Below are 205,961 nucleotides of genomic sequence, written 5' to 3' on the forward strand. Positions count from 1 at the left end.
GATGGGAAGGTGAAGCTGGCTTAGGGGGCACACCCCAAAAATCCTCCCCCTCGCGGGGGAGGTGTCGGACCGAAGGGACGACGGAGGGGGAAGAGGCCGGGGCCAGGACAACTTCCCCCTCCGGTCGCTTCGCGACCACCTCCCCCGCTAGGGGGAGGATCTCCTTTCGCCCAGACACTTAAGCAACTACTTGACCATCCCCTCGCCTCGCGATACTTAACCCCATGCCTAACCAACAGCCGACGCTCGACCTCATGTTCCAGGCCCTCGCGGATCCCGCGCGGCGGAGCATGGTCGAGCGGCTCTCCCGGGGTCCCGCCTCGGTGAGCGAACTGGCCCGGCCGCTCGCCATGTCGCTGCCGGCGGTCATGCAGCACCTGGCCATGCTGGAGGCCGGCGGGATCGTGACGTCGGAGAAGGTCGGCCGGGTGCGCACCTGCCAGATCCGTCCCGAAGCCCTGAGCCTCGCCGAACAATGGATCAACCAGAGGCGCACCCAGTGGGAGCGACGCCTCGACCGGCTGGGCGATTTTCTGGCCGCCGAAGATGAGGACACCTGAATGACCGCCCAGACCGAGCGCAACGCCATCCACGCCACCTTCTGCGTCGAGCGGGTCTATGCCGCCTCGCCCGCCCGGGCGTTCGCCGCCTTCGCCGACCCCGAGAAGAAGAAGCAGTGGTTCAAGGGGCCCGAGGAGTGGGGTCCGCCGGACCAGAAGTTCGACTTCCGGGTCGGCGGCGAGGAGCACAGCATCGGCGGCCCGATCGGCGATCCGCCGCACCGGTTCTACAACCGCTACCTCGAGATCGTGACCAACGAGCGGATCGTCTACACCTACTGGATGCACCACGGGCAGCCGCTGGCCTCGGCCTCGGTGGCGACGATCGAGTTCCGGCCCGAGGGCGGCAAGACCCGCGTGGTGATCACCGAGGTCGGGGTGTTCCTGGACGGCTACTACTCCGCCGAAGGGCGCGAGGAGGGCATCCGCCTGCAGCTAGAGGCGATCGCGCCGGTGATCGAGGGGTGACCGCTGAAATCCTCCCCCTAGCGGGGGAGGTGTCGGCGCGCAGCGGCGACGGAGGGGGAAGAGACCGGGCCAGGACAACGTCCCCCTCCGGTCGCTTCGCGACCACCTCCCCCCCTAGGGGGAGGATCTGACCCCCCCCCCGCTAGTGACTCCGCTCCGCCGGCGGCCGCGCCAGCTTCGCCACGTCCGCTTCCGTCACCGGCTTCGCGTAGGCGTTGCCGAAGTGGGTGCGGACATAGGTGATGGCCTCGGCCATCTGGGCGTTGCTCAAGGTTCCGACGAAGCCCGGCATAGCGCCCTTGCCGGCGGTCACCACCATGATCGGATAGGCCGCGCCGGCCAGTTTCGGATTGGCCGCCAGGGCCGGAATGGTCCCCGCCCCCGCCGCGCCCTTGGCGTCGGCCATGTGGCAGGCCTGGCAGACCGCGCCGTAGACCTGTTCGCCGGTCACCGGTTTCGGCGCGCGGACGATGCCGCCGCCGGTGTCGCCGCTGGCGGGGGTCTGGGCCATGGCCGGGAAGGCGATCAGAGCCGCCGTCAAGAGAACGATCTTCTTCATGACCTAGGCCTCCAGCGCGCGCTTGTGCAGACGGGTGATGGCGTCGATGGACGAGAGCAGCGCCCCCTCCATCCAGCAGCCGACATAGCTGGCGTGCTCGCCGGCCAGGACGATGCGGCGGTCCATGGCCACCAGGGTCTGGTAGTGCTCCTTGCGCGTCTCCTCGTTCCAGCGCGCGCAGCAGCCTAGGGTCCACGGCACCCGGCTCCAGGCCACAGAGGCCCCGCTGGCGAACTCCTTGCGGTACGAGTTGGGATGCAGGACCGAGCCCTGGGCCAGGGCGACCTCGATCCGCTGCTCGGGGGTCATGCCGGCCAGGCGATAGGCCCCCATCTCGCGGGCGAAAGCCCCCAGCAGCACCGCCGGCCCGTCCTTGAACATGTTGTTGTTCGGATAGGAGATCAGGGCGATCTCCTGGTCGGTGAAGCTATGTCCGCCATAGATGAAGTCGTCCTCCTCCCAGAAGCGGCGCTTCATCTCCAGGCCGATCTTGACCTGGCCGGAGTATGGGACGGCCTTGATGGCGGCCATCATCTCGTCGGTCACCTGCAGGTCCATCTGGCCCAGGATGCCCAGCGGGATCGTACAGACGCACCAGTCGCCCTTCACGTCGCTGACCTTGCCCGTGGCGGCGTCGGCATAGGTCACCACCACGCCCTTGTCGTCCTGGGCGATCTTGCTGACCTTGGCGCCATAGGTGATCAGGCTCTCGACCTGCTTGGCGAAGGCCTTGCCGATCATGTCCATGCCGCCCACGGGCTGGAACATGGTGGTCTGCATCTCCGAGCCCATGAAGAAGGCCATCGAGGTCCAGACCTGCGGGTCCAGCACATCATGCAGGCTGTAGAGGTCCTTGGACGGGATCGGCGCGCCGTTCACGCCGCCGCCGCCCGGCCGCTCGAAGCCCCTGTGCGAGGAGGCCCGCAAGGACGCCGAGTAGCGGTAGTCCTTGTCCAGCATGCCCCAGCCCTTCAGGGCCTCCAGCAGCTTGTCGCGGTCCTCGGCGGTGACGGTGTCGTCCAGGGCCTTGGCGTTGACCGACTTGGCCAGCAGCTCGGCGATATTGCCCTCGAAGTCGGCGGCGGCGGCGTTGAAGCGCACCGGCTTGCCGCCGAAGGCCTGGGACGAGTGGACCCAGCCGCTGTGATTGAACTGGATGAACGGCTCCAGGGCCACGCCGAACTGCTTGCAGTAGTGCAGCAGGGTCCGGTGGTGGTGCGGGATCCGCCAGGGGCCGGGATTCAGGTAGTTGCCTTGTGAGAACCCGACCTTCTGGGTCGCGCCGCCCAGCTCGGTATAACTATCTCCCCCACGAAGCGACCAGTTGCGGCCGCCGGCGCGGTTCTGGAATTCCAGGATCTTGACCTTGTAGCCGGCCTTGGTCAGCTCGAAGGCGGCCAGCATGCCGGCCAGGCCCGCGCCCAGCACGATCACCGTGGCGCCGGGCCGCGCTCCCTGCAGGTTTGGCGGGCCGTGGAACTGGGTCTCGGCCGCATGGCCCAGACTGGTCATCGCCTGATACAGCGCCGCCGTCCCGCCGACCTTGGCGATGGCCGAAAGCAGCTGACGCCGGGTCGGCGCCCTCACACCGGATTCCATGAAAGCTATCCCCTACCGAACCGCCCCGGCTCGCGAGCGAGTCCGGCGGTGTGGCGCTAGGGGTTCACGGCGAAGCCGGTGGCGGCGAGCGCTTATGCTGCGGCGCAGCGCAGGTCGCGGCGGAGGCTCTGAATTATCGGCGCCCTGAGGATCGAGATGCGCGGGAAGTGGGCAGAGCCTCAAATCCCATCAAATCAGTTCGTCATCCCGGCCGCAGCGAAGCGGAGAGCCGGGACCCAGGGGCGACCGCAGTGCGCCGGCCCCTGGGTCCCGGATCGGCCTTCGGCCGTCCGGGATGACGAGGAATTTGAGGGAGAGCGCCCCTAGCGCACCACGCGCAGCGCCGGCTTGTCCGCCACCGCCTGGGTCAGGGGGATGGTGAAGTGGAAGCTCGAGCCCAGGCCGGGGCTGGAATGGACCCCGATGGTGCCGCCCATCAGCTCGACCAGCTCGCGGCAGATCGACAGGCCCAAGCCGGCGCCGTCGTGGGCGCGGGTCAGGGAGGTGTCGACCTGGGAGAAGGTCTTGAACAGCTCGGGCACGTGCTCGGCGGCGACGCCGATGCCGGAGTCCTCGACCTCGAACCGCAAGCCCTTGCCCGCCGGGCGGACGCGGACGGTGACGCCGCCCTCGTCGGTGAACTTGACGGCGTTGGCCACCAGATTGCCCAGCACCTGGCGCAGGCGCATCGGGTCGCCCGTCCAGCGGCCGCGCAGGTCGGGCGCGATGTCGACGATCAGGTCCAGGTCCTTGGCCGCCGCCGCGCCGGAGAAGGCCGCGCAGTTGGCCTCGACCAGGGCGGCGAGGTCGAAGATCTCAGCCCGCAGGCGCACCGCGCCGCTTTCCAGTCGGGCGATGTCGAGGATGCCGTTCAGCAGGGTCAGCAGCGAGCGGCCCGACTCCTCCAGGATGCGCAGGCGCCTGGCCTGGGGCTCGGACAGGGTGTCGACCGCCATCACCTGGGCCATGCCCAGCACGCCGTTCAGCGGGGTGCGGATCTCGTGGCTCATATTGGCCAGGAAGCGGGTCTTGGCGGCGTTGGCGGCCTCGGCCTCTTCCTTGGCGGCCATCAGGGCGATGCGGCCGGTCTCCAGCTTGCGCAGGGCCTCGACGACCCGCTGCATCAGCACCGCGCCGGCGCCGGCCAGGACGAGAAAGCCGACCAGCAGCCAAGGGGCGACGCCCTTCAGCAGGTTCAGGCCGGGGTTCTCCGCCCGCCAGGCCAGGGCGCCGAACGGTCGGCCCTTGATGTCGGTCAGCACGACGTTCGGCGGCTCGCCGCCCGGGCCGCTCAGCAAGGCCAGGTCCTTGAGCCCAAGGTCGCTGGAAAGCTCGTTGACGAAGGCGGCGTCCATGCGCCGGGCGCTGACGACGATGGTGGGCGGCCCGTCATAGGCGTCGGCGACGGCCTGGCTTTCCGGCGTCACCGCGGCCATGGCGATCAGATAGACCACGCCCTCGACCTTCATCAGGCCGGTGCGGGTCACCTCGCCCTTAGTGCTGAGCAGGCGAGCGTGACGGGCGTCGCGGGCGGCGGCGGACAGGTCGGCCACGATCGGCGACGCCTCGGTCGGCAAGCCGCCCAGCGCCTCCGTCGTCGTCCGTTTGCCGTCTCGCGAGGCATAGACCACCTGGCCCGACCGCATGACGAAGGTCAGGTCGTGCTTGAACTGGTCGTGGTAGTAGGTGGCGAAGTCGGTGTCGGCCCACTCCGCGTCGATCTTCCAGCCCATGGCCTTGTAGGCCGCGTCCCAAACCGTGGCCGAGGTCAGTTCGCGCTCGGTGCGCTCCAGGGTGCGGGTGATGGTGCGCTGGGTGATCGCGATCTCGTCGACCGCCTCCATGCGGTCCAGAGCGCGCGCGGCTTGGATCATCAGGGCCAGGCCGCCCAGGATCGAGACGACCACAAGCACCGCGGCCGCGCCGACGATCCCGTGGATCAGTCGCATCGGCCGCGCTTCGGGTCCCTCTGAGATCGGTTCCGGCCGCGTCATGTCTGAGCGATAGCTTCGGCTTGGATAGCGAAGCGTAAAACGCGGCTCTTGGCCGCAGGGCGTCGCCTAGCCGACCCTCGCCCTGACCCCGTCCAGCACCAGGGCCGTCACCGCCGCCCGGGTTTCGTCCATGAAAGCCTTGTCGGACAAGGACTTGCCGCTCAAGGCCCGCACCTGGACGGCGAAGTCGGCATAGTGCTGGGTCAGGGCCCAGACGGCGAAGATCAGGTGCGGCGGATCGACCGGTCGCAGCTTTCCGGCCGCCACCCATGCTCCGACCACGGCGCATTTGGCGTCGAACACCGCGCGCAGGGGGCCCGCCAGGACCGGCTTCAAGAGCGGCGCTCCGCGCAGCATCTCCAGGGCGAACAGGCGGGAGACCTCGGGATGGTCCCGGCTCATGGCCAGCTTGGCGTCGATCAGGGCGGCGATGGCGGCGGCCGGGTCCTCGTCGGCGGTGAAGCGGCTCAGCGGGGCCAGCCACAGCGACAGCCCCTGCTCCAGCACCGCCAGATAGAGGGCCTCCTTGGAGGGGTGGTAGTAGAGCAGGTTGGCCTTCGACACCCCCGCCGCCTGGGCGATGGCCTCGACGCTGGCGCCGTCCGGGCCGAGGCGGGCGAAGACGGTCAGGGCGGCCTTGAGGATCAGCGCCTTGCGGGCCTCGCCAGCCTGAGCCCGACGGCCCCGGGGCGGCTCGACCGCCACGGCGTCGCCCACGATCTGGGCGGCCTTGACCAGCTTGCGGGCGCCGGAGCCCGGCTTGGCGGCCGTGCGGGTCGCGGGCTTGCGCGTCGGCTTGACGGTCTTGGCGGAAGAGCCGGTCATCTCACCTCGAACCTGGACCATTTGGTCAAACATGGACCGAACGGTTCGGATTGCAACGTTACGCCGGATGGTATTCCATGCCTCTCGCAAATCACAAGGCGCCGTGACGATGAGTTCTCCGATCACCCCGCTCAGCCCCGACGCGGTCATGCTGCCGGCGCGGCCCGAGCCCCTGCCCGTGGATCCCAAGACCACGGCGGTGATCGTCATCGACATGCAGAACGCCTACGCCTCGCCGGGCGGCTATCTGGACCTGGCCGGCTTCGACATCACCGGCGCGGCCGCCTGCATCCAGCAGATCAAGGGCGTGCTGGAGGTGGCCCGCTCGGCCGGCATGACGGTGATCTATTTCCAGAACGGCTGGGACGACCAGTATGTCGAGGCCGGCGGCCCCGGCTCGCCCAACTGGTGGAAGTCCAACGCCCTGAAAACCATGCGCGCCAAGCCCGAGCTGCAGGGCAAGCTCCTGGCGCGCGGCCAGTGGGACTATGAGCTGGTCGATGAGCTCAAGCCCGAGCCCAGCGACATCCGCCTGCACAAGACGCGCTATTCCGGCTTCTTCAACAGCCAGCTGGACAGCGTGCTGCGGGCGCGCGGCATCCGCCACCTGATCTTCACCGGCATCGCCACCAATGTCTGCGTGGAGTCGACCCTGCGGGACGGCTTCATGCTGGAATATTTCGGGACCGTCCTCGAGGACGCCACCCACCAGGCGGGCCCCGAATTCGTCCAGAAGGCCGCCCTGTTCAACATCGAGACCTTCTTCGGCTGGGTCTCGACGACGGCGGACTTCAAGGGGGCGTTCGGGCAGCTGGCGCCGAGTTGAAAACACCCTGCGTCCTTCGAGGCGCGCTCAGGAGCGCGCACCTCAGGATGAGGAAGATAGAGCACTGAACCCCTCATCCTGAGGCGCCCGCGCAGCGGGCCTCGAAGGACGCAGGGCCTGACAAGCAAGGGAGTTGAACCATGCCCAAGACCGTCATCACCCCGCCCGGCACGGGCACGCCCATCGCGCCGTTCTCGCCGGGCACGCTCGCCGACGGGATCGTCTACGTCTCGGGCACCCTGGCCTTCGACAAGGACAACAACGTCGCCTTTCCCGACGACGCCGAGGCCCAGACCCGGCAGGTGCTGGAGACCATCAAGTCGGTGATCGAGACCGCCGGCGGGACGATGGAAGACATCACCATGAACCACATCTTCGTCACCGACTGGTCGCACTACGCGCCGATGAACAAGGTCTATGCCGAGTACTTCCCCGGCGACAAACCGGCCCGCTACTGCATCCAGTGCGGCCTGGTGAAGCCCGGCTTCGTGGTCGAGATCGCGTCCGTGGCGCACATCGGCAAGAAGTAGATGATTACCACCGGAACTACGGACGGGCTCTACTACGAACTGCACGATCGCGGTCCCGACGATACGCGGGAAGTCGTTCTGCTGTCGCCTGGCCTCGGCGGTTCCGGTCAGTTCTGGGCGCCGCAAATGCAGGCGCTGACCGAACGGTTCAGCGTCCTGCTCTACGACCATCGCGGCACCGGGCGCAGCGCGCGTACACTTCCCGACCCATACTCGGTGAGCGCCATGGCTGAAGACATGGTCAAGATCATGGACGGCATCGGCCTCGATGCGGCCCACGTCGTCGGCCACGCGGCCGGCGGTAATGCAGGATTGGCTCTGGCTCTCGAGTATCCTGACCGGCTGGACAAGCTGGTCGTCGTCAACGGCTGGTCGCGGCCCGATCCGCACATCCGCCGCTGCTTCGACACCCGCATCCACCTGCTGAACGACAGCGGGCCGCGGGCCTATGTCCACGCCCAGCCGATCTTCCTCTATCCGGCCGACTGGATCTCGCGGAACCACACCCGCCTGCAGGCCGAGGAGGCTCACCACGTGGCCGGCTTCCCGCCGCGCGAGGTGATGTTGGCCCGCATCCACGCCCTGCTGGCCTTCGACGTCGACGCGCGGCTGGAGGAGATCACCCACCGGGTGCTGATCAGCGCCAGCGCCGACGACATGCTGGTGCCCATGAGCTGCTCGCAGCGCCTGGCCGCCCGGCTGCCGAACGCGGACTTCCAGCAGGTCGCCTGGGGCGGCCATGGCTTCACCGTCACCGATCCCGAGACCTTCAACGAAGGCCTCGTGAAGTTTCTGGAGGGCGTTTGAAATCCTCCCCCCAGCGGGGGAGGTGGCGCGAAGCGCCGGAGGGGGAAGTTCTCCTGGCCCGGTTTCTTCCCCCTCCGTCGTCTCTTCGAGCCGACACCTCCCCCGCTGGGGGGAGGATTTCGTCGGCGTCCACCAATTCCTAGAAGGGCAATAATCCCATGCAGGTCGGCGTCTTCATCCCCATCGGCAACAACGGCTGGCTCATCTCCGAGAACTCGCCGCAGTACATGCCCAGCTTCGAGCTGAACAAGGAGATCACCCAGAAGGCCGAGAAGTACGGCTTCGACTTCGCGCTCTCGATGATCAAGCTGCGCGGGTTCGGCGGCAAGACCCAGTTCTGGGAGCACAATCTCGAGAGCTTCACCCTGATGTCGGGCCTGGCGGCCGTGACCTCGAAGATCAAGATCTTCGCCACCGTCGCCACCCTGACCATCCCGCCGGCCATCGTGGCCCGCATGGCCTCGACCATCGACTCGATCGCCCCCGGCCGCTTCGGCATCAACCTGGTGACCGGCTGGCAGAAGGCCGAGTACTCGCAGATGGGCCTGTGGCCGGGCGAGGAGCACTATACCGACCGCTACAACTACCTGGCCGAATATACGACCGTGCTGAAGGACCTGCTGGAGACCGGCGTCTCGGACTTCAAGGGCAAGTACTTCACCATGGACGACTGCCGGGTCAGCCCGCACCCGAAGGAGACCAAGCTGATCTGCGCCGGCTCGTCCGACGAGGGCCTGGCCTTCACGGCCCAGTATGCCGACTACAGCTTCGCGCTGGGCAAGGGCACCAACACCCCGACCGCCTTCGCCTCGGTCAACAAGCGGCTGGAAGCGGCCGCCGAGAAGACCGGCCGCGACGTGCAGTCGTTCATCCTGTTCATGATCATCGCCGACGAGACCGACGAGAAGGCCATGGCCAAGTGGCAGTCCTACCGCGAGGGCGCGGACCAGGAGGCCCTGGCCTGGCTGACCAACCAGGCGGCCCCGAACGCCAAGGCGGGCGCGACGACCAACACCGCCCAGCTGGCCGCGCCGGAATCGGCGGTGAACCTGAACATGGGCACCTTGGTGGGCAGCTATGAGAGCATCGCCCGGATGATGGACGAGATCGCCGCGGTGCCGGGAACGGCCGGCGTGCTCCTGACCTTCGACGACTTCGTGAAGGGGGTCGAGGACTTCGGCGAGAAGATCCAGCCGCTGATGAAGAGCCGGGCGAAGTAACAAAATCCTCCCCCTCGCGGGGGAGGTGTCGGCCCGCAGGGACGACGGAGGGGGAAGAGTCCGGGCCAGGACAATTTCCCCCTCCGGTCCTTCGGACCACCTCCCCCGCTGGGGGGAGGATTTGGGATCAATCCACCGCCAGCATGCCGATCAGCTGCAGGCGGAACACCAGCACGCTGTCCGGCGGGATCTCGCCCATGTCGCGCGAGCCGTAGGCCAGGTCGGCGGGGATGTAGAGCACCCACTCGTCGCCGACCTTCATCTTCGGCAGGGCTTCCAGCCAGCCCGGGATCAGGCCGTCGGCCGGCATGATCGCCGCCTTGCCGCGCGCGAAGCTCGAGTCGAACACCGTGCCGTCCAGCAGCTTGCCTTCGTAGTGGACCTTGATGATGTCGCCGAGCTTGGGCGAGGGGCCGGTCTTCGGGCCGCTGGTCACGACCTTGTACTGCAGGCCCGACGGCAGGGTGACGACGCCCGGAGCCTTGGCGTTCTTGTCCAGGAAGGCCTTACCGGCGACGGCGGCGGCCGACGGCCCGGCGTTCAGCTGCGGCGGGGCGGACGGCTGCACCTGGGCATGGGCGGCGCCGGCGGCGGCGAGAACGGCCGTGGCGGCCCAAGAAGTAAACAAGGAGCGAGCAAGAAGGCGCATGGAGGTCTTTCGGGACTCAAGAGGGTGTCAGTGAGCGACACCGTAGCGATCCTTGACCCGAACTTCGCGGCGAAATTTGGGGTAAAATCCTCCCCCCAGCGGGGGAGGTGGCGCGAAGCGCCGGAGGGGGAACGTGTCCTGGCCCGGACTCTTCCCCCTCCGTCGGCTGCGCCGCCACCTCCCCCACTAGGGGGAGGATTTGAGCTATACTAACCCCCGCCTCGCCGCCTCCAGCGCCGCCTCGGCGCGAGAGCAGATGTTCAGCTTGCGATAGATCGCCTTCACATAGCCCGCCACGGTCAGCTCGGTGACGCCCATCACCTTGGCCGCCTCGCCCGAGCGCAGGCCGCGGCCGATCAGGCGCAGGACCTCGGTCTCGCGCGGGGTCAGGGCCGCCTCGGGTTCGTTCAGCTCCACCGGCACCGGGCGATTGCGGAAATAGTCCAGCATCCGCCGGGCCACGGCCGGCGAGAGCGGCATCTCGCCGGCTTCCAGGCGACGCAGGTAGCGGACCAGATCCTCGCGGCCCATGTCCTTGAGCAGATAGCCGCCCGCCCCCGCCGCTATGGCGTCGAACAGGTGGGCGTCGTCGGCGTAGATGGTCACCACCACCGATCGCGTCGCCCCGCCGGAGCGCTCGTTCAGATCGCGCAGGAAGTCGACGCCCCGCCCGTCGGGCAAGGCCAGGTCGACCAGGGCCAGGTCCGGCGCGCCGGCGGCCAGGAACGAGCGCGCCTCGGCCAGGTCACGCGCGCCCCGGGCGACGACGCCGGGAAAGGCCTCGGCCAGGGCCGCCAGCAGGTGCTCGCGGGTCTCGGCCTGGTCCTCGAGAACCAGGGCGGTGGTGGGCAGGCTCATGCGGCGGCGCTCGCGTCTATGGGCGCCGAGAGACGAATGACGGTTCCCTTGCTGGTGTCGGGAATGTCGACCGCCCCGCCGATTTCGCCGAGGCGGCGTTCGAGATTGGCCAGGCCGCTGCGTCGCCCGCCGGGCTCGCGCGGCAGGCCCACGCCGTCGTCGCTGATGGTCAACTCCAGCCGGCCGGCTTCCTCGTGCAGGGTGACGACCACCTGGGTCGCCCGGGCGTGGCGGATGGCGTTGGACACCACCTCGCGCACGGCCGAGGTCAGATTCTTGTAGACGCGATAGGGCGCGGTGACGGCCGGGTCGGCCAGCTCGATCGGCGTCCAGTCCAGGGCGATTCCGGCCGCCTCCAGGCGCTCGGCGGTCTCGTGGCGCAGGTCGGCCAGCACCGCCTCCAGCGGGAGGTCGTGGCCCGACAGGCCCGAAACGATGGAGCGCAGGTCGCCGATCGCCCCGCGCATGGCCTCGCGGGTCTGGGACAGGTCCTGGCGGTGCAGGCCCGACAGCAGCCGGGCCCCGACGTCGTCATGCAGGTCGCGGGCGATGCGCAGCCGCTCTTCGACCACGCCCCGGGCATAGGCGTCGCGGCCCTCCTCGATCTGGCTCAGGAGGCCCACCAGCTGGTCGGCCAGCTGGGCCTGGGCGGCCCCGAACAGGCCTCGCCCCCGGAACGGGAAGCGCAGGGTGATGGCGGTCGCGCCGGCGGCGGCGGGCAGGCCCAGGGCCACGCCCTCCTCCAGGATCTCGGCCTTGGACTGGGTGGCGGAGCCGGCGGTGATCTCCAACGGCTCGTAGACCTTGGACAGCAGGGCTTTCCAGGCCTGGACCCGGGCGTCGACGTCGTGGATCAGGGCGACCTGGGCCACGGCGGCGAACATCTCGTGCTCCTTCATGGTCTTGCGACCGATCGTGCGCCGCCACAGGACGTCGCGGAACGGCAGGTAGATGAAGGCGACGATCAGCAGCGAGATGCCCAGGGCGGTCTGCGGATTGGTCCCCAGGGCGGTGATCAGCAGGCCGTCCAGGGCCAGCATGGCCGCGCCGGCGCTGATGTAGAACAGGATCCGGAACGCCCACTGGTCCAGCTCGAACAGCTTGTGGCGGCGCAGGCCCACGGCCATGCCGACATAGATGATCACGAAGAAGCCGAGCGAGAACCGGGGGTCCAGGAACGGCCGCATGCCCAGGGCGATCGGCACGGCGACATTGGCGATGAAGGCCCCGGCCCCGATGATCACCGACAGGCCGAGCCACCGGGTGGCGGCCATGGCGGCCGGGTCCTTGCGGCTGACGAAGGCCTGGACGACGATGGCCACGACGATCAGCAGCATCTCGATCGAGGTGGCCGCCTGGCCGGTGCTCTCGACCGCCGGATTGCCCGGCAGCAGCGGCGTCGCTGCCCACAGCGCCACGCACAGCGGGGGGACCAGCACGACCGGCAGCCTGGTGACCCGCTTGGGATAGGCCAGGAAGAAGGCGATCATCGCGCCGCCGAACGACACCGCGCCCAGCATGTTCAGGCCCATGACCACGGCGAACAGCGTCTGGTCCATGGCCAGCTCGACACTGGCGTGGACGGCCCAGCCGAAGGTGAAAGCCAGCATCGACAGGCCCGTCAGGCCGAACAGCTGGGTCGACAGATCGCGCGGCCGCAGGGCCCAGACCCAGCCGACGATCAGGGTGGCGATCAGGCCGAAGGCGAGGTTGGCCCAGAACTCCGCGCCCAGGGTCGACAGCGGCCGTATGCGGTCGTCGAGGGTCAGCGCCCGCTGCACCCCGTCCGGGCCGGCCAGGCGCAGGACCAGGGGTCGCGCCTCGAGCTGGCGGGCGAAGTGGCCTTGGCGACGGGCCTGCTCGACGGCGGCCTTCTGGGTGACCGGGCTGTCCAGGCCGCCGATCTCGTCGGCGTGCAGCACCGGCGGGGCGGCGGTCCCGCCGACAGCGCCGACGCCCGTCAGCCGCTCGCCGGTCTTGGCCCCGGCCCGCGCCAGCGGACCATCCGGCGTCAGGCGGCTGATCACCACGGCGCCATCGGGCTTGTTCTCGAAGGTCGCTCCCAGCCAGGACGGGGTCAGGGCCAGCCACACGCCGGCCAGGGCCGTCGCCACGCACAGCAGAACGACGCCAAGCAGCAGGGTGGTGGGGGACGATGCGCGCATCGGGCCTTGCGACAGGTTGAGAACCACCCGAACCTTGAGGCAGGACAAGCGTGGCCGCAACCATCGGCGAACGCCGTTATGGGGTCGGTTCACCTGTCCGGAGGCGTTTTTCGTGTTCGATTTTTCCCTGGCCTCCGCGCCGAGCATTTCCGTCCGTCGGCTAGGCGACGAAGGCGAGCCGGTGATGACGGTCGATGGGGTGATGCGTTCGCCGCAGGCCCTGGTCGACTATGCGGCCGGCGAGACCTTCGCCATGCCGCCGGGGGGCGAGAACTTCTATCCGGGCCTGCTGGCCCCGGCGCCGCTCGACTATGTCGGCGCCCTGTGCCGCGCCCTGGCCCCGGCGATCATCGAAGCGTTCGGGCTGGAGGGCGTCAAACTGTCGGGCGCGACCTGCAACTATTCGCTCGTCACCCTGGCGCCCGAGCGGCTGAACACCGCCCAGCGCCTGCCGCATGTCGACACCGACGATCCCTTGCAGTTCGCGGTGCTGCACTATCTGTGCGACGCCCCGTTCGGCGGCACGGCCTTCTACCGGCACCGGGCGACGGGCTACGAGACCCTGCGGCCCGAGCGGCTGGCCCGTTACAAGGCCGTGCTGGCCGACGAACTGGCCGCCGCCCCGCCGCCGGCCGCCTATGTCAACGGCGACACCGCCCAGCACGAACGCATCGGCGAGGTGGCGGCGAAGTTCGACCGGGTGGCGGTCTATCGCAGCCGCCTGCTGCACTCGGGCCTGATCGCCCCGGACGCCCCACTCAGCGCCGACCCGAGGACGGGCCGGCTGACGGCGAACGTGTTCCTGAATTTCCGGGCGGTTTGAAGATGCTCCCCCGTTGGGGGAGCTGTCGCGGAGCGACTGAGGGGGCCATCGCCGCCGGCGCCGCGCTGCCCCCTCCGGCCCTCCGGGCCACCTCCCCCTGAGGGGGAGGATCTACTACCCCTTCCCCATCGCGTGCCCCACGAACGCCCGCACGTTCCGCGTCAGCTGGGGCGAGAGCGGGCCCAGCACGCCCTTCATCTCCGGGCTCAGATGCGCGCCGGGGTCGTCGTCGCCGAACACATAGTGGTCGAACACCGCCCGCCAGGCCGCGCGCTGCGGGGCCGGCAGGTGGCGGACCGACATCATCGCGTGGATCAGCACCTCGAACGGCGAGCCGGCCGCCGCGGGCATGTCGTTCCACCAGTAGTTCACCAGCACGTTCAGCGGCCCGATCGAGCGCACGTGGTGCCACCACAGGGTCGGGATGTAGAGGGCGTCGCCCGGCTCCAGCTCGGCGACCAGGGCGTGGTCCAGGGCCTCCGCGAACTTCGGATAGCGATCGAGATCCGGGGCTTCCAGGTCGACCATGCTCACCGGCTGGCCGGCCGGGGTGAAGTCCAGCGGGCCGACATAGAGGTTCTTCGTCTGCTCCGGCGGGATCAGGGTGAAGCGACGGCGGCCGGCGACGCAGACGGCGATGTTGTCCGAGAGGTCGTAGTGGGCGGCCACCACCGTCTCGCCGCCGATCCAGACACGCGGGATCACGCCCGGACCCAGCACCGGATTGGCGTTGGCCTCGGCGAAGCCCGGCAGGGCCTGGGGCGCGGGGGTCGAGCCGACATAGACCGACGGCGCGTCGGCCTTGCCCGCATTGGCCAGCACCTCGTCGACGATCGCCGAGACCCGGCCCTCGCGGCGGCTGAAATTCAAGGCCCGTCCCTGGGGAGCGTAGAAGAACTTCCCGCCGATCTCGGGCGGTCCGACGAAGGCCTGGACCGGCGCGCCGGCGTCGTGGGCCTTGAGATAGGCGGCGATCGCCTCGGGACCTTCGCGCCCGGCCGCCACGGCGGGCCAGTGCGCCGCGAAACCGCGCAGGATCACCGGACGATAGGCCGGGAGCAGCTCGTCGCGGAACTGGGCCGGGGTGACGGCGGAGAGGTCGAGGATTGGGGTCATCTTGGCAATCACACTAGGTGTCATCCCGGCCGAAGCGAAGCGTAGAGCCGGGACCCAGGGGCGGCGCGCTCGGCGCTCCTTCACCCCCTGGGTCCCGGATAGCGCCTGCGGCGCTTCCGGGATGACACGTGTTTTGGGTGTTGAGGACTACTTGCGCTCGAAATACCGCGCCGCGAAGTCCAGGAAGTACGGCCAGTTCGGGCCCGGCGTGTGGCCGCCCTCGTGCTGGCGGAAGGCCAGGTCGCCGTCGGCGATCAGGGTCAGCGGAGCCGGGAACGTCGTCGCCCCCAAGTCCTTGGCCCCCAGCAGCCGATAGACCGGCCCGGCCGCCACCGTGGCCATGAACATGCCGCGCGAGTCGATCCAGGCGTCGGCCTCGTCATTGCCGACGCTGATGAACAGCGGGCGCGGAGCGACCAGGGCGATCAGCTCGTGGCTGTCCACCGGCAGGTCGTCGACAGTCAGCGGCCCGGCATATTTCAGGAAGTTCCCGGCCATCCAGTGGTGCTGGCCCTCGGCGGCCAGGTTCTCGACCTGCTCGCCGCGCTTGCGCCGATGCAGCTTGGCCCCGCCCTCGCCGGACGAGGCGATCAGGCCCACGGCCAGGCGCGGCTCGTAGGCCATGGCCAGCAGGGCGGCCTTGCCGTAGCGCGACAGGCCCTCCATGCCGATCCGCTTGGGATCGATGGCGGGATCGGTCTCGAAATAGTCGACCGCGCGGCTGGCGCCCCAGGCCCAGGCGCGCAGGGCGCCCCAGTCGTCGGGCTTGCGAGGGTGACCCTTGTTGGCCAGGCCAATGATCCCTTGCGAAAGCTTGGCCGGATCGTCGGCCTGGACGCTGGTCGGGTCGAGGATGGCGTAGCCCCAGCCCCGGCCGATCACCAGGTCCTTCCAGTCCGGCCCGGGCGGAGCCGGACGCCCGCGCATCCACGGCGCGCCGTCGGGGAAGCCGAATTCGAGGATCAGCGGGACGCCGGTCTTGCCTTCTGGAGTCACGACCAGCAGGTCCAGCGAGACCGAGATCGCCGGCGCCTTGCTGTTGTCGGCGACACCCGCCAGCCGCTTCTCGATCACCGGCACGCCGGCCCGGACCGCTTGGGTTTCCTTGACCACTCGCCAAGTGATCTTCGGCGCGTGTTTCGGGACCCGGCCGTGTTCCTCGCGGGCGTAGAGTTCGACGATCTGCGGGCGGCGCACCTCCCACCAGGCCTTGGCGTCCGGCACGGGCTGGCCGTTCTGGAAGCGCAGCGGATCGGGCAGCAGGCTGAACGGCCCGGCCTTGGCCTCGTCGTAGTTCACCGCGTTGGGCGCGGCCTTGTTGTAGCCGTCGACGCCGGGCCGCAGGGGCTTGTCGATGCCCAGGACCTTGAGCATCCGCGCATGCTCGGCCTGCCCCGCGGCGACGTCGCGCTGGGGGAACTGGGCCAGGGCCGCGGAGGGCGCGAGGGTAGCGGTAACAAATGCAGCCGCCACGGCGATTTTCAGCATTGATCTTACAAGTGTCATGACATCATCTGACCTTTGACATGCGTAACACGATATCGATCCTCGCGGCCGCCCTCATGGGCCTCGCCGCCGTCACGACGCCCCATTCGGCCCGGGCCGAACAGGCTCCCCGCATCGCCAAGGTCGACGGCGTCCATCGCCTGCTGGTCGACGGCAAGCCGTACCTGATCCTGGGCGGCGAACTGGGCAATTCCAGCAGTTCGGACCTGAAGGACCTGTCCCGGCACTGGGCGGTGATGAAGGCGGCGAACCTCAACACCGTGCTCGCGCCCGTGACCTGGGAACAGGTCGAGCCGGTCGAGGGCAAGTTCGACTTCACGGTGCTGGACGGGATGATCCAGCAGGCCCGCGCCAACGACATGCGGCTGGTGCTGCTGTGGTTCGGCGCGTGGAAGAACAGCATGTCGACCTACACCCCCGGCTGGGTGAAGCGCGACCAGGCCCGCTTCCCGCTGGCCCGCACGGCGCCAGGCCCAGATGGGGGCAAGGCCGTCGAGATCCTCAGCGCCTCGTACAGCGCGACCCGCGACGCCGACGCCAAGGCGTTCGCCGCGATGATGGCGCACCTGAAGGCCGTGGACGGCGATAAGCGCACCGTCCTGATGGTCCAGGTCGAGAACGAGATCGGCATGCTCCCGCAGGCCCGCGATCACGCCAAGGAGGCCGAGGCCGACTTCGCCAAGCCGGTTCCGGCGGCGGCCCTGAAAGCCCTGGGCGCAAAGGAGACGGGGACCTGGACCGAGGTGTTCGGCGCCTCGCCGGCCACCGACGAGCTGTGGCAGGCCTGGACCTTCGGCCGCTATGTCGAGACCGTCACGGCGGCCGGCAAGAAGGCCTACGACCTGCCGATGTACGTCAACGCGGCCCTGAACCGGCCGGGCGCGGCGCCGGGCGGCTATCCCAGCGCCGGCCCCCTGCCCCACCTGATCGACCTGTGGCGCGCGGCGGCCCCGTCCTTGGACATGCTGAGCCCCGACATTTACTTCCCGGACTTCACCCAGCGGATGCCGCCCTATGACCGGGCCGACCAGCCGCTGTTCATTCCGGAGGCCGACCAGGCCGGCAAGACGCCCGCCCCGGGCAACGCCTTCTGGGCCTTCGGCGAGCACGACACGATCGGCTTCTCGCCCTTCTCGATCGAGAACCTGCCGCCCGAGGGCGTGAAGACCCTCGGCGCGACCTATCGCCTGCTGGACCGGCTGAAGCCCCTGATCGTCACCCACGACGGCGGCAAGACCATGCGGGGGTTCCGGGCGCCGGTGGCCTATGACGGGACCGTCGACCTGACCCCGCGCAAGGCCAGCTTCGGCCCGTGGGACTTCACGGTGACCGTGGTCGATCCCTGGACGCCCAAGGACAAGCAGGACTATGCCAGCCACGGCGGCCTGGTGATCCAGACCGGCCCGGACGAGTTCATCGTGGCCGGCCGCGGGATCACCCTCACCTTCGCGACGAAGGATGGGAGCGTCGGCTTGGATGTCGTGCGGGAGCTGGAATTCCAGGATGGCAAGTGGGTCGATGGCCGCTGGCTGAACGGCGACGAGACCCACCAGGGCCGCCACGTGCGGCTGCCGCCGACGGAGTTCGGGGCGCAGCGGGTGAGGCTGTATAAGTACCAGTAATCCCTTCTCCCCTTGCGGGAGAAGGTGGCCGCCGCAGGCGGACGGATGAGGGGTCGCACCGAGGACGACCGCTTCGTCCAGCCGAAGTGCTGTCGCGGCTGATCCGCTCATCAACCCCTCATCCGGCGCTGCGCGCCACCTTCTCCCACAAGGGGAGAAGGGTCATTTTTCGGAGCCATGCGCGTAGACGCCCAGCATGGTTCCCACGAAGCCGCCCGCCACCTTGGTGCTCAGCGTCGTCCCGTCGGTGCCGGCCTTCAGCGTTTGCCACTGGCCCGGCGCGGTTGCGTAGGCGAAGTCCAGGGTCCCGCCGGTCGCGGTGATCTTCAGGTTCAGCGGCGCGCCGGGCTTCAGGGCCAGGGGCTTCTCGGCCGCCACGGCGCCGTCGACCGGATCGCCCTTCCCCGTGCGCTTCTCGACCCGGACCAGGGTCTTGCCGCCGTCGCGGACCAGGCCGACGAACCAGTAGAAGTCGTCGTTCTGCACGGCGACCAGCCCGGCCTTGTCGCCATCGGCCTTGGGCTCGAAGCGCAGGGTCGTCTGGACCGTGGCGTTCATGTGCTGCTGGCGACGGGCCCACATCGAGGGCTGGTCGTTGTCGCCGATCCTGGCCTTGCGCGCCCGCAGGCTCAGCGTGCCGTCCTTCACCGACCACCAGCGCGAGGTCGGGATGCGCATGGTCATCCAGGTCTTCGGCAGCTCCGGGCCGGCGAAGGTCTCGGCGGCCGTGAACGGGCCGGACATCGGCGCCGCCGTCATAGCGGGCAGCTTCGGCGCGGCCGCCGCATAGGGGATGGTCTTGCCGTTCTCCAGGATCACCGGCCAGCCGTCCTTCCACTCGACGGGCAGCAGGAAGGTCTCGCGGCCGGTGTTGTAGAGATCGTCGCCATAGGGCCGGACGGCCAGGAAGGTCGCCCACCACTTTCCGTCGGGCGTATCGACCAGGTCGGCATGGCCGGCCGAGGTGATGGGCAGCGGGCGGTCCTTGGGCAGGCCGCGCTGGGTCAGGATCGGATTGTCCGCATACGGAACATAGGGGCCGGTGACCGACTTGGCGCGCAGCACCACCTGGCTGTGGCCCTCGGCCGTGCCGCCCTCGGCGGCGACCAGATAGTACCAGCCGTCCTTCTTCAGGATGTGCGGCCCCTCGGGCCAGATCGGCTTGGCGGCGGGATTGACGCCTTTATCCAGCAGCACCGTGCGCGGGCCGATCGTGACCTTGGCCTTCTGGTCGTATTCCTGGATCCAGATGGCGCGGTGGCCGCTGTACTCGGCCGGGCCCGGTGGCTCGTCGTTGTTGACGATCCAGGCGCGGCCGTCGTCATTGAAGAAGATCGAGGCGTCGATGCCGCCGACCTGGGGCAGCCACACCGGGTCCGACCACGGTCCCTTGGGGTCCTTGGCGGTGATCAGGAAATTGCCGCCGCAGTCGACGCAGGTGTTGAGGATGTAGAACGTCCCGTCGTGCTCCTCGATCGCCGGGGCGAACACCGCGCGCGACAGGCCCAGGCGCTTGAAGTCCAGCATGCCGGGGCGGTCGAGGGCGTTGCCGATCTGCTCCCAGTGGACGAGATCGGTCGAGTGGAACACCGGCAGGCCCGGGAACCAGGCGAAGGTCGAGTTGACCAGGTAGTAGTCCTCGCCCACCCGCGTGACGCTGGGGTCGGGGTGGAAGCCCTGCAGGATCGGGTTGCGGTACTGGCCGGGCGTGGCCTTGACCGCGTCGGACGGGTCCGAGCCGCTGTAGACGAAGTTGGAGAAGGCGGCGGTCTGGGCCTGGGCGGCGGTGGCCGCGAGGAGCGTTAGGGCCAGGGCGGTCAGGGTCGGGCGGAACATCGGCTTACTCCTACGCACCAAAATCTCGTCATCCCGGACGGCCCGGCGGGCCGGTCCGGGACCCAGGGGGTGCGTGAACGCCGTGCCGGCCGCCCCTGGGTCCCGGCTCTTCGCGCTGCGCGCTCCGGCCGGGATGACGCATGGAAGAGGCCCTACCGCGCCGGCGCCGCCTTCAACGCCGCCGCCACGGCCTCGCGCAGCGGCTTTGCCTGGTAGTTGTCGTCGTACAGGGTCGGGCGCTTGGGCTTCTTGTCCTCGCGGAACCACTGGTTCTGCAGCCACGAATATTTGTCGACCATGCCCCAGGCCAGCACCTCCTTGGTCTGGCGGTAGGACAGCATCATGTCGAGGAAGGCCTTGGCGTAGGCGGCGACCTCGGCGTCGCGCGGGGCGAACGCGGCGGGCAGGCCCTTGTCGTGGACGTCGAACTCGGTGATCAGCAGGTCGTAGCCCATGCCGGTCGCCTCATCGATGAAGGCCTTCCACGCCTTCTCCTCGGGCTTGCCGAAGCCGGTGAAGGTGTCGGCGTTCTCGGCCCCGATGTGGCTCTGGACGCCCAGGGCGTCGACGGGCGTGCCGCGCTTCTTGAAGCCTTCGAGCAGCTTCAGCACGCCGTAGCGGTGCTTCTCGTTGCCGGTCTCCTGGCTCATGTAATCGTTGTAGACGAGGCGGGCCTTGGGGGCGGCCTCGCGGGCGACGTGGAACGACAGGTCCAGCACCGCTTCCTTGCCCATGGCGTCGGAGAAGGCGGTGCCGCGGATCGAGCCGTCGATCGGATCGACCGTCTCATTGACCACGTCCCACGAGATCATCTGCGGATAGCGCTTGCACAGCGCCTGGATGTGCTCGGTGACCATTTTCGCCGCGGCCTCGGCGGGCTTGGGGCCGAAGTCGTAGCCCTTCACCCAGTTCGGGAACCACTGCGGGTGGTGCCACAGCAGGGTGTGGCCGCGCAGGGCCTGGCCATTGGCCTTGGCGAACTCGGCGATGCGGTCGGCGCGCTCGAAGTCGAAATACTGCGGGCCTCGGGCCCGGATCACGTACCACTTCAGCTCGTTCTCGGGGACCAGGACGCCGCACTCGCGGGCCAGGATCTCGCGGTATTTGGGATCCTCGAACGAGCCGGTCAGCGCGCCCTTCGGCCCCGCGCCCACGGCGCTGCCGAAATAGAGGCCCTTGGCCTTGGCCAGCTCGCGCAGCGAGGGACCTTCGGCGGCGAAGGCGGGTCCGGCGAAGGCCGACGCCGCGCCGGCGGCGCTCAGCGCCAGAAGGTCTCGGCGGGAGAGATTCTCACGCATCTCTAGGCTCCAAGAAAAACGCGCACCGCCGAGGAAGACGATGCGCCCGAGGCCTTCCCGATCGCGACCTATCGCGAGCGGACAGAAGGCCTCGAGCCAATAAAAAGGAGCCCGTCTCGTTTGGCTGTTCAAAGCAAAACGAAACGGGCTCCGGAAAGTTGGCAGGAGTAACCGAGCTCCGCCGCCCGACCTCACAGGAGAAAGGCCAAGCGTCGACGAAACCCATCCGTGACGTCCCGACCCGAGTGAGGAACCCGGGTCGGGAAATCAGCGGAACTAGAAGCTGGCGCGCAGGACCAGCGAGTAGCGACGGTCGTTCATGAACCAGGAGCGGCCCGTATCGAGCAGCTTGTTGTTCAGCACCTGGTTGGTCTGGGTGATCTCGTTGAGCAGGTTCACGCCCTGCACCCCGACCTTCATGTTCGAGTTGATCGTGTAGAACAGCGAACCGTCCAGCTGACCGGTGGCCTGGTTCATGATCGGCGCGAACGGCACGATCACGTCACGGACGGTCAGCAGGAACTCCGAGCGCCAGTTGTAGGCGAGGCGGGCCGAGATTTTGCCCTTCTCGTAGATGGCGGCGAAGTTGGCGTTGTGCTTCGACAGGCCCTGCAGCGGCAGCAGGCTGGTGTCGATGTTGGCGACACGGCCGGCGGCGACGTCAGGGTCGGTCGCCGACAGCGTCGACTGACGCACGCCCGAGCTCTTGATGTAGCTGTAGTTGGCGTTGATGCCGAAGCCATCGAACGGCTTGGGCAGGAAGTCATAGAACTGCTGGTAGCCGATTTCGAAGCCGTCGATCTTGGCCTTGTCCTTCGAGTTGACCGGCGTCGTGATGGCCACGTCGAAGGTCGCACCGTTGTTGGTGAAGGGCAGACGGGCCGTACCGTTGGTGATGACGTTGGTCAGGTCCTTGTGGAACAGGGCCACCGTCAGCGAGCCGACCGGCGCGAAGTACCATTCGCCCGACAGGTCGATGTTGGTCGACTCGATGGGCTTCAGCTTCGGGTTACCCACGGTCGTGGTGCCCGACGGACGGCCATTGATGATGCCGTCGGCGTTCGAGTTGACCGAGAGGTTGTAGTAGTTGCGGACCAGACCGACGTCCGGCGGCGTCACCGTCTTCGACAGGCCCAGGCGGAACTGCATCTTGTTCGGCAGGGCCAGCTTGGCGTTGAAGCTCGGCAGGAAGTAGTCGTACGAGGTGCCGGCCGTGTTGGCGATCAGCGCGCCGTTAGCCCAGTTGCGCAGTTCCTGACGGGTGGCCGCGGTGAGCGCCGTACAGAAGATCGGCAGGGTGGCCGGCGGCGTCACGGGCGTCGAGCAGGTCGCTTCGCTCGTCACCGAGCTCGACAGCGGATAGGCCAGGAAGCCCGAGGTCTCGCGGTCGGTCTTGGTGTAGCGCACGCCGATGTTGCCGGTCAGGCGGATGCCGCCGTCGAAGTCGTGCTTGAAGCGCGCCATCAGATAGGCGGCCTTGTTCTTCTCTTCGATCGGGTTGACTTCGTTCGGACGGAACGGCGTGCCGGCGACGGTGCCGCAACGCTGAGCCAGAGGCACCCAGTTCTGCGGGCAGCCGTCGGCGGCGTACGTCGGACGCCATTCAGCGCCGACCTGCTTCACGAAGGCCGCGAAGGCCGCGTAGTTCTGGGTGATGTTCTGGTTGTAGAACGGCCGCGGCTCGTTGCCGGTCGGCAGCGGAACCTTGTTGCGGAAGAAGTTGTCGTAGGTGAACAGCTCGATCTTGCTGGTGCTGTCCTCGCCGACCGTGCCGGGCACGCCGTTGAGTTCCGGCACGCCGTTGACCTTGTCGCTCATCCAGACCGGGCCGCCTTCGCCCCAGATCTCGCTGACCACGCCCCAGTTGTAGGACGAGAAGCGGGTGGTCTGGTCACGATCCGACCAGCGCACGCCGGCCTTGACCGAGTCGAGCCACGGGCTGTCGTCGAACTTGTACTCGACGTCGAACTTGAGGGCGTCTTCCTCGCCGTCCGACATCTCGTAGTGGTCCATGGCGGCGCGCCAGAACGAGTTGTACGGGCTGCTGAAGCTGTTGTTCGAACCGTTGTAATAGGTCGGGCAGCTCGAGGTCGGCGCCGGGCACTGAACCACCACGCCGCCATTGCTGGGCGGAGCGAAGCTGAAGATCGGCGGCTCGTTGCCGCGCAGGTTCATGGCCAGGTTCTGGAAGCTGGAGCCCCACAGACCGACGTCCAGCATCTTCACCTTGGAAGAAACGTGCTGGTAGTCGAGCTGGAAGCCCCAGTTGTCGTTCGGCGTCCACTTGAAGTTCGCGCCGAAATCGCTGGTCGTATACTTCTGGTCGACGTCGCGGCGGACGTTGTTCGACTGCAGGCCGTCGATCGGCGTGCGGCGCTCGCCCGAGTTCTGGTCGGCGCGCCAGCCGGTCGTGCCGGTGACCAGCCCGTTCGTGAAGATGCCGTCGCCGTCGAAGGTGAAGCTGGTGCCGGCGACCGGACGCGAGTCGCCGTTGGCGGCGACGTTGTCGGTGGCGACTTCGATCGCGTGCTCGGTCCACTGCTGGCGCGAGTCCGAACGCAGGTACTGAACCGTGGCGACCATGGTGCGGTCGGTGCTGCGCCATTGGATGGCGGCGGCCTGACCTTCACGATCACGCTCGGTGGTCGTCGAGCGGAACGCCGCGCCGCGCGGGAACCACACGCCGCGGGTGCCGTTGCCGCAGTCCGCGGGCGTCTGGCCCAGGTTGGTGCGGCAGGCGAAGTTCGAAGCCTGGGTGCCGTCCGAACGGGTCCAGAGCTTGGAGTTGGTGTAGCTGGCCAGGACGCCGAACTCACCGATGCTGGTGTCGAAGCGCTTGCTGCCCATCAGCGTGAAGCTGGGGGCCCACTTCTTGATCAGGTCGCCGTAGCTGTTTTCCAGCGACATCGACAGCATCTGGCGCTTGCTGTTGTCGAACGGCAGGCGCGTACGCAGGTTCACGGTGCCCGAGATGCCGCCTTCGATCAGGTCGGCCGACGGGCTCTTGAAGACGTCGACGCCGCCCATCAGTTCCGACGGGACGTCGGCGAACGACAGGGAGCGGCCGTTGTTGGCCGAGAAGCTGTCGCGGCCGTTCAGCTCCGAACGCACGAAGTTCAGGCCGCGCACGACGACGCCCGAACCTTCGACCGAGAAGTGGTCGGGGTCGACGCCGGCGGCGAAACGGTTGATGGCCACGCCCGGGATGCGCTGCAGCGCTTCGGTGACCGAGCGGTCCGGCAGAGCGCCGATGTCTTCGGCGGTGATCGAGTCGCCGATGATTTCGGACGACTGCTTCAGCTGCTGGCTGCTCTTGAGGCTCTGCTTGATGCTGGTGACGATGACTTCGTCGACCGTCGCCGTGTCAGGCTTCGCGGTTTGCGCCATGGCCGGCGCGCCGACGACCAGCGCGCCCAGCGCCAGCATCGAAGCCCCGTACTTCAGTCGCGTTGTGAAGGAATTGCGTCCGCTCTTAGCGGACGGCCCGTTGGCCGTGCCCATTTAGTCCACCTCCCCTTTTTGTCGTTCTGGTAGCAAGGTAGCGCTACCATTGATCATGTTACCGTGACCATTGTGGTCAGATCACACGACAGACCACTGGTCGTCAAGCGTTGTCACAAACGCCAGGTTCGTTTAGCCATAAGGAATGGGAACGTTACCATTTTGGGTAGCAGCCGCCCCGCCACGCGGGCTTTGCGCGCTGTTTCCGAACCTGGTCACCTCCCCTTCCGTGGTCTGGCCACGTCGACCGGATTCTTGTCGTCCGGCTATAAGAACGATGACAACGCTAGACAGCGTTGTCAATTTTTGACTGCTCGGTATGGGTCCTCTGACGTACCCGGCCTGAGAAAACGGCCCCTGGGGGAGGGAGCATAATGATGGACGAGACCGTCCGCGCGGGCCCAGGAGCCGTTTCGACGGGGCGCGTCCGAATGCCGCACCCTTCCCTCCGCGGCGCGACGAACCCTAAGCTCCGTCCATGACCCCCATTCGCAAGATCGTCATCGTCGGCGGCGGCACGGCCGGCTGGATGACCGCCGCCGGCCTGGTCGCGGTGCTGAAGGGCCTGCCGATCTCCATCGCGCTGGTCGAGTCGGCCGAGATCGGCACCGTCGGCGTCGGCGAGGCCACGGTCCCGCACATCCGCAACTACAACGCCCGCCTGGGTTTGGACGAAGCCGACTTCATGCGGAAGACCCAGGCCACCTACAAGCTGGGCATCGAATTCCGCGACTGGGGCAAGAAGGGCGAGGCCTACGTCCACCCGTTCGGCGCCTTCGGCCATCCGATCGGCGGCATCCCCTTCCACCAGCACTGGCTGCGGGCGAAGGCGCTCGCCGAACGGGAGGGGCGCGAAGCCGATTCGATCCAGGCCTACAGCCTGCCGATCATGGCGGGCCTGGCCGGCAAGTTCGCGCCGCCCTCCCCCGATCCGCGCTCGCTGGGCTCGACCTTCAACTACGCCTACCAGTTCGACGCCGGCCTCTACGCCCTCTATCTGCGCGCCTATTCCGAAGCCCGGGGCGTCGTTCGCACCGAGGGCAAGATCGCCACGGTGCAGCAGCGCCCCGAGGATGGCTTCGTCACCGGCGTGACGCTCGAGAGTGGTCAGACCATTGAAGGCGACCTGTTCATCGACTGCTCCGGATTCCGGGGCCTGCTGATCGAGGGCGCGCTGAAGGCCGGCTATGACGACTGGACCCAATGGCTGCCCTGCGACCGCGCCGCCGCCGTGCCCTGCGAGTCGGTCGAGCCCGCCACGCCCCTGACCCGCGCGACCTCCGACCAGGCCGGCTGGCGCTGGCGCATCCCGCTGCAGCACCGGGTCGGCAACGGCTATGTCTATTGCTCCAGCTATATCAGCGACGACGAGGCCGCCCGGGTGCTGGTCTCGAAGCTGGACGGCAAGGCGCAGCAGGACCCGCGATTCCTCCGCTTCGTCACCGGCCGCCGCAAGAAGCAGTGGCTGAAGAACGTCGTGGCCGTCGGCCTGTCGTCGGGCTTCCTGGAGCCGCTGGAGAGCACCTCGATCCACCTGATCCAGGTGGCGATCACCACCCTGCTGGAACTCTTCCCGCACCAGGGCTGCGAACAGGCCGACCAGGACGAGTACAACCGGGTCATGGACCTGGAGTTCGAGCGGATCCGCGACTTCCTCGTGCTGCACTACCACGCCAACCAGCGGGACGATTCCGACTTCTGGAACGACCGCCGCGCCGCGCCCATCCCCGACAGCCTGGCCGGCAAGATGGACTTGTTCCGCGAGCGCGGCCTGGTGGTCGGCTACAAGGACGGCTTCTTCAAGGAGCCCTCGTGGCTGGCCGTCTATCTGGGCCAGAACATCGCGCCCGACGGCCATGACCCGCTGGTCGAGGCGGTCGATCCGGCCCAGTCCGCCAAGGTCCTGGCCGAGCTGAAGGCCGCCGTCGCCCGCACGGTCGCGGCCATGCCGGAGCACGAGACCTATCTGCGCTCGGTCGCCGACGCCCGAACCTCCGAAAAAGGCGTCCCCGCATGAAGCGCGTCCTGATCGTGGGTCGAGGGATCGACGCCTGGATGACCGCCGCCGCCCTGGCGACGGCGGGCAAGGGCGTGGCCGAGGTCGTGGTCTCCGAGACCGGGCCGCCGCCGTCCGGCCGCATCGCCACTCTGCCGTCCCTGCGCGGCCTGCACGCCCGCCTGGGGGTTTCCGAGGTCGCCCTGGTCCGCACCGCCGCCGTGGCGCCGCGCCTGGGGGCCCGCTACGGCGAGACGATCGCGCCGTTCGGCGAGACCGGGGCCAGCTTCGACGGCCTGCCGTTCCATCACTACTGGCTGCGGGCCGGAGAGGGCGCGCCGCTCAGCGACTGGAGCCTGGCCGCCCAGGCCGCCCAGCGCGGCCGCTTCGCCCCCGCGAGCCCGGACCCGCGCTCGCCGCTCTCGACCCTGGACCACGGCCTGACCCTGGACGCGGCGGGCTATGCGACCCTGCTGAAGGACGTGGCCCTGAAGGCCGGGGCCCAGGTCACGGACGGCCGCCCCGACGCGGATCTCCTGGTCGACGCCTCGGGCGAGGACGCTGTCCTGATCGGCCATGAAGCCTGGATCGACTGGAGCGCCTGGCTGCCCAGCGGCCTGGCCATGACCGAGCCCAAGGGTCTGCTGCCGGTCTTCACCCCGGGCGCGCCGCTGAAGGCCGGCCGCCGGGCGCGGGCCATGGTCGGCAACGTCGTGGCGCTCGGAACCTCGGCCGGCGCCATCGGCGCGGCGGACGGCGGCGACCTGCAACTGCTGCAGAACGACGTCTCGCGCCTGGTCGCCCTGTTCCCCACCGGCCCCGCCGCCGTCGACGAATATAACCGCCTGTCGAGCGCTGCGCTGGAGCGCGCCCGCGACATGGCCATCCTGCGCTGGGGCGTGCTGGACAATCCGCCCGAGCCCCTGGCCTGGAAGCTGGCCCAGTTCGAAAGTCGGGGCCGCGTCGTCATGTACGACGAGGAGGCCTGGCCCGAGAGCGCCTGGGTCCACGCCCTGCTGGCGCGCGGGATCGTCCCCAAGCGCTGGGACCCGCTGGTCGAACGCATGCCGCTGGAGCGCACGCGCGAGACGCTGAGCCGCATGAAAGCGGTGATCGCCCAGACGGCGGAGGCGATGCCGCGTGTCTGAACCCACCCCCTATTTTCCGTGTCATCCCGGCCGAAGCGCGCAGCGCGTAGAGCCGGGACCCAGGGGCGGCGTGCGCGGCGTTCCTTCCCCCCCTGGGTCCCGGATCGCCCCTCCGAGTCGTCCGGGGTGACACATGATTTTCTGTTGAGTTCGAACCCATGACCCCAAACCCCATCCGCAAGGTCCTGATCGTCGGCGGCGGCACCGCCGGCTGGATGACGGCCGCCGCCCTGTCCAAGGTGCTCGACACCAAGGGCGTGTCCGTCACCCTGGTGGAGTCCGACCAGATCTCCACGGTCGGGGTCGGCGAGGCGACGATCCCGCCGATCACCACCTTCAACCAGATCCTCGGCATCGACGAGGCCGAGTTCATGCGGGCCACCAAGGGCAGCTTCAAGCTGGCCATCGAGTTCAAGGACTGGATGGGCCCCGGCCATCGCTACCTGCACCCGTTCGGCAATTTCGGCCTGGATATCGAGGCGCTGAAGTTCCACCAGTTCTGGCTGCGCGCCCACCACGAGGGCTGGGCCCCGCCGATCGACGACTTCAACCTGCCGGCCACCGCCGCCACCCACGGCAAGTTCATGCTGCCCAGCAAGGACCCCGGCCAGGTGCTGTCCAGCATCAAGTACGCCTTCCACTTCGACGCCAGCCTCTACGCCAAATACCTGCGCGACTATGCCGAGAAGCGCGGCGTGGTCCGGGTCGAGGGCAAGGTCGCCGAAGTGGGCCAGAACGGCGAGACCGGCTTCATCACCGGCGTCACCCTGGAGGATGGCCGGGTGCTGGAGGCGGACCTGTTCGTCGACTGCACCGGCTTCCGCGCCCTGCTGATCGAGCAGACCCTGAAGACCGGCTTCGAGGACTGGGGTCACTGGCTGGCCAACGATCGCGCCGTGGCCCTGCAGTGCGAGATGGGCGGCGACGGCCTCTCGCCCTTCACCCGCGCCACCGCCCACGAGGCCGGCTGGATCTGGCGCATCCCGCTGCAGCACCGGATCGGCACCGGCTATGTCTATTCGTCCAAGCACATCAGCGACGAGGACGCGCTGAAGACGCTGGAGAGCACCCTGGACGGCGCCCCGACCCAGAAGCCGAACTTCATCAAGTTCCGCCCCGGTCGCCGCAAGCAGATCTGGAACAAGAACGTCGTGGCCATCGGCCTGTCGTCGGGCTTCCTGGAGCCGCTGGAAAGCACCAGCATCCACATGATCCAGGCCGGCATCACCAAGCTCTTGGCGCTGTTCCCGGACAAGGGCTTCAACCCCGTCGAGATCGCCGAGTACAACCGCCTGACCATCCTGCAGGTCGAGCTGATCCGCGACTTCATCATCCTGCACTTCCACGCCAACAACCGGCCCGAGCCGTACTGGAAGCAGCTGCGCGAGATGGAGATCCCGGCCGACCTGAAGCGCAAGATGGACCTGTTCCGCGCCTCCGGACGCCTGTTCCAGTCGGACTATGACCTGTTCGCCGAGCCCAGCTGGATCGCCGTGCTGCTGGGCCAGGGCGTCACGCCGCAGCGCCACGACCCGCTGGTCGACCAGTACGACGAGGCCTTCCTGAAAGGCCAGTTGGAGCGCCTGGCCAGCCTCGTCCGCCAGACCTCGGACGCCCTGCCGACCCACGAACAGTTCATCGCCCGCTACTGCGCCACGCCCGGATTCACCGCATGACCGCCGACCACCGCCTGCGCCGCATCGTCATCGTCGGCGGCGGCACCGCCGGCTGGATGACCGCCGCCGCCCTGGGGCGCTTCCTGAAGGACGGCTACACGAAGGTCACCCTGGTCGAGTCCGAGGCCATCGGTACGGTCGGCGTCGGCGAGTCGACGATCCCGCAGATCAACATCTTCAACCGGATGCTGGGGCTGGACGAGAACGACTTCGTCAAGAAGACCAAGGCCACCTTCAAGCTGGGCATCGACTTCGTCGACTGGCAACGGATCGGCCACAGCTACCACCACCCGTTCGGCCCCTATGGCGTCGACATGGAGGGGGTGTCGTTCCACGCCTACTGGCTCAAGGCCCGCGCCATGGGCCTGGACGACGACCTGGGCGCCTACAGCCTGCAGACGGTCGGCTCGCGCCAGAGCAAGTTCATGCGGCCTAGCAACCAGCCCAATTCGCCGCTGGGCCAGATCGCCTACGCCTTCCAGTTCGACGCCGGCCTCTACGCCAAGTTCCTGCGCGAATACGCCGAGGCGCGCAGCGTCGTGCGCCAGGAGGGCAAGATCGCCTCGGTCCAGCAGGACGGCGAGAGCGGCCATGTCACCTCGGTGACCCTGGAAAGCGGCCAGGTGCTCGAGGGCGACCTGTTCATCGACTGCTCGGGCTTCCGGGGCCTGCTGATCGAGCAGACCCTGAAGGCCGGCTACGAGGACTGGAGCCAGTGGCTGCTGAACGACCGCGCCGTGGCCATGCCCTGCACCCTGGCCGGCTCGCTGGCCCCGGTGACGCGGGCCAGCGCCCGTCCGGCCGGCTGGCAGTGGCGCATCCCGCTGCAGCACCGCCTGGGCAATGGCTACGCCTATTCCAGCCAGTTCATCAGTGACGACGAGGCCACCGCCGATCTCCTGAAGAACCTCGACGGCGAGCCCCTGGCCGAGCCGAACCTGCTGCGCTTCACCGCCGGCCGCCGCAAGAAGAGCTGGGACAAGAACGTCGTCTCGATCGGCCTGTCGGCGGGCTTCATGGAACCGCTGGAAAGCCAGTCGATCCACCTGATCCAGGTCGGGATCTCGCGCCTCTTGGCCCACTTCCCCGACCGCCATTTCCGGCAGGCCGACACCGACCGCTACAACCGGACCATGACCTTCGAATACGAGAAGATCCGGGACTTCCTGATCCTCCACTTCAAGGCCACCGAGCGCAACGACACCCCCTACTGGGACTATCTGCGCGAGATGCCGATCCCCGACTATCTGGCCGACAAGATCGAGCTGTTCAAAGGCTCTGGCCGGATCTTCCGCGAGAACGAGGAGCTGTTCAACGACACCTCGTGGTTCGCCGTCTTCATCGGCCAGGGGATCGTTCCCGAAGGCTACGACCCGATGGCTGACAACATGGACGAGGGCCTGTTCAAGTCGCGCATGGCCGAGATCAAGTCGGTCATCGCCAAGTCCGCCGAGGTGATGCCGGACCACATGGCGTTCATCCGGGAGAACTGCGACGCGATGGGCTGAGAGACGGACGTTGAATCCCTCTCTCTGAGAGAGAGGGAGGGGCCCATGCGCAGCATGGGAGGGTGAGTGGTTACACCCTCACCGAATGGAGCTCTGACGAAGCCGCCGGAAGCCGGCGGTCAGATCCGGAAATCTCGCCGCAGCGCCCCCACTGCAGAATGATCCCTGGGTTCCCGGCAAGCGGTGTAACCACTCACCCTCCCACGCCTCCGGCGCGGGCCCCTCCCTCTCTCTATGAGAGAGGGCTCGATCCCCCTAAACCATCACCCGCGCCCGCGCCGCCGCGCTGACCACCGCGTCGACGAACAGCGGGTGCGTCGCCTCGGGCAGGTCGTGGCCCATGCCCTCGACGATGCGCAGTTCGGCGCCGGGAATGGTGGCGGCGGTGTCCTTGCCGCCCTCGACGCGGACCAGGGGGTCGGCGTCGCCGTGCAGCACGACGGTCGGGGCGCTGATGGTCTTCAGCGCCTCGCGACGGTCGCCCGAGGCGATCACGGCCACCATCTGGCGCGCCACGCCGGCGGGGTGGAAGGCTCGCTCGATGGCGGCGCGCAGCTTGGGCCGCTCGGTCGCCGGATCGACCGGCCAGGCCGGGCTCTGGATGGCGATCTGGGCTTTCAGGGCGTGCTCGACCAGGCTGTCGAGATCGGTCTTCTCAGGGCGAGCATAGAGCACCGACAGAGCCTCGGGCGTGGCCGGGGGCACCGCCGGATTGCCGGTCGTGGACATCACCGAGACCAGCGACAGCACCTTCTGCGGATGCAGGGCCGCCAGCATCTGGCCGATCATCCCGCCCATCGAGACGCCGGCCACGTGCGCATGGGCGATTCCCAGCGCGTCCAGCAAGCCGGCGGCGTCGGCGGCCATGTCGGCCAGCAGATAGGGCACGGCGGGCTTCTGGCCGCTCATCATCGCCCCGATCACCGTCGGGATCTCGGGCACGCCGGCCGCGTCGAAGCCGGTCGACAGGCCGATGTCGCGATTGTCGAAGCGGATCACCCGGAAGCCCTCGGCGACCAGCTTCTCCACCAGGTTCAGCGGCCAGCGGGTCAGCTGCTGTCCCAGGCCCATGATCAGCAGCAGCGGCTCGCCCGTCTCGGGACCATGGACGTCGTATTCGAGCTCGATCCCGTTCGCGGCGATCCTGGCCATGCGTCGTTCCCCTATCGCCCTTGCTGGGCGAGGAGAGCTTAGGCCAGCGGCGAGCGGCGTCAAACAGTTGTTCGCCGACCTGTGAGCCCCTACCTCCCCGCCACCCCCAGCACCGCCAAGGTCATCGCCCGCACCCCCGTCCAGATCGTCGGCTCGGGCGTGGGGGCGAAGAACGGCGAGTGGTTGGTCGGCAGCGGCTTGCCCTCGGCCTTGGCCTTCTCGATCACCGCCGGGTCGTAGCCGCCGATGCCGAAATAGACCGAGGGCACGCCGGCCAGGATGAACTCCGAATAGTCCTCCGAGGCCGAGCCCGGCTTGTCCTGCGCCACCGCGCGGGGGCCGAAGGCGGCCTTGAACACCGCCGCCGTGCGCTCGGTCAGGGCCGCGTCATTGACCACCGCCTTGCCGCCGGGGGTGAGCTTCAGCTCGGGCTCGGGCGCGCCGGCCATGACGGCCACGGCCTTGGCGGTGCGCTGGACCCCGGCCAGGATCTTGTCGCGCACCTCCGCGTCCTGGGTGCGGATCGTGCCGCGCAGCCGGGCCCGGTCGGGGATGATGTTGCCGGCGCTGCCCGCCTGGATCGAACCGATGGTGACGACGCCGAACTGGGCCGGGTCCTTCTCGCGGCTGATCACGCTCTGGACGTCGACCACGAAGCGGCTGGCCATCAGGATCGGGTCGATCGTGGCGCTGGGCATCGAGCCGTGCCCGCCCCGGCCCACGAAGGTCAGGTCGATGCCGTCCGAGGTCGAGGTCAGCACCCCGGCCTTGTACGAGACCTGACCGGCCGGATCGTTGCCGACGTGCAGGGTGAAGCCGTAGTCGGGCTTGCCGCCGATCTTGTCCCACAGGCCGTCGGCCAGCATGGCCCGCGCGCCGCTGACCGTCTCCTCGGACGGCTGGGCGACGAAGACCAGCGTGCCCTTCCATTTGGCCTTGAGGGCCACCAGCTGGCGGGCGGTCCCGACCCAGGCGGCCATGTGGATGTCGTGGCCGCAGGCATGGTCGACAAAGACCTTCTCGCCGTTCCACATCGCGGTCACCTGGCTGGCATAGGCCAGGCCGGTCTTCTCCTGCATCGGCAGGGCGTCCAGCTCGGTACGGACCAGAATCTTGGGGCCATCACCGTTCTTGAGCACCGCCACCACGCCGGTCTTGCCGACGCCCTCGGTCACGGTGAAGCCCAGGGCGCGCATTGCCTCGGCCAGCTTGGCGGCGGTCTCAACCTCCTGGAACCCCAGCTCCGGATGGGCGTGGATGTCCTTGTAGAGCGCGTCCAGCGCCGGGTAGTCGCGGTCGAGCTGGACGTCGATGGTCCTGAGGGCAGCCGGAACGTTGAGCGGGGCGGCGGAGGCGGCCGTGGCCAGGAACGCGGCGACGATCGTGGTGGCGAGGAGCTTCATGCGGGGCGGGGCTCGGTGAGAGGGGGTCAGGGGAACTGACGAAGCAAATCACGCAAACCGCCAGCCCCCAATCCTCCCCCTAGTGGGGGAGGTGTCGGCGCAGCCGACGGAGGGGGAAGAGGCAGGGCCAGGACAAGTGCCCCCTCCGGCGCTTCGCGCCACCTCCCCCGCTAGGGGGAGGATCTAATTCCCCGGCGCCCACGGGAACTGCATCGCCTCGTACGCCTCCAGGCTCTTCGGCGGCGGCTTCTCCCCGGCCGGCAGCGGGCGTTTCGAGAAGCTCCCGAACCAGGCCACCGAGGCGTCGCGCCACCATTGGGCTTCGTCGCGCTGGATCTTCAGGTAGTCGGCGACCTCGGCGTGACGCTGCGGCTCGACATAAGGCGCCATCCCCGACCAGGTCCGCGCCATGCCGTCCACGTATCCAACGCCCCGGCCATAGCGCTTCACCAGCCCGTCCCACAGGGTGTCGCCGGACTTCAGGCGGTAGTCCCAGGGCAGGTGGTGGAACCACAGCAGGTCCTTCTCGTCGACGCACTTGAGGTCGGCGAAGCAGGCCCCGACCGCCGGGGCGTACTGCGCCGTGGCGTTGCTGCCCGAGGCCGTGCGGTCGAAGCCCAAGCCGTCCGGTCCGGCCTTGGCGTAGTAGACGCTGGTCCAGTCGGCGCGCGGCCCGCCGGCGACCCAGGGGCCGGGACCATAGTGGTGGCTGCGGCCCATCTGGTGGTGCAGACCCAGCGGGGTCATGTAGTCCACGGCCGCCTCGCGCGAGCCCATCATCATGTCCACGACCGGCTTCACGAAGCGCGGGTCGTTGGTGAAGGTCATCTTCGCCCAGTCGGTGGCGATATCCTTGGTCGAGGCCTCCGGGTCCCAGGCCAGCCGGCCGAAGACGTACCAGTTGGCCTGGTCGAACTGCGAGCCGCTCCAGTTACGGTCGCTGCCGATATTGGCCACGCCGGCCATCACCGTCAGCTTGCGCCCGTCCAGCTGGCCGTCGACCACCTTGGCCACGGTCGAGCCCTTGCCGTGGGCCATGGTGTCGGCGCGCAGGGTCTCCTCGTAGAGCGGGCCCAGATAGACGAGGTGGGTCGAGAAGCCGAGATATTCCTTGGTGATCTGGAACTCCATGCCGAGGTTGGATTTCGGCATGGCCCCGAACAGCGGGTGGAACGGCTCACGCGGCTGGAAGTCGATCGCGCCGTTCTTGACCTGGATGACCACGTTGTCGCGGAACTGGCCGTCGAACGGCTTGAACTCGTTGAAGCCCTGCTTGGCGCGGTCGTCGGGCTGCTCGTGCGAATAGACGAAGGCGCGCCAGATCACGACGCCGCCGTGCGGACCGACCGCGTCGGCCAGCATGTTGGCCCCGTCGACATGGGTGCGACCATAGTCCTGCGGACCCGGCTGGCCTTCCGAATTGGCCTTCACCAGGAAGCCGCCGAAGTCGGGAATGGCCTTGTAGATCTCGTCGGCCTTGGCCTTCCAGAAGGCGGCGACGGCGGGGTCGGCCGGGTCGGCGGTCTTCAGCCCCCCGATCTCGATCGGCGAGGAGAAGCGGGCCGACAGATAGACCTTGATCCCGTACGGCCGGAACGTGTCGGCCAGGGCCGCGGCCTTGGCGATGAACGGCGCGGTCAGGCTGTCGGACTTGGCGTTGACGTTGTTCAGCACCGTACCGTTGACGCCGATCGAGGCGTTGGCGCGGGCATAGTCGACCATGCGCGGGTCGACGTGACCGGGCAGCCGCCACCAGTCGAAGATCGACTGGCCCGCATAGCCGCGCTCGACCGTGCGGTTCAGGTTGTCCCAGTGGTTCAGCATCCGAAGCTTCACCTTGGGCGAGCTCATGATGTCGAGCTTGTCCACCGGCTGGCGGGTCTGGATCAGCGAGAGATAGCGATAGACGCCGTAGAGGGCGCCGATGTCCGTGTTCGCCGCGATCACCGTCGTGGCCTTGCCGTCCACGGCCAGGGTGCGGATCAGGTAGCCCTCGTCGCCGAGGTCCTTCAGCGGCAGGTTCAGCTTGGCGATGGGAGGGGACCAAGCCGCGCCCATCAGGATCACCCCGTCGCGCGTACCGGCCACGGCGCTGGCGGGCTTGCCGACCATTCCGGTGAGGCCGCGCAGCAGTTCGGCGCGAGCGGCCTGCAGCGTGGGCGTAATCGTGTTCGGCGCGATGGCGGCGGCGCGGGCGGCATAGGCGCTTCTCGCCGAGGCCTCGACCGGCTTGTAGCGGAGCCACAGGTCATAGCCGTCCTCGGCCCGGGCGGCCGGGGCCGCCAGGAGCAGAAGGGTCGCCGCGAACGCCAACAAACGCATGTCTCACTCCCATCTTCCCGACCGCCTCGGCGAAAGCCGGGGCCCAGCTGAAGGGGCTGTGAGGCGCCTGGAGGGGCCCACGCTCAGACTGGATCTGGATTCCGGCGGTCGCCGGAAGGCCGGATATTTTATGCGGTTCTTCCCGCTTCGATCGTTGTGTCTCGACAGCGCCGTCAAAGGTCGGGACACTACTTTTGTAGTGGTCAGACCACCGGGTTGACAACCCTCATGGTAGCGGTAAACCGGTATTCAGGGAGGAAGATGGACGTATCGCGCCTGGCTCATGGCGCGTCCGCGATCTTCGGCCCCGCCCCCATTGGTCCCAACCAAAGCGTTTCATGCCCAAGATCATCGCCGCCAAGACCATCGTCACATGTCCGGGGCGCAATTTCGTCACCCTGAAGATCATGACCGACGAAGGCGTGTACGGCATCGGCGACGCCACGCTGAACGGCCGCGAACTGGCGGTCGAGGCCTATCTCTCCCAGCACGTCATCCCCTGCCTGATCGGCCGCGACGCCCATCAGATCGAGGACATCTGGCAGTATCTCTACAAGGGCGCCTACTGGCGGCGCGGGCCCGTGACCATGGCCGCCATCGCCGCGGTCGACACGGCGCTTTGGGACATCAAGGGCAAGATCGCCGGCCTGCCGGTCTACCAGCTGCTGGGCGGCGCCTGCCGCACCGGGGTCATGGTCTATGGCCACGCCAATGGCGAGACGATCGAGGAGACCCTCGACAACGCCGCCCACTATGCCGAGCAGGGCTACAAGGCCATCCGCCTGCAGACCGGCGTGCCGGGCATGAGCGGCACCTACGGCGTCTCCAAGGACAAGTTCTTCTACGAGCCGGCGGACAGCGACCTGCCCAAGGAGACCCTGTGGTCGACCGAGCGCTACATGCGCAGCACCCCCGCCCTGTTCGAGGCCGCCCGCGAGCGGCTGGGGCATGAGCTGCACCTGCTGCACGACGTCCACCACCGCCTGACGCCCATCGAGGCCGGCCGGCTGGGCAAGGATCTGGAGCCCTACCGCCTGTTCTGGATGGAGGACGCCACCCCGGCCGAGAACCAGGCCAGCTTCCGCCTGATCCGCCGGCACACCACCACGCCGCTGGCCGTCGGTGAGATCTTCAACTCGATCTGGGACTGCAAGCAGCTGATCGAAGAGCAGCTGATCGACTACATCCGCGCCACGGTGGTCCACGCCGGCGGCATCAGCCACCTGAAGAAGCTGGCCAGCTTCGCCGATCTGCACCACGTACGCACCGGCTGCCACGGAGCCACCGACCTGTCGCCGATCTGCATGGGCGCGGCCCTGCACTTCGACCTGTCGATCCCCAATTTCGGCGTCCAGGAATATATGCGCCACACGCCCGAGACCGACGCGGTCTTCCCCCATGCCTACAGCTTCAAGGACGGCATGATGCATCCGGGCGAGGCGCCGGGTCTGGGCGTCGACATCGACGAGGCGCTGGCCGCCAAGTATCCGTACCAGCGCGCCTATCTGCCGGTGGCCCGCCGTCTCGACGGCTCGATGCACGACTGGTGATCCCCAAAGTGGCCCACGCGCTCTCGCTGCATCCCGACCGCCTGTTCCCCGCCGACCCGCACATGCGCGACATCGCGCGGCGGCTGTACGGCCGGATCAAGGACCTGCCGATCGTCAGCCCGCACGGCCACACCGATCCCAGCTGGTTCTCGAACAACGAACCCTTCGCCAATCCGGCCGAGCTGCTGATCATCCCCGACCACTATGTCTTCCGCATGCTCTACAGCCAGGGCGTGGCGCTGGAGGACCTGGGCATTCCCCGCGTCGACGGCGGGCCAGTCGAGACCGATCCCCGGGCCATCTGGCGGCGCTTCGCCGAGCGCTACCACCTGCTGCGCGGCACCCCCTCGCGGATGTGGCACGACTGGGTCTATGCCGAGGTGTTCGGCCTGCGCGAGCGGCTCTGCGCCGAGACCGCCGACCGCTATTACGACACCATCGACGCGGCGCTGAAGCGGCCCGAGTTCCTGCCCCGGGCCCTGTTCGAACGCTTCAACATCGAGGTGATCGCCACCACCGAGAGCCCGGTCGACAGCCTGGACCACCACCACGCCATCGCCGCCTCGGGCTGGAAGGGCAAGGTGGTCACCGCCTATCGCCCCGACAATGTCGTCGACCCCGAGCATCCGGACTTCGCCGACAGCCTGAAGCGCTTCGGCCAGATCACCGGCGAGGATGTCGCCACCTACGACGGCTACCTGCGGGCCCATGAGAAGCGCCGCGCCGACTTCATCGCCGCCGGGGCCACCTCCAGCGATCACGGCCATCCCAGCGCTTTCACGGCCAACCTGCCGGACGCCGAGGTCCGCGCCCTGTTCGCCCGGGTGATCGGCGGCAATCCCTCCCCGGCCGACGCCGAGCTGTTCCGAGGCCACATGCTGGTCGAGATGGCGCGGATGAGCACCCAGGACGGCCTCGTCCTGCAGATCCACCCGGGCTGTTTCCGCAGCCACAACCAGGGGGTCTTCGAGCGCTTCGGGCGCGACAAGGGCGCCGACATTCCGGTAGCCACCGAATACGTCCAGGCGCTGAAGCCGCTACTGAACCGCTACGGTAACGACCCGCGCCTGACGATCATCGTCTTCACCCTGGACGAGACCAGCTACAGCCGAGAGCTTGCTCCGCTGGCCGGCCACTATCCGGCGATGCGCCTGGGTCCGGCCTGGTGGTTCCACGACAGCCCCGAGGGCATGCGCCGCTTCCGCGAGCAGACCACCGAGACGGCGGGCTTCTACAATACGGTCGGCTTCAACGACGATACGCGGGCCTTCCTGTCGATCCCGGCGCGCCATGACGTCGCCCGGCGGATGGACTGCGTCTGGCTGGCTCAACTGGTCGCCGAGCACCGCATGGACGAGGACGAGGCCCACGAGGTCGCCCACCAACTGGCCTATGATCTGGCCAAGAGGGCCTACAAACTCTGACCAATCCGACGAAAAGCGCGAAAAAGTAGGACAAAACGGCCCGGTCTCCGTGGTAGGAATCACGAACGCCGTCAATCGCCACGCGTCTTTTCGAGCTCCCGCCGACATGTCTGACAACGTCAAGCTCTACCGCAAGATCGCCGACTCCGTGGCCGACTCGATCGAAGCCGGTCAGTACAAGCTGGGCGACCGCCTGCCGACCGAGCGCGAGCTGGCCGAACAGTTCGGGGTCAGCCGCCCCACCCTCCGTGAAGCGATGATCGCCCTGGAAATGCTGGGCATGATCGAGGCCCGTCACGGCCTGGGCATCTATGTCACCGGCAATGTCCGCCCCGTCGCCCCGTCGGCCGAGATGGACTTCGAGATCGGGGCCTTCGAACTGATCGAGGCCCGCCGCCTGTTCGAGGGCGAGGCCGCCGCCCTGGCCGCCACCTCGATCAGCGACGAGCAGATCGCCGTGCTGGAAGGCCTGCTGCAGCGGATGCACGAGGAAGAGGAAATCAGCGGCGAGGGCGCCGATCGTGAATTCCACCTGACCATCGCCCGCGCGACCGGCAACGGCGCGATCATCGCCACGATCGAGAACCTCTGGGACTGGCGCAACCGCTCGCCCCTGGCCCGCAACATCCTGACCCGCGCCCGCGGCATGGGCCTGGAGCCCCGCATCGTCGAGCACCGCCGGGTGGTCGACGCCTTGAAGGCCCACGATCCCGGCGCGGCCCGCCAGGCCATGCGCGACCACCTGGAGCGCGTCATCGACCACCTGCTGCACGCCACCGAGACCGAAGCCGTCCAACGCGCCCAGCAAGAGACCAAGGCCCGCCGCACCGCCATCGCCAAGAGGGTGGCGATCTAGGATCGCTTCCTTGATCCTCCCCCTAGCGGGGGAGGTGTCGGCTCGAAGAGACGACGGAGGGGGAAGAGGCCGGGTCAGGCGAACTTCCCCCTCCGGTCCTTCGGACCACCTCCCCCGCTGGGGGGAGGATTTTGATCCCCCGCATGACACCGCTTTAACTGGCGCGGCCTCCCGGCCCGGCTAACCTCCCCTCATGCACCCGCCGCTCCGGCACACCCTGACCGGCGACGCCATTCCGCGTCACCTGCACGCCCGGCCCTATGCGGCCGTGGTGCTGGCGGGCGGCTATGAGGAGGCCGGCGAGCGCGGGCGGTGGCGGGTCGAGGCCGGCGACGTGCTGGTCCACGCCGCCTTCAGCGCCCACTGCAACCCCGCCCCGGCCCGGCGCGCCGTCGTCCTGAACCTGCCGCTGGCCGAGGTCCCGGACCTGGCGATCGCCCGCATCGCCGATCCGGACGCCCTGGTCCGCCTGGCCGAGCGCGATCCCACCGCCGCCTCGGCCTGGCTGGCGCGCGGCTGGACCGCCGGCCGCCCCGCCCTCGACGACGCCCCCGACCGCATGGCCGCCGCCCTGTCCGACGCCGGCGACCTCGGCGTCGAGGCCTGGGCCCGCGCCCACGGCGTCGCCCGCGAAACCGCCTTCCGCTGGTTCCGCCAGGTCTATGGCGTCGGCCCGGCCCGCTACCGGGTCGAGGCCCGGGCGCGGCGGGCCTGGGGGATGATCACCGGCGGGATGACGTCGCTGGCGGACATCGCGGCGGAGGCCGGGTTTTCGGACCAGGCCCACATGACCCGGGACGTGAAGGCCCTGACCGGCCGATCGCCGGGCGCGTGGCGATCGATCGCCTAGTTATCGGTTCAAAAGGCCTCGTCATCCCGGGCGGCGTAGCCGACCCGGGACCCAGGGGCCGGCGCACTGCATTTGCCCCTGGGTCCCGGCTCTCCGCTTCGCTACGGCCGGGATGACGAGGTTTGTTGCGTCAGGGCGGTCGCTTGACCATCGGCGCGCGCCACCCCACCACTTCACCATGCTGAAGCTGCCCCCCCTGAAACCCGACTCCGACCAGATGCTGCATCTGGACGCCCTGCGCATCGTGGGCGCCGTCATGATCGTGGTGTTCCACTTCAACCGGTTCATCAATCTGGACGGCCGCTGGCAAGCGGTGGACGACACGGTCAAGAGCTTCAGCCTGATCGTCGACCTGTTCTTCCTGATCTCCGGCTACGTCATGGCGGCGATCTATACCGGCCGCATCACCACCTTCGCCAAGTACCGAGACTTCCTACAGAAGCGGGTGGCGCGGCTGGGACCGTTGCACTGGCTGACCTTGCTGGTCTTCATCGTCATCGCCGCCCTCGGCTGGGCGGGCGCGATCAACGAGCGCGACGCCTCGCGCTACGACGTCGGCTGCATCGCCCAGAACGTGCTGTTCATCCACGCCTGGGGGACCTGCGAAGCCCAGACCTGGAACTTCGTCAGCTGGGCGATCAGCGCCGAGATGGGGCTCTATATCGCCCTGCCCCTGCTCTTTCGCATTACCGCCTTGGGCCGCTGGCCCACCGCCGCCGTGGCGCTCGGCAGCCTGGCGCTGCTGCTGTGGATCTCGCGGACCGGGACGCCCTTCTCGCAGTGGACCTACGACTTCGGCGTCGCCCGCGCCGTGCCGGGCTTCATGCTGGGCATGCTGGCGTTCCAGATGCGCGACCTGCTGGGCAAGCTGCCCCTGGCCCGCTTCGTCATGTGGGCCCTGGTGGCGGCGTTCTTCGCGGCTTCCTGGGCCGGGGCGTCGCGGACCTCCCTGCTGCTGCTGGTCTACGCCATCGGCCTGGCCGGGGTGGCGGCCGACGCGGCCGGCGTCCAGGGCGGGGTGAGCCGGGCCATGGCCCCGTGGGCGCAGCTCAGCTTCAGCCTCTACCTGCTGCACCCGATCGCCCTGAAGATCGCCCTCAACTGGGTCGGCTTCGGGACCTGGCATCTGAACGGCGACGCCATGCGGCTGTGGTGCCTGTTCTGGGTCATCGCCCTGTTCCCGATCGCCTATCTCTCGCTGGTCGCGTTCGAGCGACCCGCGCGGGATTGGGTGGCCAAGTTGGGCAAGGCCAAGACGGCGCTGAAGGGCGCCGGCCCGCAGGTCGCGCCGTAAAGCTCCCTCTCTCTTAGAGAGAGGGTTGGGGTGAGTGGTTACGGAGCTCGACGGAGTGCCGGCACGCCGTCAACCGGCGTAACCACTCACCCTCCCACGCCTTCGGCGCGGGCCCCTCCCTCTCTCTCAGAGAGAGGGATCAGGATTGGGCGATCCCATCCACCCAGCCCGGCAGCTCGCCGATATTGGCCAGCTCGGCATAGCGCTCATGCCCCTCCGGCGCCTCGGCGGCCTCATGGGCCCAGACCAGGGGATAGGGGATCAGGGCGCTCCAGCAGCCCGCCTCCAGCGCCGGCAGGATGTCGGACTTCATCGAATTGCCGGCCATCACCGCCTGGGCCGCGCCCGTGCCGTAGCGGTCGAAGACCCGGCGGTAGGTGCCCGCGTCCTTCTCGGACACGATCTCGACGGCGACGAAATAGTCGCCCAGCCCCGACGAGGCCAGCTTCTGCTCTTGGTGCAGCAGGTCGCCCTTGGTGATCAGGATCAGGCGATAGCGGTCCGACAGCTCGGCCAGGGCCTTTTCGACGCCGGGCAGCGGCTCGATCGGCTCGGTCAGCATCTCGCGGCCCACGGCCAGGATCTCGCGGATCACCCGGGTGTCGACCGCGCCGTCGGTGACCTCCAGCGCCGTCTCGATCATCGACAGGGTGAAGCCCTTGGCCCCGTAGCCATAGACCCGCAGGTTCCGCTTCTCGACGGCCAGCAGCTGGCGCTCGATCTTCTCGGCGTCGCCGTGCTCGGACAGCAGCTCCAGGAACCGCGCGTGGGACAGCCTGAACTTGCTCTCGCAGTGCCAGAGGGTGTCGTCGGCGTCGACGCCGACGGTGGTGATTGAAGTCATGGGGCGAAATCTAGCACCGGATATCGCATAAGGATATCCTTATGCCGACCTTGTGGGCGCGTGGGCGGACGGTGACAGTGCATTCAATTCTTGTTTCAGCTTGCGCCCCCGCTTGGCGGGACTGAGCGAGCGACCTGATCGGCGCTCCAGATCCTCGAGGAACGCCGCGCCGCCCACCGGCCGCCCGATGGTCTCGGCGCGTCGCAGGCTCGACGACAGCGCCTCGTCCTCGCCGTCGGCGATCGTCGCGGCGAAGTCTGGATAGCGCGACAGCACCGGCTCGGTGCGGGTCAAACCGTCGCCCCGCCCGGGGTCGAGGCATGCCCGCAGGCTCGACCAGGGCCAGTCCGCGGCGCGCTCGACCAACCGCGCCCGCACGGGGTTGAGCGCGACATAGCGCAAGGCCGCGCCCAGATGCGCCTCGTCCATCGCCACGCAGCCGAAACGGCCCTGCCAGAAATGGCCGGTGCGCCCCTCCCGCCCATGGATGACGCCGGCACAGCGACGGTGTGTCGGCGCCGGGCAGCGACGCAGGCCGTCGGGGTCGGAAGGGACCAGGATCAGGTGGACGTGGTTGGGCATCAGCACCCAACCCCAGACCTCGACGCCCGCCTTGGCGGCGTTCTCGGCGAGCAAGTCGCGATAGAGTTGATAGTCCGCCTCGCCAAAGAACGTCCGCGCCCGACCATTGCCACGCTGCGTGACATGGTGGGGAACGCCTTCGAAGACCGTGCGCGCTAGTCGGGCCCTGCGCGACGCTGGCACGGCGAGGATTTGGCGTCAATTAATGCACTGTCACCGTAATTCCGTAATTCTGCTCCTTGTAATGATAGAGCGGAGCTTCCCAGAGTAGGAGCCCGTCAGGCACAAAGCACAGGTCAGCGCCTAAATTGCCTGCTTGGCGGATTCTCGTTTTTGCAACAGCTTCGAAACAACTTCGGCCTTTATAAAAGCCGAAGGAGACAATCCAGAGTTAACAACTACAGGCAACCCCTTTGCAAGCTTTAGCGCCATGTTGCCCGGCATATATATGTACGGAACAGAACCAAACCTCTCAACGAGACGCTTCTTTCCCGTGTACAACGCCATGGCCTCACGACCGTTGTCCTTAATCGTTAGATAGGAAATATTATTTAGATCTCGAATCTCACCGTTTTCGGTAAGTGTTTCTTTCGAAACAACCAAATAAACTGGCGCATCCATAAGGACGTCATTTAGTCCTTTTCCGGATGGCGCTTTTCCTTGGGATGAGAGGACCAGCGCTACCTCAAGTTCGTTCTCCGGCTTGATATAGCCTGCCGAAATATTTGAAGGCCCGCTACAGGCCAAAACGCCTATGGCGACAAGCGTCACCGCGATACCCACAAAAAGCTTACCTGCTCGTCGCCATACTAAATGACACATGAACGATTGAACTCCCTATCGATCAACAAGCATTGAGCGAGCGAGTACAGATTGAGCCGTACGCCGCCACCTTCGCATCATGCGCAGCCTGCTTGAGCTGCGAGGCCAATGCATCAATTCCACGCTTTTGCTCTTCGTTGAGCGGTATCATCACCTTGACCTCCACCCCAACCGTTGCACTTCCCGGCAAAGGACTCCAACCGCCATTGACTGATGATGCGTAAGATCCAGGCTGCGCCGAAGCGCCAACAAAGGGAATTGCACCCGAGACGAAGGGGCTTACTCCCGTCGAAGGCCTTTGAGCAGAATGTTCCACCTCAGCCGAGCCCTCCAGGGATATGTCGCCCCCGCCAGCAACGGCCGCCTTTAGGACAAAATTATCCTGACTCGTGCCCGATTTAAGATCCTCAACCCTAGCGAACCCAGCACCAACCTTTCCACCAAATACGGCAACAGAATTTATATTCGCCGTGATTGATGTTGTTCTGTAATTCATCTCGATCTCTTTCACCGGCTTACAGACACCAGCTCTTACGCACATGGGATTCGCCTGCGTCTGCGTCCCTGTCGGATCTTCATTGTTGACCGGGTCATTCCCCACATACGCGTAGAGATTGTAGTCATCCTCATACCCAATCGGGTCCGTCTGCAGGAACCGGCCGAGCTTGGGGTCATAGACCCGGGCCTTGTAGTGGTAGAGCTGGGCTTCCGGCAGGGCGATCTGGCCGGTGTAGCGGAAGCGTGAGCTGGTTCCGACGGCCCAGTTCTGTGGTTCGCCATAGGGGCCGTAGGCATAGGCGGTCAGGGCTCCGGCCTGGCTGGACGTGCCGATGATCGAGCCCTGGCGGTCGGCGTGCAGCCAGTTGCGACCGCTGCCGCCCGAGATCTCGTACCAGACCAGCGGCTCATCGGTTCCCACGCCGTGGGCGTAGCGCCGCAGCAGGGTCCCGCCGCTGGAATATTCGCCCACCAGGCGGTCGCCGTCATAGAGGAACCGGGTCACGGTTCCGGCCGTCGTCGTGGTCAGGAGCCGGCCCAGCGGATCGTAGGCCAGGGTCAGGCTCGACGGGCCCGTCACCTGGATCAGCCGGTTCTCGGCGTCATAGGCGAAGGTGCGGCTGCCGCCCTGGGCGTCGCGCAGCTGGTTGCCGTTGCAGTCGTAGCCGGCCTGCGGATCGATCGGCAGGCAGGCGCCCGGGTTCAGGATCGCCACCGCCTTGTCCTGGTTCAGGCCGTTATAGGTGGTCGAGGTCGTGGTCGTCGGGTGGCCCGTCCACACCACGTTCGGATTGGACTGGGTCTGGGCCGTGACCTGGCTGGCCGGCGTGTAGAGCGCCGTCTGCAGCACCGGCGCGCCGCTGGTGAAGCTGGTGTGGCCCAGGCTCTTGAGGCGGCTGGCCTCGTCATAGCCCAGGCTGGAGGTCACCCCGTTGCCGCGGGTGATCGCCTCGCGCCGTCCCAGGCTGTCATAGGTGAAGCCGATCAGGTTGTAGGCCGTCGACTCCGTCAGCGACTTCAGCTGCGAGGCCCCGTTGTAGTCGTAGGTCAGGTGGAAGCCGTCGCTCCAGGTCACCCGATCGCGATTGCCGGCCGCGTCATAGCGCGAGTTGATCGCCAGGCCGTTGGTCGTCTCGCTGAGACGGCGGCCGGCCTTGTCGTAGGTCGACACCACGCCCGTCCCGGTCCGCGAGGCGAACAGCGCCTTGGTCGGCCGGCCCAGCAAGTCGTAGTCGGTATAGACGTCCTTGCCGGCGTCGCCGGGGTAATGCTTGACCACCTGACGGTTGAGGTTGTCGTACTCGAAGGTGAACACCCGCCCGTCGCGCTTGCGCAGCGAGGTGCGGTTGCCCGCCGCGTCGTAGCCGTAGTCCTCATAGTCCAGGGCGTTGGACCCCGCGCCCGAGGTCTTGGGGAACTCCGTGCGCGCCAGACGGTCGAAGCGGTCATAGGTGTTGGTCGAGACGTTGCCGTTGGCGTCGGTCACCGTCAGGACCTTGCCGTTGGCCGAGTAGCTGGCCTTCGACCAGATCTGCGCCTTGCTGGTGCCCAGGCCCCGGTGCTCCTCGATGACCTGACCTTGGCCGTCATAGACCTTCATGCTGATCTGGTCGGGCCCGTAGAGGCTGTTGGTCGTGGCCGCCTGGGCGCAGGCGTTCCAGGTCAGGGCGGCATAGGTCCCCGGATCCATCCGCACCGCCGTGCAGGTCTGCCGGTCCAGTTCGTCATAGGAGAACTGCTGCACCGCCAGCGGCGGGGTCCCCGCCGGCGCGGTCGGCGACGAGGTGGTCTGGCGCGCCAGATTGCCGACGTCGTCATAGACGTAGGCCGTCTTCTCCAGCGGCGTGAAGTCGGAGCCATCGGTGGTGGTCGTCGTGCCGATCTCGATCCAGTCGACCAGGCCGTCGGAATCGTAGTGGTAGCGCTCGGCCCGCCGAGGCTTGCCCCCCGCCCCGTCCGGGTCCGGCCCGACCTTGAGGGTCAGCTGCCGCAGAGTGTTCCACTGGAAGTAGGTCGACAGGTCCGACGGCGTCAGGTTCGTCACGTCACGCGCCAGCGCCGGGGCGCCATGGCCGGCCAGGACCAAGGCCAGCATCGCCCCGCCCAGGAAGCGGCCTGCCGTCGCCGCGCGGCGCGAGAAGCGCGTCTTGTTCATCTCTCGGCTCATGGGCAGGTGCTCGCGCGAGCGTCGGTGACGCTGATCAGGTTGCCGCGATTATCGAACTTGTAGCAGCCGCGGATGGCCAGGCCGCCGGGGTCGATGGTGGAGGCCTTGACCACATAGTGGTTGGCGGCGTCGTACTCGTAGGTCGTCGTCACGCTGCTTGACCCGTCGATCTTCTCGATCTTCTGGTCGAGGAACTGCATGCCGTTGAGCGTGACGTAGGCGAAGTCGACCTGAGGCTGACGATTGTCCACGTCGGCCGGCGACAGGACTTGGGCCAGGGTCCCGGTCGTGTCGTTCCAGCTATAGTTCGTGACCTTGCCGCGCGCGTCGGTGGTCGAGGCCGGCTTGTTGCAGCGCGCCGCCAGGGCCACGCCGCCGCAGTCCAGCGTGGTCGGGCCCACGACATAGCTGGTGTAGGTCGTCAGAGACGGCGGCGGACTGGCGCCCGGCTTGGGATTCTGGGTCTCGCTCAGCACATTGGAGCGATAGTCGTAGGTCTTGACGGACCAGTCCTGCTCGGGGTTCTCGACCCGAACGACCCGGCCCATGCCGTCATACTGCGTCCGCGAGGCGGCGTTCCGCGGGTCGAAACTCGCGATCTGCCGGCCGCTTCCATCGTAGACGACGCGGCGTCGATAATCCTTGGCGTCCTTCGACGCGCCGAGATAGGCGCCCGTCGTATAGAACTTCGACGTGTTGCCCCGGGCGTCCGTCACATGGGTGACGTGGGGTCGAACGGCGCCGGGCTTGACCGCCCAGGTGAACGTCGCGCGCGGCACGCTCCCATCCTTCACCTCCGTCAGGAAGGTGTAGGCGTTAGGATCCTGGTAGTAGGCATACTCGCGGAGCTTGAAGCCGGTGTGGGTGACACTGCCCAGGCGGCCGTAGCAGAGATTGGTCCCCTTCTCGCAGATCATCGGCATGTAGCCGAACACGACGCTGTCGGGAGCTGAGCTGTTGGGACCGGCGGTCACCTTCTTCAGCGTGCCGGCATAGGTGCCCTGCAGCCAGCATTCCTTCTCCGGAAGCAGCTGACAGAGGTCCTTGTCCAGTTTCTCCTCCTGCTGGAACGAGAGCTCATGGCCAAGGCTGTTCCTGACCTTGCGCAGCGACGCCCAGTTGTCTTTCAGATCGACGGCGTACTCGAGATCGACGCGCATCCCGCTCGGGAACGTCCAGGCCTTGAGCGCCTTCTGCGCGCCCGGCTGCCTACCGCCGGGATCGTTGTAGTATTCAAGGCGCCGGTACTCCTGCACCGACCCGTCGGCCATCCGCCAATCGTATTCGGCGTGTGCAGGATCGGCGTCATTGGTGATGACCGTCAGGAGGTCCGACGGCGAGGCGCTGTTGCGCCAGGATCCGTCCACCAGCCGCACGAAGCGCGCGCTGGCCCCGCCCCCCGACAGATTGCGCACATTGCTCACCGTCTGGCCGCGCCACCAGCGGGCCACGGCGCCGGCGACCAGATTGGCCTCGATCGTGTCGCGACGACCGGCCTCCAGGAACATCATGGCGGCGATCAGGGTCGGCGCGCCCGTGGCGCTGTCGGCCTCGGGGAAGAGCGCGAAGGCGTCGGAACTGGCCGAGACCGACGAGGCCCAGTTGTAGGTCCAGCCGGCGCCGAGCCCGCCGCCCTGGGCGGCCGCGCCGCTGGAATTGTAGCTGCGCACGAAGCTCAGACTGGCCGGGAACTCGCCGGCGCCGATGGTGACATCGGGATCCTCCGAGAAGGAAATGGCGCCGCTCTGCAGATCGACGACGCCCAGCTTGGTCGGGGCCAGGTTCTTGGAGATCGCCTTGACCTCCTGCTTGCCCAGGAAGTCCAGCGGATTGGGTATCGGCGCTGTCGTGGCGCCCTTGCGGAACACCGGCGTGGCGCTCGGTTCCATGATGATCCAGGCGCTTTCGGAACCGTCCGAGCGGCGCGCGAAGAAGCTCGCGCCCCCGCCGCCGTTGAAATCGCTCACCGCGACGCTGAAGCCTTGCCCCAGATAGAGATCGGCCTGCGTCTTCACCGCCGGAGGCGTGGCGGCGGGGAGCAGGACCGAGGTTTCTCCCGGATCGAGCACCGTCACCGACGTCCCCGCGGCCATGCGCTCGGGGGCGTTCAGCGTATTGGGATTTATTATCGCATCGCCGAGGCGATCGCCCTCGCCCAGACTTTCACGGTCGGCGAGCGAGGTCGAAAGCGCGGAGCTTTCGAACGCCACCAGCGCCGAGGACAGGGCCTGAAGCACCTGTTGCGGTTGATAGGTCGAGCCCATCGGGGCCACGGCTACGGCCGTATCGATGTCCAACGCGCCAAAGCCGTTGATGCTGGGCTGGAGCGCCAGGCCCAGGCTGTGCTGGGGCAGGATGCGCGACTGGCTGAGGGGCTCGAACAGCGCCAGAGCGCGATCGACCTGCGCCGCCCACAGGTTGGCTAGGTGGTCCTTGCGGAATTTCATTTCCGCGCCGCGCACCTGTCCAAAGGAGAACAGGCCGCCTGTCGTCTTGAAGTAGGCGGGGCTCACAACCGTGGCGCAGTTTGTTTCGCCTTCCGGATCGACCGTCAGCGGCGGCTGGTCGCCGATGTAGCAGTTGTCGAGATCCTTGGCGCCGGGGATGAAATTCGCGCCGATGAAGGTGTCGACCGCCGCGCGGTGGGTCGAATAGCGTTCGCCGGCCCCGCCGGCGGTGCGGACGATCAGGTCGACGCGGCGTCCCAGCTCGGTGGACTTGACCACGGTCTCCTGGCCGAAGGCTTCCGCGCCAGGATACGGATGGGTGATCGACAGGGTGACCTTGCCGTCCCAGGTCGCGCCGTTGATCGTCACGCCCTGTCGATAGTTGATGCATGGATCGGTCGTCAGCGCGTCCGGCAGCGCCTCGCACACCTGGTCATAGACGCGGAAGGAAGCGTTCCGCTGGGGGTCGGAATACATCTGCAGCTCGACCCGATCGCCGTAGATGCTCGGCAGATCGTAGAGCTGTTCGAAGCCGGCGGTGACGATCCGCAAGGTGGCCCGATAGGCCGCCGGCGCCTCGCCGGTCCAATAGGTCGTTCCGGACTCGCTCGGCAGAGCGGCCTGACGCAACTGGGCTTCGCCGCTCGGCGTGATCGACCAGCCGCCGACGAGCTCTTCCATGCTCTTGGAATGCAAGTCGGTCTTTAGCCGCCCCACCAGGGTCGAGCCGATCCCGGTCAGGGTGGCGTTGATCGCCGCGGGGCTGTAGCCGCTGACATTGCGCGCGCCCTGGCTCAGGCTGGGCGCCGCCGACGACCAGGCCGTAGTGGCGCTCGAGCCGGCCAGAGCCCAGATGTCCTGGCCGCTGCTCTTCACGTGGGTCTTAAGCGAGGGATCGAACTCGTAGCTCTGTGTACCGGTCGGCGTAGGGATCTGCGCCCGGACCCAGACATGCAGCATTTTCACCGAGGTGATCGCGCCCAACACATTGGCGCAATCGGTCTGGCCGTTGACCGTGGCCGGGGTTCCGCCCGACGCCAACAGGATGCACGCGGCTTTGGCGTCCGTGACGCGCAGAATGGAGCCGGCGTTGGCGCCCAGTTCCACCACACCGACCGCGTACTGGGCGGTGTAGCCTGACGCGCGCAGCAGATCGACCATCAGCGCGGCCTGATCGAAGGCCCCACCGGCCCGGTCCATCAGGATGCCGTCGCTGCCCTTGTGCAGGCCGAACTGCGGCTCGAACTCGAAGTTGTCGCGCACGAACTGGTAGATCCGGTCGGGATCCTTATCCAGGCCCTCGGCTAGGTCCTGGATCCTGGCTTTTTGGACCGCGGCGGCCGCGGGCGAACTGGTGTCGATCGTCACCAAGGAAGGCGACACCAGCTGCGTGCGCTGAAGCAGCCGCACGCTCGGTAGACGCGGCGCCGGATAGCCCGATTGAGCCAAGGCCACGACCGGCGCAAGCAGCGCGCCGCCGATGACCGCCGCGCACAGCGCCCGTCGCAGGTTCCAACCGGACCGCCTGGAGACACGCATCACGTCAAATCCCATGTTCTGGCTGTGCAGGGCTGAGCGGTTTGAGAGGAACTGGATCATTGGCCGTACGCCGGCACGGGGGCGCCGGCCGCCAGGTGGTGGAACTGCGGCTTGCGGATGACGATGCCGTGGGAGCTTGAGCTGCGGGTGTTGCCGGAGTCCTTGGGCTCGACGACGACCAGGGCGTAGGCGGCGTTGGCCGGTACGGTCATGGCCGCGCTGGTTCGGACAAAGCTCCCCGAGGTCAGCGTCTTGGTGGTGACGCTGGAGGTGCCGGCGCTCGCCCCCGAAGCGGTGTAGTAAGCGACGTTCACATCGACGTGGGTGGTCGCCCCTACCGGCTTGCCTTCAAGGGCGAAGCCGATGCGCTCGCCAGGCGTAACAGCCCAAGAGCCAGCGGCGGCGCCCGCGAGCGTCACGCTGCCGGGGAAGGTGTATCCCCCTGTATAGGTGGCGCTGCTGATCACCCCCTTCTGCAGGGTGAGTATCGCAAAGCCTCCGCTGTTCGGGTTGAACGTCTTGGTGAAGTCCACGCCCGTGTTTCGACGATTGAGATCCACAGCGCTCGCGGTGGAGAAGGTCACCCAGACATTCCCACCGGTCGGCGCGGCGCTGATGGTCACCGAAACGGTGGCCGTGGCCGTGCCGCCTTTCCCGTCGGAGATGGTGTAGGTGAAGCTGTCGGAGCCGGTCGAACCGGTAGTCGGCGTATAGATGACCGAGGTCCCGGAGATCGAGACCGCCCCCTTAGCGGCCGAACCGACGGCACTGATGCTCAGCGTATCGCCGTTGTCGTCGGTATCATTGAATAGAACGGCGATGGTCTTGGCGGTGTTGTAGGTCACCGAGATCGGACCATCGTCCACCGCTATCGGGATGGCATTAGGGAAGTCGACCACCACCGTGACCGTGGCTGTCGCCGTACCGCCGTGACCATCGGAGATCGTGTAGGTGAAGCTGTCGATACCGCCGTAGCCCGGCGAACCCGTGTAGGTGACGTATTCTCCGCCGATGATCTGCACCGCGCCATGGCTAGGCTGCGTCACCGAAACGATGGTGAGCGGGTCGTCATTCGGGTCGCTATCGCCACTCAGGACGTTGATCGACAGCGCCTGGTTGTGGGGCGCGCTGTACGCGCCGTCGTCGTGCGCGACTGGCGGTTGTTGAGGTGTCGCAATCTTCACATAGACGGTGGCCGTGCTCAAACCTTGGACATCGTCGGTGAGGTCATAGGAGAAGCTGTCGGAGCCGCCCGCGCCAGTATTTGGAGTGTAGATCAGCGAATTGCCGGAGACCGTAACCACACCCTTTTGCCCACTGCTGTACCCCCAGATTCTGAAGGCGTCGCCGTCGGGATCGCTGTCGTTGGTCAGGACATCAATGGTCTTGGCGGTATTGTAGGCGATCTGGATCGGGCTCGTAGGTGTCCCATCGTTCACGGCGATGGCCGCGTGATTGAGGCTGCCGGAACCGTCTATCGTAACCGTAACGGTCGCGGTCGCCGTGCCGCCGCGGCCGTCGGAGATGATATAGAAGAAGCTGTCAGAACCAGTCTGGCCGGTGTTCGGGGTGTAGATCAGCGACGTGCCGGAGATCACCGCCGTCCCCTTGGACGGCGCATTGTTGCCCAAGATGCTCAGCGTATCGCCATCGGCGTCGGTGTCGTTGGCCAACACTCTGATAGTTCTGGGCGTGTTGAACGCCACCACGATCGGACCATCGTCCGCCGCCGTCGGATTGATGTTGGCGGACGGGTTGGAGCCGCCATCCGCTCCCGAGAACAGCCTGAAATCACCAAGACCGAGATATTGGTTGGCCTTGCGGACCCGCACATAGCGAGCCGTGACGCCGCCCATGTTGATGGTCGTATAGGCACCATCGGACGCGCTCGACACCGTAGTCACGGCTGCCCAGTTGGAGCCGTCCGTCGAATACTGAACGGATGCGCCGTTGAGATAGGCCGCCCCCCAGAACAGAGTGGCGGTGATTGGCGCGACCTTGATGCTGCCTACCGCCTTCGCAGACCCCAAGTCGGCGCGGATCCAGGCCTCGGCGCCGTTACCTGTGCCATGAACCGAGCTTTCGGCGACAAACCTGCCGTCGCGCATGCCATTGGGCGTCGTCAGTCCCTTGTAATCCGGACTGCCGGACGAGGCGCTGAAGCTGGCGGGAATGAGCTCATCGCTCGTTGGCTCGCTGACGGTCACCGAGACCGTTGCCGTGGCCGTGCCGCCGCGACCGTCGGAGACGGTGTAGGTGAAGCTGTCGGCGCCGGTCTGGCCGGTGGTCGGGGTGTAGATCACCGACGTGCCGGAGATCGACGGCGCGCCCTTCGCCGCCGTGCCGACCGCGCTGATGCTCAGCGTGTCGCCATCGGTGTCGGTGTCGTTGGCCAGGACCGCGATGGTCTTGGCGGTGTTGTAGGTCACCGAGATCGGGCCGTCGTTCACCGCCGTCGGGTTGGTGTTCGGGGCCGCGCTGATCATCACCGAGACCGTCGCCGTGGCCGAAGCGCTACCGTCGGAGAGGGTGTAGGTGAAGCTGTCGGCGCCAGTCGCGCCTACAGTCGGGGTATAGACCACTGAAGTTCCGGAGATCGCCACCGCCCCCTTGGTAGCCGTACTCACGGACGAAACGCTTATGGCGCCCCCATCGGGATCGATGTCGTTTTCCAGGACCGGGATCGTCTTGGCTGTGTTGTAAGCAATAGAAATTGGGCCGTCGTTCACCGCAATCGGGTTCTGATTGGCTAGAACCCTCACCGACACCGTCGCCGTCGTCGTCGCCCCTCGGTCATCCGAAATCGTGTAGGTGAAACTGTCGGAGCCGCTGTAACCGGACGCGCTGCCATAGGAAACCAAGCCCAAGTTCCAGGACACGAATCCATGACTGGGCTGGGTCACAGAAATGATTCTGATCGCGTCGCCATCCGGATCGCTGTCATTCTCCATGGGTGAGAAATGACCAGCGCCGTTGTAGACCACGGGAGCATTTTCGTAGTTGTCATCCATTGCGACGGGTGCCTGGTTCGGCCCCGCGCCAATCGTCACCGAGACAGTGGCCGTGGCCGCGCCGCCACGACCGTCGGAGACGGTGTAGGTGAAGCTGTCGGAGCCGGTCTGGCCGGCGGTCGGCGTGTAGATCACCGACGTTCCGGAAATCGCCACCGCGCCCTTCGTCGCCGTGCCGACCGCGCTGATGCTCAGGGTGTCGCCGTCGGCGTCGGTGTCATTGGCCAGGACCGTGATGGTCTTGGCGGTGTTTTCGGCCACCGAGATCGGACCGTCGTTCACTGCTGTCGGATTGTTGTTGGCCGGCGGATTTCCGCCGCCGCCCGGATTCGAATACAACCTGAAATCACCAAGCCCGACATAGTCGTTGGTTTTTTGGATACGCACGTAGCGCGCCGTGATCCCTTGGGTGTTGATGACCGTGTACGAACCGTCCGACGCGCCGGACACTGTGGCCACGGTCGTCCAAATGGCGCCGTCGCCTGAGAGTTGAACGGCCGCTCCGTTGAGGTAGTAGGCCCCCCAAGAGCCATCGGCAGCGGAATCGGCGGGTGCGACCTTGATGCTGCCCACGACCGTCGGCGAGCCCAGATCGGCCATGATCCAGGCGTTAGCGTCTGGGTTCGTTCCATGGATCGTGCTGTTGGCGAGGAACTGACCATCGCGCATCCCATTGGGCGTCGTCAGGCCGGTATAACCAGATGTCGCATAGCTATAGCTGGACGAGGCGCTGAAGCTGGCGGGAATAAGCTCATTATTGGCCGGCAAGACCTCGACCGTGACGGTCGCGGTGCTCGTGCCGCCGCGGCCGTCGGAAGCGGTGTAGGTGAAACTGTCAGGACCAACATAGCCTGGCGTGCTGGCGTAGAGCGCGTAGCGTTCGATGATTTGGACTTCGCCATGGCTCGGCTGCGTCACCGAGCTGATGCTGAGCACATCCCCGTTCGGGTCGCTGTCGTTGTTCAGGACAGCGATGTAGTTGGGGCTGTTGAAGATCACCTCGACCGGGCCGTCGTTCACCGCCGTCGGATTGGTATTCGGCGGCGGATCGCCGACCGTCACGAAGATCGTCGCCGTGGCCGTGCCGCCGCGACCGTCGGAGACGGTGTAGGTAAAGCTGTCGGGACCGCTGTAGCCGGTGCTCGAGTACGTGATGATGTCGTTCGGAAGCAGCTGGGCGACGCCATGGCTCGGCTGGGTCACCGAAATGAAGGAGATCGGATCGCCATCCGGATCGCTGGCGCTTGCTTTGATGGCGAAGTACGCGAGGCTGCCGTAGAGGGTCTGCGCGCTGTAGTTCACCGCCACAGGCGGCTGATTGCCCGCCGCTTCGATCGTCACCGATACGGTGGCCGTGGCCGTGCCGCCGTGACCGTCGGAGACGGTGTAGGTGAAGCTGTCCGCGCCGGTCTGGCCGGTGGTCGGCGTGTAGATCAGCGACGTCCCGGAGATCGCCACCGTCCCCTTCGTCGCCGTGCCGACCGCGCTGATGCTCAGCGTGTCGCCATCGGTGTCGGTGTCATTGGCCAGGACCGTGATGGTCTTGGCGGTGTTGTAGGTCACCGAGATCGGGCCGTCGTTCACCGCCGTCGGATTGGTGTTCGGGGCAGCGCCGATCGTCACCGAGACCGTGGCCGTGGCCGTGCCGCCGCGACCGTCGGAGACGGTGTAGGTGAAGCTGTCCGCGCCGGTCTGGCCAGTCGTCGGGGTGTAGATCAGCGACGTCCCGGAGATGGTCGGCGTACCCTTCGTCGCCGTGCCGACCGCGCTGATGCTCAGCGTGTCGCCATCGGCGTCAGTGTCATTGACTAGGACCGCGATGGTCTTGGCCGTGTTGTAGGTCACCGCGATCGGGCCGTCGTTCACCGCCGTCGGATTGGTGTTCGGCGCAGCGCCGATCGTCACCGAGACGGTGGCCGTGGCCGTGCCGCCCTTACCGTCGGAGACGGTGTAGGTGAAGCTGTCCGCACCGGTCTGACCGGTGGTCGGCGTGTAGATCACCGTGGTCCCGGATATCGCCACCGCGCCCTTCGTCGCCGTGCCGACCGCGCTGATGCTCAGGGTGTCGCCATCGGCGTCGGTGTCATTGGCCAGGACCGCGATGGTCTTGGCGGTGTCGAAGGTCACCGAGATCGGACCGTCGTTCACCGCCGTCGGATTGGTGTTCGGGGCAGCGCCGATCGTCACCGAGACCGTGGCCGTGGCCGTGCCGCCGCGACCGTCGGAGACGGTGTAGGTGAAGCTGTCCGCGCCGGTCTGGCCAGTCGTCGGGGTGTAGATCAGCGACGTCCCGGAGATGGTCGGCGTACCCTTCGTCGCCGTCCCCACCGCGCTGATGCTCAGCGTGTCGCCGTCGGCGTCGGTGTCGTTGGCCAGGACCGCGATGGTCTTGGCGGTGTTGTAGGTCACCGCGATCGGGCCGTCGTTCACCGCCGTCGGATTGGTGTTCGGGGCAGCGCCGATCGTCACCGAGACGGTGGCCGTGGCCGTGCCGCCGTGACCATCGGAGACGGTGTAGGTGAAGCTGTCCGCGTCGGTCTGGCCGTTGGTCGGGGTGTAGATCACCGACGTTCCGGAGATGGTCGGCGTACCCTTCGTCGCCGTCCCCACCGCGCTGATGCTCAGCGTGTCGCCATCGGCGTCGGTGTCGTTGGCCAGGACCGCGATGGTCTTGGCGGTGTTGTAGGTCACCGAGATCGGACCGTCGTTCACCGCCGTCGGGGTTTGGTTGTTCGCCGGCATCACCTCCACGCGCACGGTGGCCGTGTCGGCGCCGCCGCGACCGTCGGAGATGGTGTAGGTGAAGTTGTCATAGCCGATGGAATTGGGGATCGGCGTATAGGTCACCGACGCCCCCGCGAAGGTCACTTGGCCGTGCTGGGCGCCGCTCACCGCGCTGATGCTCAGGGGATCGCCGTCGGCGTCGGTGTCGTTGACCAGGACATTGATCGAGACGGGCGTGTTGTACGCCATCCGGACCGGGCCGTTGTCGCGGGCGACGGGCGGGGTGTTCGGCGCGGGCAGAACCGTCAGGTTGACGGTCGCGACGGCCGTGCCGCCATGACCATCCGAAACCGTATAGCCAAAGGAATCCACGCCTACATATCCGGTGTCGGGAACATAGGTCACGGTTTGGCCGCCGACGAAGGTCGCCTGGCCATGGAGCGGCTTGGTCGCCGCGATGACCGAGAGCGCGTCGCCATCAGGGTCGCTGTCGTTGCCGAGCACGCTGATCAGCTTGGCGACGTTGAACGGCGCCTGGATCCCGTTGTCGTTGGCCGCGCTGGGCGGCCGGTTGGGGGCTGGCAGGACCGTCAGGGTCACCCGCGCGGTCGCCGCGCCGCCCCTCCCGTCCGAGACCGTGTAGGTGAAGGCGTCAGGGCCGACGTAGTTTTGGAAAGGCGTATAGATGACCGTCTGGCCACTGGCCGAGGCCGAGCCGTGGGCCGGCATGGCCGCAAAGGAGAGTGTCAGCGGGTCGCCGTCGGGGTCGCCGTCGTTGTCTCGCACCGTCAGGGTCGCGGGAGTGTTGTAGGCCACCGCATAGCTGTCGTCGCCGGCCTGCGGGCTGGCGTTGGCGCGCGGCTGCACCACGATGTAGGCTTGACCGCTGGCGTAGCCGCCGCGACCGTCGGTGATCTGGTAGGTGAAGTTGTCCGGACCGGAGTAGCCGGTATTGGGCGTATAGGTGACCGCGCCGCCACCAGGCTTCACCATGGCCGAGCCGTACGATGCGGCTCCCGAGATCTGATAAACGGTTAGCAGATCACCGTCCGCGTCGGTGTCGTTGTTCAACACCGGAATGTCCGTGACGGTGTTGTAGCCCGCCGGCATCGACGTATCGCTCACCGCGACGGGATTGTTGTTGGCCGGGGGAACGATCGTGAGGTTCGCCGCCTTCGTCGAGCTGCCCCCATGGTCGTTCGAAACGACGAAGGCGAAACTGTCGGCGCCCAGATAGCCTGGATAGGATCGATAGGTGACGTATCCGCCGCCGACGTTGGTGGCCACGCCGTGACTAGGCGTAGTGAGGTTGGTCACCGAAAGCGGGTAACCGTTGGGATCTGATGCACCGCCCAATAGGTACATGGATGTGAGAGTGTCGCTCTGTACATTGTTGTCCGTATAGGGCTGCACGACAGGATTTGGTGTCTCCTGCGGCACCGACGCCGGCATCGCTTCGACCTCCACAGTGACAGCCGCGGGGGCGCCCAATCCGCCCGCCCCTTCGGCGCGGAACTGGAAACTCGTGGTCCCGCTTCTGTTCGTGGCCGTATAAAGGACCCGGTACCCGGACGAGACCGTGCCTGAAAGCGGCGACGGCTGACCTGGTAGGATAATGTCAGCGTGACCAAACGACGGCTGAGCAACAATAGACATGTTGCTGTAGGAGCCCGTCGCGTGGACTTCGGCTTCGGCTTGGCTGCCGGCAATGCCGGTGGCCGACATCCTCGTCGGAAGCGCCTGCGGCGCGGGTTGCCCTCCGTATCCTACATTGAGGGTTACAATGACGGGGCCAGAACTAACACCGACTGCGGTCGTGTGTCCGTCCGACAAAACATAGACGATCTCCGTCGTATACGGCGCAACATTCTTCTCAGGCGTATACTTCAGGAAATTGCTAAAAAGAGCATTTTTGCTCGGATCTATTGAATATTGGACCACCGATCCTCTGGCCGGCATACGGGCATTATCCATGCCAGCGGAGCCGATCCAGATCGGATCCTGGTCCGGGTCAGAATCTTGATTGGTCACCGGGTCAAAAATAAAGGGATCGTTCGCGGGAATGTTGTAGGTCTTATTGACTCCGACGGGGAGGTGATTGTCCGCATTGACGACGTTGACCGTAATGGTCCCGGTAGAGTTGCCCCCACGACCATCTGTGATCGTGTAGTTGATAGTAGCGTTACCGATAAAGCTTGCGGTCGGGGCAAAGTTCACGGTTTTGGCCGAGAAAGTGACGTTCCCCGCAACGGCGCCGGTCGAGACTGCCCTCGCATCCGACACCCCGATAACGGTGAGCGCATCACCATCTAGGTCATCGTCGTTCTGGAGGACTAACATCCCAAGGATTGAGCCGAACTGACCGGGCGGGTTCTTGAACATCGTGTAGTTGTCGGCGACAGCCGTAGGCTGATTGTTTGTGGCGCCCACTATGTTGATCGTCACCGTCTCCGTAGACTCGGAGCCGGCCGTGCCGTCGTCCACCGTGTATTGGAAGCTATCGACCCCCGTCGCGCCGCTCGGCGGCGTATAGGTGATTTGCGTCTTGTCGGGCGAGATCGCCATCGTCCCGCCGCGCTGGGAAACCGGCGACACGCGCACAACCCGCAAAACCAAATTGGACTGGTTCTCCGGATCGAAATCGTTGATGCGCGGGTCGCGGGTGACCGGCCGGTTCTTGCTCGTCGTCCAGTTGTCACTGACCGTCAGCGGCGGCTTGTTGACCTGACCGGACGCGGGAAGGACCTGGATTGAGCCATAGCCAACCGCGATCTCTTTGCCGTCGGTTACGCGGTAGCTGAACTGGTCCGTGCCCGACCAGCCGGGCGGCGGATTGTAGGTCGCGGTCAGGCCGCCGGTCGGGGTCACCGAGCCGTAGGTGAACGTCGGCAGCTGAGCAAACTGCAGAGGGTCGCTATCGCGGTCCACGACAAAGGACGAGAGATCAAACGGCTTCGGGGTTTGGAAGCTGGTAGTGCCGCTGTAGGCCGCCCGGATCTCCGGCGCCCGATTGTTGGCGCCGACCACGTTGATCGTGATCTGAGCGCTGGCGGTCAGTCCGTGCGCGTCCGAAACCGTATAGGTCAGGGTCTCCGTGCCGATGAAGTCCGTCCTCGGCGTGTAGCTGATCGACGTCGACGTGAAGGAGAACGACTGCTGGTTCACAGCGCCGCCGGCCTGGGTAATGATCAACGGCCCGTCATCGTTTTCGTCGTTGACTCGCGGGTCGAACGCTAGGGGCTGGTTCTTGTCGATGCTAACGACGTCGCCTCGCGCGACGGGCGACTGGTTGTAGGGCGCGGCCGTGCTGTAGACGCGGAAATCCCCGACGCCGACAGCCGCGGAGGCCTTGCGCACGCGCACATAGCGCGCCTGGACCCCGTGCAGGGCGATGTTGCGATAGACTCCAAGCGTCATGCCGTCGACGGCCGGGCCCAGGTTCCAATTGGAGCCGTCCAGCGAATACTCGACGACCGCGCCGTTCAGCGCCGCCACGCCACCGCCGCTGAGGGCGCTGTCGGGCGCGGCGATGTCGACGTGATCGATCCTCTGTCCGGCGCCCAGGTCGGCCTGGATCCAGGAGAGCGTTTGAACCTGGGTGACGTGCGTGGAGGCCTGGGTGTTGAACACCTGGTCCTTCATGCCGTTGGTCGCCGTCAGGCCGGTGAACCCTCCGGCGTTCGAGGAGGCCGAAAAGCTCGCGGGCTGCAGCTCGCCCAGCGGCGCGCCATTGCTCAGGCTGACGCGGTTACCGGCGTCGTCGTACTCGTAGATGACCGTCTTGCCATCGCCGTCGACGGCCTGCTTGAGCCGTCCGAGCGGATCGTAGCTGAACTGGGTCGCCGTCTGGCCGATGGCGTCAAACGCGATCAGCGAAGCGCATGCAAGCGCCAGCGCGCTCGCAAAGCGGCTATCAACCCAAGACATCGCGCCCCACCCAAGACAATCTCGGGGTGCACACTTCTTGATTGCCGTAAGCTTGACAATAGCCGCTTAGGTAGCTCGCGCCCCGCGAGCGTTAATTTTTGTTAAAATCCAAGAGGTAGACCCCCGAAAATTTTTTCGGCGAGGCTGGAAGGCAGGTTCGCAACGCCTCGAGGGCGGCGGCCTCGGCCTGAAGCTGGGTGCGGTCGAGCGCCCGCCGGTCATTGCGGATGACTTTGGGAGGGCCACGCAGACGACCCAGCATATCCAAATCGATCTGTAGACGGACATTGGCCTGACCCGGAACCGCGACGCGCCGCCAGCAGGGCTCGACCACGCCCCAGAGAGCGCCCGCCGCCGGCCCGCCGCTACTGGCCGCCGCGGCGGACTTGCCGTCGGCCGCCTCGCCCTGAGCCTTGGACGGCTGGCGGCTCTTGCCCGCGCCTTCGCCGAGCAGCTCTTCCAGCGAGGTGGAATGCGACGGCGCGCTGGCCGCTTGAACAGGCATCGTCTCGGGGCTCTGGACGTCCAGCCTGGCCAGCAACCGAGCGGCCGGATCGGATTGAGCGGGAGCGGCCGCCGCCGAGGCTGAAGCGGCCGCGCTGGACGACGCGGTCGCCGGCTCGAGCGTCACCTCCATGGCCGCCACATCCCCGATCCGATCTCCCGCGGACACGGCCCGGCCGCCGTCTCCCCATGGCAGCAGGACGGCGAAACCCAGAGCGTGACCGGCGATCGAGACGCCAAAAGCGACCCCTCGCCGACGCGCGTTGGGTCGCTTCGCGCGCGCGGTTCGCTCTCCCATCAATCGCACTCCGCTCCGCAAAAAATCCCCGGTTGCAGCAGCGCCTATATGTGCTAGCTGCACTGTGCAAGCTGTGGGGGCGGCGTCGTGAATATCGGTGGTTGTGTCGCGAGATTGGCTGGCAAGGCCTGTGCCGGACCGACGTCGCGCGCCCTCGACGAGGGCTATGTCGCGGCCGAAACGCTGATGGCGATGCTGATCTTGTGTGCCGCCCTGGCCTTTGGCCTCGTGGCTTTCGTCAAGGCGCAGGCGGCGGGCGAGGCCGCGCGCGACCTGCGGCGCGCCCACGGACTGGCGTGGGCTCAGATGCATCGCAACCTGGCCCAAGAGGGGGAAACTCTCGGCCAGACCGCCGACTTCAACTGGCGCACGACGCTGCGCGACATCGGCGCTCCCGGATTGGTCCAGGTCTGCCAGCGCATCATCACCGTGGACGGTCGATCGCCAGACGCGCGGCGCTACGCGCTCTCCGCGCTGGAGGCCTGCCCACCGAAAACCCAATCGTGAACGAGGACGGCTACAGCTTGACCGACACCTTGGCGGCCCTGGCCATCCTGGCCCTGGCGATCACGGGACTGACGGCGGGTTTGGCCGTGCTGGCCCGCCTCCAATGGATGACCGAAGGCGCCACCGCGGACGCGCGCGCCATGGCGCGCGCCAGCGGCCTGCTCGACCAGGTCCTGGGTCAGGCCGGTCCTTTCAGCAATCGGGACCAGCGCTTCCAGGGCGACGCCGACGAGTTCAGCTTCGCCTGCCAGGAGCGGCTTTGCCGCGGCCGACTGGAAGCGATCGGACAGCAGACCCGCCTTACGGTCTGGGGGGACGACGGCGTTGAGCGGGGCGTCTCGCTGCGCGGAAGCCCGTCCCTGCGCTTTTCCTATTTCGGGTCCCGGACGCAGGGACCGCTCTGGCCTTTGATCACGGATCAGAGCCAGCGCCTCAAAGGCCTCGCGATCGTGGACACGGCCAAGGACCGCCCCGTGGCGACAGTCAAGCTGTGGAGAGACCAGCCGGCGGTCTGCGAGTTTGACGTGATTTCGCAGGATTGCCGATAATGGACGACAGCGGCGCCTTCATCGACAACCGAGCCTCCAACGCACCGCCGAAGGTGTTCACGCGCGTCATCATGGCGCCGCCCGGGCCGCCTTGGCGACAGCGTCAGATGGCGATGCTCGAAGCACGCCAGAGTGCGCCGATCGCGCTGTCGGACGTGGCGTTCCGACTACAGCGAATGGGGATGTGGGACGGCCGGTCGGCTCGCTTCATCGCCTTCTACGTTCGCACGGTGGACTTCCATCAGAGCATCGTCACGGACCTGCAGGTCGATGGAGAAACCATCCGCCTCAGGATGCCCCACCCGAGCGAGGAGAAGCGCCGCTCGGCGACCGTGGCGCTGATCGGCGGCCTGACGGCGCTGGTCGTCGTCGCCTGCGCGGCGGCCTTCGCCAGCGCGGCCAGCCAGCGCGAGAGCCTCACCCAGGCCGTCGACGCGGCTGAACGCCAGGCCACCTCGCGGCTGCGACAGGCGCAGGGGGCCAACCGGCGCGCCAAGGAAGCCGCGGCCCTCGCCGCGGCGTCGCGCAACGACCATCGCGTCAGCGAGGTTCTCGCCGACATGAACTGGGTCGCGGCCAATCGCGCGCCCGGCTCGCGCCTGCAGGCCTTCCATTGGGAGGACGGCGCCCTGGCCTTGGAGTCGATGGGATCCAGCCCTCCGATCGACGCCTGGGACCGCCCGCTCATCCGCTCGGCCAAGCCGCTTCGTCCCGGCGTCTGGGCGTGGGCCGCGGCCAGGCCCCGCGCGCTCAAGCCCGCTGTCGCAGCGCCCGTCGCGAGCCAGATCCGATGAACTCTCGCGCCTCTCCTTCGGCTCAAAGCCTCAGCTTGGCGGCGCTGGTCCTGGCGGTCTGCGCCGGCGGCGTCTTCTTTGGCCTCGCCGCCTATTCCCAGCCCGAAGACTTCGCCACCCGTGTCGGCAATCTGCAGGATCGCGCCGAGCAGATCACACGGCTGTCGCGCCTGTCTCCAGCCGCCCGCGCCTACGCCGCCGGCGAACTCTGTCCGGCATCCTCGGACGAGGCCCTGGCGGTCGTGGCGTCCTCCTTGCAAGGCCAGGCCAGCCAGCTTGGCCTGGAGGTGGTCAACTTCAATCTCTCTCCGCCGGCGGAGATCGGAGACACCGCCGCGCGGGTCGATTTCCAGAGCGAGTACGCCGGCTCCTATGAATCGGCGTCGCGCTTTCTGGCCACCGCCGGCGCCGGCGCCCCTCGCCTCTTCGTCGACCGGGTGGATCTGATCGATCGCACCTCTGCCGTTTCCCTCAGGTTCGCAGGACACTTCTATTGTTCGACAGGAAACTGATCCTGAGCGCCGCGCCCGTGGGCGTCGCCCTGGGCGCGGCCATGTGGCTGGCGCTGGGCCGCGGCGGCCCGCGCGCGGAAACGCTGGAGCACGTCCAGGCCGAGCTTTCGCGCATGCGGCCGGCCACCGCGCGCGCGACGGGTCGCGCCGGCCAGATGAGCCTGGCGGCCGCGCCGCTGTTCGGACCGGCGGCCGGTGAAACCGTCGCGCCGGAGGCCAGCATCGCCTTGCAGGGCATTGTCCGCACCGCGCGCCGCCAAGCCGCCCTCGTGGTCATCAACGGCAAGCCCCCCGAGTGGCTGGGCGTTGGAGAAAGCCGCGACGGCGTCACCCTCGAGTCGCTGTCGACATCGACCATCACCGTGGTCTCGGCCAACGGCGCGCGGGAGGTCGGTTTTGGCCCCGCCGGCGCCCTGCCCGGTCCCGCGTCGGAACCCTCGTCCAATTTCAAGAGTCCGCCGCCGCCCGCGAGCGCGCCAGGAACGCCATAAGTTATGATCCGACGTCTCCTCGATAGCGGTTCACGCCGCGCGGTCACGCCCCTGTTTCTGCTGGGCCTCGCATTGGGCGCCCCTCTGGTCAGCGCGCCGTCCCTGGCCCAGGCGCAGGCCAGCGCGAAGGCCGAGACCTATCTCTTTTCGTTCCAGGACGCCGACATCGCCAAGGTCGCCCAGGAGGTGCTCGACACCGTCAACGCGCCCTACGCCATTGACCCGGCCGTCACCGGGCGGATGTCGCTGCGGATCGATCAGCGGCTCACCAAGGCCCAGTTGATCCAAGCGCTCGATGCGGCCCTGGCGGCCTACGGCGTGACCATGGTGCGGGAGAACGATCGCCTGTTCATCACGCCGATGGCCAAGGCGCGCTCGTCGGCCAGCGTGCGCCCCTATCAGGAAGGCGCCAAGCGGCTCGGCTACGAGATCGTCGCGGTGCCGCTCTCCTACGCCCAGCCGAGCGAAGTCGCCAAGGCCATCGAAACCATCGCCGGCAAGGACCTTCTCCTCGTCCCCTACGACAAGCTGGGGCTGATGGTGATGGGCGGCGGCGGGCAGGATCTCAATTCGGCGCTCGAGACGTTGAAGGTGTTCGACCAGGACGTCTTCGCCGATAGCAAGGTCCGCTGGTTCCCTCTCAACCAAGCCTCGGCCGTCACCGTGGCCGGCGAGCTCGACCGCCTGATCCAGGGCTCGGGCGCGGCGGGCGTCAGCGTCGTGCCGATGAAGCGGCTGAACGGGATCATGGCGTTCGCCCGCTCACCCAACGTGTTGGACCAGCTGCGCAAGTGGACGACCCAGCTCGACATCCCCGACAGCCAGGCCGCCAGTTCCCTGTGGATCTATCACCCGCGTCACACCAACGCCGAAGCCCTGTCCCGCACCTTGTCGGCGATCATGATGGCCGATCGGCGCGCGCCCGAGGATGGGTTTGGCGCCCCTTCCTCATCGAACGCCGCCGCGGTTCCGAGCGCCGCCGGCGTCGATCGGAAGACGGGCGGCGGCGGCTCCATGGAGGGGGCGTCCACGGTCTCGGACTCATCCGGCCGGATCACCGTCGACAAGGAAAGCAACACGCTCTTCGTAACGGGCAGCTCCAGCGATTGGATGAAGGCCCAGCGCATCCTGGCGGAAATTGATCGCCTTCCGGCCCAGGTCCTGGTGGAGGCGTCGATCGTCGAGGTCACGCTGGGCGACGATTTCCGGTTCGGCGTCGACTGGTCGGTGCTGTCGGGCGACTTCAAGCTCACGAGCATCAACAACAAGACCGGCGCGGTGACCCCCAGCTATCCCGGCGCGTCGGTCACCTTCCTGCACGGCAATATCCAGGCGGCGGTCAATGCCCTGGGATCGGTGGCCGCCATCCAGGTGGTTTCGGCGCCGAAGATCATCGTCCTGGACAACAAGACCGCGCGGATCCAGGTCGGCGATCAGGTTCCGACGGTCAGCCAGTCGCAGCAGAGCACCTCCAACGGCGGCGCGCCCCTGCTCAATTCGATCGACTATCGCAGCACGGGCGTTCTGCTGTCGGTGACCCCCCGCATCAGCGGCGAGGATCGCGTCAGTCTCGAGGTGTCCCAGGAGGTCAGTTCGGTCGCCAAGACATCCTCTTCCAGCATCGACTCGCCGACCATCCAGCAGCGGCGGTTCGAGAGCGCGCTGACGCTGCAGAGCGGCGGCGTGGTGGCGCTGGGCGGCCTGATCAGCACTAATCTTTCGGAATCGCGCTCCGGCGTGCCGGGGCTCAAGTCCATTCCGATCGTCGGAGATCTGTTCAGCAGCAGCGGCCGAAACCTGTCGCGAACCGAGCTGATCGTGCTGATGTCCGCCAAGATCCTGCGCGACGAGCCGTCGACCAGCGCGGCCATGACCGACCTCTATCAGGACATGAACGAACTGCAGCGCCGTGGCCTCCTTCCCCAGCGCTAACGATCCCGAGGCGGGCTACGCCACACCCGCGGCGCTGGTGATCGCCCTGACGATCTGCACCATCGCCGCGGCCTTGCTGGCCCGAAGCGTTTCGGAGCTGCGCGCGGCGCGGCGTGAGTTCTCGGAGCTTCGGCGGCAAGCCGTTCTCGATGGCGGCCACCTGCTGGCCGCCGCCGCCATCGTTTCCAGCCAGCGCGAGGGTCCCTATCACTGGACCGTCGCGTCAGAGGCCGGTCGCCTGGACATCCTCGCCGAGGAAGAGGCCGACAAGCTTGGTTTCGCGCCGGCGGCGGATCTGCCCGAGGCGGTGTTCGCCGAGTTGGGCGTGACCGACGCCCCGGCCTTGCGGGGACGATTGGCCACGGCCGGCCCCGAGACGGCCGTTGGAGACCTGGACGCCGCGCCGCTCTGGCGCGCTTGCGCGCCGAGGTTCATCTCGGCCTTCAGTGTACGGAGCACTTATGATTTCGTGGCGCCCGCCGAGCCGGGCCCGGGACCACTTCCGCCTTCCTGGCGCATCGGGGAGGTTTGGCGCGTGAGTATTGCAACCCCCGATGGATGGCGCGACAATAGGATCGTGCGGTTCACCGGCGATGCGCTTCGCCCCGCTGCAACTGTTACGCGGCGTCTTTATCGAACCGACCTGACGGGGGAGCTACAAGCTTGCGAGGAACTGCTAAACGGCCTAGCCGCTGGCTAGGCGAGGCCGACGACGGCTATACTCTGACCGAAATGCTGGTGGTGATCGGCGTGATCGCGCTCATCGCGGCGGTCCTGACGCCCAGCCTGCTGGGCAACATGCAGCGGGCCCGAGCCAAGACCGCCCAGATGCAACTGCAGACGATCTCCGCCGCGGTGGAAACCTTCCGCAGTGACGTCGGCCGCTATCCCTCCCAATCCGAAGGCCTGAACACCCTCGTGGCGACGACGGACGATGTCGAGGGCTGGACAGGTCCCTACTTGAAGAACGCGCGCTACCTTCAGGATCCCTGGGGGCGAAGCGTTCAGTACACGCTCGACACGACCGGCCAGGGTTTCACCGTCCGCAGCCTCGGCGCGGATGGCGCCGCGGGCGGCGACGGCGCCAACCGGGATCTGACCGCGCCTTGACGCCACCGCTTGCCAACGCTCTGGCCGGGTTTGTCCTGGGCGGCGTGGTCGGAAGCTTCGTGACGAATTGGGCGCTTCGGCGGACTCGCGGCGAGCAAGCCTTTGTCGGCCGCTCGGCGTGCGAGGCCTGCCGTATCCCGTTGACCTTCGCGCAGACGGCCCCGTTCGTGTCCTACCCGGCGCTCGGCGGCCGCTGCGCCGGCTGTCGGGCGACGATCGATCCTGTTCATCCCGCCGGAGAAATCGCGGGCGGGATGATCGGGTGTCTGGTCGTCGCGGCCCCGAGCCTCGGCCAGAGCGCGCTCCTCGGCGTGCTGGGTTTCGCCCTGCTCGCCGCCGCCGTGATCGACGCGAAGATCTTTCGCCTGCCCAACCTCCTGACAGGGCTGGTGGGTCTGGCGGGCCTGGGCCTCGCTGTCGCCCGCGACGCGCTGGTCGCGGGTGTTCTGGCGGCCCTTGTCGTCGGTCTTTCGCTGCTGGCGGTCAATCGCCTCAGCGCCCGACGTGGCGGCGCGGCCGGCCTTGGACTGGGCGATGTGAAGCTCGCGGCCGCCCTGGCGCTTTGGCTCGGCGCCTTGAGCGCCCCGATGCTGGCGCTCGCGTCCCTGATGGGCCTGGCCTTCGCCGCCGCCACCAAGCCGGCCGATCGGCGACTTGCCCTGGGCCCCTGGATCGCGCTCAGCGCCCTGCTGGTCGGCCTTGGCCGCGAGTGGCGCCTTTGGCCAGAGTTGTTGACATGATGGGCGCGCCGAACCTGGAACGATCGCGCGCCGAGGTGCTCGCCCATCTCACGGCCGAGGGTCTGGTGGATTCCGCCGCGGTCGCGCGCGCCGAGGTCGTGGCCGCGCGTACGCGCCAGCCGGTGGAACAGGTCCTCAATCAACTCGGCAGCCTTTCGGACGATGACCTCGCCGAGGCCTATGCGAGCACCGGAGCCTGCGAGGTCTGGACGCCATCGCGTCAGCCCGTGTCCATCGCGACCAGCGAGATCGGCGTGTCGGCGGACTATCTCCGGCGCGCGCGCCTGCTTCCCATCCAGCGCGACCAGCAGCGGATGCTCTGCGCGGCGTGCGACCCGCTCGACGACGAGGCGCTGTCGGGCCTGGTCTTCGCCACCGGCTGCACGATCACGGTGCTAGCCGCCCGCCCCGCCGAATGGCGACGCGAATTCGACCGCGCGTTCGGCGGCGAGACGGTCGACGCCGCGCCCGACGAGCGGCGGCTGGCCAACGAGATCGACCTAGTGTCCGACCGCGCCTCGGACGGCGCGGGCTCGCGTCTGGTGGCCGACGCCTTCGAGGCGGCCATCGCCGCCAACGCGTCCGACATCCACTTCGAACCGACCCGCCACAACTTCCGCATCCGCCTGCGTGTCGACGGACGCTTGATCGAGCACAAGGTGGTGTCGCTGGACCTCGCCGCGCCCGCGGTCTCGCGCATCAAGGTGATCGCGAACCTCAACCTTGGCGAACGACGCTTGCCGCAGGACGGGCGGACAAGCTTCGTGGTTCAGGGCCGCCAGGTGGACGTTCGCGTCGCGACCTCGCCCACGGTCTTCGGCGAGGCGGCGGTTCTGCGTCTGCTGGATCGCTCGAACGTCCCGCTGGACCTCGACGCCCTGGGCTTCAGCCCGAACGTGATCGACGTCATTCGACAGGCCACGCGATCGGCCCACGGCATCTTCCTGGTGACGGGGCCAACCGGCAGCGGCAAGACGACCAGCCTCTACGCGGTCCTGCAGTCCTTCGTGGGCCTCGAGCGCAAGATGCTCAGCATCGAGGACCCGGTCGAATACCATTTCGACCACGTCACCCAGACCCAGACCGCGCCCCACCTGGGGCTGACCTTCGCTACGGCCCTGCGCTCCTTCCTGCGCCAGGATCCGGACATCATCCTGGTGGGTGAAATCCGTGATCCCGAGACGGCCGCCGTCGCCATCCAGGCGGCCATGACCGGCCATCTGGTGCTGGCCTCGGTTCACGCCAACGACGCCCTGGCGGTCCTGCCTCGCCTTCGCGACATGGGCGTCGAGCCCTACCAGCTCGCGGCGGGCTTCAAGGGCGCGGTGGCCCAACGGCTGGTGCGCAAGCTCTGCCCGAAATGCGCCACCGAGGCCCCGCCAAGCGAGAGCGAGATCCTGTTCATCGAACGGGCCGGCCTCGAGGCGCCCGAGCGGGTTCCCAAGGCCGTCGGCTGCCGCGCCTGCAAGCAGACCGGGTTTCGTGGACGCGTTCCGATCGCAGAGGCCTTCGTGGTCGACGAGCCGCTCTTGCGCGCGATCGCCGATCGACGCTCCGGCGCGGAAGTGGAAGAGATCGCCAAGCGCAACGGTTGGCGCTCGATGCTGGATGATGGCCTGGGCAAGGCCCTCGCCGGAGTCACGACGGTCGAGGACGTCATGGCGGTGATCGATGGCTAGCGAGCGTCAGTTCGCCTATGGCGCCGTCGATGCGACCGGTCGCGACCGTAAGGGCCTGGTAGGGGCGTCCAGCAAGGCCGAGGCCTTCATGATGCTTCGCGCCGACGGCTTGGCGCCGCTCTGGATCAAGCCCGCCAAAAACAAGAAACTTGCGTCCGTGGGCCGCCTCGGCGACCGCGAGACCGCCGACTTGCTCGGCAATCTGGCCGAGCTGCTGGTCGCCGGAGCCGACATCCGGACCGCGCTGGCGATTCTGGGCGCGCGCGCCGACCGGCCCGCGATCCAACAGGTCTGCCAAGCCCTGGCCAAGGACATCGGCGGAGGCGAGGCCCTCGACCGCGCCTTCGGCCGTGGCTTCAGCCGTCACCAGGCGCTCGTGGCCGCGCTGGTCGCCGCCGGGGAAACCTCCGGCGACCTGCCGGGCAGCCTGCGGCGCACCGCCCAAATGGTCGAGGCCCGCCTGAAGCTACGCGAGCAGCTTGTCTCGGTGCTTGCCTACCCCGCCTTCGTGCTGCTGAGCGCCGTGGCCGCGCTGCTGGTCATCCTCCTGGTGATCGTACCGACCCTCGCGCCGTTGGTCGCCGATCTTGGCGGCGAGCCGCCCGCGGCGATGCAGATGATGATCGCCGCGAGCGACTTCCTGCGCGACTTCGGCCTGTTCGTCCTGGCCAGTCTCGCGCTCGCCGGGGGCGCTATTGGCCTGGCCGCCAAGCTTCAATGGCTGACCGCGCCGATGGAGCGCCTGTTCCTGGACGGCCCAGCCCAGCGCACCGCCTCCAGCGTGGTCTATGGCGGCTTCTCGATCGCCCTGGGCACCATGCTCGCGGCCGGCGCCCCGATGAACGAGGCGCTGCGCTTGGCGACCAAGGCGATCGGCGTCGGCGTGGCCCGTCAGCGCCTCGACCTGGTCGGGGTGAAGGTGCGCCAGGGAGAGTCGTTGTCCGCGGCCCTGTCGCGCGTGAAGGGCTTTCCCAACGCCATCGTTCGTCTGGCGGCCGTCGGCGAGGCGTCGAGCTCCCTGGGTCAGATGCTCAGTCGCGGCGGAACGCTGGAAGAAGACGGCGCCCTGCGGCGCATCCGCGCCATCGGCCAGATCGCGGGGCCGGCGCTCATCGTGTCGATGGGCGTGTTTCTCGGCCTGCTGATGGCGGGTTTGCTGTCGGGCATATCGCAGATGGGGCAGGGAATCAGCTGACGGCCGCCGTCTCACGCGTGAGCATCCGGCTCCGGGGCCCCGATGCGTCTGACCGCTGGCCAGCGAGACCCGTACGCGCTACGCCGGAGGCATGACGAGCAAGCCTGATGCGCCGCGGCGCCTGATCGACCTCCCTGGCGTCAGCGACCTGGAATACAGGGCGCTGCTGAAGCGAGACTTCGCCGAATCCGAGGCCCGGGCCGAGTTTCCGGAGATCAACGCCTGCGTCAGCGCCCTGTTCGGCCTGACCCCGGACGAGGCCGAGGCGGTGGCGCGACCGTCGGACTGGGACGACGTCGAAACCCACCCTCCGGCCGCGCAAGTCGCCGCGTTCGAGGCCGTGGGCTGGGACGTCACCGACGACAAGCGCCGCCCCTTGCGCGTCCTGGGCCATTTCTGCGCGCCGCTGTGGTTGGCGATCCGAGGCGTGGCCGGAACCCTGCCCTTCAAGCCGGAAAGCATCGAGCCGGAAGCCTGGATGTCCAAGCTCGAGGCCGAAGCCAAGCGCTTTCGCAAACGCTAGCCGATCCTGACGACCGCGCCGGGCCAAGGCCCGCGACGCCTCGCCCAGCCCACGGCCACGCTTGTTCAGGCGCGCTTCATGTTGGAAGGCGGATGCTCCGATCCTCGCGGACGGCAAGCCCTCTGATGGGCTTGCGACCGTCTCCGCTTGCCCAACGGCGACAAGGATCGAGCGATGGCGGACGGCCATTTTCCAGACGTCGAACTTCTGCGGCGCGAACTCGCGGCCCTGATCCTGGAATGGGCCGGGAAGGCGGTGAAGGACGACCCGGACGGGCCGATGTCGACCGCCCTGACCCGCGCGGTGAGCGAAGCGGCTAGAACCGCTGTCGCCGAACAGCACCAGGTCCTGGCCGCCGACGCCGCTGATCGGATCGTCGAGGCGCTAGAACGCCGGGGCAAGACTGGCGACCATCTCCGCCCTTGGCTCCTGGGCCTGCTCGCCATCACCGCGGCCGCCCTGCTGGCCGTCGCCTTCCTGCTCGGCTTGCGGATGGGGCGGACCGAAGGCGCCCTCCCCGCCACGCCGGCGACAGGCGCCGCCGCGCCCATCGCCCCGATCGCGCCGCCGGTCGACGAGCCGGCGCGAACCGCCTCGGTCCCGGCCGCCACGCCGCCGCCGATCGTCCGCGCCAAGCGTCCCGAGCCCGACTCCGCCAAGCCCGCCAAGGCCGCCAAGCCCGCCACGCGCCCGCCGCCGCGCGAACTGGGGCGCCCCGCCCCGGCCAGCGATGAGGCCAAGCCCGGTTCGACCCAGCCGGTCGGCGCCGCCACGCCGCCCCCGGCTTCGACAGCGCCGACGCCGCGATGACCGCCCTGGCCCCCACCGCCGTCATCGGCCCGAAGGCCCAAGGCCGCAACTACGGCCTGCGCCGCTACGCCGGTCCGCGCCTGACCTCCGAGAGCCAGGCCCGCCTGGCCGACTTCGCGCTCTCGCTGGCCGGATGGGCCATGCTGCGACGCCTCCGCTTCGTCGCCATGCTGCCGCTGGCCGCCGACAGTTCGTCCTTCGCCGTGGCCAGGGCGCGCCATCTGGGCGAGGGCGAGCTGGGGCCCGTGGCCGTCGCCCATCTGCTGATCGTCGACGCCGCCCTGCTCGAAGCGCTCGACTGGGCCTCGCCGCGCCTGCTGGCCCTGTTGCCCGAACCCGAGGACGCCGCCTTCGGTCTCAAACCGATCCTGATTTCGCCGAACGAACTCGCGAAGCCCTTGGTCCGCCCCATCGCCGCGCCGCGCGTCGGTTGGGGCGATGTCGCCGTCGATGTCGGCGAGGGGGATCCTGAAGCCACGCTCCGCGCCCTGGTCGAGGGCGTGGACTCCCCCGCCCACCGGGCGCGCATCACCGGCTGGGCCAGCACCAGTCTGATCGCGCCGGCGGGCGATCTCGACCCCGCCCGCGTGTTCAAGCTGGTGACCCACGCCTCGGCCGAAAGTCCGGCGGCGTTCCAGGCGACGCATGAACTTCTGTCGCTCAAGGCCCTCGCCGAACCGTCCCTGGCCTGGAAGGCGTGGCTGAAGCTCGCGGCGATCGCGGAGCGCGAACCGGCCGCCGCCGCCCTGCGCTCGGTGCAATGGTCCCAGGACAAGGCGCGCCTGCCCGCCGACGACGTGATGTTCGAGGAGATCGCCTCGGCCTGCGCCAACCTGGCGCCCCCGGCGATGATCGCCTTGCTGCGCGCGGTGATGCGCCACGCCGACGGCGCCGACGCGGTCAGCGCGGCGTTGCGCGATGGCGTGTCCGAGACCTTCAACGCCCTGGTCGCCGTCGCCGACGCCGAGGGCGCCGCCTTCTATGTGCGCGGCCTGATCGACGGCCCGGACCCGGTCTCCCTGACGGCCTTGCCCGGCCTGGACGCGGTGATGGCCAGGCCCGCCATCGCCGCCTGGCTGGGCGACATCGCCGGTCGCCTCGATCTCGCCGAGGTGGCGCGCCTGTGGGCGGCCCAGCTGGCGGCCGAGCCCGCCTTCGCCGAGTCCGTCATCGTCGCCGGTCCCGCCTTCCTCGACACCGTGCTGGACGCCGCCCTGGCCCGCCTGGACGACGAGGACGCACGCCGGCTCGCCGGAACCCTGTTGCGCCTGCATTGCCTGCGTCCCGCCGTGGACGGGGCCCGGGTTCGCGCCGGCCTTTCGGCCCTGCTGGCCAAGCCGCCGACCAGCGCGGACGCCGCCCTCGCCGATCCGGGCGTGTTGGCGGCCGCCAGGACCTTCGCCCCGGAGCTCTCGGCCACGCTGGCGGCGCGGGCCATTCCCACTGGCCTGCGCCAGGCCCAGCGCCCGGACGAGTTCACCCGCGCCGCGTGGGCCCTCGTCGCCGCGGCCAGCGCGGGGGGAACGGCGCCATGATCTATTGCGAGATCTGCACCAACGAGTTCTCGGGAGAGGACTTCGCCGACTGCCCGCACTGCGCCCTGGCCGAAGGCCGCGCGCCGACGCCGGCGGTCCGCGCCCTGGACGCTCCCACCCCCGGGGTGACCATGGGCGAGGTGATCGACACCCTTCGCCGCATGACCCCGCCGCTCCAGCCGCCGCCCCCGGCGTCGACAGAGCCGCAGGCGCCCGAGGGCCTCAGCGAGAGCCTGCGCGCGCTCGTCGAGCAAAAGGTCGATCAGGCGGCGGCCGCCGCGGCGGAACTGCCCTCCTTCGCGCCCGCGCCGCCAGAGGACGAGGCCACCGCCAACGGCCCGATCGTCGGCCACGCCGCCCGCGAGCTGGACGTCGAGACCCTGCGCCGCATTCGCGAGTCCGGCGTGTTCACCGTCGTGCTGCTGGGTTTTCCGACCGCCGGCAAGACCTGGTTCCTCAACCGACTGAAGTACGAGCTTCAGGAGGGCGACGCCTATGCCTGCTATCCGCGTCGCGCTCCGCCCGGCGACGTCGAGAACACCGTGCTCTTCACGGCCCACCGCTTCCGCAAGGGCGCCAACGACTTCTACGTCATCGACATTCCGGGCGAGCGCTTCCTGCGCGCGGTGGAGGGCTCGTTCCTCGGCGAGTCCAACACCCTGATGCGGCACGTCATCTATACCGGCCAGGCCTTCCTGACCCTGTTGCCCGCCGACGAGACCCTGCTGTCGGAGCTGGCCCACGACGTCCTTTGGCGACGCGCCGCCGCCGGCGGGACCGCGCCCGTGGACCCCGCCAGCCTGCCGCCGGCCCAGGCGCTGATCGAACGGACCGATGCGCTCAAGCGTTTGATCTCGCAGGCGCGTAAGGCGACGGAGGCGGGCGATGGCAAGGCGCAGGCCAAGCTCAAGGCCCTGGTCCGCGAGCGCCGTCGCCTGCTGGAAGGGGGGGTCGAGCAGGCGATGCAGCGCCTGGCCTCCAAGCACGAGGAACTCGGCGAATATATCAGCGGCGTCGGCCTCATGGCCCAGCTGATGGTGGTGATGGAAGAGCGTGGCGGCCCCGATCTGGATCCCTCGATCGACGCCTACGCCGTGTTTGATCGCAGCCGCGACGCCGAGCGCAAGAAGCCCGCCAAGCCGATGTTCATCGTCCTCTCCAAGAGCGACGACCTCACCCATCGTTCGGACGCGGTGCAGCTGCCGATCCGCAGACTTCTGCAGGGCCATCCGCGCGCGGCTCACCTGCTGCGCATCCTTCGGCGCGAACCGCACAAGGCCGACGCCTTCGCGACCCTCAACGCCCTGCGCCCCGGGGTCGCCCGCCAGATCGACGAATGGTTCGCCTTCGCCAGCTTCCAGTTCGCCACGGCCTTCGAGGGCGTGGCCCGGGGGTCCAAGACCATCAACTACAGGCTGGGCCACGTCGGGGTCACCGAACTGATCCGCGCCCTGATGCGCCTGAAGGAACACACCGAGAAGCGGCGCGCCTGGGACGGCGTGGCGGGCCTGTTCCGACGACGCCCGGCGGCCGAGGCCTCGCTCGCGGAGCCCGCCCCATGAACCGGCATGGCGGACCCTGGCGGCTGGTCACCAACGGCCTCGTGGCCGTGCTGGCCATGATCGCGGTCGCCTGGGCTTGCGGCCTGACGCCCAGTCTTGGAACGGCGACGGTCGGCGCGGCGCCGACCCGTGGCGGCGGCCCCTGGATCGAGCGCCTGGGCCTGTCGCAACTGGAGCCCTGGTCATCGCCGACCCCGGCCTTCGCCGAACGCCTGGCGGCCCTTGGCGACACGCCGCAAGCCGCGGCCCTGAGGCGCAACCTCTGCCAGGGCGGCGGCATGGACGCCGATCCCGCCTTCCGCGAGGCCCGGCGAGCCCTGGCGCGCAACGACTCCGGCCTTTGCGCGGCGCCCATGGCGCGCGTCACCGCGGTCTCGCCGGTGATCGTGGCCCTCGGTCCGCGCCTCGGCTGGCCGTGCCTGATCGCGGTGTCCGTCGCGGGCCTCGGCCTGGCCCTCTGGCGCCTCCTGGCCCTCAAGCGAACCCATGACCGTTGGCGGTTGCTGGGCCGGTCCACGTTCGGGGCGGCGCGGAGGGCGGGCAGCGGATGAGCGGCGTCCTGCTGGGTGCGGTCTGCCTGGCGCTTGGCCTGGCGTTCTGGCGTGTGGCGAGCGACGGCGCTTCGGCGCGGCGAAAGCCCTCGGCCGCGCGGGTCGCGGCCCTGGTCGTCGGGATCGCCGCGCCGGCGGCCCTGATGCTGGGATGCCTGTCGACGGCGGCCGTCCAGGGCCGCACGGGCGAGCTTCGCGTATCGCTGCTGCGGCTGACGGCCGAGGTCCGCCAGTTCCCGCTGCGGATCGGCGGCGACGCCAGTCGCGACGACCTCGTCACGCCCCGCCTGCCCGCCGGCTTCGCCACGGTCGAGCCCGATCTTTCCCGCAGCGGCGACACCCCGCCCCTCGCGCTGGTCATCGCCGGCTCCGACACGGCGCCCCCGCAGGTCGTGATCGGCCTGCGCCAGGGTCGACGCCTCACCTGGCCCACCGCCCTGGCCTTCGCCCCGGGCGACGCCGTCTGCGTCCAGGCGCCTTGCGAGCGCGACGGCGCGCCGTGGGCCGTCCTGCGCGGGCGCGTTCTGGTTCCGGCCGAGTGGCGCGACGGCGCGGTGACGCCCCGCCCCGCGACCGCCGCCGGTCCGCCCATGCCGGAGCGCAAGACCCTGCTGGCCTTCAGTGGCGTCAACGATTGGACGCCCCTGCAGGCGATCCATCCGTTGCGCGATTTCTTCCCCCGGCCGAGCGCCGGCGAGGTCGCCGCCGGGCTCGCGGACTGCGACCGCTGGCTCTGTGTCGGCAAGGGCGCCGCGCGCGCTCCAACCCGCAGCTTCCTGTTCCAGCGCGGCGGCTTTCGCGGCTCGGCCTGGGCGATCATCCTGGCCGATCCGGGCGCGCGCATCGCGCGGGGCGGACGGGTCGTTCCCTATGCGCCGGCCTCCGCCATCCCGCTGGGCGCGGGGATTCGGGCCGAGATTTTCGAGCCGCGCTTCGTCGACGGCGTCCTTGACGGACCGGACGACCGACGGGGCCGCCTGCAACTTCGCCGCAGCGTGATCCTGGCCGAGCGCGACGGCCAGGCCCAGATCAGCTTCGCGACCCCGCCGACCGAAGTCGTCGGCCGCTGCGAGCGCGGCGCGGCGCCACGCCGCCTTGGGCTCGAAGCCGCCGTCGTCGGCGGCCTCACGGCCGACGCCCTTCGCGCGGCGCCGCTTCTGCCCCAGGGGCCAGCCTGCGGCCGCTTCACCCACGCCAAGCTGGATGTCCCGGCCGCCGGACCCGCCCTGCGGACGGCGCATCTGACGCTCGACCGGCTGGCCGCGCCCTGGCCCGCGATGCTGATCGTCCTGGCCTGGGCCGCCGGCGTCCTCCTGGTCTGCCGGGACCTCTTCCACCGCCGCCCGACCTTGTGGGCGATCCTGAGCCTGCTGCAACTGCTGCTCGCCCTGCGCCTGCTGATCGGCCTCGCCGCCGCCCAGGCCGATCCGACTCTGGACTGGCGCGAGATCCTCGGCGACGCCGCCATCGCCTATGTCGCCGTCCCGGCCGCCCTGCTGGCCTGGGCGCGGGCCGGCGAGCCGCGCAGGCCCGGCGACCTGACGCTCGACCTGGCCCCACCGCTGGCCGCCTTCGCGGTCCTGGCCTGGACCCGCCACCTCAGCGTCCTGAGCCTGTTGCTGCTGGCCGGCTGGGGCCTCGCCCTGCTCTGGCGCGCCGTCAGCGCGCCGCCGGCGTCCCTGGGTCGCCGCGCGCCCCAGAAGCCCGGATCGCCATGGTTGTCCGGCGCCGTGCTGCTCGTCATCGTCCTCCTCGTCCGGCTCGCGGTCGGGGCGGTCGGCTGGAAGGAGCGCATCGACCTTGGGGTCACGGTGCTGGCCATCAGCGTCGTCTATACGCCCTTGATCCTGCTCGGCTTCGGCCGCCTGCTGGCCGCCAGCCAAGCCCGGCCGGAGGGGTGGGGTCGCCCGATCGCCTTCTGGGCGCTGCTGGCCATGGCCACCTTTGTCGTCCCGCTCACCGTGCGCGACAGCGGCTACGCCCTGATGTTCCTGCCGATCGCCGGGGTCGCCGCCGGCCTGGCCTGGCGTCGACGCATCGCGCGCTTGCCGTGGGCGGCGCCGGCGGCCGCGGCGATGGCCGCCCTCCTCGTGCTGCCGACCCTTGGCGCCATCGGGGCCGCCCGCGCCGACCGCCTCGGCCAAACCGCCCAGATGTCGCGCGGCCTCAGCGACGAACAGGCCCTGGCCTCGCTGGAGGGCCAGGCCAAGGCCAGCCAGAACCTGCTGCGCCTCTATCTGATCGCCGCCCCCGAGGCCCTGGGGTCGGATGTCTCCACCGAGGCCGAGGGTCTCAAGGTCTGGTCGGCGCAGCTTTCCGACTACACCGGCTCCGTGTTCGGACGCGGCTATCTGTCGCCCGCCAACCTGACCGCCCTCAAGCCCGTGCAGGCGACCGACAACCTCACCGCCGTCCACCTGATGTCGCCGTTCGGACGCCTGGCGACCGGCCTGTTCCTGGCCCTGCTGGCCGCCGCGCCGATCGCCGTCGGAGCCATGACCCGCTCGGCGTCCCTCGACACGCGGCGCGCCACCGGACTTCTGGCCCTGTGGTGCCTGTTCGGCGCGGCCGCCTACATGACCCTGGCCAACCTGCAGCTGGTCCCCTTCACCGGTCGCAACGCCTACCTCCTGGCGCCGACCTCCGGCGGCGACCTGCTGGAGGGCGCGATCCTGTTCGCCCTCGCCGTCTGGGGCCTGGCCGAACGGTCGTCGGAGGCGAAGCGATGAGCCGCCGGCCGAAACGCGGCGCGGCCTGGCTCCGCGCCCTCGCCATCGCCGGCCCCTTGGCCGCCATCATCGGCCTGGTGGCCGGCGCGCCGGCGGTGCTCGCCGCCCTCGGTCGGCCGTCGGGCCAGGGCCTTACGAGCGGCTACGACCGCCTGGTCGACGCCATCGCCCAGCGACAGTGGCTGGCGGTCCGCTACGACGCCGAGGGCGAGCCCCGGATCGTCCTGCGCGACGGACCGGTCGGCAGGGACCGGCGCCTGCGCGCCTTCGTCAACGCCTCCTATCTGCGCGGCGACCTGCAGGATCCGTCGGTCTGGCGCCTCAGCGACGACGGCCAATGGGTCGAGGGCATCGATCCCTACGCCCACCATATCGACCGGCCCTTCACGGGCGGCGGCGCCTGGAGCGGGCCGATCCAGTTCCGCGGCGGTCCGGCGCCGGGCTTGCGCCTGCTGCCGCTCGGCGATCCGTCGCCGACCCCGATCCTGCTCGAGCCACGGGGCGCGCCCGCCCCCGCTTGCGACATCCTGATGCCGACGCGCCGCGTGAGCGCGCCCGGACCGCGCCGCGCCCTCTCCATCTGCCTGAAGGACGGCGACGCGCCGCCACACGCCATCGGGTCGCTGATCCTGGTCGGCGACCAGGCCGTCGTGCGTGTGCAGGTCCCGTCGATCCTGGAGATCCGGGTGGGCGCCCGCGACGTGCGGCCGCGCGCCGATGGCGATGTGACCCTCACGCCCTTGGCCCCGGGTGAAACCCTCACCCTGCGGACCGGCCAGTCGGTGCTGCGCCTGCGCCTCGATGGCGGCGCGGCCGACATCGCCCACAGCGAGCCTTCCGGGGCCCGCGCCTACTTCCCCGCCCTGCGGCCCCTGGCTCAACCGCTCGAGCGGGTCATGGCCGGTCGACCGCCCGCGCCCCTGCGGTTGTCGCTCGACGCGCGCCTGCAACAGGCGGCGCAGGACGCCCTGGCCGCCGGCGTCGCCACCGTGCGGTCCAGCGGACCGCCCGACGCCAAGCCTGAACCCGCCGACGCCTTCAAGGCCGCGGTGACGGTCATGGACACCACCAGCGGCCAGGTGCTGGCCGTCGCCTCCTGGCCTCTGGCCGAAGCCGATCTCGCGCCCGCCCAGCGCCGCACGCGTCGCGGCCAGAACCTGATCGCCCAGAACCACAATCTCGAACGCCTGCCCGTCGGCTCGATGGCCAAGGGGCCGTTCTCGATGGCGATCCTCGACGCCGACCCCGCCCTGGCGACCCTGAAGATGCAGGGCGGCGCCACCGGCCGGGTCCGCACGGTGCTGGGGATGGATCTCGGCAAGGGCGGGTTCGACAACCACGGCCTCGGCATGACCGACTTCCCGAGCTTCCTGGAGCACTCCAACAACCGATACGCCCTGGCGCTGATGATGCTGGCCTATCGCGACCTCTCCGGGCCGTCGCCGGCGCCGCGCGTCCAACCGCCGCCCGTGGAGGCCTGGTCGCTGGAGGGACGCAGCCGCACCGACACGCCGCCCCTGCCGGTCTTCGGCGAGGCGACCACGCCGGGGCCGTTCGGTTGGATCCTGCGCCCCCCGCCCGGACGGGGTCCGGCCTGGCCCGATCGCCTGGCCCGGCTGTTCGAGCTCGACGCCGGCCAGGGCGGCGGCTGCCGCTACGACGTCGCCGTCTGGCGCGGCCTGACCGGGGCGACGCCGCCCTGCGCCTCGCCCCTGGCCGGCGGTTCGCCCGAGCGCGAGCGCCTGGGCTTCGACGCCATCGCCTCGTTCCGCAACGACTATCTGATGGCCGTGCTGGGCGGCAGCCGCTCGACCTGGAGCACGGTCAAGATGGCCGAGGTCTATTCGCGGATCGTCACCGGCCGCCAGGTGCGCGCCCGCTTCACCCCCGCCGCCAGTCCGCCGGCGGACGACCTGCCGATGCGCAACCCGGGGACGCGCGCGACCGTGCTCGAAGGCCTGTCGCGCGTGGTCAAGAGCGGCACCGCCGCCTGGCTCGGCCGCGAATTCGCCGGCATGGGCTACGGCGCCGACGTGACCCTGTTCGGTAAGACGGGCACCATGAAGGTGGCCGGCGAGGCCCCCAGCGAGCCCGGCGCGGCCCTGCTGCGGCAGCTGGCCCGCAGCGACTGCGGCCTGCGATGGGACGCGGCCGCCGGGACGCTCAAGTTCGGCTTCGTCGCCCCCCGCGACCAGGCCGAGGCGACACGGCAGATCCTGGAGCTCAAGGAGACCCGCTGCCGGGTCCGGGTCGCCGGGCGGCCTGACCTGGCGCGGGAGGCGGCGGCCGAAATGCAGCGCCATGCCTGCGGCTATCGCCATTGCCAGCCCAGCGACTTCGAACCCCTGCCGGACGGCCGTGTCGTCGACCTTCCGCTTCGGCCGGCCGAGCCGCCGCTGCTCGACGGTCACGCCATCGCCGTCGTCGCCGTGCGCCAGGCGGACGGCCGGCCGGCGCGGGGCCTGACCATCGTGGTCAATCTGCAGGACAAGCGCCAAGCCGAGAGCCCGGCCCTGGCGATCGCCGCGGCGATCCTGCGCTCGCCCGGGGCCCATGCCTGGATCGCGGGGAGCGGGACATGAAGCGCTGGGCGCCCTTCCTCGCGATCGTCGCGCTGTGGCTGGCCGCCATCGGACTTGGCGCCTGGATGGCCCGGCCGTCGCCGGCCCCGCGTGTCGAGGCCGAGGCCCCGCGATGGCTCACCGTCAAGGTCGCCGCCGACAGCCCCGCCGCCCGCGACTGGCCGCACTTCTTCGCCTGTTCCGGCCTCGCCGGCGACCCCGCGCTGATGCGCGCCACGCTGGGCCTGAACGGCGGCGGCGCGGAAAGCGTTTGGCGTCGTGATGGTTCGGACACGCCGATCCGTGTCGCCCTGGCGCCCGTCGAGACCCCGTCGGCGCCCGAGGCGGACCGGATCATCGAGGCGGCGACCCGGGCCGTCGCCGATTGTGGAGAGATCCCATGACGTTCCTCCACGCCGAAGCGCCGCTCCGCCTGAAGGTCGATGGCTTCCGCAAGCCGCTGCGCCTGACGGCGCTGCGTCGCGAGGGCGCCTTGGAGACCTTCTCCGTCCTTCAGGCCGATGGAGGGGGAGAGCCGCTGGAGGCCGTGCGCTTCGTCCCGGAAGGCGCCGTGCTAGAAGCCGGCGGCCGCCTGACGGCGATCCCCGAGGCGGCCGAAGCCTATGCGGCGGCGCTGGATGAGTTCGAGGCGCTCGGGAAACGACTGCGGGAGGCGGCGCCCCACGCGGCCCTGCCGGTCGAGGCGGTCGTCCGGTCGGCGGAGGGCTGCTTCTGGCTGCAAAGGCCCGCGGGCGTGACGCTCGAGGCGTGGCTGGCCGATCATCCCGGGCCCGTGTCCCAGCCGGTCGTCGCCGCCTTCGCCCACCGCCTGGCGAGGGCGCTGGAGGAACTGCACGCCATCGGCATTGTTCACGGAGACCTGTCGCCCCGAGCCGTGCTGGTCGGCGATGGCGAGGTTCGCCTGACCGGCTTCATGGTCGATCGTCGTCCCTTCTTCCGAGCCCTGCGCGGCCAGCGCGGCCTGGTCGAACCGGGCTATGCGCCGCCGGAAGCCCATGACGGCGCCCTTCGGCATCCGATCGGCCCGGCCGCGGATCTCTATGCCGCCAGCGCCCTTCTCCAGCGCCTGCTGACCGGCCGCGCGCCGCCGGCCGCCAACCTCGCCGCCCGCGTGGGCGGGGACAACGCCTGGCCGACCGAGGCGACCGCGTCCCCTGCCTTGCGCGCCGGGATCGAGGCCGGCCTCGCGCCGGTCGCGACGGCCCGTCCGAACAGCGCGGCGGCCTGGCTCGCGGGCCTTGGTCTCGGCGCCGAGGCCGCCGACGGCGCCTGGTTCGACGGGCTGGCAAGGACGCCTCCCGTCACCCCGCCGCCCGAGCCGGAGCCCGAGCCGGAGCCCCACCCGCTTGACCTGCCGCCCCTGCCCTCGACCCAGCGCGATCCCGTCGAGCCGCCACGGGAAACCATCGAGGCCCCGCTGAGGCTGGCCCGCGATGCGCCTGCCCGTCGCCGGTTTGGCCTGTGGGTCGGCGCGGCCGGGATCGCGGCCGTGGCCGTCGCGGCCGTCGCCTTGGTGGCGCCCAAACTCGGTTCACGCCCGCCGGCTCCGACGCGCGCCGATGCGCCCCAGGCCGCCGCGCCGGCCGGCTGCCAGTGGCTCGCGGCCGCCGACGGCTGGCGTCTGCGCTGCGCGGATGCGCCGGCCCAGGGCCTGCGCCTGCCCGAACGGTTCGACGCCGAGACAACGGCGCGCGCCTCGGCCGGCGAACCGGCCGCCATGGAACGACTGGGCGCCTTCTACCGCCTGCGCGCCGCCGAGACGGCCAACCCCAATCGCGGGGCCTACGCCTACCAAGCCCTGGGCTGGCTGCAACGCGCCGCCGCGACCGGGGACGACGGCCGGCCCGATACGGCGCGGGCGCGCGACGATGCGGCCTTGGCCCTCGGCCAGATGCTGGCCCGTGGCGAAGGCGGCCGCGCGCCCGATCCTGTCGCCGCCGAAGCGCGCCTTCGCCAGGCCGCCGCCGGCAGCCGCGCCGACGCCGTGCTCGCCCTGGGCCAGCTCCTGGAATCCCAGGCGGACGGAGACCCCGATCGACTGGCCGAGGCGCGAGGCCTCTATGCCCGCGTCGCCCAACTCGGCGACGCCTCGATCCTGCAGCGCGAGGGCGAGCGGGGCCTGGCTCGCATCGACGCGCTCGCCAAGCCGCCGCCGGTCGAGATCGCGGCGCGGCCGGAGCCTCCGGCGGAGCAGCCCATCAAGCAAACGCCGGCGGAGAGTCCAGCGCCCACGCGGAAGCCCGCGCCCAAGGCCAAGCCGCCCGCCAAGATCCCGGCCAAGGTCGTCGCGACGCCGCCAACCGCCAAGGCCGCCCCGCCCAAGCGCGTCGCCGCGCCGGTCGTCCGCGCCCCACCGGTGACGACACCGCCTCGCCGCGCCATCGCGCCCGTCCCGCCCCCCGTCATTCGCACCTGGACCGCCTCGACCTTCATCAAGGTCGATCCGACGACGAACTTCTCGTCCTCGGTAGAGCTGGCCGGCCGCGCCGCCTGCGACAGCGAGGGCGGGGACACCCTCTCGGTCCGCGCCGGCGACACCATTTGCCCGAACGGCGTCAACTACTGCCAAGTGCGCGCCGTCGCGACCTGCCAAGGAACCCGACCATGATCAAAGCGACGCGATCCTTCGCGGCGACCACCGCCGCCCTGCTCCTGGCGGGCGCGACCCAGGCCCAGGCCCAGAACAGCTTTCGGGGCGATTGCGAGCAAGCCAGGCGGTTCGCCGAATCCGTCGCCTTCAAGGCCTCCTACCGGGGCGTGCAGCGCATGACGCCGCAAGCGGCCGATCCGTGCGGGCGCGATGTCGTCGCGGTCTACGACCTCAAGCGGCGCGAGGAATCCAACGCCAACTACGACCTGATCGGCCGCTACTACTATCTGTGGCCCGACAACACCGCCTGCCGCGAGGAGGTGCACGACCGCCTGAGCGGCGTCGCGCGCATTACCCAGGAGGTGCGGCCCAACGGCTTGCTCTGCGAGGTGCAGCTCAACCTCGAATTCGACGTGACCAAGGACGAGAAATACGGCCCGAACCGTTTCGCCAAGCTCGTCACCCTGATCGGCGCCGACACCTCCCGCTTCGCCGCCACCGCGCCGGGCGAGACGGGCGCGACGGTCTTCTACGAAGCGCCGGCCCATACCGTCGACCGCGCCGCCGGCCCGGCCGACGAAGACAGCGAGATCGTCACCGATCGCAGCGCCCCGCCGCCGCCCGCCGTCGCCCGGCCCTTCACGATAAACCGGCGCCAGTTCTTCGATCGGCGCATGGGTCGCTTCTACTTCTACGATCCGGTGCGCGAGGCCTATTTCTGGGAAGACGGCGAGCCTCGCGACTAGGGTCGCGGGGAACGCGGGCCGCCCCTGGCGTGTGGGGCCTGACTAGCCGCCCGGGTGCAGCCCCGGCGCTTCCTGGCCTGTGCGGGCGACATATTCGGTATAGCCGCCGCCGTACTGGTGAACGCCCTCGGGCGTCAGCTCCAGCACGCGGTTGCTCAGTGCGCCCAGGAAGTGGCGGTCGTGCGAGACGAACAGCATGGTGCCCTCGAAGTCCGCGAGCGCTGCGACCAGCATCTCCTTGGTCGCCATGTCCAAGTGGTTGGTCGGCTCGTCCAGCACCAGCAGGTTCGGCGGATCGAACAGCATCTTGGCCATGACCAGACGCGCCTTCTCGCCGCCGGACAGGACGCGGCAGGGCTTTTCGACATCGTCGCCGGAGAAGCCGAAACAGCCCGCCAGGGTGCGCAGCGCGCCCTGGCCGGCCTGCGGGAACGAGCGCTCCAGCGATTCGAAGATCGTCTCTTCGCCTTCGAGAAGATCCATGGAATGCTGGGCGAAATAGCCCATCTTGACGCTGGCGCCGATGGTGACCACGCCCTGGTCGGGCTTGGTGTCGCCGGCCACCAGCTTCAGCAGGGTTGACTTGCCGGCGCCGTTGGCGCCCAGCACGCACCAGCGCTCCTTGCGGCGCACCAGGAAATCCAGGCCGTCATAGATCGGCTTGTCGCCGTAGCCCTTGTGGACGTGGCGCAGGCTGATCACGTCCTCGCCCGAGCGCGGCGGGCTCTGGAATTCGAACTGGACCGCCTGGCGACGGCGCGGGGCCTCGACGCGTTCGATCTTGTCGAGCTTCTTGACCCGGCTCTGCACCTGGGCGGCGTGCGAGGCGCGCGCCTTGAACTTCTCGATGAACTTGATTTCCTTGGCCAGCATGGCCTGCTGGCGCTCGTACTGCGCCTGGCGTTGCGCCTCGCCGAGCGCGCGCTGCTGGTCGTAGAAGTCCAGGTCGCCCGAATAGGTGATCAGCTGGCCGCCGTCGATTTCCACGACCTTGCCGATGATGCGGTTCATGAAGGCGCGGTCGTGCGACGTCATCAAGAGAGCGCCATCATAGTTCTTGAGGAACGCCTCCAGCCAGATCAGGCTTTCCAGGTCCAGGTGGTTGGAGGGTTCGTCCAGCAGCATGCCGTCGGGCCGCATCAGCAGGATGCGGGCCAGCGCCACGCGCATCTTCCAGCCGCCGGACAGCTGGCCAACGTCGCCGTCCATGCGTTCCTGGCTGAAGCTCAGGCCGGCCAGCACTTCGCGGGCCCGCGCTTCCAGCGCATAGCCGTCCAGTTCCTGGAAGCGCTCCAGCACCTCGCCGTAGCGCTCCATGATGGCGTCCAGCTGGTCGGCCTGGTCCGGATCGACCATGGCCGCTTCCAGTGAGGCCATCTCGGCGGCTAGGGCGCTGACGGGACCGACGCCGTCCATCACCGCGGCGACCGCGCTCTGGCCCGACATCTCGCCGACGTCCTGGCTGAAATAGCCGATCTTCATGCCGGGATCGATCGAGACCAGCCCGTCGTCGGGCTGCTCCTGGCCGGTGATCATGCGGAACAGCGTCGTCTTGCCGGCGCCGTTCGGGCCGACGAGCCCAGCCTTTTCGCCCTTCTGGACGCCCATCGAGGCTTCGATGAACAGGAGCTGGTGGCCGTTCTGCTTGGAGATATTGTCGAGGCGGATCATGGGGCGGTCTGCTAACGCGGGCGGAAGCAGAACGCCAGCCTTTCAAGCCGAGCGCTCCGAATGCGCTCGCCGGCGGGCGGAGCGCCTCGGCGCCGCGAAGCGGGGGGCGCGCGCGCCTTGCCCGCGCGTCGTATCCCGTCGTGGCCGGCCCTAGAAGCTGAGCACCACGAAGACCACCGCACTGATCGGAATCGCCGCCGAAAGGACCATGTGCAGAAGGCTCTCGCCCAGGCCGAAGGCCGAGCGGTTGGACGTGGGAACCTTGACCGGGGTGGGGTTGGCGGCGGGGGTCATGTGAGGTGCTCCTTGCACGCTAGAGCTTGCGCCCCAAAGCGTTAACGAAGCTAAAGCTTGGCCGTCCGCGCGCTTGCGACAGATTGTCCGCTGGAGGGGCTCCAGGCCCCCCGCAAAAGCACGGCGCGCTCTTGCAGGAGCGCGCCGTGAAACCCGCGCGGGCCGGGAGGAGGAAGCCTTGGGACCCGCGCGATGAATTGAAAAAAGGGCCCCGCCGGCCAAGGGAACGCAGAACCGGCGGGAAGAGGGAACAGAGGGCCCCAGCCTCCCGCCGGCTGGCGGGAAGCGCGCTATGCGATGACTTAGAACTTGCCCCGGATGCCCAGGATGATCTGGCGGCCCGGCTGGTACTGGGTGAACGTGGCGTTGTCCCAGTAGAAGGTCTGGCGCTGCTGCTCCTTGGTGATGTTGATCACGTCGAGCGTCACGCGCGGCTGGGTCGGCAGGCTCTTGAACTGGTAGCTGGCCGAGAGGTCGAACTGGCCGCGCTTGTCGGTGTTCAACGTCGCGAACGGGATGCCGTTCTGATTGTTGCCCGACGAGACCTGGGCGTCGTTCCAGACATACGACAGGCGGATCGAGGCGCCGTGGTCCTCGTAGAAGCCGGTGATGTTGTAGGTCCAGGGCGAGATGCCGACCGCCGAGGCCGGGGCGCCGGTGCCGCGCGGGTTCTGCTCGACGTGGGTCAGGTTGGCGGTGAAGCCCGAGCCCTTGAGCAGGAAGTCCAGCGGCTGCACCCAGGTGACTTCCTCGCCCAGGATGGTCAGGACGCCGTCGGCGTTGACCTGCTGGCTGACCGTGACCGTGGCGGTGTTGGGGCCGCCACGGTTGGTGATCGCCTGCTGCTGCAGGTTGGTCAGCTGGTCGTACGGCACGCCCAGCTGCAGGAAGGGAATGGTGTTGGTGCCGTTGACGGTGAAGCCGGTCAGCTCCTTGCGGAACAGGGCCACGCCGATATAGCCGGCGCCGCCGGTGTACCACTCGCCGCCGATGTCGACATTGTTGGAGATGTAGGGCGTGAGGTTCGGATTGCCCTGGTTGGCGGTCTGGGCCGACGGGTCGCTGAACGTCGTGCCCGGCAGCATGGCCGACGGGTTGGGGCGGGTGATGGTCCGCGAGGCGCTGGCCCGCAGGATAATGTTCTCGGCCAGGCTATAGGCGGCGTTGAACGAGGGCAGCATGCCGTCGTACTTGGTCGTGCGGCTCAGGAACGACAGCACGCCGTTGACCGTCTGCGGGCCTTCGATCAGCTGCTCGGTGTGGTAGTAGCGGACCCCGGCGTTGAAGCGCAGATCGCGATCGACCACCTGGGTGACGCCGTTCATCTCGATATAGGCGCCTTGGGTCTTCTCGCGGATGTAGCCCGAGGCCGCGCCCGTGGCGGCCGACGACGAGAACGGCGCGGCGGCGTTGAAGGCGTCGTACTGGGTGGTCCCGAAGAACTTGTCCTTGTCCAGGGTCACGAAGCCGATCGGGCCGGCCTTGATGAAGCCCGACAGGGCCGCTTGCGGCACGGCCGAGCCGGCGGCGCCGTTACACGCCGGGGTCGGCGCCGGAACCGGACTCTGCGGGGTCACCCCGCCGCCGCCGCAGGTGAAGGTCTGCCAGCGGCCGGAGTTGTCGATGGCGGTGATGCGGCGGCCGACGTCGTCATAGGCCAGGCCGACCTTGAAGTTGACGGCCTTGTCCTCGCCGAACGTCGCGTCGAAGTGGGCCCCCTTGGTGAAGGTGACGCGCTTTTCGTTCTGGATGTTCACCCGGCCGCCTGCCCAGACCCAGCCCAGGTTCGGGTCGTTCAGGCTCTTGGAGGCGACGATGCTGGGCTTGTCGCCGCCGTCGTTCTTGTAGGCCACGTTCAGGCCGGTGTTCAGCGGGGTGTTGAACAGCACGGTCGGCGCTTCGCGGAAGAAGATCGAGCGGCTCCAGTTCACCTGGCCGTCCAGCTTGATCCAGTCGTTGGCGCGCCAGCTGAAGCCGGGGTTCACGTTCAGGACCTCGACGTCTTCCTTGTACGGGCGGTACTCGAGGAAGAACTGCGAGTTCAGGAAGGCGCCTTCGGTGACCACGTTGTTGCCGTCGACCTTCACGCCGACCGGGATCATGAAGTTGGAGTTCCGCACCGACCAGTTCATGTCGATCCGCTCGAACTCGCGGTGGGCCTCCGAGAACATCGTGTCGAGATAGAACTCGACACCGTCGTGCGGACGCCACTGCAGCGAGGCGACATAGCTGTCGCGGTTGCGGTCGCCGGAGCTCCACGAGTCCCGGCCAAGGCGCGGCAGCTGGGCGTCGGACAGCTGGACCAGGGTCGTGCCCGGGTTCAAGGCCTGCAGCAGGGCGTTGTCGACCGTCTGGCCGGGGGTCAGGCCGTTGCCGGTCACCCCCGCCGGAACCGTCGTGGCCCAGTTGAAGCCGTTGCCCGCCGTGACGTTACAGCCCGTGCAGGTCATGTTCGCGTTGGTCCAGCCGATCGTCTCGAAGCCCGTCGTGGTGGACTTCTTGCGGGCAAAGGCCGCGCCGACCAGGACGCCGAACTCGCCGGCATTGGTCTCGAAGGTCTTGCTGGCCAGGATCGAGCCGCGCGGCGACAGCTCGTCCGACTCGGAGTTCTTGCCGCCCTGGATCGAATAGACCAGCTGCTGGCCGGTCTTGTAGTCGAACGGACGGGCGCTGCGCATGTTGACCACGCCGGCCACGCCGCCCTCGACCGTGCTCGCCACCGGGCTCTTGGCGACGTCCAGGCGGTTGAACAGCTCGGTCGGATAGAGGTCGAGGTCGATTTCGCGGTTCTGGTTCTGGCTGTCGGTGCGGCCCGACGAGGCCACGGCGGCGTTGGCGCCGTTCAGCAGGATCTTGGTGAAGTTGGTGCCCAGGCCCCGGATGGCGACGTTCAGGCCTTCGCCGTCGATCTCGCGGGTCAGCTGCACGCCGGGGATCCGGTTCAGCGACTCGGCGATGTTCAGGTCGGGAAACTTGCCGATGTCCTCGGCGAACACCGAGTCGGTGAAGGCGACGCTGTCGCGCTTGGCGTTGGTCGAGTCGGTCAGCGACTTGCGGAAGCCCGTGACGACCACCTCCTCGACGACGTCGGCCTGCGCGGCGGGCGCGGTCTGGGCGTGGGCGGCTTCAGCAAGGGCCAAGGTGGTCAGACAGGTCGCGCCGATCAGGGCCAGGCGACGCGTGGAACCGTGGTGTCGGATGGACGGCATGTTTCTTCCCCTAAGAGCGGTGCTCTGCGCACTTGTTCGTTGTCGCCACGGGTCGGCCGGCCCGTTTTCGGGCTCGATCTGGTCACCCCACGCGGCGTGGTAGCGGTCACAGAGAACACGGTTACGAGGTAAGTTCTCTCAAGTCAACGTGGTCAGACCTCATCGCCAGACAACCTATTGACCATTGGCGACCGATCGTTGCGCACCAGCCACGCTCGGCGCGGTGATCGCGGACGCAGAGGGATCAATGGCGGAGTTTTCCGCGAATGTTCACGTGCACATCGCTCTATTGCTCAGACCGGTCGCGCGCCGGCGATGGTCGACCTCGTGGCTTGTGCTCGGGCCGGGCAAGCGTCGACGGCGCTCCGGTGTCAAACCTTAGCGCGAATACTCAGACAATAAGGTCAGACCAATGGCGCTCGCATAAGTCTCGGACCACCAGGCGTCTCAATCTCGACGCGATCACGCGACAAGCTCCGCCGGATCACCGCCTGGAGCGCCCTGATGCCCGCACTGTTCATGGCGATGACGCTGGCCGCCACCGGCCAGGATGTCTCGACGCTGCGGGTCCCGCGCGTGGCGCCGCCGGTGCAGGTCGATGGCTGGCGATCGCCCTGGGCGCGCGAGCTTCAGCGCTCCTGCGCCGCGCCGGCCCGTGGCGAACTCGTGCCGTTCGAGCAGCTGCCGCCCGAGGCGCTGGCGGACCTCCGACGAACAGACCCCAAGATCTCGCCGCCCGGCGGGCCGTTCAACGCCGGCGACGTGGACGACGGCAAGACGCCCCACACTCGGGTCATCGCGGCCATGCGCCTCGGCGGCCGCCTCGCGGTCGCCTACGAGAAGGGCGGCTGGGGCTACGGCGTCACCGTGCTGACCTATGACCCCGACGTTCGCACGGGCCTGATGGCGGCCAGCGGCCTGCACACGCTCAATCCGCGCGAGACGCCCAACGGCAGGGTCGACGAGCGAGCTGCTTGCGCGGCGTTGGAACGGGCGATCGGGGACATTCCGCTCAAGCCCTAGGCGCGCGCCAAATCCCTCTCTCTCTGAGAGAGGGATTTTTCGGTCCGGCCCTAGGCCCAGCCCGCCGGGGGTTGCTCCGGATCGCGCCGCGTAGGCCGGGAATACCGATGCCCCTTGTTCACCCGTCGCAGCGAGGCGGGGAAGCGGTGCAGCTGGTTCTCGGGCCGGATCGGTCGCGCCACCAGCCCGCCGCCGCAGTCGGGGCAGGTCTCGTCGAAGCGCAGGTCCGAGCAGTCCGCGCAGAACGTATGCTCGAAGGTGCAGATTCGCGCCGCGTCGCTGGCGGGCGGCAGGTCCGCGTCACAGCACTCGCAGTTGGGACGCAATTCGAGCATGGGCCGTCCTCCCGTGTTCGTCGCGCTTCAATGGCTTGGAAGCCTTGCACCATAAGGCGTTTTGGGGCCGCCGCGCGAGGGTGCGCGTTCATCGATCACGGGAATGTGGAGCCAAGCGAAATTCGCGTGATCAGCGGGGGTTGACCCCCTCCCCCATACCCCCTAGACACCCCGCCGTTTGCGCGGCGGGTTGGGGTTACTCCCTGCCCGCCTTTTTGCGACAATAGGCGGCCCTTTCCGGCCGATCGCGTTCAGGAGGCGCTCTACAGAATGTCCCAAGACCTTCTTCCCGGCGTCACCGGCGTTCTGGCCCTGGCCGATGGCACCATCCTGCAAGGCGTGGGCTGCGGCGCGGTCGGCGACGCGGTCGGCGAGGTGTGCTTCAACACCGCCATGACGGGCTATCAGGAGATCCTGACCGACCCGTCCTACATGGCCCAGATCGTGGCCTTCACCTTCCCCCACATCGGCAATGTCGGCACGAACGTCGAGGACGTCGAGCAGATCACCGGCGTGGCCGAGACGGCCGCCCGCGGCGCCCTGTTCCGCGACGTCCCGACCGAGCAGGCCAACTGGCGCGCCAACAGCGACTTCGACGCCTGGATGAAGCTTCGCGGCGTCATCGGCCTGGCCGGGATCGACACCCGCGCCCTGACCCGCAAGATCCGCGAGACCGGCATGCCGCACGGCGTCATCGCCCACTCGCCCGAGGGCAAGTTCGACCTGCCCGCGCTCGTCGCCAAGGCCAAGGCCTGGGCCGGCCTCGAGGGCCTGGACCTGGCCAAGGACGCCTCGACCACCCAGACCTTCACCTGGGACGAGGGCCTGTGGTCGTGGCCGGAAGGCTACGCCAAGCTGGACAAGCCCAAGTACGAAGTGGTCGTCATCGACTACGGCGTGAAGCGCAACATCCTGCGCGCCCTGGCCCATGTCGGGGCCCGCGCCACGGTGGTGCCGGCCGACACCTCGGCTGAGGACATCCTGGCCCGCAATCCGGACGGCGTGCTGCTGAGCAACGGCCCCGGCGACCCGGCCGCCACGGGCGAGTATGCGGTTCCGGTCATTCAGACGCTTGTCGAGAGCGGCAAGCCGGTGTTCGGCATCTGCCTCGGCCACCAGATGCTGGCCCTGGCCCTGGGCGCCAAGACCGTGAAGATGGAACAGGGCCACCATGGCGCCAACCACCCGGTGAAGGACCTGACGACCGGCAAGGTCGAGATCGTCTCGATGAACCACGGCTTCACCGTCGACAGCGCCTCGCTGCCGGCCCCGGTGCAGGAAACCCACGTCTCGCTGTTCGACGGCACCAACGCCGGCATCCAGCTGGCCGACAAGCCGGTGTTCAGCGTCCAGCACCACCCGGAAGCCTCGCCGGGCCCGACCGACAGCCTCTACCTGTTCGAGCGCTTCGCCGGCCTGATGGACAAGGCGAAGTAGGAGCCGATCGCGGTGCTCGGGATCGAAAGCGTCGGACCGAACACCGCGATCGAACGCCTGCGGGGCCTTCACGACTACGCGCACTTTCCCGAGCTGTTCGGCTGGATGGCCGACGGCGCGACCGTCTTCTACGAGCCCGCCTTCCGCGAGTTCACGATCCCCGACGCCGACGGCGTCTCGGCGTATGTGCTGAACTACTGCCCGCTGTCGGGCCGCCGCCTGCCGGCGTCGCTCCGCGATGAATGGTTCGACAGCCTCGAGGTCGCCGGCCTCCTGGCCGTCGACACCCTCCCGCCGCCGGATTTCCTGGCGCCGATGGCCTACCGCGCCGACCAATGGTGGCGCGACACGCGCCTGGCCGACCTCGACTAGCGGGCATTGGCCTGGCGCGCGGCGACCGCCAAATGCGGTTTCCACTTTTGGCCGTCACGCTCTATGACCCCTTCATGACCACGCGCAGCCTCTTCGTCACGCCGCTCTATGAAGCCAGCCTCGCTGGCGAGAAGGACTTCGAGACCTTCGTCGACCAACTGCACGACGCCTGCATCGCCATCGCCGAGGACGACGAGGCCGGCCAGGCCTGGGCCTATAACAAGGGCTATCTGGGCTACACCTCGTACGCCTCGCTGAACGACCTGCCGCAGCGCGACAGCCTGTTCGAGAGCCTGAAGAAGAAGCTCGACAAGCACGCGGCGGTCTTCGCCAAGGACCTGCGTTTCGACCTGGGCGGCGGCAAGCTGGTGATGGACAGCTTCTGGATCAACATCCTCGAGCCCGGCGGCCAGCACAGCGGCCACATCCACCCCCACAGCGTCATCTCCGGCACGGTCTATGTGACCATCCCGCCGGGCGCCTCGGCCCTGAAGTTCGAGGACCCGCGCCTGCCGATGATGATGGCCGCCCCGACCCGCGAGGACGACGCGCCCGAAGGCCTGAAGCCCTTCGTCTACGTCCAGCCCGCCCCGGGCACGATCCTGCTGTGGGAAAGCTGGCTGCGCCACGAAGTGACGCCCAACCAGGCCGACGAACAGCGCATCAGCATCAGCTTCAACTACGCCTGGCGGTAGGGTTGGGAATTCCCTCTCTCTCAGAGAGAGGGGTTCCGTTGCCCCGCCCCCGGCCACGCTAAACTCAGCCGGCGACGAAACTTGACCAGAGGCTTGAGTGTTGTGCGGTTGAAGGAGACCGCCATGGCCCAGACGCCCGATCGTCAGACGCCGCAACACTCCGGCGACACCATTGTCATCCACAAGGTCACCCCGTTCGGCGAGGGTGACATCGTCCTGACCACCGCCTCGGTGGACCGGGACGGCCGGCTGGAAGACCGCCACTCGGCCTATCACGAGAACCGTTCGCCACCCCTGATCTGGACGCCGATCGAGGGCGCGGCGGCCTACGCCATCGTGGTCGAGGACCCCGATGCGCCGCGCGAGCACCCCTTTGTCCACTGGCTGATCTGGAACATCCCCGGCGAGGCGACCAGCCTGCCCGAGGGCCTGCCGAACGAGGCCAGCCTGGGCCTGATCGGCGGCGCGGTGCAGGGCGTCAACGGGGCCGGCAAGATCGGCTGGTTCGGCCCGCGACCGCCGGCCGGACACGGCGTGCATCGCTACCACTTCCAGATCTTCGCCCTGGCCGAGCGCATGACCTTCGGCCCCAACGTGCCGATGGAGACCCTGGTCAGCGCGCTGAAGGGCGACACCCTGGCCGACGGGCTGATGGTGGCGATCTATGAGGCGCCGGAGAGCCAGTGAGGCTCTAGGGGCCGCAGGTCCAGGTTCCGGCATAGACCCGGCTGAGCCCGTCGGCGCGGGTGTAGGTCAGGGTGGCGGGACGAGGCGGAGACTCGCCCCCGCCGGCGGCCGGGCCGGTCGCCTGCACGGCGATCCTGGTGTTGTTCGCGCCATAGAAGTTCGCGCCGTCGACCATGGTGTCGAAGCCGCCGGGATCGGAGATGCGCTCGACGCGGCCCGACACCTTGACCAGGCCCTGGGCGGGGTTCGGCAGGCCGGGCGAGCCCATACCCACCAGGAAGGGATCGGGACCAGCCACATTGAAGAAGCAGCCGATCTCGCCGGCCAGCGGGTTGGCCTGCTGGTCGGCCAGCGTCAGGCCCTCCAGCAGGGTCGGTTCGACGAGCGGAGTCGTCGGCGCGGCGGCGGGCGCGGGCGTGTCGGTCGCGGCCGGCGGCGAGGCGGCCTCGTCCTTGGGTTTCTGGTCCGAGCAGGCGCTCAAGGTCAGGGCGGCGGCGAGCACGCCCAGGAAACAGGCGCGGGTCGCGTGGCGTCGGCGGCCGATCATGATGGCGGGTCCCCCTTCGTTCGACTGCTCCCGGCAGCCGGTCAGAAGGAGCCTAGACGACCACCGGTTGCGCCGCCAGGGTGGTCCGCTTCCACCCCCGCTCCAGGGTCCAGGCGGCGATGGCCAGCCACAGCAGGCCCAGGAAGGCGTGGCCACGCTGCCAGTAGCCGACGTCGTGGCCGGTGCGCACGTTCCACACCCCCGTCAGCAGGGCGAAGACCAGCAGCAAGCCCAGGAACCAGCCCAGCGAGAAGTGGGCCAGGCGGCGATAGCCCGGCCGGCCCCACAGGGCCCAGGCGGCGAACATCGGCGCGAACTGGATGGCCAGGCCCACTCCGCAGGCGCGGTGCATGGGATCGGGCCAGTGGAACACCCCGGCGAAGAAGGCGCCCAGCCCCGTCAGCGCCACGAACAGCCCGGCGAAGGCCGAGACGATCCGTCGTCCGCCCGCTTGCTCCAGGGCGTGGGCGAAGCCGGCTCCGGCGAACAGGCCGGCGATCCCGGCGATCATCATGCCGTAGTTGAACACCGCCGGCATCGGCGCCTTGGGCCCGCCCAGCTCGCTGATGAACTGGGCCCCGGCGTCGAAGCCCGGGAACAGGCGCTGGGCCAGCCACACGTCGGCCACCATGATGGCCGGCGCGATCACGCCGATCTTCAGGAAGGCGCCGGTGCGGACGGTCACGCTGGGGTTCCGAAATTCCGAAAAAAGAGAGGGCGGCAGAATCTCTTCCGCCGCCCTCCGGGTCAATGGTCCAAACGCCCCTCTTCGTGCCATCCCGGATAGCCTCTGCGAGGCTTCCGGGATGGCACGGTAAGGATGCTACTTCGCCGCCGACGGGTGGCCGGCCGGGGCGAAGGTCGAGCCGAAGAAGTCGCCCTTCTTCCAGACCGGGCGGGCCGGCGCATTGGCCAGTTCGCGGGCGATCTCGTAGTTGACCAGGGCGAACTTGGCGGCCGCCGTGTAGTCGATCGGCTGGTTCAGGTCGTCGCCCGGGTGGTGATAGTTGCCCTTCAGGAAGGTCGTGAAGGCCTTCTCGCCGCCGTTCTGGAAGCCGGTCATCAGGAAGACCGAGGGGATGCCCTGCTCGACAAAACGGTAGTGGTCCGAGCGGGTGAACAGGCCTTCCTCAGGCAGCGGGTCGCCCGACAGGCCGATACCCACGCGCCCGGCGGCCTTCTTGACGGCCTCGCCCACGGTCGAGCGGTCGGCGCCGAAGGCGATCACGTCGGTGAACGGGTACAGCAGAATAGGCATGTCCAGGTTCACGTCGGCGGCGATGTCGGCCTTCTTCACCGTCGGATTGTTGGCGAAGTAGTCCGAGCCCACGAGGCCCTTTTCCTCGCCGGTGACGGCCAGCAGGATGATCGAACGCTTCGGGCGGACCTTGGTGTTCTTGAAGCCGCGGGCGACTTCCAGCAGCGTGGCGATGCCCGAGGCGTTGTCGAGCGCGCCGTTGTTGATGGCGTCCTCGCCCGGCTTGGCGTTCGGCTTGATGCCGATGTGGTCCAGGTGAGCCGACAGGACGATGGTCTGGGCCTTGAGGGTCGGGTCCGAGCCCTCGATCATGCCGACGACGTTGCTGCTCTCGCGCTTCTCGATCTCGGTCTTCAGCGCGATGTTGGCCTTGGTCGCCAGGGCGAAGCCCTTCACGACGCCGGCCGGCTTCTCGGCCTCGGCCAGGACGGACGCCAGCGGCGTCGCAGCGCCAGCAAAGAGCTTTTCGGCGCCGGCCTGGCTGATCGTGGCCAGCGACGGCGCGCTGGGGGCGCGGATGGCGCCGACGTCCTGGGCGTTGCGCCAGATGACGCGCCAGCCCTTCATCTGGCCGATGCCAGCCGCGAACGGACGGCGCTTCTCGGCGCTGGCGCTCGACATGGTGATGACGCCGACGGCGCCACGGTTGGCGGCTTCCTGGCGCTTGACGTTGACGTTGCTGTAGTGCGCCCGGACCTCGGTCTGCAGCGACGCCGGGGCGCCGGTCAGCATGACGACGATCTTGCCCTTCACATCCAGGCCCGCGTAGTCGTCGCGGCCCGCCTCGGGAGCCACCAGGCCGTAGCCGACGAAGACCAGCGGCGCCTCGACGGCGAGGTCGGCGGCCTGGGCCTGCGGCGACGGCAGATAGTCCTCACCGAACTTCAGCGGCGCGGTCTGGCCGTCGGCGCCCGTCAGGGCGAACGAACCGTCGGTGGCCGGGCGGTAGGCCAGCAACGGCACGCGCTGCTGATACGAACCCTTGTCGCCGGCCGGCTTCACGCCCAGCAGGGCGTATTGGGCGGCGACATAGTTGGCGGCGATGTCATAGCCGCGCGTGCCGGCCTCGCGGCCTTCCATGGCGTCATCGGCCAGGAAGGTCATGTGGGCCTTGATGGCCTCGGGCGACGGGGTGAAATCGGAGACCGGCGCCTTCTTGGCGGCGGTCTTAGCTGCGGCGGGCTTGGCCGGACCGGCCGCGAGGACCGGTTGGGCGAGCATGAGCAGGGCGGCGCTGGCAAGCGCGGCGCGACGCGTAAACGACATGATTTTGAGAGGCTCCCACGGAGCGGGCCCCCCGGCCCGCGACTGGGGGCGAACCATGTCGGCCCGATGACGGCTTGTCGAGACGGCCAAGGCTAAAGGTTTTGTAATGTTGGGCAGGATTTGTCGCCGATAACGGCGTTCTTGGATCGGGCGCATGCTTGGCCGGACGCCTTGCGCCAGCACTGTTCCCGTCTGGTTTGGTTGGCGGAAGATTCACCCTGCCGAGCGCGCATCGGCGGGTGCGCGGCAAGGTTAACGGCCGCTAAAAAAGATGACCAAGGCGTGAATTTTACCATTTTCGGTCGCGGCCACTTAACCCAACCGACCGGATAACCGTCCTCAAGACGGAGGACATTGTCCATGCAGGCTATTTCAACCGCCGCGGCCGGCATGATGGCCGCCGCCGACCGCCTTCACGCCAGCGCCCAGCGCGTGGCGGCTTCGGACTACCGGGCCGAGACGGTCGCGGAGCTCAAGCACGTGGACTACGTCAAGGAGCGCACCGAGCAGATCGGCGCGGTCACCGAGGCCAAGGCCAATGCGGCGGTGATCCGCACGGCCGACGACATGACCGGCGCCCTGCTCGACCTCAAGGTCTGAGCCACCCGCGTCCCCAGATGGGGCCCATCTCATCCGCCCCGGATGTCTCATCCCCGGCGGTGGGCCCCTGCGCCGAACGTCCAGAGCACGCCCCCCTAGCCGAGGACGTTCGGCCGGCCGCCTCTCGCCGTGCCCCCCAGTGTTGCGAGAGGCGGCCCCCCCGCGCCTGATCCCGCGCGTTTCCGTCAGCAGTCCGCGCGTCGGCGCGTCTGAGCCGTCGCTGGCGGCGACGGACTCGCCTATATGTCGGGCGTGACCGATACGACGACCGACACCGACGCCTCTCCCCGCCTGTCCGGCGCCGCCCTGATCAAGGACGAGGTCTCGCGCCTGCCCGACGCGCCCGGCGTCTACCGGATGATCGGCGAGGCCGACGAAGTCCTCTATGTCGGCAAGGCCAAGAGCCTGAAGAAGCGCGTCGTGCAGTACGCGCAAGGCCGCTTCCACACCAACCGCATCGCCCACATGGTCGACGCCACGCGGTCCATGGAGTTCGTCACCACCCGCACCGAAGCCGACGCCCTGCTGCTCGAGATCAACCTGATCAAGCAGCTGAAGCCGCGCTTCAACGTGCTGCTGCGTGACGACAAGAGCTTCCCCGAGATCGTCATCCGCCGCGACCACGACGCCCCGCAGCTGCGCAAGCACCGCGGCGCCCACACCATCAAGGGAGACTATTTCGGCCCCTTCGCCAGCGCCTGGGCGGTGAACCGCACGCTGAACACCCTGCAGAAAGCGTTTCTCCTCCGCTCGTGCAGCGACAGCGTCTACGAGAGCCGCGACCGGCCCTGCATGCTGCACCAGATCAAGCGCTGCGCCGCCCCCTGCACCGGCCTGATCGGCAAGGAGGACTACCAGGGTCTCGTCGACCAGGCCGAGGCCTTCCTGCGCGGCAAGTCCCGCGCGGTCATGGCGACCATGGCCAAGGAGATGGAAGCCGCCGCCGAGGAGCTGGAGTTCGAACGCGCCGCCCGCCTGCGCGACCGCATCCGCGCCCTGTCCAGCGTCGCCCAGGAGACCCAGATCAATCCCGAGACCGTGGACGAGGCCGACGTCGTGGCCCTGCACGTCGAGGGCGGCCAGGCCTGCGTGCAGGTGTTCTTCTTCCGCGCCGGCCAGAACTGGGGCAACCGCGCCTACTTCCCGCGTGTGGCGGGCTCCGCCGACGAGTCCGAGGACGAGACCACCACCGAGGAGCAACGCATCCTCACCGCCTTCCTGGGCCAGTTCTACGACGACAAGCCGATCCCGCGCCTGATCCTGGCCAACCTCCAGCCCGCCGAGAGCGAGCTGCTGTCCGAGGCCTTCGCCCTGAAGAGCGGCCGCAAGGTCGAGATCGCCGTGCCCAAGCGCGGCGAGAAGGCCGACTTGGTCCTGCACGCCCTGACCAACGCCCGCGAGGCGCTGGGGCGAAAGATGGCCGAGGGCTCGGCCCAGACCAAGCTGCTGGCCGGGGTCTGCGAGGCCTTCAAGCTGGAGGCCCCGCCCGAGCGGATCGAGGTCTACGACAACAGCCACATCCAGGGCACCAACGCCGTGGGCGGCATGATCGTGGCCGGACCCGAGGGCTTCATGAAGGGCCAGTACCGCAAGTTCAACATCAAGAGCACCGAGCTCACCCCCGGCGACGACTACGGCATGATGAAGGAGGTGCTGAAGCGCCGCTTCGCCCGCCTGGTGAAGGAGGAAGAGGAAGGCGACAGCGACAACCGCCCCGACCTCGTCCTGGTCGACGGCGGCAAGGGCCAGCTGGACGCGGCCCTGGAGATCATGGCCGACCTGGGCGTCGACGACATCGCCGTGGTCGGCGTCGCCAAGGGCCCCGACCGCGACGCCGGCCTGGAGCGGTTCTTCATCCCCGGCCAGACGCCGTTCATGCTCGAGCCCAAGTCGCCGGTGCTCTACTACCTGCAGCGCCTGCGCGACGAGGCCCACCGCTTCGCCATCGGCGCCCACCGCATCCGCCGTTCCATGGACCTGAAGAAGAACCCCCTCGACGAGATCGAGGGCGTCGGCCCGGGCCGCAAGAAGGCCCTGCTCCACGCGTTCGGCTCAGCCAAGGGCGTGGGCCGGGCGAGTGTGGAGGACCTGCTGAAGGTCGAGGGCGTCAGCCAGGCGCTCGCAGAGCGGATCCACGGGTTCTTCCGGAAGGGGTGAGCCTAGTCGCCAGCGGCAGGGCTCGCCCGGCGCGCCGCCTCACAGCTGGGTCACCTTCGCTCCGTTCACGCGCACATTGCGCAGCGAAAGGCCGTTGACGTTCTTGATGACACTGGGGCCGGCCACGCCCCGGAAATCGCAGTCGCGCAACTCGACCCCCTCGATCGGCGCCTTGTCCAGGCCCTGGAGGTCGGCGACCCTCAGGCTGGCGGCGCTGACCAGCTTCTCGATCACGACATTGCGCAGCACGGGGGTGAAGGGGCCCTTGGCGCCTTCCTCATAGTTGAAGTCCATGGTGATCACGGCGCGCGACACCCGGCCCACGACGATGTCGCGGAAGAACATGTTCTCCAGCCTGCCACCGCGCAGGGCGTTGTTCTTGAAGCGGATGGCGGTGTTGAGGTCGGGACTGTCGAGTTGGCAGGACTCGGCGAAGACATGGAAGGCGTCGCCGGAGATCTGGCTGCCGACCGTGATGCCGCCGTGGCCGTCGGCCATGCGGCAGCGGCGAATGACGATGTCGCGGGACGGCGCCTTGAGCCGCCGACCATCGGCGTTGCGCCCCGAATTGACCGCGATGCAGTCGTCGCCGGTCGAGAAGAAGCAGTCCTCGATCAGCACGTCGCGGCAGGACTCCGGATCGCAGCCGTCGTTGTTGGGGCCGTGTGAATTGACGTCGACGCCGCGGATGGTGACGTTCTCGCAGAGCACCGGGTGCAGCTGCCACATCGGGGAACGGCGCAGGGAAACGCCTTCGATCAGCACGTTCTTGCAGCGATAGGGCTGGATGAAGCTGGGCCGCAGATAGTCGCCCTCGCCGAACACCCTCTGGTCGACCGGAACGCCGTCTTCGGCCATCTGGAACAGGCGCGCCCGGGCTGGGCGCTGGTTGGGCAGGCCTTCGCGCCAACCGTGCTGGTTCTGCTTCCAGGGCCCCTTCCACGTCCACCAATGCTCGCGGCTGCACTGACCGTCGAGCACGCCCTGACCGGTGATCGCGATGTTCTCCTGTTCGAAGGCGTAGACGAACGGCGAGTAGTTCATCAGTTCAATGCCTTCCCACCGGGTGAACACCGCCGGCAGATAGGCCTTGGGATCGGTCTTGAAGAGCACGGTCGCGCCCTTGGCCAGGTGCAGATTGACGTTGCTTTTCAGCTGGATCGGACCGGTCAGATACTGGCCCGGGGCCACGACCACGCGCCCCCCGCCGGCCGCGGCGCAGGCGGCGATGGCGGCGGCGAAGGCGGCGCTGGAATCGGCCACCGCTTCGGCGTCGGCGCCAAAGTCGAGCAGCTTGAAATCACGGTCGGGAAAGGTCGGCGGCTTGATGCGGGCCACCACGGCCCGGGCTCTGGCCCAAGGATCCTCGGCGGCCGCGACGGCCGGGCCGGCCAGACCCGCGAGCAGGGCCGAGCCCCCGGCGATCAGGTCTCGACGGGCGAGCACGGGCGCGTCTTCGAAGCTGCGAGCAGTCATCTTCCATCCCCAGTCGCCTTGCCAGTCTGACGCCAGCCCGGGCGGAGGCTGCCGAGGCGCGTCGGCGCCGTCAACAGGAATGACACCGGTGACAAGGGATGGCCCTGTCGCGCCTTGAGGAGGCGCCGCCCATCCTTGCCGCCCCTCCATTTGTCGGACAATATCCGCCCACCTCGCGCGCCGACCTCGCGCGGACGAGGATGTGCCATCACGAGGGGCGTTGCATGTCGGTTGAATCCATCGAGGCCGACGGGCCGTCGCGCCGGGCGATGTTGGCCGGCGCCGGAGCGCTGACGGTCGCCGGGCCAGCCCTCGCCGCCGGCAAGGCCGCCCCCATCGCCTCCAACCCCCTCGTCCGCCAGCGGGCCGACGCCCAGATCTTCAGGCATCGCGACGGCCGGTACTACATGACCGCCTCGGTCCCCGAGTACGACCGGCTGGTCATCCGTCGCGCCTCCACCCTGGCGGGCCTGGCCACCGCCCCCGAGACGGTGATCTGGACGCGGCCCAAGACGGGGAAGCTGGGCGGCTATATCTGGGCCCCGGAGCTGCACCATTTCGACGGCGCCTGGCATATGTACTTCGCGGCCGGCGACGCGGGTCAGCCGTTCCACATCCGCACCTATGTGCTGGTCTGCCGGGACCGCGATCCGCTGAGCGGGCGCTGGGCGATGGCGGGCCAGTTCCAGACGCCGTGGGACACCTTCACCCTCGACTCCACGATCTTCAGCCACAAGGGCGTGCGCTACGCCCTCTGGGCCCAGACCGAGCCGGGCATCAAGACCAACAGCAACCTCTACCTGGCCCCGCTGGCCACGCCGCTGACCCTGGCCAAGCCGCCCACGCGCCTGACCGTGCCGACGCTGGACTGGGAGGTGCGCGGCTACAAGGTCGCCGAGGGCCCCGCGCCGCTGCATCGCAACGGCAAGCTCTTCATCAGCTATTCGGCCAGCGCCACCGACGACCGCTACTGCTTGGGCCTGCTGAGCGCCGACGCGGACGCCGACCTGATGGCGCCGGACGCCTGGAAGAAGTCGCCGGACCCGGTCTTCGTCTCGTGCGAGGAGACCGGCGTCTGGGGGCCGGGGCACAATTCGTTCACGGTCGACGAGCAGGGCCGCGACATCATGGTCTATCACGGCCGCGACTACCGGAAGATCGACGGCAATCCGCTGTTCGACCCGAACCGCCACACGCGGATCCAGCGGCTCTACTACAAGCCCGACGGGACGCCCGACTTCGGCGTGCCGGTCGGGGCGGGCGAGGTTCCCGACCGCTTCTCGCCGCTGGACCGGCCGGACGCCTTCCTGCGCCATGACGGCGATCGCGCGCTGCTCGGCGTCGGCCCGCTGCCGACCACCCAGTTTCGCCAGAAGCCCGGCCCGGCCGGCGCGGGTACGATCGCGCTGGAGCCGATCCTCAAGCCGGGTCACGTGCTGGCCCTGGGCCCGGACGGCGCCGCGACCCTGGTTCCGGCCTCGGGCGTCGATCCGAAGCGGGCCAGCTTCCGCCGGGTTCCGGGCCTGGCGGGCGGCAAGGGCGTGTCGTTCGCGACCCTCGATCCGGCCGGCGGCCATCTGCGTCACCGCGACGGCGCGATCGTCGCCGCCCGGGTCAGCGACGCCGCCGGACGGGCCGCCGCCACGTTCCGGGTGAGCTAGCCGAAGGTGAATACGTAGGCCCGAACGCCGGGGTCGCGGAACTCGATCTCGAAGGTTCTCTCCGCCACCGCGCCGGCTTGGCGGACCAACTGGTACATGCGCGGTCGGTCGACCAAGCCCAGGCCGTCCGGGCCCGTGTCCACGCCGTGGTCGCGCCCGGGCGCTTGGCCGTCCAGCCGCACGCGAAAACGCACCGGCCGGTCCGAGGGGGCCAGCACCATGTGCAGGTCGCGGGCGTGAAAGCGGTGGGCGATCTTGCCGCCCGCGCCACCGGTCGCGAACGCCTCGCCCGCGGTCCAGGCGCCCGAAAGGCTCCAGCGGTTCAACGGCAGGGCCTTGGGCGGTTCATAGATCCGCTGGACGTCACGCTTCAGGCCGCCCGGCGAGGCGAAGCCGGTCGCCTGGCCGTAGCCGAGATAGGTCTCGCCCGAGCCCAGGTCGTCCCAGTCCGCCGCCAGCTCGGGGCCGAGACCGGGCGGCGGCGTGAGAACGGCCGGGCCGGCGCCGTTCGCCCCCAGGCCCCGAATCAGGCGCTCGGACTGTTCGTACTGGCCTTCGCCGGCGATCCTGCCGCGCGCCCGGCCCTCGGCGTCGATGAAATAGAAGGCCGGCCAGGCGTTGTTGCCGAACGCGCTCCAGATCCGCCGGTCGCTGTCCAGCGCCACCGGGAAGTCGACGCCCAGGTCGCCCAGGGCCTGGCGCACATTCGGGGTCTCGGCCTCGAAGGCGAATTCCGGCGTATGGACGCCGATCACCGTCAGGCCCCGTCTCCGCCAGGCCCGCAGATAGGGCAGGATCCGCAGGCTGTTGATGCAGGAATAGGTCCAGAAGCAGACCACCACCGCCCTGCCCCGCAGCGTCGCGGCGTCCAGCGGCGGACTGTTCAGCCAGGTCGGGGCCAGCTTCAGGGCGTCCAGGATCGGCGCGGGCGCGAAGGCGCGGGCCACGGCCTGTCTGGCCGGCGGCAAGGCCAGCACCCCGCCCAGCGACAGCGGGACCAGGCCGGCGGCGGCGGTCTTCAGCCAGTCGCGGCGGGTGGGAGTCGAGCGGTTCATGGTCATGGCGCCTAGGCCCAGCCCGCCACATCGAGCACCGCCTGGGCGAAGGCCTGGGGCGCCTCCTGCGGCAGGTTGTGACCGACGCCGCCGGAGATCAGGCGGTGCGCGTAGCGGCCCTTGAACTTGCCGGCATAGGCGGCCGGGTCTGGATGGGGGGCGGCGTTGGCGTCGCCTTCCATCGTGATGGTCGGGACGGTGATGTCGGGGCGCCGGGCCAGCTTGGCCTCCAGGGCGTCGAAGCGCGCCTCGCCCTTCGAAAGACCCAGCCGCCAGCGGTAGTTGTCGATCGTGATGGCCACGTGATCGGGATTGGCCAGCGAGACGGCCGAGCGGGCGAAGGTCGCGTCGTCGAACGCCCACTTCGGCGAGGCCGTCTTCCAGATCAGCCGGGCGAAGGCGTCGCGGTTCTTGGCATAGCCGGCCGCGCCGCGCTCGGTGGCGAAGTAGAACTGGTACCACCAGGACAACTCGGCCTCGGGCGACAGCGGCGCGGCGTTGGCCGCCTGGCTGCCGATCAGATAGCCGCTGACGCTGACCAGGGCCTGGACCCGCCGAGGCCACAGGGCCGCAACGATGCTGGCCGTGCGCGCGCCCCAGTCGAAGCCGGCGACCACCGCGCTCTGGATGTTCAGGGCGTCCATCAGGGCGATGACGTCCACCGCGAGCGCCGCCTGCTGGCCGTTGCGCGGCGTGGCCTCCGAACGGAAGCGCGTTGAGCCGTAGCCGCGCACGTGCGGGACGATCACCCGCTTGCCGGCGGCGGCCAGGATCGGCGCGACCTCGGCGAAGGCGTGGATGTCGTAGGGCCAGCCGTGCAGCAGGATCACCGGCTGGCCGCTGGCGGGACCGATCTCGGCATAGCCGATCTCGAGGTCGCCGGCCGCGACCTGGCGCAGGGTCCAGCCCGGCGCGGCTTCCGCCTTCGCCACCGAGGCCAGGGCGGTTAGCGCGCCGGCGGCGCCCAGCACGGCGATGGCGCGGAACAGACGGCGGCGGTCCAGGGAGGCGGTCATCACGCTTTTCCTTTTATTCGTATCCGATTTAATCGGTGCCGATCCCATAAATCGATCGACTAGCGAATGTCAATCTTCCGATTTCATCGGATGCGACTTATATAGGAGCCCTCGACGCCGACACATGCCCCGCCGACACCCGCCCCGAAGGACCGCCATGCCCGCCTCCGCTGACACCCCGCCCCTGCCGAAACTGGGCGATTTCCTGTGTTTCGCGGTCTATTCGGCCAATCTGGCCTTTGGTCGGGCCTATAAGCCGATCCTGGATGAGCTGGGCCTGACCTACACCCAGTGGATCATCATCGTGGCCCTGTGGGAGCGCGACGGCCAGAGCGTGAAGAGCCTGGGCGAGAAGCTGTTCCTGGAGTCCAACACCCTGACGCCCATCCTCAAGAAGCTGGAGAGCCAGGGCTATCTGCGCCGCCAGCGCGACCCGGCCGACGAGCGCCAGGTCATCCTCACCCTGACCGACGCCGGCCGCGCCCTGCGCGAGAAGGGCGCCCAGCGCACCCTGGTCATCGCCACCGGCCTTGAGCCCGAAGAGTTCGCCAGCACCCAGAAGACCGTCACCAAGCTGCGCGACAACCTGATCAAGCACGTGGCGGGCGGCGAAGGGTGAGGGATTTCACCTTCACCGAATGAAGCGCCGTGGTCGAAAGCCCTTCCCGCCCGGGAAGGCGCCATCCCTACATCTCACGGCGAGACGATCGCAGGGCTGATCGTGGGGCGGCTAGCGGCCCTGACCGACATTGAGATTACCTATCCTTCAAGCAAGAGTGTGGGGCGATATCCGCACGCGAAGATTGCAGTTCCGCGTGCATCGTGCGACGCAAGCGCAGAAGGTTCGGGGGCTGTACGTGAACTTCTCGATCGAAGTGTTCGCGCCGACCGGCGCAGCGGAATGGCTCAAATTCTGGGCGGAAGTCATCAAGGCGTTAGCTTGGCCAACGACGTTGCTCGTCCTAGCAGTCATCTTTCGCACGCCCCTGAAAAGCTTGTTTGGCCGGCTCGCCAGTTGGAAAGGCCTCGGCATTGAGGCGAGCTTCGGAGATCGTGTCGGAGCCCTAGCTGTCGATAGCGCAAAAGCTGCTGAGAACCGGGACGCTAAGACCACTCCTGCTTCCGGCGGCGCGCCACCTCCTCAGCCAAATCCTGTGGCGGCCGGCACCACCGGAAAAGCTGGCGGCACCAGCACCGCTACCTCTATTTCGAATCGAGACCAGATTGATTTCCTTAAGACTCACGTCTCACTGAGCACACGCCAGGAGCCCGACTTGGCGCGGCTGGCAGGATCGATCCTGGTCGCCTGGCTTAGTATTGAAGCCGAGCTCAATCGGCTTTTGAATCACTTCGGCTTAGATAACAGCCGGCTCAACGTGAGAGCACAAATCTCAGCCCTCCAAGAACTTGGGAAGATTTCAACGGAAACGGCCGCACTGATCCACCGAGCGATGAGACTGCGTAACGAGGTCATGCATGGCCGTGTTACGACACTTAGCACCGCGGACGTCCTCGCTTATGAGGAAGGGGCCCACTCAATCGTAGAGTTGCTTAGAAAGGCCGCGTGAGCCCCGACCCGACTCAGCTCGGCCGTCATGCCTTTAGGCCCAATACTATTTTTGGCGGGATCAAGATGGTTGACGAAACTACACCGACACTCGCGGCACTTACGTCCGTAGCGCCGCGACGGGTCCGCAGTGCTTTTTCGGCTACCCTGGGTCAATTGCTGGGCGGGGCAGCGTCATGGCCAGCAGCGTGGCTAAAGAGGAAGGAGCCGGGCATCGAAGATAAGACGGCGACACAAGCGGCTTCGGTAGCCGCGATAGTTCACGATACTGCGGTGCAAGGCCTCACGGATCCACGTTTTATTGATTTCGCCACTTCCGCTCTACTCCCCACCGAGCTGCGCCAGACTCGAAACCTAGTTCAAGTCGCGCAACGGACAGCTGAACACTTGTCCGAGGATAAGGACGACACGAGCGATGAAGGGGAAGATGTTCAGCGCCAGACAAGTGGGGAACCTGAAGAGGACTGGGTAAACGCTTTCGCTAGGTTCGCGAAAGACGCGTCATCCGAGCGATTGCAAGATCTTTTCGCTCGTATCTTGGCGGGAGAGATCACTAGGCCTGGAGCGTACTCCCCCACCACTCTGCGGGCAGTGAGCGAAATGGACAAAGAGACTGCTGAGGATTTCAGCGTCGCTTGGTCAAAGAGCGCTGGTGACGCCGTCCACTACTCATCCTTTTGGCAGCGCGGCGACGGCTATTCGCTATGGAGGAGGCTTGTTGAGGCGGGGCTGATGGCGCCGACAGAGACAGCGCAATTCCTGCCAAACTTTGTTCCACAACCTACGCTGGGCGGTGTAAGCCTTTGGTCGCCGACACGATCTGGGGCAACGCCGTTGACTCTGTTGGTAGCCTTTTCGCAGGATTGCGCGGCCCGCTGGGTACATATCGATTTCACGCGTACAGGCAGACAGATTGGAAGTCTAATCGCGCCGCCGCCCTTCGAAGACAATATACGCGAGGTAGCCGCCGATCTTAGTCAGGCTACAGGGATCCAATGGATCGAGCTGCTTCGCGCGGACGGTCCGAACGAGGTAATTTTCAGGCGGTCGTGAAGAAATTGTCGCCGGCGACCACCGGAACCACCCGTTGCCGACACTAACTTTGCCAGCACGTGGTCGCCGCCGATCACAGCGGTTGGTCACACCGGCTACATTGTTCCGCCGCATGACCCGAATAGGTGTATCGGAACGCCGATCTGTCGTGGAAGCGTAAGCCGATTGGTAGTCCGAAGCGCGGACAGCGCGTGAGATAGATCACTAGGAAGTAGAGGCAAACGTCCAAGAACAGGTAAGCGCCGAGGTCTATGAACCTGGAAATGAGCCCTGCCATCGGCGCTACAGCGACAAGACCGAGACAACAATCGGCATCGCAATTCTTTAGGCGGTCGGTGGGCGCATGAAGCTGAGCTTAACCCCGTAGCGACGGCCAGCCAACCTCCAATCACCACCCATCACGGACGTAAGAGAAGGCCGCTCCAGGACACCCTCTCCCCATGGGCGAGGGCGTTTCCGACTTCCCCATCCCCGACCTTTTCCGTCAGCGTCCAAGTATCTCCGGCCTCGCTTTACCGGGGTGTGTTCAGCTACGGTTCAACTTGACCGGCCCCACTAGGGGGAAGGCGGGCCTCCATAGGCCAAACCGCCGTCCCCGGGGATTTCAGATGAACATGACAAGGCGCGCCCATCTGCAGGCGCTGACGGGCGCCGTGGGCCTGGCGACCGCCGGCCAGGCCTTCGCCGCCGACCCGCCCCTCTACGGAACCTGGACAGCCGTCTACGATCCGGGGAAGGCGCCCCTGACCTTCCGGCTCGTCATCGACGCCAAGGGGGCAGTGCTCCACCTGAGCAGCCTGAGCCAGGGCGACGCCAGCTTCCCCAGCAGCGAGATCGCCGTCGACGGCGCGCGGCTCAGCGCCACCTTCAAGCGCCTCAATGTGAAGATCGAAGGCGTCATGAGCGATGATCGCCACATCGACGCGGAATTTACCCAAGGCGCGCCGCTCAAGCTTCGCTTTACCCGTGGTGCGGTCGCCGACACCATTTCCGAGAAGATCTGGCCGCCCCTGACGAGGGATCTCCTGGAGACCAAGCGGTCGGACGCCGGCGCGCCGGCCATGGGCGCCGGCTGGGCGCGCGGGAACCGGTCGGGCCTGCTGGTGACCGGCCTTCGCTCGAGCGAGGCCAAGCTCGCGGTCCAGCCAGGCGATCAGTGGCACTGGGGTTCGATCACCAAGTCGATGACGGCGACGCTGTGCGGCCGGCTTGTCGAGGCGGGCGTCCTGTCGTGGGATACGACGATCGGCCAGGTGCTCGATGACGAGGGCGCGCCCGTCCCGCCGGCCTATCGCGACGCCACGCTTCTGCACCTGCTCAGTCACCGCGCCGGGCTTCAGTCCAACATTGAAGCGGCCGACACCGGGGCCTTCAGCCTGCATTCGCCGGACGCGCGCGCTGAGCGGCTGAAATACGCGCGTCTGGCCCTGGCCCAGAAGCCGGTCGGGGCTCTGGGCGCGCAGCACGCCTACAGCAACAACGGCTATGTCGTCGTGGGCGCCATACTGGAAAAGCTCACCGGCAAGCCGTGGGAGATCCTGATCCAGCGGGAGGTCTTCGCGCCGCTCGGCCTTAAACGGGCGGGACAGGGCGCGCCGGGCATCCCCGGCCGGATCGACCAGCCGATCGGTCACCTCATGGCCGGCGGCAAACGGCTTCCCCGTCCGCCGGGAGGACTGGGCGACGACAATGTCGCCGCCATGGGGCCGGCCGGCCGGGTTCACATGCCTCTGGCGGACATGCTGGTCTATCTGAGCGCCCACCGTGACCGCCCCGCCCGGTTCCTGAAGCCCGCCACGTGGGACAAGCTCCACACGCCGCCTTTCGGGGGCAGCGATGCGCTGGGCTGGTTCACCAGCAAGGACGGCAGGCTGTGGCACAGCGGCTCCAACACCCTGTGGATGGCCCAAGTCCTGGTCGATCCGAAGGCCGGCTTCGTCTGCGCCTCGTGCGCCAACGATGCGACGGACGCGGCCAGCAAGGCCGTTGAGGAGGTGTTGGCGTCGGCGAGGGCAACGGCTCGCGCCTAGATCGTCCCCACGAGGACGCGTCGGTCTCGGCCTCCGTCCCCCTTGACGCCCCTCCGGCCCGGGAGGATAGCTGCCGCAACCTTAGATCGCGGAGCGTCCATGCGCGGCTTGTTGCTTCTGGCCCTGGCCATACTGACGCCCGCCGCGTCCGCCGCCGCCAGCGTTCCCGCGCCCCCGCCGACGAAGAGGTCGGACATCGAGGTGCGGGTGGTCAGCTTCGCTCCGCCGCCGACCGCCATCGTCTGCGCCCAGGGCGGCGCGCGGCTGGTCGAGGGCGCGGCCCTGGCGCCCAAGGTCTGGCAGGTCTGGAACCCGGTCGTGTCGCCGGTCGGCGCGCCCGGGGCCGCGCCCTACACGCCGCCCCCGCCGCCGACCAACGAGATCTACACCTTCTCGATCGACGCCGACGGCCGGGTGACCGACCTGAAGCGCACCGCCACGCCCGGCCGCAACGCCGTCTGGCCCACCGACGAACAGGCGGCGATCATCGCCAGCTGGCGGTTCGCGCCCGGCGCGGGGGCCAGCGACTGCCAGATCGACCTGGCGCCGAGCTATCTGCCGATCGCCCAGGCCTCGCCGGCCAAGCTGTTCGAGATCCTGGCCAGCGACCCGCGCAACCCGCCGGCCGCCGTGCGCGAGGCCCTGTCCGCCGGCGGCGACTGCAACCGCGCGCCGCGCCGCCGTCCGCAGGTCATCGTCTATCCCGACCTGCGCGCCTTCGACGACAAGACCGTCGATCCGTCCTGGACCACGCTGCTCTACGACATCGACGCCAATGGCGCGGCCCGTAACGTCAGGGTCGCCGCCCAGCACGGCGAGCGCGCCTTCGCCGACGCGGCCGCCGGCGCGGTGTCCGAGGCCAAGTACTTCCCCGGCTCGCCCCGCACCGGCTGCTTCGCCGCCTTCCGCGCCGAGCCCAAGGCCACCGAGGCGCCCAAGCGCCCCCCCGCCGCGCCCTTCGAGCGCCCCGGCGACGACTGCAAGGTGACCCGCGAGGCGCTGAACATTCCCGAGGTGAAGTTCTACCCGCCGGCCTTCGCCAAGCGCCGCGTCGCCGGCTGGGCGATCCTGCGCTTCGACGTCGCCCCCTGGGGCCAAGTCGGGGCGATCGAGGTGCTGGCCGCCCAGCCCAGCGCCCAGTTCGCCGACGCCGCCCGAAGCCTCCTGCAGGGCGCCAAGCCCAGTCCGCCGCCCTCGGGCTATCGCGGCTGCGTCGTGCCGATCCTCTACGCCATCCCGGCCATTCCCGAAGATGAGTACTGATCGGCGCCTAATCGTAAGCGTGACTGCAACCAATTGCCGTCGAGGGTCGTTTGTAGCTTGAGTATTTTCGAGCGAGGCCAAGATGGATCCCAAAGACCAGAAGACCTTCGAGCGCGACCTGGTCGCCTTGATCCCGCATCTGCGGGCGTTCGCGCGCTCCCTCTGCGGTGACGCCACCGCCGCCGACGACCTGGCGCAAGACGCGGTCGCCAAGGCCTGGGCCAGCCGCAACAGCTTCACCATGGGCACCAACATGAAGGCCTGGACCTTCATGATCCTGCGCAATCAGTTCTATTCCGACAAGCGCCGCAGCTGGCGCTCGGTCGGCCTGGACCAGGAGACCGCCGAGCGGACCCTGGTCGCCAACACCAATTTCGACGGCGCCATCGCCCTGGACGACCTGCGCCAGGCGATGATGATGCTGCCCGAGCAGCAGCGCGAAGCCCTGATCCTGATCGGCGCCGGCGGCTTCTCGTATGAGGAAGCGGCCGAGATGATCGGCGTCGCGGTCGGCACGGTGAAGAGCCGCGTCAGCCGGGCCCGCGCCGACCTGGTCCAGATCTTCGAAAGCGGCAACTACACCCGCGACGGCAAGCCCGTTCACCAGGCGATGGACAGCATGCTCTGGGCGCTGGAACAGCTGGCGGCCTAAGGAACCCTGCCCCTCTCCCCTTGCGGGAGAGGATGGCCCGCGAAGCGGGTCAGGTGAGGGGTCAAAGAACAGAGCCGCCGCGACAGCCTCACCGCCGTCGCGGCGGTGTTCGTTTGTGCAACCCCTCATCCGGCCCTTCGGGCCACCTTCTCCCGCAAGGGGAGAAGGGCCCTTCAGCCCAGCCCCGCGCAAACCCCGCAGAACGCCACCACATCCGCTTCGTCGTGATAGATCGACAGGCCCACGCGCAGCACGTCGTCGCGCACGTCCACCACCACGCCTCGGTCCGCCAGCGCCGCTTTCCAGGCCTGGGCCGACGGATGCCGGAAGGCCAGGAACCGCGCCTGGGGTCCGTCGCCGGGCGCGTTGACCACCACCGCGTCCTTGAGCGGCCCCGCCTCGCCCGCCTCGATCTTCGTCAGCAACGACGCCCGCAGCCCCGCCACGTGCGCGGCCACCGCCGCCGTGGTCAGGCCCTCGGCCTCCAGCATCCGGCCCGCCGCCACGAACCGGTACAGTCCCGACGGATCGAAGGTCGCGCCCATGAAGCGGCTGGCGTCCCGTGCATAGCCCACCCCGCCCGGCGGCCCCTCCAGGTCGCCGAACTCGGCGTACCAGCCCGTCAGGCTCGGACGCGGGCCAAAGCCCGCCGGCGCGTGCAGGAAGGCCGCGCCCTCCCCGGCCATGGCGTATTTGTAGCCGCCGGCCACGTAGAAGATCCGGTCGGCCACCGCCGACAGGTCGGTCGGTACGGCGCGGAAGCCGTGATAGCCGTCGACCACCACCCACGGCCCCTCGGGCCGCGCCAGGCTCGCCAACTCCCAGACCCGGTCGAAGACGTAGCCGCTCTTGAAGAACACGTGGCTGACGAAGATCAGGTCGTAGGTCCCGCTGCGCGCCGCCGCGATGAACCGCTCGGCGAAGTCGGGACGGTCGCTCTCGACCACGGTCAGCTCGACCTCGCCCGCCTCGACCCAGCGCTGGGCCTGGCGGCGGAACGAGTGGAACTCGCCGTCGGTCGACAGGATGCGCACGGGCTTGCGGCCGATGGCCGAGACCAGCACCGCCAGCAGGCCGTGGGTGTTGGGCGCGAAGACCACGCTGTCCGACGACGGGAGGTTCAGTTCCCGCGCCACCAGCCCCTGGGCGGCCGGATAGACCTCGCCCAGCGCCTTGTCCCACTTGTGGTCGGCCAGGGTGGCGGCGTCCTCCCAGGCCTCGACCTGGGCGACCAGGGTGGCGTCGGGCCACAGGTGGTGGCTGTGGGCGGCCATGTGCAGGCGGCCCGGAACGCTGAGCGCCTTGGAGAACAGGTCCTTGCGGGCCGTCATCAGAGTTTCGTCCCCATTACAACTTCGTCCTCAGCGACCACAGCTCCGGGAAGGCCCGGCGGCGCAGGGTCGAGGCCAAGTAGCCGATCCCGTCGGTGCCCCCGGTGCCCGGCCGGCCGCCGATGATCCGCTCGACGGTCAGCACGTGCTTGTGGCGCCAGGTGACCAGGGCGTCGTCCAGGTCGACCAGCTTCTCGGCCAGCTGGTACAGCTCCCAATAGCGCTGCGGGTCGCGATAGACCTCCAGCCAAGCCGCCTCTACCTCGGGCGAGGCGACATAGGTCTGGCTGAAGTCGCGGCTCAAGGCGCTGCCCGGCACGGCCAGGCCGTGGCGAGGCAGCTGGGCGATGGCCACGTCGTACAGGCTGGGCGCGTCCAGCGCCGCCTGCAGCTGGCCCAGCGCCGACGAGCCCTCCTCGTGGAACTTCAGGAAGCTCTGGTCCTTCAGGCCCAAGAGATATTCCAGGGTCCGGAACTGGTGCGACTGGAAGCCCGAGCTCGAGCCCAGGTCGCCCCGGAAGCTGAGGTAATCGGCCGGCGTCATGGTCGCCAGCACGTCCCACGACAGGGTCATCACCGTCTGGATCCGCGACACCCGCGCCAGGGCCTTGTAGGCCGGCTCGACGTCACCGCCGGCGATCAGCCGCTTGGCCAGCTCGACCTCGTGGATGATCTCCTTGAGCCACAGCTCCTTGGTCTGGTGGATGACGATGAACAGCAGTTCGTCGTGCCGGTCGCTCATCGGCTTCTGGGCCGAGAGCAGTTCGTCGAGCGCGAGGTACCGCGCGTAGGTCATGTCTTGCGCCATGGCGAAACCTTATGCGGCGAGGCCCGGCACATTGTCCTCGTTTGCGCGGCGCTTGTCGCCAGGGTTAGAACGATGTCCCGTCATAGCCGTCCAGAGCAGAACGAATGGCCGCCCTCAACCGCATCGACCTGTCGATCCTCCGGATTCTGGAAGCCGACGCCCGCATCTCGTTCGCCGCCCTGGCCGAGCGGGTGGGCCTGTCCAAGTCGCCCTGCTGGTCGCGCGTCCAGGCCCTGGAGAAGCAGGGCGTCATCACCGGCTACCGCGCCCAGGTCGACGCCAAGGCCATCGGCAAGGGCCTGACCGTCTTCGCCCTGGCCACCGTCGAGTTCAGCCGCGCCGAAGCCTTCGAAGCCGCGGTCCTGCGCCACCCCAGCATCACCGACTGCCACTCGACGGCCGGCGCGGGCGACTACCTGCTGCGCATCGTCGCCGCCGACGTCGAGGACCTGGACCACCTGCTGCGCAAGGAGCTGAGCCAGCTGCCGGGCGTGCAGCGGTACACCACGACCGTATGCATGAAGGCGATCAAGGAGGGGGGATTGCTGATGGCGGGGGTGTGAGGGGGACTCTTGGACCCAGCCCCCACCCCTCTTCAGGCGGCCAAGAGGCGCCGCGCCGCGTAGCAGACGCCTTGCATGTCGTAGGGCTTGGGCACGAACAGGCCCGACAGGTGATCGACCGATCTCAGGATGGGCAGCGCCGATGTGACGATCACGTGGAGCTCAGGCGCTGACATCTTCAGATGCTCGGCCAGATCAATGCCATTCATCGTCCCGGGCATGTTCACGTCGGTGAAGAGGACCCCGATCTCCGCATTGCCCTCGTACATGAGGAGCGCCTCGGCGGCGTGCTCGGCCTCGACGACCAAAAATCCTTCTTCGATGAACGCCGCGACCGCGAGCATGCGTATCAGATATTCGTCCTCGACGATGAGGACGACCGGCTTGGGGCACTGGGACATGCAGACGTAAGCGATGGCGTGCGCGGTTGTTCCATGCTCTCGGCCCGATGCTTCAGGCGATGACGCCGACGTCATACGGCTCGCTGCTGGCCGCATTGATCGCGGCGGCGATCATGCAGACGACTCCGGTCGGAGCGAAGTCTATCGCCGCCTCGCCGCCGAGCGCGGCCGAGAGGCTTCGCTCGATCAGCCGAGAGCCAAAACCGCGACGCAGAGGGGGAGTGACGCGGGGGCCATCCTTCTCTTCCCATCTGAGCCGAATGACATCGGCTTCCACGGCCCAATGGATGCTGAGCCGTCCCGCCGGGGCCGAGAGCGCGCCGTATTTCACGGCGTTCGTGGCCAATTCCTGCAAGGCCATGGCCATGGCCAGCGCCATGCTGGGCTCCAGGCGGACGCTGGGGCCGCCCGTGACGATGCGCGCGGCGTCCGGCCCGCTGTAGGGCGATACGGCCAACGCCACGATTTCGCTGAGTTCGGCCCCCTCCCAGCTTTCCCGCGTCAGGACGTCATGCGCTCTCGACAGTGAGATGAGCCGTTCTTCCAGCGCGGAGCGGGCTTCCTCGACCGTCGCGGCGGCGCGCAGGGTCTGGGCGGCGATCGACTGCACGGTCGCCAGGGTGTTCTTGACCCGATGGTTCAACTCGTTGATCAGCAGGCTCTGCTTCTCGTCGGCGGCGCGCTGCTCGGTGCGGTCCCGAAGGATTTTCAGGAAGCCGATATGCTGCCCATCGTCCCTGCGAAGCGGCATCATCAGGCTATGGCACCAGAAGGGCGTTCCGTCCTTGCGCAGGTGCCAGCGTTCCTCCTCGGCGCGACCGCTTTCCAGGCACAGCGCCTGTTCGCGGTCGTCGGCTCGGGAGGCCTGGTCGGCGGCGGTCCAGATCGCCGGAAGTGATCGCCCGATCAGGTCGCTGGCTTGCCAACCCAGGATTTGCTGGGCGCCGGCGTTCCAGATCGTGACCTTGCGATCCAGGTCGATCGCCATGATCGCATAGTCCCTGACACCTTCGAGGATCAGGCGGTAGCGCTCGTCGCTTTCGCGGTGCGCGGCCTCGACCGCCAGGGCCGACTTGGCTTCGGCGACTTCGCGAGCCTGGGCGTAGGTCGCGGTCAGGTCGGTGAGCACCCCGCACAGGAACTGGCCGTCCGGAGCGTCCAGGCGGGTCAGGGACAATTGGACGATGAGCGTCTCGCCGTCGTTCTTGCGCGTCAGGCTCAACTCGGCCTTGCCGCCGTTGACGAGGACATTCTGGAAATCGGGCAAGGATCGCGGCTTCACGAACGGGCCCAGCCCCGTGGCCATCAGGGCGCTCGGCGTGGATCCCAGCATCTCCGCCAAGGCGCGATTGCCATACAGCACCGCGCCGTCCGGGCCGACCATCAACGCGCCCTCGGTCATCTGCTCGATCAGAAGACGATAGGAGCGGTCGGCGGTCTCGAGCGTGTAGACCTTGCGGTTGTCGGGTCCGCCGACCACGACGGCGTCCACCTCGCCATTGCGGATCGCCTCCAGGGTCTCCCGCGCTTCGGCCAGCTGTAGCCGGAGCTCCAGGACCTCATCCTCGAGCGAGATCTCCGATGATGCGGCGGGAGGGCTACTTGGACCCAATGCCGCTGCCTTTCGCCGGTAGACCAAGGCCGCGCAACACGCGCTCGGTATCGGACAGATCGCCGATGACCCGCTGCACCGGTTCGGGCTGCAATTTGATCAGGGTCGGCGCGGCGATGATCTGGTGCTCGCTCGCCGCTTCGGGGTGCTCGTAGACGTCGACGATCTCCAGGTCGTAGCGGTCGGGCAGTTCGCTCTCCAGCACCCGTCGCAGGTTCGCGATCGCTCGCGTTGAGCGCTGCGTCGAGCCGGTGATGTAGAGCCTCAGCACGTGCTTGGGGTCAGCGGTGTTGCCGTCGCCGCGACCCGTCATGAGGTTGGCCTGCTGTAGTCCAGCCCGACGAGGAACCTTTCGGGATCCGAGAGCGTGCCGATCATGCGCTTGAGGGGCGGAGGCAGACGGCGCACCAGCGTGGGGATGGCGATGATTTGATCCTGGGCGGCGAGCTCGGGGTTCTCGGCCAGGTCGAGCACCTCGATCCTGTGGCGGCCCGGCAGGTGCGCATCGCACAACTGCGTCAGGTTCCGGATCGCCTCCAGGGACTTGGGCGTCTGGCCGGCGACGTACAGGCGGAAATGGAAGACGCCCTCGCCGAGGCGATCGTCGCCCTCGTCAGACCCGTCGTTCGGCGTCTGGGGAGCCGTGGTCATGTCGCTGCGCTCCGGCGCGTCGCCGCCGCGGACCGGCCCGCGGTGAGCGCGCGCTCCTTGCGCTCGTCCACCGTGTCCAGCGCGAGCAGCTCGGCTTCCTCCCGCTGGAGGGCCTCTCGCGTCTCGGCGATCTGGCGTTCGGCGGCGTTCTTCTTCTCGGCGAATTCGCGCCGGCGACGATCGATCTCGTCGCGGCGCTCCAGAGCGGCGGCTTCTTCCTCAGCCTCCTGGACGATACGGGCGCTGCCCGTCAGCACCCCGTGAGGCCCGATATAGGGCTCCAGCAGGCTGACGCCGTCCGATCCCAGGCGGTATTCGCGGATCTGATTGGAGTGGCTCATCCCGCGCGCCTTCAGCACGAACAGGCCGCGGTTGCGCTCGCCGTTGGCCTCCAGATCGTGCAGGCCGATCCAGACGTCCATGAGCGAGGACAGGCTTTGCTCGTTCCGGTCCGCCTGGTCGCCGTTGACCAAGCTGTTGAAGACCACGGTGATGCCCTTGACCTTCAGGTAGTCGACCAGCCTCAGGAGGGTCGAGTGGATCTCGCTCTCCGAACCCCGGAACGCGGAGATCGGGTCGATCACGACCACCATCGGATCGAACTGGTCGATCTGGCGGATCATGAGCACCAGGTGCATCTCCAGACCAAAGAGACTGGGGCGCGAAGACTCAAAGCGCAGCAGACCCCGGGCCACGTGGGCGCCGAGGTCCAGACCGACCGAGCGCATGTTCCGCACGATCTGCTCGGGCGACTCCTCGAAGGAGAAGTAGATCGCCCGCTGCCCGGCCAGGCAGGCGGCGTTGACGAAATGGGATCCGAAGGTGGTCTTGCCCGTCCCTGATGGGCCGGACAGCAGCACGCTGGAGCCGCGATAGAAGCCTCCGACCCCGAGCATGGCGTCGATGCCGACGATGCCGCTGGAGACCACGTCATCGGAGATCGAGTGGGAAAGCCCCGCCGAGGTGACGGGCAGGACGCTGATGCCGCCCTTGTCGATCAGGAACGGATATTCGTTGGTCCCGTGGGCGGAGCCACGATACTTCATCACGCGCAGGCGGCGCGTGGTGATCTGCTCGTCGACCCGATTGTCGAGCGCGATCACGCAGTCGGAGACATACTCTTCCAGGCCGTGCCGGGTGAGCTGCCCCTCGGGCCCGCGTTCGGCGGTGATCACCGCCGTGACCCCGCGATCCTTCAGCCACTGGAACAGCCGCCGAAGCTCGGCGCGCAGCACTGGACCATCGCCGAGGCCTGAGAACAGCGCTTCCAGGGTGTCGAGCACGACGCGCTTGGCGCCGATCTTGTCGATGGCGTACCCAAGCCGGACGAACAGCCCTTCGAGATCGTATTCGCCGCTCTGTTCGATCTCGCTGCGCTCGACCCGGACATAGTCGATGAGCAGCTTCTTGTCGGCGATCAGCCCGGGCAGGTCGTAGCCCAGCGAGCTGACATTCTCGATCAGGTCGTCGGCCCGTTCCTCGAAGCTGACGAAGACACCCGGCTCGTCGTAGACGGTCGCGCCCTTCACCAGGAAGGTCAGGGCGAAGAGCGTCTTGCCGCACCCCGCGGCGCCGGCGATCAGTGTCGGACGGCCTGCTGGCACGCCGCCAAAGGTGATCTCGTCCAGCCCGGCGATCCCACTGGCCGCCTTGCAAAGATGGTCGGCAGTGGTCGTGTTTAGAGTCATGGCTCCGCCGTTCGCCGAAAGTCCCAAGCTGAAGTACAGGAGCGGCGGGATAAAGTCGCGCAAAAGAAAAATATTTAAGTTTTAACGCCGAAATTCGGCATGTTTTCTATCGTCGACTGGCCAAACGGCGAGGGTTATGTTCTTTATAATTATTGTTCATGGTCGCGCAGGGCGTTTCGTATTATAATTTTCGCCGGAAAATTTAGGCGCGCCATAGACGCTTGTCAGGCTTTACAGCCGTCTCCGGCCCCTGCCCTTGGTCCGCCGCCGACGGTCCCGCCACCTTGCGGGCGCAGGCGGAGAGAGGAGCCTGGATCGCGAGCCCTTGGATAACTTCGCGGGCGAGCGCCGCACCTGCCCCCTCCCCCTCCGCGCGCAACCCGGCTAAACCTCCGCCATGGTTCAGCCCGTCGCGTCCGCCTTCGCCCCGCCGCCCGCGCCCGCCGTCGCCACGCGTTCGCGCGCCGGCAAGACGCTGTCGATTGTCGCCCCCTGCTACAACGAGCAGGAGGTGCTGGACCTGTTCTTCGAGCGGATCGACGCGGAGCTGGCCCGGCTGGGGGTCGATTACGAGATCGTCTGCGTCAATGACGGCAGCCGCGACCACACCCTGGCGGTGCTGCTGAAGCACCACCAGCGCGACCGGCGCATCAAGATCATCAACCTCGCCCGCAACTTCGGCAAGGAGACCGCCCTCTCGGCGGGGCTGGACGCGGCCGGCGGCGACATGATCGTGCCGATCGACTGCGACCTGCAGGATCCGCCCGAGCTGATCGGCCAGTTCATCACGGCCTGGGAGGCCGGGGCCGACGTGGCCTATGGCGTCCGCGTGGATCGCAGCGCCGACAGCTTCCTCAAGCGCCTGACGGCCCAGGGCTTCTACAAGGCCTTCAACAAGATGTCGGAGGTCGACCTGCCCTATAACGCCGGCGACTACCGGCTGATGGACCGGCGGGTGGTCGAGGTGCTGCGCCAGCTGCCCGAGCGCAACCGGTTCATGAAGGGGCTGTTCGCCTGGGTCGGGTTCAACCAGGTCGGCGTGCCCTATGTCCGGCCCGAGCGGGCGGCGGGGACCACCTCGTTCCGCTACTGGAAGCTCTGGAACTTCGCCCTGGACGGCATCACCTCGTTCAGCAGCGCGCCGATCCGGGTGTGGAGCTATGTCGGGGCCGGGGTCGGGGCGCTGGCGGTGCTCTGGGCGATCTGGATCGTCCTGCGCACCCTGCTGCTGGGCAACGACGTGCCGGGCTATCCGTCGCTGATGGTGGCGATCCTGATGAGCTTCGGCGTGCAGATGCTGGCCATCGGTTCGCTGGGCGAATACGTCGCCCGCATCTATCAGGAAGTGAAGGGCCGGCCGCTGTACGTGGTCATGGACCGCCACGGCTTCGACGCCGACGAGCCGCGTTCTTGACGGCCTTGCTGACCCCCGCGCGGCGGGCGTTCCTGGTCTCGGCCCTGCGCTACGGCCTGGCGGGCGTGTTCAACACCCTGGTCGGCTTCTCGATCATCGTGGCCCTGGACGTGGGGCTGGACGTGCCGGCCCACCTGGCCAACGCCATCGGCTACGCGGTCGGGATCTGCGTGGCCTTCGTGCTGTCGAAGTTCTTCGTGTTCAAGGCGCGCAGGACCACGCGCTCGGCGCCCTTGCGCTACGGGGTGGCGGTGGCGGCGGCCTTCGCCCTGAACCAGGGCGTGCTGACCCTGGCCAAGCTGGTCCTGCCGACCGGGACGCTGTGGAGCGTGGCGGCCCAGGGCTCGGCGGCGGTGAGCTACACCGGGGCGCTGTTCCTGTTGAGCCACTTCTGGGTGTTCGCGGAGCGGAGAGAAGACGCTTAGCCCCTTCTCCCCTTGCGGGAGAAGGTGTCAGCGAAGCTGACGGATGAGGGGTCGCCCAAACGAAAGCCGCCGCGACGGCGGTGAAGCTGTCGCGGCGGCTCTGTCTTTCAACCCCTCACCCGGCCCTGGCGGGCCACCCTCTCCCGCAAGGGGAGAGGGGCGCATCCCTCTACTTCGCCCCCGCCTCGACGATCCGCAGGGTCTCCAGGCCGGCGCCCAGCAGGCGCGTGTCGGGGCTGGCCATGATGTCCTTGGGACGCTGGGCGTCGGGGGTCTCGATCACCACCGTCAGGGTCGGGCCCTTCAGCTGGTCCGGAGTCAGCGGCAGGACGTAGTTGTGCGACACGGCCGTCTTCAGGCCGAACTCGAACTTTTCCGAAGCGCCGCCCGGGGTCGAGACGATCACCGTGCGCTTAGGCGACTCCGGCGGCAGGAAGGCGAAGGCGGCGAGTTCCAGCACCGGCGACTTCAGGTTCCGCTGCCAGTCGCTGACCGGGACCTCGACCACCGAGCGCTTGCCGTCCGCCCAGACGCCGCCCAGCTCGGGCACGGACCAGCCTTCGCGCAGGAAGGACACGCCCGAGCCGCCGTTCTTGAAGCGGTACGAGGGCGGCTCCAGGCAGGGACCGGAAATGACCACCACCAGGCCGATCGGCTTGCCCGAGCGGCAGCCGGGCTTGTCATAGGCGTCGCCGGCCAGGGTGACGATGAAGGGCGCGTCGCCGGCCCGGTCGGGGCGGCCGTCGGCCATCAGGCTCAGCACATTGGCGCCGTGGGCCGACTGCAGCATGGCGATCGTGCCCATATAGGTGGTGATCGGCGTCGGGGTCTCGGCGGAGTACATCACCTGGTCGCCGTGCAGGCCGCGGGTGACGCGAACCTGGCGGATGTCCTCCATGACGGCGTTGATCTGCGGCACGTCCATGACGCTGGGCCGCAGGAACAGGGCCAGCATGACCACCGTCTGGGCGGCCAGGGCCAGGCCGACGCCGACCGGCAGGCGGCGCTGGCCCAGGGCTTCCTCGGCCGGGGCGCCGCGCACACCCAGCACCGTCAGGCCCCACAGCGGAACCACGAAGGCCAGCAGCGAGAAGACGCCGAAGCTGTGCTTCATCACCGCGTAGTGCGATCCGTCGCCCAGAAATTTGAACACGGCGTACTGGGCCAGCATGGCCGCGCCGCAGGCCGCGCCCAGCGAGGCGAACATCAGCACCGACAGGTCGCCGTCCTCAGCGTCGGGGTCGTCGGCGGGCCGCAGCAGCTGCACCAGCAGCACCCAGGCCGACAGGGCGATCAGCAGGGCCGAGACGCCGGCCAGGGCGTCCATCGAGACGTCGGCGTGCAGGTTCAGGCTGCCGTTGTTGCCGGCGATGAAGCGCATCTTGGCGAAGAACGGGTTCAGGACGATGGCCGCCGGGATGGCGATCAGCCCGGCCAGGCCGACCGGCTCGAACTTGCGGGTGCGCAGCACCTCACGCAGCCAGGTGACGCCCAGCATGGCCATCAGCGCGCCGGCCAGCTGCAGGGTCGGCACCAGGTGGAAGCAGCCGCAGAAGGCGACGGCGGCGACGGCGAACAGCACGAAGACCTGGCGCGAGCGGCGCAGCAGGCTGACCGCGATGGTCAGGGCGATCAGGTTGACGCCCTCGCCGACGATCTGCGGGAAGAAGAAGTTGTCGATCAGCTCCCCGCCGAACGCGCCGCGCGTGACGTAGATGTTGATCAAGCTGAGCGCGAGGCCCAGGCCCAGGAAGGTCAGGGACACCCGCCGCGCCTGCTCGAACAGGCACGCCCAGGCCACCGCCGCCGACAGCACGCCGGCCATCAGCAGGGCGTTCAGGTGCTGCCAGCCCAGGGTGGCGAACAGGCCCGCGAACCGGTGGCTGAGCTTGGGGTAGTAGGCCATCTCGGCCATCCACTCGTGGCCCTGCAGCGGGATGATGAAGGCATGGCGGACCACCTCCATGACCTGCAGGTGGTAGGAGCTGTCGACCGACAGCGACAGCATGCGGTTGGCCGACAGCACCCCCGCCAGCACCAGGCACCACAGCGCCACGCCGGCGCTCCAGATCCACGTCTTCTTGTTCCCGAACATCTGGTCTTCAGTCCCCGAATGCGATTCCGTCGCGCCCCCGCGCGGGGACGATTACTAGCAGCAAAGTTCGGGACCGAAATCCCTCTCGGAGCGAGGGATCCTACTCCCCCGCCACCTCGCCCGGCTTCAAGGCGCGCAGGCCCTTCAGTCCCTGGAGGTCGCGCCCGCAGGCGACGCCTCGGCCAAACCAGTAGCAGTCCGAGCGCTGGGCGATCGGTTGCAGGAAGCCGCCGCGCGGCAGCTCGTTGCGCATGACCACGACGATGCGGCGGTCGCCCGGCGCGGCGTCGGCCAGGACCTCGGGCCGGACCACGTCGCAGGCCGGGTCGTTGTTGCGCGCCGTGGCGAAGGTGTTGGTCGTGCCGCCGTTGCGGACGATGGCCAGGTTCATCTGCTTGATCGCCCGGATGTCACGCTGCGAGGGGCTGCAGAAATAGGCCGGGGCGAACACCCAGGGACGCCCCGCCGTCGCCGGGCTGTCGGTCAGGGCCGTGGGATAGGCCGGCCAGTCGGGCTCGGCGAACACCTGGCGCACGCCGGTGCGCAAGGGGCTGGTTTCGACCGCCTGCAAGGCCAGGGCGGCGACCAGGACGCCGAGGGCGACGCGGCGCGGCAGGCGGCTCGCCCAGGTCACGGCCAGGGCCAGCAGCAGATAGCCGACCGCCCAGAAGAACCGGCCGTGGGCCCGGAAGCCGCCAATGGTCTCGGCCAGGTCGCCGCTCGGCTTGGGCAGGTCGTAGAGGTGGGTCTTGAACGCATAGGCGCTCCAGCCGACCGCCCAGAGGAAGAGGCCGATCATGGCCAGGACCAGGGGCGACCAGCGGGTCCAGAAGCCGGCCGAGATCCCGCGCCGGCGGACGGCGCCGACGGCCTCGCCGACCGTCATGGCCAGGACCAGCGCCAGGGCCCCCGCGCCCAGATAGTTGAAGCCTTCGAAGGCCTGGCCGCCGGTGGCGTCGACCACGCCCTTGAACCACTCGCCAGTCCAGGCCTGGCCGGCCAGCAGCGAGGCCTGGGGCCAGAACGGGCCGACCAGGTTCATCGAATAGAAGCCCAGCGCCGCCGCCCCGCCGGTCGCGCCCAGGCCGTCGTCATAGTCCAGCAGCTTCATGCCGACCCACACCGCCCAGCCGGCCAGGCCGGCGGCGATGGCGGCGGTCCAGATGGCCTGGGGCCGGCGCTGCAGCACCTCCGACAGGCCGGCGGCGCCCAGGCACGCGGCGATCGGGACCAGGTGATAGGCGTGGATCCCGGTGGCCAGCAGGGCCAGGCCGGCGAAGCCCAGGGCCCGCTTCCAGCTCAGCCCCTCGCGGGCCGAGCGCACCGACAGGGTCAGGGCCAGCAAGAGGATCCAGTGGCCCGACAGGGCGATGTGGCCGAACTGGCGCTCGATCCAGGCCGGGAAGACCAGGGCCAGCAGACCGCCCAACAGCAGCACCCAACGGTCCTGCACGCCCAGCGCCCGCAACAGGGCGATCATGCTCCAGACCTGCAGCGGATAGGACAGGAACAGGAACAGCCCCATCGGGTTGAACCAGTGCGCCAGGCCGGTGGCCTTCAGGGCGATGGCCAGCCACGGGATGCTGTCGGTGAAGACGATCGAGACCGGCTTGTCGTGCAACCCCTCGACCGTGGTCAGGGGCCAGCCCCAGGGCTGCCTGGCGAAGGCCTCCCAGGCGGCGGTCATGGCGGCCATGTCGCCCTTGGGCAGGGTCCAGAACGCCGCGCTGTTCAGCGCGATGTCGAAGCCGAACATGAAGCCGCACAGCAGGACCGGAATCGCCGTCGCCGCCACGGCGAACAGGACCTGTTCCCGGTCCAAGGCCTTCAAAACGCGCATACGCCCCCCGAACATCGCGGCAGCCTGCATAACACCGAAGCTTCGCGCCGCGCATCCCCGGGAAGAGCTTGGCCATTGCGCCATGCCGGGATGCGCCCACATCCTTTGGCATGACCGAGCTCCAGGCCAACCTCGTGCTGATCGCGCTTGCGGTGCTGCTGATCCCGCTGGGGGTCTGGGCCATCATGGCCAGCAAGCGCTCCCGCCGCGCCCTGGCGCCGCTGGCCGGCATGATCGCGCTGCTGGGCTTCTTCCTGACCGCCGATCCCCCGCCGCCGCCCCCGGCCGAGAGCGCGGCGCCACGGCCTGATGATGAGGATGAGAGCGGGGAACCGAAGGATTGAGGGGTCGGTTACCGCTCGCGTTCCAAGAACACCCGCCTCCCTAGGCCTCGTGCCTAGGGCCCAGGGTTCAGCGTCGCTGAAGCCGAACCAGCGCCCGCCCACGCCGACGAAGCCACCGATCAACGCCGAGCCTGGCCGCGCCATGGGTCCTCGCCACAAGGGCGAGGAAGGCAGGGGTATTTGCTGCACATAGACCTCCGGGCTCAGCGCGCTACGCTGCCGCCTCCAAAGGAGCCCCCTCCCCCATGGCCAACTTCATCCAGGTGACCCCGTTCATCCAGGTGCGCGACCTCGAGGCGGCGGTGGCGTTCTTCGTCGACCTGCTGGGGTTCGAGGTGCTCTACCGCAATCCCGGCTACGCCTATGTCCAACGCGAGACGGTCGGGTTCCGGCTGATGTGGGCGCAGGAAGCGACCGTGAAGCCCAAGGGCGTCGGCGGGTTCGCCTACTACATCGACGTCCGCGACGTGGACGCCATCGTCGCCGAGCTGACGCCGCGCCTCGCGGCCCTGCCGCCGGAGGATGTCCACGGCCCGGTCGACCAGGCCTATGGCCAGCGCGAGTTCATGATCCGCGCCCCGGACGGCCAGGTGCTGGTGTTCGGCCAGGCCATGGGCCAGTAACGCAGCGATAAATTAAACTTGTAATTTCCATTCATGTCGCCAAACCTCCCCGTCATAGGATGGAGAACGCCATGGCGGTGCGGGACTATGGAACACGCAAGACGCGGCGGCTGTGGACGGGGCTGATCATCTCGGTGATCGCCGTGGTCGGGACCCTGGCGGCCTTCCTGTTCACCGGCTTCGACCTGGCCCGGTTCGAGCGCGCCAACGCCCTGATGCCCTCGCCTTCCGGCCTCCAGTACGCGCGCTACAAGCCCTTGGCCCAGGCCGAGTGGCGGATCGTCCGGGCCAATCTGGAGACCCGGCTGAAACAGACCAACCCGCTAGAGCTGGGCGCGGTGTGGTCGACCCGCACCGGCCAGATCTGCGGCCTGGTCAACGGCCGGGGCAGCTTCGGCGGCCTGACCGCCATGGCCCGCTTCTACACGGTCGACCAGCATCCGGTGTTCCATCAGGACGCCGACCACATCGCCTTCCAGAAGGCCTGGTTCGAGTGCCGCCGCGACCAGTATGTGATGCTGCACGCCGGCACGGAGGAGCCAGGGTTCTGCGGCACGGAACTGGGCAAGCGGCGATGCTTCAACGTCAGGAACGGCGTGCCGGAGGGCAGGCCGGACTAGGCGCCTAGTCGAAGGAGACGGTCTGCGCCGGCTGATCCTTCGGTCGGTAGGTCAGGGTCAGCACCAGGCCGCCGGGACTGTCGGCCGTTCGCCCCGTCAAGTCGGTCAAGGTTCGCAGGAAGGCGACGGTGCGCGGCGTGATCTTGGACGAGAAGAGCGACATGCCGTCCCGGAACACGTGCAACCAGGCCTTGCAGTCGTTCACCAGGTCTTCCTGACGGTTCAGGTAGTCCCGCTCGCTCCAGCCGGGACCGCCCCCGACCGACGGCCTAGCCTCGTAGATCGCGCCCATCCCGTCGATCAGACGCGGAATGCGCCGCAGCGCGTAGCCCTGGCCGACGAAATACGCATAGTCCCGCTGCTGCTCCAGCGGAAAGACATCGGGCAGCGGATAGTCCCTGGGCATGCCGTCCTTCTGCGCGGCGTAGGTGTTGTAGATCTTCGCCCAGTAGTTCAGGACCACGTCCTGAGGCCTCACCGGCGGCGGCAGCGGCGGATCCTTGAACTTGCCGAACGCGAGGCGCAGGCCGGCGTCGAAATCGTCACGGTCGATCGCCTTCCGGCGCGAGGCCGCCGCCAGCGCGACGCCGATGACCTCGGCCTTGTCGATATCCGGCAGGATGCGTTCGTCGGGCTTCTGAGGGTCGGGGGCCACCCGGCTCGTCAACCGCAGCAGCTTGCCGATCGCCTGGTCCTTGACCCGCAGAGCGGCGGCGATCTCGCCTCGGATCTTGCCGCCGCCAGGGCTCCAGCGATCGAAGGCGCCCCGGATCCCGTCGAGCGCCGCCGGCGAGACCAGTTTGGCGTCATCCAGCTCCTTGATGAAGGTCGCGACGTCCTTCCAGCTCATCGTGTTGTCGCTGAACGCGGCGCCCGCGCCGACTTCCAGCGGCGACACGCCGTCGCTGGCGCCGCCCTGGGCCGCCGCCAGGACCAGTTGATAGGAGTCGACGAACGAGACCTCCCGCGTGCTGAACAACGACAGGCGCTTGGCCAGGTTGGCCTTGGTGTCGACGTGGACCTGCCCCAGGCCGTCGACCAGCACCTCCGCGTCGATCTCGACCTTGGTCGTCGCCTCGAACGAGATGTTGAGGAAGACGATCTCCAGGCCTTCGCTGCTCTTGAGGCTGGAGAACCGCTTCACCGAGGAATTGGCGGCGTCCAGCTTGAAGAACGGCGCGGTCTCCCTGCCCTCCACCAACCGTTCCAGATGCGCCAGCTCGCCCCGCGTCAGCGCCGCGAACACCTTGCGCGCGGGATCGTCGACCCCGACGAACTCGCCGGCCACCTCGACCACGTGTCCGCTGGTGCGGGTCTCCTCGCGATAGAGGCGCGCCGTCACCTTGGCCTTGGCCGCGTCCTGGGCGGCCTTGAGGATCTTCTGGAACACCGCGTCGTAGCGGCTCAGCAGATCGCGCACGCCCTTCAGCGCGTCGTCGAGACTGGCCACCGCGCCGTTGATCGTGGCGCCGGCCTTCTGGAGGAGCGTCTTCAGGGCCGCGCCCTGGGCGCCGAACAGCGCCGTGACCTTGTCCTTCAAGTCCTTCTCGACATCGCCGATCAGGTCCGTGACCAGGGCCTTCAGCTTGTCGGTCGGCAACTGGCCGGCCAGCAGCGGAACCGCCGCCGTCAGATGCGCCGCCACGCGGTCAACGGCCGCGCCCGCCTGGCCTTCGGCGAGCACCGAGCCACGGTCGATGGCGTCGGTGACCTTCCCGGCCAGCCACTCGAGGATCTTGGCGTCGCTGACGGTGGATAGGCCCAACGCGCCCTTCATGTCGGCGATGGCCGCGGCCCGCAGGCCCGGATCCTGGATCAGCGCCGTGAGCCGCGGCGTCAGCCATTCGGCGGCCCTGGCGCGCAGCAGGGTCCCCGGGCTGAGATAGGGCTTGATGGTCGCGAGCGCGTCGTCCCACTTCTTCACCGCCCGCTCGACGGCCTTGGCCACGGGCTGGGTCAGGCTGGAGACATCGACCCCCACGGTCAGCGCATCGGCGAACTTGGTCTCCCCGACCTTTTCGCGAGACAGTCTGGCGGTCAGGCCGTCGCCCGTCTTGCGCAGCGCCAGTTCGTACTGGCTCTTCAGACTGGCCGAGACGTCGATCGTGAAGCTGGCGTCGACCTTGATCCCCCGCGCCAGCACCTGGGCGTCGGCGAACGCGACCTTGAGGCTGGCGTTGGCCGCGCCGCCGAACACGCAGCGGACGCCGTCCAGGTCCGATCGCGCGAAGGCGTTCCAGACCGAGTCCAGGCTGAAAGGGTCGGCCAGGTCGCCCAGGCGTCGCGCCACGGCCAGGGCGAACAGCTCGTCCGGCTTGGCGGCGAAATAGTAGTCGAGGTCCAGCGTCGCCGTGGCGCTACCACCCAACTCGACATAGGGCGCGGAGGCCTTCGCCCCGGCGCGCGCGCCGCCATGGGCCGAGAGCTTCAGGCGGCGCGACGGCGGGGTCTCGCCGGGCCAGGCTCCCCCCGCGTCCAGCGCGATCCCGATGTCACCGCCCAGGTCGAGGCTGTAGCGGTCGGTCTTGACGACGGGGTCATTGGACGTCGCCAGCTTCCAGCCGACCTTGGCTTGCTGCGCGCCGATTTCGAAGCTGTCCAGGCGGCTGAGCAAGGCGCGGACTTCGGGCGGAACCTTGTTGGCCCCATCCGCGACCCGGGCCAGCAGGCGCCGAAGGTCGGCCAACTCGCCGGCCAGACCCAGAGCGTTGAAGGCGGCGCTGATCTCGTCGCTGTTCGCGCCGTCGAGGATCGCGTTCAGGAGCGCCTCGGCCGACGCATAGTCTTCGAGCGCCTCGGCCAACTCGCGCCAGTGGGCGACCATCGATCCCAGCGCCTTCAGCAGCGCGATGTCGTCATCCAGCTTCAGCGCCTTGGCGGCCGTCAGCAGCAGCGTCGTGTCGGACATGGCTTCCCCCCGTCGCATCGACGTCCGAGGGCGCGACGGGCCCTGCGAGAACGGCGTTACGCGACTGGAACGACCCTAGGGCGCCGATTAACCACGAGCAACCATGAGCTGCGTCGAAATGAGTTTTCCGTCCAGGTTGGATTCAAAAAGCCCCCGCCTTTCGGCGAGGGCTTCTCGAACTCGGGACGGGCTGGCGCGGGCTAGGCGTAGCTTTGCAGCGGGCGCACGTCCAAGGCCTCTTCCGGCGCGCCCGCGATGGCTTGGGCGGCGGCCAGCGCGCCGGCGCTGGTGGTGTAGTAGGGCACCTTCATCATCAGGGCCGTGCGGCGGATCTCGAAGCTGTCTTCCAGCGCCTGCTTGCCCTCGGTGGTGTTGAACACCAGCTGGACGCCGCCGTTCTTCATCACGTCGACGATGTGCGGACGGCCTTCCAGGACCTTCTTCACATACTCGACCTTGAGGCCCTGGGTGGCCAGATAGGCCTGGGTGCCCTCGGTGCACAGCACGGTGAAGCCCGAGGCCTGCAGCAGGCGCACCGGCTCGACGATCCAGGGCTTGTCGCTTTCCTTGACCGAGACGAAGGCCGTGCCCGAGCGAGGCAGCTTCACGCCGCCGCCCAGCTGGCTCTTGGCGAAGGCGCGGGCGAAGGCCGGGCCCATGTCGGCCTCGCCTTCGCGCTGCCAGTCCAGGCCCATGACCTCGCCGGTCGAGCGCATTTCCGGGCCCAGCACCGTGTCGACGCCGGCGAAGCGGGCGAACGGGAAGACGGCTTCCTTCACGGCGATGTGGTCGTAGGGCTTGTCGACCAGGCCGAAGCTGGCCAGCGTCTCGCCGGCCATGATCTTGGCGGCGATGGCGGCGACCGGCTGGCCGATGGTCTTGGCCACGAAGGGCACGGTGCGCGAGGCGCGCGGGTTCACTTCCAGCACATAGATGCGCGGGTTGGCCGAGTGCGGCTCCTCGATGGCGAACTGCACGTTCATCAGGCCACGGACGTTCAGGGCCAGGGCCATCTGCACCGTCTGGCGCTTCAGCTCGGCGATGGTGTCGGCCTTCAGCGAGAAGGGCGGCATCGAGCAGGCGCTGTCGCCCGAGTGGACGCCGGCTTCCTCGATGTGCTCCAGCACGCCGGCCACGAACACGTCCTTGCCGTCGCACAGGGCGTCGACGTCGACTTCCGTGGCGCGGCTCAGATAGTGGTCCAGCAGGATCGGGTGCTCGAACGAGATCTCGCCGGTGTTGGCGATGTAGCGTTCCAGATGCTCGTGATCGCGGATGATCTCCATCCCCCGCCCGCCCAGCACGTAGGACGGACGCATCACGAACGGGAAGCCGATCTCTTCGCCGGCCGCCCGGGCCTCGTCCCAGGTGCGGGCGATGGCGTTCTCGGGCTGGGCGATGTTCAGGCCGTTCAGCAGCTGCTGGAAGCGCTCGCGGTCCTCGGCCAGGTCGATGGCGTCAGGGCTGGTGCCCAGGATCGGGATCCCGGCCTCTTCCAGCGCGTGGGCCAGCTTCAGCGGTGTCTGGCCGCCGAACTGGACGATGACGCCGGCCAGCACACCATTGCGCATTTCAACGTGGAGCAGCTCCAGCACGTCCTCGGCCGTCAGCGGCTCGAAGTACAGGCGATCGGAGGTGTCGTAGTCGGTCGAGACGGTCTCGGGGTTGCAGTTGACCATGATCGACTCGATACCGATGGCGTCGAGCGCGAAGGCCGCGTGGCAACAGCAATAGTCGAACTCGATGCCCTGGCCGATCCGGTTGGGACCACCGCCCAGGATGACCGCCTTCTTGCGGTTCGTCGGCTCGCTCTCGCACTCGGGGATCTGGCCCAGGGCGCCGGACTCGTAGGTCGAGTACATGTAGGGCGTGCTGGCCAGGAACTCGCCGGCGCAGCTGTCGATGCGCTTGAACACCGGGCGGACATGCAGCTCCTGGCGCAGGGCGCGCACGGCGCCTTCGTTGGAGCCGGTCAGCTTGGCCAGGCGGGCGTCGGAGAAGCCTTGCGCCTTCAGGGCGCGGAAGCCCTGGGCGTCCTTGGGCAGGCCGCCGGCGCGGACCCAGCCTTCCTGGCGGACCAGCTCGGCGATCTGGCGCAGGAACCAGGGCTCATAGGAACAGGCGGCGTTGACCTCTTCCACGGTCAGGCCGTGGCGGAACGCCTGGGCGATGACGCGCAGGCGGTCGGGGGTCGGGGTGCCCAGGGCGCGGATCACCGCGGCCTTGCCGGTGTCGGGATCGTCGGCGCCGTGGATCTCGACCTCGTCGAAGCCCGACAGGCCGGTTTCGAGACCGCGCAGGGCCTTCTGGACGCTTTCCTTGAAGGTGCGGCCGATCGCCATGACCTCGCCGACCGACTTCATCGCCGTGGTCAGCAGGGGCTCCGAACCCGGATACTTCTCGAAGGCGAAGCGCGGGATCTTGGTGACGACGTAGTCGATCGAGGGCTCGAACGAGGCCGGGGTCGCGCCGCCGGTGATGTCGTTCTTCAGTTCGTCCAGGGTGTAGCCGACGGCCAGGCGCGCGGCGACCTTGGCGATCGGGAAGCCGGTGGCCTTCGACGCGAGCGCCGAAGAGCGCGACACGCGCGGGTTCATCTCGATGACGACCATGCGGCCGTCGGCCGGGTTCAGGGCGAACTGGACGTTCGAGCCGCCGGTCTCGACGCCGATCTCGCGCAGCACGGCGATCGAGGCCGCGCGCATCCACTGGTATTCCTTGTCCGTCAGGGTCAGGGCCGGGGCGACGGTGATGGAGTCGCCGGTGTGGACGCCCATCGGGTCGATGTTCTCGATCGAGCAGACGATGATGCAGTTGTCCGCCGTGTCGCGGACCACTTCCATCTCGTATTCCTTCCAGCCCAGGACGCTCTCTTCGATGAGCACTTCCGTGGTCGGCGAGAGGTCCAGGCCGCGTTCGACGATCTCCTCGAATTCCTCGAGGTTATAGGCGATGCCGCCGCCGGTGCCGGCCAGGGTGAAGGACGGACGGATGATCGCCGGCAGGCCGACGAACGCCAGGCCTTCGCGGGCCTCGTCCATGTTGTGGGCGGCCTTGGACTTGGGGCTTTCGAGGCCCAGCTTGTCCATGGCGTCGCGGAACTTCTGGCGGTCCTCGGCCTTGTCGATGACCTCGGCCTTGGCGCCGATCATCTCGACATTGAACTTGGCGAGCGTGCCATCGGCTTCGAGCGCGAGCGCGGTGTTCAGAGCCGTCTGGCCGCCCATGGTCGGCAGCAGCGCGTCGGGGCGCTCCTTCTCGATGATCTTGGCGACCATCTCCGGGGTGATCGGTTCGATATAGGTCGCGTCCGCCACGTCCGGATCGGTCATGATCGTGGCCGGGTTCGAATTGACCAGGATGATCCGGTAGCCCTCGGCGCGCAGGGCCTTACAGGCCTGAACACCCGAATAGTCGAACTCGCAGGCCTGACCGATGACGATCGGGCCGGCGCCGATGATCAGGATCGAGGAAAGGTCTGTTCTCTTGGGCATGGCTAACTCGCGCGAAGACACGGTCGCGCACATCCGCGCGCCCGCTGTCGACCATCTTGCTGGTTAAGCCGCCCGTTTAGAGACGGAGTCGGGTCGGCGCAACCCCGCATCTTATACAGAGGTTAACGGGGCTTTTGGCGAACGAAGGTATCCCTCCCCTTCTCCCAGAGAGAGGGATTTTTCGCGCCCGGTTGACAACCGCCGCCCCCTTCATTTAACAATCACGTTAATTAACACGAACGTTAAACACATGACCGACCACCTCTCCGCCACCTTCGCCGCCCTGGCCGATCCGACCCGCCGCGCGATCCTGGCCCGGCTGGCCAGCGGCGAGGCCACGGTCAACGAGCTGGCCGAGCCGTTCGAGATCAGCCTCCCGGCCGTGTCCCGCCACCTGAAGGTGCTGGAAGGCGCGGGCCTGATCAGCCGTACGCGCGAGGCGCAGGCGCGGCCCTGTCGGCTGGAGACCGAAACCCTGCGCCAGGCGTTCTCCTGGATCGATCACTATCGCCGGTTCTGGGACGCCAGCTTCGACCGCCTGGCCGACTACCTGGCCGAGCTGCAGGCCGAGGCGACCTCCCCCCCGGCGGCCGACACCCAGGCGGCCGACACCCAGATCAAAAAGCCCAAGGACCCCGAGGCATGACCGACATCATGGTGATCCAGGACGACGAGCTCCTGATCGAACGCATCTTCGCCGCCCCGCGCGAGCTGGTGTTCCGCGTCTGGACCGATCCCAAGCATCTGACCAAGTGGTGGGGTCCCCGCGACCACGAGACCATCGACTTCCAGCAGGACTTCCGCGTCGGCGGACGCTACCGCGCCGGCATCCGCGCCCCCGACGGCCGCGAAAGCTGGAAGTCGGGCGTCTACGAAGAGATCGTCCCGAACGAGCGCATCGTCATGACCTTCAAATGGGAGGACGACGCCTGGGACGTGGACAACGTGATCACCGTCACCTTCCTGTCCATGGCCAGCGGCCGAACGCTGCTGCGCTTCCACCAGGCCCCGTTCAAATCCATCGAGGCCCGCGACTCCCACATCGGCGGCTGGTCCGGCCTGTTCGAGAAGATGGGCGCCTATCTGGAGACCGTGCAATGAACGCCATGACCGCTTCCCCCGCCACCGTATCGGCCTTCGCCTGGGTGCCCGACTTCGCCCGCGGCCACGTCCGCGACCTGCGGGTCCGCTGGGCCCTGGAAGAGGCCGGCCTGCCCTATGGCGTCCAGAAGCTGGCCGTCGGCGGCGACGCCGCCTACCGCGACCAGCAGCCCTTCGGCCAGGTGCCGGCCTATCGCGACGGCGAGGTCGAGATGTTCGAGAGCGGCGCGATCGTGCTGCACATCGCCGAGCAGTCCGAGGCCCTGATGCCCCGCGACCCGATCGGCCGGGCCCGGGTCCAGACCTGGATGTTCTGCGCGCTGAACACGATGGAGATCCCGATCGGCAACCTGGCCGACATCGATATCTTCAACGCCGGCGCCGCGTGGACCAAGGAGCGCCGCCCGGCCGTGGAGGCCTCGGTCCGCAAGCGCGTGGCCGAGCTGGCCCTGCGCCTGGGCGACAACGCCTATCTGGACGGCGACGGCTTCACCGCCGGCGATCTCCTGATGACCGATGTGCTGCGCAACGTCCCCGCCGCCCTGCTGGCCGAACAGCCCAAGCTGGCGGCCTATGTCGAGCGCTGCATGGCGCGGCCCGCCTTCCAGAAGGCCCTGGCCGCCCAGATGGCCGATTTCACCGGCGCCCCGCCGCCCGGCTGGAACTGAGGGAACCGCGATGAGCGAACTGACCATCTGGACCTTGGAGTGGGTTCCCGACGGCCCGCGTGGCTTCGTGCGCGATCTGCGGCTGCGATGGGCGTGCGAGGAGGCGGGGCTGGACTATGTCGTCCGCACGGTCCCCTTCGACGATCGCGCCACCAACCATCTCGACCGTCAGCCGTTCGGTCAGGTGCCGTACCTGGACGACGGGAACGTGAAGATCTTCGAGAGCGGGGCCGGGCTGCTGCATCTGGCCAGGAAGAGCGACAGGCTGATGCCGTCCGATCCGGTTCAGCAGGCCGAAACGCTGGAATGGACGATCGCGGCGCTCAACTCGATCGAGATGGTCAGCGTGCCGTGGTGGTTCCTGAGCCTCAGCGGCGACGAGAACAACCCGCTCACCGGCTGGCTGACCCAGCGCCTCGATCACCTGGAGAGGATCTTCGGTGAGCGGCAATGGCTCGTGGCCGATCGCTTCACCGTCGCGGACCTGCTGATGGCGGACGTCCTGCGAGTTTCGAAGGTCCGCGCCTTCGGGGATCGGCCGGCGACCGAGGCCTACGTGACCCGTGTCACGGATCGCCCCGCCTTCCGGAAGGCCCAGGCCGACCAGATCGCCCTGTTCGAGGCGGCCGACGCGAGGAGAGCGGAAAAGGCGCCGGCCTGAGGGCGAAAAAACCTAACCCCCAAACGAAAATAGGCCAGCGCGAGCGCTGGCCTATTCATGTCGAACCTGGTGGTCCGCTGCGGGTCGATTAGACCGCTTGCAGCTGGCCGGCCGAGGTCTTGCCGCTGCGGCGGTCTTGTTCCAGCTCGAACGAGACCTTTTGGCCTTCGTTCAGCGAACCGAGACCCGCACGCTCAACGGCCGAGATGTGCACGAACACGTCCGCGCCGCCGTTGTCAGGCTGGATGAAGCCGAAGCCCTTGGTGGAATTGAACCACTTCACGGTGCCGGTAGCCATCGTTGATACTCCTTGTAGTCATGGTGTTCGCCCTCTGGGAACGTCCCAGTCGACGATCAAATTTCGTTGGAAGTTCGGGGGGCGCGTCCGGCGCTCCACTACGGGAGCAAGGAATAGCAGGCCGAGCGGCAGCGAATTCGATAGCTCATATATCGCGAATTCATTTCGGAAATCAAGAAAATTGACTCGCGCTCCCCGCGACCTTTTTCGGACCCCCGGCAGCGCTTCGCGCGTTGCCTATCCGGGCGAACTTCCAGCCCGCGCGCTATCCGGAGTTCGGCATGACCCTGCTTGAGACGATCCCCACGCTCAGCGACACCGAACTGAAGCGCCTTCTATCGAACGCCCGCCGGCTGGACGTGACCGGCACGCCCGCCGAGCGCAGGCAGGTCGCCGAGGTGATCACGCCGCTGGAGCGCGAGGCCTCGCGTCGCCGCGCCCTTAACGCGCCGCGCCGATAGGACTTGCGGGAGCCATAATTGCAATTCATTCTCAGAAACATCATCGCGAGGGAGACGACGATGGTTCTGCGGATGACAGGCGCCAGTTGGCTGGCCACGATCATGCGGTCCGAGCGCGACGCCGAGGCGCGGCCGCCGGTGGACCCGGACTGGCTGCTGGACGGCCCACCCGATCCCGAAATGGCCGAGGCGCTGGAACGCCTGGCCGCCAACGACGCGCGCTAGGGTCGCTCACCCTCCAAACGGCCAGACCCAGGCGATCAGCCAGGGCGCGACCAGCAGGATCAGCGCGCTGAGCGGCGCGCCCAGGCGGGCGTAGTCGCCGAACCGATAGCCGCCCGGTCCCAGCACCAGGGTGTTGCACTGGTGGCCGACCGGCGTCAGGAAATCGCAGCCCGCCCCCACCGCCACGGCCATCAGGAACGGATCGGGCGACAGCCCCAGCCTCTGGGCCAGCCCCATGCCGATGGGGGCCGCGATCAGCACCGTGGCGGCGTTGTTCAGGAACGGCGTGGCGGCCATGGCCACGGCCATCATCGCCGTCAGGGTGGCGATCGGCGGCAGACCCTGGAACGCCCCCGACAACCAACCGGCGATCAGGTCGGCGCCGCCGGTCTTCTGCACCGTGTCGCTGACCGGGATCAGGGCCGCGACCAGCACCAGCACCGGGGCCTCCAGGGCCGCATAGGCCTCGCGCATCCGCAGGGCGCCGCTGGCCACGACCAGCACCGCGGCGCCGAAGAAGCCGGCCGCCACCGGGACCACGCCGGTCGCCACCAGCCCCATGGCCGCGACCAGGATCACCACCGGCAGCACCGCGTGGCGGACCCCGCCCAGGCGCACCTCCCGCTCGGCCAGGGGCAGCAGGCCCAGGGCTTGCAGCGCGCCCGGCAGCGACTGCTCGGCGCCTTGCAGCACCAGGATGTCGCCGGCCCTCAGGCGGATGGTGGCCAGGCGCCCCGCCATCCGGTGGCCACTGCGCGAGACCCCCAGCAGGTTGACCCCGTGGGTGTGGCTCAGCGTAACGCTGCGGGCCGACTGGCCGATCAGGTCGCTCTCGCCGCCGATCACCGCCTCGACCACGCGGACCTCCTCGGTCGGCTCGTTCATGACGACGGGCCGGTCGGCGTCGCGCAGCCGCAGCTTGGCCGCGACGATCAGCTGGTTCAGCTCCTGCTGCTCGCCCTCCAGCAGGAGCACGTCGCCGGGCTGGATCTTGAGGTTGGCGTGCGGCGTTTCGATCCGTTCGCGATCGCGGAGGATGGCGACTACCGCCACGGCGCCGTGGGCGACCTTCTTCAGGTCGGCGACCCGCCCGCCTGGGAAGCCCCAGCCCTCGGGGACCTCGACCTCGGTGACATAGGCCGAGGCCGCCAGGGCCGCGTCGACGTCGACCGTCGCCTGGCGCGACTTGGGCAGCAGGCGATAGGCGAAGGCCAGATAGGTCACGGCCAGCAGGGTCAGGACGCCGCCGACCGGCAGGAAGTCGAACATCTTGAACGGATGACCCAGGGCCTCCTGGCGCACCTCCGAGACGATGATGTTGGGCGAGGTGCCGACCAGCACGGCCAGGCCGCCCACCAGCGAGCCGAACGCCATCGGCATCAGCAGGCGTCCCGGCGAGACGCCGGTGCGGCGGGCGATCTGCAGAGCGCTGGGCATCATCAGGGCGAGGGCCCCGACGTTCTTGGTGGCCATCGACAGGACGGCCGTGGTCGCGGCCAGGACGGGTACCTGGGTGCGCTCGTCCTTCAGCTTGGGCAGCAGCGGCGCCATGACCAGGTCGACGATGCCAGAGCGCGCGACGGCGGCGCTGAGCACCAGGGCGCTGGCGATGATGATGACGATGTCGTTGGAGAAACCGTCGAAGGCGTCCTTCACCGGGATCAGACCCATGGCCATGCCGACCGCCAGGGCGGCGAGCGCGATCAGGTCGTAGCGCCACCGCCCCCAGATGAAGGCGACGATGGTCGCGCCGATCAGGCCGAAGGCCAGGCCCTGTTGCAATGTCACGTGATGCAGTCCCCGAAGCTGTGTCCGGGGGAACGGGGCGAAGGCGGGAAAGGTTCAGCCCGAGCTGCAATCCTCCCCCCCAGCGGGGGAGGTGTCGGCTCGAAGAGACGACGGAGGGGGAAGGGGCAAGCGCTCAAGCACTTCCCCCTCCGGTCGCTTCGCGACCACCTCCCCCGCTGGGGGAGGATTTGCGGTGTTCGCGCCCTAGGTCAGCGCTTTCCGCGCCGCTTCCCAGTACTGCGCCCCGGTGATCAGGGTCACCGCCGTGGCGATCCACAGCAGCGCGTGGGCCACGATCGTGAAGCCGCCCATCACGCTGGGCTCGGGCGAGAGATTGAACGCGCCCCACGAGGCCAGGATCAGCTCGGCGCCGATGGCCACCAGCTGCAGGGTGGTCTTCCACTTGGCCAGCAGGGTGACCGGCAGCTTGATGCCCTTGCCCGCGCCCACTTCGCGCAAGGCGCTGACGGCGAACTCCCGGAACAGGATCAGGCCCGCCGGCAGCACGACCATGGCGTTGGGGCCCAGGGCCATCAGGCCCAGCAGGGCGCCGCAGACCAGGATCTTGTCGCCGATCGGGTCGAGGATCGCCCCCCAGACGCTGACCGCGTCCAGCTTGCGGGCCAGCCAGCCATCGAAGAAATCGGTCACCGAGGCGACGACGAAGGCGTAGAACGCCCAGCGCTCCAGCCGCAGCTGGCTCTCGGCCGTCAGGGTGTCGCTCAGATACGGCACGGCGCCGGCCGCGGCCGCCAGGGCGACGAACATGAACAGCGCCATCACGAGGCGCGAGCCGGTCAGGATGTTGGGCAGGTTCTTCATGGTCGTCTCATAACGCACAAACCGCGCGAAGGGCTACGGCGCCGCTCGGGCATACCGTTCCGCTTGTTAACTGAAACCGCCGATTTTTGAGACGCCGGACGCGATTCGCTTCGCTATAGAAGTTCAGAGGGCGACCTGGCGCTCTCGTCGCAGCGAGCATGCGGGCGGTATGGCGCGACAGGATCGGGGAGACTTCGGCGTCAGGCGCCGCGTCAGCTCGGTGCGCGGCCGGCTCGTCCTCCTCACGGTCAGCCTGCTGGTGCCCGCCCTGCTGTCGATGGGCTTCCTGCTGGCCGGGGCCGATCGCGAGTCGCGCGGCCAGCTCTACCAGCAGCTCGTCACCACCGCCCGGGCCCTGAACGGCGCCGTCGACCGCCAGGCGGCCGTGGGCGTGTCGGTGGTCGAAACCCTGGCCACGGACCAGGCCCTGATCAATGGCGACTGGGCAGGCTTCCACGCCCGCGCCGGCCGCGCCATGGAGCGCCGCGCCGGCTGGATCGTCGTCGCCGACGCCAACGGCCAGCAGGTGGTCAACACCCTGCGGCGCCACGGCGAGCCCCTGCCCCGCATCAAGCGCACCCGCGAGGAGGCCACCGCCTTCTCGGCCGGCCGCAGCAAGGTCTCGGACCTGCTGGCGGGCCCCGTGGCCGGCAAGCCGGTGATCACCGTCGGCACCCCGATCACCGTGAAGGGCAAGTTCTACGTCCTGTCCTATGTGGTCGACGCCGCCTCGTTCACCTCGGTGTTCCGCCAGCAGCGCGTGCCCGACCGCTGGGTCGCCACCCTGCTGGACAACCACCGCCGGGTCATCGCCCGCTCGCGCTTCAACGAGAAGTTCACCGGCGCCCTGGCCTCCAAGGACATGGAGGAGAACCTCCGCCACTCCACCGAGGGCGTGAACAAGAGCAAGTCCCTGGAAGGCGTGCCGACCATGGTCGCCTACACCCGCTCGCCGCAGACGGGCTGGACCCTGGTGGTGGCGATCCCGCGCGACGACCTGGCCAGCACGGTCAACCGCTCGGTCGTGGTCGGGGCCGGCGTCTTCCTGCTGCTGCTGGTCCTCGGCATCGCCCTGTCTTTCGTCTATTCCCGCCGGATCAACGCCGAGATGCGCCGCCTGGTGCTGGACGCCGAGGCCATCGGCCGGGGCGAAACCCTGAAGCCGGCCGACCCTCACAGCCTGGAAGAGATCGCCGCCGTCCACGCCGCCCTGCGCGCCGCCTCCGGCGAGCTGATGGCCCGCGAGGAACGCCAGGGGGTGATGATCAACGAGCTGAACCACCGAGTGAAGAACACCTTGGCCACGGTCCAGGCCTTGGCGCGCCAGACCTTCGCCACGGTGAAGGGCGCGCCGCTGGCCGTGTTCACCGACCGCCTGATCGCCCTGTCCGCCGCCCACGACCTGCTGACCCGCACCGGCTGGCGCGAGGCCGACCTTGGCCAATTGGTCGAGACCAGCCTGGCCGCCTATGTCGAGCGCGTCGATCGCGAAGGTCCCGAGGTCGCCCTGCCGCCGCACACGGCCGTGGGCCTGTCGATGGTGTTCCACGAACTGGCCACCAACAGCGCCAAGTACGGCGCCCTGTCCGCCCCGGGCGGCCGGGTCTCGGTGTCCTGGCGGCGCGACCCGGTGACCGACAACCTGGTCTTCACCTGGCGCGACACCGGCGGGCCGCCGGTGGTCGCGCCCAAGAAGCTCGGCTTCGGCACCCGCCTGATCGAAAGCTCGATCCGCCGCGAGCAGAAGGGCCAGGCCAGTTTCGTGTTCCACCCCGACGGCGTGGTGTTCGAGGCCAGCCTGCCCCTGCCCGAGCAGGTCCGCTGGAGCAACGCCTTCTGATGCGCGGCGAGGGCGATCTCGTCGCCGACTTCGTGCGGGACGAACGCCTGCCGCCGGCCTTCGCCGACCTCGCCGCCCGCCTGCACCGCCCCCTGGCCCGCCGCATCGCCGGCTGGTCGCTGGACCGCGAGACGCCGCTGGTGGTGGGGATCTGCGGACCGCAGGGCTCGGGCAAGTCGACCCTGACCACCCTGGTCGCCTGGCTGCTGGAGGCGCGCGGCCTGCGCGTGGCGACGCTGTCGATCGACGACCTTTACCTGCCGCGCGCCGAGCGCCTGGCCCTGGCGGCGAAGGTCCACCCGCTGCTGGCCACCCGGGGCGTTCCGGGCACCCACGACCCGGCCCTGGGCCTGACGGTGCTGGACAGCCTGGCGCGGGCGGAGACCACGGCCCTGCCCCGCTTCGACAAGGCCGCCGACGACCGCGCGCCGGAGGCGGACTGGCCGGTGTTCGACGGGCCCGCCGATGTGGTGCTGCTGGAGGGCTGGTGCGTGGGCGCCCGGCCCCAGCCGGACGCGGCCCTGACCACCCCGGTCAACACCCTGGAGCGCGACGAGGACCCGGACGGCGCCTGGCGCGGCTACGCCAACACCGCCCTCGCCGGCCCCTATGCCGAACTCTTCGCCCGCCTCGACCGACTGCTTCTGCTGACCGCCCCGAGCTTCGGCATTATCCGCGCCTGGCGCGGCGAGCAGGAGGCGCGGCTGCGCGAACGGCTGGCCGCCCACGGCCGCGACCCGGCCCTGGCCATGGACGATCCCGCCCTCGACCGCTTCGTCGCCCACTACCAGCGCCTGACGGCGTGGATCGCGGAGGACCTGCCGGCGGTGGCGGATGTGGTGGTGCGGCTGGACGCCCAGCGGCGGCCGGCGGAGAGCCTGGCGGCGGGCGCCTAGCCACGGCCGAGCTCACTCGCTATCTGCGTCCCATGACCGCCGCCTACACGAACGCCGAAATCGCCGCCCTGGCCGAGCGCCTGCTGGACCGCAGCCTGCCCAAGGACCAGTGGACCCACGCCGCCCACCTGACCGCCACCCTGCGCCTGGTGCGTACGCGCGACGCCGGACTGGAGCGTGACCTGCCGGGGATCATCCGCGCCTACAACGTCTCCGTCGGCGGGGTGAACGACGACAAGAGCGGCTATCACGAGACCATCACCCAGGCCTATCTGGCCGCCATCCGCGCCTTCGCGGCGGCCCTGCCCGAAGGCGTCAGCGACGCGGACGCCGCCGCCCGCCTGCTGGCCACGCCGATGGGCGACAAGGAATGGCCCCTGACCCATTGGTCGCGGGAGCGCCTCTTTACCCCGGAAGCGCGGCTGGGCTGGGTCGAGCCCGATCTGCGGGCGCTGGAGCATCCGCCGGGGTCGTAAGGCCGGGCTCATCGCTGATCAGCACCCCCGTGCCCGGCTTCATGTCGACGACCTTCACATCGGCCTTCAACTGGGACGCCAAGGCGCGGACGATGCTGGTCCCCAGGCCCAGGGTTTCGGTCCCCTCCGCCGGCATGCCGACGCCGTCATCGACCACCGACAGCACCCAGCCCTCGTCCGTGGAGCGATAGGCGACCTTGATCGTCCCCGCCTGCTCCCTGGGGAAGGCGTGCTTGAGCGCATTGATCACCAGTTCGGTGACCATCAGGCCCAGACTCACCGATCTGTCGGAGTCGGTGGAACTGTTGTCGGCCTTGACGGTGATCGTCAGCTGGTCGGGATCGCGGATCATCGAGGCGCCGATGCTGTCGCAGAGCTGGGTCAGATACTCCCCGATCCGCACCTCGGCCTCGCCGGTCGGCGCCAGGTGCCGCTGAATGGCGGCGACCGACATCACGCGGTTGTGGGCGTTCTGCAGGTGATCCCGGGTTTCGGCGGACTGCACCTTCCGGGCGCTCTGCAGCAGGACGCTGGCGATGATCTGCAGGCTGTTGGCCACGCGATGCTGCAATTCCTGCAACAGGATGGCCTTTTCGCGCACCAGGTCGTCCTTGACCTTCTCGGCCAGGCGCTGGTCGGTGACGTCGGCCACCGCCAGGATCAGCAGCTGGCGCGCCGGCGAGCCGAACAGCAGGCTTTCGGCGCTGAGCACCAGGCGCCGCCGCGCGCGCCCCTCGCCCTCCAGGTCCATTTCGTAAGCGGAGATCTTCGCCCTGCCCGAGGCGGTGGCTTTGAGCAGCGACTTCAGCTGGGGCACGTTCCACTCACCCGCCCCTAGGGCGGTGATCATCTGGCCCGCGACACTGGCTGGCTCAAGGTCGAAGGCGCGGCAGAACGAGGCGCTCGCGGCGATCACCATCAGATCGGTATTCAGAAGCAAAATCGGCTCGATGGACGAGCCGATAATCGCCATGGCCAAATGATTTTCAGCATCGTCGTCAGGTATTTGGCGGGAAACCACGGTCGTTTTCCAGAGACTGGAGACTCGCGGAGCGAAAGCCATACCCGGTCTGATTTCGAAAATTCTCGAAGTACAAAACTCGACGCCATCGAAAACCATCGACATCTTAACACGAATGAATAAAAGGCCGGCAGAACTTAGACGGTTTTATCATGAGCCATGTCGTTTTGCTCATTTCCGGCGATGAAGCACTTTTCCCTACCCCGGATGACCTTTTTCGAGCATCTCGGCCTGCCACTCGGCCAGTATGGCGAGCCGGCGCCATTCCTTGGCCATGCGTTGGCATTCCAGGATCACGGTCCCGTTCGAGGAAACCTCCATCGCCGCGTCCATGAGACTGGCCCGGACGCGGTACTGCTTGGCGGTCATTGTCACTGGTCGGCGCCTTCGGAACCGCGAGTTCGGAGGCGCGCCTCCCGCGTCGCGGATTTCCTGATCGCGATCCTGGCATATGGGCTGCTGGCCATGAGGTCCTCGGTGACAACGTCGAATCTCGTCGTTGCACGGCCCCCAGAGGACGGTCTGTCGCCGTGAGCACATAGTGGAACGGCGGCGCTTCCCATCCGCTATGGTTGAACCCCTGGCGAGGACGCGCTTTGCGCGCTGCCTGGGTCCAGGATGTCGCATGGCAGAATTTTCTCCCGACAATGCGTTGCTGCGGTGCCTGTCGAAGAGGGACCTGGAAGAATTGTGGCCGCATCTCGAACTCGTCGACCTGGATATCGGCCAGGTGCTCTACGAGATGGAGACCCCGATCGACTGGGTCTATCTGCCCGAGGTGGGGCTGCTGTCCCTGATCACGGTGATGGTCTCCGGCGCGGCGCTGGAAACTTCGATCGTCGGTCGAGAGGGCGGCGTCGGCTTCGTCGAGGCCCTGGGCAGCGGCGTCATGTACAGCCGCGTCATCGTCCAGATCCCGGGCAAGGCCTATCGCCTCCGCGCCGTGGCCTACCGGCGGGCCTTCGACGACAGCGCCGCCATGCGCAAGGCGGTCCACCGGCAGGTCGAACTGCTGCAGGCCGAGAGCCGGCAGGCCATCGCCTGCCACGGGCTGCACAAGGTCAGGGAGCGGTTCAATCGCTGGCTCCTGGAGTGCCAGGACCTGTCCGGCGGGCTTGCAGACATGCCCCTGAAGCAGGAGTTTCTCGCCGTCATGCTGGGCGTGTCGCGCACGGCGATCACCCGCATCGCCATGAAGGCGCAAGCCCAGGGCCTGATCCGCTACACCCGCGGTTCGGTGAAGATCCTGGATCGCAAGGGCCTGGAGAAAGGCGCCTGCGAATGCCGGGCCTCGGTTCAGCATCTGCGCCGGCAACTGGAGCCCGACAGCGTCCTGGGCAAGGTCTAGGCGAACGCCCCGCCCTCGAGGCGTGCAGTCGGTTTTCTTGAACCGACTGTACAAAAATCGGAAAGACCGCCGCCCGTGGTCGGGCTAAGACCGCGATCGCATGACCGCTCGCCTGACCGCCATTCTGCGGGGCAAGTCCCCCATCCGTCCGATCGACGCCTTGCGGGGCGGGGCCGGCGCGCTGCTCGGCCTGCTCTTCGCCGGGATCCTGGGACGCTTCGCCGTGGGCGGCGGCGACTGGCTGCATCCGCTGCTGGTGGCGCCGATCGGAGCGTCGGCGGTGCTGGTGTTCGCCGTGCCCGCCAGTCCCCTGGCCCAGCCGCGCGCGGTGCTGGGCGGCAATATCGTCTCGGCTGTCGTCGGCATCTCCGTCGCCATGCTGTTCCCGCACCAGCCCCTGGTCGCCGCGCCCCTGGCCGTCGGGGCCGCGATCGGGATGATGATGCTGCTGGGCTGCCTGCACCCGCCCGGCGGCGCGGTGGCCCTGATCTGCGTGATCGGCGGGCCGGCGGTGACCAAGGCCGGCTATCTGTTCGCCCTGAACCCGGTGGCCGTGGACTCGCTGCTGCTGGTCGGCGCGGGGATGATCTGGGGCAAGGTGAGCCGGCACTCGTATCCGCACCGCGCGCCCGCCCCGTCGGTCAGCCCGCACCACACCAAGGACCCCTCCCCGGCCGCCCGCATCGGTTACAGCACCGCCGACCTCGACACGGCCCTGGCCCGCTACGGCGAGCTGCTGGACGTCAGCCGCGAGGATCTGGACGCCCTGTTCCGCGAGGTCGAGCTGTCGGCCGCCCAGCGCCTGCACGCCCAGATCCGCTGCGGCGACGTGATGTCCCGCGACGTGATCAGCCTGCACCACGACCAGTCGGCCGAGAGCGCTCTGGCCTATCTGCGCGAGCACGACCTGCGCGCCGCCCCGGTGGTCGACGCCGAGGGGCGGGTCATCGGCCTGGCCCGCCGCGCCGAGCTGCAGGCGGGCCGTCGCCGCAAGGTCGAGGCGGCGCTGGACCCGTTCGTGCACAAGGTCATGGAGAGCACGCCGATCGCCGCTCTGCTGCCGATCCTCTCCAGCGGCCACACCCACGAGGCCATGGTCGTCGACGGCGAGCGGCGGCTGATCGGGGTGATCACCCAGACCGACCTGCTGGCGGTGCTGTACCGCGCCCACATCGTCGAGGCGGTGGTGGGGGCTTAGGGCGGCCTCAGGACCTGCCCGACCACGCCACCGCTTGCCCAATTCCCCTCCAACAACCATCGTTCGCCGGCCCCTTGTCCGCCAGTGAGACCGCCCGATGATCGTCGTCCACCACCTCAACAATTCGCGCAGCCAGCGCGTGCTGTGGCTGCTGGAGGAGCTGGGGATTCCCTACGAGATCAAGCCCTACCAGCGCGACGCCCAGACCATGCTGGCCCCGCCGGAGCTGCGGGCCATCCACCCCCTGGGCAAGTCGCCGGTGATCACCGACGGCGACACGGTGGTGGCCGAGACCGGGGCGATCGTGGAGTACCTGCTGGAGACCCACGGCGGCGGCCGCCTGCTGCCGGCGGCCGGCACGCCCGAGCGCCTGCGCTACACCTACTGGCTCCACTATGCCGAGGGCTCGGCCATGACGCCCTTGCTGCTGAAGCTGGTGTTCACCGCCCTGCCCAACCGCGCGCCGGGCCTGATGAAGGGCCTGGTCAAGGCCATCGCCGGCAAGGCCCAGGCGGGCTTCGTCGACCCGCAGCTCAAGGCCCATGTCGACTACTGGGAGGCCGAGCTTGCCAAGTCCGAGTGGTTCGCCGGCGGCGAGATGACCGGGGCCGACATCATGATGAGCTTCCCGCTGGAGGCCGGCGCCGCCCGCGCCGGGGCCGCGGCGCGCCCGCACGTCAAGGCGTTCCTGGACCGGATCCACGCCCGCCCGGCCTACCAGCGCGCCCTCGAACGGGGCGGGCCTTATGCCTACGCCTGAACGGGCTGCTGCCAAAAACCGTCACGCGCTCGCGATAGCCTCCGCCAACCCACAAGGAGAAACGCCATGAAGATCGTCACCAGCCTCAGCTTCCAGGGCGAGTGCCGCCAGGCCTTCGACTTCTACGCCCAGGTCCTGGGCGGCAAGGTCACCGCCGCCTTCCCGTTCGGCGAAGGCCCGCCCGACATGCCGGTCGATCCCAAGTACAAGGACTGGCTGATGCACGCCTGGCTGGACGTCGGCGACCAGTCGATCATGGGCGCGGACATGCCGCCCGAGTTCGCCCCCAATATCGACAAGCCCAAGAACGGCTTCGACGTCACCTTCCACACCGACGACCCGGTTGAAGCGCGCCGCGTGTTCGACGCCCTGTCGGAGGGCGGCAAGGTCGGCATGGCCTTCGCCGAGACCTTCTGGTCGCCGGGCTATGGCAGCTTCACCGACAAGTTCGGCATCCCGTGGATGATCAACACGACACCGAAGCAGGGGTAGGCGCTATTCCCCTGACGGCTGCCAGTTGGTGTCATCCCGGAAGCCTCGAAGAGGCTATCCGGGACCCAGGGGGGGCGTGAACACCGTGCCCGCGGCCCCTGGGTCCCGGCTCTACGCTGCGCTTCGGCCGGGATGACACTGGAAGGCGCCCCATATTTCGCATAGCGGCGTTACGCGGGGTTGTGCCACTCTCGCGCGAAATCGCGGGGCGGGGGCTCACCTATGGATACGGAAAAGGCCGGGCTGGCGCCCGTCGACCGGACGGCGCGCATCGACGCGCTGGACATCCTGCGCGGGGTGGCCGTGCTCGGCATCCTGCTGATGAACATCCCGATGATGGGCCTGCGGTGGGAATGGGCGCGCCCGCCCCTGCCGGCCGGCCAGACCCTGGACTGGATCGTCTTCACCATCCAGGAGATCGGCTTCGCCGGCACGATGCGCGGCCTGTTCACCGTGCTGTTCGGCGCGGGGATGATCCTGATGCTGCGCCGCCCGGATCCCGGGCAGGAAAGCGTCGCCCAACAGGCCTACTACACGCGCTGCTTCGCCCTGATGCTGCTGGGCGTGGCCAATTTCGCGATCTTCATCTGGCCCGGCGAAATCCTGTTCTGCTACGGCGTCTGCGGCCTGGCTCTGCCGCTGTTCCGCAAGGCTCCCACCCGGATGCTGCTCACGGCGGCCGCGGCGATCCTGCTGGTCATGACGATCGGCATCGCCGCGCCGGCCTTCAAGAACGCCGAGAACCTGCGCCTGGCGGACGCGGCCGTCGCGGCCAAGGCGGCCGGCAAGCCCGTGACCGAAGAACAGAAGAAGGCGCTGGAGAAGCGCGACGAGCGGGTCAAGAAGCTGCACTCGGCCGAGTCCCGGGCCAAGGAGCGCGAGACCCGCACCCATCTGCCGACCCTGCTCGCCTGGAGCGTCGAACGCTGGGCCGAGTTCAATCTCGACCTGAACCAGGGCGCCCATTTCGCGCTGCTGGAGACCCTGGGCTTCATGCTGCTGGGCATGGCCCTGTTCCAGACCGGCGTCCTGACCGGCCAGCGGTCGGCTTCGACCTATTGGACCCTGCTCGTCGTCGGCGTGGCGCTGGGCCTGGCCCTTCGTGGCGGCGTCATGGGCCTGCGCTGGCGAGCCGGCTTCCTGCCCAACGCCGACGTCGCGATCTGGGGCAGCCTGACCTACGAGGCCGGGCGGCTGGCCATGACCCTGGGCTGGCTGGGCGGGCTGATGCTGCTGATCAAGGGCCGGCTGCTGGGCGCGCTGGGCGGCGTGCTGGCGGCGGTCGGACGCACGGCCCTGACCAACTATGTCCTGCAGTCGATCGTGACCTCGATCCTGTTCTACGGCCTTGGCCTGTATGACCGCCTGGGCTTCACCCAGCTGATGGAGGTCTGCGTCGCGATCTGGGTCGGCCAGGCGATCCTCAGCGTCCTGTGGCTACGGGTCTACGAGATGGGCCCAGCCGAGTGGCTGCTGCGGTCCCTGACTTACGGGGCCTGGCGCTCGATGCGGCGGTCCAGCACATCCCCGGCGGTGGCGGCCGAATAGGCCGCCGCCCGTAAGGTAAAGTTGGCCCCCTTGCGTTACTAGAACCGGGCGCCTATCCTCCCAGCCCCCGGTTGTGAGCGCCCGCGACCGGAAGACTTTCTCTCCCAAGGCGACCGAGCTAAAATCCGCAATGGAAAAAGTGCCGATGACCGTCGGTGGGTATCAAACCCTCGACGAAGAACTGAAGCGTTTGAAGACCATCGAACGACCAGCCGTGATCGCCGCGATCTCGGAAGCGCGTTCGCACGGCGACCTGTCGGAAAACGCCGAGTACCATGCCGCCAAGGAGCGTCAGGGCTGGATCGAAGGCCAGATCGCCGAGATCGAGGACAAGATCGCGCGCGCCCAGGTCATCGACGTGTCGAAACTGTCGGGCAAGCAGATCAAGTTCGGCGCGACCGTGTCGGTGATCGACGAAGACACCGAGGACGCGGCTCGCTACCAGATCGTGGGCGAACACGAAGCCGACGTGAAATCGGGCCGCATCTCCGTCTCGTCGCCGCTGTCGCGTGCGATGATCGGCAAGGAGGTCGGCGAGGTCGTCGAGGTCAACACCCCCGGCGGCACCAAGGCGTACGAGATCACCAAGGTGGAGTGGCTGTAAGCGGACCTCCGCCACAGCTGCGCCATAACTAGAGTTCAATGGGACAAGGCCGCCCCCGGGCCTGCCAAAGGCAGGCCCGAGTTGTTTGTATGAGAGCGCGATAGCCGCCGAAACCGGCTTCCACTTTCGGCTATCGCGCTCTGGGGCGGCCTTGTTTCGTTTGCGTTGTTCGGGATCGACGACTTGACCGAAGCTCCCCAACTTCCCCCGAAGGCCGCGCCCCTGACGGTGTGGGCGGTGTCCGATGGCCGCGCCGGCATCGAGGCCCAGGTCGTGGGCCTGTCGGAGGCGATCGCGCGCCTGGTCCCCTGTGAGGTGACGATCAAGCGCGTGGCCTGGAAGGGGCGCACCGGCCGCCTGCCCTGGTGGCTGAACCTGCTGCCCAAGCGCTGGATCACGCCGGAGAGCGGCCTGCCCCAGGGCCGAGGCGGCGAGTGGCCCGACCTGTGGATCGCCGCCGGCCGCGCCACCCTGCCCCTGTCGATCCGCGCCAAGCGCTGGTCGGGCGGCAAGACCTATGTGGTCCAGATCCAGGATCCGCGGGTCCCGGCCCACATGTTCGACCTGGTGATCCCGCCCAAGCACGATCGACTGACCGGCGACAACATCCTGCCGATCACCGGCTCGCCACACCGCGTGACACCCACGCGGCTCCAGGCTGAATATCCGGCCTTCAAGGATATCATCGAGCCCCTGCCCCATCCGCGCGTGGCGGTGCTGGTCGGTGGCAAGTCCAAGGCCTTCGACCTGTCCAGCGAGCGGGCCGCCCAGATCGCCCACTCGATCCAGATCCCGCTGGAGCAGGACGGCGGCAGCTTGCTGATGACCTTCTCGCGCCGCACGCCCGAGCCGGCCCGCGCCCTGATGACCGCCCGCCTGCGCCATCTGCCGGGGATGATCTGGAACGGTGAAGGCCCCAACCCCTACTTCGCCTTCCTGGCCGCCGCCGACTACGTCCTCGTCACCGAGGACTCGACCAACATGGCCACCGAGGCCGCCTCGACCGGCAAGCCGGTCTTCGTGCTGAAGATGGACGGCTCCAGCCTGAAGTTCCGCCTGTTCCACGAGGAGCTGGAGAGCCAGGGCGCGGCGCGGCCGTATGGCGGCGCCTTCCACGGCTGGACCTACGCCCCGGTCGACGAGACCGACCGTGCGGCCCGCGAGGTCCTGGCGCGGATCGGGGTGGCGATCCCGGAGCCGGTCGCCGAGGAGCCCCCGGTGGTCGAGGAAGCGCCGAAGCCGAAGCGGAAACCTCGGGCGAAGGCGGCGGAGGCGGTTGTCGAGGCGGCGGCCGAAAAGCCCGCGCCGAAGCCCAGGAAGCCTCGCGCGACCAAGCCGAAAGCCTGATTTTTGCCGCTCGCGGGCGCGCCGCCTTGTTCTCTCGGCGTTCGGCAGGCGATATCAGCGGATGATCCTCGCCGTTCTCCAGGCTCGCATGAGCTCGACCCGCCTGCCGGGCAAGGTGCTGATGCCGATCGCGCGCCAGCCGATGATCGTGCGGCAGATCGAGCGCGTGGCCCGGGCCCGGCGCATCGACAAGCTGGTCGTCGCCACCTCTGACCGCGCCGAGGACGACGCCATCGAAGCCGCCGTTCGCCGCGAGGGCGTCACGGTGTTCCGAGGCTCGCTCGACGACGTCCAGCAGCGTTTCATCGGCGTCCTCGACGCCCATCCGGCCGACCACGTCGTGCGCCTGACCGCCGACTGCCCCCTGGCGGACCCGCAGCTGATCGACGCCACGATCACCCTTTGCGTGGCGCGGGAAGCCGACTACGCCAGCAACACCCCCAGCGGCCACGCCTATCCCAAGGGCACGGACGTGGAGGTGATGACCGCTTCGGCCCTGCGCCGCGCCGCCGCCGAGGCGACCACCCACGAAGCCCGCGAGCATGTCACCTGGGATTTCCGCACCCACCCCGACCGCTGGAAATGCGTCTGGCTGCCCTGCGCGCCCGACCAGGGCGCGGTGCGCTGGACCGTCGACCGGCCGGACGACTACGCCTTCGTGGCGACGGTCTATGACGCCCTCTATCCGACAAACCGGGCCTTCACGTCCGACGACGTGCGGGCGTTCGTGAGAAGCCGTCCCGAGCTCGCCCAGTACGGCGGGGATCGCCGCGTATGAGCGCGCCCAGGATCCTCTTCGTCTGCGCGGCGGGCCCCAGCGTCGGCGGCGGCCACGTCATGCGGTCCCTGACCCTGGCGAGAGCCCTAGAGGCCAGGGGCGCGGTCTGCATGTTCAGGGCGACGGCCGAGGTCGTGGCGGTGCTGGACGCCTTCGCCCCCGACATGGCGCGGGCGGGGGCCGACGCGGCCTTCGACGCGGTGGTGTTCGACAGCTACGCCCTCTCCGCCCACGACCACCGCGCCCTGGCCAAGGGGCGTCCGGCCCTGGCCCTCGACGACCTGGCCGACCGGCCGCTGGCCGCCGGCCTGGTGCTGGACTCCGGTCCGGCGCGGAAGGCTAAGGACTATGCCGGTCTGCTCCCGCTGGACGCCCGGCTGCTGCTCGGCCCCGGCTACGCCCCGGTCCGACCGGCCTTCGCCGCCCTGCGCGAGACGGCCCTGGCGCGGCGAGCGGCGGGCGGGCCGGTCCGGCGGGCCCTGGTCTCGCTGGGCCTGACCGACGTCGGCGGGATCACCGGCCGGGTGGTCGCGCTGCTGCGCCCGCTGATCGGCGACATCGCCCTGGACGTGGTGGTCGGAAGCGCCGCGCCCAGCCTCACGGGCCTACGCGCCCTGGCGGCCGAGGACCCGCGCCTTGTCCTGCACGTCGACACCCAGGACATGCCGCGCCTGGCGCTGGAGGCCGATCTGGCGATCGGAGCCGGCGGCTCCACCACCTGGGAGCGCTGCGTCCTGGCCCTGCCGACCCTGACCCTGATCCTGGCCGACAATCAGGTCGCCTCGGCGCGGGCCCTGGAGGCGGCGGGGGCGACGCCGTGCCTGGAGGTCGGGGCGGCGGACTTCGAGACGGCGTTCGTCCGCGAGGTCGAGGCGCTGCTGGCGGATGGCGATCGCCGCGCGGCCCTGTCGGCGGCCAGCGCCACCGTCTGCGACGGGCTCGGGGCTGACCGAGTGGCGGAGATCTTCCTGGAGCTGATCTGAAGCTCCCGAGAGACTGGCTCCTCCAGGGTGCGACAACCTGCGCCGTGGAAGCCCATCATCGTTAACAGCTTGTTCGCTGCTTCGGCGGGATTCTCCGTAGCAAGATGAACGCCCTTCCCGACCTCCACGGCCCGAGCCCGCGCATTCGCATTGTCGGCGGCGGGCTGACCGGCGTCCTGGCCGCCTTCGAGGCCCACCGCCTGGGCTGGCGGGACATCACCCTTCAGGAGCGCTTCGAGGCGCTCGGCGGCGCGGCGCGCCCCAAGGTCATCCACGGCCGCGAGATGCGCGAGACGCGCCTCGCCTTCGGCGGTCCCGGCGATCCGGTCGTCGACACCCTGACCGCCCACGGCGCCAAGTTCGAAACCTTCGACGACCGCTTCGGCGCGATGAGCACCGGGGCCGACGGCAAGCGCGTCTTCACCTGGGACTTCGCCGGTCCGGCCATCGACTGCCCGGTCGGCAAGGTCGGCAGGCCGGCCGACGCCAGCCTGGCCGCCCGCCTGACCAGCTATCCGCCCCAGATCGCCGCGACTCTGGAAGCCTATGTCCGCTGGCATCTGGAAACCGATCCGGCCGCCGTCCATGCCGACGCCGTCTTTCCGCTTGGCGTCGACCGCGTCTACCCGGCCGCCGCCGACCTTCAGGCCCTGGCCCAGGTCAAGGCCAGCGATCCGTGGGCCGATGAGCTCTACGCCTTGCCGGCCAGCCTTTCGGGCGGCGCCCCCACGCCCACCGCCAGCCTGCCGGCCGGCGGCTTCGCCAAGCTGTTCGACGGTCTGCACGGCGCGCTCACCCGCCTGGGCGTCAAGGTCGAGCTGAACTGCCTGGTCTCGCCGCGCGAACTGATGGCGCGGGCGAATGCGGACGAGACCATCGTCTGGGCCGCCGATCCGACGCCGCTGTTCAAGCCGCTGGGTCTCGCGCCCCCGCCGCAGGTGGAGAAGAGCTTCTTCACCTATGTCTTCGAGGTGGAGGCCTTCGACGGCCCCTGCCCCGTCCACGTCCAGAACTTCACCACCGAAGGCCCCGTCTTCCGCGCCCATCTCTATGAGAGCGGCGGCGGGAAACTGGTGGTGGCCGAGTGCGTGCGCGAGGCCGACCTCAAGACCCTGCCGCGCGAGCTGCGCGGTCTGCTGTCGGGCTTCGGATCGTTGGCCCTGGGGGCCATGGTCCACAGCGACGTCCAGCCGCGCCCGATCTACCCCTCGCTCGCCGCCGTCCAGGGCCTGACCGCCCTGCGCGCCAAGCTGGCCGAGCGCTTCGGCGGGCGGTTCATCGCCGGAACGCCCGAGATCAACGCGGCCCTGGCCGCCGCGCGTGAAGCCGCTCCGGTGGTCGTCAAAGTCGCCTAGGTCTGAGCCGCCGCCTTCCTGGGCCTTGTGCCCAGGACCCATGCCTAAGGCCGGTGCGGACCCTTTAGGCTTGCACGGCGGACGGGCCGTGAACTCGGCCTCAATTCCGATGAAGCGGAACCCTGGGTCCTGGGCACAAGGCCCAGGAAGGCGGGAAAATCTGGCTTGTACTGCATGTTGCTCCCTCGAGGAGCCGGCGCGCGCGTCCGCCCCCTAGCGAACGCCGTTCACTTACCCCATCCTCCCCTCCGAAAACGAGAGGGCGAGAAATGGCCAAGAAATCCGTGGTGATCACCGGGGTCTCCACCGGTATCGGCTGGGGCGCGGTCAAGGTGCTGACGGCCCAGGGTTTCCACGTCTTCGGCAGCGTCCGCAAGCAGGCCGACGCCGACCGGCTGACGGCCGAGTTCGGCGAAGCCTTCACGCCCCTGCTGTTCGACGTCACCGACGAGGCCGCCGTCCGCGCGGGCGCCAGACAGGTGGAGGCGGCGCTGGGCGGCGCGACCCTGGCGGGCCTGGTCAACAATGCCGGCATCGCGGTGGCCGGGCCGCTGCTCTACCTCTCGATCGACGAGTGGCGCCAGCAGCTGGAGGTCAACCTGACCGGCGTGGTGATCGCCACCCAGGCCTTCGCGCCGCTGCTGGGGGCGGGAACCCGCGTCACGGACCCCGGCCGGATCGTCAACATCTCCTCGGTCGGCGGTCGCAACGCCAACCCGTTCATGGCCCCCTACTGCACCACCAAATTCGGGCTGGAGGGCCTGTCGGAATCCCTGCGCCGCGAGATGCTGCCGTTCGGGGTCGACGTCGTGGTGGTCGCGCCGGGCGCGGTGGCGACGCCCATCTGGGACAAGGCCGACCAGACCGACACCACCCGCTACGCCAACACCGTCTACGGCCCGGCCCTGGAGCGGCTGCGCCAGTACATGCTGTCGATCGGCAAGTCCGGCCTGCCGCCCGAGCGGATCGGCGAAGCCATCGCCACGGCCCTGACCGCCCCCAACCCCAAGGTCCGCTACGTCGTCTCGCCCTCGCCCATGCAGGTGCTGATGACCGAGGTCCTGCCCAAGCGGACCCTGGACCGGATCACGGGCAAGCGGCTGGGGTTGCTGGCATAACACCCCCCTAGCGGGGGAGGTGGTCCGAAGGACCGGAGGGGGTAGTTGTTCCGGCCCGGCTTCTTCCCCCTCGTCGTCTCTTCGAGCCGACACCTCCCCGCTGGGGGGAGGATTTCGAACCTAGCCCACCATCGACCAGTCCAGCGGCTCGCCGCGCGCGATGTCGCGCGTGGCGGTCTTGCCGAGGACATTGTCCAGCTCGCCCGGCGGCAGGCCGTTGCCGGGGCGGACCGAGCGGATGTTGGCGCGAGACAGCGTCTCGCCAGCCTTGATGTCTGACGTGACGTAGAGCGAGCGGCGAAACAGCAAGCTGCCTTGCTCGGCGCCCAGCACATCGTAGTGGGCCGCGCCCAGGGCGGCCCAGGCGTTCTTGGTGTCGTCGACCAGAGCCTTGAACTCGGCCGGCTCCAGGCTGAAGGCGGCGTCCGGGCCGCCGTCGGCGCGGGCCAGGGTGAAGTGCTTCTCGATCACGCAGGCGCCCAGCGACACCGCCGCCACGGAAGCCGCCGTGCCCGGCGTGTGGTCGGACAGGCCGATCGGGCAGCCGAAGCGGGCGGCCATATCTGGAACATTGCGAACGTTCGCGTCAGCGAAGGTGGCTGGATAGCTCGACACGCAGTGCAGCAGCAGCACGCCCGCCGCGCCCGCGCCCAGGGCGGTTTCCAGCGCCGTCTGCATCTCCTGCAGATTGGCCATGCCGGTCGAAATGATCAGCGGCTTGCCCTTGGAGGCGGCATATTTGATCAGCGGCAGGTCGACGGCCTCGAACGAGGCGATCTTGAAGGCCGGCGCGTCCAGGCTGTCCAGCAGGTCGACGGCGGTCTCGTCGAACGGGCTGGAGAAGATCGTCACGCCGCGCTGGCGGGCGCGCTCGAAGATGGCCGCGTGCCATTCGAACGGCGTCTGGGCTTCCTGGTAGAGCTCGTACAGGGTGCGCCCGTCCCACAGGCCGCCGTGGATCCGGAACTCGGGCCGGTCGACGTCCAGGGTGATGGTGTCGGCGGTATAGGTCTGAATCTTGATCGCGTCGCAGCCGGTGTCGGCGGCGGCGTCGACCATCGACAGGCAGCGATCGAGGCTGCCGTTGTGATTGCCCGACAGCTCGCAGATCACATAGGGCGAGAAGTCAGAGCCGATCTTGCGGCCGGCGATCTCGATGAAGGGGGCGGACATGGGCGCTCCTTTGGGGTCGGCCCTCCGGGCCGCGGTCACCCGGAAACGTGGTTGCCGACAGTTTAACCCATCAAAAGTGGATGAGGCGTCAATCGCCGGGACGCTTGGGCTCGATCGGATCGTCCTCGACCTCCTCATCGTCGAAGTCGTCGGCCGGAGAACGGCCTTCCAGCCCGTCGGATGCCTGGACCTGCAATTGGCGTTCCCGCTGCTCGGCCCTGAGGCGCTGTCGTCCGACTAGGAAGCCGAGCACCGCGCCGCTGACGAGGCACGGTCCCCAGAACCCACTGTAGTAGTCCACGAGCCCACCGACAGTCGCCAGCCAGACGCAGGGGCCCCAGACGGTCAGCCCGTCCGCCAGCCGCATCAGTCGCCGCCTCCGCCCCCGCCATCACCGCCGCCGCAGTCTCCGCCACCGCTGTCGCTGCTTGCACTGTCACCGACGCCGCAGCTTCCGTCGCTGTCCGCCGATCCGGCGACGCTCGACGCGCCGATCGCGGTCGCGGCGTCGAATGGCGTCGTGGTGTCGCTGGTGTGTGTCCCACCGTCTCCGCCAGCGCCGGGCTTCTTGTCCTTCGCCGCGCCCAGGCCCTGCATCGCCACGCCCGAGCCCGCGCCGATGGCCACGCCCAGGCTGAGGCCCAGCGCCAGGTTGTCGAGCGCCAGCCCGAAGGCCACGCCTAGGGCGATACCCACGCCCATGCCGATCGGAAGTCCCGCTTTCATCGCCCCACCTCGATTACCGTCACGTCGCTGGTCAAGACATTGGAAAGCTCAGGCCAAGCCGCCCCGAGTCTCGCGAGCAAAGCGTCGCGTCGTATGTTGCCAAACCGCACCCAAAGGATGCGCGCTTTGGGGGTTCGCGCCAGCGCCCAATCCACGAAATCGCGGTCCTTGGTCACGATCATGGCCTCTTGCGCTATCGCCAGCGCCCAGATGGCCGCGTCAGGCGCGTCCGCGAGACCCACATCGACGACGTGATCAGCCTCGTGGCCCTTGGATCGCAACCAAGCCGCCAGGGCTGGCGGTAGCTGAGCATCGACCAGGAATCTCAAGCAGCGACAACGGCGGTGTCGCCGACCGCCGCGGCCGCATAGGCAAGCGCGGCGCGGACATCATCGGCCTCGAGATAGGGATAGTCCTCGAGAATGTCCGCCGTGGTCATGCCGTTGGCCAGCATCTCCAGCACGTCCTGAACACGGATCCGCAGGCCGCGGATGCAGGGACGCCCTCCGACCTTACCGGGCTCGATTGTAATGCGTTCCAGCAGCGGGTTCATGACCCCACCATAGCGCCAATGCCAAATGGCCGCCACCAAGGCGAAAAAACTTCGGCGCGGCATGAGCTTTTCACCGCTTCCGGGCCATCGCCTAGAAGCGGAATCGACACTATATCTGCGGCCATGTCCACGACCGCTCCCCGCCAGACCCGCTGCCTGATCATTGGTTCGGGCCCCGCCGGCTACACCGCCGCCATCTATGCCGCCCGCGCGCTGCTCAAGCCCGTGCTGATCGCCGGCATTCAGCCCGGCGGCCAGCTGACCATCACGACCGATGTCGAGAACTATCCCGGCTTCGCCGACGTCATCCAGGGCCCCTGGCTGATGGACCAGATGCGCGCCCAGGCCGAGCATGTCGGCACCGAGTTCGTCGGCGACATCGTCACCTCGGTCGACCTGTCCAAGCGTCCGTTCGCGGTCAAGACCGACAGCGGCCAGGACTGGATCGCCGAGACGATCATCATCGCCACCGGCGCCCAGGCCAAGTGGCTGGGCCTGGAAAGCGAGAGCAAGTTCCAAGGCTTCGGCGTCAGCGCCTGCGCCACCTGCGACGGCTTCTTCTACCGCAACAAGGAAGTCATCGTGGTCGGCGGCGGCAACACGGCCGTCGAGGAAGCCCTCTTCCTCACCAGCTTCGCCAGCAAGGTCACCCTGGTGCACCGCAAGGACGAACTGCGGGCCGAGAAGATCCTGCAGGAGCGCCTGCTGGCCCATCCGAAGATCCAGGTGGTCTGGGACAGCGCCATCGACGAGGTCAAGGGCGACACCAATCCGATGGGCGTGACGGGCGTGCGCCTGAAGAACGTCAAGACCGGCGAGACCACCGAGCTCTCCGCCGATGGCGTGTTCATCGCCATCGGCCACGCCCCGTCGTCGGAGCTGTTCGCCGGCCAGCTGGAAACCGGCCAGGGCGGCTATCTGAAGGTCAAGCCGGGCACGGCCTCGACCGCGATCGAGGGCGTCTACGCGGCCGGCGACGTCACCGACGACGTCTACCGCCAGGCCGTCACCGCCGCCGGCATGGGCTGCATGGCCGCTCTGGAAGCCGTCCGCTTCCTGGCCGAGGAAGACCACAAGGCCGCCCACCACCCGATCAGCCACGCCGAGGCCAACAAGATCGGGGCTTGGTGAGATTGAGATCCTCCCCCCAGAGGGGGAGGTGTCGGCTCGAAGAGACGACGGAGGGGGAAGAGGCAGGCTTTCCAGCACTCCCCCCTCCGGTCCTTCGGACCACCTCCCCCTCTGGGGGGAGGATCTAAGACCACCCGCTACGGCTTCGGGACCGCCGCCGCCGGCGCTTCCACCGTGGGCGGCGGCTTCGGCGCGCCGCCGAGGCTTTCCAGGGCCTTGTTGATGCGCATGATCTCGTCCTGGGTCGGGATGCGGCGACCGGCGACGGTGCCTTCCATCCGATAGCGTTCGCCGCCCGGGGCGGTGGCGTCGGGAATGGCCACCAGCTTGGCGTTGGGCAGGATCGGCACCTTGCCGCTTTCCAGGATCTCCGCCGGCACGGTGCTGACCGGCTGGGCCGCGGCGGCGGCGACCTCGGGCGGAGCGCCCTCCAGGATGCGAGGATCGGCGGCCAGCAGGATCTCGGCCGACAGGGTCTCGTTGCCCGAATAGCGGCCGGTGAAGGCCTTCAGCATGCCGGACGGGCCGGTCCAGCGGTAGAAGATGTGCTGGCCGAACTGCTTCAGCTTGACCAGGGTCGGCGCCCAGTACGGGGCGACATAGTCGGCGTGATAGTGGGTGGCCGTGCCCACCGGCTTGAACACGAAGCCGTTCAGGGCCCGGCGGGCCACGCCCTGGGCGTTGTCCCAGATCAGCGGCAGCGGACGCCGCGCCAGCGACCCGTCGCAGGCGAAGCTGAACTGGCAGCCGGTGGTCCGCGCCGCGCCCTCGTAGATCACGCCGCAGACCGACTTCGGATAGCCCGGATGGCGCATCCGGTTGATTACCGTCTGGGCCACGGCCTGCTGTCCCTCGGCCGGCTCGAACCCGGCTTCGAAATAGACGGCCTGGGTCAGGCAGTTCAACGCCTTGGCCTTGGCGTCGGCCGAGCCGGTCAGCACGAACGGCTTGGCGGCCTCGATCTCCACGACGGCCGGCCGCAGGGCGTTGATCACCCGCGCCTCGTCGAAGTCGGCCGGACGGTCGCCCAGGCGCGGGATATCCTTCAGCCGGATCACTTCCCAGCCGGGGACGCGGCCCCAATAGTCCTTGTGCGGGCGCGGGTCATGGCGGCGGGCCAGGGCCAGCATGGCGGGGTCCATGTCGGCGACATAGCGTCGCAGCCCCGCGTCGGTGAAGCTGCCCGTGACGCGCGCCAGACCGCCCTCGCGGCCCGAACCGGTGGGGATGTAGTAGGTCGCGCACGCGGAAAGGCCGCCGGCGACCAGCACGGCCGCGGCGGCCTTCCATCTCCTGTTCGGGGGCGAGGTCGTCAACCGGCGTCCATGCGGATCATTTGCCGCCCAAGGTCGAGCGCAGCATCCAGGCGTGCTTCTCGTGCGCCAGGAGCCGCTGGGTGAGGAGGTCGGCCGTAGCCTCGTCGGCGGCCTCGTCGGCGGCCGGGAAGGCGTCGCGAAGCGTGCGAATAACTGTTTCGTTGTCGGCCTTTAGCTCGCCCAGCATGGCTTCCCACTCATTTTCGGGATTGCCGTCCTTGATGCTGGAGAGGTTGCCGAAGGCCGCATAGCCCTGGGGCGCCAGCTCACCCAAAGCGCGAATCCGTTCGGCGATGGCGTCCAGCGCCGTCCACTCTTCCTGGTACTGGCCTTCCAGCAGGACGTGCAGCGACTGGAAATTCGGACCCCGGACATTCCAATGGTAACCATGCGTCTTTAGATAGAGTGCATAGCTATCGGCCAAGACCTTGTTCAACGACGCGGCGATGTCGGCGCGTTGTTTGGCGCTCAGTCCGGTGTTGAGGGTCTCGGGCATCAAGGAGCTCCGTGTTGCGCGTTCTAGGTAAGCGTGTCCATGCTCTTGGCAAGACATCTTTGCTTGGTGCGGGGATGGAGAACAAAGACGCCCCATCCTTGATCTCCGAAGAGCGCGGACGCATTCATGGCCTGATTAGCGCCTGGTTGATCCCTCCGGTTCCGCCCCCGGCCTGGCGCTGCGCCGTCGCGTCGCTGATCGGGGTGGCCATGGCCGTGCTGATGCGCGTCGCGCTGCTCGGCCTGCACGGAGGGGTTGGCGCGACCCAGCCCTTCTTCCCGGCCATCATGCTGGTGACCCTCTACGCCGGCTGGCGCTGGGGGCTGGTCCCCGTGCTCTCCGGCGCGGCCTTCGGCTGGTGGCTGTGGGGCGGTCGCGACCGCCAGCCGCTGTCCGAGGACGAGCTGGCCACCATGGTCATCTACCTGCTGTGCGCGGTCATGATCACGGCCGCCGCCGAAGGTCTTCGCGGCGCCATGCGCAGCCTGGCCCGGGCCCGTGAGGAACGCGCCGACGCCGAGGCCCGCCTGCGCGTCACCCAGACCGCCGCCGGAATCGGCCCCTGGGACTATGACCTCATCACCGGCGAACTCTACCTGTCGCCCGGCGCCCGGCGAAACATGGGCGTCCCGGCGGACGCCGTGATCGGCGTCGACGACCTGCCCCGCTTCATCCACCCCGACGACCGGGCGATGGCCGCGGACAAGATCCGGCGCGCGCTCGACTATTTCGAGGACTACGAGGTCGAGTACCGCCTGGTGGACACCAGCCAGGGCGAGCGCTGGGTCCATGGCCGTGGCGAAGTGATCCGCGACGAGGACGGCAAGCCCTTGCGGATGATCGGCCTGAACTTCGACGTCACCAACCGCCGCCGGGCCGAGGCGCACGTGCGCGAAAGCGAGGCCCGATTCCGGACCCTGGCCGACAGCGCCCCGGCCCTGATGTGGGTTTCGCGCCTGGGCGGGATGCGCGAGTTCATCAACAAGGCCTATGTCGAGTTCGCCGGTCTCGACTATGACGGCGCCCTGACCATGGACTGGCGCACGCGGCTGTTCCCCGAGGACCTGCCCAACATCCTGAAGGCCCAGGTCCAGGGCGAGGCCTCGCGCAAGGCGTTCAGCCTGGAGGGCCGCTATCGGCGGGCCGACGGCGAGTGGCGCTGGCTGAAGTCGTTCTCGCAGCCGCGCTTCGATCCGGCGGGCGAGTTCGTGGGCTTCATCGGCATCGCCTTCGACACCACGGACGCCAAACAGGCCGAGGCCAATCTGACCGGGGTCAACGAGCTGCTGGCCGACCGGGTCGCCGCCGCCGTGGCCGAGCGCGACGCGGCCCAGGCGGCCCTGCTGCAATCGCAGAAGCTCGAGGCGATCGGCCAGCTGACCGGCGGGGTGGCCCACGACTTCAACAACCTGCTGACGGTGATCATCGGCGCCCTGGACGTGGTCGAGCGGCACCCGGACGACGAGAAGCGGCGCGAGCGCATGATCGGCGCGGCCCTGGCGGCGGCCAAGCGCGGCGAGAAGCTGACCCAGCACCTGCTGGCCTTCGCCCGCCGCCAGCCGCTGAAGCCCGAGATCTGCCGCGTCGACCGCCTGATCGCCGAGTGCGAGGGCCTGCTCAAGCGCGCCCTGGGCGACGCCTACACCTTCCACCTGCGCCTGGGCGCGGGGGTGCGCAGCGCCAAGATCGACGCTGGCCAGTTCGAGGCGGCCTTGCTGAACCTGGTGGTCAACGCCCGCGACGCGACCTTGCCCGGCGGCGAGGTCACCATCGAGTCCCGGCCCGTCACCATCAGCAAGAAACAAGGCGAGCTGGAGCCCGGCAAATATCTGCGGATCGCGGTGCGCGACACCGGCATGGGCATGGACGCGGCGACGATCGCCCGGGCGGTCGAGCCCTTCTTCACCACCAAGGCGCCCGGCGAGGGCACGGGCCTGGGCCTCTCCCAGGTCTATGGCTTCGCGCGCCAGAGCGGCGGCTCGGTGGACATCGAAAGCAAGCCCGGCCACGGCGCCATGGTGGCCCTGCTGCTGCCGGTGGTCGAGGGCGATGCGGCCGCCGACGTCGCCCCGCATGTCGACCATATCCACACCCAGGCGCCGACCCACGTGCTGCTGGTCGAGGACGATCCGCAGGTGGCCGAGCTGGTCGACGCCATGCTGCACGACCTGGGACATTCGGTGGTGCGGGCCAGCGGCGTCGACGAGGCCCTGTCGCGGCTGGAGCAGGACGTCGGCATCCAGCTGGTGCTGAGCGACGTGATCATGCCGGGCGGCAAGAGCGGGGTGGACCTGGCCGAGAAGCTGGCGACCGACCGGCCCGGCCTGCCGGTGGTGCTGTGCTCGGGCTACACCGGCGGCGACCAGGGCCGCGCGCGCGCAGGGAACTGGCCGTTCATCAGCAAGCCGTTCTCGCTGGAAACCCTGGCCCAGGCCCTGGCGCAGGCGCGGCCGCACTGAGGCCCTGCTCAAGGGACCGGCGCACCGCCTCGACTAGAATTCATGATGAATACCTGCCAAGGTTGCTTTCGCAACTGCGGGGGCGGGGAAATGCGATCCTTGGGGGTCACTGGCCTGTGCTTGACTCTGGCATGCCTGACGGCGGCGCCGGCCGCCGCCCAACGCTCATCGGTGGGAGAAGGTTCGGCGCGGGAAAAATCCGAGCGGGTCGAACGCAAGGAGCTCGTGAAGCCGCAAAACGGCCAAGATCGGGCTCGCCAGGACAAGGCAAGGCATGACGGCATCGCCGGCTCGGACACCGGTTCCGGATCCGGTAGCCCCAGCCCGAGCGAGCCGCCGCCTCCACGCCCCCCGCAGCCGACCTGCCCCACGGGTCAGGCGGCATACTGGTTGGGGGGAAAATGGGTTTGCGTCTGATCGCGGCGCTGATCGGCGCCGCCCTGCTCTTTTCGCCGCTTCAAGTCCGGGCTCAGGAGGCAGCCGTCCCCACGGCGTCCTCGGAAGACCGCGCCCTGGCGACCGCGGTGCGAAGGCAGTCCCTGCAGGAAAGCCTGGAGATGTCCCGCCTGCTGATCGAGGAGCGCCGCCGCGACGGCCGGCTCGAGGAAATGAGGCTCAGGCGGGCCGCCCGCGAAGACGCTCACATGGTCTTCACCCTCTACAAGCAGTCCGTCACCGACGTCATCATCTTCGTCATCGTCATGACCATGACGGTGGCCGGCGTCTATATGAGCTATCTGCAGTTCAAGAAGGGGCTCGGCGACCTCGACAGCCTGAAGCCGATCGTGGCGCCCCGCGAGGGCGCGGCCCCGCCGCAGGGAACGGAGGACGCCAAGGCGGCCTTGACCCAGTTCAAGATAAGCCTCTCCGGGATCGAGATGACCTCTTCCATCGTGGGCCTTCTGGTCCTGGTGGTCTCCTTGGCCTTCTTCTACCTGTACCTGGACAAGGTCTACGGGATCAAAGTCCTGGCCGCGCCGGCGGTTATCGAGAAACGGATCGGCTGAGCGCGCCACGCGAAAAAGCCGGCTCGTTGTCGAGCCGGCTTTCGAAGCACCGGGGCGATCCGCGCTTGGACCGCCCCGTCGATAACATCCTCAGCCGAAGTGGACGTCCGCCACGGCCACGCCGGTGCCCGTGCTGACATTGGTGACGCCGACCAGCTTGATCAGGCCGTCGCCGCTGTTGAGGCCGACGGTGGCGTCCTGGTGATAGATGTAGGTGTCGCCGTTGTAGGCGAACACCGCCGTGGCGTTGGCGGCCAACTGCAGCGAGACATTGGCCAGGGCCTGCTCGACCGTGGTCGCCGTCCCGGGCGTCAGGTTGGTGACCAGGGCCGGAACGGCCGCGCCGAGATTGACGACGTCCACGCTCTTCACGAAGTCGGTGATCACCGACATCGTCGTGACCTTGCCGCCGTCCAGCGTCACGTTGGAGAAACGCGGCGAGGCGAAGCCGTCCTGGTAGAGCGAGAAGACGTCGGCGCCGGCCCCCAGGGTGTAGGTCGAGTTGGCCTGGCCGCGCAGGTCGGCCGCGATGCTGTCGTTGGCGCTCGACAGCACGGCGACGGTCGCATTGTTGACGGTGGCCGAACCGATGTGGGTGATGTCGACCCCGGCCGAGGCGGTGGCGTCCAGGTTGAAGGTGTCGAACCCGGCGGTCAGGCGACCGACGCCCTTGACGATGACCGACGTGCCGCCGGTGATCGAGGTGAGCGAGCTGTTGCTCTGAACGTTCAGGATCAGGGCGCCGTCGTCATTGCCCACCCGCAGGGTGGTCGGCGTCGCGCCGCCGTTGGAGACCCCGGCCAGCCGGACCTCGACCGCCTTGGCGCCGACCAGCGTGGAGCTCGAGCCGGAGAAGACCAGGTCGGTGTGGTAGTTGGCGACCACCGCCCCGCTGCTGACGTTGTTCAGTTCGAACGACACGCCGTCAGCGATATCGGTGACCGTCGCCGCCGAATTGACGGTGATGTCCTTCAGGCCGGTCCAGCCCGTGGCCGGAACGCCGCCGAAGGTGATGTTGGCGCTGGTGATCACCACATGCTCGACATTGGTGATCTTGGGGTTCAGCACCGAGTCCGTATTGAAGGCGATCGTGGCGGTGTCGTCGCCCGCGCCGCCATCGATCACCGCGCCGTCGGCCATGCGGCCGACCGTGATGACGTCATTGCCGGCGCCCGCCGAGATCGTGCCGTTGGGCTGTCCGCCCTGGACCACCGTGGAGGCCGCCAGCACCCCGACGCTGATCACGTCATTGCCGATCCCGGTATCGATATAGCCGGCGAAACCACCGGTGTAGGTGACCCGGTCATGACCATCGCCGGTGACGATCGACTGGGCGGCGTTGCTGTCGACGCCCGTGATCGTGTCGCTGCCGGTGGTCGCGCGAAGCTCAGGCGCGGTCGCGCCGAGCGAGACGCTCTGGTCGATGGCCGCGGTGATCGACGCGCCGACCGGATAGACCGCCTGGGCGCCGTAGACCCCCAGCAGGTCGACATTGTAGGCCGCCTCGCCATCCGCCGCGAGATCGGCCAGGAACGCCGCGTTGGCGGACGCGTAGGAGCCGATCCCGCTCTTGGCGGCCTCGGCCAGCAGCCAGCCGACCATGGCGGCCTTCGTGCCCTGGCCGTTGGCGCCGTCCTGTCCGTAGGCGGCGAAGTATTCGGCGCGGGTGAAGGTCCCGCCCTTGCCGTTCGGAACGATGGCGGTCAGCAGCTGGTCGACCTTGCCGTTTTCGGGGGCGAAGCCGAAGATCTCGGTATAGGCCTTGGCCGTCGCGGCGCTGAGGTCCAGCGCGCCATAGGCCGCCGTGAAGCGGGCCGCGCCCGCCCCGCCCTTGCCCAGGGCGACGGCGAAATTGATGTAGCGGTTCTCGGCCGAGAACGAGGCGTAATAGGGAGAGTTCAGGTTGGTGGGATTACCGCCGGTCGGCGAGACCAGATAGTCGAAGCCGCCCGTCGAGGGCGTGACGCCGACAAAGAAGTAGTACGACAGCGAGGCGACCGACGTCGTGTTGAAGACCATCGCGGCGACTTGCGTGCGCGCCTGGGTCAAGGTCAGCGCCGCGGTGTCGACGCTGTTGGCGAGAGCCTGGAGGGCTGCATTGTCGGCCGTCGAGACATCCGCGTATCGGATGCGGGCGAGGTCGCTATAGGTCGTCCGCAGAACTTGAAGCGTGGCCATTTTTCTACCCTAGACAGCGTGTGACACGCCTCTAACGCCAAACTCGCGAAATGGTGCGGTTAGGCGCTGCAATTAATTTGCACGTCATCGCGCAAAGGCGGCGGCCGGCCGCCAAGCCTTCGGGTCGAAGTCCGTAAAACCTTCATGGCGCCGACGCCGCAGCGGCCTGCCGACGCCAAGGCGCGCGAAGGGGGTGGCGGGCGGGGTGGCCTGGACGCGCTTGTCGGGTTAACACCCTGCATGGCACGCACGAAACTAAGCCCTGAATTCGAGATCGAGGTCGACGGAGAGCCCTTCATGTGGCGTCTCCATCGCCAGCCCGGCTGGTCCAATGACGGCCCGGAGCGACATGGCATGGCGATCGCCGTGCACCACAAGGAAGGCAAGCGCGAAGCCGTCGTGGAGTTTCCGCCGGGCCCGCAGCCCCGGTACGGCGCGCCGCTGCTGAAGCCCTCGCACATCGCTCCGACCCTGGTGGCCAAAGCCATCGCCTCGGCCATCGCGGCCGGATGGGAGCCGCTGTCGCGCGGCAAGACGGTCGCCATCGTCGTGGACGAGACCGGCGCCTGACGCATTGCCTGTGTCCCGGGGCCTGAATCCGGCCGGGATCACCACCTTCCCCGTCCCAAAACAAAAGGGCCGGCCCCTCGCGGAGCCGGCCCTCTCAACTCACCCGAAGGTGGGTTGGCTTAGTACTCGAACCGCACGCCAACCTTGAACGTACGACCGATCAGACCGGCGTAGTGGAAGGTGGTGAGGAAGTTCGGGGCCGAGGCGTAGGCGCCCGGCGCAATCGGCGCACGCTTGTCGAACACGTTGCCGACGTTGGCGAACAGCTGGATGCCGTCCTTAACCTGCGCCGTGGCGTTCATGTCGACGTTGATGAACTTCTTGATGTAGCAGAACTTCTCGCCCATCACGGCGTTGCCGGTGTTGTACTGGTTGCCGGCGGCGCAGGTCACGTCGGTGCGTTGGTCTTGAGCGACCGACTTGATCTTGCCGACATAGTAGGCCGTGGCCGACAGCGTGTACTTGTCGCCGAACGACACGGTGTTCTGCCAGTTGCCCTTCCAGTCAGGCGTGCCGTTACCCGACGACAGGTCGTACGGGCCCAGCGTGCCGGCGTACTTCTGCACGGCCGTGGCGGTGTGCAGGTCGTACTTGATCACGTGAGTGACTTCGACGCGGCTGGTCCACTTGATGTCGTCCGTCAGGTTGAACTTACCCGTGGCCGCGAAGTCGATGCCGGCCGTGGTCGCGTAGTTGGCGTTCACGTACGGGACGTTGATGATCAGGACGCGCGGTTGAGCGGTCGGGAACAGCGGATCCGGCGCGTCGATCACGTTACAGGAGTAACCTTGACCCACGGCGGCCACGGCGGCGCAACCGGCGGTCTGGTTGCCAGCGGCGTAGTAGTCCGCGAAGGCCTTGCCGACGTCCGGACCGGCGATGATCAGGTCCGACTTCTTCACGTTGTAGTAGTCGACCGTCATCGAGAGCCAACGGGTCGGCTCGGCGATGGCGCCGAACGTGAAGCTGCGCGACTTCTCGGGCTTCAGGTTCGGGTTGCCGGCCACGCCGCGACCCAGGCTGTAGGCCTGAGCATACGGGTTGGTCGAGCCACCGTGAGCGGCCTGGAAGCTGGCCGGCGGGGTCGAGGTGACGAAGCCGGCGTACTGCGAGCGCGGGCCCGATTCAGCGAAGGTCGGCGCGCGGAAGCCCTTGGAGTAGGTGCCGCGGAAGGCCAGTTGCTTGATCGGGGTGAACTTCGCGCCGAACTTCGGCGAGAAGGCGCTGAAGCCTTCCGAATAGTCGTCGTAACGGCCCGACGCGCTCAGTTCGAGCGTGCTGGTGACCGGGGCGGCGAGTTCGAAGAAGGCGGCCTTCACGGTGTGCTTGCCGAAGGCCGAAGCCGTCGACAGGCCATAGGTGTCGAGGCGGACGTTCTGGTTGTTGTTTTCCAGGACTTCCTTACGGGCCTGGACGCCAACGGCCAGTTGCATGTCGCCGCCCGGCAGGGCCCACAGCGTCTTGGTGATCGACGCGTCGATCGACATCAGCGACGAGTGCGACGGCGTCACCTTGTCCGGCGAGATCGCGTTGCGAACGGCGGCGGTGTTCTGCGACGGGTCGACGAAGTTGTACGAGCCCGTGTTGATCGCGGTCATCAGGCCGGCGATGTTCAGCAGGCCGTGTTGCGTCAGGCGCAGGTTGTCGCGAGCGCCGACGGCTTCAACGCGCCAGTTCCAGTCGTCACCGAACGAGCCGTTGAAGCCGATCGTGCCACGGATGACTTCGTTGTCGCGCTCGCTGCCGGCCGGCAGGTCGCCGAACAGGTAGTAGAGGCGGGCCGCGCCGTTCGACGGGTCAGCCGCGAAGGCGGCCGCGAACGGGTTGTTCGGGTTCAGCTTGCGGTCCGGAGCGGTCGAGCAGTTCACGGCCGCCGGGCAGACGTAGACCGGCAGGACGATACCCGGGTTCGACGAGGCCAGAGCCGGCGCGCCACCGAAGGGCTGGGTCTGACGGACGGCCGTCGGCTGACCCTTGATGTTGACGTAGCTCTTCGAATAGCTGCCGGTCGCGTAGCCTTCGACATTGTCGCTCATGCGGAAGCTCAGGCGGCCGTTGAAGGCGTAGCGCTTCTGCTTGGGCTGGATCTGGCGATAGTAGTCGACCAGGTCCCACTTACAGCCGGTGCCGTTGGCCGCGGCGGACACCTGGGTGTAGGTGCCGTTGGCGCAGTTCAGGTTCAGCGACTGGTAGCTGGTGGTGAGCGGCGCGCCAGCGCCACCGGCCAGCGGGTTGTTCAGGTCGGTCTGACGCACGCGGGTCACGACGGCGTTCGGCGTGGCGGTGGTCAGGGCCTGGTCGGCGGTGTTGTTGTCCAGGCCGCCGATCGAGCTCAGGTCCTGGGTGTTGTACGGGAAGCCACGGCTGTGGTTCGAGACCCGGCCGTTCTTCTGGTACTCGGCGTTGACGTAGACGTTCCAGCCGGTCTCGGCGTAATCGCCATAGCCCAGCGTGATGTCGGCGCGCTTGTGCTCGGCGTCGCCACGATCGCTTTCGCCGGCTTCCATGCTGCCCTTAACGCCGACGAATTGCTTCTTCAGCTTCAGGTTCACCACGCCGCCGATGGCGTCGGCGCCGTACGACGACGAGGCGCCGTCCTTCAGCACTTCGATGCGGTCGATCAGGCTGAACGGGATCGAGTTCAGGTCGACATAGGCGTTACGGCCGTCGTCGTTCAGCGGGAAGTTGGTCGAGCGCAGGCCGTCGACCAGAACCAGGGTCGACGAGACGCCCAGGCCGCGCAGCGAGACGGCCGAGCCGCCGGCGCTGAAGCCGCTCTGGAAGCCGGTGCCGATCGAACCGGCGCCGTCGGCCGAGATCGAGCGGATGGCGTCCGTGGCGGTGGTGATGCCGGCGTGTTCCAGCGTTTCGGCGGTCATCACGGTGACCGGCGAAGGGGTTTCGGTGTCCGTGCGGCGGAACAGCGAACCGGTGACGACAATTTCCTCAACTTGCGTCTGGTCGGCGGTCTGCGCGGCAGGAGCGGCGGTCTGGGCGGCGGCTTGGCTTGCGCCCAGCACGGCCACGGCGACGCCGCAGATCATGGAGGAAGCGAGCAAGCGCTCCCGGATGGACTTCGTATTCAAGGTATACTCCCCAGCGTCTCTGCGCCGCGCATGCGTCATGCGCGCTTCCGGGATTCGGATTGGAACCCGGCTGGCGGCGAGCTACGGACTTAATCGATCTGAGGTCAACGAACATTGCGACCCTGAAATGCGACGCCAAATGGCTGTCGCAATTAAGTCACAGGCTTACAAAGTCGTAATGAGCCCCGCTATCCATAAGCCGCGAAAAACTTCCAAGATTAGTTCACTACTTCAAATAGTATAAATCCGTGCTCGATATTGAAATTCGATGCATCCAGGCCACCGTTTTATACTTGTACACCAAATACTGTACATTTGATACGTCGAGGAACGCACATAGCTTTCCGCGCATCCCCGCTGGTAACGGTATTTTTCTTCCACATTACGGATATGTAAGCCCAAAACCTCGCGGGCGGGGCCCTGGTCTTGGCAAGGCCAGACCGCTGCGACGGGACGCCGCACCCCTCGCCGCCCGGTTCGCCACAGCCAAGGCGCCTCAGAAAATGGCGCCGCGCTTTCAGATAATGCCGGGTTTGCATTCCGGCGCGCAGGGGCTATATCTGTGCAATCAGTTATGCTCACTTTCAGCATAACCATGACGCCGGTCCCCAGCGGGCACCCTCGCGAAGCGCCGGCGTTTTTTGAGGCCCTGGAAATGCTCACTTTGAGCATAACGGAGATTCAAATGGCCGACGGGTTCGCTGCTCCGCTTGAGTTCACCGCCCGCATCGAGGCGGAGACCAGCGGAATCTGGGACAAGGTCAAGCACCACGTCACCCCCATGGAGTGGCGCGTCCAGGCCCCACTGATCGCCGAGATCAACCGGATCAAGCGCGAGAAGAACGCCGCGATCCTGGCCCACAACTACATGACGCCGGACATCTTCCACGGCGTGGGCGATTTCGTGGGCGACAGTCTGGCCCTGGCCCGCGAGGCGGCCAAGTCGGACGCCCGGATCATCGTCCAGGCCGGCGTGCACTTCATGGCCGAGACCAGCAAGGTCCTCAGCCCCGACAAGAAGATCCTGATCCCGGACCTGAAGGCCGGCTGCAGCCTGGCGTCCTCGATCACCGGCGCCGACGTGCGGCTGATCAAGCAACGCTATCCGGGCGTGCCGGTCGTCACCTATGTGAACACCACGGCCGACGTGAAGGCCGAGACCGACATCTGCTGCACCAGCGCCAACGCCGTGCAGATCGTCGAGTGGGCCGCCAAGGAATGGGGGACCGACAAGGTCATCCTGATCCCCGACGAGTTCCTGGCCCGCAATGTCGCGCGCCAGACCGACGTCAAGATCATCGCCTGGGCCGGTCACTGCGAGGTGCACAAGCGCTTCACCGTCAGCGACATCGCCGACATGCGCGCGGCCTGGCCCGGCGCGGAAGTGCTGGCCCACCCCGAGTGCCCGGCCGAGATCCTGGAAGCCGCCGACTTCGCCGGCTCGACCGCCGCGATGAACGACTATGTGGCGGCCCGCAAGCCGGCCCAGGTGGTGCTGATCACCGAGTGCTCGATGGCCAGCAACGTCCAGGCCGAGAGCCCGCTGACCCAGTTCATCGGCCCCTGCAACATGTGCCCGCACATGAAGCGGATCACGCTGCAAAACATCTACGACGCCCTCGTGCACGAGCAATACGAGGTCACCGTCGACGCCGATGTCATCGACCGCGCCCGGCTGGCCGTGCAGCGGATGATCGACCTGCCGCCGCCGGCGGTTCCGGCGCGATACGACCTGGTGAAGGCCCGGCATCACGTGGATGTCGAGCTGATCTAGTCCTGCTTTCTTCCCTCTCCCCAGGGAGTCGCTTCCAGTGACCGAACGCGTGAATTTCGACGGCCCCGTCATCCTCGGGGCCGGCCTGGCCGGCCTCACCGCAGCGCTCGCGGCGGAGAAGGCCCTTGTCCTGTCGCCCACCCCGCTGGCGACCGGCTGCTCCAGCGCCTGGGCGCAGGGCGGCATGGCCGCGGCCCTGGCCGGCGACGACACCCCAGAACTGCACGCCGCCGACACCATCGCCGCCGGCGCCGGCCTTTGCGATCCGACCGCCGTCGAGCTCCTCACCCGCGAAGGCCCGCAAGCCGTCCGCGACCTCGCCGCCCTGGGCGCGCCGTTCGATCGCAAGACCGGCGGCGACTTCGTGCTCAGCCTCGAGGCCGCCCACGCCAAGGCCCGCGTCGCGCGGGTCGGCGGCGACGGGGCCGGCGCGGCGATCATGGCCGCCGTCATCGCCGCCGTCCGCGCCACCCCGACCATCGAGATCCGAGAGCACGCCCGCGCCCGCCGGCTGCTGCAGGACGTGACCGGCCGCGTGGTCGGGGTCCTGGCGGAAATCGAAGGCGAGCTGGTCGAGATCCGTAGCCACGCGGTGATCCTGGCGACCGGCGGGGTCGGCGGCCTCTACGCCGTCACCACCACCCCGGCCGAGGTGCGCGGCGAGGGCCTGGGCCTGGCCGCCCTGGCCGGCGCGACGATCGCCGATCCCGAGTTCGTCCAGTTCCACCCCACGGCCATCGACATCGGCCGCGATCCCGCGCCCCTGGCCACCGAGGCCCTGCGCGGCGAGGGCTCGATACTCCGCAACACGGACGGTCGCGCCTTCATGGCCGACTACCACCCGGCCAAGGAATTGGCGCCCCGCGACGTGGTGGCCCGCGCTATCCATGCCGAGCGGGCCGCCGGCCGAGGCGCCTTCCTCGACGCGACAACGGCGGTCGGCGCTCACTTCCCCCACGAGTTCCCGGCCGTGTTCGAGGCCTGCCGGAGCGGCGGGATCGATCCGCGCCGCGAGATGATCCCGGTCACGCCCGCCGTGCACTATCACATGGGCGGCGTAGCGACGGACCTCGACGGCCGCGCCAGCCTGCCGGGCCTCTACGCCGCCGGCGAGTGCGCCTCGACCGGCGTGCAGGGCGCCAACCGCCTGGCCTCCAACAGCCTGCTGGAAGCGGCCGTGTTCGGGGCCCGCGCCGGCCGCGCGGCCGCGGCGGAGACCACGCACGGCGGCGAGCCGGTCAGCCTCGCCCCTCTGCCCGACCTGCCGGACGCGGCGCTGCAGACCCTGCGCAAGGCCATGAGCCGCGACGCCGGGGTGATCCGCGACGCCTGGGGCCTGGCCCGCCTGCTGAGCCAGATCGAGGCGCTGGAGCCCGCCTACGGTCCCTGCCCGACGGTCGTCGCCGCGCGGCTGATCGTCGAGGCCGCCCTGGCCCGCCGCGAAAGCCGTGGCGGTCACTTCCGCTCGGACTTCCCGGCCACGGCCGAGCCGGTCCGCAGCTTCGTCACGCTGGAGAGCCTGGACGCCGCCGTCCGCTACGCCGCCGAATGACCATCACCCCTCTCGTGAGCCCCTTGGCCGACCTCCTGGTCCGCCCGATCGTCGACCTCGCCTTGGCCGAGGACCTGGGCCGGGCGGGCGACATCACCGGCGAGGCCTGTATCGACCCGGACGCGCGCCTGTCGGTGGTCTGGGCCAGCCGCCAGGACGGCCGGATCTCGGGGCTGTCCTGCGCGCGCCTCTCGCTGGCCGCCTTGGACCCGACGGCAAGCTTCGAAGTGGTCACGCCGGATGGTTCGGACGTCCTGCCGGGCACGGTGCTGGCGAGGGCCGAGGGCAACGCCCGCGCCGTGTTGATCGCCGAGCGCACCGGCCTGAACCTGCTGGGCCGCCTCTCCGGCATCGCCACCCTGACCCGGGCCTATGTGCGCCTGGTCGAGGGTACGGACGCGACCATCGTCGACACCCGCAAGACCACGCCTGGCCTGCGGGCTCTGGAGAAGTACGCCGTCCGCTGCGGCGGCGGGACCAACCACCGCTTCGGCCTGGATGACGCCATCCTGATCAAGGACAACCACGTCGCCGCCTGCGGCGGGGTCGGCGAGGCCGTCCGCCGAGCGCGGGCCTATGCCGGCCATCTGGTGAAGGTGGAAGTCGAGGTCGACGGCCTGGACCAGCTTGAAGCGGCCCTCAAGCACGGGCCGGACGTGGTGATGCTGGACAATTTCAGCCTCGACGACCTGAAGACGGCCGTGCGCCTGGCCAAGGGCCGGGCGGTGCTGGAGGCCTCGGGCGGGGTGAACCTGACCACCGTGCGGGCGATCGCGGAGACGGGCGTGGACGTGATCAGCGTCGGGGCCCTGACCCACTCGGCGCCGGTGCTGGATATCGGGCTGGACGCGGCTTAGCGCGAGCGGGCTCCCTCTCTCTTTGGGAGAGGGTTGGGGTGAGTGGTTACAGCGCCCGACGGAGTGCCGGCACGCCGTCAAACGGCGTAACCACTCACCCTCCCATCGCTTCGCGACGGGCCCCTCCCTCTCTCAAAGAGAGAGGGATTTTCGGGCGGCCTCAAAACACCTTCATCAACTCCCGCACCACCATCGCCGCCAGCACGCCGGTGGAGATCACGAACAACAGGAATCGCATCGCCACCAGGTTCACGCTGATCTGCAGCAGGCTGTGCAGCACGCGGACGCCGACATAGACCCAGGCGAAATGCACGGCCATGCCGTCCGCGTGGCCCGCGACCTGGATGGCCAGGGCCGCCGCGTAGAAGATGGTCGGCTGTTCCATCAGGTGATTGTAGTTGTCGGCCGCCTGGCGCGCGCCGTCGGGCAGCTTGTCCAGCGAGCCCGGGAACCGCGCGTCCTGCGGCTTGATCCCGGCCTTCTGCATCGCCGGGATCCGCTGGATGTACATCCAGACCCAGATCACCAGCGACCACGCCACCAACGCCATCACGGGCGCGATCATCGAACTCTGCAAAGGTCCCTCCCCAGGAATCTTGGTTTCACCCGGGGAGGTAAGCAGAGAACAGCGTTATCGGAAATGGTGACGCTTGGGGAAGGCTGGGCCGGCGCCGTGCGTCCTTCGAGGCTCGCCTTCGGCTCACACCTCAGGATGAGGCATTCAGCAAAGGTCCTCATCCTGAGGTGCGCGCTCCTGAGCGCGCCTCGAAGGACGCACGCTGTCCGACTAGTTCCCCCGATCGCGGAACGGGTCGGCCGGATACACGCCCAGGATCTCGAAGCGCTCGGAGAAGAACTTCAGCTCGTCCAGGGCCAGGGCCAGGTTGCGGTCCTCGGGCCGGCCGTCGACCTCGGCGTAGAAGAAGGTGGCTGTGAAGGCGCCGCCTTCCATGTAGCTTTCCAGCTTGGTCATGTTGACGCCGTTGGTCGCGAAGCCGCCCAGCGCCTTGTAGAGGGCCGCCGGCAGGTTGCGGACGCGGAACACGAAGCTGGTCACGCAGCGGTGCATGAAGTCCGGCGCCGCCGGGCTCTTGTCAGCCGTCATCACCAGGAAGCGGGTGGTGTTGTGGCGCTCGTCCTCGATATCGCTGGCCAGGATATCGAGGCCATAGATCTCGGCCGCCAGGGCCGGGGCCACGGCGCCGCGCGTCGGGTTGGGGTTCAGGGCCAGGGCCTTGGCCGCGCCGGCGGTGTCGCCCGCCGCCTCGGTGGCGACGCCCAGCTTGTTCAGGCTGTGACGGCACTGGGCCAGGGCGATCGGCATCGAGGCCACCACCTTGATGTCCGACAGCTTGACGCCCTTGTTGGCCATCAACTGGAAGCGGATCGGCTTGAAGCGCTCGCCGATGATCTTCAGGCCCGAGGCCGGCAGCAGGTGGTGGACGTCGGCGACCCGGCCGGCGATCGAGTTCTCGATCGGGATCATGCCCAGCTCGCAGACGCCCGTCTTGATGGCCTCGAAGGCCTCCTGGAACGTCGCGCAGGGATAGGCCTCGTGATCCGGGAAGTAGGTCCGGCACGCCTCGTGGCTGTTGGCGCCGGGCTCGCCCTGGAAGGCGATCTTCTTGAGGATGCTCATAGGGCCTGTTTTCCAGCTTCTTGGCGTGCGGCTTCTAGATCTGAAGGATTGTCGACGGAGATCGGGGCTTCGGCGGCCACGGCGGCGCGGATCGTCAGGCCCAGTTCCATGGCGCGCAGCTGCTCCAGCTTCTCGCGCTTTTCCAGGGCGGACGGCGAGGCGTCATTGAACACCACCAGCGCCTCGCGGCGATAGCCGTAGATGCCGATGTGGCGCCAGACGGGCCCGTCGCCATAGAGGGTCGAGCGGGTGAAATACAGCGCGCGGCCGCTTTGGCCGTCGTCCTCCATGGCCAGCACGGCCTTGACGACGTCGGGATTCGCCCGGTCGGCGGGCGAGGCTTCCGGGGCCACGACGGTGGCGATATCGGCGTCGTCGAACTCCTTAAGTACTCGGGCGCAATCGCTGAGTACGGCCGGGTCGACGAAGGGCATGTCGCCCTGCAGGTTGATCACCACGTCGTGCTCGAAGCCCGGATCCAGCTGCGCCAGGGCCGCCAGGATGCGGTCCGAGCCGGAGGGCAGTTCGGGGTCGGTCAGCACCGCCACGCCGCCGGCGGCCCGCACCGCCTCGACGATTTCGGGATCGCCGGCCGCCACGGCCACGGGACCGATATCGGCCAGCAAGGCTTGCCGCAGAACCCGGACGATCATCGGGACGCCGCCGATGTCCGCCAGCGGCTTGCCCGGCAGGCGGGTCGCCGCCATTCGCGCGGGGATCAAGACGATCGGGTTCATGAGTTCAAATCTTTGCTGCCCGGTTGCGCGAGGGGCGGTAGCGTGTAAGAGACGCGAGCGCAACATAACGCGCGCCGGGGACTCGTCCTGCGATCACCGCGCGCTGGTTTCAAGCCCGCCCTCGGGTGGGCCGACAAGAGGCTGACTAGGCTGAGATGAGCGACCTGACGTTCAACAAGATCGCTGGCGGCGTGCTGCTGACCGGCCTCGTTATTTTCGGTCTGCGAGAAGCGTCGGACATCGTCTTCAAGAAGCATGAAGTCGAGAAGGCCGGCTACGAGATCGCGGTCCAGGAAGAATCCGCCGAAGGCGGCGCGGCCGCGGCCGACACCCCGCCCGACTGGGCCGCCGTGCTGACCCCGGCCAATGTGGCCGCCGGCGCGGCCGTCTCGGCCAAGTGCGCGGCCTGCCACAAGCTGGACGCCTCGAACGCCAACTCGACCGGTCCGGGCCTCTGGGACGTCGTGGGCCGCAAGCCCGCCGCGCACCCGGGCTTCAACTATTCGGGCGCGATGAAGGACTTCTCCGGCAAGCAGGCGGTGTGGGATTACGACGCCCTGTACACCTTCCTGAAGGCCCCGGGTAAGGACGTCCCCGGCACCAACATGACCTTCGTCGGTCTGAAGAAGCCGGAAGACCGCATCGCCCTGATCGCCTATCTGCACAGCCTGGGCAGCAAGCTGCCGGTGCCGCCGCCGCGTCCGGCCGCCGCGGCTCCCGCCGCCGAAGGCGCCGCGGCCGCTGACGCCGCCGCTCCGGGCGCCGCTGGTGGCACGACGGCCCCGGCCGCCGGCGCCGTCGCGGCTCCCGCCGCTCCGGCCGCGGGTGGCAATACGGCTCCGCCGAAAGCGTAAGCCTCTCGGAACACCGACATCGAAAAGGCCGCGAAGCGAAAGCTCCGCGGCCTTTTTTTGTTGTCACGAGCCTTCCTGGGCCGATGAGCGTCAGGCGAGCCTATTGCCCCCCGTGACCCGCCTTGGCCCGCTGATAGGCCGGCCGCGCCCGGAGCCGGTCGAGATAGGCCTGCAGGCGCGGCGGGATGTCCTGGCCGACCGCGCCGATCCAGATGGCCAGGCCTGTCGCGACCGAGATGTCGGCCAGCGTCAGGCTGTCGCCGACCAGGAATTCGCGGTCGCCGATCGTCTCGGCCAGCAGCTCCAGTACGCCGTTGAGCCGCCCCTCGGTGACGGTCACCAACCAATTGCGCTTCTGATCCTCCGGCGCGCCGAAGCGGGTCGCGATCAGGGGCGTCATCGGGGCGGACAGCGAAGCCTCGCCCAGCAGGGTGAACTGCAGAACCTTGGCATGGCGAGGATCGCCCGCCGCCGGCATGAGGTCGGTCGGGCCGTAGCGCTGGGCGACGTACAGCAGCATGGCGATCGACTCGCCGATCTCGACCTCGCCGTCCTGCAGGAAGGGCACGGTCGCGAACGGGTTCAGGGCGCGATAGGCCGCGTCGGGCGGCCAGCCGACGGGGCTGAAGGCGTGCTCCAGACCCATCTCCTCGCACAGCCAGGCCGTCCGCAGCCCACGGGCGCCGCCCGGGAAGTCGTGGATGGTGATCATGCGCTGGCCTCCGCGACCTGGGTCCGGTGACGCAGCGCCAGCCGCCCGCCCCACCACACGCAGGGGATGGCCTGGGCCGGCAGCGAGACCGCGTACCACAACGGTCCGATCGCCTCCCCGCCCATGGAGAAGTAGGCGCCGATGCCGGCGAGGCCGGCGGCCAGGCCGATCCAGGCCAGGACCCAGGCGTGGCGCATCGGCAGGTCCGGCGCCAGTCGCGCGGCGACATAGCCGCCGGCCACGGCGAAGAGGCCGCGATAGGCGAAGGCCAGGACGAACAGGCCCTCCGACATCCGCTGCGGGACGGGCGGATAGACGCCGGTCGCGTGCAGGATAGCGTCGACGATGGTCGAGGCCCCGGCGGTCACCAGTAGGCCGGCGACCACCGCCCCAATACTGATCAGTCGGCGATGCATGGCTTTCCCCTCGCTAATGACGCCCAGCCAGGCGCGGGGATGGCCCCCACCGGCAGGAAGACGGCCTACCACCGCCCCTCTTCCCATGGCCAAGTATGCGACGATCCCGGCCAGGCCCGCGACCAAACCGATCCAGGCGGTGACCAGGAGCCTCAACCCGCGATGCATGGACCGTCGCCTTCGCCGCGAACGCCCAGCAGGGCGTCCAGCTTGCGCAGCTGGCTCTCGTGGCCGGCGCGGGCGCGCTCGGTCCAGGCGTCGTCGTGCATGGCGTCGAAGGTAATGGTCAGCGCCACCCCATCGGCCGTCGCCGCCAGCTCGACCACCGTGACCACCTCGTAGGGTTCAACGCCCGGCACGAAGTCGGTCAGGGTCGAATAGGCCAGGCGGCGCGGCGCCGCGACCTCGGTGTAGGTGACCTTGCAGGGCGTCGACAGCGGCATGTTCGACCGGTTCATGAACGCCACCATCTCGGGCGCCACGGCGGTCATCAGGTAGTTCAACGCGCCGCCGGGCCGCAGGTCCAGCGAGGTCACCGTGACCTCGAAGCCCTCGGGGCCCCACCAGGATTCGATGCCGTCCTTGGTGGTCCACAGCGCCCAGGCCTCCTCGATCGTGGCCTCGTAGTGTCGCTCGATCGAGAACTGGGCCCGCGCGGCCGTGGTTACGGTCGTCATCACGATTGCTCCTCGGGGGCGGGCTTGCCGGCCGCCCGGTTTCGTTGAAGGGCGGCGCCGAACCGGTCCAGCCGCGCCTCCCAGTGCCGCCGGTACTCGGCCACCCAGGCTTCGAGCTCGTCGAAGGCTTCGCGGCGTAGCGAGTAGAGCCGCTTCTGGCCGTCGGGCCGCATCTGGACGACGCCCGCCTCGGTCAGGATGCGCAGGTGACGCGACACGCCGGACTGGTGGATGTCCATCCGCTCGACGATGTCGCCGACCGCGCACTCCCCCGCCTTCATCGCCTCGACGATGCGAAAGCGGGTGGGATCGCCCAGGGCGTGGAACAGGTTTATCTGCGTATCCATACATATACATTTTCATGCATATTTATGGGCGTCAAGAGCTGGAAAAGTCCCTCTCTCATAGAGAGAGGTTCCTTCTACCCCCGCCGCGCCATCCACCGGGCCGCCAGGTCCGGCCAGGACCCTTGGGAGCCGTCCAGGTCGCGCAGGGCGAAGCCGTGCGGGGCGGCGCCGAACATGTGGGCGTCGAGGTCCAGCCCCTTGTCCCGCGCGGTCGTGATGAAGTTCAGGGCGTGCTCGACCGGCACGGCCTGATCGTGCAGCGCATAGGCCAGGAACACCGGACAGCCCGGCACGCCGTGCGGCTCGGCCGCCAGGCCGATCGGCCAGTCGTCATAGAAGGCCTGCTTCTGCGGCGGCGGATAGTCGGGCTTGCCGGCCGGGGCCTTGTACTTCGAGTGGTTGGCGTTGATCGGCGCGTAGGCGATCAGCAGGCCGGTCGGGTCCACGCCCGGCTGGCACGCCAGGGCGCCCGCCAGGTGGCCGCCCGACGACAGCCCCATGAGGAAGAGCGGCCGGTCGCGGCCGATATGGGCCAGCGCGGCCTTGGCGTCGGTCAGGGCCACGTCCTTGGGCCACACGCGCTGCCCGTCCGCTGCCGCGCCAGGCAGGCGATGGACCAGCACATAGGCGTCGTAGCCCAGGCCGTTGAGCCACAGCGCAACCTCGGCCCCCTCGCGATCGTACATCAGCCGCACATAGCCGCCGCCGGCGCAGATCAGGACCCGGCCAACCGGCTCTGCGACGCGATAGGCGTGCAGCTCGGGACGGGTGATCCGGTCCAGCACGCGGTCGGGCCAGTCGCCCTGCAGGGTGTTGGGCGCGCCCTCGCCCAGGACGATGACGTCGTCGAGCATCCGATCCATGGCGCTCATGGACGACGATAGCCCAGCGGCGCGCCCAGCCCGGCGGCCTCGATCCGGGCGACGGCCTCGGCCAGGGGTTCGATCGCCGTGGCCATGTGATGGGCGTTGGCGTGCAGGATGGTTTCGGCGTCGAGCAGCACCGCCACGTGGCCCTTCCAGAACACCAGGTCGCCGCGCTTGCGGTCGCCCTCGGCGATCTCGGGGAAGAAGCCGCGCTGCATGTCGGTGTCACGCGGACAGGCGCGGGCGCAGGCATAGAGCGCCTGCTGCACCAGGCCCGAACAGTCCACGCCCAGCGACTCGCGACCGCCCCACTGGTAGGGCGCGCCCAGGAAGCGCTCGGCGACGGCGACATAGTCGCGCTCGCCCCGGCCGATGGCGGTCAGGTGCTCCTCGATGAACCAGCCGGTCCCCGCGCCCTTGGCGAAGCGGCCCTCGCGGGCCTCGACCGTGACCAGGGCGTTCAGCGAATAGAGCCCTTCCGGTCGCGACTTGATGTCGGGTTTGGCGAAGGCGTAGGTCCGGATCGCCTTGACGGCGTGGGTCGGCGGATGGCCTTGCGGGACCAGGGCCAAGACGTCGACGAAGCCGACATAGCCGTCGCGGGCCGCCTGCCCCCAGGCGAAGCCATCGCCCTCCTCCAGCACGCGGAACACCTCGCCGAACAGCAGCTGGTCCCACTGCTCGGCGTCGGGCGCGGCGGCGGCGCGGATGGCGGTGGCCGGGACGGCGCAGACCATCTTGCGGCTGGCCTTGTAGTGCTCGGCCGGGGCCAGCCCCTCCAGGCGCTGGTCGGCCAGGTCGGGCCGGGCCAGGGTCACGCGCGTGTCCCCAATGGAGTTCAAGCTCATGCGAAACGACCCTTGATCATGGCGAAGGCGGCGCGGATCGCCTGAACCTCGCCTCCGACGGGGAATCCCGGGCGATTCCGAGGGTTCCACGCGAAGACGTCGAAATGGGCCCACGGACCGACATCGTCACCCTTCGGCGCGAACCGCTGCAGGAACAGGGCGGCCGTGGTGGCGCCGGCCTGGGCCCAGCCATCGGGGTCATTCTTGAGGTCGGCGATGTCGCTGTCGAGGGCGTCGCGATAGGCGTCGGTCAGCGGCAGGCGCCAGACCGGGTCGGCGACGCGATTGGCCGCCACCTCGATCTGGGCGGCCAGCTTCTCGTCGGCGGTCCAGTAGGGGATCACGAACGGGCCCAGGGCGACGCGCGCGGCGCCGGTCAGGGTCGCGAAGTCCAGGGTCAGGGCCGGCTTCAGCTCGGCCGCGCGGGTCAGGGCGTCGGCCAGGATCAGCCGCCCCTCGGCGTCGGTGTTGCCGACCTCGACGGTCAGGCCCGCGCGGGTCTGCAGCACGTCGCCCGGACGCATGGCGTCGCCCGAGATGGCGTTCTCCACGACCGGGGTCAGGATCACCAGCCGCACCGGCAGGCGCGCCTCCATGATCATCCGCCCCAGGGCCAGGGCGTGGGCGGCGCCGCCCATGTCCTTCTTCATCAGCCGCATGCCGCCCGAGGGCTTGATGTCGAGCCCGCCGGTGTCGAACACCACGCCTTTCCCCACGAGGGCAACGCACGGGTGGGCTGCATCGCCCCAGCTGATCTCGATCATGCGCGGCGCGCGGGCCGGAACGGCGGCGCGGCCCACGGCGTGGACGGCCGGATAGTTCTGGGCCAGCAGGTCGTCGCCACGCACCACCGACAGGGTGGCGCCGTACTTGGCGGCGATCTCGCCGGCGATGGTCTCGATCTGCAGCGGCCCCATGTCGTTGGCCGGGGTGTTGACCATGTCGCGGCACAGGGCGCAGGCGTGGGCCATGGCGGTGACCGCGGCGACGTCGACGCCCTTGGGCGCGACCAGGCGCGGGATCGGCTCGCCCTTCTTCTTGTAGCGGTCGAAGCGATAGGTCCCGAGGGCGAAGGCCAGGGCCGCCTCGGTCGGGTCGATGCCGCGCGGCAGCTTGGTCAGGGCGTAGTCGCCGGGCGGCAGCTTGCCCGCCAGGGTGCGAAACAGCGACAGATCCGCGCGGCCCCCGCCCGCATTTGGGCCCACGCCCAGCAGCACGCGCTCGACCGCACCGTTCGATCCGGGGATGGCCAGCACCTGGCCCGCCTTACCCGTGAAGCTGTTGGCGGCGGCGAAAGTCCTTGCGGGCGCGCGTTTCTGGGCCAGGAAGGCCTCGACCTCGCCCTCCGCCAGCGGATGAACCGGGATCGCCTGCCCGTCGGTTTCGACGAGAATGGGATGCGTCGCGTCGGACATCGGCGGAACCCTTTAAAATTATGCTTAACGATTCCTTGAGGGCCGCGCCCGGACAATGGGCGCAACCTTTCGGAGACTCGTCTTCATGTGTCGCAAGCGCGCGCTCGTCGCAACCGTTCTCGGCTCGGCCGCCCTGCTTCTGTCGTCGGCGGCCTTCGCCGCCGAGGCCGCCAAGCCCACGCCTGAAGCCACCCCAATGGCTTCCCAGGCGGCCGCTCAGCCTGCTCCCGTTCGGGCCTCGCCGCAGCAGCGGGCCGAGGCGCAGCGCCTAGATCCGCTGGCCCGCGCCGCCTTCTGGGGCGCCCAGCTGGAGAACGACGCGGCCGACGCCGACGCCGGGGTGAACTTCGCCCAGGCCCTGCGCGCCCTGGGCCGCAACGACGAGGCCGCCTTGGCCGCGACCAAGGCCCTGGTGGCCCATCCCGACAACGCGCCGCTGCTGCTGGAGCTGGCCCGCGCCCACGTCGCGCGCGGCCAGGGTTTCTACGGCATCGATCCGGCTCGCAAGGCCGCCGCCCTCAATCCCAAGGACTGGCGTCCGCAGACCCTGCTGGCCGTGGCCTATGAGCAGGCCCAGCGCGACGAGGAGGCCGAGGCCGCCCACCGTCAGGCCCTGGTTCTGGCCCCGAACGAGGCCACGCCGCTGGCCAACTACGCCATGTACCTGGCCGCCAAGGGCGACCTGCCCGGCGCCGAGGCCCAGCTGCGCCGCGCCGCCGCCCTGCCCTCGGCCGGCATCCAGGTGCGCCAGAACCTCGCCCTGGTGGTCGGCCTGCAAGGCCGCCTGCCGGAAGCCGAGAAACTGGCCCGCGCCGACCTGCCGCCCGAGCTGGTGGCCAACAACCTGGCCTATCTCCGCGCCGCCATCGGCCAGGCCGGCGGCAGCCGCTCCTGGGACGCGATGAAGGCCGGCGGCGGGCAGTAGGCTCTAGCGGCCTGGCGGCGCGATCCCGAGACGGGCCGCCACGCCGCGCCAATCGGGCGAGCGCGCCAGCGCATGGGGGCCGTCGCCGATGACGACCTGGATCCCCAGCAGCGCCAGCCAGACCAGCGGAAGCTCCGCCCCCGCCTGGGTGAAGTAGAAGCCCTTGCGCACCAGCCAGAAGTGCGCCGCCCCGAGCATCATCGGCATGGCGTAGAGCGCCACGATGCGCGCGAACACCCCGGGGATCATCAGCAGGGCGCCGGCGATCTCGGCCGACAGCACATAGGCGGGCACGAACGGCGGATAGCCGGCCTGGACCAGCTTCCCCCACCAGACACTCACCCCGCCCGGCAGCACCGCCAGCTTCCAATAGAGATGAGCGATGAACAGGGCGCCGATCAGCACCCTGAGCAGCAGCCCCGCCAACCGCGAGGCCGAGGCCTGAGCTTCCATCCATTCCCCCTGAAGGACCGGGGCCAGAGCATCACATAACGGCGTTTTCCGGAAGTCGGCTTGGGGTGGGAGTCGGATGTTCAGTGCGTCCTTCGAGGCTCGCCTGCGGCTCACGCCTCAGGATGAGGATCTCCTTGCACTGACCACCTCATCCTGAGGTGCGCGCTCCTGAGCGCGCCTCGAAGGACGCAGTGAGCCAATGCCCGACTAGGGTCGATTGCAGACGTTCGCGCGTCCAGCTTCAGACTAACGCCAGCCCGCCCCACCCAGAGCCACCTACCCCGCCAGCGCCTGGCTGATCACCTTGGTCGCGCGGGTGAACACGCCCAGCAGCGGGCTGGCCATCACATGTCTCAGGGTGAAGGCGAAGGCCGCCGCCAGGGCCAGGAGGAGGCCGGTCTCCATGGCCGCGCCCCCTTGCTCGGTCTCCGCGAAGGCGGCCGAGGTCTCTTTCAACTTGTCCACGCGTACTGTCCCAAAACGAAAACTCTGGGATCGCGCGGCGCAAGTCTGGCGCCAGGCCTCAACTAAAGCGGCAGTGGAAGATGGAGGGCCCTAGGGCGGCCCGTCAGTGTTTCCCGAACACGTCCTGGATCTTCATGATGGCCGGACCCAGGATCACCAGGAACAGCACCGGCAGGAAGAACATGATCATCGGCACGGTCAGCTGGGCCGGCAGGGCGGCGGCTTTCTTCTCGGCGGCCGAGAGGCGCAGCTCGCGGTTTTCCTTGGCCATGACCCGCAGGGCGGTGCCCAGCGGCGTACCGTAGCGCTCGGCCTGGATCATGGCCGTGGCCACGGACTTGATGCCCGGATGATTGGTCCGGCGGGCCAGGTTCTCATAGGCCTGGCGGCGGTCGGGCAGGTAGGACAGCTCGGCGGTGAGCAGGCTGAGCTCCTCGGCCAGCTCCATCGACGAGGCGCCGACTTCCGAGCCGACCTTCTGGATGGCCGCTTCGATCGACATGCCGCTTTCCACGCAGATCAGCAGCAGGTCCAGCGCGTCGGGGAAGGCCGCCACGATCGACTCGCGGCGCTTCTGGGCGATGTTGGAGATGTAGACGTTGGGCGCGTAGTAGCCGATCGCCAGAGCCGCCACGCAGGCGCACATCTTCTGGATCGGCAGCAGGCCAAAGCCATTCACGACATAGAGGTAGAAGGCCACCACCGCCGCGAACACGAACGGCATCACGAAGCGGAAGAAGTAGAAGGTCGAGACCGGCTGCGGGCCCCGGAGGCCGGCCTGGGCCAGCTTGTCGACGACCTTGGGATCCTCGAGCAGCTTCGACAGCTGCAGGCGGTCGACGATGTTCTTGTAGAGGCCCTCGTCCTGGTGGCGCAGCGAACCGGCGCCCGCGCCGCCGCCCGGGTTCCGCGCGGCGATGCTCTGGCGCGAACGGCGGCGCAGCTCCTCGCGACGGTTGGCGACCGACTTCAGCCGGCCTTCCAGATTGTTGTTGCGCAGGGCCGGCGAGGCCAGGGTGACGATGGTGGCGAACACCACCACGGCGATGAACGCCGTCAGCAGGTTCGAGGGGTTGGTCAGGGTGTCGACGATCTTCACGGCGGCCCTCCCCTAGAACTTGAAGTTGATCATCTTGCGCATCACGAAGATGCCAAGGCTCATCCAGATCGCGCCCGCCAGCAGCATCAGGTGGCCGCGCGGGTCGGTGAACATGGGCTTCATGTAGTCTGGCGAGGTGACGCTGATCAGGATCACGACGCCGGGCGGCAGGCAGCCGATGATGAAGGCCGAGGCGATGGCTTCGGCCGACAGCGCCTTGATCTTTTCCTTCATCAGCTTGCGCGCGCGCAGCACGGTGGAAAGGTTGCCCAGGGCCTCGGCCAGGTTACCGCCGGTCTTGGCCTGGATGGCCAGCACGATCGCGAAGAAGCGCAGCTCGTTGGTCGGCATGCGCTCGTACATCTTGTCCAGGGCCGCATCGACCGGCACGCCCATGCCGACGTTCTCGGTCAGGGTGCGGAACTCGCCGGCCAGGGGCTCGGGGCACTCCTTGCCGATGATCTTCAGACAGTCGTGGACCGGCAGGCCCGACTTGATGCCGCGCACGATGATATCGATGGCGTCCGAGAAGGCCTCGGTGAACTTGTGGGTCCGGCCCTTGGCCAGGAAACCCAGAACCCAGCGCGGCAGGCCGGCCCCGGCGGCGAAACCCGCGCCCAGGGCGACCAGCGGCATCTGGCGCAGCAGAAGCGCCAGCAGGGCCACGAACACGCCCAGCACCCCGCTGACAATCCAGAACATCTTGACGTTCTGGCCCAGGCCGGCGGCCTGCATGCGCGCGCCGATGCTGAGCGAAGCCTTCTTCTGCTTGCGCTCCTGGTCCTTCAGGGCGTTGAGGATCGATTGACGACGGGCCTCGGGAGTGTTGGCCACGGCCTTGGCGCGGGCGCTGGCCTGGCGTTCGCCGCCGCCGGCCACAAGCTGGGCGCGCTTGGCGGCCTTGGCCGAGCCGTCATCGCCGCCGGCGAAGGCGAAGCCCAGGCCCGCGATGGTGATGAAGCCGAGAATGCCGGCGATGATGAACAGCATTGCCTACTCCGCCGCGTCTAGGGCTTCGGCCAGCTCGCGCTCCAGGCCGTAGTAGCGGGCGCGATCCCAGAAGCGCGGGCGGGCGATGCCGGTGGAGCGGTGACGGCCAACCACGCGGCCCTGCTCGTCCTCGCCGGTGATCTCGTAGACGAACAGGTCCTGGGTGACGATCACGTCGCCTTCCAGACCGACGACCTCGGTGATGTGGGTGATGCGGCGGCTACCGTCGCGCAGGCGGGCGGCCTGGATGATGACGTCGACCGAGCCGACGATCATCTCCTTGATGGTCTTCGAGGGCAGGCCGTAGCCGCCCATGGTGATCATGCTCTCGATACGGCTGATGGCTTCGCGCGGGCTGTTGGCGTGCAGCGTGCCCATCGAGCCGTCGTGGCCGGTGTTCATGGCCTGCAGGAGGTCGAACGCCTCCGGGCCACGGACTTCGCCGACGATGATGCGTTCGGGACGCATCCGCAGACAGTTCTTGACCAGGTCGCGCATGGTCACCGAGCCCGAGCCTTCCAGGTTCGGCGGACGGGTTTCCAGGCGCACCACGTGCGGCTGCTGCAGCTGCAGTTCCGCGGCGTCTTCGCAGGTCACGACCCGTTCGGTGGGGTCGATGAAGGCGGTCATGGTGTTGAGCAGGGTGGTCTTGCCCGAACCCGTACCGCCCGAGATGACGATGTTGCAGCGGCAGGCGCCGATGACCCCGAGAACCCGCGCCCCTTCCGGGCTGATGGAGGCGTACTCCACCAGGTTCTTCATGGTCAGCTTGTCCTTCTTGAACTTACGAATGGTCAGGGTCGGACCATCGAGAGCCAAGGGCGGGGCGATGACGTTGACGCGAGACCCGTCGGGAAGGCGGGCGTCGCAGATGGGGCTGGATTCATCGACCCGGCGGCCGACCTGGCTGACGATCCGCTGGCAGATGTTCATCAGCTGAAGATTGTCGCGGAAGCGGACGTTGGTCAGCTGGACCTTGCCGCCCACTTCGATGAACACCCGGTGGGCGCCGTTGACCATGATGTCGGCGATGTCGTCGCGGGCCAGCAGCGGCTCCAGCGGACCGTAGCCGAGGACGTCGTTGATGATGTCCTGGACCAGGTGTTCCTGCTCGGACACCGACATCGAGACGTTCTTGATCGCCACCAGCTCGGCGACGATGTCGCGGATTTCCTCGGCCGCCTGCTTCAGGTCGAGCTGGGCCAGCTGGCTCAGGTCGATGGTGTTCAGCAGGGCGTTGAAGATCGTGGTCTTGGTGGCGTGGTAGTAGTCGCTCTGTTCACGGACGATGTTGGTCGTCTGGGCGGCGGCCACGCCCTGGGCGGCGCGCAGCTGGTCGAGACCCGGCGTCGCCTTCGGCGCGGCGACCCCTTTTGCGGGACTGGTGACCTTGGGCGCCGGAGCCTTGGGAGCCGGCGCGTCGGCGGCCTCCATCGGTTCGACCCGTTGCGGGCGCGTGGCGATAGCCGCCCCGCCCGTCGGAGCGGGGGGCGGCGCCTTCTGTTCGGCGGGGGCTGACTGATCGCGCTTGCCGAACATCTACTTCTTCTTGAACAGGCCCGAGAGGACGGAGGTCTTCTGCACGGCCGGCGGTTCGCGCCGGCTGATCAGGCGCGCCAGGTGCTCGAGCCCTTCGGCGGCCTTCGACTTGGGCGCCACGTCGGCCAGCATCTGGCCGTTGTTGGCCGCCTGGCCGTAGGGCTTGGGATCGAACGGCAGCACCAGCGAGGGCTGGATGCCCAGGGCCTCGCCGAAATCCTTGACCGGGATCTCAGGACGGCCGGGCACGCCGACCTGGTTCAGCACGAGGCGCGGCGGCACGTCGTTGGGACGCGAGCCCTTGACCAGGTCGATGATGTTCTTGGCGTTTCGCAGGGAGGCCAGGTCGGGCGTCGCCACCACGACCAGGTCGTCCGAGCCGACCAGCACGCGGCGGGTCGCCGCGTTCCAGACGTGCGGGATGTCCAGCACCACGAAGGGCGCGGCGCCGCGGATCTTCTGGGTGACTTCCTCGAAGGCGTCGGCGCCGATCTCGTAGTCGTCGTCCAGCGAGGCCGGAGCGGCGAACAGCGACAGGCGATCGCCGCAGCGGACCATCATGCGGTCCATCAGCACCGGGTCCAGGCGGTCGGGCTGGGTCAGGGCGTCCAGGACGCCTTGCAGCGGATCCTGGTTGAAGTCGAGGCCGGCGGTGCCGAAGGCCAGGTCCAGATCGACCAGCACGGTGGCGGTCTGCATCTTCTCCGCCATCGCCCAGGCGAAGTTGTGGGCCAGGGTCGAGGACCCCACCCCGCCCTTGGCGCCGACGAAGGCGATCTGGCGACCCGTGAATGGCGCCGACGGATCGGCATAGAGCGCGCCGACCGCGCGGATCACCTGCAGCGGCCCCATCGGCTGGGTCAGGTACTCGCTGACGCCACGGCGGATCAGCTCGCGATAGAGGGCGATGTCGTTGGTCTGGCCCAGCACGACGACCTTGGTGCCCGGGTCGCAGACCTGGGCCAGGCTGTCGAGCAGGTGCAACAGGCGCTGGGCGCTGTCGTTGGTCTCGACCATGACCAGCGAGGGCGTCGGCTGGTTCTGGTAGTAGTCGACGGCCGCTTCCAGACCACCGTCGCGGACGATGGTCGAGGCGCGGGCCATGCGGCGGTCGGCGGCGGCGTGCTGGATCAGCTTCGCCGTGTCGGGCCGGGCGCAGAAGGCGTGGATGCTGATGCGCGGGATCACCGCGTCGCCCATGCCGCCGTCCGAGAGCGGCTCCTGATAGACCGGCGCGGCAGCCGCCGCGGCCGGAGCCGCCGGGGCGATGTCCAGATCGCGGTCGTCATAGTCCGGGGCGGCGGCCACGGCGGGCTGACGCGCGACAGGTTGGGCGGCCGGTTGCGGAGCGCGCTGTTGCGGGGCGGGACGGGTGACCGGCGGCGCGGCTTGCGGCGCGCGCGGGGGCGGCGCGTCCTCGCGAGGGCGAGCCGGCGGGAACTCGGCGAACGGGTCGTCGAAACCGCCCGCGGCGGGGCTCAGCGACGGCGGAGCGGACGCGCGCCACGGATCGGACGCGCCGGTCGTGAACTCGTCGGCGGCGTCGAAGCCCAGATCGAAGGGGTCGTTACTGGTCGGGCGCATTACGGGATCGCCTTCGAGATCGTACCGCTCGCCTGATCGTCCTTGGCGGCGGTCGTGAGTTCACCCTTGCGGTACTTGCCCAGCACCGTGCCACGGCGGCCGGCGTCGGCCGGATCCATGTCGCGCGGCCTGACCAGGTCCTCGGGGTTGGCGACCTGGGCGGCCGTATTGGCGGCGAGGGCGCAGCCGAAATTGTCATAGACGGTGTTGTTGCGGGTCGCCGTCAGGTTCTCCCAACGCTGACCGCACTTGAGCGGCTGGGCTTCGTAGCGGAGGAAGCCCACGCGGATGGTGTCGTCCTCGGGTCCGGTCGGATTGAAGCCGACGACGCGCACGCGCGCGCCGGGCGCGCCCAGCATGACCAGGCGATCGCGGATCTGGGTCGCCATGGCCCCGGCGTTGTTCGGAGCGGTGACCACCAGCTCGCGCGCCTCGGCCTCGAGCCAGCGGCCCAGCAGGCTTTCCACGGCCGCCGACTGGTTGGCCGACAGGCCCGTGGCGTGCGGGGCCAGGATGATTTCGTCCGGCGCGGAGGTGACCTTGACGCGGTCCATCCACTGCTGGGTCTCGAGGACGGAGGTCTTGGAAGGCCCTTCGTCCGACGGCGCCGAGGCGCAGGCGGCCAGGCCCGCGAGGGCGGCGGCCAGAAGGCTGGTTCGCAGGCCAGTCCTCAGGACGATCTTGACGGTGTGTGCGTGCGTCATGGCGGCGCCCTACTCGATCACATAGCCGACGGGGCCTTGGTACGCGCGCCCCGCGTTCGCGCCGGCCGGCGCCTTGACCACCTTGTTCAGCCGGCCCAACAGGACCGTGCTCATGTCGCCGGCGATCTGCAGGCCGTCGGCCGGGGTCTGCAGGTTCTGCGGGCGGGTCGGATCGACGATATACGGGGTGATGATGATCACCAGCTCGGTCTCGCCGCTGAGGAAGTCGCGCGACCGGAACAGCGAGCCGAGGATCGGCATGTTGGTCATGCCCGGCAGCGAGTCGATCGTCTGCTTGGTCGTCTGCTGCAGCAGGCCAGCGATCATGAACGAGCCGCCCGAGGGCAGTTCGACCGTCGTCTCGGCCCGGCGCACGGTCAGGCCCGGAACGACCAGCGCGGCCGAGGTCCCGCTGGTCATCGAGAACGCGCCGAGGCTGGAGAGCTCCGAGATCTCGGTCGCGATCTTCAGCGAGATGCGGCCGCCCGACATGACGATCGGCGTATAGCCCAGGCCCACGCCGTAAGGCTTGTACTCGACCGAGACCCGGCCGCTGTCGTCGCGGCCGGTCGGCACGGGGAATTCGCCGCCGACCAGGAAGTTGCCGCGCTCGCCCGAGACGGCCGTCAGGTTCGGCTCGGCCAGGGTGCGCACCAGGCCCACCCGTTCGAACGCCTGGATCATGCCCTTGGCCTGGTTCAGGCCCGGGTCGCCGGCGGTGTTGCTGATCGTCGCCGTATCGGAATTACCGCCGTTGCGGACCACCACCGGGCACAGCGAGCCTGGCGTCCAGCCGGGACCGGTGCAGGGCTGCTGCATGATCGGCTGCTTGGTGGTGTCCATCTTGTAGCCGCCGGTCATCCCGCCCAGCAGGCTGCCGTTGACCCCGAAGGTCGGCGACATGCCGAAGCTGTACTGGGTCTCGCCGACCTGGCCGAGCACGGCGTTCATGTCGACGCCCAGCTGCTTGATGACGTTGCGCTGCACCTCGACGATGCGGACCTGCAGCATCACCTGGTCCTTGCCCGCGATGCTGAGCATGTTCAGGACCTTGTCCGCCGAGCCGACGAACTGGGCGGCGATGCGCGCCGCCGCGTCGGATTCGGAAGGCGTGCGGACCATGCCGCTCAGCACGACGCTGTCGCGGATCGGCTGGATGTGAATGCGGGCGTCCGGCAGGACGCGACCCAGGACCACGGCCAGCTGGTCGACCGGCTGGATGACGCGGATGTTCAGCGAGAGGATGCGGCGGCCGGTGGCGTCGAAGAAGGCCGCGTCGGTCACGCCCTCGGCAAGGCCGACGACATAGATGCGGCGCTTGTCGCGCAGCACCGCGTCGGCGACGGTCGGGTTGGTGACCAGCAGATCGCGGACGTCGCTGGGCAGCTCGATGATCGCCGACTTGCCCTTGGCCAGCTCGATGCTGGACGCGGCCTGATCGGCGGTGAGGGTGATGCGCGTGACCTGGTCGCCGATCGGCGGGGCCACCGGCGCGGGCGGCAGCGGCGCCGGACGCGAGACCCGCGCCGGCTGGCGATAGACGTGCGAGCCGCCGACCGGACCGTCGGCGAAGGCCGGGACGGTCGAGCTCAGGCCCAGCAGGGCGGCCACGTGGACCGTGAGAAGTCGGCGTGAAAGGGACATGCGGGCCTTCACGGGGGAAGCTTTCAAGGGGCGGATCATGGGCGCACCGCCACGCTGGTGGTCGTTCCGCCTCGGTTGATGCGGACGGAGGTGTCTTCGACGGTGACCGGGTGCGTCATGCCCGAGGGCCCGCCCAGGTCGGTATAGGCGCGCAGGGCCAGGGTGATCGGGCCGCCGGCCCGGGCGCGGGCCAGGGCTTCGGCCTCGACGGGACCGACCTCGAGGGTGGCGGTGGCCGCGACGATCGACTTGGCGTCCTTCTCGGCGGCGGTGGCCTGGTCGAGGGCCAGCACGCGAATGTTCTGCAGCACCGTCTCGGCGACGGTGACCTTGCCGCTCGGGCCGCCGTTGTCGCTGTTGAGCTGGTGGTCGCGGGTCGTCAGCACGTCCACCCGGTCGCCCGGCAGGATGAAGCCGCCCACGGCGGTGTCGGAGGTCACGGGCACGGACATGGCCCGCTTGCCGGGAGTCAGGACGACGGACAGATAGCCGCCTTCGCCGCCGCGCACGATCTTGCGGGGCGTGATGGGTTCGCCGGTCAGGATCGGGTCGCGAACGATCGCGCCCTCGATGGCCTTGGCCGGATCGACGCCGCCGATCATCTGGTCGGCGGTATTGGCGACGGCGACCTTGGCGGCCTCGACCTTGCCGTCCGGCTTGGCCGGCGTGGCGCCGTTGGTGATGAAGGCGCCGTTCACGGCGTCGGACGGCCAGGGGATCCAGGCGACGTCGGCGACCACCAGGCGCGTGCCGATCGGCAGGTCGCGCTTGGCGACCAGCACCTGGGTCATGGGCTTTTCGGGCGCGGCGGCCGGCGCGGCCTGGGCGGCGGGGGCGGCCGGCTTGCCGAGGGCGCGCTGCAGAACCACGGCCAAGCCGATGGCCGAGATGGCGGCGACCAGGACGATCAGGAGGCGAACGGGGCTCATGGCGCGGGCTGAAACTCTACGGTGAGCCGCATGACCGCCGTCCGGCGAGGCACACGATTCGTCAGTCAGCCTTTCTGGCCACGTCCCATGCTCGCCCGTGCATGGTTAACGCCTGCTAAAAGTTTTCAGCTTGGAGTCGAGGACATGCGCGACAGGCTGTCGCGCTCTGCTCCCCTTTCGGGGGCGCTGTCGCGAAGCGACTGAGGGGGCCAATGCGGCAAAAGCCGAGCTCCCCCCTCCGGTCCTCCGGGCCACCTCCCCCGAAGGGGAGGATCAGTTCAACCCAGGATTCCCGTGGCCAGAGCGCCCTGCGGGAAAGCCGCCAGGGCGCCGATCGCGATCGCCACGCCATAAGGAAGGTCGCCGCCTTCCGTACCCAGCTTGCGCAGCCAGGCCGGACCACCCGCCACGACCGGCGTCAGCCAGCCCGAGCGCAAGCCCAGGATCAGGAAAGTCAGGGCGCCGCCAGCCAGGCCCGTATAGAGCATGAACGGCAGGGCCGCCGGCCAGCCCAGCCACAAGGCGCAGACCGCGAACAGCTTGCCGTCCCCGCCGCCGATCCAGCCGGCCGCGAACATGCCCATGCCCAGGACCAGGGCGCCGAGGCCCGTGGCCAGGCACAGGCCGATCTGCGACAGCGGCGCGCCGACGACCAGGGCGGCCGGGATGAAGGCGGCGATCAGGGCCAGCGAGATCCAGTTGGGGATCGTGTAGCTGGTCAGGTCCTTCAGCGCCCCGACGATGGCGAGGGCCGGAAACACCAGCAGCAGCGGGACCTGAAGAGCCAGCATGGGGCGAACGCGCCTTGTTGAGATCGGCCCATTCTGGGACGAGACCCGTGAAGCAATGGTTTCCCGCCCCCAGAATGCGAAAAGGCCGCGACGCCCTTAAACGTCGCGGCCTCCCCGTTTTCGAGGATCTCGAAGAAACGCCTAGGTGCCGGCGGCGGTCGAAACCTCGGTGCCGGCCTTGGTGAAGGCGGTCTTGAGGTTGCCACCCAGCGTGGTCACGGCCCCGACGATGATCACCGCGATCAGAGCGACGATCAGGCCGTACTCGATGGCGGTGGCGCCGGATTCATCTTGGGCGAAGGCTTTGAGCAGGCGCGTCATGGAACGCAGTCTCCGATAGGTTGAACCAACGCCGCGACAATATGTCTCCGAGAGTGAAACGGACGTAAGGGTTGTTGGTAAACTGCCGATCAACCCAAAGAAAATGTCGCCTATCCGACACGGGCTCAAGAGTTCGCCAGTAACGACAAAGGCCCCAGGCGCGGACGCCTGGAGCCTTTTGTCTAGGAACCAAAAGAAAAAGGGCCGGAGCGCGAAGCTCCGACCCTCTTTTTTCGAGCGTGTCGTCGGTTGGCTTAGGTGCCAGCCGCCGTCGACACAGCCGTGCCGGCCTTCGTGAAGGCGGTCTTCAGATTGGTGCCGAGGGTCGTGACAGCCGTCACGATGATAACGGCGATCAGGGCGACGATCAGGCCGTATTCGATGGCCGTGGCGCCCGATTCATCCTTCAGGAAGCGAGTGACGAACTTAGTCATGACTTGGTCTCCAAAAACCAGAGCTAGTTGATTTGAGGCTTTCAAGCCGTTCGACTTGCTCACCCCCGAAAACACGATCAATTTCGCCCACCTCGCTTAATGGCCAGTAAACAGCGAATAGTTTTCACGGATTTTCTTTTGGTTTATTTGTATTTACCATTATTTGTTCTTAACCATGGACACTACAGTCGCGCTCAAACCCTTTTGAATCAAAGGCTTTCTCAAGCGGCGCCTTGCAGCATACGGCGGCGCTTTAGTCTTTTATTGACCAAAGAAAGAGATGCTGGCGCACGTTCGTATCCGGGATCGGAAACACTCATGCGCCGCCTTTCACTCGTCATCGCCGCCGCCCTGACCCTCTCGGGGGTCGCCGCGACCGCTCAGACCCTCCCGCCGAGGGCCGTGCCGGTGAATGTGAGCGCGCCTGTCGACCTGCCGGTCGCCGCCGGTCAGGCCTCGTACGTGAACCTGAGCGGCCCCGTCCGCGACGTGGTGGTCGGTGACCCGACCATCGCCGACGTCAGCGTCGTCAACGACCGCACCCTGATCGTCCTGGGCAAGCGTCCCGGCGTCACCAGCCTCCTGGCCTTCAGCGCCAGCGGCCGCGCCCTGGCCGATCGCCAGATCGTCGTCTCCGAGAACGGCGGCGGCGGGGTGACCATCTATCGCGGCGCCTCGGCCAGCAACTATGCCTGCGCCGCCCAGTGCACGCGCCTGAACCCGCCGACCGCCGCCGCCGGCGCCACCGTCCCCTAGCCTCGCCCTCACGTACGTGTGTGGGCGTCCGCGCGCCTCCTAACGACTGGTTAGGATCATTGGCCTAGCCTTGGGGCGATCCTGATGGATCCCAAGGGAACGCCCGCCGCATGGCCGCTCGCCATATTCTCGATCGCGCCCGACGCCGACTGGCCAACACGGCCGGCCGCTTCGCGCGCGCCGACGACGGCGCCACGGCGGTGGAATTCGCCTTCGTGGCCATTCCCTTCCTGATCCTGGTCTTCGCGATCATCGAGCTGGGCCTGGTGTTCCTGGTCTCGCTGACGCTGGACAACGCGGTGATGGACGTCGGCCGCACGATCCGCACCGGCCAGGTCCAGACCGCCGGCGGCACGGCCGCCACCTTCAAGACCTCGGTCTGCGCCAAGATGAGCTGGCTGGGCAGCAAGTGCGCCACCAGCCTGTCGATCGACGTGCGCACCTTCAGCGACTACGCGACCAGCAACACCTCGGCGTCCAGCACCACGGTCCCGACCACGATGAACTGGAACCCTGGCGCCGCCGGCTCGGTCGTCCTGGTGCGCGCCTATTACACCTGGCCGCTGATCACGCCGCTGCTGAAGACCGGCCTGCAGAATTCCAGCGGCAAGCGGATCATCTACGCCGCCACCGCCTTCACCAACGAGCCCTACGAATGAGCGGACGGAAGCCCAACCGCCCCGCCGGCCGTCTGGCCGGCTTCTGGCGCGACCACCGCGGCGTGTCGGCCGTCGAGTTCGCCCTGATCGCGCCGGTGCTGATCATCATGTACTGCGGCATGGCCGAACTGACCCAGGCGATGATGGCCCAGCGCCGTCTGTCGAACATCGCCTCGCAGATGGGCGACCTGGTGGCCCAGGGCGCCCAGATCGGCCCGCTGAAGACCGCCGACATCTTCACCATCGGCAACATCACCATGGCCCCCTTCCCGACCTCGGGCCTGAAGATGTGCATCGCCAGCGTCACCTCGGACGCCACCGGCAAGGACACCGTCGCCTGGTCGCAGCCCTCGATCACGGGCATGGCCAACTGCCCGACCAAGAACACCGTGCTGACCGACGTGCCGGTCGGCGTGCTGCCCGCCAGCCAGAGCGTGATCCTGGCCCGGGCCAGCTACACCTACACCTCGCCGATCAAGCTGGTCATGCCGACCAGCATGACCTTCAACCGCACCTACTACCTGCGCCCCCGCAAGGGCGACGCGGTGCTGTGGTCGACCTCGAGCTGAGGGGTTAGCTCAAGCGGGTTCGCAACCGCTCCACCAGAGCATGCCCCCCAAACACCCGCTCCCCCAGCCGCGACACCGGCCGGACGCCGATCAGGCTGTTGGTCAGGAACACGGCCTCAGCCGCCTGCAGCCCCTCGACGCCCACCGCGACCTCTTCGACCGGCTCCAGCGCCATCAGTCGCGCCCGCGTGATGCCAGCCAGGGCGCCGCAGTCCAGGCGCGGGGTGAACAGGCGCCCCTCCGCCATCCAGAACAGGTTGGCCGCCCCCGCGCAGGCGAGTTCGCCGCGATTGTTCAGCATCACCGCCTCGTCGGCCCCGGCCGCCCGGGCTTCGGCGCGGGCCAGGACGTTGTCGAGATAGGACAGGGTCTTCAGCCGCGAAGTCGGGGAGCCTTCGTTGCGGCGCGCCTCGGCGATGATCAGGGTCGCGGGGGTCGTCACCGGCGTCGCCGGCGCGGCGGTGGCGAACAGCCGCACGACCGGCGCGGCGGGACGATCCAGGCCACGTCCGCCCGAGCCGGCGGTCAGGGTCAGGCGGACGGCGAACCGGCCGGCGGCCGGCGTCGCCTCGCGAACGCGCCGCTCGGCCTCCGCCCGCTCGAACGGCAGGTTCAGGACCTCGCAGCCGGCGGCCAGTCGGTCGAGATGGTCGGCCAGATGCGGCAGCGCGCCGTCGACCGCCAGCAGGGTCTCGAACAGACCATCGCCGAGCAGAAGACCGCGGTCATCGAGGGGAACGGCGTCATGCGGGGTCATTCAGTCAAAGCCTTCTTCAGCGCCGCGATCTTGGCCTCGGTCTCCAGGCGCTCGCCGTGCGGATCGCTGTCGGCGACGATCCCGGCCCCGGCCCGCGCCTCCAGCCGCCAGCCTTCCCCGTCCACGACGAGACCCACGGTGCGGATCAGCACGCTGCTGTCGAACGCCCCGTCGAAGCCCGCCCAGAACAGCGAGCCGCAATAGGGACCGCGCGGCGGCTCCAGGCCGGCGATCACCTTCATGGCCTGGACCTTGGGCGCGCCGGTGATCGAGCCCGGCGGGAAGCTGGCCCGCAGCAGGTCGGCGACGGTGCGCCCCCCGGCCAGCTGGCCAGTCACCGTTGAAACAAGGTGGTGGACGTTGGCGAAGCTCTCGACCTTGAACAGCTCGGGCGCCTTGACGCTGCCGGGCGGCGACACCCGCGCCAGGTCGTTGCGCATCAGATCCACGATCATCAGGTTCTCGGCCCGGTCCTTCTCGCTGGCCAGCAGCTCGGCGACCAGGGCCCGGTCCTCGGCGGCGTCGCGGCCGCGCGGACGGGTGCCCTTGATCGGCTTGGTCTCGATGGCCCCGGCGGCGTCCAGCTTCAGGAACCGTTCCGGCGAGTTGGAGACAACGGCTCGCCCGGGCAGGCGCAGATAGGCCGAGAACGGCGCGGGGCTCTGGCCGCGCAGCCGCACGAACAGGTCGAACGGATCGGCGCCCGCCGCCAGGCGCCCCGTCCAGGCGCGGGCGATATTGGCCTGGAAGATCTCGCCGCCGATGATCCGCTCGACCACCTCGGCCACGGCCGCCTCATAGGCCTCGCCGTCGCTGGCGGCGAGGTCGGGACACAGCGGGCCGGCGGGCTCAGGGCGATCCGGCGTCGGAGCGGCCAGCCAGGCCAGGGCGTCGCGGGCGCGTCCGGCGGCCTGCGCCTCGGTGTCGCCGCGCCCGACCGCCAGCACCTGACGGGCGTGGTGGTCGAAGGCCAGCAGGGCGGGATAGCGGGCGCAGGCCAGGTCCGGCCAGTCGGTGCGGGAGAGGCCCAGCGCCTCGACCCGATCGCCGAGCTCGTAGGCCCCAAGACCCACGACCCCGCCCTGGAACGGCGGACCTTCCGGGTCGCCGGGCAGGCGGGGACCGACCAGGGCGGTCAGGGCGTCGAACGGGTCGGCCGGGTCGGCGGCGGAGAGCGTGAAGGTCTGGTCCGGCGCGCGCAGCAGGTACGACCACCGCCCCGCTCCGCCCGTGATCAGGGCGCAGGCATGGGCCTCGTCCCGGAACGGGGCCAGCGCCCAGACCGGCTCGCGCCAGGGGGCTGTGAGGATGGCGACGCGGCGCATGGGGTGGGGAGTATCAAAATCCTCTCCCCAGAGGGAGAGGTGTCGGCCCGAAGGGGCGACGGAGAGGGAAGAAGCCGGGCCAGGAGAACTTCCCCCTCCGTCCGCTTCGCGGCCACCTCCCCCGCATCGCGGGGGAGGATCTACTCCCGCTCCCCGCCCTTGACCGTGAACAGCCCGACCAGTCCCAGGGCCAGCAGGCCGGCGATCGGGATGAAGCCCGCGACCTGGCTGGCCCAGATCTTGGTCGCCAGCGCCACCAGCAGCGAGCCCAGCCACATGGTCGCCGTACCCGACAGCGAGAACAGGCCGAAGAAGGCGGCCATGCGGTCCGGCGGGGCCAGGCGTACCAAGAGGGTGCGGCTCGAGGCGTACTGGGCGGTGACGAAGACGGCGATCACCAGGCCCATGGCGAGATAGACCAGCTCCGGCAGGGTGCGGAACAGCGGGGCGTTCCAGACGGCCGGATGGGTGGCCGCGTCCCAGGTCCAGAAGAACAGGATCTTCTCGCGGCCCATGCCCAGGGTGCCCAGCACCACCAGGATGCAGACGCCGATCTCCAGCTGGATGGCGCGCTTGGGGCCCAGGGTCTTGTCGAACCACGGCGCGATCAGCCCGCCCAGCACGCCGAAGATCGACAGCGAGATGCCATAGGCCAGCATCTCCAGCTCGCCCCACTGCATCAGGCCGGCGGCGAACAGGCCGCCGAAGATCAGCAGCGCGGTCATGCCGTCGCAATACAGCATCCGCGCGCCCAGGAACTTGGCGATGTCGGCGTGGCCCTTCAGGTTGCCGAAGGTGTCGAGGATCAGCTTGATCCCTTCCTTCACCGAGGCCAGCAGCGACACGCCGGTGCGCGGGGCGTCGCGGGTCCACAGGAAGAACGGGATCGCGCCCAGCAGCATGACGATCGCCGACAGCGGGCCGACGATCCGGCTGGGCTCGTGCTCGGTCTGGCTGAGGCCGAACAGCGGCGCCGACGGCACGAACGACCACGGCACCACGCCGGGCAGGACGAAGGCCCACATGACGAAGATCAGCAGGGTCACCGACAGGCCGTTGGCGACCGCGTAGCCCAGGCCCGACAGCACCGGCTCCTGGCCCTTCTCGGACGCGCGCGACAGCAGCGAGTTGTTGAGCACGTCGCCGCAGTTATAGGCCACGCCCAGCACGATCAGGGCCAGGCCGACCAGCTCGACCGGCAGGCCGCCCGGCTTGGCCAGCCACAGGCAGAACAGGATCGGGACCATGAGCGCCAGGATCAGGCCCATCAGCGGCTTGCGTGGTCCGAAGCGTTCGATCGAAGCGCCCAGGATCGGGGCCAGGGCGGCGGTCAGCAGGCCATAGACGGTGGAGATGTCGGCGACGGCCGCCTGGCCCCTGACCGGATCGCCGACCAGCACGCGCGAGAAATAGGGCGAGAAGACATAGATGGTGACCAGGATGACGTACGGGTCGCGCGTGCCCTGGTGCAGGATCCAGCTGAGCGCGCTTCGGGAGAGCTTCTTGGGAGGGGTCGGGACGAGGATATCGTCCGCCGCGACTTCACTCAGGCCCGGAGGCGACCCCGCCAACTCGCTCATGCAACACCCTGATGACGCCCAGCCGTCTGACGCGGCCATGGGGGGACGTTGGCGATTAAACGGGCGTTTGTCACCTTACATTGATATCCCTCTCCCCTTGCGGGAGAGGGTGGCCGCCGAAGGCGGTCGGGTGAGGGGTCGATAGGGCTGCAAGCTGGGCGCCCAGCATCGGCCGCCTGTCGCGGCGGACCCTGCCTTCGACCCCTCACCCGTCCCGCTGCGCGGGCCACCCTCTCCCGCAAGGGGAGAGGGATGTGAGCCCCGCCCTACAGCAAAATATGCGCCCGCACCCGCTCGCGCGTCTCCGCGTCCAGCCCCACCGCCGTCTCCAGATACCCGTCCAGCGACCCGAACTGGTCCTTCATCACCTCGAACGCCGCCGCGAGGTAGCGCGCCTCGACGCCCATGGCCGCGCGCATGGCGGCTTCGCTAGGGCGGCGGCCGGTCTGGGTCTCGATATGGTTCATGAAGATCGCGCCACGACGGTCGAAACGGCCGGGGTCGTTGGTCAGCAGATAGTCGTCGATGACATCGTCATCGGCCACGCCCGCGATGTGGTGGGTCAGTGCGGCCAGCACGCCGGTGCGGTCCTTGCCCGCCGCGCAGTGGATCAGGGCAGGACCTTTCGCCTCGGCTAGCGCCAGGAAGAAGCGGCGGAAGAGGTCGATGTGCCGCTCCTTGAAAGGCAGGCGGCGATAGTACTCGTCCATATAGTCGTGAACGGAGGCCTCGGTCAGTTCGGCGCTGCTGATGAACTCCAGCCAGGGATCGACGCCGGTCACACCCAAATCGTTGTCGATCACCTGGGCGGCGAAACCGGTCCAGCGGCGAGAGGGCGAACGCTCGCGCTCATTGGGCCGGCGCAGGTCGACCAGCGTGACGATGCCCAGGGCGGCCAGGGTCTCGAGATCGGCGTCCGTCGCCTCGGCCTGGTGAGCGGCCCGGAACAGCACCCCCTTCTTCAACCGCCCCGCCCCCGCGGCGTAGTCGCCGAAATCGCGGAAGTTCTCGACGCCTTGGAGGGGGATGTGCCGGGTCATGCTTACTTTCTCAAAAGCGGCTGGAGCCGATCCTGGATCGGTTGATCTATGTAGGTGTGGAACAGCCACGCCGCCCCGTAGGCGATCGGGAAGCCGGCCAGCCACATCAGCCACTGCCAGCCGATGCCGATCGGCACGGTCTCGATCAGCTTGTGGACGGCGCTCCAGTAGATCACCCCGACGAAGATGTGGGTGATGAACAGGGCGAACGACAGCTTGGCGCCCTCCTCGATCCAGGCGCGCGGCTGCTTCACGGGCAGGCGGCCGGCGCCCAGCACGATCATGGCGATGGCCAGCAGCGACGGGGCGTCGAACAGCCACTCGTCGGGCAGGGCGTAGCGATCCAGCGGCTGGGTGACGACCAGCAGGACCAGGCCGCCCCACAGCAGCGCCTTGGCCGCCTTTTCGGAAGGCCAGCGCATGTCGACGGCGCGCGCCAGGCAGACGCCCAGCAGGAACAACGGCAGGGCCCGCACCACGCCGTACTGGAACTGCAGGTCGGGCAGCGGGTGCTGGAAGACCTTGCGGGCGATGACCTCGAACACGCCCAGGATCAGGGCGGCGCCGATCGGCAGCGCCCAAGCGTGGCGCACCTTGCTGACGGTCCGCCAGAAGAACGGGAACAGGGCGTAGCAGACGATCAGGGCCGACAGCGACCAGCTGGGCAGGTTCCAGCCGTCGCTCTGGAAGCCCCAGGCATGGATCAGCAGGGCCTGGACCGGCAGTTGGTCCCAGGCGAAGCGGCTGGGTTTGTGGGCGTCGGTGCCGAGGGTGTTCAGCGCCAGCACCAGCAGGGCCAGCATGGCCAGCACCACCAGGTGCCCCGGCCAGATCCGCGCCGCGCGGCGAGCCCAGAAGCGCGGGGTGCTGAGATGTCCGTTCAGGGTCGAGGCGCCATAGGCCCGTCCCAGCACATAGCCGGACAGCATCAGGAAGAAGTCGGTGGCCAGGAACCCGCGCGAGAACACCTGGGCGAAGCGCTCGATCCGCATCGGGCTCTCGGCGCCATAGTGGTAGACGACGATCAGCAGCGAGGCGAGGAAGCGCAGGAAGTCCAGGGCTCCGCCGCGCACGACTTCCTTGGCCGGACGAGGGCTGGCAGCCTCCGAGGCGGTCTCGGCCGAGGGAATCTGGGCAAGCGGGACGGTCACGGCCGCCGCCATACCAAAGGCCGACCCTGGGTGAAAGCCGTCCGCACAAGGTCGTCTTGCGGTATGGCGTCGCGGCCACTATCTGTAACTCTTACTGTTTCTGATAGGTTCGACCATGTCTCGCCTGCCCGTCCTGTTCCTCGGCCACGGCTCGCCGATGAACGCCATCGAGGACAATGACTGGAGCCGCGACTGGGCGCGCCTCGGCCGCGAGCTGCCGCGCCCCAAGGCCGTGCTGATGATCAGCGCTCACTGGGAGACGCGCGGCGCCTCGGCGGTCAGCGCCTCGGCGGCGCCCGAGACCATCCACGATTTCGGCGGCTTCCCGCAGGCGTTGTTCGATGTCCGCTACCCCGCGCCCGGCGATCCGGCCCTGGCGGCGCGAGTGGCCGAGCTGCTGTCGCCGGACGCCGTGGTCCAGCACCCGACGCGCGGCCTCGACCACGGGGCCTGGGGCGTGCTGCGGCCGATGTATCCGGACGCCGACGTGCCGGTCGTCCAGCTCAGCCTCGATCGCGGCAAGCCCGACCGCTGGCACTACGAGGCCGGCCGCCGCCTCGGCGCCCTGCGCGACGAGGGCGTGCTGATCCTGGGCAGCGGCGACATCGTCCATAACCTGCGGGCGGCGGACTTCCGGAGGCCCGAGGCGCCCGAGTGGGCGGACCGGTTCAACGAGACGGCCAAGGCCCTGATCCTGGCCGGCGACCATGACCCGCTGATCGACTGGCGGTCGCTTGGACCGGATGCGGAGGCCTCGATCAACAGCGCCGAGCACTATCTGCCGCTGCTCTATGTGCTGGGCGCGCAGACGGCCGGCGAGCGCGTGAGCTTCTTCACCGACGATGTGTTCGCGGCGATTTCGATGACCGGGGTGAAGGTGGGGTAGTCTCTCAAAACAAGCTCGTCATCCCGGCCGCAGCGAAGCGGAGAGCGGGGACCCAGGGGCAACGGCACTGCGCTTGGCCCCTGGGTCCCGGGTCGGCTTCGCCGCCCGGGATGACGACAGTCTTTCGCCTAACTACATCACCTCCGCCGCCTTCTTCGCGGCGGCCACGCGTTCGTCCATGGCCTTGCCGTAGATCGCCGACACCCGTCGCAGCACCGCCTCCGGGGCCGTCTCCGGCCGACCGGAATTGAACGGCGGGGCCGGGGCATATTCCACCGCCAGCTGGATGCTCTGGGCCATGTCGTCGCCGGCCAGCTCGGCCACCATGGTCAGGGCGAAGTCGATGCCCGCCGTCACCCCGCCGCCGGTGATGTAGCGACCGTCTCGCGCCACCCGCGACGGGTCGGGGATCGCCCCGAAATATTCCAGCTGGTCGCGCCAGGCCCAGTGGCAGGCCGCGCGCTTGCCCTTCAGCAGGCCCGCCGCGCCCAGCACCAGCGACCCGGTGCAGACCGAGCACACATACTTAGCCCCGTCGGCCAGCCGGCGGATCTCGGCGATGAAGTCGCGGTCGGCCATGGCCTCGGTCGTGCCAAAGCCGCCGGGCACGATCAGCACGTCGCAGTCCTCGATATCCGACAGCTTGGGCAGGTGAGCGAAGACCAGGCCGTCGGCCTCGATCTCGCCGCCCAGCTGGCTGGCCACGGTGACCTTGGCCCCGGGCAGGCGGCACAGGATCTGGTGCGGACCGGTGAAGTCCAGGTGCGTCACGCCGGGGAACAGGGCGATCACGATCTGCAGGGTCTGGGTCATGGGGACGAGATCTCCGTATCGGTTGACGGAGAGAACATCGTTCAGCTAGCGTCTGGCGGAAATGACATAGTTCCCACGCTTTCAGCCAAGGTCTCCGGCATGCCTCGCGCCATAGGGTTTCTGGTCTATCCGGGCTTCCAGCTGCTGGACGCCACCGGCCCGATCGCGGCCTTCGAGATCGCGGGCCGGTTCTCGCCGGGCGCCTACAGCCTGCACTTTCTTTCGTTGCGCGGCGAGCCGACGCCCAGCTCGTCGGGCGTGACCATCCACACCACCGCCCTGGCGGACTGCCCGCGCCTCGACACCCTGATCGTCTCGGGCGGCGATGGGGTGAAGGTTCCGGCCACCTGCCCCGAGACCCAGGCCTTCGTCCGCGCCGCCGGCCGCGACGCCCGCCGCGTCGCCTCGGTCTGTTCGGGGACCTATGTCCTGGCCGAGGCGGGCCTTCTGGACGGCAAGCGCGCCACCACCCACTGGAGCCGGACCAAGGACTTCCAGCGCCGCTATCCCAAGATCCGCCTGGAGCCCGACCGCATCTGGATCCAGGACGGGGCGGTGTGGAGCTCGGCGGGCATCACCGCCGGCATCGACCTGGCCCTGGCCCTGATCGGCGCCGACGAGGGCGAGGCCATCGCCCGGCGCACGGCCCAGCAGCTGGTGGTCTACCACCATCGCCCCGGCGGCCAGTCGCAGCACTCGACCCTGATCGACCTGCGCCCCGGCCGCTTCGACGCCCTGCTCTCCTGGGCCCGCCAGAACCTGGCCGAGGCCCTGACCGTCGAACAGCTGGCCGACCGCGCCGCCATGAGCCCGCGCAACTTCGCCCGCCTGTTCGCCCAGGAGACCGGCGTCACCCCCGCCAAGGCCGTCGAGCGCCTGCGGGTCGAGGCCGCCCGCGCCCTGCTGGACAGCCAGCCGCTGCAGGTCGAGGACGTGGCCCTGGAGACCGGCTTCGGCGACAGCGAACGCATGCGCCGCGCATTCATCCGCGCGTTCGGACAACCGCCCCAGGCGCTGCGGCGGACCTCCCGAGCGGGGTAGCGGGGCCAGCTAGGCCGTACAATCCGGACACAGGCGGGCAACATGCCGCGACGATCGTGCGTTTCAGGATCGAGGGACTTCGATCTGGAGCACGACATGTTTGTCGCGAAACTGCTGGGTGTTTCCGCCCTGGCGGCCGCCACCCTGGCCCTGACCGTCCCGACGATGGCCGCCGCCCAAGACCGTTATGGCCACTACGATCGCCATGACCGCTACGATCGATACGATCGCCAGGACCGCTATGATCGGGGCCGCTATGACCGCGCCCGCTATGACCGCGGCCGTCACCACCGCGCCCACAAGGTCAAGGTCTGCCATCGGGAATGGCGGCACGGCCACCGCGAGCGGGTCTGTTACTGGACCTGGCGCTAGCCCGGCCGGACTAGCCGCGCGGCGTCATCAGCTCGATGCGGTTGCCGAACGGGTCCTCGGCATAGACCCGGTCCCAGCCCTCCAGCGGCTCGTCGTCGACCACCCGGACGCCGGCGGCCCGGAGGCGTTCGGCCAGGGCCAGGACATCGTCGACCACCAGGGCCGGATGGGCCTTCCGCGCCGGCCGGAAGTCGGCCTCGACGCCCAGGTGGATCTTCACCGGACCGTCCTCGAACCAGCAGCCGCCGCGCCTGGCCAGGTGCGGCGGCTTGGCCTTCTCGGTGATGCCCAGCAGGTCGCGATAGAAGCTCCGCGCCGCGTCCTCTTCGCCCGCCGGCATGGCCAGCTGCACGTGCTCGATCGCCAGGATGGTCATGGCTCCCCGCCCCACTCCCCCCGCAGCCGCGCCACCTCCGCCTGCAGCTCGGTGAGGCGCGAAGCGTGTTCGCGGCACAGCAGCATCAGCTCCTCGCTGCGCAGGGCGTCCAGCTTGTCGATCACCCGCATGATCTCCAGTTCGGCCCGGAGATTGACCGCGTAGTCGTGCTCGGCGGTCAGGCGATCCTTCTTCGCCTGGCGGTTCTGGCTCATCATGATCACCGGCGCCTGGATGGCCGCCAGGGTCGAGAGCAGCAGGTTGAGGAAGATGAACGGATAGGGGTCGAAGGCCAGGTTCAGGGGCCTCAGGGCCAGGTTCAGCCCCATCCACAGGAACAGGACCAGGCCAAAGCCGCCGATGAAGGCCCACGAGCCGCCCACCGCCGCGACCTTGTCGGCCAGCCGGGTCCAGAAGGTGTTCTCCTCGCCCTCGACCGGGCCCTCGGACGGCTGCTCGGCCACGACGAGGTCGATGACCCGCCTCTGCACGCCGCTGAGCTCGGCATAGGGCCGGCGCAGCAGCTCGCGGGACAGCTGGTCTAGGTGTTCCTGGGTCATCGGGAGACTCGCACGGCGAAGGGCCGATCATCCCCACGTTGAACGCAACGTGACAAGGGCGCGATTGACAGGGACCTGTCGGCAAGGCGACGGTCCGTCCATCGGGTGGGGCCGATGATCTTCAGCCTTCCAAGGAGTGGTTCTCGATGGCCCATAAGTTTCTGATCAAGAAGAACAAGGCGGGCGAGTTCGTCGCCTACTTCACCTACAACGGCGAAAGCATCTTCTGGACCGAGGGCTATTCCTCGAAAGCCGGGGCCAAGAACGCCATCGAGTCGGTCAAGAAGAACGGCCCGGACGCCGAGGTCGACGACCAGACGGATTAGGGCGCGGGGCCGAAGATGCTCCCCCTCTGGGGGAGCTGTCGCGAAGCGACTGAGGGGGCGGCTCGGCCTCGGCCGCGCTGGCCCCCACCGGCCCTCCGGGCCACCTCCCCCCGG

At 68.5% G+C, this 205,961-nt stretch carries 181 protein-coding genes and 8 pseudogenes (1 of these 189 only partly in view); 98 read left to right on the top strand and 91 right to left on the bottom strand.

What is annotated here, in order from left to right; genetic code table 11:
- Window positions 1-24 carry the end of an aldehyde dehydrogenase (NADP(+)) gene (locus tag AC1RRV_RS17680; protein WP_492860958.1) on the top strand. 1,569 nt of this gene lie to the left of the window's left edge, so 24 of the gene's 1,593 nt are visible here — the last part of the coding sequence; the start codon falls outside the window, past its left edge; the stop codon is at window positions 22-24.
- A gap of 16 nt (window positions 25-40) precedes the next feature.
- Here the strand turns inward: AC1RRV_RS17680 and AC1RRV_RS17685 are convergent.
- A pseudogene (locus AC1RRV_RS17685) lies at window positions 41-149 on the bottom strand (NlpC/P60 family protein); the annotation flags it as partial.
- Window positions 150-224: 75 nt separating this feature from the next.
- Between AC1RRV_RS17685 and AC1RRV_RS17690 the strand changes: the two are divergent.
- Both AC1RRV_RS17690 and AC1RRV_RS17695 read left to right on the top strand, forming a co-directional pair.
- Window positions 225-560, top strand: coding sequence for an ArsR/SmtB family transcription factor (locus tag AC1RRV_RS17690; protein ID WP_492860959.1), 336 nt, complete (start codon window positions 225-227; stop codon window positions 558-560).
- The gene (locus AC1RRV_RS17695) at window positions 561-1,028 is read left to right on the top strand and encodes an SRPBCC domain-containing protein (protein WP_492860960.1); all 468 of its coding nucleotides are present in this window, start codon (window positions 561-563) and stop codon (window positions 1,026-1,028) included. It begins immediately after the preceding gene.
- A 142-nt stretch (window positions 1,029-1,170) separates the two neighbouring features.
- On the opposite strand, the gene AC1RRV_RS17700 is transcribed toward AC1RRV_RS17695, so the two are convergent.
- A complete protein-coding gene (locus tag AC1RRV_RS17700; protein ID WP_492860961.1) occupies window positions 1,171-1,587 on the bottom strand; it encodes a c-type cytochrome in 417 nt (138 codons plus the stop codon).
- Window positions 1,588-1,590: 3 nt separating this feature from the next.
- On the bottom strand, window positions 1,591-3,186 hold the full coding sequence (locus tag AC1RRV_RS17705; protein WP_492860962.1) for a flavin monoamine oxidase family protein: 1,596 nt from the start codon (window positions 3,184-3,186) through the stop codon (window positions 1,591-1,593).
- 167 nt (window positions 3,187-3,353) lie between these two features.
- Here AC1RRV_RS17705 and AC1RRV_RS17710 point away from each other — a divergent pair.
- A pseudogene (locus AC1RRV_RS17710) lies at window positions 3,354-3,513 on the top strand (hypothetical protein).
- On the opposite strand, the gene AC1RRV_RS17715 reads toward AC1RRV_RS17710, so the two are convergent.
- Window positions 3,510-5,135: a sensor histidine kinase gene (locus AC1RRV_RS17715; protein WP_492860963.1), complete on the bottom strand. Its 1,626-nt coding sequence runs from the start codon at window positions 5,133-5,135 to the stop codon at window positions 3,510-3,512. The pseudogene AC1RRV_RS17710 and the gene AC1RRV_RS17715 sit on opposite strands and share 4 nt — an antisense overlap.
- Before the next feature lie 111 nt (window positions 5,136-5,246).
- The gene (rutR, locus tag AC1RRV_RS17720) at window positions 5,247-6,005 is read right to left on the bottom strand and encodes an HTH-type transcriptional regulator RutR (protein WP_492860964.1); all 759 of its coding nucleotides are present in this window, start codon (window positions 6,003-6,005) and stop codon (window positions 5,247-5,249) included.
- 109 nt (window positions 6,006-6,114) lie between these two features.
- Between rutR and rutB the strand changes: the two genes are divergently transcribed.
- The 4 genes from rutB (at window position 6,115) to rutA (ending at window position 9,388) form a co-directional block, all read left to right on the top strand.
- Window positions 6,115-6,831, top strand: a complete 717-nt coding sequence (gene rutB / locus AC1RRV_RS17725; RefSeq protein WP_492860965.1) for a pyrimidine utilization protein B — start codon at window positions 6,115-6,117, stop codon at window positions 6,829-6,831.
- Window positions 6,832-6,971: 140 nt separating this feature from the next.
- Window positions 6,972-7,361 carry a pyrimidine utilization protein C gene (rutC, locus tag AC1RRV_RS17730; protein ID WP_492860966.1) on the top strand — a complete coding sequence of 130 codons (390 nt, stop codon included), beginning with the start codon at window positions 6,972-6,974 and terminating at the stop codon, window positions 7,359-7,361.
- Complete coding sequence (gene rutD, locus AC1RRV_RS17735; protein WP_492860967.1) at window positions 7,362-8,168, top strand: pyrimidine utilization protein D; 807 nt, start codon at window positions 7,362-7,364, stop codon at window positions 8,166-8,168. It abuts the gene before it with no gap.
- Window positions 8,169-8,326: 158 nt separating this feature from the next.
- Window positions 8,327-9,388 carry a pyrimidine utilization protein A gene (rutA, locus tag AC1RRV_RS17740; RefSeq protein ID WP_492860968.1) on the top strand — a complete coding sequence of 354 codons (1,062 nt, stop codon included), beginning with the start codon at window positions 8,327-8,329 and terminating at the stop codon, window positions 9,386-9,388.
- Here rutA and AC1RRV_RS17745 read toward each other — a convergent pair.
- Together AC1RRV_RS17745 and bamJ are read right to left on the bottom strand one after the other, a co-directional pair.
- A pseudogene (locus AC1RRV_RS17745) lies at window positions 9,387-9,520 on the bottom strand (NlpC/P60 family protein); the annotation flags it as partial. The gene rutA and the pseudogene AC1RRV_RS17745 overlap by 2 nt on opposite strands.
- On the bottom strand, window positions 9,516-10,037 hold the full coding sequence (gene bamJ, locus AC1RRV_RS17750; protein WP_492860969.1) for a BamJ family beta-barrel-assembly machinery protein: 522 nt from the start codon (window positions 10,035-10,037) through the stop codon (window positions 9,516-9,518). The gene bamJ and the pseudogene AC1RRV_RS17745, both read right to left, overlap by 5 nt.
- Before the next feature lie 48 nt (window positions 10,038-10,085).
- On the opposite strand from bamJ, the pseudogene AC1RRV_RS17755 reads away from it, so the two are divergent.
- Window positions 10,086-10,201 (top strand): annotated as a pseudogene (locus AC1RRV_RS17755) (hypothetical protein); the annotation flags it as partial.
- Between the two features lie 40 nt (window positions 10,202-10,241).
- On the opposite strand, the gene AC1RRV_RS17760 reads toward AC1RRV_RS17755, so the two are convergent.
- Together AC1RRV_RS17760 and AC1RRV_RS17765 are read right to left on the bottom strand one after the other, a co-directional pair.
- Complete coding sequence (locus tag AC1RRV_RS17760) at window positions 10,242-10,895, bottom strand: response regulator (RefSeq protein WP_492860970.1); 654 nt, start codon at window positions 10,893-10,895, stop codon at window positions 10,242-10,244.
- On the bottom strand, window positions 10,892-13,060 hold the full coding sequence (locus AC1RRV_RS17765) for an ATP-binding protein (RefSeq protein ID WP_492860971.1): 2,169 nt from the start codon (window positions 13,058-13,060) through the stop codon (window positions 10,892-10,894). The genes AC1RRV_RS17760 and AC1RRV_RS17765 overlap by 4 nt, the downstream gene beginning before the upstream one ends.
- Before the next feature lie 112 nt (window positions 13,061-13,172).
- On the opposite strand from AC1RRV_RS17765, the gene AC1RRV_RS17770 reads away from it, so the two are divergent.
- The gene (locus AC1RRV_RS17770; protein ID WP_492860972.1) at window positions 13,173-13,883 is read left to right on the top strand and encodes a DUF6445 family protein; all 711 of its coding nucleotides are present in this window, start codon (window positions 13,173-13,175) and stop codon (window positions 13,881-13,883) included.
- A 114-nt stretch (window positions 13,884-13,997) separates the two neighbouring features.
- On the opposite strand, the gene AC1RRV_RS17775 is transcribed toward AC1RRV_RS17770, so the two are convergent.
- A complete protein-coding gene (locus AC1RRV_RS17775) occupies window positions 13,998-14,999 on the bottom strand; it encodes a cupin-like domain-containing protein (RefSeq protein ID WP_492860973.1) in 1,002 nt (333 codons plus the stop codon).
- Between the two features lie 147 nt (window positions 15,000-15,146).
- Complete coding sequence (locus AC1RRV_RS17780) at window positions 15,147-16,487, bottom strand: alpha/beta hydrolase family protein (protein WP_492860974.1); 1,341 nt, start codon at window positions 16,485-16,487, stop codon at window positions 15,147-15,149.
- 16 nt (window positions 16,488-16,503) lie between these two features.
- Here AC1RRV_RS17780 and AC1RRV_RS17785 point away from each other — a divergent pair.
- Window positions 16,504-18,127 (top strand): annotated as a pseudogene (locus AC1RRV_RS17785) (DUF5597 domain-containing protein).
- Between the two features lie 162 nt (window positions 18,128-18,289).
- On the opposite strand, the gene AC1RRV_RS17790 reads toward AC1RRV_RS17785, so the two are convergent.
- From AC1RRV_RS17790 to AC1RRV_RS17800, 3 genes are all read right to left on the bottom strand, one after another.
- Entirely contained in the window at window positions 18,290-19,963 is a 1,674-nt protein-coding gene (locus AC1RRV_RS17790) for a glycoside hydrolase family 43 protein (RefSeq protein WP_492860975.1), read from the bottom strand.
- A gap of 152 nt (window positions 19,964-20,115) precedes the next feature.
- Window positions 20,116-21,261, bottom strand: coding sequence for a glycoside hydrolase family 10 protein (locus tag AC1RRV_RS17795; RefSeq protein ID WP_492860976.1), 1,146 nt, complete (start codon window positions 21,259-21,261; stop codon window positions 20,116-20,118).
- A 276-nt stretch (window positions 21,262-21,537) separates the two neighbouring features.
- Complete coding sequence (locus AC1RRV_RS17800) at window positions 21,538-24,687, bottom strand: TonB-dependent receptor (protein ID WP_492860977.1); 3,150 nt, start codon at window positions 24,685-24,687, stop codon at window positions 21,538-21,540.
- 553 nt (window positions 24,688-25,240) lie between these two features.
- On the opposite strand from AC1RRV_RS17800, the gene AC1RRV_RS17805 reads away from it, so the two are divergent.
- From AC1RRV_RS17805 to AC1RRV_RS17820, 4 genes are all read left to right on the top strand, one after another.
- On the top strand, window positions 25,241-26,779 hold the full coding sequence (locus tag AC1RRV_RS17805) for a tryptophan halogenase family protein (protein ID WP_492860978.1): 1,539 nt from the start codon (window positions 25,241-25,243) through the stop codon (window positions 26,777-26,779).
- Entirely contained in the window at window positions 26,776-27,906 is a 1,131-nt protein-coding gene (locus AC1RRV_RS17810) for a tryptophan 7-halogenase (protein WP_492860979.1), read from the top strand. Before AC1RRV_RS17805 ends, AC1RRV_RS17810 begins: the two co-directional genes overlap by 4 nt.
- Window positions 27,907-28,064: 158 nt before the next feature.
- Window positions 28,065-29,582, top strand: a complete 1,518-nt coding sequence (locus AC1RRV_RS17815; protein WP_492860980.1) for a tryptophan halogenase family protein — start codon at window positions 28,065-28,067, stop codon at window positions 29,580-29,582.
- A complete protein-coding gene (locus AC1RRV_RS17820; protein ID WP_492860981.1) occupies window positions 29,579-31,090 on the top strand; it encodes a tryptophan halogenase family protein in 1,512 nt (503 codons plus the stop codon). The genes AC1RRV_RS17815 and AC1RRV_RS17820 overlap by 4 nt, the downstream gene beginning before the upstream one ends.
- 255 nt (window positions 31,091-31,345) lie before the next feature.
- Here AC1RRV_RS17820 and AC1RRV_RS17825 read toward each other — a convergent pair whose 3' ends face one another.
- The 3 genes from AC1RRV_RS17825 to AC1RRV_RS17835 form a co-directional block, all read right to left on the bottom strand.
- Window positions 31,346-32,242 (bottom strand): alpha/beta fold hydrolase, encoded by an 897-nt coding sequence (locus AC1RRV_RS17825; RefSeq protein WP_492860982.1) that lies wholly within the window; start codon window positions 32,240-32,242, stop codon window positions 31,346-31,348.
- 89 nt (window positions 32,243-32,331) lie between these two features.
- The gene (locus AC1RRV_RS17830) at window positions 32,332-33,645 is read right to left on the bottom strand and encodes an amidohydrolase (protein WP_492860983.1); all 1,314 of its coding nucleotides are present in this window, start codon (window positions 33,643-33,645) and stop codon (window positions 32,332-32,334) included.
- A 183-nt stretch (window positions 33,646-33,828) separates the two neighbouring features.
- Complete coding sequence (locus AC1RRV_RS17835) at window positions 33,829-35,967, bottom strand: alpha-glucuronidase family glycosyl hydrolase (protein ID WP_492860984.1); 2,139 nt, start codon at window positions 35,965-35,967, stop codon at window positions 33,829-33,831.
- A 338-nt stretch (window positions 35,968-36,305) separates the two neighbouring features.
- Here AC1RRV_RS17835 and manD point away from each other — a divergent pair, with 338 nt between their 5' ends.
- From manD to AC1RRV_RS17855, 4 genes are all read left to right on the top strand, one after another.
- Window positions 36,306-37,517 carry a D-mannonate dehydratase ManD gene (gene manD, locus AC1RRV_RS17840; protein ID WP_492860985.1) on the top strand — a complete coding sequence of 404 codons (1,212 nt, stop codon included), beginning with the start codon at window positions 36,306-36,308 and terminating at the stop codon, window positions 37,515-37,517.
- 8 nt (window positions 37,518-37,525) lie between these two features.
- Window positions 37,526-38,941 carry a glucuronate isomerase gene (gene uxaC / locus AC1RRV_RS17845; RefSeq protein WP_492861134.1) on the top strand — a complete coding sequence of 472 codons (1,416 nt, stop codon included), beginning with the start codon at window positions 37,526-37,528 and terminating at the stop codon, window positions 38,939-38,941.
- Window positions 38,942-39,047: 106 nt separating this feature from the next.
- Complete coding sequence (locus tag AC1RRV_RS17850) at window positions 39,048-39,797, top strand: FadR/GntR family transcriptional regulator (RefSeq protein WP_492860986.1); 750 nt, start codon at window positions 39,048-39,050, stop codon at window positions 39,795-39,797.
- Between the two features lie 193 nt (window positions 39,798-39,990).
- Entirely contained in the window at window positions 39,991-40,647 is a 657-nt protein-coding gene (locus tag AC1RRV_RS17855) for a helix-turn-helix domain-containing protein (RefSeq protein WP_492860987.1), read from the top strand.
- A gap of 37 nt (window positions 40,648-40,684) precedes the next feature.
- On the opposite strand, the pseudogene AC1RRV_RS17860 reads toward AC1RRV_RS17855, so the two are convergent.
- Window positions 40,685-40,777: pseudogene (locus AC1RRV_RS17860) on the bottom strand (hypothetical protein); the annotation flags it as partial.
- Window positions 40,778-40,825: 48 nt separating this feature from the next.
- Between AC1RRV_RS17860 and AC1RRV_RS17865 the strand changes: the two are divergent.
- On the top strand, window positions 40,826-41,941 hold the full coding sequence (locus tag AC1RRV_RS17865) for an acyltransferase family protein (protein WP_492860988.1): 1,116 nt from the start codon (window positions 40,826-40,828) through the stop codon (window positions 41,939-41,941).
- Window positions 41,942-42,080: 139 nt separating this feature from the next.
- Here AC1RRV_RS17865 and AC1RRV_RS17870 read toward each other — a convergent pair whose 3' ends face one another.
- The 7 genes from AC1RRV_RS17870 to AC1RRV_RS17900 all read right to left on the bottom strand — a co-directional run bounded on the left by AC1RRV_RS17870 (window position 42,081) and on the right by AC1RRV_RS17900 (window position 61,139).
- The gene (locus AC1RRV_RS17870; RefSeq protein ID WP_492860989.1) at window positions 42,081-42,785 is read right to left on the bottom strand and encodes an HAD family hydrolase; all 705 of its coding nucleotides are present in this window, start codon (window positions 42,783-42,785) and stop codon (window positions 42,081-42,083) included.
- Window positions 42,786-42,824: 39 nt separating this feature from the next.
- Window positions 42,825-43,550: a transposase gene (locus AC1RRV_RS17875; RefSeq protein WP_492860990.1), complete on the bottom strand. Its 726-nt coding sequence runs from the start codon at window positions 43,548-43,550 to the stop codon at window positions 42,825-42,827.
- Between the two features lie 120 nt (window positions 43,551-43,670).
- On the bottom strand, window positions 43,671-44,138 hold the full coding sequence (locus tag AC1RRV_RS17880; protein ID WP_492860991.1) for an SseB family protein: 468 nt from the start codon (window positions 44,136-44,138) through the stop codon (window positions 43,671-43,673).
- Window positions 44,139-44,211: 73 nt separating this feature from the next.
- On the bottom strand, window positions 44,212-46,854 hold the full coding sequence (locus AC1RRV_RS17885) for an RHS repeat domain-containing protein (protein WP_492860992.1): 2,643 nt from the start codon (window positions 46,852-46,854) through the stop codon (window positions 44,212-44,214).
- Complete coding sequence (locus AC1RRV_RS17890; RefSeq protein ID WP_492860993.1) at window positions 46,851-50,900, bottom strand: transglutaminase domain-containing protein; 4,050 nt, start codon at window positions 50,898-50,900, stop codon at window positions 46,851-46,853. The genes AC1RRV_RS17885 and AC1RRV_RS17890 overlap by 4 nt, the downstream gene beginning before the upstream one ends.
- Window positions 50,897-60,502: an Ig-like domain-containing protein gene (locus AC1RRV_RS17895; protein ID WP_492860994.1), complete on the bottom strand. Its 9,606-nt coding sequence runs from the start codon at window positions 60,500-60,502 to the stop codon at window positions 50,897-50,899. Before AC1RRV_RS17895 ends, AC1RRV_RS17890 begins: the two co-directional genes overlap by 4 nt.
- A 91-nt stretch (window positions 60,503-60,593) precedes the next feature.
- A complete protein-coding gene (locus AC1RRV_RS17900) occupies window positions 60,594-61,139 on the bottom strand; it encodes a hypothetical protein (protein ID WP_492860995.1) in 546 nt (181 codons plus the stop codon).
- A 252-nt stretch (window positions 61,140-61,391) separates the two neighbouring features.
- Between AC1RRV_RS17900 and AC1RRV_RS17905 the strand changes: the two genes are divergently transcribed.
- The 21 genes from AC1RRV_RS17905 (at window position 61,392) to AC1RRV_RS18005 (ending at window position 84,440) form a co-directional block, all read left to right on the top strand.
- The gene (locus AC1RRV_RS17905) at window positions 61,392-61,811 is read left to right on the top strand and encodes a hypothetical protein (protein ID WP_492860996.1); all 420 of its coding nucleotides are present in this window, start codon (window positions 61,392-61,394) and stop codon (window positions 61,809-61,811) included.
- On the top strand, window positions 61,808-62,359 hold the full coding sequence (locus AC1RRV_RS17910; protein ID WP_492860997.1) for a hypothetical protein: 552 nt from the start codon (window positions 61,808-61,810) through the stop codon (window positions 62,357-62,359). The genes AC1RRV_RS17905 and AC1RRV_RS17910 overlap by 4 nt, the downstream gene beginning before the upstream one ends.
- Entirely contained in the window at window positions 62,359-63,153 is a 795-nt protein-coding gene (locus AC1RRV_RS17915) for a hypothetical protein (protein ID WP_492860998.1), read from the top strand. The genes AC1RRV_RS17910 and AC1RRV_RS17915 overlap by 1 nt, the downstream gene beginning before the upstream one ends.
- Before the next feature lie 35 nt (window positions 63,154-63,188).
- On the top strand, window positions 63,189-63,665 hold the full coding sequence (locus tag AC1RRV_RS17920; RefSeq protein ID WP_492860999.1) for a hypothetical protein: 477 nt from the start codon (window positions 63,189-63,191) through the stop codon (window positions 63,663-63,665).
- Window positions 63,647-64,156, top strand: coding sequence for a hypothetical protein (locus AC1RRV_RS17925; protein WP_492861000.1), 510 nt, complete (start codon window positions 63,647-63,649; stop codon window positions 64,154-64,156). Before AC1RRV_RS17920 ends, AC1RRV_RS17925 begins: the two co-directional genes overlap by 19 nt.
- A gap of 3 nt (window positions 64,157-64,159) precedes the next feature.
- Window positions 64,160-66,088, top strand: coding sequence for a type II secretion system secretin GspD (gene gspD / locus AC1RRV_RS17930; protein ID WP_492861001.1), 1,929 nt, complete (start codon window positions 64,160-64,162; stop codon window positions 66,086-66,088).
- The gene (locus AC1RRV_RS17935; protein ID WP_492861002.1) at window positions 66,066-66,788 is read left to right on the top strand and encodes a hypothetical protein; all 723 of its coding nucleotides are present in this window, start codon (window positions 66,066-66,068) and stop codon (window positions 66,786-66,788) included. Before gspD ends, AC1RRV_RS17935 begins: the two co-directional genes overlap by 23 nt.
- Window positions 66,752-67,198, top strand: a complete 447-nt coding sequence (gene gspG, locus AC1RRV_RS17940) for a type II secretion system major pseudopilin GspG (protein ID WP_492861003.1) — start codon at window positions 66,752-66,754, stop codon at window positions 67,196-67,198. The genes AC1RRV_RS17935 and gspG overlap by 37 nt, the downstream gene beginning before the upstream one ends.
- On the top strand, window positions 67,195-67,938 hold the full coding sequence (locus tag AC1RRV_RS17945; protein WP_492861004.1) for a prepilin peptidase: 744 nt from the start codon (window positions 67,195-67,197) through the stop codon (window positions 67,936-67,938). Before gspG ends, AC1RRV_RS17945 begins: the two co-directional genes overlap by 4 nt.
- Window positions 67,917-69,617, top strand: a complete 1,701-nt coding sequence (locus AC1RRV_RS17950) for a GspE/PulE family protein (protein WP_492861005.1) — start codon at window positions 67,917-67,919, stop codon at window positions 69,615-69,617. The genes AC1RRV_RS17945 and AC1RRV_RS17950 overlap by 22 nt, the downstream gene beginning before the upstream one ends.
- A complete protein-coding gene (locus AC1RRV_RS17955; protein ID WP_492861006.1) occupies window positions 69,610-70,812 on the top strand; it encodes a type II secretion system F family protein in 1,203 nt (400 codons plus the stop codon). Before AC1RRV_RS17950 ends, AC1RRV_RS17955 begins: the two co-directional genes overlap by 8 nt.
- 91 nt (window positions 70,813-70,903) lie before the next feature.
- Window positions 70,904-71,335: a hypothetical protein gene (locus AC1RRV_RS17960; protein ID WP_492861007.1), complete on the top strand. Its 432-nt coding sequence runs from the start codon at window positions 70,904-70,906 to the stop codon at window positions 71,333-71,335.
- A gap of 174 nt (window positions 71,336-71,509) precedes the next feature.
- Window positions 71,510-72,145, top strand: a complete 636-nt coding sequence (locus AC1RRV_RS17965; protein ID WP_492861008.1) for a hypothetical protein — start codon at window positions 71,510-71,512, stop codon at window positions 72,143-72,145.
- Window positions 72,142-73,680: a hypothetical protein gene (locus AC1RRV_RS17970; protein WP_492861009.1), complete on the top strand. Its 1,539-nt coding sequence runs from the start codon at window positions 72,142-72,144 to the stop codon at window positions 73,678-73,680. Before AC1RRV_RS17965 ends, AC1RRV_RS17970 begins: the two co-directional genes overlap by 4 nt.
- Entirely contained in the window at window positions 73,677-75,242 is a 1,566-nt protein-coding gene (locus tag AC1RRV_RS17975; protein WP_492861010.1) for a hypothetical protein, read from the top strand. Before AC1RRV_RS17970 ends, AC1RRV_RS17975 begins: the two co-directional genes overlap by 4 nt.
- Window positions 75,239-75,793: a hypothetical protein gene (locus AC1RRV_RS17980; RefSeq protein WP_492861011.1), complete on the top strand. Its 555-nt coding sequence runs from the start codon at window positions 75,239-75,241 to the stop codon at window positions 75,791-75,793. Before AC1RRV_RS17975 ends, AC1RRV_RS17980 begins: the two co-directional genes overlap by 4 nt.
- Window positions 75,790-78,522 (top strand): hypothetical protein, encoded by a 2,733-nt coding sequence (locus AC1RRV_RS17985; protein WP_492861012.1) that lies wholly within the window; start codon window positions 75,790-75,792, stop codon window positions 78,520-78,522. Before AC1RRV_RS17980 ends, AC1RRV_RS17985 begins: the two co-directional genes overlap by 4 nt.
- Complete coding sequence (locus AC1RRV_RS17990) at window positions 78,519-81,104, top strand: hypothetical protein (RefSeq protein WP_492861013.1); 2,586 nt, start codon at window positions 78,519-78,521, stop codon at window positions 81,102-81,104. The genes AC1RRV_RS17985 and AC1RRV_RS17990 overlap by 4 nt, the downstream gene beginning before the upstream one ends.
- Window positions 81,101-81,487, top strand: a complete 387-nt coding sequence (locus AC1RRV_RS17995) for a hypothetical protein (protein WP_492861014.1) — start codon at window positions 81,101-81,103, stop codon at window positions 81,485-81,487. Before AC1RRV_RS17990 ends, AC1RRV_RS17995 begins: the two co-directional genes overlap by 4 nt.
- Window positions 81,484-83,712: a hypothetical protein gene (locus AC1RRV_RS18000; protein WP_492861015.1), complete on the top strand. Its 2,229-nt coding sequence runs from the start codon at window positions 81,484-81,486 to the stop codon at window positions 83,710-83,712. Before AC1RRV_RS17995 ends, AC1RRV_RS18000 begins: the two co-directional genes overlap by 4 nt.
- Window positions 83,709-84,440: a hypothetical protein gene (locus tag AC1RRV_RS18005; RefSeq protein WP_492861016.1), complete on the top strand. Its 732-nt coding sequence runs from the start codon at window positions 83,709-83,711 to the stop codon at window positions 84,438-84,440. The genes AC1RRV_RS18000 and AC1RRV_RS18005 overlap by 4 nt, the downstream gene beginning before the upstream one ends.
- Before the next feature lie 42 nt (window positions 84,441-84,482).
- On the opposite strand, the gene AC1RRV_RS18010 is transcribed toward AC1RRV_RS18005, so the two are convergent.
- The 3 genes from AC1RRV_RS18010 to AC1RRV_RS18020 form a co-directional block, all read right to left on the bottom strand.
- Window positions 84,483-86,111, bottom strand: a complete 1,629-nt coding sequence (locus tag AC1RRV_RS18010; protein WP_492861017.1) for an ABC-F family ATP-binding cassette domain-containing protein — start codon at window positions 86,109-86,111, stop codon at window positions 84,483-84,485.
- Window positions 86,112-86,261: 150 nt separating this feature from the next.
- On the bottom strand, window positions 86,262-86,405 hold the full coding sequence (locus AC1RRV_RS18015) for a hypothetical protein (protein WP_492861018.1): 144 nt from the start codon (window positions 86,403-86,405) through the stop codon (window positions 86,262-86,264).
- A 302-nt stretch (window positions 86,406-86,707) separates the two neighbouring features.
- Window positions 86,708-89,614, bottom strand: coding sequence for a TonB-dependent receptor (locus AC1RRV_RS18020; RefSeq protein ID WP_492861019.1), 2,907 nt, complete (start codon window positions 89,612-89,614; stop codon window positions 86,708-86,710).
- Window positions 89,615-90,118: 504 nt separating this feature from the next.
- On the opposite strand from AC1RRV_RS18020, the gene AC1RRV_RS18025 reads away from it, so the two are divergent.
- On the top strand, window positions 90,119-90,637 hold the full coding sequence (locus tag AC1RRV_RS18025) for a hypothetical protein (protein WP_492861020.1): 519 nt from the start codon (window positions 90,119-90,121) through the stop codon (window positions 90,635-90,637).
- A 50-nt stretch (window positions 90,638-90,687) separates the two neighbouring features.
- Here AC1RRV_RS18025 and AC1RRV_RS18030 read toward each other — a convergent pair whose 3' ends face one another.
- Window positions 90,688-90,972: a DUF1272 domain-containing protein gene (locus tag AC1RRV_RS18030; RefSeq protein ID WP_492861021.1), complete on the bottom strand. Its 285-nt coding sequence runs from the start codon at window positions 90,970-90,972 to the stop codon at window positions 90,688-90,690.
- A gap of 270 nt (window positions 90,973-91,242) precedes the next feature.
- Here AC1RRV_RS18030 and carA point away from each other — a divergent pair, with 270 nt between their 5' ends.
- The 4 genes from carA to AC1RRV_RS18050 all read left to right on the top strand — a co-directional run bounded on the left by carA (window position 91,243) and on the right by AC1RRV_RS18050 (window position 94,163).
- On the top strand, window positions 91,243-92,409 hold the full coding sequence (gene carA, locus AC1RRV_RS18035) for a glutamine-hydrolyzing carbamoyl-phosphate synthase small subunit (protein WP_492861022.1): 1,167 nt from the start codon (window positions 91,243-91,245) through the stop codon (window positions 92,407-92,409).
- Between the two features lie 12 nt (window positions 92,410-92,421).
- Window positions 92,422-92,781, top strand: coding sequence for a DUF6980 family protein (locus tag AC1RRV_RS18040; protein WP_492861023.1), 360 nt, complete (start codon window positions 92,422-92,424; stop codon window positions 92,779-92,781).
- A 74-nt stretch (window positions 92,782-92,855) separates the two neighbouring features.
- Window positions 92,856-93,476: a TIGR02466 family protein gene (locus AC1RRV_RS18045; protein WP_492861135.1), complete on the top strand. Its 621-nt coding sequence runs from the start codon at window positions 92,856-92,858 to the stop codon at window positions 93,474-93,476.
- 123 nt (window positions 93,477-93,599) lie between these two features.
- A complete protein-coding gene (locus tag AC1RRV_RS18050) occupies window positions 93,600-94,163 on the top strand; it encodes a YbhB/YbcL family Raf kinase inhibitor-like protein (RefSeq protein WP_492861024.1) in 564 nt (187 codons plus the stop codon).
- 4 nt (window positions 94,164-94,167) lie between these two features.
- Here the strand turns inward: AC1RRV_RS18050 and AC1RRV_RS18055 are convergent, their stop codons facing one another.
- The 3 genes from AC1RRV_RS18055 to AC1RRV_RS18065 all read right to left on the bottom strand — a co-directional run bounded on the left by AC1RRV_RS18055 (window position 94,168) and on the right by AC1RRV_RS18065 (window position 97,234).
- Window positions 94,168-94,710, bottom strand: a complete 543-nt coding sequence (locus AC1RRV_RS18055) for a hypothetical protein (protein WP_492861025.1) — start codon at window positions 94,708-94,710, stop codon at window positions 94,168-94,170.
- 52 nt (window positions 94,711-94,762) lie between these two features.
- Window positions 94,763-95,461, bottom strand: coding sequence for a DUF998 domain-containing protein (locus AC1RRV_RS18060; protein ID WP_492861026.1), 699 nt, complete (start codon window positions 95,459-95,461; stop codon window positions 94,763-94,765).
- A 72-nt stretch (window positions 95,462-95,533) separates the two neighbouring features.
- Window positions 95,534-97,234 (bottom strand): M20/M25/M40 family metallo-hydrolase, encoded by a 1,701-nt coding sequence (locus tag AC1RRV_RS18065; protein WP_492861027.1) that lies wholly within the window; start codon window positions 97,232-97,234, stop codon window positions 95,534-95,536.
- Between the two features lie 360 nt (window positions 97,235-97,594).
- Between AC1RRV_RS18065 and AC1RRV_RS18070 the strand changes: the two genes are divergently transcribed.
- Together AC1RRV_RS18070 and uvrC are read left to right on the top strand one after the other, a co-directional pair.
- Window positions 97,595-97,834: a flagellar hook protein FlgE gene (locus AC1RRV_RS18070; protein WP_492861028.1), complete on the top strand. Its 240-nt coding sequence runs from the start codon at window positions 97,595-97,597 to the stop codon at window positions 97,832-97,834.
- A gap of 243 nt (window positions 97,835-98,077) precedes the next feature.
- Window positions 98,078-99,991 carry an excinuclease ABC subunit UvrC gene (uvrC, locus tag AC1RRV_RS18075; RefSeq protein ID WP_492861029.1) on the top strand — a complete coding sequence of 638 codons (1,914 nt, stop codon included), beginning with the start codon at window positions 98,078-98,080 and terminating at the stop codon, window positions 99,989-99,991.
- Window positions 99,992-100,030: 39 nt separating this feature from the next.
- On the opposite strand, the gene AC1RRV_RS18080 is transcribed toward uvrC, so the two are convergent.
- Window positions 100,031-101,467 carry a glycoside hydrolase family 28 protein gene (locus AC1RRV_RS18080; RefSeq protein WP_492861030.1) on the bottom strand — a complete coding sequence of 479 codons (1,437 nt, stop codon included), beginning with the start codon at window positions 101,465-101,467 and terminating at the stop codon, window positions 100,031-100,033.
- A gap of 224 nt (window positions 101,468-101,691) precedes the next feature.
- Between AC1RRV_RS18080 and AC1RRV_RS18085 the strand changes: the two genes are divergently transcribed.
- Window positions 101,692-103,128, top strand: coding sequence for a family 43 glycosylhydrolase (locus AC1RRV_RS18085; RefSeq protein ID WP_492861031.1), 1,437 nt, complete (start codon window positions 101,692-101,694; stop codon window positions 103,126-103,128).
- Here AC1RRV_RS18085 and AC1RRV_RS18090 read toward each other — a convergent pair.
- The gene (locus tag AC1RRV_RS18090; protein ID WP_492861032.1) at window positions 103,125-104,183 is read right to left on the bottom strand and encodes a redoxin family protein; all 1,059 of its coding nucleotides are present in this window, start codon (window positions 104,181-104,183) and stop codon (window positions 103,125-103,127) included. The genes AC1RRV_RS18085 and AC1RRV_RS18090 overlap by 4 nt on opposite strands.
- Before the next feature lie 11 nt (window positions 104,184-104,194).
- Window positions 104,195-105,199, bottom strand: coding sequence for an alpha/beta fold hydrolase (locus AC1RRV_RS18095; RefSeq protein WP_492861033.1), 1,005 nt, complete (start codon window positions 105,197-105,199; stop codon window positions 104,195-104,197).
- 157 nt (window positions 105,200-105,356) lie between these two features.
- On the opposite strand from AC1RRV_RS18095, the gene AC1RRV_RS18100 reads away from it, so the two are divergent.
- From AC1RRV_RS18100 to AC1RRV_RS18125, 6 genes are all read left to right on the top strand, one after another.
- A complete protein-coding gene (locus AC1RRV_RS18100) occupies window positions 105,357-105,818 on the top strand; it encodes a MarR family winged helix-turn-helix transcriptional regulator (protein ID WP_492861034.1) in 462 nt (153 codons plus the stop codon).
- A gap of 238 nt (window positions 105,819-106,056) precedes the next feature.
- The gene (locus tag AC1RRV_RS18105) at window positions 106,057-106,767 is read left to right on the top strand and encodes a hypothetical protein (protein WP_492861035.1); all 711 of its coding nucleotides are present in this window, start codon (window positions 106,057-106,059) and stop codon (window positions 106,765-106,767) included.
- Between the two features lie 65 nt (window positions 106,768-106,832).
- Window positions 106,833-107,819 (top strand): DUF2806 domain-containing protein, encoded by a 987-nt coding sequence (locus tag AC1RRV_RS18110; protein ID WP_492861136.1) that lies wholly within the window; start codon window positions 106,833-106,835, stop codon window positions 107,817-107,819.
- A 608-nt stretch (window positions 107,820-108,427) separates the two neighbouring features.
- Window positions 108,428-109,849: a serine hydrolase domain-containing protein gene (locus AC1RRV_RS18115; RefSeq protein ID WP_492861036.1), complete on the top strand. Its 1,422-nt coding sequence runs from the start codon at window positions 108,428-108,430 to the stop codon at window positions 109,847-109,849.
- A gap of 99 nt (window positions 109,850-109,948) precedes the next feature.
- Entirely contained in the window at window positions 109,949-111,112 is a 1,164-nt protein-coding gene (locus AC1RRV_RS18120) for an energy transducer TonB (protein ID WP_492861037.1), read from the top strand.
- An 82-nt stretch (window positions 111,113-111,194) separates the two neighbouring features.
- The gene (locus AC1RRV_RS18125) at window positions 111,195-111,764 is read left to right on the top strand and encodes a sigma-70 family RNA polymerase sigma factor (protein WP_492861038.1); all 570 of its coding nucleotides are present in this window, start codon (window positions 111,195-111,197) and stop codon (window positions 111,762-111,764) included.
- Between the two features lie 173 nt (window positions 111,765-111,937).
- Here the strand turns inward: AC1RRV_RS18125 and AC1RRV_RS18130 are convergent, their stop codons facing one another.
- Window positions 111,938-113,095, bottom strand: a complete 1,158-nt coding sequence (locus tag AC1RRV_RS18130) for an aminotransferase class V-fold PLP-dependent enzyme (RefSeq protein WP_492861039.1) — start codon at window positions 113,093-113,095, stop codon at window positions 111,938-111,940.
- 16 nt (window positions 113,096-113,111) lie between these two features.
- Window positions 113,112-113,903, bottom strand: coding sequence for a tryptophan 2,3-dioxygenase (locus AC1RRV_RS18135; protein ID WP_492861040.1), 792 nt, complete (start codon window positions 113,901-113,903; stop codon window positions 113,112-113,114).
- A 104-nt stretch (window positions 113,904-114,007) separates the two neighbouring features.
- Here AC1RRV_RS18135 and AC1RRV_RS18140 point away from each other — a divergent pair, with 104 nt between their 5' ends.
- A complete protein-coding gene (locus AC1RRV_RS18140; protein ID WP_492861041.1) occupies window positions 114,008-114,466 on the top strand; it encodes an Lrp/AsnC family transcriptional regulator in 459 nt (152 codons plus the stop codon).
- 32 nt (window positions 114,467-114,498) lie between these two features.
- On the opposite strand, the gene AC1RRV_RS18145 is transcribed toward AC1RRV_RS18140, so the two are convergent.
- Genes AC1RRV_RS18145 through kaiC form a run of 5 tightly spaced genes read right to left on the bottom strand, consistent with a single transcriptional unit; the run spans window position 114,499 to window position 118,818 of the window.
- Complete coding sequence (locus AC1RRV_RS18145; protein WP_492861042.1) at window positions 114,499-114,942, bottom strand: response regulator; 444 nt, start codon at window positions 114,940-114,942, stop codon at window positions 114,499-114,501.
- On the bottom strand, window positions 114,920-116,479 hold the full coding sequence (locus AC1RRV_RS18150) for a sensor histidine kinase (RefSeq protein ID WP_492861043.1): 1,560 nt from the start codon (window positions 116,477-116,479) through the stop codon (window positions 114,920-114,922). The genes AC1RRV_RS18145 and AC1RRV_RS18150 overlap by 23 nt, the downstream gene beginning before the upstream one ends.
- On the bottom strand, window positions 116,466-116,792 hold the full coding sequence (locus AC1RRV_RS18155) for a circadian clock KaiB family protein (RefSeq protein ID WP_492861044.1): 327 nt from the start codon (window positions 116,790-116,792) through the stop codon (window positions 116,466-116,468). Before AC1RRV_RS18155 ends, AC1RRV_RS18150 begins: the two co-directional genes overlap by 14 nt.
- Window positions 116,789-117,130: a circadian clock KaiB family protein gene (locus tag AC1RRV_RS18160; RefSeq protein ID WP_492861045.1), complete on the bottom strand. Its 342-nt coding sequence runs from the start codon at window positions 117,128-117,130 to the stop codon at window positions 116,789-116,791. The genes AC1RRV_RS18155 and AC1RRV_RS18160 overlap by 4 nt, the downstream gene beginning before the upstream one ends.
- Complete coding sequence (gene kaiC / locus AC1RRV_RS18165) at window positions 117,127-118,818, bottom strand: circadian clock protein KaiC (RefSeq protein ID WP_492861046.1); 1,692 nt, start codon at window positions 118,816-118,818, stop codon at window positions 117,127-117,129. The genes AC1RRV_RS18160 and kaiC overlap by 4 nt, the downstream gene beginning before the upstream one ends.
- 397 nt (window positions 118,819-119,215) lie before the next feature.
- Between kaiC and AC1RRV_RS18170 the strand changes: the two genes are divergently transcribed.
- Window positions 119,216-120,232: a glycosyltransferase family 2 protein gene (locus tag AC1RRV_RS18170; protein ID WP_492861047.1), complete on the top strand. Its 1,017-nt coding sequence runs from the start codon at window positions 119,216-119,218 to the stop codon at window positions 120,230-120,232.
- On the top strand, window positions 120,229-120,657 hold the full coding sequence (locus tag AC1RRV_RS18175) for a GtrA family protein (RefSeq protein ID WP_492861048.1): 429 nt from the start codon (window positions 120,229-120,231) through the stop codon (window positions 120,655-120,657). The genes AC1RRV_RS18170 and AC1RRV_RS18175 overlap by 4 nt, the downstream gene beginning before the upstream one ends.
- 169 nt (window positions 120,658-120,826) lie before the next feature.
- Here AC1RRV_RS18175 and AC1RRV_RS18180 read toward each other — a convergent pair whose 3' ends face one another.
- A complete protein-coding gene (locus AC1RRV_RS18180; protein ID WP_492861049.1) occupies window positions 120,827-122,752 on the bottom strand; it encodes a hypothetical protein in 1,926 nt (641 codons plus the stop codon).
- Window positions 122,753-122,852: 100 nt separating this feature from the next.
- A complete protein-coding gene (locus AC1RRV_RS18185) occupies window positions 122,853-124,592 on the bottom strand; it encodes a DUF6311 domain-containing protein (RefSeq protein ID WP_492861050.1) in 1,740 nt (579 codons plus the stop codon).
- Between the two features lie 110 nt (window positions 124,593-124,702).
- Here AC1RRV_RS18185 and AC1RRV_RS18190 point away from each other — a divergent pair, with 110 nt between their 5' ends.
- The 3 genes from AC1RRV_RS18190 (at window position 124,703) to AC1RRV_RS18200 (ending at window position 126,179) form a co-directional block, all read left to right on the top strand.
- Complete coding sequence (locus tag AC1RRV_RS18190; RefSeq protein ID WP_492861051.1) at window positions 124,703-124,936, top strand: hypothetical protein; 234 nt, start codon at window positions 124,703-124,705, stop codon at window positions 124,934-124,936.
- A 245-nt stretch (window positions 124,937-125,181) separates the two neighbouring features.
- Entirely contained in the window at window positions 125,182-125,559 is a 378-nt protein-coding gene (locus tag AC1RRV_RS18195; RefSeq protein WP_492861052.1) for a bleomycin resistance protein, read from the top strand.
- A 71-nt stretch (window positions 125,560-125,630) separates the two neighbouring features.
- Window positions 125,631-126,179, top strand: coding sequence for a hypothetical protein (locus AC1RRV_RS18200; RefSeq protein WP_492861053.1), 549 nt, complete (start codon window positions 125,631-125,633; stop codon window positions 126,177-126,179).
- 4 nt (window positions 126,180-126,183) lie between these two features.
- On the opposite strand, the gene AC1RRV_RS18205 is transcribed toward AC1RRV_RS18200, so the two are convergent.
- Window positions 126,184-129,087 (bottom strand): hypothetical protein, encoded by a 2,904-nt coding sequence (locus AC1RRV_RS18205; protein WP_492861054.1) that lies wholly within the window; start codon window positions 129,085-129,087, stop codon window positions 126,184-126,186.
- Between the two features lie 200 nt (window positions 129,088-129,287).
- Window positions 129,288-132,581 (bottom strand): carbamoyl-phosphate synthase large subunit, encoded by a 3,294-nt coding sequence (gene carB, locus AC1RRV_RS18210; protein ID WP_492861055.1) that lies wholly within the window; start codon window positions 132,579-132,581, stop codon window positions 129,288-129,290.
- 250 nt (window positions 132,582-132,831) lie between these two features.
- Here carB and AC1RRV_RS18215 point away from each other — a divergent pair, with 250 nt between their 5' ends.
- From AC1RRV_RS18215 to AC1RRV_RS18230, 4 genes are read left to right on the top strand one after another with little or no spacing between them, the layout of a single operon-like run.
- A complete protein-coding gene (locus tag AC1RRV_RS18215) occupies window positions 132,832-133,227 on the top strand; it encodes an ArsR/SmtB family transcription factor (RefSeq protein ID WP_492861056.1) in 396 nt (131 codons plus the stop codon).
- Window positions 133,224-133,682 (top strand): SRPBCC family protein, encoded by a 459-nt coding sequence (locus AC1RRV_RS18220; RefSeq protein ID WP_492861057.1) that lies wholly within the window; start codon window positions 133,224-133,226, stop codon window positions 133,680-133,682. Before AC1RRV_RS18215 ends, AC1RRV_RS18220 begins: the two co-directional genes overlap by 4 nt.
- A 5-nt stretch (window positions 133,683-133,687) precedes the next feature.
- Window positions 133,688-134,350, top strand: coding sequence for a glutathione S-transferase family protein (locus AC1RRV_RS18225; protein ID WP_492861058.1), 663 nt, complete (start codon window positions 133,688-133,690; stop codon window positions 134,348-134,350).
- A gap of 10 nt (window positions 134,351-134,360) precedes the next feature.
- Window positions 134,361-135,011, top strand: a complete 651-nt coding sequence (locus tag AC1RRV_RS18230; RefSeq protein ID WP_492861059.1) for a glutathione S-transferase family protein — start codon at window positions 134,361-134,363, stop codon at window positions 135,009-135,011.
- 88 nt (window positions 135,012-135,099) lie between these two features.
- Here AC1RRV_RS18230 and AC1RRV_RS18235 read toward each other — a convergent pair whose 3' ends face one another.
- Entirely contained in the window at window positions 135,100-135,309 is a 210-nt protein-coding gene (locus tag AC1RRV_RS18235; RefSeq protein ID WP_492861060.1) for a cold-shock protein, read from the bottom strand.
- A gap of 281 nt (window positions 135,310-135,590) precedes the next feature.
- Here AC1RRV_RS18235 and AC1RRV_RS18240 point away from each other — a divergent pair, with 281 nt between their 5' ends.
- Together AC1RRV_RS18240 and AC1RRV_RS18245 are read left to right on the top strand one after the other, a co-directional pair.
- Window positions 135,591-135,770 carry a hypothetical protein gene (locus AC1RRV_RS18240; protein ID WP_492861061.1) on the top strand — a complete coding sequence of 60 codons (180 nt, stop codon included), beginning with the start codon at window positions 135,591-135,593 and terminating at the stop codon, window positions 135,768-135,770.
- Window positions 135,771-135,830: 60 nt separating this feature from the next.
- The gene (locus tag AC1RRV_RS18245; RefSeq protein ID WP_492861062.1) at window positions 135,831-135,995 is read left to right on the top strand and encodes a hypothetical protein; all 165 of its coding nucleotides are present in this window, start codon (window positions 135,831-135,833) and stop codon (window positions 135,993-135,995) included.
- 6 nt (window positions 135,996-136,001) lie between these two features.
- Here AC1RRV_RS18245 and AC1RRV_RS18250 read toward each other — a convergent pair whose 3' ends face one another.
- Entirely contained in the window at window positions 136,002-137,783 is a 1,782-nt protein-coding gene (locus AC1RRV_RS18250) for an SLC13 family permease (RefSeq protein ID WP_492861063.1), read from the bottom strand.
- Between the two features lie 204 nt (window positions 137,784-137,987).
- Window positions 137,988-138,605, bottom strand: coding sequence for a CDP-diacylglycerol--glycerol-3-phosphate 3-phosphatidyltransferase (gene pgsA / locus AC1RRV_RS18255; RefSeq protein ID WP_492861064.1), 618 nt, complete (start codon window positions 138,603-138,605; stop codon window positions 137,988-137,990).
- Window positions 138,606-138,774: 169 nt separating this feature from the next.
- On the opposite strand from pgsA, the gene AC1RRV_RS18260 reads away from it, so the two are divergent.
- The 3 genes from AC1RRV_RS18260 to AC1RRV_RS18270 are packed head-to-tail and all read left to right on the top strand — an operon-like array spanning window position 138,775 to window position 141,817.
- Window positions 138,775-140,445 (top strand): sensor histidine kinase, encoded by a 1,671-nt coding sequence (locus AC1RRV_RS18260; RefSeq protein ID WP_492861065.1) that lies wholly within the window; start codon window positions 138,775-138,777, stop codon window positions 140,443-140,445.
- Window positions 140,445-141,341 (top strand): kinase, encoded by an 897-nt coding sequence (locus AC1RRV_RS18265; RefSeq protein ID WP_492861066.1) that lies wholly within the window; start codon window positions 140,445-140,447, stop codon window positions 141,339-141,341. The genes AC1RRV_RS18260 and AC1RRV_RS18265 overlap by 1 nt, the downstream gene beginning before the upstream one ends.
- A 32-nt stretch (window positions 141,342-141,373) precedes the next feature.
- A complete protein-coding gene (locus AC1RRV_RS18270; RefSeq protein ID WP_492861067.1) occupies window positions 141,374-141,817 on the top strand; it encodes a hypothetical protein in 444 nt (147 codons plus the stop codon).
- On the opposite strand, the gene AC1RRV_RS18275 is transcribed toward AC1RRV_RS18270, so the two are convergent.
- Window positions 141,747-142,790, bottom strand: coding sequence for a sensor histidine kinase (locus AC1RRV_RS18275; RefSeq protein WP_492861068.1), 1,044 nt, complete (start codon window positions 142,788-142,790; stop codon window positions 141,747-141,749). The genes AC1RRV_RS18270 and AC1RRV_RS18275 overlap by 71 nt on opposite strands.
- A gap of 246 nt (window positions 142,791-143,036) precedes the next feature.
- Window positions 143,037-143,213 (bottom strand): hypothetical protein, encoded by a 177-nt coding sequence (locus tag AC1RRV_RS18280; RefSeq protein ID WP_492861069.1) that lies wholly within the window; start codon window positions 143,211-143,213, stop codon window positions 143,037-143,039.
- Between the two features lie 250 nt (window positions 143,214-143,463).
- Here AC1RRV_RS18280 and AC1RRV_RS18285 point away from each other — a divergent pair, with 250 nt between their 5' ends.
- From AC1RRV_RS18285 to AC1RRV_RS18300, 4 genes are all read left to right on the top strand, one after another.
- A complete protein-coding gene (locus AC1RRV_RS18285) occupies window positions 143,464-144,186 on the top strand; it encodes a Crp/Fnr family transcriptional regulator (RefSeq protein ID WP_492861070.1) in 723 nt (240 codons plus the stop codon).
- 100 nt (window positions 144,187-144,286) lie between these two features.
- The gene (locus tag AC1RRV_RS18290; RefSeq protein WP_492861071.1) at window positions 144,287-145,384 is read left to right on the top strand and encodes an HPP family protein; all 1,098 of its coding nucleotides are present in this window, start codon (window positions 144,287-144,289) and stop codon (window positions 145,382-145,384) included.
- Window positions 145,385-145,481: 97 nt separating this feature from the next.
- Window positions 145,482-146,144: a glutathione S-transferase family protein gene (locus tag AC1RRV_RS18295; RefSeq protein WP_492861072.1), complete on the top strand. Its 663-nt coding sequence runs from the start codon at window positions 145,482-145,484 to the stop codon at window positions 146,142-146,144.
- A 66-nt stretch (window positions 146,145-146,210) separates the two neighbouring features.
- Window positions 146,211-146,636, top strand: coding sequence for a VOC family protein (locus tag AC1RRV_RS18300; RefSeq protein WP_492861073.1), 426 nt, complete (start codon window positions 146,211-146,213; stop codon window positions 146,634-146,636).
- Between the two features lie 57 nt (window positions 146,637-146,693).
- On the opposite strand, the pseudogene AC1RRV_RS18305 reads toward AC1RRV_RS18300, so the two are convergent.
- Window positions 146,694-146,792, bottom strand: a pseudogene (locus tag AC1RRV_RS18305) (hypothetical protein); the annotation flags it as partial.
- 66 nt (window positions 146,793-146,858) lie between these two features.
- Between AC1RRV_RS18305 and AC1RRV_RS18310 the strand changes: the two are divergent.
- The 7 genes from AC1RRV_RS18310 to AC1RRV_RS18340 all read left to right on the top strand — a co-directional run bounded on the left by AC1RRV_RS18310 (window position 146,859) and on the right by AC1RRV_RS18340 (window position 154,369).
- Window positions 146,859-148,184 (top strand): DUF418 domain-containing protein, encoded by a 1,326-nt coding sequence (locus AC1RRV_RS18310; RefSeq protein WP_492861074.1) that lies wholly within the window; start codon window positions 146,859-146,861, stop codon window positions 148,182-148,184.
- A gap of 130 nt (window positions 148,185-148,314) precedes the next feature.
- Window positions 148,315-148,788, top strand: a complete 474-nt coding sequence (greA, locus tag AC1RRV_RS18315; protein WP_492861075.1) for a transcription elongation factor GreA — start codon at window positions 148,315-148,317, stop codon at window positions 148,786-148,788.
- A gap of 183 nt (window positions 148,789-148,971) precedes the next feature.
- A complete protein-coding gene (locus AC1RRV_RS18320) occupies window positions 148,972-150,135 on the top strand; it encodes a mitochondrial fission ELM1 family protein (protein ID WP_492861076.1) in 1,164 nt (387 codons plus the stop codon).
- Between the two features lie 61 nt (window positions 150,136-150,196).
- Window positions 150,197-150,913, top strand: a complete 717-nt coding sequence (locus AC1RRV_RS18325) for a cytidylyltransferase domain-containing protein (protein WP_492861077.1) — start codon at window positions 150,197-150,199, stop codon at window positions 150,911-150,913.
- Complete coding sequence (gene pseG / locus AC1RRV_RS18330; RefSeq protein ID WP_492861078.1) at window positions 150,910-151,896, top strand: UDP-2,4-diacetamido-2,4,6-trideoxy-beta-L-altropyranose hydrolase; 987 nt, start codon at window positions 150,910-150,912, stop codon at window positions 151,894-151,896. Before AC1RRV_RS18325 ends, pseG begins: the two co-directional genes overlap by 4 nt.
- A 104-nt stretch (window positions 151,897-152,000) precedes the next feature.
- Window positions 152,001-153,251: an NAD(P)-binding protein gene (locus tag AC1RRV_RS18335; RefSeq protein ID WP_492861079.1), complete on the top strand. Its 1,251-nt coding sequence runs from the start codon at window positions 152,001-152,003 to the stop codon at window positions 153,249-153,251.
- A 269-nt stretch (window positions 153,252-153,520) separates the two neighbouring features.
- Complete coding sequence (locus AC1RRV_RS18340; protein ID WP_492861080.1) at window positions 153,521-154,369, top strand: SDR family NAD(P)-dependent oxidoreductase; 849 nt, start codon at window positions 153,521-153,523, stop codon at window positions 154,367-154,369.
- Window positions 154,370-154,489: 120 nt separating this feature from the next.
- On the opposite strand, the gene pseI is transcribed toward AC1RRV_RS18340, so the two are convergent.
- From pseI to AC1RRV_RS18365, 5 genes are all read right to left on the bottom strand, one after another.
- Window positions 154,490-155,542: a pseudaminic acid synthase gene (gene pseI / locus AC1RRV_RS18345; RefSeq protein ID WP_492861081.1), complete on the bottom strand. Its 1,053-nt coding sequence runs from the start codon at window positions 155,540-155,542 to the stop codon at window positions 154,490-154,492.
- An 88-nt stretch (window positions 155,543-155,630) separates the two neighbouring features.
- Window positions 155,631-155,909: a hypothetical protein gene (locus tag AC1RRV_RS18350; RefSeq protein ID WP_492861082.1), complete on the bottom strand. Its 279-nt coding sequence runs from the start codon at window positions 155,907-155,909 to the stop codon at window positions 155,631-155,633.
- Window positions 155,909-156,268 carry a hypothetical protein gene (locus AC1RRV_RS18355; RefSeq protein ID WP_492861083.1) on the bottom strand — a complete coding sequence of 120 codons (360 nt, stop codon included), beginning with the start codon at window positions 156,266-156,268 and terminating at the stop codon, window positions 155,909-155,911. The genes AC1RRV_RS18350 and AC1RRV_RS18355 overlap by 1 nt, the downstream gene beginning before the upstream one ends.
- The gene (locus tag AC1RRV_RS18360; RefSeq protein ID WP_492861084.1) at window positions 156,265-156,597 is read right to left on the bottom strand and encodes a DUF5615 family PIN-like protein; all 333 of its coding nucleotides are present in this window, start codon (window positions 156,595-156,597) and stop codon (window positions 156,265-156,267) included. The genes AC1RRV_RS18355 and AC1RRV_RS18360 overlap by 4 nt, the downstream gene beginning before the upstream one ends.
- On the bottom strand, window positions 156,594-156,821 hold the full coding sequence (locus AC1RRV_RS18365) for a DUF433 domain-containing protein (protein ID WP_492861085.1): 228 nt from the start codon (window positions 156,819-156,821) through the stop codon (window positions 156,594-156,596). Before AC1RRV_RS18365 ends, AC1RRV_RS18360 begins: the two co-directional genes overlap by 4 nt.
- Window positions 156,822-156,944: 123 nt before the next feature.
- Between AC1RRV_RS18365 and trxB the strand changes: the two genes are divergently transcribed.
- Window positions 156,945-157,952 carry a thioredoxin-disulfide reductase gene (trxB, locus tag AC1RRV_RS18370; protein ID WP_492861086.1) on the top strand — a complete coding sequence of 336 codons (1,008 nt, stop codon included), beginning with the start codon at window positions 156,945-156,947 and terminating at the stop codon, window positions 157,950-157,952.
- A gap of 137 nt (window positions 157,953-158,089) precedes the next feature.
- On the opposite strand, the gene AC1RRV_RS18375 is transcribed toward trxB, so the two are convergent.
- On the bottom strand, window positions 158,090-159,268 hold the full coding sequence (locus tag AC1RRV_RS18375) for a cell wall hydrolase (protein WP_492861087.1): 1,179 nt from the start codon (window positions 159,266-159,268) through the stop codon (window positions 158,090-158,092).
- Between the two features lie 16 nt (window positions 159,269-159,284).
- Window positions 159,285-159,764, bottom strand: coding sequence for a Dps family protein (locus tag AC1RRV_RS18380; protein WP_492861088.1), 480 nt, complete (start codon window positions 159,762-159,764; stop codon window positions 159,285-159,287).
- A gap of 59 nt (window positions 159,765-159,823) precedes the next feature.
- Between AC1RRV_RS18380 and AC1RRV_RS18385 the strand changes: the two genes are divergently transcribed.
- Both AC1RRV_RS18385 and AC1RRV_RS18390 read left to right on the top strand, forming a co-directional pair.
- On the top strand, window positions 159,824-162,223 hold the full coding sequence (locus AC1RRV_RS18385; protein ID WP_492861137.1) for a hybrid sensor histidine kinase/response regulator: 2,400 nt from the start codon (window positions 159,824-159,826) through the stop codon (window positions 162,221-162,223).
- Window positions 162,224-162,624: 401 nt separating this feature from the next.
- Window positions 162,625-163,230, top strand: a complete 606-nt coding sequence (locus AC1RRV_RS18390; RefSeq protein WP_492861089.1) for a hypothetical protein — start codon at window positions 162,625-162,627, stop codon at window positions 163,228-163,230.
- Between the two features lie 90 nt (window positions 163,231-163,320).
- On the opposite strand, the gene AC1RRV_RS18395 is transcribed toward AC1RRV_RS18390, so the two are convergent.
- Window positions 163,321-165,408 (bottom strand): hypothetical protein, encoded by a 2,088-nt coding sequence (locus AC1RRV_RS18395; protein ID WP_492861090.1) that lies wholly within the window; start codon window positions 165,406-165,408, stop codon window positions 163,321-163,323.
- A 297-nt stretch (window positions 165,409-165,705) separates the two neighbouring features.
- Here AC1RRV_RS18395 and AC1RRV_RS18400 point away from each other — a divergent pair, with 297 nt between their 5' ends.
- Window positions 165,706-165,978, top strand: coding sequence for a hypothetical protein (locus tag AC1RRV_RS18400; protein WP_492861091.1), 273 nt, complete (start codon window positions 165,706-165,708; stop codon window positions 165,976-165,978).
- A 119-nt stretch (window positions 165,979-166,097) separates the two neighbouring features.
- On the opposite strand, the gene AC1RRV_RS18405 is transcribed toward AC1RRV_RS18400, so the two are convergent.
- A complete protein-coding gene (locus AC1RRV_RS18405) occupies window positions 166,098-169,022 on the bottom strand; it encodes a TonB-dependent receptor plug domain-containing protein (protein ID WP_492861138.1) in 2,925 nt (974 codons plus the stop codon).
- 727 nt (window positions 169,023-169,749) lie between these two features.
- Between AC1RRV_RS18405 and nadA the strand changes: the two genes are divergently transcribed.
- Genes nadA through nadC form a run of 3 tightly spaced genes read left to right on the top strand, consistent with a single transcriptional unit; the run spans window position 169,750 to window position 173,247 of the window.
- Window positions 169,750-170,838, top strand: a complete 1,089-nt coding sequence (nadA, locus tag AC1RRV_RS18410) for a quinolinate synthase NadA (RefSeq protein ID WP_492861092.1) — start codon at window positions 169,750-169,752, stop codon at window positions 170,836-170,838.
- 37 nt (window positions 170,839-170,875) lie between these two features.
- Window positions 170,876-172,390, top strand: a complete 1,515-nt coding sequence (locus AC1RRV_RS18415; protein ID WP_492861093.1) for an L-aspartate oxidase — start codon at window positions 170,876-170,878, stop codon at window positions 172,388-172,390.
- On the top strand, window positions 172,387-173,247 hold the full coding sequence (gene nadC, locus AC1RRV_RS18420) for a carboxylating nicotinate-nucleotide diphosphorylase (protein WP_492861094.1): 861 nt from the start codon (window positions 172,387-172,389) through the stop codon (window positions 173,245-173,247). The genes AC1RRV_RS18415 and nadC overlap by 4 nt, the downstream gene beginning before the upstream one ends.
- 160 nt (window positions 173,248-173,407) lie before the next feature.
- On the opposite strand, the gene AC1RRV_RS18425 is transcribed toward nadC, so the two are convergent.
- The gene (locus AC1RRV_RS18425; protein WP_492861095.1) at window positions 173,408-173,824 is read right to left on the bottom strand and encodes an MAPEG family protein; all 417 of its coding nucleotides are present in this window, start codon (window positions 173,822-173,824) and stop codon (window positions 173,408-173,410) included.
- Window positions 173,825-173,907: 83 nt separating this feature from the next.
- On the opposite strand from AC1RRV_RS18425, the pseudogene AC1RRV_RS18430 reads away from it, so the two are divergent.
- Window positions 173,908-174,024: pseudogene (locus AC1RRV_RS18430) on the top strand (hypothetical protein); the annotation flags it as partial.
- Window positions 174,025-174,034: 10 nt separating this feature from the next.
- Here the strand turns inward: AC1RRV_RS18430 and AC1RRV_RS18435 are convergent.
- The gene (locus tag AC1RRV_RS18435; protein WP_492861096.1) at window positions 174,035-174,886 is read right to left on the bottom strand and encodes a prephenate dehydratase; all 852 of its coding nucleotides are present in this window, start codon (window positions 174,884-174,886) and stop codon (window positions 174,035-174,037) included.
- Window positions 174,883-175,623 (bottom strand): 3-deoxy-manno-octulosonate cytidylyltransferase, encoded by a 741-nt coding sequence (locus AC1RRV_RS18440; protein ID WP_492861097.1) that lies wholly within the window; start codon window positions 175,621-175,623, stop codon window positions 174,883-174,885. The genes AC1RRV_RS18435 and AC1RRV_RS18440 overlap by 4 nt, the downstream gene beginning before the upstream one ends.
- 155 nt (window positions 175,624-175,778) lie before the next feature.
- Here AC1RRV_RS18440 and AC1RRV_RS18445 point away from each other — a divergent pair, with 155 nt between their 5' ends.
- Complete coding sequence (locus tag AC1RRV_RS18445; protein WP_492861098.1) at window positions 175,779-176,477, top strand: c-type cytochrome; 699 nt, start codon at window positions 175,779-175,781, stop codon at window positions 176,475-176,477.
- Between the two features lie 100 nt (window positions 176,478-176,577).
- Here AC1RRV_RS18445 and AC1RRV_RS18450 read toward each other — a convergent pair whose 3' ends face one another.
- The 7 genes from AC1RRV_RS18450 to AC1RRV_RS18480 form a co-directional block, all read right to left on the bottom strand.
- Window positions 176,578-177,189 carry a glutathione S-transferase family protein gene (locus AC1RRV_RS18450; RefSeq protein ID WP_492861099.1) on the bottom strand — a complete coding sequence of 204 codons (612 nt, stop codon included), beginning with the start codon at window positions 177,187-177,189 and terminating at the stop codon, window positions 176,578-176,580.
- Window positions 177,186-177,605, bottom strand: coding sequence for a hypothetical protein (locus AC1RRV_RS18455; RefSeq protein ID WP_492861100.1), 420 nt, complete (start codon window positions 177,603-177,605; stop codon window positions 177,186-177,188). Before AC1RRV_RS18455 ends, AC1RRV_RS18450 begins: the two co-directional genes overlap by 4 nt.
- Window positions 177,606-177,757: 152 nt before the next feature.
- Complete coding sequence (locus tag AC1RRV_RS18460) at window positions 177,758-178,282, bottom strand: SRPBCC family protein (protein ID WP_492861139.1); 525 nt, start codon at window positions 178,280-178,282, stop codon at window positions 177,758-177,760.
- On the bottom strand, window positions 178,282-178,629 hold the full coding sequence (locus tag AC1RRV_RS18465; RefSeq protein ID WP_492861101.1) for an ArsR/SmtB family transcription factor: 348 nt from the start codon (window positions 178,627-178,629) through the stop codon (window positions 178,282-178,284). The genes AC1RRV_RS18460 and AC1RRV_RS18465 overlap by 1 nt, the downstream gene beginning before the upstream one ends.
- 74 nt (window positions 178,630-178,703) lie before the next feature.
- On the bottom strand, window positions 178,704-179,501 hold the full coding sequence (locus AC1RRV_RS18470; protein ID WP_492861102.1) for an alpha/beta hydrolase: 798 nt from the start codon (window positions 179,499-179,501) through the stop codon (window positions 178,704-178,706).
- A complete protein-coding gene (locus AC1RRV_RS18475; protein WP_492861103.1) occupies window positions 179,498-180,343 on the bottom strand; it encodes a C40 family peptidase in 846 nt (281 codons plus the stop codon). Before AC1RRV_RS18475 ends, AC1RRV_RS18470 begins: the two co-directional genes overlap by 4 nt.
- Window positions 180,340-181,758, bottom strand: coding sequence for a leucyl aminopeptidase family protein (locus AC1RRV_RS18480; protein WP_492861104.1), 1,419 nt, complete (start codon window positions 181,756-181,758; stop codon window positions 180,340-180,342). Before AC1RRV_RS18480 ends, AC1RRV_RS18475 begins: the two co-directional genes overlap by 4 nt.
- Window positions 181,759-181,954: 196 nt before the next feature.
- On the opposite strand from AC1RRV_RS18480, the gene AC1RRV_RS18485 reads away from it, so the two are divergent.
- Window positions 181,955-182,683 (top strand): tetratricopeptide repeat protein, encoded by a 729-nt coding sequence (locus tag AC1RRV_RS18485; RefSeq protein ID WP_492861140.1) that lies wholly within the window; start codon window positions 181,955-181,957, stop codon window positions 182,681-182,683.
- 3 nt (window positions 182,684-182,686) lie between these two features.
- Here the strand turns inward: AC1RRV_RS18485 and AC1RRV_RS18490 are convergent, their stop codons facing one another.
- The 12 genes from AC1RRV_RS18490 to AC1RRV_RS18545 all read right to left on the bottom strand — a co-directional run bounded on the left by AC1RRV_RS18490 (window position 182,687) and on the right by AC1RRV_RS18545 (window position 193,636).
- Window positions 182,687-183,136, bottom strand: a complete 450-nt coding sequence (locus tag AC1RRV_RS18490; protein ID WP_492861105.1) for a DoxX family protein — start codon at window positions 183,134-183,136, stop codon at window positions 182,687-182,689.
- A gap of 276 nt (window positions 183,137-183,412) precedes the next feature.
- Window positions 183,413-183,601: a hypothetical protein gene (locus AC1RRV_RS18495; protein ID WP_492861106.1), complete on the bottom strand. Its 189-nt coding sequence runs from the start codon at window positions 183,599-183,601 to the stop codon at window positions 183,413-183,415.
- Between the two features lie 103 nt (window positions 183,602-183,704).
- Entirely contained in the window at window positions 183,705-184,700 is a 996-nt protein-coding gene (locus AC1RRV_RS18500; protein WP_492861107.1) for a type II secretion system F family protein, read from the bottom strand.
- Between the two features lie 12 nt (window positions 184,701-184,712).
- Complete coding sequence (locus AC1RRV_RS18505; RefSeq protein WP_492861108.1) at window positions 184,713-185,690, bottom strand: type II secretion system F family protein; 978 nt, start codon at window positions 185,688-185,690, stop codon at window positions 184,713-184,715.
- 3 nt (window positions 185,691-185,693) lie between these two features.
- On the bottom strand, window positions 185,694-187,229 hold the full coding sequence (locus tag AC1RRV_RS18510) for a TadA family conjugal transfer-associated ATPase (RefSeq protein WP_492861109.1): 1,536 nt from the start codon (window positions 187,227-187,229) through the stop codon (window positions 185,694-185,696).
- The gene (locus AC1RRV_RS18515; protein WP_492861110.1) at window positions 187,230-188,813 is read right to left on the bottom strand and encodes a CpaE/TadZ family protein; all 1,584 of its coding nucleotides are present in this window, start codon (window positions 188,811-188,813) and stop codon (window positions 187,230-187,232) included. It abuts the gene before it with no gap.
- On the bottom strand, window positions 188,813-189,517 hold the full coding sequence (locus tag AC1RRV_RS18520; RefSeq protein ID WP_492861111.1) for a CpaD family pilus assembly lipoprotein: 705 nt from the start codon (window positions 189,515-189,517) through the stop codon (window positions 188,813-188,815). Before AC1RRV_RS18520 ends, AC1RRV_RS18515 begins: the two co-directional genes overlap by 1 nt.
- A 9-nt stretch (window positions 189,518-189,526) precedes the next feature.
- Complete coding sequence (locus AC1RRV_RS18525; RefSeq protein WP_492861112.1) at window positions 189,527-191,200, bottom strand: type II and III secretion system protein family protein; 1,674 nt, start codon at window positions 191,198-191,200, stop codon at window positions 189,527-189,529.
- A complete protein-coding gene (gene cpaB / locus AC1RRV_RS18530) occupies window positions 191,197-192,090 on the bottom strand; it encodes a Flp pilus assembly protein CpaB (RefSeq protein WP_492861113.1) in 894 nt (297 codons plus the stop codon). The genes AC1RRV_RS18525 and cpaB overlap by 4 nt, the downstream gene beginning before the upstream one ends.
- Window positions 192,091-192,368: 278 nt before the next feature.
- Window positions 192,369-192,881: an A24 family peptidase gene (locus tag AC1RRV_RS18535; protein WP_492861114.1), complete on the bottom strand. Its 513-nt coding sequence runs from the start codon at window positions 192,879-192,881 to the stop codon at window positions 192,369-192,371.
- A gap of 141 nt (window positions 192,882-193,022) precedes the next feature.
- Window positions 193,023-193,202, bottom strand: a complete 180-nt coding sequence (locus AC1RRV_RS18540; RefSeq protein WP_492861115.1) for a Flp family type IVb pilin — start codon at window positions 193,200-193,202, stop codon at window positions 193,023-193,025.
- Between the two features lie 254 nt (window positions 193,203-193,456).
- Window positions 193,457-193,636 (bottom strand): Flp family type IVb pilin, encoded by a 180-nt coding sequence (locus AC1RRV_RS18545; protein WP_492861116.1) that lies wholly within the window; start codon window positions 193,634-193,636, stop codon window positions 193,457-193,459.
- Between the two features lie 318 nt (window positions 193,637-193,954).
- On the opposite strand from AC1RRV_RS18545, the gene AC1RRV_RS18550 reads away from it, so the two are divergent.
- From AC1RRV_RS18550 to AC1RRV_RS18560, 3 genes are all read left to right on the top strand, one after another.
- Complete coding sequence (locus AC1RRV_RS18550) at window positions 193,955-194,392, top strand: pilus assembly protein N-terminal domain-containing protein (RefSeq protein ID WP_492861117.1); 438 nt, start codon at window positions 193,955-193,957, stop codon at window positions 194,390-194,392.
- A gap of 110 nt (window positions 194,393-194,502) precedes the next feature.
- Window positions 194,503-195,051 carry a TadE/TadG family type IV pilus assembly protein gene (locus tag AC1RRV_RS18555; RefSeq protein ID WP_492861118.1) on the top strand — a complete coding sequence of 183 codons (549 nt, stop codon included), beginning with the start codon at window positions 194,503-194,505 and terminating at the stop codon, window positions 195,049-195,051.
- Window positions 195,048-195,620 (top strand): TadE/TadG family type IV pilus assembly protein, encoded by a 573-nt coding sequence (locus AC1RRV_RS18560; RefSeq protein WP_492861119.1) that lies wholly within the window; start codon window positions 195,048-195,050, stop codon window positions 195,618-195,620. Before AC1RRV_RS18555 ends, AC1RRV_RS18560 begins: the two co-directional genes overlap by 4 nt.
- A gap of 4 nt (window positions 195,621-195,624) precedes the next feature.
- Here the strand turns inward: AC1RRV_RS18560 and AC1RRV_RS18565 are convergent, their stop codons facing one another.
- The 5 genes from AC1RRV_RS18565 to AC1RRV_RS18585 form a co-directional block, all read right to left on the bottom strand.
- Entirely contained in the window at window positions 195,625-196,377 is a 753-nt protein-coding gene (locus AC1RRV_RS18565; protein WP_492861120.1) for an aminotransferase class IV, read from the bottom strand.
- Window positions 196,374-197,702 (bottom strand): aminodeoxychorismate synthase, component I, encoded by a 1,329-nt coding sequence (gene pabB, locus AC1RRV_RS18570; RefSeq protein WP_492861121.1) that lies wholly within the window; start codon window positions 197,700-197,702, stop codon window positions 196,374-196,376. The genes AC1RRV_RS18565 and pabB overlap by 4 nt, the downstream gene beginning before the upstream one ends.
- 140 nt (window positions 197,703-197,842) lie before the next feature.
- On the bottom strand, window positions 197,843-199,282 hold the full coding sequence (locus AC1RRV_RS18575; RefSeq protein ID WP_492861122.1) for an MFS transporter: 1,440 nt from the start codon (window positions 199,280-199,282) through the stop codon (window positions 197,843-197,845).
- Between the two features lie 266 nt (window positions 199,283-199,548).
- Window positions 199,549-200,322, bottom strand: a complete 774-nt coding sequence (locus tag AC1RRV_RS18580) for a tyrosine-protein phosphatase (protein WP_492861123.1) — start codon at window positions 200,320-200,322, stop codon at window positions 199,549-199,551.
- Between the two features lie 2 nt (window positions 200,323-200,324).
- Complete coding sequence (locus tag AC1RRV_RS18585) at window positions 200,325-201,485, bottom strand: acyltransferase family protein (RefSeq protein WP_492861124.1); 1,161 nt, start codon at window positions 201,483-201,485, stop codon at window positions 200,325-200,327.
- Between the two features lie 103 nt (window positions 201,486-201,588).
- Here AC1RRV_RS18585 and ygiD point away from each other — a divergent pair, with 103 nt between their 5' ends.
- On the top strand, window positions 201,589-202,359 hold the full coding sequence (ygiD, locus tag AC1RRV_RS18590; RefSeq protein WP_492861125.1) for a 4,5-DOPA-extradiol-dioxygenase: 771 nt from the start codon (window positions 201,589-201,591) through the stop codon (window positions 202,357-202,359).
- 132 nt (window positions 202,360-202,491) lie between these two features.
- Here the strand turns inward: ygiD and AC1RRV_RS18595 are convergent, their stop codons facing one another.
- On the bottom strand, window positions 202,492-203,172 hold the full coding sequence (locus AC1RRV_RS18595; RefSeq protein WP_492861126.1) for a DJ-1/PfpI family protein: 681 nt from the start codon (window positions 203,170-203,172) through the stop codon (window positions 202,492-202,494).
- A gap of 99 nt (window positions 203,173-203,271) precedes the next feature.
- On the opposite strand from AC1RRV_RS18595, the gene AC1RRV_RS18600 reads away from it, so the two are divergent.
- Both AC1RRV_RS18600 and AC1RRV_RS18605 read left to right on the top strand, forming a co-directional pair.
- Window positions 203,272-204,213, top strand: coding sequence for a GlxA family transcriptional regulator (locus tag AC1RRV_RS18600; protein ID WP_492861127.1), 942 nt, complete (start codon window positions 203,272-203,274; stop codon window positions 204,211-204,213).
- A gap of 96 nt (window positions 204,214-204,309) precedes the next feature.
- Window positions 204,310-204,585, top strand: coding sequence for a hypothetical protein (locus tag AC1RRV_RS18605; RefSeq protein WP_492861128.1), 276 nt, complete (start codon window positions 204,310-204,312; stop codon window positions 204,583-204,585).
- A gap of 10 nt (window positions 204,586-204,595) precedes the next feature.
- Here the strand turns inward: AC1RRV_RS18605 and AC1RRV_RS18610 are convergent, their stop codons facing one another.
- On the bottom strand, window positions 204,596-204,961 hold the full coding sequence (locus tag AC1RRV_RS18610; RefSeq protein ID WP_492861129.1) for a VOC family protein: 366 nt from the start codon (window positions 204,959-204,961) through the stop codon (window positions 204,596-204,598).
- Complete coding sequence (locus tag AC1RRV_RS18615; protein WP_492861130.1) at window positions 204,958-205,521, bottom strand: DUF1003 domain-containing protein; 564 nt, start codon at window positions 205,519-205,521, stop codon at window positions 204,958-204,960. Before AC1RRV_RS18615 ends, AC1RRV_RS18610 begins: the two co-directional genes overlap by 4 nt.
- 146 nt (window positions 205,522-205,667) lie before the next feature.
- Between AC1RRV_RS18615 and AC1RRV_RS18620 the strand changes: the two genes are divergently transcribed.
- Window positions 205,668-205,847 carry a YegP family protein gene (locus tag AC1RRV_RS18620; RefSeq protein WP_492861131.1) on the top strand — a complete coding sequence of 60 codons (180 nt, stop codon included), beginning with the start codon at window positions 205,668-205,670 and terminating at the stop codon, window positions 205,845-205,847.
- The last annotated feature ends 114 nt before the right edge of the window (window positions 205,848-205,961 follow it).

The organism is Caulobacter sp. GW821-FHT11E10 (assembly GCF_058808375.1).

Coding starts and splice junctions, on each gene's coding strand:
- AC1RRV_RS17690 (WP_492860959.1), top strand. CDS start 225: ATGCCTAACCAACAGCCGACGCTCGACCTCATGTTCCAGGCCCTCGCG.
- AC1RRV_RS17695 (WP_492860960.1), top strand. CDS start 561: ATGACCGCCCAGACCGAGCGCAACGCCATCCACGCCACCTTCTGCGTC.
- AC1RRV_RS17700 (WP_492860961.1), bottom strand. CDS start 1,587: ATGAAGAAGATCGTTCTCTTGACGGCGGCTCTGATCGCCTTCCCGGCC.
- AC1RRV_RS17705 (WP_492860962.1), bottom strand. CDS start 3,186: ATGGAATCCGGTGTGAGGGCGCCGACCCGGCGTCAGCTGCTTTCGGCC.
- AC1RRV_RS17715 (WP_492860963.1), bottom strand. CDS start 5,135: ATGCGACTGATCCACGGGATCGTCGGCGCGGCCGCGGTGCTTGTGGTC.
- rutR (WP_492860964.1), bottom strand. CDS start 6,005: ATGACCGGCTCTTCCGCCAAGACCGTCAAGCCGACGCGCAAGCCCGCG.
- rutB (WP_492860965.1), top strand. CDS start 6,115: ATGAGTTCTCCGATCACCCCGCTCAGCCCCGACGCGGTCATGCTGCCG.
- rutC (WP_492860966.1), top strand. CDS start 6,972: ATGCCCAAGACCGTCATCACCCCGCCCGGCACGGGCACGCCCATCGCG.
- rutD (WP_492860967.1), top strand. CDS start 7,362: ATGATTACCACCGGAACTACGGACGGGCTCTACTACGAACTGCACGAT.
- rutA (WP_492860968.1), top strand. CDS start 8,327: ATGCAGGTCGGCGTCTTCATCCCCATCGGCAACAACGGCTGGCTCATC.
- bamJ (WP_492860969.1), bottom strand. CDS start 10,037: ATGCGCCTTCTTGCTCGCTCCTTGTTTACTTCTTGGGCCGCCACGGCC.
- AC1RRV_RS17760 (WP_492860970.1), bottom strand. CDS start 10,895: ATGAGCCTGCCCACCACCGCCCTGGTTCTCGAGGACCAGGCCGAGACC.
- AC1RRV_RS17765 (WP_492860971.1), bottom strand. CDS start 13,060: ATGCGCGCATCGTCCCCCACCACCCTGCTGCTTGGCGTCGTTCTGCTG.
- AC1RRV_RS17775 (WP_492860973.1), bottom strand. CDS start 14,999: ATGACCCCAATCCTCGACCTCTCCGCCGTCACCCCGGCCCAGTTCCGC.
- AC1RRV_RS17780 (WP_492860974.1), bottom strand. CDS start 16,487: ATGCTGAAAATCGCCGTGGCGGCTGCATTTGTTACCGCTACCCTCGCG.
- AC1RRV_RS17790 (WP_492860975.1), bottom strand. CDS start 19,963: ATGTTCCGCCCGACCCTGACCGCCCTGGCCCTAACGCTCCTCGCGGCC.
- AC1RRV_RS17795 (WP_492860976.1), bottom strand. CDS start 21,261: ATGCGTGAGAATCTCTCCCGCCGAGACCTTCTGGCGCTGAGCGCCGCC.
- AC1RRV_RS17800 (WP_492860977.1), bottom strand. CDS start 24,687: ATGCTGGCGCTGGGCGCGCTGGTCGTCGGCGCGCCGGCCATGGCGCAA.
- AC1RRV_RS17805 (WP_492860978.1), top strand. CDS start 25,241: ATGACCCCCATTCGCAAGATCGTCATCGTCGGCGGCGGCACGGCCGGC.
- AC1RRV_RS17810 (WP_492860979.1), top strand. CDS start 26,776: ATGAAGCGCGTCCTGATCGTGGGTCGAGGGATCGACGCCTGGATGACC.
- AC1RRV_RS17815 (WP_492860980.1), top strand. CDS start 28,065: ATGACCCCAAACCCCATCCGCAAGGTCCTGATCGTCGGCGGCGGCACC.
- AC1RRV_RS17820 (WP_492860981.1), top strand. CDS start 29,579: ATGACCGCCGACCACCGCCTGCGCCGCATCGTCATCGTCGGCGGCGGC.
- AC1RRV_RS17825 (WP_492860982.1), bottom strand. CDS start 32,242: ATGGCCAGGATCGCCGCGAACGGGATCGAGCTCGAATACGACGTCCAT.
- AC1RRV_RS17830 (WP_492860983.1), bottom strand. CDS start 33,645: ATGAAGCTCCTCGCCACCACGATCGTCGCCGCGTTCCTGGCCACGGCC.
- AC1RRV_RS17835 (WP_492860984.1), bottom strand. CDS start 35,967: ATGCGTTTGTTGGCGTTCGCGGCGACCCTTCTGCTCCTGGCGGCCCCG.
- manD (WP_492860985.1), top strand. CDS start 36,306: ATGCCCAAGATCATCGCCGCCAAGACCATCGTCACATGTCCGGGGCGC.
- AC1RRV_RS17850 (WP_492860986.1), top strand. CDS start 39,048: ATGTCTGACAACGTCAAGCTCTACCGCAAGATCGCCGACTCCGTGGCC.
- AC1RRV_RS17855 (WP_492860987.1), top strand. CDS start 39,991: ATGCACCCGCCGCTCCGGCACACCCTGACCGGCGACGCCATTCCGCGT.
- AC1RRV_RS17865 (WP_492860988.1), top strand. CDS start 40,826: ATGCTGAAGCTGCCCCCCCTGAAACCCGACTCCGACCAGATGCTGCAT.
- AC1RRV_RS17870 (WP_492860989.1), bottom strand. CDS start 42,785: ATGACTTCAATCACCACCGTCGGCGTCGACGCCGACGACACCCTCTGG.
- AC1RRV_RS17885 (WP_492860992.1), bottom strand. CDS start 46,854: ATGAGCCGAGAGATGAACAAGACGCGCTTCTCGCGCCGCGCGGCGACG.
- AC1RRV_RS17890 (WP_492860993.1), bottom strand. CDS start 50,900: ATGATCCAGTTCCTCTCAAACCGCTCAGCCCTGCACAGCCAGAACATG.
- AC1RRV_RS17895 (WP_492860994.1), bottom strand. CDS start 60,502: ATGTCTTGGGTTGATAGCCGCTTTGCGAGCGCGCTGGCGCTTGCATGC.
- AC1RRV_RS17900 (WP_492860995.1), bottom strand. CDS start 61,139: ATGGAGGTGACGCTCGAGCCGGCGACCGCGTCGTCCAGCGCGGCCGCT.
- AC1RRV_RS17915 (WP_492860998.1), top strand. CDS start 62,359: ATGGACGACAGCGGCGCCTTCATCGACAACCGAGCCTCCAACGCACCG.
- gspD (WP_492861001.1), top strand. CDS start 64,160: ATGATCCGACGTCTCCTCGATAGCGGTTCACGCCGCGCGGTCACGCCC.
- AC1RRV_RS17955 (WP_492861006.1), top strand. CDS start 69,610: ATGGCTAGCGAGCGTCAGTTCGCCTATGGCGCCGTCGATGCGACCGGT.
- AC1RRV_RS17960 (WP_492861007.1), top strand. CDS start 70,904: ATGACGAGCAAGCCTGATGCGCCGCGGCGCCTGATCGACCTCCCTGGC.
- AC1RRV_RS17965 (WP_492861008.1), top strand. CDS start 71,510: ATGGCGGACGGCCATTTTCCAGACGTCGAACTTCTGCGGCGCGAACTC.
- AC1RRV_RS17970 (WP_492861009.1), top strand. CDS start 72,142: ATGACCGCCCTGGCCCCCACCGCCGTCATCGGCCCGAAGGCCCAAGGC.
- AC1RRV_RS17975 (WP_492861010.1), top strand. CDS start 73,677: ATGATCTATTGCGAGATCTGCACCAACGAGTTCTCGGGAGAGGACTTC.
- AC1RRV_RS17980 (WP_492861011.1), top strand. CDS start 75,239: ATGAACCGGCATGGCGGACCCTGGCGGCTGGTCACCAACGGCCTCGTG.
- AC1RRV_RS17985 (WP_492861012.1), top strand. CDS start 75,790: ATGAGCGGCGTCCTGCTGGGTGCGGTCTGCCTGGCGCTTGGCCTGGCG.
- AC1RRV_RS17990 (WP_492861013.1), top strand. CDS start 78,519: ATGAGCCGCCGGCCGAAACGCGGCGCGGCCTGGCTCCGCGCCCTCGCC.
- AC1RRV_RS17995 (WP_492861014.1), top strand. CDS start 81,101: ATGAAGCGCTGGGCGCCCTTCCTCGCGATCGTCGCGCTGTGGCTGGCC.
- AC1RRV_RS18000 (WP_492861015.1), top strand. CDS start 81,484: ATGACGTTCCTCCACGCCGAAGCGCCGCTCCGCCTGAAGGTCGATGGC.
- AC1RRV_RS18005 (WP_492861016.1), top strand. CDS start 83,709: ATGATCAAAGCGACGCGATCCTTCGCGGCGACCACCGCCGCCCTGCTC.
- AC1RRV_RS18010 (WP_492861017.1), bottom strand. CDS start 86,111: ATGATCCGCCTCGACAATATCTCCAAGCAGAACGGCCACCAGCTCCTG.
- AC1RRV_RS18015 (WP_492861018.1), bottom strand. CDS start 86,405: ATGACCCCCGCCGCCAACCCCACCCCGGTCAAGGTTCCCACGTCCAAC.
- AC1RRV_RS18020 (WP_492861019.1), bottom strand. CDS start 89,614: ATGCCGTCCATCCGACACCACGGTTCCACGCGTCGCCTGGCCCTGATC.
- AC1RRV_RS18025 (WP_492861020.1), top strand. CDS start 90,119: ATGCCCGCACTGTTCATGGCGATGACGCTGGCCGCCACCGGCCAGGAT.
- AC1RRV_RS18030 (WP_492861021.1), bottom strand. CDS start 90,972: ATGCTCGAATTGCGTCCCAACTGCGAGTGCTGTGACGCGGACCTGCCG.
- carA (WP_492861022.1), top strand. CDS start 91,243: ATGTCCCAAGACCTTCTTCCCGGCGTCACCGGCGTTCTGGCCCTGGCC.
- AC1RRV_RS18045 (WP_492861135.1), top strand. CDS start 92,856: ATGACCACGCGCAGCCTCTTCGTCACGCCGCTCTATGAAGCCAGCCTC.
- AC1RRV_RS18050 (WP_492861024.1), top strand. CDS start 93,600: ATGGCCCAGACGCCCGATCGTCAGACGCCGCAACACTCCGGCGACACC.
- AC1RRV_RS18055 (WP_492861025.1), bottom strand. CDS start 94,710: ATGATCGGCCGCCGACGCCACGCGACCCGCGCCTGTTTCCTGGGCGTG.
- AC1RRV_RS18065 (WP_492861027.1), bottom strand. CDS start 97,234: ATGTCGTTTACGCGTCGCGCCGCGCTTGCCAGCGCCGCCCTGCTCATG.
- AC1RRV_RS18070 (WP_492861028.1), top strand. CDS start 97,595: ATGCAGGCTATTTCAACCGCCGCGGCCGGCATGATGGCCGCCGCCGAC.
- uvrC (WP_492861029.1), top strand. CDS start 98,078: ATGTCGGGCGTGACCGATACGACGACCGACACCGACGCCTCTCCCCGC.
- AC1RRV_RS18080 (WP_492861030.1), bottom strand. CDS start 101,467: ATGACTGCTCGCAGCTTCGAAGACGCGCCCGTGCTCGCCCGTCGAGAC.
- AC1RRV_RS18085 (WP_492861031.1), top strand. CDS start 101,692: ATGTCGGTTGAATCCATCGAGGCCGACGGGCCGTCGCGCCGGGCGATG.
- AC1RRV_RS18090 (WP_492861032.1), bottom strand. CDS start 104,183: ATGAACCGCTCGACTCCCACCCGCCGCGACTGGCTGAAGACCGCCGCC.
- AC1RRV_RS18095 (WP_492861033.1), bottom strand. CDS start 105,199: ATGACCGCCTCCCTGGACCGCCGCCGTCTGTTCCGCGCCATCGCCGTG.
- AC1RRV_RS18100 (WP_492861034.1), top strand. CDS start 105,357: ATGCCCGCCTCCGCTGACACCCCGCCCCTGCCGAAACTGGGCGATTTC.
- AC1RRV_RS18110 (WP_492861136.1), top strand. CDS start 106,833: ATGGTTGACGAAACTACACCGACACTCGCGGCACTTACGTCCGTAGCG.
- AC1RRV_RS18115 (WP_492861036.1), top strand. CDS start 108,428: ATGAACATGACAAGGCGCGCCCATCTGCAGGCGCTGACGGGCGCCGTG.
- AC1RRV_RS18120 (WP_492861037.1), top strand. CDS start 109,949: ATGCGCGGCTTGTTGCTTCTGGCCCTGGCCATACTGACGCCCGCCGCG.
- AC1RRV_RS18125 (WP_492861038.1), top strand. CDS start 111,195: ATGGATCCCAAAGACCAGAAGACCTTCGAGCGCGACCTGGTCGCCTTG.
- AC1RRV_RS18130 (WP_492861039.1), bottom strand. CDS start 113,095: ATGACGGCCCGCAAGGACCTGTTCTCCAAGGCGCTCAGCGTTCCGGGC.
- AC1RRV_RS18135 (WP_492861040.1), bottom strand. CDS start 113,903: ATGGCGCAAGACATGACCTACGCGCGGTACCTCGCGCTCGACGAACTG.
- AC1RRV_RS18140 (WP_492861041.1), top strand. CDS start 114,008: ATGGCCGCCCTCAACCGCATCGACCTGTCGATCCTCCGGATTCTGGAA.
- AC1RRV_RS18145 (WP_492861042.1), bottom strand. CDS start 114,942: ATGACGTCGGCGTCATCGCCTGAAGCATCGGGCCGAGAGCATGGAACA.
- AC1RRV_RS18155 (WP_492861044.1), bottom strand. CDS start 116,792: ATGACGGGTCGCGGCGACGGCAACACCGCTGACCCCAAGCACGTGCTG.
- AC1RRV_RS18160 (WP_492861045.1), bottom strand. CDS start 117,130: ATGACCACGGCTCCCCAGACGCCGAACGACGGGTCTGACGAGGGCGAC.
- kaiC (WP_492861046.1), bottom strand. CDS start 118,818: ATGACTCTAAACACGACCACTGCCGACCATCTTTGCAAGGCGGCCAGT.
- AC1RRV_RS18170 (WP_492861047.1), top strand. CDS start 119,216: ATGGTTCAGCCCGTCGCGTCCGCCTTCGCCCCGCCGCCCGCGCCCGCC.
- AC1RRV_RS18180 (WP_492861049.1), bottom strand. CDS start 122,752: ATGTTCGGGAACAAGAAGACGTGGATCTGGAGCGCCGGCGTGGCGCTG.
- AC1RRV_RS18185 (WP_492861050.1), bottom strand. CDS start 124,592: ATGCGCGTTTTGAAGGCCTTGGACCGGGAACAGGTCCTGTTCGCCGTG.
- AC1RRV_RS18190 (WP_492861051.1), top strand. CDS start 124,703: ATGACCGAGCTCCAGGCCAACCTCGTGCTGATCGCGCTTGCGGTGCTG.
- AC1RRV_RS18195 (WP_492861052.1), top strand. CDS start 125,182: ATGGCCAACTTCATCCAGGTGACCCCGTTCATCCAGGTGCGCGACCTC.
- AC1RRV_RS18200 (WP_492861053.1), top strand. CDS start 125,631: ATGGCGGTGCGGGACTATGGAACACGCAAGACGCGGCGGCTGTGGACG.
- AC1RRV_RS18205 (WP_492861054.1), bottom strand. CDS start 129,087: ATGTCCGACACGACGCTGCTGCTGACGGCCGCCAAGGCGCTGAAGCTG.
- carB (WP_492861055.1), bottom strand. CDS start 132,581: ATGCCCAAGAGAACAGACCTTTCCTCGATCCTGATCATCGGCGCCGGC.
- AC1RRV_RS18215 (WP_492861056.1), top strand. CDS start 132,832: ATGACCGACCACCTCTCCGCCACCTTCGCCGCCCTGGCCGATCCGACC.
- AC1RRV_RS18220 (WP_492861057.1), top strand. CDS start 133,224: ATGACCGACATCATGGTGATCCAGGACGACGAGCTCCTGATCGAACGC.
- AC1RRV_RS18225 (WP_492861058.1), top strand. CDS start 133,688: ATGACCGCTTCCCCCGCCACCGTATCGGCCTTCGCCTGGGTGCCCGAC.
- AC1RRV_RS18230 (WP_492861059.1), top strand. CDS start 134,361: ATGAGCGAACTGACCATCTGGACCTTGGAGTGGGTTCCCGACGGCCCG.
- AC1RRV_RS18235 (WP_492861060.1), bottom strand. CDS start 135,309: ATGGCTACCGGCACCGTGAAGTGGTTCAATTCCACCAAGGGCTTCGGC.
- AC1RRV_RS18240 (WP_492861061.1), top strand. CDS start 135,591: ATGACCCTGCTTGAGACGATCCCCACGCTCAGCGACACCGAACTGAAG.
- AC1RRV_RS18245 (WP_492861062.1), top strand. CDS start 135,831: ATGGTTCTGCGGATGACAGGCGCCAGTTGGCTGGCCACGATCATGCGG.
- pgsA (WP_492861064.1), bottom strand. CDS start 138,605: ATGAAGAACCTGCCCAACATCCTGACCGGCTCGCGCCTCGTGATGGCG.
- AC1RRV_RS18260 (WP_492861065.1), top strand. CDS start 138,775: ATGGCGCGACAGGATCGGGGAGACTTCGGCGTCAGGCGCCGCGTCAGC.
- AC1RRV_RS18265 (WP_492861066.1), top strand. CDS start 140,445: ATGCGCGGCGAGGGCGATCTCGTCGCCGACTTCGTGCGGGACGAACGC.
- AC1RRV_RS18270 (WP_492861067.1), top strand. CDS start 141,374: ATGACCGCCGCCTACACGAACGCCGAAATCGCCGCCCTGGCCGAGCGC.
- AC1RRV_RS18275 (WP_492861068.1), bottom strand. CDS start 142,790: ATGGCGATTATCGGCTCGTCCATCGAGCCGATTTTGCTTCTGAATACC.
- AC1RRV_RS18285 (WP_492861070.1), top strand. CDS start 143,464: ATGGCAGAATTTTCTCCCGACAATGCGTTGCTGCGGTGCCTGTCGAAG.
- AC1RRV_RS18290 (WP_492861071.1), top strand. CDS start 144,287: ATGACCGCTCGCCTGACCGCCATTCTGCGGGGCAAGTCCCCCATCCGT.
- AC1RRV_RS18295 (WP_492861072.1), top strand. CDS start 145,482: ATGATCGTCGTCCACCACCTCAACAATTCGCGCAGCCAGCGCGTGCTG.
- AC1RRV_RS18300 (WP_492861073.1), top strand. CDS start 146,211: ATGAAGATCGTCACCAGCCTCAGCTTCCAGGGCGAGTGCCGCCAGGCC.
- AC1RRV_RS18310 (WP_492861074.1), top strand. CDS start 146,859: ATGGATACGGAAAAGGCCGGGCTGGCGCCCGTCGACCGGACGGCGCGC.
- greA (WP_492861075.1), top strand. CDS start 148,315: ATGGAAAAAGTGCCGATGACCGTCGGTGGGTATCAAACCCTCGACGAA.
- AC1RRV_RS18325 (WP_492861077.1), top strand. CDS start 150,197: ATGATCCTCGCCGTTCTCCAGGCTCGCATGAGCTCGACCCGCCTGCCG.
- pseG (WP_492861078.1), top strand. CDS start 150,910: ATGAGCGCGCCCAGGATCCTCTTCGTCTGCGCGGCGGGCCCCAGCGTC.
- AC1RRV_RS18335 (WP_492861079.1), top strand. CDS start 152,001: ATGAACGCCCTTCCCGACCTCCACGGCCCGAGCCCGCGCATTCGCATT.
- AC1RRV_RS18340 (WP_492861080.1), top strand. CDS start 153,521: ATGGCCAAGAAATCCGTGGTGATCACCGGGGTCTCCACCGGTATCGGC.
- pseI (WP_492861081.1), bottom strand. CDS start 155,542: ATGTCCGCCCCCTTCATCGAGATCGCCGGCCGCAAGATCGGCTCTGAC.
- AC1RRV_RS18350 (WP_492861082.1), bottom strand. CDS start 155,909: ATGCGGCTGGCGGACGGGCTGACCGTCTGGGGCCCCTGCGTCTGGCTG.
- AC1RRV_RS18355 (WP_492861083.1), bottom strand. CDS start 156,268: ATGAAAGCGGGACTTCCGATCGGCATGGGCGTGGGTATCGCCCTAGGC.
- AC1RRV_RS18365 (WP_492861085.1), bottom strand. CDS start 156,821: ATGAACCCGCTGCTGGAACGCATTACAATCGAGCCCGGTAAGGTCGGA.
- trxB (WP_492861086.1), top strand. CDS start 156,945: ATGTCCACGACCGCTCCCCGCCAGACCCGCTGCCTGATCATTGGTTCG.
- AC1RRV_RS18380 (WP_492861088.1), bottom strand. CDS start 159,764: ATGCCCGAGACCCTCAACACCGGACTGAGCGCCAAACAACGCGCCGAC.
- AC1RRV_RS18390 (WP_492861089.1), top strand. CDS start 162,625: ATGGGTTTGCGTCTGATCGCGGCGCTGATCGGCGCCGCCCTGCTCTTT.
- AC1RRV_RS18395 (WP_492861090.1), bottom strand. CDS start 165,408: ATGGCCACGCTTCAAGTTCTGCGGACGACCTATAGCGACCTCGCCCGC.
- AC1RRV_RS18400 (WP_492861091.1), top strand. CDS start 165,706: ATGTGGCGTCTCCATCGCCAGCCCGGCTGGTCCAATGACGGCCCGGAG.
- AC1RRV_RS18405 (WP_492861138.1), bottom strand. CDS start 169,022: ATGATCTGCGGCGTCGCCGTGGCCGTGCTGGGCGCAAGCCAAGCCGCC.
- nadA (WP_492861092.1), top strand. CDS start 169,750: ATGGCCGACGGGTTCGCTGCTCCGCTTGAGTTCACCGCCCGCATCGAG.
- nadC (WP_492861094.1), top strand. CDS start 172,387: ATGACCATCACCCCTCTCGTGAGCCCCTTGGCCGACCTCCTGGTCCGC.
- AC1RRV_RS18435 (WP_492861096.1), bottom strand. CDS start 174,886: ATGAGCATCCTCAAGAAGATCGCCTTCCAGGGCGAGCCCGGCGCCAAC.
- AC1RRV_RS18440 (WP_492861097.1), bottom strand. CDS start 175,623: ATGAACCCGATCGTCTTGATCCCCGCGCGAATGGCGGCGACCCGCCTG.
- AC1RRV_RS18445 (WP_492861098.1), top strand. CDS start 175,779: ATGAGCGACCTGACGTTCAACAAGATCGCTGGCGGCGTGCTGCTGACC.
- AC1RRV_RS18450 (WP_492861099.1), bottom strand. CDS start 177,189: ATGATCACCATCCACGACTTCCCGGGCGGCGCCCGTGGGCTGCGGACG.
- AC1RRV_RS18455 (WP_492861100.1), bottom strand. CDS start 177,605: ATGCATCGCCGACTGATCAGTATTGGGGCGGTGGTCGCCGGCCTACTG.
- AC1RRV_RS18460 (WP_492861139.1), bottom strand. CDS start 178,282: ATGACGACCGTAACCACGGCCGCGCGGGCCCAGTTCTCGATCGAGCGA.
- AC1RRV_RS18465 (WP_492861101.1), bottom strand. CDS start 178,629: ATGGATACGCAGATAAACCTGTTCCACGCCCTGGGCGATCCCACCCGC.
- AC1RRV_RS18470 (WP_492861102.1), bottom strand. CDS start 179,501: ATGAGCGCCATGGATCGGATGCTCGACGACGTCATCGTCCTGGGCGAG.
- AC1RRV_RS18475 (WP_492861103.1), bottom strand. CDS start 180,343: ATGAGCTTGAACTCCATTGGGGACACGCGCGTGACCCTGGCCCGGCCC.
- AC1RRV_RS18480 (WP_492861104.1), bottom strand. CDS start 181,758: ATGTCCGACGCGACGCATCCCATTCTCGTCGAAACCGACGGGCAGGCG.
- AC1RRV_RS18485 (WP_492861140.1), top strand. CDS start 181,955: ATGGCTTCCCAGGCGGCCGCTCAGCCTGCTCCCGTTCGGGCCTCGCCG.
- AC1RRV_RS18490 (WP_492861105.1), bottom strand. CDS start 183,136: ATGGAAGCTCAGGCCTCGGCCTCGCGGTTGGCGGGGCTGCTGCTCAGG.
- AC1RRV_RS18505 (WP_492861108.1), bottom strand. CDS start 185,690: ATGCTGTTCATCATCGCCGGCATTCTCGGCTTCATCACCATCGCGGGC.
- AC1RRV_RS18510 (WP_492861109.1), bottom strand. CDS start 187,229: ATGTTCGGCAAGCGCGATCAGTCAGCCCCCGCCGAACAGAAGGCGCCG.
- AC1RRV_RS18515 (WP_492861110.1), bottom strand. CDS start 188,813: ATGCGCCCGACCAGTAACGACCCCTTCGATCTGGGCTTCGACGCCGCC.
- AC1RRV_RS18520 (WP_492861111.1), bottom strand. CDS start 189,517: ATGACGCACGCACACACCGTCAAGATCGTCCTGAGGACTGGCCTGCGA.
- AC1RRV_RS18525 (WP_492861112.1), bottom strand. CDS start 191,200: ATGATCCGCCCCTTGAAAGCTTCCCCCGTGAAGGCCCGCATGTCCCTT.
- cpaB (WP_492861113.1), bottom strand. CDS start 192,090: ATGAGCCCCGTTCGCCTCCTGATCGTCCTGGTCGCCGCCATCTCGGCC.
- AC1RRV_RS18535 (WP_492861114.1), bottom strand. CDS start 192,881: ATGCTGGCTCTTCAGGTCCCGCTGCTGCTGGTGTTTCCGGCCCTCGCC.
- AC1RRV_RS18540 (WP_492861115.1), bottom strand. CDS start 193,202: ATGACGCGCCTGCTCAAAGCCTTCGCCCAAGATGAATCCGGCGCCACC.
- AC1RRV_RS18545 (WP_492861116.1), bottom strand. CDS start 193,636: ATGACTAAGTTCGTCACTCGCTTCCTGAAGGATGAATCGGGCGCCACG.
- AC1RRV_RS18550 (WP_492861117.1), top strand. CDS start 193,955: ATGCGCCGCCTTTCACTCGTCATCGCCGCCGCCCTGACCCTCTCGGGG.
- AC1RRV_RS18555 (WP_492861118.1), top strand. CDS start 194,503: ATGGCCGCTCGCCATATTCTCGATCGCGCCCGACGCCGACTGGCCAAC.
- AC1RRV_RS18560 (WP_492861119.1), top strand. CDS start 195,048: ATGAGCGGACGGAAGCCCAACCGCCCCGCCGGCCGTCTGGCCGGCTTC.
- AC1RRV_RS18565 (WP_492861120.1), bottom strand. CDS start 196,377: ATGACCCCGCATGACGCCGTTCCCCTCGATGACCGCGGTCTTCTGCTC.
- pabB (WP_492861121.1), bottom strand. CDS start 197,702: ATGCGCCGCGTCGCCATCCTCACAGCCCCCTGGCGCGAGCCGGTCTGG.
- AC1RRV_RS18575 (WP_492861122.1), bottom strand. CDS start 199,282: ATGAGCGAGTTGGCGGGGTCGCCTCCGGGCCTGAGTGAAGTCGCGGCG.
- AC1RRV_RS18580 (WP_492861123.1), bottom strand. CDS start 200,322: ATGACCCGGCACATCCCCCTCCAAGGCGTCGAGAACTTCCGCGATTTC.
- AC1RRV_RS18585 (WP_492861124.1), bottom strand. CDS start 201,485: ATGGCGGCGGCCGTGACCGTCCCGCTTGCCCAGATTCCCTCGGCCGAG.
- ygiD (WP_492861125.1), top strand. CDS start 201,589: ATGTCTCGCCTGCCCGTCCTGTTCCTCGGCCACGGCTCGCCGATGAAC.
- AC1RRV_RS18595 (WP_492861126.1), bottom strand. CDS start 203,172: ATGACCCAGACCCTGCAGATCGTGATCGCCCTGTTCCCCGGCGTGACG.
- AC1RRV_RS18600 (WP_492861127.1), top strand. CDS start 203,272: ATGCCTCGCGCCATAGGGTTTCTGGTCTATCCGGGCTTCCAGCTGCTG.
- AC1RRV_RS18605 (WP_492861128.1), top strand. CDS start 204,310: ATGTTTGTCGCGAAACTGCTGGGTGTTTCCGCCCTGGCGGCCGCCACC.
- AC1RRV_RS18610 (WP_492861129.1), bottom strand. CDS start 204,961: ATGACCATCCTGGCGATCGAGCACGTGCAGCTGGCCATGCCGGCGGGC.
- AC1RRV_RS18615 (WP_492861130.1), bottom strand. CDS start 205,521: ATGACCCAGGAACACCTAGACCAGCTGTCCCGCGAGCTGCTGCGCCGG.
- AC1RRV_RS18620 (WP_492861131.1), top strand. CDS start 205,668: ATGGCCCATAAGTTTCTGATCAAGAAGAACAAGGCGGGCGAGTTCGTC.